The sequence below is a fragment of the Micromonospora sp. NPDC000121 genome (assembly GCF_042899165.1).
In the GTDB taxonomy this organism is placed as follows: domain Bacteria; phylum Actinomycetota; class Actinomycetes; order Mycobacteriales; family Micromonosporaceae; genus Micromonospora.
In genome coordinates this window covers 337,057-528,948 of sequence record NZ_JBIAZP010000004.1, presented here as the reverse complement: position 1 = coordinate 528,948, position 191,892 = coordinate 337,057, and the positions used below count along the sequence as shown (strand labels likewise).

The window sequence follows — 191,892 nt, the reverse complement described above, 5'->3', positions numbered from 1 at the left end:
CCGATGTTAGTGGATGATGTTCAGGTGGAGCACGTTGCCCCTTTTTTTTTTTTTTTTTTGTTTGGGGGGGGGGGGGGGGGGGGGGCGGGCGCGCCGCCCCCCGACCGCTCACCTCAGACCTCTTCGACCGAGCTCGGCTCGCGCCGGGACAGGTCGATGCCCAGCTCCTCCGCGGCCCGGAACACCTCGTCGTCGGTCTCGCGCATCTCGAGGGCCACACCGTCGCTGGAGAGCACCTCGACGTTGAGGCACAGCGACTGCAGCTCCTTGAGCAGCACCTTGAACGACTCGGGGATGCCCGGCTCGGGGATGTTCTCGCCCTTGACGATCGCCTCGTAGACCTTGACCCGGCCGAGGACGTCGTCGGACTTGATCGTCAGCAGCTCCTGCAGGGCGTACGCGGCGCCGTACGCCTGCATCGCCCAGCACTCCATCTCACCGAAGCGCTGGCCACCGAACTGCGCCTTACCACCCAGCGGCTGCTGCGTGATCATCGAGTACGGGCCGGTCGACCGGGCGTGGATCTTGTCGTCGACCAGGTGGTTGAGCTTCAGGATGTAGATGTAGCCGACCGCGATCGGGTCCGGCAGCGGCTCACCGGAGCGGCCGTCGAACAGCTGCGCCTTGCCGGAGGAGCCGATGAGCTGCTTGCCGTCCCGGTTGGGCAGGGTCGACGCGAGCAGACCGGAGATCTCCTCCTCGCGGGCACCGTCGAACACCGGCGTGGCCACGTTGGTGTCCGGCTCGGACTCGTGCGCCTCGATGGAGCGGAGCTGGCGCTTCCACTCGGCGTCGTCGCCGTCGACGCTCCACCCCGTCTTGGCCACCCAGCCGAGGTGCGTCTCCAACACCTGGCCGATGTTCATCCGGCTCGGCACACCCAGCGGGTTGAGCACGATGTCGACCGGCGTGCCGTCCTCCAGGAACGGCATGTCCTCGACCGGCAGGATCTTGGAGATGACGCCCTTGTTGCCGTGCCGGCCGGCGAGCTTGTCACCGTCCTGGATCTTCCGCTTCTGGGCGACGTAGACCCGGACCAGCTCGTTGACGCCCGGCGGCAGCTCGTCGCCGTCCTCGCGGGAGAAGGTACGCACGCCGATGACCGTGCCGGTCTCGCCGTGCGGCACCTTCAGCGAGGTGTCGCGGACCTCGCGCGCCTTCTCGCCGAAGATCGCGCGGAGCAGCCGCTCCTCCGGGGTCAGCTCGGTCTCGCCCTTGGGCGTGACCTTGCCGACCAGGATGTCGCCGGGGACGACCTCGGCGCCGATCCGGATGATGCCGCGCTCGTCGAGGTCGGCGAGCATCTCCTCGCTGACGTTCGGGATGTCGCGGGTGATCTCCTCCGGACCCAGCTTGGTGTCCCGGGCGTCGACCTCGTGCTCCTCGATGTGGATCGAGGTGAGCACGTCCTGCTGCACGAGGCGCTGCGACAGGATGATCGCGTCCTCGTAGTTGTGGCCCTCCCAGCACATGAACGCCACGAGCAGGTTGCGCCCGAGCGCCATCTCGCCCTCGTCGGTGCACGGCCCGTCGGCGATGACCTGGCCGGCCTCGACGCGGTCGCCCTCGAAGACCACCGGCTTCTGGTTCACGCAGGAGCCGGCGTTGGAACGGCGGAACTTGTGCAGCAGGTACGTGCGGCGGTGGCCGTCGTCCTGGTGGATGGTGATGTAGTCGGCGCAGAGGTCCTCGATGACGCCACCGACCTCGGCGACCACCACGTCACCGGCGTCGACCGCGGCACGGTATTCCATGCCGGTGCCGACCAGCGGCGACTCGGCCTTGACCAGCGGCACCGCCTGGCGCTGCATGTTCGCGCCCATCAGGGCCCGGTTGGCGTCGTCGTGCTCGAGGAACGGGATCATCGCGGTCGCGACCGAGGTCATCTGCCGCGGCGACACGTCCATGTAGTCCACGGCCGCCGGCGGGACGTCCTCGGTCTCGCCGCCCTTACGGCGGACCAGGACGCGGTCCTCGGCGAAGGTGCCGTCGGCCTTCAGCGGCGCGTTGGCCTGCGCCTTGACGAACCGGTCCTCCTCGTCCGCGGTCAGGTAGTCGATCTGGTCGGTGACCCGACCGTCGACGACCTTCCGGTACGGCGTCTCGATGAAGCCGAACGGGTTGACCCGGGCGAAGGTGGACAGCGCGCCGATCAGGCCGATGTTCGGGCCTTCCGGCGTCTCGATCGGGCACATCCGGCCGTAGTGGGACGGGTGCACGTCGCGGACCTCGAAGCCGGCCCGCTCCCGGGACAGACCACCCGGGCCGAGCGCGCTCAGCCGGCGCCGGTGGGTCAGACCCGCCAGCGGGTTCGTCTGGTCCATGAACTGGGACAGCTGCGAGGTGCCGAAGAACTCCTTGATCGCCGCCACGACCGGGCGGATGTTGATCAGGGTCTGCGGCGTGATCGCCTCGACGTCCTGGGTGGTCATCCGCTCGCGGACGACCCGCTCCATCCGGGACAGGCCGACCCGGACCTGGTTCTGGATCAGCTCGCCCACCGTACGCAGGCGCCGGTTGCCGAAGTGGTCGATGTCGTCGGCCTCGTAGCCCTCCTCACCGGCGTGCAGCCGGCAGAGGTACTCCACGGTGGCGACGATGTCGTCCTCGGTCAGCGTGCCGGTGGTGATCGGCACTTCCAGCTCGAGCTTCTTGTTGAACTTGTAACGACCGACCTTGGCGACGTCGTACCGCTTCGGGTTGAAGAAGAGGTTGTCGAGCAGGGTCTGGGCGTTCTCGCGGGTCGGCGGCTCGCCAGGGCGGAGCTTCCGGTAGATGTCGAGGAGCGCCTCGTCCTGGCCGGCGATGTGGTCCTTCTCGAGCGTGGTCATCATCAGCTCGGACCAGCCGAACCGCTCGCGGATCCGCTCGGCCGACCAACCGATGGCCTTGAGCAGCACCGTGACGGCCTGCCGACGCTTGCGGTCGATGCGAACGCCGACCGTCTCGCGCTTGTCGATGTCGAACTCCAGCCAGGCACCCCGGCTGGGGATGACCTTGACGCTGGAGAGGTCGCGGTCGGAGGTCTTGTCCGGCTGCTTGTCAAAGTAGACGCCCGGGGACCGGACGAGCTGGCTGACCACGACGCGCTCGGTGCCGTTGATGATGAAGGTGCCCTTGGGCGTCATCATCGGGAAGTCACCCATGAACACCGTCTGGCTCTTGATCTCGCCGGTGGTGTTGTTGGTGAACTCCGCGGTCACGAACAGCGGGGCGCAGTAGGTCAGGTCCTTCTCCTTGCACTCCTCGATCGAGGCCTTGACCTCGTCGAAGCGCGGAGCCGAGAAGGAGAGCGACATGGTGCCGGAGAAGTCCTCAATGGGACTGATCTCGTCGAGGATCTCCGCGAGACCCGAGCGTGCGTGCGGGTCGTCCGCCGACCGGCCCTGCCAAGCCTCGTTGCCGACGAGCCAGTCGAAGGACTCGTTCTGAATGGCGAGGAGGTTGGGGACCTCGAGGTGTTCGGTGATCCTGCCGAATGAAACTCGGCGGGGAGCGAATGCGCTCGACGTACGACTGGTCTTCGCAGGGCGGGAAGCTGCCAAGATGCGTCCTTCCGAGGACCGGTGCTGCAGAACGGCTGATACGCGTGCACTCCAATGACCCCACCAGAATTATCCGTAAACGGACATTTCCGAGCAGGGGTCAAGTCGGAAGGCAGCGCAAACTAGCAGTGTAGCCGAGAGGCTAACCGCTGTCCAGCCCACCCCGCAGGTCGTCGCGGAACGTGCCTCGGGACCCCTGGAAAACCGGGTCTCACCGGGCCGCTCGGAACGCGACGTTCCTGCCGGGCCGCTCGGGTGTCGCGGCCGATGGTGCTGCCGCTGCCATTACCCAAGTGGTGGCCGTTGCAAGCGCGGAAGGTCTTGCTGGTGTCAGCGTGCCTGTCAGCCCGGGGCCGCGTCAAGGGCCGGCATCCGGGTCACCCCGTCTTTCCCACCCACGGGCTATCGCCACGCACCACGTACGCGCCGACGCCAGGCGTGGACGCCCTGCTCACCGCGCTGCGACCGGGGCCACCAAGACGGCGGGCGGCGATCCACTGTCGGATCGCCGCCCGCCGTGACGCGGTGTGCCCCGGCTCACGTGAGCCGGACGCGCGCCTGGTCGACCTCAGGTCACTTGAGGGTGACCTTGGCGCCCTCGCCCTCGAGCTTGGCCTTGGCCTTCTCGGCGGTCTCCTTGTTGGCCTTCTCCAGGACGGCCTTCGGAGCCGACTCGACCAGGTCCTTGGCCTCCTTGAGGCCCAGGCCGGTCAGCTCACGCACGACCTTGATGACCTGGATCTTCTTGCCGCCGTCAGCCTCGAGGATGACGTCGAACTCGTCCTTCTCCTCCTCGACCGGGGCGGCCGGGGCGCCGGGGCCAGCCGGGCCGGCGACGGCGACCGGGGCGGCGGCGGTGACCTCGAAGGTCTCCTCGAACTGCTTCACGAACTCGGAGAGCTCGATCAGCGTCATCTCCTTGAACGCGTCGAGCAGCTCTTCGGTGCTGAGCTTCGCCATGTCTGGCGTCCTTTCCTGAATCTGTTAGGTAAGAACTGGGTGCGCCGCGGGGCCTCAGGCCGCCTCGGCGCCCTCCTTCTCGCGCTTGTCCGCCAGGGCGGCCGCCGCACGGGCGGCCTTGGAGAGCGGGGCCTGGAACAGGGCCGCGGCCTTGCTCAGGTTGCCCTTCATCGCGCCGGCCAGCTTGGCCAGCAGCACCTCACGGGACTCCAGGTCGGCGAGCTTCGTGACCTCGGCCGCGGAAATGGCCTTGCCCTCGAAGACACCGCCCTTGATGACGAGCTTCGGGTTGGCCTTCGCGAAGTCGCGAAGGCCCTTCGCCGCCTCGACGACGTCGCCCGAAACGAAAGTCAGCGCGGTAGGACCGGTGAACAGCTCGTCGAGGCCGGAGATGCCAGCGTCGGACGCGGCACGCTTCGCGAGCGTGTTCTTCGCAACCGTGTAGCTGGTCTCCTTGCCGAGCGAGCGCCGCAGCTGGGTGAGCTGGGAAACCGTCAGACCGCGGTACTCGGTCAGCACCGTGGCACCCGCGTTACGGAAGCTCTCGGTCAGCTCAGCGACGGCCGTGGCCTTGTCGGCCCGGATCGGCTTGTCCGCCATGTCCCTCCTCTCTCGTTGCTCGAGGCTGGTCACCGTCGTCGGCCGGAGCGTTCGACGGGAGCGGAGGCATCACGAGAACGAGAAAGCCCCGGCGCAGGGCGCACGGGGCGAGGCCCGGGACACGGGCACAGTCGGCGGACCGTGCTCAGCACCGATTTTCGCTTACCGCCCTGCGCGGGTCGCCCGTCGTCGCGGGACCTTCGACCGTGCCGGGGCACGGTGACCAGCGGTCTCTGGGTGGAACTTCGCGCCAAGGTTACGCGAAGAGTGCCCGGACCACCAAATCGCCCCCGGGTGCACCGCGTCACCCCCGCCGGCACCGGGAGCTGGCCTCCGGTCAGGGCCGGGTGCGACGCCGCCACAGGTAGGCCGCCCCGGCGGCCGCGCTCCACGCCACGGCCCAGCCGGTCAGCAGCGCCACGGTCGACGCGGCCAGGTCGCCGGCGGCGGCCCGCGCGGTCGCCATCACCGGCGGCACCAGCCACGGCGCCACCGAGCCGCTCAGGCCGAGGGCGACCGCGCCGACCCCGCCGAGCGCGAGCACGGCGACCCCGTAGCCGGCGCTGCCCGCGCAGGCACGGCTGGCAAGCGCCCCGAGCGCCACCGCCGCCGGTACGGCCAGCAGGTGCGCCCACAGCCCGACGGCGATGCCGAGGGGCACCGAGCGGTCATCCGGCTCCACCGGGCCGGTGACCCCGCCGACCAGCCAGGGGAAGACCAGCGCGACGGCCACCGTGCCGAGCCCGGCCACGCCGGCGGCGAGCAGGCCGGCCAGCCGCTCCCGGCGCACCCCGACCAGCGCCTGGGCCAACCGGCGTTGCACGTCCGGCTCCACGTCCAGCAGCACCTTGGTCTGCCAGGCCAGCACCGGGAAGAGCACCACCGCCGAGACGCCGTACGCCTCCCCCGGCTGGGCCCGGCCGCCACCGTAGAGGACGCCGAGGGCCACCAGGCCCGCGAGCAGCGGCGCCAGCGCCCGTCCCGTCCGCAGGAAGCCGGCCAGCCGCAGCCGGAGCAGGGCGGTCACCGCGCAGCCCCGGTGGCCGGGCCCGCCGGCTCCGCCGCGCCGGCCTCCGCCGTCCCCTCGGCGGTCGCGCGCCCGTCCGGCGTGTCGGCGGGCGTCGGCGCCTCGGGGCGTACGCGCAGGACGTGATGGCCCTCGGCGCGCAACCGGGCGACGGTGCCGGCGACCCGCGCGGCCGGCACCGCGAGCTCGACCACCGCCATCGCCGCCTCAGCCGGCGGCGCGTCCTCGGCGACCGTGCCGTCGACCACCGTCCAGCGCCGGGCGCCGGGCAGCCGGGCGACCTCGCCACGGTGGTCGCTGACCAGCACCGACCCGCCCGCTGCCAGCACCTCGGCGATCACCTCGGGCACCAGCTCCCGGGTGGCGGCGTCGAGGCCCTCCCACGGCTCGTCGAGCACCAGCAGGCCGGGCGGGCGCAGCATCGCCTGGGCCAGGCCGACCTTCTGGGCGGTGCCCTTGGACAGCTCCGGCAGCCGAACCCGGCGGAACCGGGCCAGGCCGAGCCGGTCGGTCCAGTGGTCGACCGCCCGGTCCGTCGCGGCCGGATCGAGGCCGGCGACCCGACCCATGGCGGCCAGGTAGCGCTCGACGGTGAAGGGCTGGTCGGCGGGGAACCGCTCCGGCACCCACCCGACGTGCTGGGGCCGGTCGGTCACCCGCCCCCGGCTCGGCCGCAGCACCCCGGCCGCCACCTGGAGCAGGGTCGACTTGCCCACGCCGTTGCGGCCGAGCACGACCACGACCTCACCGGGACCGATCCGCACATCCGTCTCCCGCAGCACCCACGGCCCACGCCGCCCGTACCGCAGCCAGACGTTCTCCAGTCGCACCCGGCCGAGCATGCCACAGCGGAAACGGAACGGGGCGCCGCCACGATGTGGCGACGCCCCGTTCGGGGTGCGTGTGCTCAGCCCTCGGCCGAGCCCTCCTGCAGGTTCTTCACCAGGTTCGGGTCGACCGGGACGCCCGGGCCCATGGTGGTGGTGAGGGTGACCTTCTTGAGGTACTTGCCCTTCGCGGCGGACGGCTTGGCCCGCAGGACCTCGTCGAGGACCGCCGCGTAGTTGTCGATCAGCTGGTTCTCGGAGAACGAGGCCTTGCCGATGATCAGGTGCAGGTTGGAGTGCTTGTCCACCCGGAAGGTGATCTTACCGCCCTTGATGTCCGAAACGGCCTTGGCGACGTCCATGGTCACCGTGCCGGTCTTCGGGTTCGGCATGAGACCGCGCGGGCCCAGGATCCGCGCGATCCGGCCGATCTTGGCCATCTGGTCCGGCGTGGCGATCGCCGCGTCGAAGTCGAGCCAACCACCCTGGATCCGGGCGACCAGCTCGTCGGTGCCCACCTCGTCCGCACCGGCGGCGGCGGCCTCCTCGGCCTTCGCGCCGGCGGCGAAGACGATCACGCGGGCGGTCTTACCGGTGCCGTGCGGCAGGTTGACCGTGCCGCGGACCATCTGGTCCGCCTTGCGGGGGTCGACGCCGAGGCGCATCGCGACCTCGACCGTGGCGTCGAACTTGACGTTGGTGGTCTCCTTGGCCAGCTTCACGGCCTCGGCGGGGGTGTAGAGCTTGGTCCGGTCGATGACCTCGGCGGCCTTGCGGTAGCTCTTGCTGCGCTGCATGTTCTGGTAACTCCTGTGGTCTATGGCGGGCCGCGGCGTCCGCGCGCCCTCCCACGAACTGGATCTGGCGGTGACCGGGGTCAGTCGGTGACGTTGAGGCCCATCGACCGGGCGGTGCCGGCGATGATCTTCTCAGCCTGGTCGATGTCGTTGGCGTTGAGGTCGGCCATCTTCTTCTCGGCGATCTCGCGCACCTGGGCGCGGGTGACCGAGCCGACCTTCTCCTTGTGCGGGACGCCCGAGCCCTTCTGCACGCCGGCGGCCTTGATCAGCAGCCGGGCGGCGGGCGGGGTCTTCAGCACGAAGGTGAAGCTGCGGTCCTCGTAGACGCTGATCTCGGCGGGGACGATGTCGCCCCGCTGGGACTCGGTCTGCGCGTTGTAGGACTTGCAGAACTCCATGATGTTCACGCCGTGCTGGCCGAGCGCGGGGCCGACCGGCGGCGCCGGGGTGGCCTGGCCCGCCGGCAGCTGAAGCGTGAAAGTCTTGACGAGCTTCTTCTTCGGAGGCATGTCTCTTCCTGGGGCTTGGAACTGGGAAAGGTGCCGGCCGCGGGCGCGCACGGTCAGCGCGATGCGACAGCGGCGACGTTCTAGGGTAGCGCAGCGTCCCGCCGCCCCTCCCGCCGAGGTCGCGCGGGCGGGTGGGACGAGTACGCCGGCGGCGGGCCGTGACCCACCGCCGGCGACCGGGACGTCAGATCTTGGCGACCTGGTTGAAGTTGAGCTCCACCGGCGTCTCGCGGCCGAAGATCGACACGAGCACCTTGAGCTTCTGCTGGTCGGCGTTGATCTCGCTGATCGTCGCCGGCAGCGAGGCGAAGGCGCCGTCGGTGACGGTGACCGAGTCGCCGACCTCGAAGTCGAGGACCTTGACCTCGGGCTTGGCCTTCTTCTGCTCGGTCTCGACGGCCGGCGCCAGCCACTTCAGCACCTCGTCGAGGGAGAGCGGGGCCGGGCGGTCGGCCCGGTCCGTCGCGCCCACGAAGCCGGTCACGCCCGGCGTGTTGCGCACGCAGGAGTAGGACTCCGCGGTCAGCTCCATCCGGACCAGGATGTAGCCCGGGAAGACCTTGGCCTGCACCTGCGACCGCTTCCCGTTCTTGACCTCGACCTCTTCCCGGGTCGGCACCTCGACCTGGTAGATGTAGTCCTCCATGTCGAGGCTCGTGATCCGGGTCTCGAGGTTGGTCTTGACCTTGTTCTCGTAGCCGGCGTACGAGTGCACCACGTACCAGTCGCCCGGCGCGTAGCGCAGCTTCTGCCGCAGCTCGGCGACCGGGTCGTAGTCCTCGTCCGGGGCGGGCTCGGTGGTGGGGAACTCCGGCTCGCTGGCGGCCTCGACCGACTCGTCACCAGCCGCCGTCGCCACCGTGGACTGCTCGTCCGTGGTCTCGGCGGTCTCGTCGTACTCAGGCACGCTCGCTCACTTCCGTCACTATCGGCTCAGTCGGCCGGTCAGCTGGGGTTGCCGAAGACCCACAGCACGCCCTTCGCGAAGGCGAAGTCCAGGCCGGCCACGATCGTCAGCATCACCGTGACGAAGGCGACCACCACGGCCGTGTAGGTCAGCAGCTCCTTGCGGGTCGGCCAGATGACCTTACGCAGCTCGGCCACGACCTCGCGGATGAATCGGGCGATGCGGCCGAACAGACCCACACGATCGGTGTCCGTCTTGGTCTTGGGCCGGCTGTCGGCCGACTCGGCCTTCGCCCGCGACCGCGTCGCGGTGCCGCCCCGGGAAACGGGCTCCTCGGCGTCGGTGGCGTCGTCGTCGGCCACGTCGTCGACGACCTCGTCGTGCAGACGGTCGTCGCCGGCGTCCTCGCCGCGCCGCTTCTTGTCGGCCACTTCGCCCTCCGTCGCGGGATGTCGGGTCGCACGCGGTGGGCGTGCGCAGCGCTTGGTCACGCCGGCCGGACCAACCGTCCCGCGACGGGCCGCGGCCGGTGGACCGGCCGGACGGACCCGAATGCCTCGGAACCACCCCGCCGATGCCACCACCACGGGCCGGACGCCGCCGTACGGCGGCGCGACCCACGGGAACGGTCAGGCCTGAGGCGCAGGGGTGACAGGACTTGAACCTGCAGCCTGCGGTTTTGGAGACCGCTGCTCTGCCAATTGAGCTACACCCCTGTGCGGCAACGCTCACCCGCCCGGTCACAGGACCGTGCAGGGGTCACTTGCCCCACGGCGGACCAGTGTACGGGTAGTCGCGCGACTTTCCCAACCGGTCTGCCCATCGCGCGTCGCGGGCCTGGTCAGCGGGCCGTCCGCACGGTCGCCCGGGCCTGCGAGAGCACCTTCTCCCCCCGGCAGGTCGCGGTCACGTCGAGCCTGGTCAGGCCCTCCTCGGTGACCTCCCGGACGACCGCCGTGACCTCGATCTCGGTGCCCTCGTCGTCGTCCGGGACGACCACCGGCCGGGTGAAGCGGACGTTGTAGTCGACGACCGCGTCCGGCCTGCCCGCCCACTCCGTCAGCGCGCGGCCGACCAGCGCCATGGTGAACATGCCGTGGGCGATCACGCCGGGCAGACCCACCTTGGTGGCGAACCGGTCGCTCCAGTGGATCGGGTTGAAGTCCCCCGAGGCGCCGGCGTAGCGGACCAGGTCCGCGCGCGTCACCCGGAACGTCTTGGCTGGCAGCTCCATCTCAGCCCTCCCCGCGTACGACGAGCTTCGACCAGACGGTCACCACCGGCTCCCCGGTCGGCGTGCCGACCTCGGTGCGGGTGGTCAGGAAGTCGTGCCCGCCGCGGCTGCTGACGTCCTCGACGACGCAGACGCAGACCAGCTCGTCCCCCGCCACCACCGGGCGGGTGTAGGCGAAGCGCTGGTCGCCGTGGACGACCCGGCTGTAGTCCACGCCGAGGGCCGGGTCGTCGATGATCTGCTGGCTGGCCGCCATGCTGACCACCACGGGGAAGGTCGGCGGGGCGACCACGTCCGGGTGACCGAGCGCGCGGGCGGCCTCCGGGTCGTGGTGGGCCGGGTCGGTGGCGCCGATCGCCGTCGCGAACTCACGGATCTTTTCTCGGCCCACCTGGTAGGGGGCGGTCGGCGGGTACGTCCGGCCGACGAAGGACGGGTCCAGGGACATGCCGCGAACCTACACGCAAAAAAGATCGCCGATCCGTACGGGGCGGCGGCGGCCGGAGCCGCGCCGTCCTGACGGATCGGCGATCGACGTGTGGAGACCGGGCCGGCCGAGCCGGCCGCGGGTCAGCGGGTCTCGCGGTGGACCGTGTGCTTGCCGTCCCGCGGGCAGAACTTCTTCAGCTCGATGCGGTCCGGGTCGTTACGACGGTTCTTGCGCGTGATGTAGTTGCGCTCCTTGCACTCCACACACGCCAAAGTGATCTTCGGCCGGACATCGGTCGCCTTCGCCACGGCGGAGTGCCTTCCTCGCTACGGGTAACAACTACGGCGCATCAGCCTACGCGCTGATCACGCGGACATGCAAAGTGGGCGCCTGTGGCGCCCATCCCACCGGCCGCCGGGAACGAGCCCGGTGGACGAGAGTAGCGGTGGCCGGACTTGAACCGGCGACACAGCGATTATGAGCCGCTTGCTCTGCCATCTGAGCTACACCGCCGTGGCGGGTCCAGCCGGACCCTCTGAGCCCCCTTACGGAATCGAACCGTAGACCTTCTCCTTACCATGGAGACGCTCTGCCGACTGAGCTAAGGGGGCCTGCGCGATCTCCCCGGGGGGTGACGCGCAGGGGATACATTACACGGCCGGGCGGCGGAGATGAAATCGGATCCCCCACCGCCGCGTTTTGGCAGCTCAGGGCACGACGCGCAGCCGGGGCAGCTCCCCGGCGGAGACCGCCTCCGGATCGACCTGGGCGCCGAACCACGCCTCCAGCCGCTCGTACGGCAGCGGCCGGCTGAACAGGAAGCCCTGACCGATCTCGCAGCCGATGTCCTGGAGCAGCTCCAGGGTCAGCTCGCTCTCCACGCCCTCGGCGACCACGGCCAGGCCGAACTGCTGGGAGAGGGTGACCACGGCGTTCACGATGGCGAGGTCGCCCGGGTCCGTCGCCATGCCCTGCACGAAGGAACGGTCGACCTTCACCTCGTGCACGGGCAGCCGGCGCAGGTGCGCCAGGGACGAATCCCCCGTGCCGAAGTCGTCCACCGACAGCCGCACGCCGAGGTCCCGCAGCCGCCGCAGCGTCGGGATGGGCCGGTCGGTGCCGTCCAGCACCCCGGCCTCCTTGATCTCCAACGTGAGCCGCTGCGGCGGTACGCCGTACTCGTCGAGCAGCTCCTGGACGCGGGCCGGGAAGTGCTGGTCGGTGAGCGTACGGGCGGAGAGGTTGACCGCGACGGAGAGCGGCTGGCCGGCGTGCGACCAGTCCCGGCTGCGCCGCAGCCCCTCGCGGAGCACGAACTCGGTGAACCGCCCGAGCTGGCCGGTGTGCTCGGCCACCGCGACGAAGTCCTCCGGGGCGACCGACCCGTGGGCCGGGTGCTCCTACCGGGCCAGACACTCCACGCCGACCAGCCGGCGGTCCCGGAGCGTCACCTTCGGCTGGAAGTAGACCTCCAGCTCGCCGTCGTCCAGCGCCCGCCGCAGGTCGCCGGCGAGCCCGAGCCGCCGCAGCGACCGGGACTCCAGCACCGGGTTGAACAGCTGCACGCTGCCCGGCACGGACTTGGCCGCCGTCGCCGCCAGGTCCACCCGTTGCAGCAGGGAGGCGGCGTCGCTGCCGTGATCCGGGTGTACGGCGACGCCGACCGCCGTGTCGACGTCCAGGGTGAGCGCGTCGAAGACCATCTCGTCGCGGATCTGCTCGCGCAACTGCGCGGCCAGCTCCACCGCCGCCTCGGCGCTCTCCAGCCGCAGCGTGACCAGGAACTCGTCCCCGCCGGCCCGGCCGACCAGGGCCGACGACGGGGCGCAGGAGCGCAGTCGGTCGGCGACCTCGGCCAGGACCTTGTCACCGGCGGCGTGCCCGAGCGACTCGTTGACCTGACGCAGCCGGTCGACGTCGAAGAGGAGCAGCGCCACCACCTCGCCGGGCGCGCGGATCTTGACCGCCTCGTCCAGCGCGCCGCTGATCCGCCGCCGGTTGGGCAGCTTGGTCAGGGCGTCGTGGTACGCGTCGTGCCGCAGCCGGTCGACCAGCCGGGAATTCTCCAGCGCCACCGCCGCGTGCGCCGCCACCGTCTCGAACAGGGGCACGTCGGTGCGGACGAAGTGGTTGCTGTCCCCGAGGCGGTTGGCGACCTCCAGCGTCCCGATGACCGCCTGGCCGGACCGCAACGGGATGACGATGACGTCCTTGACGCGCTGCGCCGACAGCGCCGTGCGCAGGTCGCCGTCGGTCATCAGGCCCCGCCCGACGGCCACCGTACGGCCCTCGTCGCGGGCGCGTTCCCGCAGCGCGGGCGGAGTCTTGGCGAAGTCGAGCAGGCCCGGGTCGTCGTTGCGCGCGGTGAGCAGCACCTCCGGGTGCCGCCCCTGGGCGGGCAACCAGAGGGTGGCGTACTCGGCCTGCATCAGGGCGCGTACCCGGCCAAGGAGGGCGTCGGGCAGGGTGCCGTACTGACCGCTCTCGCTCACGGCGCGGCTCAGTTCGTACATGTCGGCGAGCGTGCGGTGCTGCCGGAAGAACTGCGCGTACGCCCGGTAGACGAGGGCCAGCGCGGCGACCAGGACCGCCAGCAGCAGCAACGACCACCAGGTGGCCGCGATGAGGAGCAGGACGACCGTCCCGCAGGCGATGTTGATCGCCGCGGCCAGCAGTCCCGGCGGGGACTTCCGGAACACCTCGCGCCCGGCCTGCCAGCCCTGGAGCAGCGTGTGCACCCCGGCGATCGCGGTGAGGCTCACCAGGTTCACCATGCTCGCCGCGACGAACAGGGTCAGCCAGGTGGCCGGGCCCACGCCCCGCACCGGCGGAAACGCCTGGAGCACCAGGACGGCCAGCGACGAGCCTGCGGCGGCCCGGGCCACGTTGAACCAGAACTTCGTGGCGGTGGAGGGGTGCCGCAGGTGGGTGATGATCGCCGAGAGTGTGTAGATGGCGACGACCGTGAGCGGCCGCACGAGGAAGAACGCCAGGACGAGCGGGATCTCGTTGAGCGTCATCCCGATGGACTGCCGCCGGACCGTGAAGTTCAGTACCGGCATGCCGGCAGCCACCATGGCCACCAGCAGCAGCGCTGCCAGTGGCCATTCGCCGAACGGCTCCGGGGCGACCAGGCCGACGACCGTGGCGCAGACGACGGCGAGCATCGCCAACGGCCCGGTGATCAGCCAGGCATACTCCGTCGAGCGGGGACCGGTGCGGCCTCGACCCGCCATGCCGCTCCCCTCACCGGCCGCGCCGGCTCACATCATCGACGTCATGGTTCGTCAGAGCTTGGGCATGTTCCAGACGAAATCCAACAACTGAGCGTCGCCGACGTTCGAGGCGTCACCGACGAAGACGCCACCAGCCACAGCGGCGAGTGCGAGAAACGAGCCAAGCAGCCGGCCCAGCCTTCGACCAGACATGTTTGCTCCTGTCAGGGAAGTGTCACGGGGATGGTGGAGGTTCCACGATCGTGCCACAAGGCAGGTACCCAGAAAAGCCGTGCGTCTACCGCCAGCCCGAGCGTCGGTTACTCTCCGCCGTTCGGACCATCACCCACGTCGCAGCGGGCCAGATCACGAGCCTGCGCGGCCACCACCCACTTCGTACAGTGCCGAATACGACCTTCGGCGCATTCCGCTCGGCGACCGGATCCGGCAGGGGCTGGCCGACCCGCGCGGCCACCGCCCATCAGTCACCCGGGGAGCCGCACCACTCATCCGGACATCCGCCCGGGCATCGACCACCATACCCGGTCTGCGCCATCGCGCCAGTGCCTCGACACCATGCGCCCGATCGGTGGAGGCCACCCCCGGCCGGAGCGGCGGATCCGGACAAGCCGGTCAGGAGCCGGGCCGCGAGAGGCGCGCCCGCCGCGCCGTCCTGCGACGCGTCTACGACGCGCCGATCGACGAGGTCTGGGAGGCCATCACCACCCCGGAGCGGCTGAACCGCTTCTTCCTCCCGATCAGCGGCGACCTCCGCGAGGGCGGCAGGTTCAGCATCCAGTACAACGCCAGCGGCGAGATCCTGCGGTGCGACCCGCCCCACCTGGTGACCCTGTCCTGGTCCGCCCACGAGGGCGAGCCGGCCGACCAGGTCGAGATCCGCCTGAGCGCCACCGAGGACGGCAGGACGGCACTCGAGTTGGAACACGCCTCGGTGAACGAGGTCTTCCTGTCCAGCGACCCGAAGACCGGCATGTGGGGCGTGGGCCCCGGCTGGGAAGGCCCCCTGCGCTACCTCGCCAGGCACCTGAACGGTGAGCTGCGCGACGCCCCCACCCCCGGAGCGCGTCGCGCAGCTCACGGGGCCGTTCGCGCGGCGATGGGTAGAGGATTCCCGCCCTCCAGCTTCCGCGACGGATTTCCGTTCTGCCGCGTGCCCGATCCCAGCACGATGATCAACCCCTTGCACGGGTCGCACCGTGCCGCGACGATGAGCGCCCCCGCGCAAAGGAGCGCTCATGGCGGACCCGCCCAAGCATCCGGTCGAACAACCGGCCCTCCGATCGCTGATGCTGACGTCCCTCGTCCTCGCCGCCGCACTTCTCGTGTGCGGCGCGCAGCCCGGTGCGAGCAGCAGGTTCCTGAACGCCATCACGGCGCTGTTCTTCGCCGTCTTCGTGGTCACGTTCGGCCTCTACTGGCTGGCATGGGTGCTTCGGGAACATGAACTCTGGCGTGAGGGGCGCCGGGGCCAGGAGGAATAGGCAAGGGTCGTCTTCTCTAGCTCCTGGAAGCGGCGCGTTCGTAGGCCAGGGTGAGTTCGGCGAGGACGCCGTCGGCAGGTTGCGGATGGCCTTCGAGGTGCGTGGCCCGGAGCTCGTCCATGAACCTCTCCCACATCTCAGGACCACCCTCAGCGAGAAGTTGGGCGCGGATCGACAGCTCGGGTGTCGTGGGGAGCCATCGGGAACCCCAGGCACCGAGATGCGCCATGAGCGGCACGAGTTCGATCGCTGCCTCGGTGAGGCGGTAGTCGATCTTCTGTCGGTGGCTCGGGTCGTCATGCCGACTGAGCAGGCCCGCGTCCACGAGCCTCGACAAGCGGCTGGCGAGGATGTTCGACGCGATGCCTTCGATCGAGTTCGTGAGCAGCTCGCGGAAGTGCCGGTGACCGCCGAAGATGACGTCCCGCAGCACGACCAGGCTCCATCGATCTCCCAGCAGCTCGACGGTCAGATTGATCGGGCACCCCGATTTTCCCTCGGGCACAGGCAGGCGACCGACCCCTACTGGTTGCGACATGCAATCAGAGTAGTACGGTGCTACCGGTTGCGAGTTGCAATCGGTTGTTGCTCATTAGCTCCTGAGGAGGAGACATGGCGCAGCTGTTGAGGGTGCAGTGCTTCAACGTGTCACGTGACGGGTTCGGTTCGGGTGAGGGGCAAAGCCTGGAGCGGCCCTTCGGCCACGCAGACCCCGACCCCCTGTTCTCCTGGCGCGCCGCTACCGCCAGCTTCGTGTACCGCACCGAACCCGGCGGCACTCGCGGGCTGGACGACTACATGACCCGCGACTACGACTGCAACATCGGAGCGGAGATCATGGGTCGGAACAAGTTCGGCCCCCAGCGCGGCCCCTGGGAGAACCACGAGTGGCAGGGGTGGTGGGGGGACAACCCACCGTTCCACACGCCGGTCTTCGTGCTCACCCATCACGTACGCCCGTCGTTCAGCCTGTCTGACACCACCTTCCACTTCATCAATGCGAGCCCGGCCGAGGCGCTGGAACGCGCGAAGCAGGCCGCCGCCGGTCGGGACGTACGCCTCGGTGGTGGAGTTGCCACTATCCGAGAGTTCATCGAGGCCGACCTGGTCGACACGATGCACATCGCCGTCGCGCCCGTCGACCTCGGTCGAGGCGAGCGGCTGTGGGAGAGCCACACTGATCTTCTCGACCGCTTCCACCTTGAGTCAGCGCCGAGCCCCAGCGGAGTCACCCACCTCCTGTTCTGGAGGCGATGACCACACCCGCGCGAGCGCACACACATGCCGCTTCCGCGAGCCGACTGTGTCGCAGATCGAGCGGGCCGGAGCGGGATCGGGTGAGACTCACGAAGAGGCCCTTGACCGGCGTTGGCGCTGATCAAGGGCCTCTTTCTGCACCTGGTGGCGAGCAGCGGATCCGTACCTCTGTAGTTCTCGCGGCCGATTACCGAGCGCCATCCGCAGCGCTGTGACCAGGGGATCTGCCCCGTCGCACGCCGTCGGCGGCACGCATCCGACACAAACTCAGCTCTCCGGCGACGGCGGCGACCGCCAAGGCTTCGCGCAGCACCGGGCGCACGTGAGTCTGCGCCGCTGGCGTCCCCCGGTCGGCATCGCGCCGCACCAACGCAAGCTTTAGCTGAGGGCGGACGAGGACCTGGCAGGCGGGGTCACGCGCGGCGTCCGGGGGGCGTCAGGAACAGCTCCCGATCGCGCCAGACCACGACCACGGACAGCACCAGCAGCAGGGCGGTCTGGATCACCTTGGTGTCCGGGTGCGTGCGGAAGATCTCGTTGCCGAAGTTGGCGGCGAGGTGGAAGACGATCGCGACGAGGACGCTGCGGCCAGCACGGTAGTAGAGCCAGTTCATCAGGATGACGAACGGTATCAGCGAGAATGCGTAGTTGAGGCTGTGGATCAGGCCCTCCTCGACGACCTCCGCCTGGTAGTAGCCCTTGATGAAGCCGAGCGGCACGTGCCACAGCACCCAGACGACGCCGAACACCAGCGACGCCCACAGAACCTTCATCCGGGACGCGAGCGCGTCTGTGCCGTAGGTCTTCCAGGCGACCTCCTCCAGGACGGGGGCCAGGACGAGCGTGATCCACGCCGGCAGCAGGCCCGTCGCGAACGTGAAGCCGTTGCGGAGCTCGAACTGCGAGACGTCGTAGCCGAACGGGATGGAGATCGCGGTGGCGACGAGCAGGGCGCCGGGGAGCAGGGCGACGGCCGCCAGCCAGACCCAGGCGCGAGTGCCGCGCGGCGCGACCAGGCGAGTGAGGACGTCGCGAGTGAGCCCGTCTCTGCGGATGAACCAGATCGCCACGACGACCGGGGCGGCGAGACCGGCCAGGCCGAGGCCGGTCATGACGGCGAGGGTGGCCTGGCCAGGATCGGGCTGGTTCGACAGCCAGGCGGCGGTGAACCACAGCGCCCACGGGATGGCGGTGGCGAGGACGTAGAAGGCGAGGGGGTGGCGGTAACGGCTGACGTTCTCTAGCTCCAACGCGCGGGGCGTCTTGTCAGACCGGGGAGGTTGTGCCGTGTAGGTCATGACCTGCATGTTTGCCCTGCTGCAGCGCAATCGCCATGGCAGGCAGGGTTAGTTCCGGGACGACTCAGGGCGGGCTCAGGGTCGGGGACACGTTGATTTCAGCTTGATTTCATCCACTGGCCAAGTCGAGCAGCACGCAGCTGTGGCCCCCATGCTGCTGACCACCAGGTCCGCCCCCGCTGTTCGGAACGCTTCAACTTTCCGCGGCCGATTCGCGTAGCCGACCGCCCGCACCTCGGCGGCCACGTCATTCGGAAAGATCGGACCAGGTCGCCCGCCGGGAAGGGCAGCGCCGGCGGCAGACCTCCCGCCTTCGACAAGGTGACCTATCGCAAGCGCAACGTGGTCGAACGCTGCTTCAACCGGCTCAAACAGTGGCGAGACCTGACCACCCGATATGCCAAACGCGCATCCCTCTACCGAGCCAGCCTCGTCCTGATCGCCGCCATCATCTGGCTTCCATGATCGACAGGGCCGGCCCTTTCAGTTGCAGCCCGTCAGTGCGATCCTGCTGAGGATCGGCCGACCGAGCTGGAGCCCGATCACGGCTTCCCCGGCCTCGGCAAGATCCGCCGCGTCGAACTCACCGCTGCGTGCCGCCGTCCAGAAGTCGTCGGCCTCCACGGTCGTGCCGCTAGGGAAGATCAGCTCTATTTCGATCTGGACGCTATCCGCGAGGTCGAGATCGAGGTCGTCCTCGCCCGACGGATCGCCCGGCACACCGTCGTGCCATTCAACAGCAGGAATGGCGAAGCGCCGGGCTAGCAGCAGCCCTGGCGGACCGTCCGGCCACTCCAACACGCCGGCCTCGATGACCAGCGTGTCCGCCTCCACCTCACCTTCCCACCGGTCGAAGAGACCGTCCAAGGGAACCGCGAGGGACGCCCGGAAGACCCGCCAGGCAAGGTCCACGTCCTGGATGCGATCAGGGTCGCCGCCCTCCGCCTCAACCAGTCGGCGCAGTTCCTCAACTCCGTCACGCCATGAGAGGCTCGTCATGGCGACATTTGATCACTCAGCCACTCGGGTACGCCATTCGCCGGCCGCCGCAGCCGATCTTGTCGCTGGGTCCGTCGGCGTCCAAGACGGTCACTGCGGCCGGAGCGGCTGCAGTTCGCCGTTATACAGCGGGAGCGGAAACCGGCCACCCTGTTCGCCCACTATCGCTGAGGCGCCCCGAGATCACGGGGCACCAGCGAGAACAGGATGACATCGACCCGGCCAGCGTGGATGAGACCAGCATTCCGCATGATGCCTTCTCGATGCAGCCCCGCTCGCTCAGCCACTTTCTGAGAGGCGACATTGTCAACCGCTGCCTTCAGTTCCATACGCTCGAAACCCTGGTCGGCCAACAGCCAGCGCCCCACCGCCCGAGTCGCTTCGGTTGCAACTCCGCGTCCTCTGGCCCAAGGGGCGACCCAGTAGCCGACCTCACTGATTCGCGCGCCCCAGTCGGTCTTCTTCAGACCGACCGTGCCCAGGAGATCATCGGTCCTCGCGTCGGTGATCGCGAAGTGGATACCGTCACCGGACTCCCGCAAGGCATGCGAGACCTTCGTACACCAATTAGTGGCGTGGTCAAGCGTGTACGGCTGAGGCAGTGGCAGCCACTGTTGCGTCAACTCGTCCGAACACCCCGCATGAGTAGCCTCGACGTCCTTGCTGGTGAACGGTCGGAGAGTCAGCGCCCCTTCATGTATTGACACCTCAGGAAAGGCATGTGCCATGTGGCGTCTCTTTCTCTGCGTGAAACCGGCGATCATAGCAGCGAACGTTGGCGCGGTCTTTGACGGGCATCCTGACTGGACTGGACTCGGGTACGGCCAGAGGGCTGCACGCGGACCCTCACCTCGCCGGCTGATTCTCGGTCCCTTGACTCAGCGATCAAGTACCTAGCAGTACCCGCCCGGATCGAACGGCAATCTGTTCGCCACCCGACGCGGCCCCGGCGGCCGGTACATGCCCACCGTCGGACAGCCGATCCCGAACAACAACTACGGGATTGCATGGCGGGACGCGCGGGCAGAGGTGCTTACGCCGGCTCAGCAGCGCTCACCGCTGGCCCGCCGGCCGTATGACCTACGACACGCGGCCGTGTCGCTCTGGCTCAACGCCGGGGTGCTAGCGACCTAGGTTGCCGAGTGGGCCGGGCACAGCGTGCACATCCTGATACGGGTGTACGCGAAGTGCGTCTACGGCCAAGAGGAAGCCGCGCGTCGCCGGATCGAGGCGGCGCTAGGTCCTGTCCCCAAGGTTGGAGGCGTCGCAACGCGCTCATGCGCTGTAGCGTGTGGTCCACGTCCGCCGCTGGAGGTGCCACCCGCGCGACGCCTCGTGCTTGATAAGGACGCAGGCGATGGGGAAGTCCAGGCCCCCTGCCTCGGCGAAGCGGTCCGTGAACCACTCGTACAGGTGCCGGGCGGCGAACCGGCCGGCCTGCTGCAGCCGTCCGATCTCGTCGACCTCGATGCCGCAGTCGGCGAAGGCGAACCAGCCGAACCCGAAGCGGTTGAACCTGGTTGCGTAGAGCGATTCACCGAGGCTGTTGACAGCGATATAGTCGCCGTCGCGGTCGACGGCGACGAGATTGATGCCGAAGGCTCCACGATCGACCTCCAGCCTGAAGATCAGCGCGCCGGTATCGGCGTGATACGGGTAGCTGAAAATTTCGCGCAGCTTCTCGATGGTGCCCTCACGCTTGGCATCGATGTTCGTGACGATCTGCGCCCGGATGATGTCGCTAATCATGTCGATGGTCCTGACGAGAGCCGGTGGTACGGATCATGCTGCCGCTTGCAAGATCGGCGAGACGAAGCCTAGGCCAGACCGAACCGGAGCAGACACCCGGTCACGAGGGTCAGAGCGTTGATCACGGCGACACGTATGCGACACAGCCAGCGAGATCGAGCGGGCTAGTGCAGGATTGAGCGAGACTGACGAAAGAGGCCCTTGACCAGCGTTCGCGCTGGTCAAGGGCCTCTTTCTGCACCTGGTGGCGGGTAGAGGATCCGAACCTCTGTAGCTTTCGCGACGGATTTACAGGGCGTCCGCGATCTTGGTTGGGTCACCTGCGCTGAGCTGCGACTTCTGCCCTGCGGACGGCGACTTGCCGAACAACTGCCCACCATCTGCCCACGCCCACGGCCCTGCCACTATGCCCTCGCCGGAGGGTTCAACACGGTGCCAGGCGGACACGGTGCCAGGTTTGCACTGTTGCCATTTGGCACTGTGCCAGCGCCGCAGAATTTTTTTTAAAGGTCGTCCTCGAACCACGCGCTGAACTCGCCGGCTGTACCAGTGCGCCCAACGCCGCGAGGAGAGCCGACACCCCAACCATGGCCAGCTGAAACTTCGTCGGAGCCTCCGAGAAGCCGGTTACCGCAGCCGAGCCCGCAGCACACGCAGCCACAAAAGATGACAACCGCCGGCCTCGCCTCTTGGGGTTCGAGCGCATGCACGCACTGTTACACACCGGCGCTAGCATCCGAGGGCGTCGCCGATCTTGTCGTTCATGGTGTCGTCTCCCCCGTCGATGCAGTTGGCGTAGACGCGGAGCAGGACGGCGACGCCGTGGCCCAGGCGCCGGGCGACCTCGGTCGGCGGGACGCCGGCATTCAGCCAGAGCGAGGCCGCCGCGTGACGCAGGTCGTAGGGACGGCGTACGAGAGGCGAAGCGACCTGCGATTCGGTTAGCGCCTTCTCGCGAGCGAGCTTCCACCACCGGTCATAGACCGACTCGGAGAGCGGCCCGCCGTGCAGGCCCCGGAAGAAGCGCCCATCCGGGCCGACATCGTGGTTCTCGACATGCGCGCACAGCAGCTCGACCAGCCGGGGCGGGATCGGGACCGTCCGGGTTTCCTGCCGCGCCCGGTGCTTGAGGCCGCGCCGCTCGTGTGAGCCCCCATCATCGGTCCAGTGCGACCCGGCGCGCGGAGCCGTCCCGGCGAGCACCAGGCGGCCCCAGCGGTATTCGACCTTCTCGTGGTCGCACGACTCGGAAGGCTTGACCGCCGCCAGGTCGTCGAAGTCGGTCCCGCAGTCCAGGCAGCGCCCAGGAAGGTCGCAGTCCTCCCGCCGCAGGTCCGCCGCTTCCGAGGGCCGCATGCCCGCGTAGTAGAGGCAGCCGAAGAAGGCTGTGACCTTGTCGGCGCGTTTGCCGAGAGATTTCACCGCCTCCAACAGCGTGGCGACCTGAGCGGGGTTTGCCACCACCCGCCGGTCGATGGACTGCGCGACCTCGGGGGCGGTCCACTGGACCCGGTCGACGGGGTTGGACGCGATCAGTTCCAGCTCGACGGCGTACCCGAGCGCGTTGTAGAAGGTGGCCCGCTTGCGCTGGACGGTGGAGGCAGCCGCGGGCTTGCCGTCGAGGCGTACGCACAGGCTGTCGAGGACTCGGCGGACCATCGCGGGCGAGTCAAGCTCGACGACCGGTAGCGACGCGGTTTCCAGCCAGGCGAGTGCCGCCGCGTGGTCGGCCGGGATCTCGTCGGACCAGCGACGCGGGTTCAGCCCGTAGAGGTACAGCGCCTCACGGAGCACGGCGTCATCCGGCCGGCCCCGCTTCGTCGGCCGGGTCAGGGTCACCGTGATCGAGGTCAGCGCCTCGACGATCGACCGCCGGGTCTTGGCCGCCGCCCGGGGCCACTTCATCTCGACGTACGCGCGGCTGTGCGCGTACCAGGTGGTGGGGTTCTTGGTTCTGGCCTCGGAGACCGGGCGCCCGGTGGCCGGGTCGAAGGGCTCCCCCGCATTGGCCGCCTGGACCAGCTCGGCGCGGAACGAATGCGCCAGCGCCTTGGTACGAAACATCTCCTCGAAGCGCTGGCCGCTCACTGCCCAGCGGACCCGCCAGGGCCGAGCCTTCCGGTCAGCGCGCTTGCCGATCTCCCAGATCTGGACCTCGTAGCTCTTCACGCGGCGTCCTGCTCCAGCTCACCGAGCCACCGACCGAGCGCCGACCGGCGGACCCGCAGTTGCCCGTTTGGGAGCTTGATCACCCGCGGTCCCTTGCCGGTCTGCCGCCAGTAGAACCAGGTCGAGCGCGGTACGCGCAGCTCGGCGAGCACTTCCGGCACGGTCAACAACTCTTCGTTCACTGTCTTTCCTCCCCGTGGTGCTGTGCGCTGTGCTGAGTTGCCGAAAGATCTGAGGACCCCTGCGCGGCCCGGTCCTTGGCAGCGAGCAGTTCGGACCGCCAGCGGGCGCGTTCGCTGATCGACCGCATGAGCCGATGCGACAGCGGTCCCACGTCGGGGTCGTCGGGCCGGGCGAGTTCCCAGGCATGCCGGACCCGTTCGACGGTGGCGCCCTGGTCGTCGACGAGCTGCCCGGCCTCGCCAGTCGCGCCGCTGTCGGTGGTGGCGCCGAGCAGGGCACGCACCCACGCCCGCGCGTCGTGCTTGTGATCGGCGAGAGTCTTGCCGGACCAGTCGCGGGAGATGAGGATGCGCCGGCCGCCGATGCCGAGGGTGTCCCGCTGGTGCACCTTGCCCTTGCAGCGGCCGGGCTTGAGCTTCGCGTGCGCCTTCTTCGGCTGGACGCCGTAGAGCAGCCAGTTCGCGCAGCGGTCGGTGCACGGGGTGAGCTGGAGTTGCTGCCAGAGCCGGTCGAGGTGTTTGCGCTGCCGGTCGGTGGTCGCCTTGTGGCAGTCGCCGGTGTGCTTGGTGATGTACTTCGTGACGTACCGGATGGTCCGCTCGGCGTCCTCGGTGCCGGGCATGACGCCGCGGGCGTCGACCTGGGCGCCGAAGCGGACAACGTGCACGGGCTCGGCGTCCGGGTCGTCGTCGATGGCGTCGAGGGCTTCCGTCCAGGTACTCAGCGACTCGCGGGTGTCCGGGTCGACCCACGCCGCCGCCTGCTCATCCCAGACCGGGAGCCGGTCGAGGGTGTACCGCTGGACGTCGACCGAAGGCCACCACACCTGGTGATAGGTCGCCGCCGCCACGGTGCGCAGCACGTCGCGGGGGATGGTGCCCCGGATGGCGAAGTGCGCATGTGGGGCGAGTCGACGTTGGGGCTCGACGCAACCGGCGTACTGGACGTTCCAGCCCTCACAGCGGCGCAGGTTCTGCCAGAACCGGTCGAGCAGCCGGGGGAAGTGGACGGCGTCCCAGGCGGCGCGGCGGTAGTCGTACCGGTCGGGGTTGACCGGGGTGCCGTCGGGGCGGACCGGCCCGTACGAGTCGAGGGTGAGCGTGAGCCACATCGACGGCCGGAAGGTCGACCCGTCCGGGGCGGTGTACGTCTTGCCGACGGTGCGCCGCTCAACCTTGCGCCGGGGCAGGTCGGGGGCGTCCTGGCGCCGCTTGGTGGAGCGCTTGCGCCGGCGGCCGGGCTCATCGTCGGAGTCCTCGTCGACGTTGCCGTGGGGTGGCCCGACGCGACCGCGTAGGCCCTCAGCGGCGATGGCCTCTTCCACCTCGCGGATTGCCTCGTCGAGGTCGGCGACCTGGTCGTACTGGCTGGCCCGGCATGCTTCGTCCCGGGCGAACTCGAAGTGTGCCCGAAGCAGGATCAGCGATTTCTGTTCCTCGGTCGCGGGTTCCGGGCCGGGTAGCGGCTCGTCGTCGCGGTGCCAGCCCTCCCGGATCTGGGCCTGCCGCAGCCGGCGGTTCTTCTTCGCGCACGGCGCGCACTTGTCTTCGCGGGTCGCCCCGCAGGGCAGGTCGATGACCTCAGTCAGGCCGGTGTCGAGGTCAGTGCGGCGCATCGCCAGCGGGCGGACGCAGACGCCGTACTCGGCCGCGATTTCTTTGAGTACGTCGACCGAGCGGGGTAGCGCCATGCGGGCCGCCCGCGACCCCGGCCGAGGAGCAACCGGGGTCGGGGCGGCGGGGGCGAGACCGGGCAGGGTCGGAGCCGTCATCGGATGATCCCGACGACCTGGGGCCGGTTGGGCTGGACGACGCCGAGCGGAGGCAGCACCGCCGACGGGGCCGGGCGGACCGCTGGGGCGGGCACGGTCGGCTCAACCGGTCGCTCCGGTTCAGGCTCGGTGACGACCTGCTCTGGGACCTCATAGGTCCAGTCGAGGGGCGGTTGGTCCGGCTCAGGAGCCGGGACGGTCGCAGGTGCGCTGGACAGGACGACCTTCACCAGGGCGAGAAACGCCAGCGACGGAACGGCCGCCACGATCCAGCCCCACACCGAAGGTTCGGCTTCCGCGACCTGGGCGGCGAGGGAGAGCAGCGCGAACGCGACCAGGAGCACGCCGACCAGGCCGACGGGACGACCGGCGCGACGGCGGGCGCGGATCTCCAAGCCAAGGTAGATCGCCATCAGCTCGACGGCTACAGCGTTGGCCCAGCCGATCCAGTCGGGCTGGCCGTGGGCAACGGTCAGGTCGTGGACGTGGGTGAAGGCCGCAGCACCGGCCATGGTGCCGATGGCGAGGAGGATCAGCACGCGTACGCCGGACTCGGCCCGGTGGCGAATCATCGGCCACCCCGGGGGCTGCGGACGGTGAGGGTGATGTGGATGTGCTGCCCGTCGAGGTCGCGGCGGCGGTTGACCATGTGCGCCAGTCCGTGCAGGGCGGCGGCGAGCCGGTCCGGGGAGTCGTTCAGCTCGATGTGCAGCGGCTTGAGTCGGTGGGTGCCGAGGAAGAAGCGCTTGAGGGACATCGGGTTACCTCCGGGCCGGGATGACGCGGGTGCGGATGTGGTCGGGCGGGTCGCCGAGGGAGGCCACCGCTTCGGAGAGGCAGCGCCACAGCGCCCACGCCTCGTCGGGAGTGAGGTACATGCGGCGCCGGCCGCCACCGACGGCGAGATAGAGCGGGTACGGGTCGGGCCGGTCCGGGTCGACGCGGACGGATACCGCCGTCGGGCCGGTCGGGTTCGGTGCGCGCAGCCGGTAAAAGCGCCGGCTGTCGGTCGGGGCGGTCACCGCGGCTCACCTCCGTCGGTGTCGAGGATGTTGCGCAGCGCGTCGGGCAGCAGTGGCCCGCGACGCGGCCGGGGCAAAGAAGGCCGGACCGGTTCGGGGGCCGACTCCCGGCCGACCTGGGCGAGGATGTCCGCCGCGTCGGCCGGGGCCGGGTACTCCCGGGCGAGGTCGCGGATGTGGTCATCGGTGATGTACGAGAACCGCACGCGCAGGGGCTCGGGGGTGCCGTCGAGGATCACGTAGCCGACACCCTTGGCCCACCTGGGCATCTGGTCGGCCAGGGCGCCCCGGTTGCGTGCGCCGTCGCCCAGCACGAGGTCGACCTGTGCCGCTTCGGTCAGGCCGAGCGCGATCCGGGTCGGGAACAGGTCCCGGAACGGCAGCACCTCCTTGCGGGGGTCCTGCAACGCGGCCACGACCAGCACGCCGACCCCGGCACCCTGGGACAGCAACAGACCCAGCGATCCTGCGATGCGCTTTCGCAGGTCGACGTCTTGCAGGTACGCGGTGAGCGCGGCCATCTCGTCGATGACGACCACGACCAGGGGGTCAGCTTCGGTCGGGGTGTGCACCCGGACGGTTCCGGCGAGCCGGGTCTGTCGTTCCCGCATCACCGTCACGGCCTCGTCGAGGAGGTCGGCCATTGCCTCGAAGGACTTGCAGGCGAACCGGGCGAACAGCGGCCGGCCCATGGCGAACTCCATCCCGCCCTTGGGGTCGATCACCCAGAGGCGGACCAGGCCGGAGGTGATGCCGCCGGCCAGCGACCGAACCAGCGACCAGAGCACCGAGCCCTTGCCGGACCGGGTGGCCCCGCCGATGAGGACGTGCGTGGCGAGCAGGTGCAGGGACCATGTGCCCAGGTCTTCCCGCCGCGCGAGGGGAAGAGCGGTGAAGTCCGGGACGGCCGGAGCGTCGAACGGCGCCACGACCGGCCGCAGGGCGTCGGTGCGGACGAGCACCAGGTAGACCACGGTCGGCCGGTCACGGAACCGCACCCGGTCCACCAACCCCAGCACCAGCGCCCAGTAGCCGGTACGGGTCGGCGGGTCCTCGGGCCGCTCGGAGTACACCCGGGCGTGCCGCCGGCCGAAGGCGTATGCAAGGTTCGCCGTGACCTTCTGGAAGTCGGCCGGGGTCTGCCCGCGGACCATGCGGATGGTCAGCACGTCGAGGGCCTGATCCGAGCGCACGCGCAGCAGCTCGGGCAGGACCGCCCGATGGTCGTACGTCTCGGCGAGGCCGCACAGGGTCATGGCCTCACGCCACGCCCGCCGGTACACGAAGACCTGACGGAACCGGCCGAGCAGCGGCCCGGCGCACCATCGCCACCAGGACGCTTCGTCCCGCCACCGCCACACGGCCGACACCGCCGACGCCAGGACCAGCGGCACGACCAGGCCCGCCCAGCCGTGATCGGCGTATAGGACGACGGCGAGCACGGCCAGGCCCACGGTGACCGGGTGGCGCAGACACCACCAGCAGCCCCGGGCGAGCCAGCGCAGCACCAGGCCGAGCACGACCACCCACATCGGCAGCTCGAACCGCTTTGGCCGGATCACCATCAGATCCCCGGCGGTCGTCATCACCACCTCGCCACGCGGCCGGCGCATCATCGCGCACCCCGCAGCGACACGAACCGACCCGACGAGTCCCGGACCGGAGGAAGGGGAAGAACGAGTTGCCCGACGCAGAGCGGGCAGCGGTCAGCCGCGCCGCCGGCCGGGTCGAACCGGGACTGACAGACGCCGCACCGAGGCTGAGCCGGGGCAGCCGAACGCCTACGCTTGGACACGTCACTACCTCTCTCGACAGAGCAGGGAAAGAGACAGAGGGCGGGGCTGCCGTCCGCCAAGACCTGACAGCCCCGCCCCCACCTGATGCGGCTACGCCGCCGCCTTCTTGGCCACGCCCGCCGGCGCACGCATCCCGGTCGCCCGCAGCGAGTACGCCATCCGACCGTTGTTCGACACGTACGGCGTGACCGTCATGCCCTCGAACTCGACCGCCTCGAACGGGGCGCCCGTCGGCGGAACCGGCTGGTAGTCCGCCGAGATCTTCACCGTCGTCTCCCGGGAGCGCTTGCCAAGCTCCGGGTCGAGGTCCATCACCCGCACCTGCCACACCCGCTGGCCGGTCAGCTTGTCCTTCGCCGGCGACCGCCGACCCGTCTTCTCGTCGTAGTCCTCCACCTCACCCAGCGACTCGGGCACCAACGCGCACCCCGCCGGGAACACGTCCTCACAACGCACGGCGAACCTCGTACCGCCACGCAGAGCCATCGCTCAACCTCCAGGTTGTTGGCATGTCTGCCAAGTTGAGGCTCCAAGGTAGACGGCACTTGGCAGACAAGTCAACAACCTTCGTGGGCCCCGGGAATGCCGTTAGCGATCGCCTACCTGGCCCCTCACTGGTGGGCCGCCCTCAGCTGCGCCCGAGCGACGGCGAAGCTTGCAAGGAGGCGGGCTTGCTAGCAAACTTGCTTGCAAGCAGAGTTGCTAGTGGTATCGGATTGCACGCGCGGAAGCTGGATGCGAATCCAGCGCTCCGGTCGCGCGATTCAAACCGGTGATCGGAAAGCTGCAACAGAAGCCAACAAGTAAGTAGATCAGTAGATACTGCAAGTGTGGCGTGCATAGAACGCCATGTGTGACGTGTGTAGAGTGCACTTCTATAAGCTGAGGTTTGGAAGTTGAGGTGCGTTGCACGTTCAACGCATCGAGCTTCCACCGAAGATGTGGTGACCTGTCGTGAAGAGCGGGAGGTTCCCATGCAGGAACGGGCCCCCGCCGTGCCCTAGGAAGCGAAGGCGGGAGCCCATCGGGCGGTCGGCCTACCTAACCAACTAGGTGGGCCGGCCCCCATCCCCATCCCTGAACATTTCCATGATCAGCGATGCCATGATGGGCGTACTGAGCTTAAAGAACCAGCTGAGCGCGTCCACCAGGCGGCGACGCCGGCAGGAATCGTTCCTACGGACCCGACCCCGCGCCTTGCGGGGCCTGGGCCTCTTGGGGGACCTGGTCATACTCCACCTCCTCGCGGCGACATGAACGAATCGCCTCCGACGTTGAGGAGGCGACCGGACTGCTTGCGCGTCGCAGGTCGGTCGAGTCTGACTCGGAAAGAATCATAGCCATACGGGCGGGAATAATTGCAAGCGACACTCCTCGAATTGACGCCAAACTCTGATCTTGGGAGGGCGATTCTTTGAGGTACCGCGTGGCTCCTTGACCAGGACCGGCATCTCCTGTAGCTGCGCCATTCGCGCTGACGCACTCCGCAGCCCCACGCTTTAAGCTCTCGCCACTGGGTATAGGCACCGCCATGGCGGATAAGCAGGGGAGCCAGGCTGTCGACGAAGGACACTCGCGGCCGGCGGGCGTGGACGACACGACCGTCGAGGCGCTAGGCGAGTTGAGTAAGGCGCTGGAGACGATCCACCGAGTGCGGGGTCACCTGTACTCCGCGCACCAGCTCGTCGGCGGCGCGGATCTCACCCTCGACCGGGTGGTGAAGCTGCTCCGCGAGGCCAGACACGACGCGATGGCCGACCGGGTCGAGCACGAACTGTTGGGGCGCAACGTGCTACCGGGCCGGTGGACCTTCCAGATCGTGGAGGAGTTCGACGACGGCTACTACGCCGCGTTCCAGGAGATCGAGCGGGACGCGCGGGAGAAGTTGGCCGGCGGGCGCCGGCACATCTACGAGGCGGAGATGAAGCAGCGACGCCGCACCCATGGCGTGCCGGGGCATGAGGCTACGCCGGAGGCGTGAGCGGCAGACCGTTGGGCAGCATCGAGGCCAGGGCGTCAGCTCTGGCCTCGATGATCTTCATGCGCCCCTGATACTCGGTCGGCTCCCGGTGCGCAGCCTGGCTGGTGACTTGGCCGGGCCACTTTCGGTAAAGCAGGCCGTACTCCCGGGTGAAGTAGCCCTCACTGACTGCGTTCGCGGCGAGCAGGAGGCCCGTGTCCTCGGAGGCGGGCAGGGCCATCCAGCCGCCCAGGGCGAAGACGAGATCCCGCCGCAGGCAGAGCGTCGCCGGATGCACCGATGCCCGGTAGTCGTTGGCGCGCCAGAAGGACAGGACGGAGCCGCGGGCGACGACTCCGCCGGCCGGGTCCTTCTCCCATCCGGCGGTTGACCCGTCAGGCAGCAAGTCGAGTACCCGCGAGGTGGTCCAGCCGATCTGCGGATGCGCGGTGAACGCGGCGATGTCCCGGGCCAGCGCACCGGGGGTCAGCTGGTCATCAGCGTCCAAGACCTTGATGAGATCCCCCGACACCCGGGCCAGCGCAAGGGTACGGGCCACCCCAGGTCCACCGGAACGGCCGGTGCCGAGGCTGATCCGAGGATCATCGGGCAGCGCGTCGACCAGGGCGCCGGTCTGCCCGTCTTCCTGGACAAGCCATTGCCAGTCCCACCCGGCGGGCATCTCCTGCTTGGCCAACGACTCGTAGGCGCCAGCAAGGTGCTCGATGCTGGGCGCGTGGACCGGGGTGATGACCGAGACAAGTTGGGTCAAGTTCTCCACCGCTTGAGTTTGCTGGAGTAGACGAGTTCTGTCCGGTCACCCGGCATCACGACGTCCGCGACCTCGACGACCCGGCCCGTGGTGTCAACCGAGGTCTTCCGCACCGTAAGCACGGAGACGCCCGGATCGATGTCCAGTAGCTCGGCTTCATCCGGTGACGGCGGACGTGCCCGGACCTCATCGTCGATCCGGTCCAGCTCAATGCCGAGGGTGTAGAGCTGGTGCTGCGTGCCGCCCGGCCACGGTTCCTTAGCCTCGTCGAGCAGGTCCGGGTTCGCGGCCACCAGCTCGTACGGCAGGTACGAGTAGGACACCGTCAGCGGCGCGTTCTCGTGCTTGGAGGACGTCCAGTAGACCCGGCGCAGCAGCGGCGTTCCCGGCTCGACCTGCAAGGCCGCCGCCATCTCGTCGTCGGCGTTTACGCGGGAGTACTCGGCGTGGAACTTGAGGTCGTCGACGGTCAGGCCGGTGTCGTGCTCGGTGGCGCCGGTCTTCAGCCGCTCGGTCTCGTCGAGCAGGACCCGATCCTTCTCCCACTGGTACCGCTCAGTGTTGCGACGGCGTACCCGCTGGCGGGGTGCCCGCACGTAGGTGCCGCGCCCCTGCTCGGCCCGGACAAGGCCCCATTCCCGGAGCTGCCGGATCGCGTTGCGCACGCTGGTACGGGACAGGCCAGATGACTCGGCCAGCTCGGTCTCGCTCGGCATCAGCGTGCCCGGTGCCAGCTCACCGTTCATGATTTTCGCCCGCAACTCCTCCGCGAGTTGCAGGTAGCGAGGGCGCCAGTCCCGGCCATGCACACCGGTCACCGTACCCCCTAGACGTTCCAACGTCTGCCAGGTGGTCCCCCCAGCAGGCCGCTCGGGAACCGGAGGGACCATTACCGCAGCTCGCGGCGACTGCGGACGGCGAGGGCCGGAAGCACGAGAGGCAGCTACGCCCCGACGGCTGCTGGTGTTCACCGTGTCTCCCCCGCCCGTTCGTGTCGACCAACCGGTGCCAGCATCACCAGGCGGGCATGCGTCAGCTCGTCAATGAGCCGGTCCACCTGCGCCGGCGACAGGAGCACCGTCTGCGTTGCGCCGTAGCGGGTCGCGTCGAGCTTCACGGCCAGGTCCCGGCGCGCGAACCGATCGACGAGCAGTTGAACGCTGACCCAGCCGGTCCGCTCCCGCCCGATGGTGGACGGGAAGCCCCGGTGCATCGGGTCGTTCGGTCCACAGCCCCGGCACCACATCGGGCACACGACCGACACGATCGACGACGACGGCCGCTCCATCATGGGTTCGCCCTCACTCATCGTCGGCCCCCTGGTGGCCGCCAGCTTGCTTCATAAGCCCGCGGAGCTGCTCGACCAGTTGGGCAACCTGCGGCAGCGGCAACTCCGCCCAGGCGTTCCCGGCCCGGCACGTCGCATGAACCGCGATCAAGGGCGTCCGGGCATCGGCACCGATGAGGTACGTAACGATGAGCCCGCCCGCCCGGGTGTCACCGACCCGGTGCATCGGCCCGCGATGGCGGCGGGCCATGTGTGTCATCAGCGGCGGCACCAGGTGGCCGCAGCGATCCGGGGCGCACCAGTCCGGGTGGCTCGTGACGTTCGCCGGCTTGCCTATGCGGCTCATCGGGGCCACCTCCCGCTGTTGCCGCGGTAGGCCTGCGCCCGCGTCATCAGTGGCGCGTACCGCAGCGCGGGCAACTCCCGCGTCGGCCCCGCGGACCACCGTTGCGAGGTCGGGACAGAAGCCGGGCGTGGACTCGACAAAGCGTTGGTACTGCCGGCGGCCAGGGTCGGCGGGCGCCTCCAGAATCGCCAGGACGAGAACCAGCGGCGCCGACGATGAGAGCCGGACATCGCACCTCCACAGATAGGCGGGGACCGGTGGCCAGCCACGGGGGAATGCGGCCGGCCACCGGCCCGGATGAAGGCACGGCGCACCGTCCGACGCAGACGGGTCGGGTATCGCCGAGCCAACTTGTACGCGCGGCTACCGCAACCGGCCCGACAGGACGCCGCGCGTCAGATGCGACCAGGGCCGGCATGGCACCACCCCTGATACAGGCCGTCACTCTGGCCGCACACCGGGAAACGTACCTACAAGTGGACGTGTTGTCCATACGCCGAAACGGGTCACGCGGTTGGCACTTGGTAAGACAAGTGCCAGGTACGGTGAGCGTGTGCCCACCCCGCACTACGGACAGCCCCGCTATCGCACAATCGCCAATGAGCTGAGGAGACGCATCGAAAGCGGCGCCATCCCGCCCGGCGTCCTCCTGCCAGCCGAAAGCGCGCTCACCGCCGAGTTCAAAGCAAGTCGGGGGACGGTGCGACAGGCCATGGCGATCCTGCGAGATGAGGGTCTGCTAGTAACAGCCCACGGACGAGGAACGTACGTCTCCCCGCAGGCTTCGCAGAGCGTGGATAGCACCGTTACGAATACTTGGCACGAACGAGAGGTAGACGAGGAGTTGGCTGCAGTACTGGATGTTCCAGAAGGGACGCGCTTGCGGACCCGACGGGAGATCCGTCGGTCTGGCTCCCGAGTCGAGTCGGTAGTGGATTACTACGACGTTAGCTAGTCCCCACCATCGACTCCAGATTACGTCCGCAGTATCGAGCATCCCGGCCTTCGCTGCTTCCTCTCAGGGAGGAACGACGTGCGGGAGCAGCCTCAGCGCTGGTGAGGAGCTGCGCCTGTCGCGGGTGCTAGGCGGACCCCGCCACGGCGAGCTGCACCAGCAGGGGCGCGACGACCACGCCGAAATGACCAGCTCAGAGCGCACACCGTCAAAGCTGGAGAGCGTGGGGCCGAGTGTTATCGAGCACTAGGGCGACAATCGAGCGACGGTGGCAAAGCAGGTACGCGCGGCATGGTGGGACGGCCCGCACCTGCTCGCGGGTGACGACCATGTGCGGCGGTGGGAGCTGCACAAGGACGACGGCGGATGGCGTGTGTGGTCCGTCGAGCTGCCTCCGTGGTACGGGGTACATGTGCGGACCGACGTCTATCGGCGATGAGAACCAGGACGTGAGCCGCAGTGCCTCTGGCGGGCGAATTTGCCACGCCGTCGCCGTTCATCTCCCGCCCCTGGTCGCCGTCGGCCTACACGAGGCGGTTCACCATCTGTCTCGCTTCGTCCTCGATGTCGATCACCTGCCTAACCATGTAGAGCAGCTAGGGCTATCGAGGTGCAGGGGTCGGCCACCGTCTCAATTGCCCCCTGTCCATCGGCAAAACGAGTCCCCCAGTAATCCCCTTATCGCTAAGTTGCTCCCACATACTTCTTAACTCAACCCGCGTGATCGCCTCCTCCTGAAGTGCCGCAATCAAGACATCTACGGTGCTATGTGCACGAATTCCTAGATCATCAGCCACTGTTCGTGCAGGGTTCTCATCAATCAGGGCAACCGACGCCGTCTCCTGGGCAAACACCAGAGTCTCCGACTCGCCGAGGTCCGTATCTCCTACTGACGATTCCCGCTGCGCCGCTCGGACAAGATCCCGCATCTTGTCAACCTCTGCGCGGTCCTCACATACATGCGGCTCTCCGAGCGCACTCCTCTCGCGTCCGATCCATGGCTTAGCAGCGTCGGCAAGTTCAACGTTGCGGCGACTTGAGGGGGCTCTCTGCGCGTGATGTGCGATCTCGTTCGCCACCGCCTCCGTCCAACGCATGCGTTGGTGGTATCTCTTCCGAATAAATCGGATCCCCCCGGGCATGCCGCCGAAACACAGAAGCGGGCCAGTGTCGAACGCGATCAGCTTCGTCGGGAAAGACGCTGTCTCAGTCACTGTGGATTCCTGCCCCTGCTCGCCGCCTATCGCCTCGCGCTACCATTCGATACAGACCTGGGTCATCCTGGAGCTCGTCGAACCGAGCCCAGGGCTCCTGAGCGAAAACCGGCCAAAAGTCCGGCGCTAGGCGCACACAGCTAGAGGCGTCTGCAACATCCATTGCGGCGTAGTCACTGTCAATCGTCATAACAGGGACGTCCATACTAAGGGTCTGCAGGGGCCGCCCGTGCATCTCTGTCATTTGCTCCGCGAGAGCTGCCGCCTCGTCGAGCTCCGGCGATGCCCGCATCAGTAGATCATCAACCAGTGCGTCCAAACCTGCTCGCCACCAACGTGCATCGCTTAATGCTGCCAGATGGCCCGTATACAAACACTCATAGAGCGCGGCCGAGAGCGGGGACGATTCTTGGAGGATTGCGTCGAATTCGACGACGTCGAGCCGGAGAAGGGTTGCGGCCCAGTGTTTGGGGAGGAGAAACGTCGGAAAAGGCAGAATCCGATGTGCGAACCATCTGAGCCATGCAGTGCCGGCGGTGTAAGCAGCTACCGTATTTTCTGGGGGGTTGCATACCTGAACGTCCGCCAACGCGCCTTCAGTCCACTTCGCGTCGGGCAAATTCAGCCATCCCTTGCCCTCATTCCACCGCAAAGGATCCGCAATTAGAGGTCGAAGTCCATCAACCGCCTCTGCAATACTGTGAAGTTGGTCCGCAATCCTAAGATCCTCCTTCTTGAGGACCCAGTCCAGACCGTATTGGGACGCGATCGCGGGCTTCCGAATTTCCACGGGGAGTCCGTCCGCAAGTGTAGGAAGTTCGCCCGTACGGAGGACTACCGCGGCGTGATGGTCTAGTTTACGCAAGTGGCCCGTGACCACGGCTGCTATCGCTAGACCATCACGTGGCCAATACAGACACTCCGACGGATGTGAAAGAGTCGACCATTCGAAGCGATGGTCGATCGCGATCACATCAGCGGAGCCGATGTCGAGCTGCGTTACCGCATCGGGAGCGCGTACATCAACTTCAAGATTGGACGCACGCAGGCCGGCGGCAACTGACTCCTCCTTCTTAACTTCGTCATCAATCACAAGAACCCGAGGGGTGATCGCGCTCAATTGCCTATCCTCCGACCCGGAACTCGTATCTCAATCGCCGTATCATATCCGGGGGACGGCGCAACGAACCGTACACTCCCGTTATACTCAGCGAGAAGTCGCCGCACAATCGGTAGACCCATGCCCATGCCCTGGCCCAGCACGGTGTCGACGTCGGTCGTTGTTGACTCGAACGGCCTAAACCAGCGCTCCGCTGTGGCAAGGTCAACCCGTACGCCCGTATTTTCGACTCGCAGAATAAGCCCCCCGTCGTTAGAGGGCTCTGCTCGTATGAGAATCCGGCCTTTGTCTCCCGCCGCCTTGACTGCGTTGGTGAGGACGTTGGTCATTGTGATTGTAATTTCCGCCGGAAACATCGGCGGTGTCCTTGCCGAACGATCGAGCTGCTGGGACACCTCGATATCGCGGTCCCTGATCGAGGCGGTAAGCAGACGCAGGCTCGGTTCAATCGCCTGGGCATACGGCAGGCGACGCCTTCGCCTTCGCGCGTCTGGGCCCACGACCTCAACCAAATAGCTACTCTGGCGAGCAAGGGATTGCACGAGCTCGTCGGATGCTGTCTCGAGATCCTTGAGAAGTGATTTGCGCTGTGTTGCATTCTCTTCCCGTCGAGCCGCCTCAGCTAGCGCACGGATGGACTGGGCAAGCCCTAAAATTCCATTGATGTCGTGAACGAAGGCAGCAAGCTGCAATCCCACACCGGCAAGGATTTGAAGGGTAGCCCGACCCTCATCACCCTTTTGGGCTTCTTCGATATAGTCAATTGCTCGTTCTATGATCTCTAGCCGTGCACTCGCCTCAGACCTATCGCCCAGTTCACTATGCAAGCTTTTCAGTTGCCGACGGGTCACTGAGATCGACATTCTGATGTCGTCGTTGACGCTAAGTTCGGCCGAAGGGCCGGCCGCAAGGCTCTCCTGTACGTCAGGGCGTGCAGCTTCCGTCTCGGCACCGCGTGAAGATACAGCCCGCTCCAGGTTCTGCTTTAGCGCAAATTGTCGCTGTTCCTTGGCGGCGCTTCTGTGGGCGGCGCGAACGCGCGTGAGCAGGTCAATACCGTTACGAACCAGCTCGCGAAGCGTCTCGAACGCCGCATCTTGGACGAAGCCTTCGCGGTTAACCACTGGGCGCAACGAAGCCGCATCTTCTCCGGTCATAAAGACGGCGCCGGCGTATTGGTCGTTGCCCTGAATCGAAAAAGTTTCGGTACTAATCGGCTCCAGGAGACGATTCGATGCGTCGTCTAGTTTTGGGTCCGCAAAGCTTCTCTCGCGTCGTGAGTAGTCCCGGTCAAGGTAAAGCCAGTCATCACCACCATCGCCGTAAGGAAGCACGCGGAAGCCCTCAACATAGACGCGCACCCCACGCGATGCCCTTGCGAACTTTTGAAGCGATGCGGCTCTCTCGCCGATTCCACCGATTGATCCAACTCGAGCGTAAATCCTTGCCGAGAAAAACGGCCCGCTCTTTGGGTCTGGATGTTCGCGCCGAAGCTTATACGAGCGCAACTCCTGGTCGCTGGCCCGCTGCGCCAGCGACGGCTGGATATTGAAACGAACACCGTCTGATCGTGCGGAAATCTCAAGTAGCCAGTCTGCCTGTTCGAGGAGTTGCGGCCAGAGGTCCTCGCCTGCATTGAGGTCGCCCTCGAACTTGATGCGGAATCCCGGATCCTTTTCAGTCTTAGACGAGACGGCTAGATCGCTCAAAAACGCTTCAGGGCTAAAGAGCTTCTGAGGGGGTTCTTTCACAAGGTCATAGGGCGGTCTGCACGAAGCAACCTGCGCGACGAAGGTCACCAGTGCCTGGGAGGTCCAGCGCCTTCTTAACTTCTCTAACCGAAGTTCGGTACCCTGCGCTTGCTCATTACGGGCATCGAAGGTAACAACGTCTATGCCGTTCTTGGCGTCGTCGATAGTTTCATAGTCGTTCTCGACGCGCTCCCAGTCGATCACGGCACGAACGCCACGGCGATCAGTGGCTGTTGCAGCCCGCGGCTTGGGCGTGGACTTGATAACAAGGCGTCTGGCAAGCTTGTGTGCGCTGAGCCGACCGACCCCCTTCGCGCCCGTATACTGGCGGCCGTATTCGGGACTCTTCCGGCTCCCCCGTTCCTTATAGCGTCCTGCGATACGCAGGAATGCACCTCGGAATATGTCAGGCGTCATACCGACACCGTTGTCCCTGACCACAATGTATCCGTCGTCGTGCCGCAGCCGCTCACCACGGACCACGACCACGGATGCGTCCGCGTCGTACGCGTTCTTGATCAGCTCGATCAAGGCAGTGCTATCGCGGCCCACGAGAAGTTCACCCAGCTCTCTGAAGAGATGGGTGTCTACCGAGAAGCCAAACTGCTCCTGGGTCTCCCGCTGCCTCAACACCCGCTCCTTCCGACGACCTGTTGAGCGTAGCGTCGTCGCTACGCTGGGTCCAGACGGCCTGCGATCTCAGCGGGCACCTTAAGCCGAGCTAGGTCCCGCGGCTCGATCTTGAGCGTGCCGCCACCATGCTGCCGAGCAAGCTCCGAAAGGGCCTCCTGGCCGAGAGGTCCCCTAATCCAGTTCGCAAGGATCTCGACCGAATGCAAATCAGCCGGGCGACGCCGCAGCCTAATACCATAAAAAGTGTTGGTCGGAATGGCTGCGACTCGATTGAGGATTAGCCGGAATCTCCCCTTCGCCATCGGTCCGAACAACAGGTCTGGTACCGGAATACGCTCGACGGCATACCAAGGGTCGCGACTCGAGCACAGGTACGCCTCGTGGATGCGATTGAGCTCCCCCAGCTCAATCAGTTGCGCTACCGTAGGCACTTTCGCATCTTCCCTTGTAAGCCACAGGAGCCAACGGCGATCGCCCCTCATCCCGAGCGCGTCATGGGTCTTATGGTCGAGTGTCTCGCCGACAAGGTCTCGCAAACGGGTAGCTGCGGGAACAAATGTGCCCGGAGGCAGGTGCCGCGTTTGAGCATCAGTCAACAGGAAGAAGCGGTTAGCGCCAGTGGCAACACCTCGTCGTATCTGCGCAAAGCTGGCTAGTTCCACCGCTTTTTCCTGCACCTTAGCAGGGTCAGTTTTCCTCTTGCCGAACATGAAGCACTTTGGAGGGGTCCCCACTCGTTCGTGTGATTCGACCCGCACGGTGCGAAAACCAGAGCTTAATAGGCCGTCGATCCGGTGAACAAGAAGCGGAGATTCCCGCCTTGTTTCCGGCCCAACCCAAATGACCATGGCAGCAACCGAAGCAACCGGGAACAGATTAAGCCCGTGAGGAAAGATGTGGAGCTCGGTTGGACGCCGGGTCGCATTCCACAGATACTCTCGGACAGCTTGGGCATATTCAGCCTCAAGCCAGTTTGACGGCAGCAGAAGGCATAGGCTGTCCTGCGGCGCCAAGTTTGCAAGAGAGGCAGCAAGAAAGTAGGTGGATAGTCCTGCGCGTCCGCCCGGCGCAAGGTGCCGGGAGGCATTGCGGGCGCGGAGTTTCACCTCCCGGTTTAAGCCTTGGTGTCTAGTGTACGGTGGGTTTCCCCAGATAAGTCGCGGCCCCGGGGTTCGGTGCCACCCCGTAGATAGCCACTTCAGGAAATCGGTATCGTGCAAGCTCAGCCGCATGGGCAGGTGCGAACTGATTGCTGGCGTCGCGGCCAAGAGGCCGAGCGTCACCACGTTGACATCGACCGCGTGTACGTGGGCACTCGGCCATGCGTCGAGCGCCGACCGAGTGAACGCACCCACTCCTGCCCCTGGATCGGCGATCGTAGCGAAGTCCAAGGCACGAGACTTAATGAGGTCCGTCATGTAGGTCGCGATTGACGGAGGCGTGAAGAATGTACCAAGAGGGCGGCGGCGAGGGGCCGCAACAAGCCGTTCGTATACCTCCGCGAGGGGTTCCGAACCACGACCCAGGCTGCGCCGTAGATCATCTAGGAGATCTTTGCTCAATCGAGGAGCGGAATCGACCCAAGCGAGGACCGCAGGCGGTAGATGATGTGCCTGACGGTCGGGGACCGTTTCGAGGAGCGCACCGGCAACGCCGCCCAGCGCGGCAAGCGACCCTCGTTCGTTCTCGGTAGGACCGGGAACCGTAGACTCAGGCATTGGTTCCAGCCTATTGGCTCGGCACCATGACGCGAGCCGCCGTATCAGCCGCTCATCTTCGGAGGGGTTGACCTGATGACGAGGTGCGAACTGGCGGGTCGCAGGTGGAGGCGAAGTCGTAGCCGACTGATCTGCGCTGCCGCCGCTGGCGAACCGGCTCGCCCGGCTATCTCGCGGCGCGGGTAGTCCAACGTTGACGGTCAGCATGGAGAGAGTCTGCCAGACCGCACGCAGCTCCCATGTTCGCATGGGCGGTGGGTGCTGGCAAAGGTTGACGTGCCGCTATCAGCCTCACGCGCCGCCATGGCCCACCTCCGGAAGTTGACGTGCGCGATCGTCGACGGCACGCTGATCCTGATCGATCGAGTGGTCAAACCAAAAGCCCTACTACCCAAGCATGTCTGCAGCCTGCTGGTGGTGAGCGTCGGTGACGGCCAGGGTTGGTGGTGGTCTGTTCTCCGCCTAGGCTGGGTCGACTCGGACGCTACCCGCGATTGCTACATGTGGTCTGTTGACGAATTGGCCTGTACTAGATCAAGGCGCCGCGCTCCGCGCGGCGCGGGGGCGGTGAGCCGGCCGGCGGCAAACCGCCCCGGCTGCCTTCGGCGCCGGGGCGGAGAGCCACCGACTGCCGCCGGACCGCCGCCCCCGAACTCAGCTGATGCACGAGAGCGGCATGAGCACGGCCAGGCGGTACGGAAGCCGAACGGGTCGACCTCGTCGAGGGCCGGGGCTTCCGACTGCCGCGCCAGTCCAACCCCGGGACTGGCTTGCCCCCGGCCTGCCTCCCGTAGCCAGCGATACGCCAGCGCGGAGCCCTCAGCCGGTCCCTACGTGCACGGCCCGCGACAGCCCGGCAAGCACCGCCAACACCAACAGGCGCAGCCCCAGAGGAGCGCTCAAGGCAAGATCGACCCGCCCACGATCTGCCCACAACCAGTCGTCAACGGCTGGACGCAGCCGGACTCGGCCAGACAAACGACAACGGCCCCCGATCAGCATTCCTGCTGGTCAGGGGCCGTTGGTGCTCCTGGTGGCGGGTAGAGGATTCGAACCTCTGTAGCTTTCGCGACGGATTTACAGTCCGCTCCCATTGGCCGCTCGGGCAACCCGCCAGGGCACCCCACCGCGTCGTAACGCGGCAGCGAGAGCAAGGATAGCGGTTCCCCCCGGCACGAGTGCAACCGGGTACCGTCAGGGGGTCGTACCGCTGGTCAGCGGGGGACACAGGACCACAAACCGCCGGACAGCAGGAGCATGAGCATGGCAGCGAACCCGTCGTTCGACATCGTGAGCAAGGTCGACCGCCAGGAGGTCGACAACGCCCTCCGTCAGGCGGAGAAGGAGCTCGCGACGCGGTTCGACTTCCGGGGCACCGGCGCCGAGATCTCCTGGTCGGGCGAGGAGGCGATCAGCCTCCAGGCGGAGACCGAGGAGCGGGTGCGGGCCGCGCTGGAGGTCTTCAAGGAGAAGCTGGTCAAGCGGAACATCTCGCTCAAGTCGCTGGACGCCGGTGACCCGCGCTCGTCGGGCAAGACCTTCAAGATCGACTGCAAGGTCATCCAGGGCATCGACTCGGACAAGGCCAAGGCGATCAGCAAGAAGATCCGCGACGAGGGCCCGAAGGGCGTCCAGGCGCAGATCCAGGGCGACCAGCTCCGGGTCACCGGCAAGAAGAAGGACGACCTCCAGGCCGTCATCGCGCTGCTCAAGGGCGAGGACTTCGGCGTCGCACTCCAGTTCACCAACTACCGCTGAGCGGGCCGGCCGCCACCTGATCGGGGCCGGCGCGGCGGAGCGTGAGCGCGGGCGGACGCGACCGTCGCCGGCCGTCATCGGTCATCGCCGGATGGCGCTGACGGCCGGGCGGCGGTCCTAACAAGCCAGCGAGACTGAGGCGACAGCCCGAGCCGGAGCAGCGGAACCGAGGCGGCGGCCCGAGTCGGGCCGGCGGAACCTGGGCGGCGGCCCGGGTCAGCGCTGCGGGACCCGGGCCGCCCGGCCCGCCCGGATCAGTCGGGAATGGCCAGCAGCACCCGCTCGCGGGCGCCGGCGTCGACGCGGTCGTGGGCCTCCGCCGCATGTTCGAGGGGCAACGGGTCACCGATCGCGACGGACAGCGCACCCTGCTGCGCGGCCGTCGTCAGGTCGGCCGCAGCTTGCTGCTTGGCCGCTACGGGGAAGTCGTCGCTGCCGAGCAGCCGGATGGTGACGTTGTCGAACAGCATCGGCCAGAACGGGAAGTCGGGGCGTTCGCGCCCGGTGGCGTAGGCGGCGATGACCGCCTGGTTCCTGGCCACGGCGGCGTCGAGGTCTGCGTTGTCGGAGAACGCGACCTCGACGATGCGGTCCACGCCCTCCGGCGCGTGTTCGCGGATGGCGCCGGCCGGATCGGGCTGGTCCAGCGCGACGGCATGCGCGACGGCCGGGCTGTTCACCCGCGCCAGGTCGCCGTGTCGGCGCACCGTTCCGATGACGGTCGCGCCGCCCCAGCTCGCCAGCTGCGCCGCGAGCGCCCCCACGCCGCCGAGCACCCCCTGCACGAGCACGGTCCGGCCGTCGACCGGCCCGTCGGCGAACACCGCCCGGTGCGCGGTGATCCCCGGGATGCCCAGACACGCGCCGACCTCGTCGCTGACCCCGTCGGGCAGGTCGACCGCCTGCCAGGAGGGTACGACGGTCAGTTGGGCCGCGGTGCCGAAGGGCCGGTAGGACTGCGCCCCGAACACCCACACCCGCCGGCCGATGCGGGCCGGGTCGGCCCCCTCGCCGACCGAGTCGATGACGCCGGCTCCGTCGCTGTGCGGAATGACACGCGGGTACGGCATCCCGTACCCCGCCCAGTCGCCGCGTTTCTTGGCGTCTCCCGGATTGACCCCCGACCGGGTCAGTCGCACCCGGACCTCGCCCGGGCCGGGCTCAGGGTCGGGCAGCTCCCCCACCTGGAGCACCTCCCCGGCGGGGCCGGGCCGCTCGTACCAGACAGCGCGCATCGGCGCATCCCTCCATCACAGGCTCCGCCGGCGCGCACAGCTTCCCCGTGAGCTTCCGGCCGACCTCGGGAGCAACACCCGGCCCCCATACCCGCTTCCCGGACAACGGCAGGAGGACCGAGAATCTGTTTCGCAGTCCTGTCGCCGAGGCGGAAGTGGTGGGTTCATGGGCAGTGTGCTGTCGTTCACCCGGGTGACCCCGGAGGAGCTGGACCGGGCGTTCGCGGACCCGGAATGGGCGGCGGAGCACGTGGTCGACGACGAGGAGCGGGCGGGTTGCTGCCTCGACAGGGCCTGGGCCGGCCTCCAGTTCCTGCTGGACGCGGCAGAGGTGGGAGTCGACCTCTACGAGGACGGCGCCGCCATCGACGACGAGTGCACCCTCCTCGGCTGGGACGACGACATGGTCGCCGGGGCCGCTCACGCCCTGAGCGCGACGCCGTTCGAGGTACTTGCCCGGCACTTCGACCCGGGGAGGATGTCCGAGACGAGGGTCTACCCCGGCCTGTGGGACGACGACGACCTCGGCCGCCTGGAGCGGCACCACGCCGAGCTGGTCGAGTTCTTCGTGACGACGGCCGCCTCGGGCGATGCCGTGATCCGGGACTTCAACTTCTGACGCCGCCACCCACCGCCGACGGGAACCGACTCCGAGCGGCGTGCGGTCAGCCCTCGGCCGAGCTCGTCGCCATCGTGAACCGGCGCGGGCGGGCCAGGGTGAGGACGACGGCGAGGGAGGCGGCCGCCGCGCCGGCGATCACCACGGCCATCGGGACGGCGCTGCCCTCCCCGCCCAACCCGACCAGCGGCGCCGCGGCCGCCCCCACCACCGACTGGATCGCGCCCAGCAGGGCGGCGGCGGTGCCGGCGTGGGCGGCGTGCCGGTCCAGGGCGAGCGCGGTGCCGTTCGGCGTCACCATGCCGAGGGATCCGACGAAGACGAACAGGGCCACCGCCACCAGCGGCAGGGCGTCGAGCAGCGCGCCCGCGACCACCCCGGCGGCGGCCAGCACCCCCACCCCGAGCGGCCCGATCAGCAGCCTGCGGGGCTCGAAGCGGTCCAGCAGGCGGGCGTTGGCCTGACCGACGGCGACCAGGGCGAGCGCGTTGACGCCGAAGATCAGGCTGAACGTGCCGGCCGAGACGCCGAAGACGTCCTGGAAGACGAAGGACGATCCGGAGATGTAGGCGAACAGCCCGGCGAAGGCGAGGCCCTGCGCCAGCGCGTACCCCAGGAAGATCCGGTCGGTGAAGAGCGAGCGGCCGGCGGCGGCCGTGGCGGCGAGGCCGCCGGTGCTGCGCCGCGACGCGGGCAGCGTCTCCGGCAGCCGCCACGCGACGGCGGCGGCGAGCAGCGCGCCGATCACCGCGAGGGCGACGAAGACGGTACGCCAGGAGCCGAAGCGCAGCACCAGGCTGCCGAAGGCCGGCGCGGCCATCGGGGCGACGCCGAAGACCAGGGTGAGCCGGGAGAAGTACTTCGCGGCGTCCCGGCCGGCGTAGAGATCGCGGACGACGGCGCGCGCGACGACCACGCCCATGCCGCCGGCGAAGCCCTGCGCGAACCGCGCCGCGGCCAGGGCCTCGGGCGACGGGGCGGCCGCACAGAGCAGCGACAGCAGGGTGTACGCGCCGACGCCCACGAGCACCGGCCGGCGCCGGCCCCAGCGGTCGCTGAGCGGGCCGGTGACGAGTTGGCCGAGCGCCATGCCGATCAGGCAGGTGGTGAGGGAGAGCTGGATCTGCGCCTGGCTGGCGGACAGGTCGCGGGCCATCGCCGGGAACGCCGGCAGGTAGGTGTCCAGGGAGAGCGGCCCGAACGCGGTGATCGTGCCGAGCAGCACCAGCAGCACCGCGGCGGCCCGTACCGTCGGCGCGGCGACGCGCTCGTCCGGGCGTACGGGCGGCGCGGTGGCGTGCGGCATGGCGATCCCCTCGTGGCGGCTGGCCCGCATACGATAGCTCTGCCTACAGAGTTGTTGAAGCGGGGAGAGTGCCCTTGTGACGGAAGAGACGGTCGACCAGCTCGGCGGAGCCCTCGGCGACCTGCACCGGGTGCTGCGCCGGGCGGCCATCCAGCGGGCCGGTCGCGTCACGCTGCCGGACGCGCAGGTGGAGGTGCTGCGGTTGGTGCAGCGGCAGCCGGGGGTCGGCGTCCGCGAGGCCGCCGAGCGGCTGGGCACGGCAGCCAACACGGTCAGCACGCTGGTCGGCGAGCTGACCTCCGCCGGGCTGCTGCGCCGGGACCGGGACCCGGTCGACCGGCGGACCGTCCGCCTGGAGTTGACCGACGCGGCCCGGGAGCGGATGGCCGCGTACGGGCGGCACCGGCGGGACCTGCTCGGCGCCGCGCTGGCGGACCTGGACGACGCCGACCGCAAGGCGCTGCTCGCCGCCGCGCCGGCGCTGCGTCGCCTCGCCGACCGGATGACGCGACAGCGCTGACCCCTGCCGGCAACCGGGCACCGCCAGCAACCGGAGCGGCCGGCGGCCGGGGCAGCCGGAGACCGGGGCGAGCGGCGACCGGGAGCAGCGGGCGACCGGGGCACCCCAGTGGCCGGGGCACCCCAGCAACCCGTGGCGGCCGGCGGCCGGCGGTGCGGGTCAGGCGGGCACGAGTTCCTCGGCGCGTACCGCGGTGGCCTCCGCGCGGGCGATGGGCCCGGTGGGCAGGGCCGCGATCCCGGCCCCGACGGCGACCGCCGCCCCGGCGAAGAGGAACGCCCACGGCACCCCGCCGGCGTGGTCGACGATCAGGCCGGCCACCGCGCCGCCGGCGGCGCTGGCGCCCACCGACATGGTCACCACCCAGGTGTACGCCTCGTTCAGCATGCTGGTCGGCGAGATCCGGCCGACCAGGGTGTTCTCCAGGGTGAGCGCGGGCGCGATCGTGGCGCCGCCGATCACCAGGGCGACGCCCAGCGCCGCCGGGGTGGGCATCACCGCGAAGACGGCGAAGCTGCCGGCCACCGCGGCGAGCAGCAGCGCGAACTGCCGGGTCATGTTCCGGGCCGGCTTGCGGACGCCGAACCAGAACCCGCCCACCGCGCTGCCGACGCCCCAGACGGCCAGCAGCACGCCGGCGAGGCTGTCCGGATCGTCGGAGGTGTAGGCGGTCGCGAACGCGGGCACGGTCACGCCGGCCGCGCCGAAGGCGATGCCGAGGCTGGCCACGCAGAGCAGCAGCGCCGGGAACCCGGGGACGCGCAGCGGCCCGAGCCCCCTGGTGTGGTGCTCGTGCGGGTGCGGCCGCCAGCCCCGCATCACCCGGCCAAGCGCCACCGCGGTGGTGCCGACGAGGGTCACCACGGCCGAACCGACCAGGGCGGCCCCGGCGTCGGCGACCAGGATGAAGCCGGCGACCAGCAGCGGGCCGAGCACGAAGACGATCTCGAAGAGGGTGGTCTCGGCGGCGAGCGCGGTGTTGCGCAGGTGCCGCCGGCCCGACGCGGGCGAGGTGAGGTCGTTCCAGGCGCCCCGGATCGCGGCGGTCAGCGGCGGGTACGTCGCCCCGGCCACGCCAGCGGCCACGAAGACCAGCGCCAGGTTGCCGACGTCGGCGCGGGCGGACCAGAGCAGGCCGATCAGGGCGAGCGGATGGGCGACCGCCGTGCCGAGCAGCACGGGGCTGGGGCCGATCCGGTCGGCGATCCGGCCGGCCACGGGGCTGAGGGCGGCGCCCGCCAGGGCGTAGATGCCCCCGGCGACGGCGGCCAGCGAGTAGCGCCCGGTGACCTGCTCGACGACCAGCAGCAGCGCCAGCGGCGTCATCCCGATCCCGAGCCGGCCGATGATGCCGGTGACCAGCAGCATCGGTGCCCCGGGGATCCGCCAGACGCCCAGGTACTGGCGCAGTGCGGCCACGGTCGACCTCCAAGGGAGTGTAATGAGCGGAAACCCCCTCCGACCCTAACGCCGGCCGGCCTGGGAACGGAACGGTTAACGCGCTCACACAGCGCTCCGCCCGTGCCCGGCAGCGCCGGACACGGGCGGAGAGGTGATCAACGCCTCAGCGCTGGAACTGCACCGGACCGCCGCTCGCGGCCATCTGCTCCAGGCGTGCGACCCGCTCCTCCATCCGCGGGTGGGTGGAGAAGAGCGCGGCCACGCCGCCGCCCCGGAACGGGTTGTCGATCATCAGGTGGGCGGTGCTGGTGAGCTGCCCCTGAGCCGGCAGCGGCCGACGCTGGGTGCCCATGTGGATCTTCCGCAGGGCGCTGGCCAGGGCCAGCGGGTCCCGGGTCAGCCTGGCGCCGGAGGCGTCCGCCTGGAACTCCCGGCTGCGGCTGATCGCGAGCTGGATGACGGTGGCCGCGATCGGGCCCAGGACGATGGTGAGCAGCAGCACGATCGGGTTCGGGGAGTCCTCGTCGTCGCCACCGCCCAGCGGGATGAACCAGGCGATGTTCGCCAGCATGGTGATGATGCCGGCCAGGCCGGCCGCCACGCTGGAGATGAGGATGTCCCGGTTGTAGACGTGCGACAGCTCGTGCCCGATCACCCCGCGCAGCTCGCGGTAGTCGAGGATCTCGGTGATCCCCTGGGTCACGCAGACGGCCGCGTGCTGCGGGTTCCGCCCGGTGGCGAACGCGTTGGGCTGGGACGTCGGGCTCACGTAGAGGCGCGGCATCGGCTGCCCGGCCTCGGTGGCCAGCTCGCGGACCATCCGGTACAGCTCGGGGAACTGCGCCTCGCTGACCGGTTGCGCCCGCATCGAGCGCAGCGCGAGCTTGTCGGAGTAGAAATAGGTGACGCCGTTCATCGCCAGCGAGACGACGACGGCGATGACCAGTCCGCCACTGCCGCCGAACCAGTAGCCCACCGCCAGGATCAGCGAGGTGAGCAGCCCGAGCAACGCGGCGGTCTTCAGACGGTTGTGGTGCACGATCACTCCTTCGGTGCGCGGATCACGCGGGATCCGCTGACCGGTTCAACAACCCGGTACCCGTCAACCATCCGTCTCATGGCTGTGAGTTGCCTGGGATGTCCGGAGTGCCCGACACGCATGCCTCCGGCCGCGGCGGGAACCCCCCGCCCGAGGGCCGCGTGCCGCCCGCGTGGCGCCTGAGCGTCGCGTGCCGCCCGGGCCGCGTGGCGCCCGACCTCGCCGCTCAGCGGGCGGCGAGGTCGAGCACGAGTTGCGGGGCGAAGCCGATCACCACGGCCACCACGGTCGCCAGGACCAGCGCCCCGCCGACCGTCCCGGCCCGCACGACGGCGGGAGCCGGGGCACCGCCCGGCGTGGCGTCTCCGCCGGCCGGGGCGCTCGGACCGGCGGCCGGGGCGGGCGAGGCGGTCGGGGCAGCGGTCGGGGCGGCCCAGAGAGCGGCGGCGAGGCGCAGGTAGTAGGCGAGGCCGAGCACCGCGTTCACGGCCACCACCAGGGCCAGCCAGCCCGCGCCGCCGTCCAGCAGCGAACGGACCACGGTCACCTTGGCGAAGAGACCGGCGAGGCCCGGCGGCAGACCGGCGAGCCCGATCAGCGCCAACCCGAGCGCCGCCGCCCGCCACGGGTGCCGCCGGCCCGCGCCGCGCAGGTCGTCGACGGTGCCACCGTCCGCACCCGCCGGGCGCAGCGCCACCACGGCCGCGAAGGCCGCCAGTTCCAGCACCACGAAGAAGACGGCGTACGCGACGGCGGCCGCGTAAGCGGCGGCGCGGGCATCGGCGGTACGCCCGGCAGCCAGCGCCAACGCGCCCAGCGGGGCGAGGATGTAGCCGGCCTGGGCCACCGACGACCAGGCGAGCAGCCGGACCGTACGCCGCTGGCGCAACGCCACCAGGTTGCCCACGGTCATCGTCAGCACCGCGAGCAGGGCGAGCACCGGGCCGGTCACGTCGGCCGGCAGCGCGTACTGCACGACGGCGAGCAGGGCCACCACGCCGCCCAGCTTCGAGGCGGTGGAGAGGTACGCCGCCACCGGAAGCGGCGCGCCGTCGTAGGTGGCCGGCGCCCAGGCGTGGAAGGGCACCGCCGCCACCTTGAACGCCAACCCCAGCACGATCAGCGCCACGGCGGCGGTGGTCAACGGCAGGTCGAGCACGTCCGGCCGCTCGGTCAGGATGGCGCCGAGCCGGCCCAGGTGCAGCCCGCCCGTGGCCGCGTAGAGCAGCGCCGCCCCCAGCAGGGTCAGCGTGGTGGCGACCACGCTGACCACGAAGAAGGTGACCGCCGCCTCGGCGCTGGCCAGGCTGCCCCGGCGCAACCCGACGAGGACGTAGAGCGGCAGGGTGAGCGTCTCCAGCGCCACGATCAGGGTGATCAGGTCGCCGGCCGCGCCGAGCACCACGCCGCCCGTCATCGAGCAGGCGAGCAGGAAGCAGTACTCCCCCGTCGGCGACTGCCCCGCCCGCAGCAGCGGCCCGGACAGCGCGAGCACTCCCAGGGTGAGCAGGGCGACGACCCCGGCGACGAGGGCGGCCCGGCCGCCGAAGACGTACGAGCAGTCGGGGCCGACGCAGAACGTCCGCCGCTCGTCCCCGGCACCGACCACGGCCGCGCCGACCGCCGTGGCGACCGCGCCGACGGCAGCCGTCGCCAGCGTGACCCGGGAGCGGGCGAACAGCAGGTCGGCGAGCAGCACCAGCACGGCCGTCCCGGCGGCCAGGTACGCCGGGAGCAGCGCGACGTTGTCGACGCTCTGCACCACGCTCATGCCGGCACTCCGCTTCGCTGCGTGCCGTCATGAGGCACCAGAACGCTGAGCCCGATGATTCGCTCGCTCCGCTCGCTCATGCCGGCACTCCGCTTCGCTGCGTGCCGTCATGAGGCACCAGAACGCTGAGCCCGATGATTCGCTCGCTCCGCTCGCTCATGCCGCCACCTCGCCGCGTCCGTTCCGCCGGCCGGGCTCGCTCATCGCAGCACCTCCACCAGGGCGTCCACCGGGGCCTCGGCGAGGCCGAGCACCAGGGTCGGGGCCAGACCGACCGCGAGCGCCAGCAGCACCAGCGGCGCCCACGCGGCCAGTTCCGCGCCGGCCAGGCCCGGGGTCAGCCGCCCGACCGCCGCGCTGGGCCGCCCGTGCGTGACCTGCCGCAGCAGCCGCAGGAAGTACGCCGCGGTGAGCGCCCCGCCGATCGCGGCCAGCACGCCCAGCGTGGTCCAGAGCGCCCCGCCGACCTCGACGGCGGCCACCACCGCGAACGCCTCGCCCCAGAAGCCGGCGAGCCCGGGCAGGCCGAGCGAGGCGACGGCGGCGAAGCCGAGCAGCCCGGCGAGCCGGGGCGAGGTCTCGCGCAGCCCGGACAGCTCGGCGAGCGCCCCGGTGTGCGTACGGTCCTTGACCGCGCCGGCAAGGAAGAACAGCAGGCCGGTGATCACCCCGTGCGCGATGTTGCCGATCAGGGCCGCCTGGATGCCGGTGGTGGTGAGCGTGGCGACCCCGAGCAGCACGAAGCCCATGTGCCCCACGCTGGAGTACGCGATCAGCCGCTTCAGCTCGCGCTGCGCGAGGCAGACCAGCGATCCGACCAGGATCGCCGCGACCGCGAGCACGCCGAGCACCGGAGCGGCCCAGCGGGCGCCCTCCGGCGCCACCGGCACCGCGATCCGGATCAGCCCGTACGTGCCGATCTTGAGCAGCACCCCGGCGAGGACGACGCTGCCGACGGTGGGCGCCTGGGTGTGCGCGTCGGGCAGCCAGGAGTGCAGCGGCCAGAGCGGGCTCTTCACCGCGAACGCCAGCGCCAGCAGGGTGAACGCGGCGAGCTGGGTGCCCCGGGACAGCCCGGACCCGCCGGTGAGCGCCACGATGTCGGCGGTGCCGGCGGCGGCCACCACCGTGTAGACGCCGACCAGCAGCAGCACCGAGCCGAGGAGCGTGTAGAGGGCGAACTTGCGGGCCGCCCGCCGCCGGTCCACGCCGCCCCAGCCGGCGATGATCGCGTACATCGGCAGGAGGACGACCTCGAAGAACACGAAGAACAGCACGAGGTCGAGGGCGAGGAAGGTGCCGAGGATGCCGACCTCGACGACCAGCAGCAGCGCCACCAGCGCCCGCCCGCTGCCGCCCTCGGGCACCCGCCACAGGGTGTAGGCGCAGCAGAGCAGGGTGAGCAGGGCCGTCAGCACGACCAGTGGCCAGGAGATGCCGTCCACCCCGAGGTGGAAGCGCAGGTCCAGCCCGGGCACCCAGGGCAGGTCGACCTGATGCCAGGGGCGTACCGCGGGGGTGCCGGACGTGTAGGTGGACCACGTCCGGTCGCCGAGGAAGAGCAGCGCGGTGGCCACCAGGGTCAGCCCGGCGACGACCGTGCCGAGCGCCCGGGCCGCCCGGTCCCGGGGCGTCGCGGCCACCGCGAGCGCGCCCAGCGCCGGCAGCGCCAGCACCGCGACCAGCAGAAACTCCCCGAAGCTCATGCGGTCACTCCGATCAGGGCGGCGGCCAGGCCGATCAGCAGCGCGCCGGCGAGGACGCCGGCGGCCGCGCGCGGCAGCGCCGCCCGGTGCAGCGCCGCCAGCCCGCCGCCGAGGCCGAGCGCGGCCCGGCCGCTGCCCTCGACCACGCCGTCCACCACCACCTCGTCGGCCGTACGCGTCGCCCGGGCCAACGCGGTCGTCGGGCGTACGACCAGGGCACGCTGGACGTCGTCGAGCCGGAACGCGGCGGCGAACACCGGCCGGAGCGGACCCAGCGCGGCCGCCGGGTCGGCGGCCGGGTCCCGCCGCCAGCGCAGCCAGGCCAGCCCCGCCCCGACGGCCAGCAGCGCCAGCGGCAGCAGCAGTTCCGGGCCGACGTGGATCAGGGCGTGCTCCCCGGCCGGCGCGCCGGCGGTGGGCGTGAGCAGCAGCCGGCGGGCGAAGGCCCAGCCGAAACCGGCGAGGCCGAGCAGCGCGGCCGGCACGGCGAGCAGCAGCACCGGCCAGCGCATCACGGCGGGCGGGTCGTGCGGGTGGGCCAGCGGGATCCGCGTCTCGCCGAAGAAGGTGCGCAGCAGCAGGCGGGTGGCGTACCAGGCGGTGACCGCGACGCCGACCAGCCCGGCGAGCCAGACCAGCCAGCCCACCCAGGACGGGGCCGGGCCCGCGCCGTGCAGGGCGGCCTCCTGGGCGGCGGCGAGCACGCCGTCCTTGCTCCAGAAGCCCGACAGCGGCGGCAGCCCGGCCAGGGCGCCCAGGCCGACCACGGTGCACCAGAAGGTGACCGGCATGGCGCGCCGCAGCCCACCCATCCGGGACATCAGCGTGGTGCCGACCGCGTGGATCACCGCGCCGGCGGCGAGGAAGAGCAGCGCCTTGAACGCGGCGTGCGTGAGCAGGTGGAACAGCGCGGCGGGAGTCGAGCCGACCGCCAGCGCGCCGGTCATGTAGCCGATCTGGGAGACCGTCGACCAGGCCAGCACCCGCTTGAGGTCGTCCTGCGCGGTGGCGGCGAGCGCGCCGAGCAGCAGGGTGACCGAGGCCATGACGCCCAGCACGGCCAGCGCGACCGGGGCCGCCTCGAACAGCGGGTAGAGGCGGGTCACCGCGTACACGCCGGCGGCGACCATGGTGGCGGCGTGGATCAGCGCCGAGATCGGCGTCGGGCCGGCCATCGCGTCCGGCAGCCAGGTGTGCAGCGGGAACTGGGCGCTCTTGCCGGCCACCCCGGCGAGCAGCAGCAGGCAGGCGGCGGTCAGCGTGCCGGTGCCGTGGTCGTGGGCGAGCACGTCGGCGATCCGGAAGCTGCCGGCCGACACGCCCAGCAGCGCGATGCCGAGCAGGAAGCCGACGTCGCCGACGCGGGTCACCAGGAACGCCTTCATCGCGGCGGCCGGCGCCTCGGGCAGCCGGCGGTCGTGGGCGATGAGCAGGTAGGAGCAGATGCCCATCACCTCCCAGCCGACCAGCAGCAGGATCAGGTCACCGGCGACCACCACCAGCAGCATGGCGGCGGTGAAGAGGCTGATCTGCGCCGCGTACGGCGGGTAGCGGTGGTCGGCGTCGACGTCGTCGTGCGGGCCCCGGCGCAGGTAGCCGATCGAGTAGACCTGCACGGCCAGGGCCACCGCGGCGACCGCGACGGCCACCAGCGCGGCGGCCGGGTCGAGCCGGACCCCGAGGGTCACGGTCAGCCCGCCCAGGTCGACCCAGGTGGTGGACGCCTCCTCCGGCCGGTCGAGGGTGACCAGCAGGGCGACGGCGAGCGCCAGCGCACCGGCCGCACCCGCCACGCCGAGCGCGATCGCCGCCCGGCGGGCCCTGTCGCCACCGGTCCCGGCGTCGCGCGGCGAGGGCGGCAGCAGCAGGCCGAGCAGACCCGCGACCAGCGGTACGGCCGGCAGCAGCGCGCCGAGCGTCGTGGTCGTGCTCACCGTTCCCCCTCCGGACGGTCGGCGGACCCGGGCCGGGCGTCGGTCCCGGCGGCCACCCCGGCCACGGCCGGCCCGGTTGGGCGTTCGGCCGGCGGACGCTCGGTCAGCGGGACCTCGTCGACGGCGACGCTGGCCCGGAGCCGGTAGAGCTGGAGCACGATCGCCAGGCCGACCCCGATCTCGGCGGCGGCCAGCACGATCACGAAGAGCGCGAAGACCTGCCCGCCGTGCGGCAACTGCGCCCGCACGGTGGTGTCGGCGGTGACCAGGATCAGGTTGACCGCGTTGAGCATCAGCTCGACGGCCATCAGCACCAGCACCGCGTTGCGCCGGCGCAGCACGCCGTAGACGCCGAGGCCGAACAGCAGCGCGGCGGTGACGTACGGGATGACCGGCCTCACCGCGACCGCCCGCCGTCGCCGCCCGGACCGCTCCCGGTGGTCGCCGTCCCCGGCTGCCCGCCACCGGCGGCTCGGGTCGTCGCCGTGCCCGGCCGCCCGCCAGGCCGGACGGTGCCCGGCCCGTCGGCCTTCGGCCGGCCGATGTCGGGGCGGGACAGCACGATCGCGCCGACCAGGGCCGCCAGCAGCAGCACCGAGAGCACCTCGAACGGGAGCACCCAGCTCCGGAAGATCTGGTCGCCCAGGCGTTCGGCGGTGCCCGCGTCGGGCAGGTCCACGGCCGTCCAGCGGTAGGCGTCGACCAGCAGGGCCGACAGGCCCAGCCCGGTGCCGCCGCCGATCAGCGCCGCGGGCCAACCGGGCCGGTCCAGGTCGTCGGAGGCGCCGATCGGGGCGCGGGTGAGCATCACCGCGAACAACAGCAGCACCACCACCGCGCCGACGTAGATCAACACCTGCACCCAGGCCACCAGCTCGGCGGTGAGCACCAGGTACATCCCGGCCAGCGCGCCGAGGCAGACCACCAGGTAGAGGCCGGCCCGCACCAGGTGCCGGGTGGCCACCACCAGCACCCCCGAACCGACCGCCACCGCACCGAGGGCGAGCAGCAGCACGTCCGCACCGGTCATGCGTCGGCCCCGGGCTCGGGGCGTACGGGCGGGGCGGCGGGACGGGCGGCGGGGGCCGCCGGGACCGCGGCCTTGCGCGCGGCGGTGGTCTCCTCCTTGGCCGGCTCGCCGTTCGGGTCGTGCGCGGGCGGCGGCGGCACGGTGCCCATCCACTGCCCGAGGTGGTCCTTGTCGTGCAGCAGGTCCTTGATGTCGTACTCGGCGTACTCGAACTCGGGCGACCAGTAGAGCGCGTCGAAGGGGCAGACCTCCACGCAGATGCCGCAGTACATGCAGAGCGAGAAGTCGATGTCGAACCGGTCGAGCACGTTGCGCTGGCGGGGGCGGGCGGCGCCGGGCACCGCCACCTCCTCCTTGTGAGAGTCGATGTAGATGCACCAGTCCGGGCACTCCCGCGCGCAGAGCATGCAGACCGTGCAGTTCTCCTCCAGCAGCGCGATCACCCCGCGCGAGCGGGGCGGCAGCTCGGGGGCGACGTCCGGGTACTGCTGGGTGGTCGAGCGGCGGGTCATCGTCTTCAGCGTGACCGCGAGCCCCTTGACCAGGCCCGCGCCCGGCAGGCCACGATCTGGGCCGGCGCCGCCCGGCTCGCTGCGCTCGCTGCGGTCGGTCATGCCGACCATCCTGCCCTGTGGCCCCCGCGCGCGCGACCACCACCCGGGGTTGACCGGCGTACCGCCACCCGTCGCGCTACGACTCGCCGCCCAGCCGGATCACGCCCCGATTCCGCCGACGCCGCCGGGCGCGGGCGGGAGCATCTCGACGCCGAGCTGCTGGAGGAGCTGGAACAGCTCGTTGCAGCTCCACACGTCGACGATCCGGCCGGCGTCGTCGAAGCGCAGGAAAGTCGCCCCCGAGTAGCTGACCACCTGTCCGGTCGGCGGCACCGGCCCGAACCGGCCGACCTGGGTGCCGGCCGCCCGCCAGCGCACCGCCACCCGGTTCCCGGCGGCCACCACGTCCACGATCTTGTAGCGCAGGTCGGGGAAGGCGGCACGGCGTTCCCGGTGCCACGCCAGCGTCGCCTCCGGGCCGGCACCGCCCAGCCCCGGGCACCCCGGCGCGACCAGCTCGTACGCGGACTCCTCCCGTGCGGCGTTCCACACGTCGGCGACGAAGCGCCGGGCCGTCGCCTCCACATCGGTCATCGCGGCAGCGTAACCGCCGGCCGCGCGGCCCGACCCGGACGCCGGCCGGCCAGAGCCCGGCGGACGGCGGAGGGTTGCCGCTTGACAGGCCGGCGGGCGGCCGAGGGTTTGCGCTCGGTACGCCGACGGGCGGCGGAACCGCCATGATGGGACGAGCGACAGGCGACGGCGGAAGGGGCGGGCGTGGGCGACACCACCGCAGGCGGCAGCGTTGGTGGCGGGGCGACCGGCGGCGACGAGGTGTTGATGCGGACCGGCGGCAGGTACGTCGAGCCGGGCGGCGAGTTCACCCGGGACCAGCGGTACATCGCCACCCGGATCACCGCCGACGGCCGGGACGGCTGGCCGGCGCAGCCCGGCCGGTACCGGCTGGCCGTCAGCCGCGCCTGCCCGTGGGCGAACCGGCTGATCATCGTCCGGCGGCTGCTCGGCCTGGAGGACGCGATCTCGATGGCGGTGGCCGGCCCGACCCACGACAAGCGGAGCTGGACGTTCGACCTGGACCCGGGCGGACGCGACCCGGTGCTCGGCATCGAGCGGCTGGCCGAGGCGTACTTCGCGCGGTTCCCCGGCTACGAGCGGGGCATCACCGTGCCGGCGATCGTGGACGTGCCGACCGGGCAGGTGGTCACCAACGACTTCGGCCAGATGAGCCTCGACCTGTCCACCGAGTGGACGGCGTACCACCGAACGGGCGCGCCCGACCTCTACCCGGAGCGGCTGCGGGACGAGATCGACGAGATGAGCGCGATCCTGTTCCGGGACGTCAACAACGGCGTCTACCGGTGCGGCTTCGCCGGTGACCAGGGGGCGTACGAGAAGGCGTACCACCGGCTCTTCGACCGGCTGGACTGGCTGAGCGACCGGCTGGCCGGGCAGCGCTACCTGGTCGGCGACACCATCACCGAGGCCGACATCCGGCTGTTCACCACGCTGACCCGCTTCGACCCGGTCTACCACGGCCACTTCAAGTGCAACCGCAGCAAGCTGACGGAGATGCCGGTGCTCTGGGCGTACGCCCGGGACCTGTTCCAGACCCCCGGCTTCGGCGACACGGTCGACTTCGACCACATCAAGCGGCACTACTACGAGGTGCACCGCGACATCAACCCGACCGGCGTGGTGCCGCTCGGCCCTGACCTGGCGAACTGGCTCACCCCGCACGGCCGGGAGGCCCTCGGCGGACACCCCTTCGGCGACGGCACCCCGCCCCCGCCGCCCCCGCCGGCGGAGCGGGTCGACCCCAACCACACCCCCCTGCGCTGAGCCGGCACCCGGCCCGCCCAAGGTGTAAGAAAGGGGCCCTTCCTATACCGGATACGTTAGGAAGGTGCCCTTCCTTACAGCGCGACGCGGACGGCGGCGGTGAGGACGAGCTGGCCCAGGGAGACGGGGACCAGGACCAGCCAGCAGAGGCGCTGGAGCTGGTCCTCGCGCAGACGGGGGTAGGACACCCGGAGCCAGATGATCACGAAGGAGACGGCGAAGACCTTCAGCAGGGTCCACAGCCAACCGAGTTGCGCGTCGGCGAAGGGCCCCTGCCAGCCGCCGAGGAAGAGCACGGTGGTGAGCGCCGCGATCACCACGATGCCGACGTACTCGGCGAGCAGGAAGAAGGCGAACCGCAGGCCCGTGTACTCCGTCATGTAGCCGAAGACCAGCTCCGAGTCGGCGACCGGCATGTCGAACGGCGGGCGGCGGATCTCGGCGAGCCCGGCGAGGAAGAAGACGACCATGGCGGGGGCCTGCCAGAGCAGCCACCAGGGCTGCCACGCCTCGACGATGCCGGAGAGGCTCAGCGTGCCGGCGGCCATCGCCACCGACGCGGCGGCCAGCACCAGCGGCAGTTCGTAGCCGAGCAGCTGGGCCGCCCCCCGCAGCCCGCCGAGCAGGCTGTACTTGTTGGCCGACGCCCACGCCGACATCAGCACCGCCAGCACGCCCACCCCGACGACGGCCAGCACGAAGAACAGGCCGATGTCCAGCGGCTGCCCGACCAGGTCGTCCGGGCCGAGGGGGATCACCAGCAGGACCAGCAGGTAGGGCACGAGCGCGACCGCCGGGGCGAGCCGGAAGACCGCCCGGTCCGCCTCCCGGGGCGTGACGTCCTCCTTCTGCACGAACTTCACGCCGTCGGCGACGAGCTGGGCCCAGCCGTGGAAGCCGCCCGCGTACATCGGGCCGAGCCGGCCCTGCATGTGCGCCATCACCTTGTGCTCGGCCTGGCCGACCAGCAGCGGCAGGGTCAGGAAGGCGACGAGCACGCCGCCCACCCGGATCACCAGCTCCAACCACAGCGGCATCAGGGCGTACCTCCGTCGTCGGCCCGCTCGGTCGCGGCCGGCCCCTGCTCGGACGGCCGGTCGGCCGGCGGTCCGGAGCGGGCGGCCCCCGCGCCGCGACCGCCGGGCGCGCCGGGCAGCGGACCGGCGTCGGTCGGGGCGGCAGCCCCCGGACCGTCGGCGGCGGTCGGGTCGGTCGGCGCGGGGCCGTCGGCGGCGCCGGCGGGCCGGGCGGTACGGGCCGGACGGGCCGCCGGGGCCGGCCGGGCGGGCCGCTCCCGGGCCGGGCGGGCCGGGACGCCGCCGCGCGGGCCCTCGCCGGCACCGCCCGCGCCGGCCGGGGTCGGTGTCGTCCCCCACTCCCCCGGCGCGGGCACGCCCGGCGGGCGGATCGGTCGGCGCCCGCCCCCGGCCTCGGACTCGCCCGGTTCCTTGGCGCCGGGCCACGGCTTGGCCACCCGCGAGGCGAGCACGAACTCCTTGCGCAGCGGGTGTCCCTCGAACTCGGGCGGCAGCAGCAGCGGCGCCAGCCCGGCGTGGCCGGGGAAGTCGATGCCGAACATCTCGTGCGTCTCCCGCTCGTGCCAGGCGGCGCCCGGGTAGACGTCGACCACCGAGGCGACGGCCGGCGCCTCTCGGGGCACGCGGGTGCGCAGGAGGAGCCCGTGCCGGCGGGTGGTGGACCAGAGGTGCGCCACCACGTCGAAGCCGCCGGCCAGCTCGTCGACGGCGGAGAGCCAGTCGAAGAAGTCGCAGGCCAGCTCCGCGTCGTCGCGGGCCGCGCGGAGCGCGTCCGGCCAGTTCGCCGGGGGTACGTCGACGGTGGCGCGGGCGTGCGCCTGACCGCCGGAGACCGACGGGGTGGCCTCGGCGGGCGCGAGCAGCGCGACCATCCGCTGGCCGACCTCTTCCGGAGTCATGCCGCTGATCCTAGGGCCTCTCCCGCAGGGCCCGCCCGAGCGAGCCGAGGCCCCCACGTGCCCCACCAGAGCGAGCCGAGGCGCCGACGCGCCCCACCGGACCGAGCCACGGCCCCGCCGGCCCGGCTGTTGGCCGTCTCCGGACGGCGGGCGGTCCACCGGTTCGCGGTGATCTGGCCGCTTTGCCCGGCGGCGGGCCGGCCGGCGGGGAAAGATGAGGCCGTGCGTGCTGTGACTGTCACCCCTGGTGTCGCCAACTCCCTGCGGCTGGTGGAGGACCATCCCGAGCCGTCGCCCGAGGAGGGCTCGATCCTGGTCGAGGCGCTGTCGGTCGGGATCTGCGGCACCGACCACGAGATCATCGCGGGCGAGTACGGCGAGGCGCCGCCCGGCGCGGACCGGCTGGTGCTGGGGCACGAGTCGCTGGGCCGGGTGCTGGAGGACCCGTCCGGCACCCTGCAACCCGGCGACCTGGTGGCCGGCATCGTCCGGCACCCCGACCCGGTGCCCTGCCCGAACTGCGCGGTCGGCGAGTGGGACATGTGCCGCAACGGGCAGTTCACCGAGCACGGCATCAAGGCGCTGCCCGGCTTCGCCCGGGACCGGTGGCGGCTGCAACCCCGGTTCGCCGTCGGGCTGGACCGGGCCCTCGCCCCGGTCGGCATGCTGCTGGAGCCGACCAGCGTGGTGGCGAAGGCATGGGACCACATCGAGCGGATCGGCGCCCGCGCCGAGTGGCAGCCGCAGACCGTGCTGGTCACCGGGGCCGGGCCGATCGGCCTGCTGGCCGCGTTGCTGGCCACGCAGCGTGGGCTCGCCGTGCACGTGCTGGACCGCAACACCACCGGGCCGAAGCCGGAGCTGGTCCGGGCGCTCGGGGCGACCTACCACACCGTGACGGTCAGCGAACTGGGCTTCGCACCGGACGTGGTGCTGGAGTGCACCGGGGCGCCGGTCGTCGTCCTGGACGTGATGTGCCAGGCCGGGCCGACCGGCATCGTCTGCCTGACCGGGGTGTCCAGCGGCGGGCGGACCATCGACTTCGACGCGGGGGCGCTCAACCGCGCCCTGGTGCTGGAGAACAACGTGGTGTTCGGGTCGGTGAACGCCAACCGGCGTCACTGGGACCTGGCCGCCGAGGCGCTGACCCGCGCCGACCAGTCGTGGCTCGGCTCGCTGATCACCCGCCGGGTGCCGGTGGAGGCGTACGCCGAGGCGTACACCTCCGAACCGGACGACATCAAGGTGGTGCTGGAGTTCGCCTCCTGACGCCGCTCAGAGGCCGGGCAGCCGGCCGTTGCGGAACAGGTCGACGAAGAGCTGGTGGTCCTGCCGGGCCCGCACCCCGTACGCGTGGGCGAAGTCGACGAGGTGTGCGACGAAACCCGCCTCGTCGGCGTCCACCGCCGCCACGATGGCCTCCTCGGTGGAGTAGTCCACCAGGTCGTGGCTCGACTCGTCGTCGGCGACCGAGTGCATGCGGGCGACCGCCCGGCCCAGGTCGGCCAGCACCCCGGCCAGTTCCTCCGGCTCGTTCACGTCGGCCCAGTCGAGGTCGGCCGCGTACGGGGAGACCTCGGCGACGAGCTGGCCGGCCCCGTCCAGCTCGGTGAAGCCCAGCCACGGGTCGGCGTGCGCCTGGAGCGCCCGCTGCGACTCGGCGGTGCGGTGCCCCTGGTGCTGGAAGTAGCTTGCGATCGACTCGTCGGCGATGTGCCGGGCGACCGCCGGCACCTGGGCCTGCTTCATGTAGATGACGACGTCGTTCTCCAGCGCCTCGGTGTGCCCCTCCAGCAGCAGGTTGTACGACGGCAGCCCGGCCGAGCCGATGCCCACCCCCTTGCGCAGCACCACGTCCTTGATGTGCGTCGCCACCGGGCGCAGCCGGGCCGAGGAGGCCGGCAGCGTGCCGAGGTACTCCTCGAACGCGGCGCACACCTTCGCCCGGGTCTCGCCGTCGACCTCGAAGACGCCGTCGCCGAGGGAGAACCGCCGCTCGTAGTTGTCGATGGTGGTCTGCGTGGCGAGCAGGTCGACCCGGGTGTTGAGCCGGGCCTGCTGGAGCACGCGGCGCAGCACCCCGTCGGCGTTGTCCAGGGTGATCGAGCCGATCGCGTCGTCGCCGCCGGCGGCGATGGCCCGCAGCTCCGTCAGGTACGACCCGGCGAAGCCGGCGACCAGGTCGCTGATCGCCCGGTCGGAGAGCGCCTTGGCGTAGCCGAGCAGGGCCACGCTGGCCGCCAGGCGCTTCAGGTCCCAGCTGAACGGCCCGACGTACGCCTCGTCGAAGTCGTTGACGTTGAACACGAGCCGCCCGGAGGCGTTCATGTAGGTGCCGAAGTTCTCTGCGTGCAGGTCGCCGTGGATCCACACCCGGCTGGTCCGCTCGTCGAGGAACCGGTCGTCGGCGAAGTCGCCGAGCTGGTCGGCGTAGAACAGCGAGGCGCTGCCCCGGTAGAAGGCGAACGGCGACGCGGCCATCTTGCGGAACTTGCGCCGGAAGGCGGCCGGGTCGAGCGCCATCGACTCGCCGAACTCCTCGGTGAGCACGTGGACGATGTGGGCGGAACGCTGGTCCGCGGACTGACTCATGGTGCGCAGGCTAGCCCCCGCCGACCACTCCGGGTTTCCTCCGACCGACCGCCCCTCCCCGGGCCCGACGGTCGGGTCGGGACGGGGGCGGGGACGCGGGTGGGCGGAGCGGGGACGCGCCTCAGCGGGTGCGGCGGGGACGCGCCTCAGCGGGTGGGCGGGCGGACCGGCGGGGCGGTCAGCGACTCCGCCGAGCGCGGGACCGCGTTGGTGGACCCGGCGTCGGCGGGCGGGGCGTCGACCGGCGCGGCGAGCGCGTCCGGCCGGGGCACCCCGCCGATCCCGGACTGCTCGGCGGCGATCTTCTCCTGAAGGCGCAGGATGCCGTGCAGCAGCGCCTCGGGCCGGGGCGGGCAGCCGGGCACGTAGACGTCGACCGGGATGAGCTGGTCGACGCCCTTGGTCACCGAGTAGGAGTCCCAGTAGGGGCCGCCGCAGTTGGAGCAGGCGCCGAACGAGATCACGTACTTCGGCTCGGGCATCTGGTCGTAGAGCCGCTTGATCGCAGGGGCCATCTTGTCGGTGACCGTCCCGGAGACCACCATGAGGTCGGCCTGCCGGGGGCCGTGCGCGAAGGGGATCACGCCGAGCCGCATGAAGTCGTGCCGGCCCATGCTGGTGGCGATGAACTCGATGGCACAGCAGGCCAGGCCGAAGTTGAAGACCCAGAGCGAGTAGCGACGGCCCCAGTTCAGCACGAACCGGATCGGCTCGCCGAGCACTCCCGGCACCTGCACGACCGCCCCCTTCCCTTGGCCCGCCACCAGTCAACCACAGCCCCCGGCGACGCCGACCGCTCGCTCGGGCTGGGCGGCGGCGTCCGACACCGGCGCCGCCGTCGCTCACCAGGCCGGGCGTTGCAGCAGGCCGACGAACTCCACGAGCAGCCGTTCCCGCAGCGCGGGCGGCGCGGCGTTGAGCAGGGTGTTCACCGCCGCCATCGGCCCCGGGCTCGCCGGGGCGTCCGCGCCGGTCGGGGCCGGGCCGCCCAGGCCCAGCCCCGCGGCCAGGCCGGCGACCAGGTCCGGGGTGAGCGCGTCGGGGGTCAGCGTGGTGGCGAGGGCGAGCAGCTCGCCGGGGAGCGCGACCGGGCCGGACGCCCGGGCGGCGGCCACCGCGTCGGCCAGGGCCGGGCCGAACTCGGCCACCCGGGGCGCCACCGCGGCGGTCACGGTCAGGTGCACGCTCGGCGGCAGGTCGGCGTACGCGAGCTGGGGCTGGGTGTGCCAGCCCCGCGCGGTCAGCTCGTCGACCAGGACGAAGAGGTCCAGCCCCGGGTCGGTGGCGGTGAAGCAGACGACGGTCGACTCCGGCTCGGCCGTCAGCCGCAGCCCGTCGACCGCGCGGACGGCGTCGGCCAGCCCGGCCACGGCGTCCCGCGTCTCCGCCGCGAGCCGCAGGTAGCCGTCGTCGCCGAGGTGCCGCAGGGTGGCGTACGCGGCGGCGATCGGGCCGCCGGAGCGGGTCGAGGCGATGACCGGGTTGACCATCGTGTAGCCGGGCCAGTCCGCGTACGCGAAGTACTGCGGGGCGCGCAGCGCCGGGTCGCGGTGCAGCAGCACCGACACGCCCTTCGGGGCGTACGCGTACTTGTGCAGGTCGACCGAGATCGAGGTGACCCCGGCGACGGCGAAGTCGAACGGCGGCACGTCCACCCCGAGCCGCCGCAGGTACGGCAGGGTCCAGCCGCCGAAGCAGGCGTCGACGTGGCAGCGCACCCCGGCCTCGGCGGCGGCCCCGGCGATCTCGGTGACCGGGTCGACCACGCCGTGCGCGTACGAGGGGGCGGAGCAGGCCACGAGCACCGTGTCCGGGCCGATGGCGGCCGCCACGTCGGCGACGGCCGGCCGGAGCGTGGCCGCCGACACGGGCACCCGGTCCAGCGCGACCCGCAGGTAGTGGGCCGCCTTGGCGAACGCGGCGTGCGCGCTGGCCGGCACCACGATCCGGGGCGCGGCGATCTCCGGGTGGGCGTCCCGGGCGGCCTTCACGGCCAGGATCAGCGACTCCGTCCCGCCGCTGGTGACGCTGCCGACGGCGTCCGGCGCGGCGCCGCCCGGGCCGCCGCCGAGCAGCCGGGCCGCCGCGCCCACCAGCGCGTTCTCCATCGCCAGCAGCGACGGGAAGGCGGTCGGGTCGAGCCCGTTGACGTGCGCGCTCCCGGCGTGCGCGGCGGCGGCCAGCTCGTCCAGCCCCGGCACCGCCGGGTCGTAGACGTACGCGAAGAGCCGTCCCCCGTGCGTGGGCCGGTCGGCGCTTCGCAGCGCCCGCAGCTCGGCCAGCACCCGCGCGACGGGCAGCCCGTTCCCGGGCAGCGCGCTCCCGCCCGGCCTCTCGTCGATCATGGGTTCGTGGTGCCCTTTCCGTGGGTGCGGCTCGCCCCGGTCGTCGGCGAGCCCGGCGGGGTCGACGGCCTGCGGCTCTCGTCGCCCGCCACCACCGCGGGACCGGTGGGGTGGGCGGCGTCGGCCTCGGCCAGGCGGGCGGGGGTCAGGTCGTAGGGGCGGAGCAGGAGGACGGCCAGGGCCACCAGGAGTGCGGGGAGGACGGTGAAGCCGATCAGGATGCCGAGCCGGGCGCCGTCGGACTGGGCGGCGGCGGTGCCGGTGTCGGAGGAGACGTAGCCGCCGAGCTGGAGCACCAGGCCGAAGATGCCCGGCCCCAGGGCCAGCCCGAGGGTCTCCCCCGCCGTCCAGAGGCCGGTGAACACGCCGGCCTGCCGCCGGCCGGTGCGCGCCGTGTCGTACGCGATGCAGTCCGGGAGCATGGCGAGGGCGAAGACCTGCTGGCCCGCGTACCCGACGCCGACCAGCGCGACCAGGAGGTAGACCGCCGCTGCCGGCAGCACCGGCGAGGCGGCCAGGGCCAGCGCGCCCGCCGCGAAGATCAGCGACGCGGCGACCAGGGCGGCGAGCTTGCCGACCCGCGCGCCGACCCGGGCCCAGGCCGGCATCACCAGCAGCGCCGGCCCGACGAAGCAGGCGAACAACACGGTCGGCCCGCCCTCGGGATCGCGCAGGATCTGGTCGGCGAAGTAGTTGACCCCGGCGAGGATGGTGGCCACCCCGGCGGACTGCACCACGAAGCAGAGCAGCAGCGCCCGGAACGGCCGGTTGCGCCCGGCGACGGCGAGTTGGGCGCGCAGCGTCGGCTCGCTCTCCCCCACCGTGCCCTCGGGGGCGGACCGGGTGCCGAGGAACGCCCCGAGCGCGCCGGCCACGATCAGCCCGGCGACGAAGAGCCCCATCCAGCGGTGCCCCGGGACGCCCCCGCCGCCCGCGTCGCGCACCAGCGGGGCCACCGCGCCGGAGACGAGGATGGCCAGCGCCAGCACCGCGATCCGCCAGCTCATCAGCCGCGTACGTTCCGCGTAGTCGCCGGTCAGCTCGGCCGGCATCGCCACGTACGGCACCTGGAAGAAGGCGAACGCGGTGGCGGTGGCGAGGAACGCGACGGCGACGTACGCCCCGGCGGCCGGCCCGGTCCCGAACGGCGCGGCGAAGATGGCGGCGAAGAGCACACCGAGCGCCACCCCGGCGCCCAGCAGGTAAGGCCGGCGGGCGCCCCAGCGCGACCGGGTGCGGTCGGAGATCCGGCCGGCGACCGGGTTGACCAACACGTCCCACGCCTTCGGCAGGAGCACCAGCAGGGCGGCCACGCCCGCCGCGACCCCGAGGGTGTCGGTCAGGTAGGGCAGCAGGAGCAGCCCGGGCACGGTGCCGAACGCGCCGGTGGCCAGCGACCCGAGCGCGTACCCCACGTGCACCCGGCGCGGCAGCCCATCCGGCGCGGGCGGGCCGGCGGCCGTCGGCACCGGAACGGCCGACGCGGCGGCGCCCGGCGAGCCGGCTCCACCGGGCGGCGCGTCCATGGGGCCGAATGTTACTCACGTTATGGCGTCGGTCACATCCCCTCTTCCGGGGACCAGGCCGCCGCCCGCATATCCACCCCGTCGCCGCGCAGCGGCGTGCCCTCGGCGCGCAGCCGGGCCCGCGCCTCCCGCTCGTGCCCGGGCGGCAGGCGGCCGGCCGCGTTCACCACCCGGTGCCAGGGCACCCCGCCGCCGTGCCGCGCCATGATCGAGCCGACCAGCCGGGCCGACGCCCGCCCCGAGCGCTCGGCCAGCGCGTCGGCGACCGCCCCGTACGACATCACCCGGCCGGGCGGGATCCGCTCGACCAGTTCCAGCACCGCCTCGACGTACTCGTCAGGTCTCACGACCCGCCACGATATGAGAACGCCACGGGGCGCGCCCGCACCGACCACGCAGAATAGGCGGGTGCGCGACGCAGTCACGGCGGCCCGACGGGTCGTCGTCAAGATCGGATCCTCCTCGTTGACCACCGCCGGAGGCGGGCTGGACGACGGGCGGGTCGACGCGCTCGTCGGCACCCTCGGCGCGCTCGCCGCCGACGGCCGCGAGGTCGTGCTGGTCAGCTCCGGCGCGATCGCCGCCGGCCTCGCCCCGCTCGGGCTGACCCGACGCCCGCGCGACCTGGCCACCCAGCAGGCCGCCGCCAGCGTCGGGCAGGGCCTGCTGATCGGCCGGTACGCGGCCGCCTTCGCCCGGCACGGGCTGACCGTCGGGCAGGTGCTGCTCACCGTCGACGACGTGACCCGGCGGGCGCACTACCGCAACGCGTACCGGACCCTGCGCAAGCTGCTCGACCTGCGGGCGGTGCCGATCGTCAACGAGAACGACACGGTGGCCACCGAGGAGATCCGGTTCGGCGACAACGACCGGCTGGCCGCCCTCGTCGCCGCCCTGGTCCACGCCGACCTGCTGGTGCTCCTCTCGGACGTGGACGCCCTCTGGACCGGCGACCCCGCCCGCCCGGGCTCCAGCCGGATCACCGAGGTGCGCGACGAGCGGGACCTGACCGGGGTCGACATCGGCGGCGCGGGGCGGGCCGGGGTGGGCACCGGCGGCATGGTGACGAAGGTGGAGGCGGCCCGGATCGCCACCGGCTTCGGCATCCCGGTGGTGCTGACGGCCGCGCCGCTGGCCGCCCCGGCGCTGGCCGGCGAGCCGGTCGGCACCCTGTTCCACCCGAGCCGCCGACGCCCGGCGGCCCGGCTCTTCTGGCTTGCCCACGCCACCTCGCCCCGGGGGCGGCTGCACCTCGACCCGGGCGCGGTCGCCGCGGTGGTGGGCCGGCGCAAGTCGCTGCTGCCCGCCGGGATCACGGCCGTGGACGGGGCGTTCACCGCAGGCGACCCCGTCGACCTGGTGGACGTCGAGGGCGCGCCGGTCGCCCGGGGGCTGGTCAACTACGACGCGGTCGAGCTGCCCGGGCTGCTCGGCCGGTCGACCTCGGAACTCGCCGCGGCGCTCGGCCCGGCGTACGAACGGGAGGTCGTCCACCGCGACGACCTCGTGCTGTTGTGAGGAGTGCGGCGATGAGCGTGAGCGAGCAGGCCCGACGGGCACGTACGGCGGCGGAGGCGCTGGCCGTCGCCACGCGTACGGCCAAGGACGCCGCGCTGGTCGCGATGGCCGACGCGCTGGTGGCCCGTACGCCGGAGATCCTGGCGGCGAACGAGGCGGACCTGGCGGCCGGGCGCGCGGCCGGGCTGAGCGCGGCCGTGCTGGACCGGCTCGCCCTCGACGCGGGGCGGGTGGCGGGCATCGCCGACGCGCTGCGGCAGATGGCCGCGCTGCCGGACCCGGTGGGCGAGGTGGTCCGCGGTTCGACCCTGCCCAACGGGCTGGAGCTGCGCCAGATCCGGGTGCCGTTCGGCGTGGTGGGCATCATCTACGAGGCCCGGCCGAACGTGACGGTCGACGCCGCCGGCATCTGCCTGAAGTCCGGCAACGCGGCGCTGCTGCGCGGCTCGTCGTCGGCGGCGAACTCCAACGCGGCCCTGGTCGCGGTGCTGCGCGACGCGGTCGCCGGCGCGGGCCTGCCGGCGGACGCGGTGCAACTGCTCGACGCCAGCACCCGCGACTCGGTCAAGGAGCTGATGCGCGCCCGGGGCCTGGTCGACGTGCTGATCCCGCGCGGCGGCGCGTCCCTGATCCGCACCGTGGTCGAGGAGTCGACCGTGCCGGTCATCGAGACCGGCGTCGGCAACTGCCACGTCTACGTCGACGCCGCCGCCGACCTGTCGAAGGCGGTCGCGATCACGCTGAACGCGAAGACGCAGCGGCTGTCCACCTGCAACACCGCCGAGTCGCTGCTGGTGCACGCGGCGGTCGCCGACGCCTTCCTGCCGCCGGTGCTGGCCGCGTTCGCCGACGCGGGCGTCACCGTGCACGGCGACGATCGCGTAGCGGCCCACTCGGCGGCGGTGGTGCCGGCCACCGACGAGGACTTCGCCACCGAATATCTCTCCGCGGACATCTCGGTCGCCGTCGTCGACTCGCTCGACGCGGCGGTCGCGCACATCCGGCGGTACGGCACGGGGCACACCGAGGCGATCGTCACGGACTCGGCCACCGCCGCCCGGGACTTCGTGGCCCGGGTGGACGCGGCGGCCGTGATGGTCAACGCCTCGACCCGGTTCACCGACGGCGGCGAGTTCGGCTTCGGCGCCGAGATCGGCATCTCCACCCAGAAGCTGCACGCGCGCGGCCCGATGGGCCTGCCCGAGCTGACCTCCACCAAGTACGTGGTGACCGGGGACGGCCACCTGCGCGGATGAGCCTCCGTCCTGCCATGACCCGGCCGAACCCCGCCGTCCTCGCCCGGATCGCCGAGAAGTTGGCGCTGCTCACCCGGGTGGAGGCCGAGCACGACTTCGGCGTGCTCATCGAGGGGCCGGCTCCGCTGGAGCCGATCGCCGGCCTGCCCGGCGTCGCCGAGGTCTACAGCCTGTTCCGGCGTATCGAGGGCGACAACTTCCGGTTCCACGCGCCGAAGCAGATCCTCACCCCGCAGGCGTGGGAGGAGGACGAGGTCAACCCGAACGACCCGATGGGCAGCCCGCTGATCGTCGGCTACGAGATGGACAGCGTCCCCTCCGGCCTACGCGCCGAGATCCGCGGCGGTGACCCGATCTACCTCGACCGGGAAGACCTGGACGTGTATTACATGGAGTCCAGCGCCTACGTCTACCAGTACGAGCACCCCGACGAGGACGTCGAGTTCGCCGTCATCGCCCCCGATGTCGCCACGTTCTTCGACGAGCACGTGCTCGGCCCCCGCTACCCGGAGCTGACGGCCGTCGTCGTCGGCCCCGCCGCCCCCGAGCACCGGCTGCGCAAGGGCCGGCACGCCGGCGAGTACGCCGACAACTGGCGGCGGCTGCTGATCGCCGCCGGCCTCTCCACCTGACCCGGTGGCCGTTGGTGATCAACCAGCTCAGGTGAGGTGCCGGGGCGGCGCATGTCACCCCGGGCGGGTCTCAGCGGCAGGCCCGGATCGCGCTCAGCGTGGTGTGCACGTCGAACTGGTGCCCGTCCTCGCTGTCCCACCCGCCGTCGCGGCGCTGGGTCTCCGCCAGCCGCCGGCGCGCCCGCACCAGCAGCCAGTCCTGCCCGTCGATGCCGACGCGGCGCAGCGTCGCGGCCAGCCAGGCCACGTCGCCCGGGGACAGCTCCGGCACCCGGTCGGCGAGCATCACCTGGATCCGCGCCGCCTCGTGGAACATCTCCTGCCGGTGCAGGACGGCCGCGCCGAGCCAGCCGGCGGGGAGGAAGGACGGCCAGCCGCCGTCCGGGCGCAGCCGCGCCACGAGCGACTGGGCGGCGGCGTGCACGACGCCCGCGTACGCCCCGCCGACCCGGTGGTCCAGCGGGCCGGCGGCCCGGGCGTCGAGGCCGGCGACGGTCAGCCAGAACCCGGCGTTGGCGGTCAGGTAGAACCCTGCCTCGGGATCGCCCGGCCGGGCCCACTCGGGGGCGAGGCCGGCCAGCGCCGGATCCTCCTCCCAGCCGCCGTCGGGCAACTGCCCGGCGGCCAGCCAGTCCAGTGCCCGGCGGGCGGCCGGACGGCCGAGCGCGCCCAGGTCGTCCAGCTCCGAGAGGCGGAAGCAGGTGGCGTCGACCGAGGCGACCTCGCCGCCCAGCGTCGCCGGCCAGCCGCCGCCGGGCGTCTGGCCGACCTCCGCCGCGTCGAGCAGCTCGGGCGGCGGCGGCGCGCCGGTGCGCAGCCGGGACAGACGGGCGCGGTCCACCGCGTCCCCGTGCGCCACGACGAACCCGATCGCGGCATCGATGTCGACCACGGCGGCAACGCTACCGGCGCTCAGGTGATCGCGCCTCGGCGAATCGGCCGAGGTCGCGGGGGTCGGGACGGCCCACCGCGACCTCGGCGACCGCATCAGTACGCGGGCAGCGACGGGTCGATCTGCTTGATCCAGGAGAGCACGCCGCCCTGCACGTGCACCGCGTCGCGGAACCCGGCCGCCTTCAGCGCGGCGAGCGCCTCGGCGGAGCGGACCCCGGACTTGCAGTGGAGCACGATCTGCCGGTCCTGCGGCAACCGGGCCAGCGCCTCGCCGGAGATGATCTCGCCCTTGGGGATCAGCGTCGCGCCGGGAATCCGGACGATCTCGTACTCGGCGGGCTCCCGGACGTCGACGAGGAAGATGTCCTTGCCGGCGTCCTGCCACTCCTTGAGCTCCAGCGCGGTGATGGTCGCGTCGACCACCGCCTCCTGGGCCTCCACCGACACCGCGCCGCAGAAGTCCTCGTAGTCCTCCAGCAGGTCGGTGACCGTGGGGTTCTCGCCGCAGAGCACGCAGTTCGGGTCCTTGCGGACCTTGATCTTGCGGTAGCTCATCTCCAGGGCGTCGTAGACCATCAGCCGGCCGACCAGCGGCTCGCCGATGCCGGCGAGCAGCTTGATCGCCTCGTTGACCTGGATCGAGCCGATCGAGGCGCAGAGCACGCCGAGCACGCCGCCCTCGGCGCAGGAGGGGACCATGCCGGGCGGCGGGGGCTCCGGGTAAAGGCAGCGGTAGCAGGGGCCGTGCTCGGCCCAGAACACCGACGCCTGGCCGTCGAAGCGGTAGATCGACCCCCAGACGTACGGCTTGCCGAGCAGCACCGCCGCGTCGTTGACCATGTAGCGGGTGGCGAAGTTGTCCGTGCCGTCGACGATCAGGTCGTACCGGGAGAAGATGTCGCGGACGTTGTCCCGGTCCAGCGCGGTGTTGTGGATCTCCACGTTGACCAGCGGGTTGATCTCGCGGATCGACGCCGCGGCCGACTCGGCCTTGGACCGGCCGACGTCGGAGACGCCGTGGATGATCTGGCGCTGGAGGTTGGACTCGTCGACGGTGTCGAAGTCGATGATGCCGAGGGTGCCGACGCCCGCGGCGGCCAGGTACATCAGGGCCGGCGAGCCGAGACCGCCGGCGCCGACGCAGAGCACCCGGGCGTTCTTCAGCCGCTTCTGCCCCTCGACCCCGACGTCGGGGATGATCAGGTGGCGCGAGTAGCGGCGGATCTCGTCAACGGTCAGCTCGGCGGCGGGCTCGACGAGCGGGGGCAACGACACGGTGGACTCCCCGGGATCGGCTGGTGGCGAACCGAGCCATTGTCGCCCGTCGCGGGGGCGGTCGGCCATGAGGAGGGACACGTCGCCCGCACTGCGGGAACGGGAATATTCAGATCCCGGGGGCCAGCTCCCCCTCGTAGCGTGAGCCGTCGACGTAGGGCCAGGCGTTGGCGACGCAGCCGTCCAGCCCGTACGTCTGCTGCTGCATCACCGGCGCCGGCTCGCCCGGGGCCGGGCAGGTCTGGTGTTCCTCGCCGAACTCGTGGCCCACCTCGTGGTTGACCACGTAGGTGCGGTAGATCTCCAGCGGCGCCCCGTAGTCCGGAACGGCCTCCAGCCAGCGGGCGAGATTGATGATCACCTGTCCGGGGAGCCGGCAGGAGGTGTAGCCCTCGGTGCTCAGCCCGCCCTCCGCGCACATCCGCTCCGAGGTGTCCGGGGTGGCGAGGTAGACGGTGAAGTCGGCGTCGTCCGCCTCGGCCACCCGCTGCACCCGGAACTCCCCCGAGGCGGTCCAGCCGCGCGGGTCGCCCAGCACCTCGTCGACGGTGGCGGCGAAGGCGGCGACGTCCTGGCCGGCGCCCGACTCCACGGCCACCCGGTAGCGCCGCACCGGCCCGTCGACGCCCCGCACCGGCGACTCCCCGCTGGCGGCGACGAAGCTGCCGGTGCCCTCCCGCGGGTGACCGGTGTCCTCCTGCGGGTGGCCCGTGTCCTCCTGCGGGCGAACGGTGGGCCGCTCGTGCTCGCCCGCCGCGGCCCCGTACGCCGCCCGACCCGGGTCGCCCGTGGGCGGCTCGCCGGCCTGCCCGTCGGGCCGGGGGGCCAGGGTCACCACGACGGCCGCCGCGAGCAGCAGCGCCAGGCCGAGCCCGATGAGGCGCCGGTCCCGGAACAGGCCCGACCAGCGCCGGCCGCGGGGCCGCGGCGACGGCGACGGCGACGGGGGCGGCGACGGGGGCGGCGACGGCGACGGGTGGAGGTTCGGCGACGGCGACGAGCGGCGGTTCGGCGGACCAGGCGGGTCGCAAGGGGACGACGACGTCATGAAACGAGCGTCCCACGCCAATCGGGCGTTACCCCGCGATTGACGCAAATCCGGTGCCGGCGTCGAGGTGCCCGGGTCGACCCCGGCTTCGCCAAGGAACGGCGGCTCACGGCGGTGCCGCCACAGGTCGGCGTACCTGCGGCCCGCTGCCCGATCGGCGGCTGCTAGAGCGGCGGCCCGGCGTAGCGCCGACCGTCGCGGTACGGCCAGGGATTGGCGACGCAGCCGTTGAGAAAGAGCGTCTGCTGCATCATCACCGGCGCCGGTCGGCCCCTGCCCGGGCAGCGCTCGTGCCGGTGCCCCAACTGGTGCCCGACCTCGTGGTTCACCACGTACGTCCGGTAGACCGCGAGCGGCACCCGGGCGCTGACGTAGTGGGGCACCGACAGCCGCCAGCGGTCCAGGTTGATGATCACCTTGCCGGGCGCCCGGCACGACGTGTACGGCCGCCCGCCCACCCGGATGTCGACCCCGCCGGCCGCGCACATCCGGCCCGCCGTGGCGGCGGTGGCCAGGTAGACCGTGAAGTCGTGCCGGTCCTCGGCGCGTACCTGCTGCAACCGCAGCCCGCCGTCGACCCAGCTCCCCGGACCGGCGAGCGCCTCCTCGACGGCGGCCGCGAACTCGCCCGCGTCCTCGTCGGAGCCCGTTTCCACGGCGACCCGATAGCGGTGCAGCCTGCCGGCCTCTCCCAGCACCGGGCGCACCCGGTCGTCGTAGCCGAAGCTGCCCCGGCCCGCCGACGGCACCGGCCCGGGCAGCCGCAGCACCGGCGGCGGGGGCGTCGTGGCCGTGGCGGAGGGCGACGTCGGGACCGGCGAGGCGGACACCGGCGCGACCGCCGGCGCGGGGGCCCACTCCTCGGCGGAGAGCACCTCGGCGTCGACGTCGGCGCCCCGCCGGTCGGCGATCACCGCGACCGCCGCGCCGACCGCGAGGACGAGCGCGACCAGCTCGACGAGGCGACGCCGGCGGGCCGGCCGGCGGTGCCGGGGACGGGACAGGTCCGGGCCCTGGGCGACGGCCGAAGCCCGGTCCGTGGGGTGCCGACGTCCGCCGGCGGAGGCTGAGGCCCGATGCCCCCGAATCGGGGGCGGGGCGGAGTGGCGGCGGGCGGAGGACATCCCGGTCAGCCTGCCACGTCGGACCGCTTCGCGGTGTCCCCCGTTTCGGCGAGCAGGCCCAGCACGGCACGGGCGACCAGGCGCGGCACCTCCAGTTGCGCCACGTGACCGACGCCGTCGAGCATCAGCAGGCGGCTGTCCGGGACGACCCGCGCGGCCTGCGGCGCCACCCGGACGTCCACCAGCCGGTCATGTCGCCCCCCGACGACCAGCGTGGGCGCCCGGACGGCGCCGGCCAGCCGCCACAGCGACCCCGACCCCGGCAGGTACGACCGCAGGAAACTGGAGACCAGGCCACGGAACGTCCGGACGTACGCGGCGGCGTAGTGCTCGGCCTCGTAGCGCACCCGGATCTCCTCCAGCGCCTCCTGCCGGCGCTGCTCGCTGATCCGGGTCAGGTCGCCGATGCACGCCTCCATGACCTGCTGGGCCATCACCTCGGGGGCGAGCTTCGCCAGCCGCCAGGCGGCCAGGCGCTCGCCCCGGGGGATCGCCAGCAGCGGCAGCATCCGGCCCTGCAACGAGCGCCGGAAGTCGAGGAACGGCAGGGCCGGCGAGATCAGGGTCAGGGTCCGGACCAGGTCCGGCCGCAGCCCCGCCACCTGCACCGAGATCGCCCCGCCCAGCGAGTTGCCGAACAGGTGCACCGGCCCCCGGCCGGAGTGCTCGATCCAGCGGATCACCCGCTCCGCGAAGGCCGGAATGGTGTATCGGCGCCCCGGCTCGCTGCGGCCGAACCCGGGCAGGTCGATGGCCTGCCCGTCGAGGCGGTCGGCGAGCAGGCCGGCCAGGTCGGTCCAGTTCTGTGACGAGCCGCCCAGGCCGTGCACGTAGAGCGCCGGCTCCGCGCCGGGGGCGGTGGCCGGGGTGTCCCGGACGTACGTCACGGTGCCGTCGAGGCGCACCTCGCGCCCCGGCCAGGGCGGCGGGACGGAGTGCTCGGGGAGGAGATGGTCCGGCCAGAGGGTGGCGGGCTTCATCCCTCCAGTCTGCCCGTGCCCGCGCCGCCCGGCAGCGCGTCGAACCGCACCTGCGGCGCTCAGGCCAGCAGCGCCTCGAGCCGGCGGTTGACCGCGGACAGGGTGGCCCGGACGACCGCCTGCCGGGGATCGCCCGCGACCAGCGCGGAGCCGACGAGCTGCTCGACCCAGCCGTCGCAGACGAGCAGCACCACGACGGTGGCCACCTCGCAGTTGCCGAACGGCACCACGGCGGCGTGCTCCACGAAGCAACGGCCCCGCTCCGGCCCGGGATCCCGGCCGCGGAGCAGCTCGTCGACGGCCGCCGCGGCGGCCACCGCGCAGAGCCGCAGCACGTACCCGTCGACCGCCGGTCCCGTCGAGTAGCCGGCGGCGCTCTCCCCGCCGGCGACGAGGCGCACCTCCACGGTGGCGTCGAGCCCGAAGGTGCTCACCTGGACGTGGTCGATCACCACCCGGGGACCGGCCGCGCCGCCGGTGTCCAGCGGCCGGGACGGCGCCGACTCCGTCGTGGTCACCTGCCCGCCGGAGTACGACGTGCCGACGGTCGCCGGGTTGCCGGTGGGGGTCCCGGCCGGGGCGGCCGACACCGAGCCGGGCTCCTCCACGGTGGCCCGGCCCCGGTGCGGGGCGGCGGACTGCCGGCGCCGGCGCGGGGGCTCCGGCACCACGTCGGCGCGCGGCTCGGCCGACCGGCGGCGCACCGGCGGGGCCGGAGCGGCGGGCATGCCGGGCACGTTCTGCGGGGCGGCGGCGAGACCCATCCGCTCCTGGAGCAGACGGGCGACCTGCCGGCTCACCTCGGCCGGGTCGGCCCCGTCGGCCAGGTCGAGCCGCAGGCTGTGCGCGCCGGCCGGGGTGCGGCGCAGCGACGCGTCGCGGACGCCGGCCACTCCGCGTACGGCGTCGAGGATCGCGTCGACGTCGAAGCCCTCCGGGCGCTCCCGCAGCGGCGCGGGCTCGTCGTCGCGGCGCAGATGGGTGGCGATCCGGGCGAGTTCCGGGGTTTCGGCGGGTGGCTCCACGGCTGGCGGCTCCGGCACGACGGGCACGTCCGGTTCGGCGGGGACGCGCTGCGGCAACACCGCCGAAAGGCGGTCCGGGAGCCGGTCGTCGTCGGCCGGCTCGGCCGTCGACGCCGGTTCGGGGGCGGATCGGCGGGCCGCGTAGGGAGGTGCGCTCGTCGGGGCGGGCGCGGACGGGGTGCGGTCGCGGCGCCCGGGGCCGCTCGCGGCGGGGCCGGTGGCGGCCTGCGGGCCGTCCGGTGCCTCCGGTGGCGCCGGGGGCCTCTCCTCGCCGACCGGCCGGAGCCGGAACGGCCGGGCGGTCCGGCCCGCGGTCTCGTCCGCGCCCGGCGTAGCAGTGGCGCCCTCCGGGCCGGCCAGGTCGTACGCAGCCGGGGGCGCGCTCGCGGGGGGCGCCACGGACGGCCCCCCGCCCGCCCAGGCGGGCCGCTCGACCGGAACCGGGATGGACCGGTCGGCCGCGGACGACGCCGCCCGGTCGGCGGGATCGGCCGGCGGCTCGTACGCCGGGCGCGGCGCGGACTCGGCCCGGCCGACCTCGTAGGGGCGGCCCGGCTCGGCGCGGGGCGGCTCGTAGGAGCGGCCGGGCAGCTCGGCGCGCGGCGGTTCGTAGGGTCGGTGCGGCTCGGCGGCCCAGGCCGCCGCCCGGTCCTCCCGGGACCGACGGCCCACGGGCTCGTCCTCCTCGCGCGCCCGCCGGCCGACGGGCTCGTCCTCGGCCCGGGACCGGCGGCCGGTGGACGCGGACTCGTCCCGGGCCCGGCGGCCGACCGGCTCGCTCTCCTCGCGGGACCAGGGCGGCGCCCAGCCGCCGCCCCAGCTCGGCCGGTTCCAGTTCGGGCCGGACCAGTCCGGCTCGGTCGCCGGTGGCCATTCGGCGGCCGGCGACCGGGTGTCGCCCGGCTCCCGGCCGACGCCGGGCCCACGGTCGGGGCCCGGCCCGTGCTCCGCGGCCGCCCGGCCGACGCCGGGCCCACGGTCGACGCCCGGCGCGTGCTCCGCGGCTGCCTGGTCGACGCCCGGCGCGCGGTCGGGGCCGACGGCACCCGAGCCGCCGGCCTGCTCGGCGAGGGCCGGCGGGTGGTCCTGCCCGGTGACCGGGCCACGGTCGGGGGCGGCGCCGTGGTCCTGCCGGAAGGCCCGCTCCGCGCCGAGCGCACGGTCGACGCCGGAGAGCCGGTCGCCGGTCGCCGGTCGGTCGGCCGCCGACGCCTCGGGCGCGGGCGGGCGCTCGGCGGCCGACGGGAACGGGCCGGGGGCGAGAGGCGGCGGCTCCGGCGGGAACGGGTGGTCGGCCCAGCCGGGCGCGCCGGCGGCCGGGGAGGGCTCCTCGGCGGCGGCGCGGTCGACGGTCGGCGCGTGGAAACCGGGCGGCACCTCGAACCCGCTGGCCGCCGTGCCGACGGGCGGGACCTGCATGGCCGGCGGGGCCGAGGTCGGCGGGCCGGGATCGGCCCAGCGCGGCTGACGGCCGGCCGACGGGTCCGCGGAGGAGTGCCGGGTGGGGCCGGTCTCGGGCTCGGCGAGCCCGTGCTGCGGGCCCGACGGCTGTTCGGCCACGGGCGCCGGCCGCTGCGCGGGCACCACCAGCCGGTCGCCTCCCGGGTCGCGGCGCTGTTCGCCGAGGATGCTGGGCGGGGCGCTCACCGGGGCCTGGCGGTCGACCGCCGCGTCGTCGGCGTGGCTCACGCCGTTGAGGTGGTGACCGTTGACCCGGGCCGGCGGCTCGGGTGCGGCCGGCGGGCCGGGCAGCGGCGACGGCAGGTCGCCGTGCCGGGGTGAGGAGGCGGCCCAGCCGCGACCCGGGTCGGGCGGACCCCACGCCGGGCCGTGCTCGCGGGCCCCGGAGGTCTCGTGGCCCTGGGACCATCCGGCCGCCGAGGGCGCCCACCCGCCGCCGGCCCGGCCCAGGTCGTCCTGCTGACCCGGCCCGTCGCCGTGCTCTCCCGGGGTGGCGGCACCGGGTTGCCCTGTTTCACTCACCGCGCGCTCCTTGGTCGCCCCCGCTGAGGCTACCGTGTGGTGACAGTGGCGATAAGTTACAGCGGCGGGCCAATTCCGCGACGGGCCGTGAGCCCAGACCGGTTCGGGTGAAATGCCGGCTCGTACGAAGAAACTCGGAGGTTCCCATGACCGCTGTGGGGAACGGTGCACAGACAGCCGGCCGGCCCACCCGCCTGCCCCGTTCGGCGCGCCGTAAGCAACTGCTCGCCGCGGCTCAGGAGGTGTTCGTCGCCCAGGGCTACCACGCGGCGGCGATGGACGACATCGCCGAACGGGCGGGAGTCTCCAAGCCCGTGCTCTACCAGCACTTCCCCGGCAAGATGGAGCTCTACCTCGCGCTGCTGGACACGCACTGCGACGCGATCCTCGCGAAGGTCGACGAGGCCATGCGCGGCACCAACGACAACAAGGAGCGGGTCGGCGCGTCGGTGCGCGCGTACTTCGACTTCGTCGACCACGAGAGCGAGGCGTTCCGCCTCGTCTTCGAGTCGGACCTGCGCAACGACCCGGCGGTGCGGCAGCGCGTCGAGCGGGTCGAGCAGGGCTGCATCGCGGCCATCACCGACACCATCATCTCCGACACCGGGGTCAGCCGGGCGCACGCCGAGCTGCTCGCCTCCGGCCTGGTCGGGGCGGCCGAGACCGCCGCGCAGTTCTGGCTGGCCCGCGGCCGGCAGCTGCCCAAGGCGGAGGCGGAGGCGTTGGTCGCCGCCCTCTCCTGGCGGGGCATCGCCAGCTTCCCGCTGCAAGGTGAGTCAGCCTGAGCATCGGGGCGCGAGATCGGATAGCCTTCCCTTCGGCGGCTCTTTCGCCCGAACGAGGAGGCACTGTGGAGGTCAAGATCGGCGTGCAGTACGCGCCCCGCGAGCTGGTGCTGGAGAGCGCGCAGTCGCCGGCCGAGATCGAGCAGATCGTGACCGACGCCATGACCAAGGACGAGGGCACCCTCTCCCTGACCGACGAGAAGGGCCGGCGGGTGATCGTGCCGGTCAACAAGGTCGCCTACGTCGAGATCGCCGAGGCGTCGCCGCGGGCGGTCGGTTTCACCGTCCGCTGACCCGCTCGGCGGCCCGCGACGGGTGACCACGTCCCCCGTCGCGGCTCGGTCGGCCCCTGCGGAGGTGGTCGCCGAGCTGGCAGCCGGCGGACTCGCCACCGGTGTCACACCCGACGCCGACCCGCCCGGCGCGCCGGCTCGTCCGACACCCTGGTGCCGGTGCGTCAGCCGTCGGGCCGGCGCGTCAGTTGTTCAGCCCGGCGGCAGCCATCCGCGTGGTGTGCGCCGCGGTCAGCCGCCCGAACAGCCCCTGCACGTCCACCCGGTCGCTGCCCGCGATGAGGGCCGTCAGCGCGCCCCGGTCGGCGGCGACCCGACCGGCCTGCGACAGCGCCTCCCCGACCAGCCGCCGCGCCCACATCGAGAGCCGGCCGGCCACCTTCGGGTCGGCCGCGATGGCGGCCCGGATCTCGGCGACGGCGAAGTCGGCGTACGTGGAGTCGTGCACCACGTCGAGGACGAGCTGGCGGTCCGGCTCGGCCAGGGCCGCGGCGATCTCCCGGATGAAGTCGTCGGTGATGGCGTCGCCCACGTACGCCTTGGTCACCGCCTCCGCCCAGTCCCGCGGCTCGGTCGAGTCGTGGTACGCCTGCAGCGGCGCGACGTACGGCGCCATCGCGTCGTCGGGAAGCACACCGAGCGCGGCGAGCCGGTCGGCCAGCCGGCGGTAGTTGCCGATCTCGGCGGCGGCCATCTCACCCAGGGCCGCCCGGCGGCGCAGGTCGGGGGCGAGCCGGGCGTCGACGGCCATCCGCTCGAAGGCGAGCAGTTCGCCGAACGCGACCAGGCCGAGCAGATCCGTGACGGCAGGGCCGGGCGAATCCACGCCGGCGGGGCCGGGCGAGACCGGGACGACGCGGGCCGACAGACCCGGAACGGCAGGGCCGGGCGCATCCGGGACGGCGTGGCCGGAAAGGTCGGGGTCGGGCACGAGCGCAGGCTACCGCCCGCCCGCACCTCCCGGGGGGAGTGACGCGGGTCACACCAAGCGCCCGCAGGCGCGCCACCTGCGCCAGGAATCAGGACGACCGGTGCGCTGTTCAGGTAACATGGAGCAGTTGCCGTGGGCGCCGAGCTGGCCAGGCCGGTCCAACAGACCGGTCGGTCCGATCGAAGTCCGACTCCACGGCGCGCGTGCGGCCCGGTCCGGCCAGGCAGTCTGCCGCCGACCGTGTGGCCCGCGCCACACCGATCGCGCCCTGAGGACATGACGGGGCGCACCCACGAGAGGGCACCCCCAAATCCATATGAGCGAGCTGACCCAAGAACTCATGGACGGCCAGGAGCTGGCCGCCACCGCTCCGGTGCGTCCGGAGGCACCCACCTTCGCCGAGCTGGGCGCGCGTCAGGAGACCGTCGACGCGCTGGCCGCGGCCGGCATCACCCGCGCGTTCGCGATCCAGGAGTACGCGCTCCCGATCGCGCTGCGCGGCACCGACCTGATCGGCCAGGCGCCGACCGGCACCGGCAAGACCCTCGGCTTCGGCGTACCGCTGCTGGAGCGCGTCTTCGCGCCCGAGGAGGGCGGCGACGGCGTGCCGCAGGCGCTGGTCGTCGTGCCCACCCGCGAGCTGGGCATCCAGGTCGCCAAGGACCTCGCCGCGGCGGGCAAAACCCGGGGCGTCCGGGTGCTGCCGATCTACGGCGGCGTGGCGTACGAGCCGCAGGTCGACGCGCTGCGCAAGGGCGTGGAGATCCTGGTCGGCACCCCCGGCCGCCTGCTGGACCTGGCGAAGCAGAAGCACCTGCGCCTGGACCGGGTGCACGCGCTGGTCCTCGACGAGGCCGACCGGATGCTCGACCTGGGCTTCCTCGACGACGTCGAGCGGATCCTCGCGATGTTGCCGGAGGACCGGCAGACGATGCTCTTCTCGGCGACCATGCCGGACCCGATCGTCACGCTCTCCCGGCGCTTCCTGCGCCACCCGGTGACGATCCACGCCGGCCACACCGCCGAGACGGGGCCGTCGCCGCAGACCGAGCAGCTGGCCTACCGCACCCACTCGATGAACAAGATCGAGATCGTGGCCCGCATCCTGCAGGCCGAGGGTCGCGGGCTGACCATGATCTTCACCCGCACGAAGCGGGCCGCTGACCGGGTCGCCGAGGACCTCGACTTCCGGGGCTTCGCCGTCGCCGCCGTGCACGGCGACCTCGGGCAGGGCGCGCGCGAGCGGGCGCTGCGGGCGTTCCGGGCGGGCAAGATCGACATCCTGGTCGCCACCGACGTCGCCGCCCGGGGCATCGACGTCAGCGGCGTCACGCACGTCATCAACTACGACTGCCCCGAGGACCAGGACACCTACACCCACCGGATCGGTCGCACCGGCCGGGCCGGGGCGAGCGGCGTCGCGGTGACCTTCGTCGACTGGGACGACGTGCCCCGCTGGCGGATCATCGACAAGACGCTGGGCCTGGAGATGCCGGAGCCGCCGGAGACGTACCACACGTCCCCGCACCTCTACACCGACCTGCACATCTCCACCGAGGTCACCGGCACCCTGCCGACGGCCGAGCGCACCCGCGCCGGCCTGGCGGCCGAGGTGGAGGAGGACCTGGGCGGTGGCCGGTCCCGGCGGGGCGAGGGCCGGGGCTCCCGGCGCGGCGACGGTCGCGGTCGCGGCGAGCGCCGCCAGGGCCGGGCCACCAGGGAGGCCGGCGAGCCGGGCGCCGACGCGCCGGCCGAGGCCGCCGAGGAGGGCACCCGCACCCCGCGTCGCCGCCGGCGTCGCCGGGCCGGCGAGACCGTCTCGGGAGAGCCGACCGCGGTGATCACCACCGAGGCCGCCGAGGCCGCCCCGGCCGCCGCCGAGGGCGACGTCCCGAAGCCGCGACGCCGCCGGCGCCGTCGTGGTGGCGGTGGCTCCGCCGCCGGTACGCCGGCCGAGGCGACCGCCGACTGACCCTGAGCACGTACCCGACATCCCCGTACCGGTCCCCCGGTGCGGGGATGTCGCCGTCGTGACCGGATGAGGGCCCGTGTCACCGGGCGACCGGGCGCGACCGGCCCCGGCGGGTCAGGCGGGTCGCCCCGGCGGCTTAGCGGAGAGCGCGACCGCGGCGCAGGCGCCGCGCCCGAGGCCGCAGAGCGGGAGCGCGGCGGGCCCGAGGGGGCCGGGCCGCCCGGCGGTGTGCCGCCGACGACGACGAGGAAGATGGAGCAATGCCCGAACCGCTGGATGCCGCCCTGACCGAGGTCCGGGCACTGCTGCTCGACCCCGCGCTGACCCGGGCGGTGGCCGCCGGGCGTCGACGCGGGCACCGTCCCTCGGTGGTCCGCGCCGAACTCCGGCCGGTCGCGCTGAAGGCCGGTCCCCGGCTGCAGATCTCCACCTCCGACGGCTCCCGGCCGTTCACCCGCAACGTCGCCCCCGGCCCGGAGGCGGACGCGGCGGTGGACGCGCTGCTGGCCGAGCCGTTCGGCAACTGGCACGTGGAGACCGCCGACGCGACGCTGCAACTGCGGGTGACCAAGTCGGGCGAGGCGCAGGTGCACCGGGCCGCCGCGACCCGGCCCGCCGCCGAGCCGGGCGGGCACGACCGGTCGAAGGAGTACCTGCTCGACCCGGGCGACCCGATCTTCGCGGAGATCGGGGGGTCGGCGGCCAAACGCCGGCAGGTCGACGCGTTCCTGCGGGCACTGGCGGCGACCCTTCCCGACGACCTGACCGGGCCGCTGCGCGTCGTCGACCTCGGGTGCGGCAACGCGTACCTGACCTTCGCCGCGTACCGGTGGCTGGCGCGGCGGGGGCTCGACGTCGAGCTGGTCGGCGTGGACGTCCGGGAGGACCAGCGCCTCCGCAACACCGAGCTGGCCGAGCGGCTCGGCTGGGCCGAGCGGGTCCGCTTCGTGGCCGGCACGATCGCCGACGCCGTCGTGGAGCCCGCCCCCGACCTGGTGCTGGCGCTGCACGCCTGCGACACCGCCACCGACGAGGCGCTGGCCCGGGCGGTGCGCTGGCGGGCCCGCTGGGTGCTCGCCGCGCCGTGCTGCCACCACGACGTCGCCGCCCAACTGCGCGCCAGGCCGGCCCCCGCGCCGTACGACCTGCTGACCCGGCAGGGCATCCTGCGCGAGCGCTTCGCGGACGTCCTCACCGACGCGCTGCGGGCCGGGCTGCTGCGGCTGCACGGCTACCGGGCCGAGGTGGTGGAGTTCGTCGACTCCCGGCACACCCCGCGCAACCTGCTGATCCGGGCCCGGCGCACCGGCGCCGCCGCGACGGACGGCCAGCGGGCGGAGTACGGGGACCTGGTCGGCCAGTGGGGCGTCACCCCGCGACTGGCGACGCTGCTCCCCGCGACCGCCCCGGACGCCGCCCCGTAGCCCGCTACCGCGTCGCTCGCCGCCCCGGTCCCGCCGAAAGTCCCGCCCACGGGACGGTCTGGTCGGTCAGTCAATTGCTTCCATACCTTTCCGTACTACCCTCGGAGGCGCACCGCCGGGTGCCGGTCGGGAGGGAAGACCCGCAGGGATGGGTTCGGTAGAGGTTTCGCCCCAGATGGCCTTCGCGCGCTTCGTGCGGCGCGCCATCGACGACGCCCGCGAGGAACGCGGGTGGACCGTCACGGACCTGGCGTCCCACACCGGCGTGGGTCGCTCCACCGTGTTCCGCTGGCTCGCCGGCGACTGGCAGGACTACCCCGAACTCGCCAAGGTGCGGGGTTTCTGCGCCGCGCTGGACCTGCCGGTCGCGGCCGCGTTCCGCGCGCTCGGCCTGCCCGACGCCGGCCCCGCGCCCCGTCGCCGCGTCGACGACGGCCCGGTGGAGGCGGACGTCCGGGTGATCCTGCAACGGCTGGCCGACCCGACGGTGCCGGCCGAGGAGAAGCACCACATCCGCGACCTGCTGCGCTACCTGGCGCGCCGCCCGATCCGCCGCGCCGGCTGACCCGCCACCAGCTACCTCGGTTTGATCGGGCCGGTCGCCGAGGGTCAGGGCACGGTCAGGGTGAACTCGGCGGTCCGCACCACGCCGCCGACCTGGAAATCGAGGTAGAGCCGGTACCGGCCCGGGCCGGGCGTGGTCACCCAGAACGTCACCGCCCCGTCGACCACCTGCGGCTCCGGGTGGACGTGCAGGTAACCCAGGTCGCCCTCGCGCAGCGCGACCAGGTGGCCGTACGCGCCGAGGTAGCGCTCCAGCGTCGGGGTGCCGCCGGCGGCCGAGCCGAAGCGGAAGGTCAGCGGGACGGTCAGGCCGGCCTGCGGCGTGCCCTGGTAGTCGACGGTGAACCCGTCGACCGTGGCCGAGGCGGCCGGCGCCGGCAACGGCCGCGGCTGGTAGCCGCCGGGCGCGACCAGGTCGACCCCGAGGGTCACCGCCGTCTGCCGGCCGTCGTCGGCGAGCGCGGTGAAGTCGGCGTACGCGCGCCAGACGCCCGGCTGCGGGAGGGTCAGCGGCACCGACCACGTGCCGTCGGCGGCCATGGTCGGGTGCAGGTGCTGGTAGCCGGTCAGGTCGCGGCGCACCACGATCAGGTGCATCGGCTTGTCGTGCACGACGGCGAACCGCGTCACCGGGCGGCGCTGCGCGTCGCGCACCTGGAAGCGCAGCTCGCCCGGCCGGCCGGCGGTGAACGACGACGTTACGGGGGCGAGCGTGTAGCCGGCCGAGGTGACCGAGAGGCCGGCCGCCTCCGCCGCCACGTCCTGGTCCGCGCCGTGCTCGTGCGCGCCCGTCCCGGGCGCGTGGGTGTGGTCGGTCAGGGCGCTGTCCAGCCCCACCGACCCTGCCGGACCACCGCCGTTGAGCCGGCCGAGACCGAAGCCGAGCAGCACCGCGAGCACCAGGCCGCCGACGACCAGCGCCAACCGGAGCGTGCTCCGGTCCGGCACGGCCGACACCTGCTCCGGCCCGACCGGGAACTCGTCCGGCGTGGCCGAAGACTGGTCCGGCGTGGCCGGGAACTGGTCCGGCGTCGCCGGGGACTCCCCCGGCGCGGCCGACGCCCGGTCAGGCACCGCCGCCATCCCGCGCGGGCCCGGGCTGCTGATCGGTCATGCCGCTCACGCTACCCTCCGTCACGGTCGCGCCGCCCCGGCGGCGACGCGGCGTGGCGACGGTCGCAATCCCGCCCGCCCGGAACTTCCCGGCCCGGCCCCAGACCGGTCCGGCCCGGTCCGGGTTGAGACGGGGAGGGCGCAGCTCAGCCGGCCACCGCCAGGGCCAGGGGCAGCACGTCGGGCGCGCCGGCCCGGCGCAACTCCCGGGCGACCATCGTCATCGTCCAGCCCGAGTCGACCAGGTCGTCCACGAGGAGCACCGGCCCGTCGAGACCGGCGAGGCTGTCAGCCAGGTCCGCCGGCACGGTGAAGGCCCCGTGCAGCGCGCGTACCCGCTGGGCGCTGTTGCCGCGCGGGCCCCCGCCGCCGGCCGGGCCGGCCGCCGTCACCCGGCCGAGCATCGGCAGCCGGCCGACGGCGGCGATCCGCTCGGCGAGCGAGCCCACCAGCCGGGGCCGGCGCCGCGAGCCGACCGCGACCACGCCGACCGGGCGGCGCGGCCACGGGTCGTCCCCGTGCGCCCACGCCTTCAGCACCTCGACCACGGCGGCGGCCACGTCGTCGGGGACGGCGACGTCGGGCGCGTCCGGCGCGACCAGGTCGCGCAGCCGCCCGCCCCACCCCAGGTCGGACAGCCGCCCCACCGCCCGCCCCGGCAGCGCCTGCTCCGCCGGGGCGATCCGCCCCTTGAGCGGTACGCCCACCGCCTCCAGCCCGGTCGGCCAGAGCTTCTTCGGCGCGATCTCCACGCCGGGGCGGCCGAGGAAGGTCTGCGCGGCGGTCAGCGCGGCGTCGGACACCTCGGGCGTGAACAGCGGGCCGGCGCAGCGGTCGCACCGACCGCAGTCGGTGGCCCCGGCGTCGTCCAGGCACTCGCGCAGGTAGCGCAGCCGGCAGCCGGGCGTGGTCGCGTAGTCCCGCATGGCCTGCTGCTCGGCGGTGCGCGCCTGGGCGACGCGGCGCAACCGGGCCTCGTCGTAGACCCAGGGCTCGCCGGTGGCGAGCCAGCCGCCGCGCACCCGGCGGACCGCGCCGTCGACGTCGAGCACCTTGAGCATCAACTCCAGCCGGGCCCGGCGCAGGTCGACGATCGGTTCGAGGGCCTGCGTGGAGAGCGGGCGGTCGGTGTCCAGGGCCGCCAGCACCGCGCGGACCTGCTCCTCCGGCGGGAAGGCCAGCGAGGCGAAGTAGCGCCAGATCGCGGCGTCCTCGACGCCGGGCAGCAGCAGCACCTCGGCGTGCGCGACGGCCCGGCCGGCGCGGCCGACCTGCTGGTAGTACGCGATGGGCGAGGGTGGCGCGCCGAGGTGCACCACGAAGCCCAGGTCGGGCTTGTCGAAGCCCATGCCCAGGGCGCTCGTGGCGACCAGCGCCTTGATCTTGTTGTCCAGCAGGTCCTGCTCGGCGGCGCGCCGGTCGGCGTCCTCGGCCTGGCCGGTGTAGGAGGCGACCGCGTAGCCCCGGGAGCGGAGGAACTCGGCGGTCTCCCCCGCCGCGGCGACGGTGAGCGTGTAGACGATGCCCGAGCCGGGCAGCCGGTCCAGGTGGTCGGCGAGCCAGCCCAGTCGGTGCGCCGGGGTCGGCAGGTCGAGCACGCCGAGGCGCAGCGACTCGCGGTCCAGGCTGCCGCGCAGCACGAGGGCGTCGCCCAGTTGCTCGGCGACGTCGGCGGTGACCCGGGCGTTGGCGGTGGCCGTGGTGGCGAGCACCGGGGTCCGCTCGGGCAGGTTGCCGAGGAAGGTACGCAGCCGACGGTAGTCCGGGCGGAAGTCGTGCCCCCAGTCGGAGACGCAGTGCGCCTCGTCGACCACCAGCAGGCCGGTGGTGGCGGCCAGCTTCGGCAGCACCGTGTCCCGGAAGTCCGGGTTGTTGAGCCGCTCGGGGCTGATCAGCAGCACGTCCACCGCCCCGGCGTGGATCTCGGCGGTGATCTCGTCCCACTCGTCCAGGTTGGCCGAGTTGATCGTGCGGGCCCGGATGCCGGCGCGGGCCGCCGACTCGACCTGGTTGCGCATCAGCGCCAGCAGCGGCGAGACGATCACGGTCGGCCCGGTGCCGCCCCCGTCGCCCCGCGCGGCGACGGCATCCTGGTCGCGCCCCCGCAGCAGGGCGGTGGCCACGAAGTAGACGGCCGACTTGCCCCACCCGGTGCGCTGCACGCAGAGCACCCGGCGCCGGTCGACCACCAGCGCCTCGATCGCCCGCCACTGGTCCTCGCGGAGCCGGGCGTGCTCGCCGGCCAACCGCCGCAGCACCGCCTCGGCCCGCTCCCGTACCGCCGTCCGATCCTGGCTCATCCGGCATTTCTACCAGCGCCCGGTGACCGTGCCCCGGTTCGCGCGGGAGGTTCCGGTCACGATCCGGCCGGTGGGGGCCGCTCCGGCGTGGGGGCCGGTGTCGGGGGCAGGAAGAACAGCAGCTCACGGAGCCGGTCGGTGGCGGTCGGCGGCAGCAGGCAGCGGCCGGCGAGTTCCTCCATCGAGGCGTACGGGCCGCGTAGCCAGCGGTCCACCGCGATCTGGCGGCACTGGTCGACGGTGAGCCCCGGCAGCCCGGCGAGCACCTGCTCGGGGACGGTGTTGACGTCGACCAGGCCGCCGTCGTCGAACGTACGGGGCAGGTCGGGCCGCCCGATGCGCAGCTCGTTCCGGGCCGCCGGGTAGTGGTAGAGCAGGAAACGGGCGTGCTCACGCCGGATTCGCCGCTCCTCCTCGGCGCGGAACCTCGCGCTGCCCTGGCCACCGGTGAGCGCCGCCCAGACCCCGTGGCTGAGCAGGATCACGTGTGCCGCCCCGAGCACCCAGGTGATCGCGGCCAGGCCGAGGAAGATCACCCCCTCCGGCCCGGGCACCTCGGCGTCCGGATTCTCCAGGTCGAGCATGGCCACCTCGACCGCGACGACGACCAGGTAGCCGACGCCGACGAGAGCCAGGCGCCAACTGCGCCGCCAGGCGGCGTAGGCCAGGATCACCAGCCAGGTGAGGCACCCGAACGAGAGCAGGACGAGCGCGGTACCGGCGATCGTGGCGGTCACGCTCGCCCAGCGGGGCGACGGCGTCCTCGGGCGCCTGCCGTCGACCACGGGCGGCGGTACGGCGGCCGGGAGTGGGCCGTACGCCGGCAGGGGCACCGGGCCGGCGGGCGGTGAGCTGATGGGCGGCGGTACGGCCGGCGGCCCGGGTGGGGCGAGCGCCGAAGCGGATGGTGCCGGTGGCGGCGACGCCGGGGCCGACGGCGCCGACGGAGGTGAGGACGTGGTGGGTGGCTCAACCGGCGGAGCCGCCACGGCCAGCGGAGCCGCCACGGCCAGCGGAGCCACCTCGACGGCGGCCGGCGGCAGTAACCCGGTCGGCATGAGCGCCGGGTCGGAACGAAGGATGCGCCGGTGCAGGTCCTGGAGCGCGTCGCCCGGCTCGATGCCGTACTCGTCGCGCAGCATCTCGGCGAACTCCCGATAGGCGGCGAGTGCCTCGGCCTGCCGCCCGCCGCGATACAGCGCCAGCATCAACTGGTGCCTGAGCCGCTCCCGCACCGGGAACTCCGCGGTCAGGTCCACCAGCTCGCCGATCAACTCCCGGTGCCGGCCCAGACGCAGCTCCAGGCCGGCCCAGCTCTCCAGGGCGGTGGCCCGCAGCTCGACCCAGCGTTGCCGGGCGGACTCGAAGTACGGCCCGGCGAAGCCGGTGAACGGCTCGCCGTGCCACAGCTCCAACGTGGATTTCAGCTCGCTCACCGCCTCGGCGGCCCGGCCCTCCGCGCGGAGCCGCTCGGCCCGTCGGATGCCCCGCTCGAAGCACACGGCGTCGACCGCCTCTGGCGCGACGCGAAGCTGGTAACCGGCGTCGGTCAGGGTGAGCACCTGGCCGGGGCTGCGCGGTGACCGCTCCGGCTCGATCACCCGGCGCAGCCCGGCGACGTACTTCTGCACCACGTTGGTGCCGTTCGCCGGCGGCTCGTCCGGCCAGACCGCGTCCACGATCTGCGCGGTGGTGACCGGGCGGCCGGCGGCGAGCAGCAGCACGGCCAGCACGGCGCGCTGCTTGCCCGGCCCGAGGTCGATCTCCCGCTCGCCGCACCAGGCCCGCTGGGGCCCGAGACCCTCGAAGCGCAGCGTCCCTGACATGCGAGTTTCCCGCTCCTGACACCCCCGCTGCGTGCGCCACGGCAGTGCACGGCAGTCGGACCGCAGCATAGCGGCAGTGGTTTCGCCGTACGGGCCGGCAGCATCTGTCCCGGCAGACGCCAGACTCGTGAAGGAAGAAACATGATGACGAACGGAACCGGCCGCGCCGGCATCGTCCGACGAGGCGCCGGCACCCTGGCCGCCGTCCTCACCGCGGCCTCTTTGCTCGCCGGGTGCGGCGCGACCGGGACGGGTTCCGAGGCCGACGGAACCGCCTCGGGCACGGCAAGTCCGACCGCCACGCCCAAGCAGGCGCTCCTCGCGGCGGTGCCGGACGGCACCGAGGGCGCGTTCCGGTTCACCGGCACGGACGCCACCGCGGACCTGTCCGGCGTGGTGGACCCGAACGCGAAGGGCCTCGACCTCACCGCCGCGGTCAAGGACCCGGAGCACGGCTTCACCACCCGGATGTCGTTCCTGGTGGTCCAGGAGCGGATCTGGATGAAGGTGAAGTTCACCGGCACCGAGGGGCTCACCGGGCTGCCGAAGCTGCCGAACCGCTGGATGGAGCTGGACCGCGCCAAGCTGACCGATCCGGAGAGCGCCCCGACGTACGAGGGGGCGGACGTCGGCAACGCCGGGCCGATCATCGAGGCCGCCACCACGGTCGAGGAGAAGAGCGACCGGACGTACGCCGGGGTCGTCGACCTGACCGGCGGCGAGGCCGCCGAGGCGGTCGGCGCGGAGGAGGTCGCGGCCCTCGGCGACGCCGCCCGGCAGGTGCCCTTCACCGCCGTCGTCGGCGCCGACGGCAACCTCGCCTCGCTCACCCTGAACGTGCCGGCCGCCGGCAAGGCGAAGGCGTGGACGTACGTCGTGAAGTACGCCGACTACGGCTCGGCGCCGAAGCTGGCCGCGCCCGGCGGCGACGCCGCGCAGCAGGCGCCGAAGCTGGCGTACGAGATGCTCAACGGCTGATCGGTCGACGACGCAGGCGACCGGGTGTCGCGGCCGCACGGGGGGCCGCGGCACCCGGTCGCTCTGTGCTGTCAGCGCCCGAGGACGGAGCCGCCGTTGACGCCGAGCACCTGGCCGGTGACGTAGCCGGCGGCCGGGCCGGCCAGGTAGCGGACCGCCTCGGCGATGTCGTCCGGTACGCCGGCTCGCCCGACCAGCGTCGCCGCCACCCGCTTCGCGTGCCCCTCCGGGGTCATCCGGTCGCCGAAGAACCCCGTCTCCGCCACGTAGCCGGGGCTGACCACGTTGACCGTGATCTGTTCCGGTCCGAGCTGCGCGGCCAGGTCGTACGCCCAGCCGTGCAGCGCCGCCTTCGCCGCCGAGTACGCGCCGCCGCCACCCCGCTGGGCGGCGATCGAGCTGACCAGGACGACCCGGCCGCCGGGGCGGCGCAGGGCCGGCCGCAGCGCCTCGGTGAGCAACACGGCGGTGAGCACGTTGGCGTCCAGATTGGCCCGCCAGTGGGCGGCGGTGCCGGCGAGCGTGCTGGTGTCTCCGCCCAGGTAGCCGCCGGCGTTGTTGACCACCACGTCGACCGGCCGTCCGGCGACCGCCTCGACCACCCGGCCGAGTTGCTCCGGATCGGTCAGGTCGGCGCTGACCGCCTGGGCAGCCCCGGGCCGACCGCACTCGGCGTCCACCCGCTCGGCCGTTGCGAGCAGCACGTCCGCCCGCCGCCCCACGATCAGGATGTCGTACCCGTCTCCCGCGAGCGCCCGCGCGACGGCCGCCCCGATCCCGGTCCCCCCGCCACTCACCACCGCCAGCCGCTCACCCATCCCGCACCGCTCCACCCCAGACAGAGACCCCGTCGATCATGAGGTTATTGCCACCGTCAACGGCGTTTCGCGGCAACAACTTCATGATCAACGGGGTCTGGCCGGCCAGGCGACGGGCCGCGCGGGGGTCAGGACGGGCGGGACGGCTTGCGGAGGGCGTGGCGCAGGAGTGCCACGCGGGGGGCGAGGCTGGCCAGGCCGCCGGGGAAGAAGTAGACGGCCAGGATGAAGACCGTGCCGAGCACGAACAGCGGCTGCGACAGCGGGCTGCTCAGGAAGCCGGGCAGCGCCTCCACCGCGTCGGAGGTGCCGAACGCGACCAGGCGGTGGTCCAGGTACATGTAGAGGATGCCGCCGATCACCGGGCCCCACCGGGTGCCCGGCCCGCCGAGCACCACCATGACCAGCAGCGCCAGGGTCCACTCGGAGGAGGTGATGTGCGGCGACGCGCCACCGACGATCAGGACGTAGACCACGCCGCCGGCCGCCGCCAGCCCACCCGCCAGGGTGAACGCCACCAGCTTGAACCGGTACGGGTCGAGCCCGAGCACCCCGATCCGCCGCTCGTCGTCGCGCAGGCCGGCCAGCACCCGCCCCGTCGGCGAGCCGGAGACCCGGTGCACCACGAAGACCACCACGACCAGGTACGCCAGCGCCAGCCAGTAGAGGTTGACCGTGTTGGTGACCCCGACCAGCCCCTGCGGCAGCCCGGAGACGTCCAGCGGCAGGCCCTCCTCGCCACCGGTGAGCCCGCCGAAGTCGCGGGCCACCAGGATCGCCCCGACCTGGGCGAAGGCCAGCGTCACCATGGCGAACGCGATGCCGACGGTGCGCAGCGCCACCGCGCCGAGCAGCGCGGCGAGGATCGTCCCGCCGGTGATCGCCAGCAGCGCCGCCTGCCACAGCGGCAGCCCCGCCTTGGTGATCAGGATGTCGGTGCCGTAGACGCCGGCGGCGAAGTAGAGGGCGTGCCCGAAGGAGAGCATCCCGGTGCGGCCGAACAACAGGTCGTACCCGGCGGCGAGCCCGCCGAAGACCAGGCAGACGGCGAGCAGTTGCAGGGTGCCCGGGGAGTTGAGCGCCCCCTCGAAGACGCCCGGCAGGTGCAGCGTGGAGTACGGCAGGATCAGCGCGACCACCAGCGCGACCAGCGGCAGGAACGGGCGCAGCCCGTGCCAGCGTCCCCGCCGTGGGTCCAGCTCGCCGGGCACCGCCGCGGGCGGAGCCGGGACCTCGGGGCTCTTGACCTCGGTCATGCCGTTGCCACCTTTCCGGCGATGCCCTGCGGGCGCAGCAGCAGCACCACGGCCAGCAGCGCGACCACGCAGATGTCGCCCAGCCCGGAGGTGCCGTAGTAGTTGACGAACTGTTGCGTCAGGCCGACGGCGACGGCCGCGTACGCGGAGCCGACCACCGAGCCCATCCCGCCGATGACCACCACGATGAACGCGAAGATCAGCAGCGAGCCGCCCTGGCCGGGCGAGACGGTGCCGAAGTAGACGCCGCCGAGCGCGCCGGCCAGCGCCGCGGCCGCCCCGCCGATCGCGAAGACCAGGGTGAACGCCTTGCGCACGTCGATGCCGAGCGCGGTGACCATCTCCCGGTTCTCCACGCCGGCCCGGATGATCAGGCCGTAGCGGGTCCAGCGGAGGAAGGCGAGGATCGCGCCGAGCACCAGCACCGCGGCGATGATCAGCAGCAGGCCGCCGTTGGGCACGTTCGCGCCGAGGATCGAGGTGACCTGCCGGGTCCACTCGGGGCGCGGGAACGGCCGGGCGTCGGCGCCCCAGGTGGCCTGGAGCAGGGCCACGCCGGCCAGCGAGAGGCCGACGGTGACCAGCACCTGCTCGATGGTGCGGGAGTAGAGCGGCCGGATCAGCACCAGCTCGACCAGCATCGCCACCAGCGTGCCGGCGGCCACCCCGAAGGCGACGGCGACCACGAAGCCGAAGCCGTCCGAGCCGGCGCCGGGCAGGTTGTGCGCCGCCCACCAGGTCCCGTACGCGCCGACGCCGAGGAAGACGCCGTGCGCGAAGTTGAGCACGTCGGCGAGGCCGAAGACCAGGGAGAGCCCACTGGCGACCAGGAAGTAGAGGGCCGCCAGGCCGAGCCCGGTCAGCGTCAACAGGATGACGGTGTCCATCAGTGGTGCACCTCCGCCGAGCCCACGCCCAGCAACGACTTGGTCAGGGCGGTCTCCAGCAGCAGTTCCTGGGCGTCGCCGGTCCAGGCCACCTGGCCGGCGGCCAGCACCACCGCGTCCCGGGCGAGCCGCCGGACCACCGCCAGGTTCTGCTCGACCAGCAGCACCGGCACGGATTCGGCGACCCGTTCCAGCACCTCGGCCACCTCGGTCACCACCTTCGGCGCCAGTCCCTTGGTCGGCTCGTCGATCAGCAGCAGCCGGTTGTCGTTGAGCAGCACCCGGCCGATCGCGAGCATCTGCTGCTGTCCGCCGGAGAGCGAGCCGGCTCGTTGCCGTCCGCGCCGGTCCAGCTCGGGGAAGAGGGCGTAGACCTTGTCGTACGCCGGGGTGGTGCCCCGGCGCTCGGCGAGCCGCAGGTTCTCCGTGACGGTGAGCCCGGCGAACACGCAGCGGTCCTCCGGCACGTAGCCGAGCCCGCCGCGGATCAGCCGGTGGGTCGGCCGGGCCAGCAGGCTCTGCGCGCCCATCCGGATCGCGCCCCGGACCTCGCCGCCGCGCGGCGTGAGGCCGACGATCGCGCGCAGCGTAGTCGTCTTGCCGACGCCGTTGCGCCCGAGCAGGACGGTGACGCCGGTCGGGGCGACCGTGAAGGACACGCCCTGGAGGATGTGCAGCCCGGCGATCCGGACCGACAGGTTCTCCACGCTGAGAATCGGTTCGCTGCTCATAGCGACTCCCCCAGGTAGGCCTCTTGCACGGTGGGGTTGGCCATCACCGTCTCCGGGGTGTCGCAGGCGAGCAGCGCGCCGTGGTGCATCACGGCGATCCGGTCGGCCAGCTCCAGGATGACGTCCATGTGGTGCTCGACCATGAGCACCGACCGGCCGCTGTCGCCGGTCAGCGAGCGGATCACCGAGACGAGTTCGGGCACGTCCTCGGCGCTGACGCCGGCCATCGGCTCGTCGAGCAGCATGACGCGGGGCTCCCCGGCGAGCAGCAGGGCGATCTCCAGCTTCCGCTTCTCGCCGTGGGCGAGGGTGCCGGCGAGGGCCTCGCCCCGGTGGGCGAGGCCGACCCGGTCGAGCGCCGCGTCGGCGGCGGCGGCGACCTCACGGTCGGCCGCCGCCCGCCGCCACAGCTTCATCGAGCCCCCGCGGTGCGCCTGCACGGCGAGCCGCACGTTCTCCCGCACGCTGAGCGAACCGAAGACCGAGGATGCCTGGAAGGTACGGCCGAGCCCGAGGCGGGCCCGCCGGTGCGGCGGGAGGGAGCCGATGTCCTGCCCGTCGAGGGTGATCCGACCTTCCGTGGCCCGGCGTACGCCGGTGATCAGGTTGAACAGTGAGGTCTTGCCGGCGCCGTTCGGCCCGATGACGCCGAGGAACTCCCCGGGCGCCAGGTCGAGGTAGACGCTGTCGACGATGGCGACCTCACCGATCCGCCAGGTCAGACCGCGGGTGGCGAGCATCTGTTGTCAGCCCTTCATCGCCACGGCCGGCGGCGCGGTCTCGTCCCCGGTCAGCGCCTTCTGGGCGGTGGCCGTGAACGTGGTGCCGCTGCCGGTCAGCTTGGCCTGGAACATCGGCTGGAGCATCGCGTGGTCCTCGGCGCGGATGCTCATCTTGCCCTTGACCCCGTCGAAGCTCCAGCCCTCCAGGGCCTTCACCATCTTCTCGACGTCGTCGCCACCCTCCTCGACGGCGCGTACGACCATCTGCGCGGCGGCGAAGCCGTCCGGGTGGAACAGGTCGACGGTGCCGACCTTGGCCTTCAGCGCCTTGGCGGCCTCGTTGTCGGAGGCCCCGTCGAAGTAGTGCGACAGGAAGGAGATCTTGGCGCCGGCCGCGCCGAAGGTCGGCCACGAGGCGCGGATGTCCAGGCCGGTGACGACGGTGGTGGAGGAGAGCACGCCCTGCTGGTCGAGGGTCTGCCACATGGCCGGGGCGGTGGTGCCGGCCCAGGCGACGAAGAGCAGGTCCGGCTTGGCGGACTTGATCTGGCTGGCGAACGGGGTGAACTCGGTGGCGCTCGCCGGGGCCCGGACGCTGCTGACGGTCGCGCCCGCGCCGCCGATGACGGTCTTGACGGCGGCCTCGTTGGCGTCGCCGAAGGCGCCGTCCTGGGCGAAGACCACGACCTTCTTGCCGGCCGGGTCGCCGATGAACGACTTGGCGGTCACCACGTCCTGGTACGACTGCCGCCCGGAGCGGAACGTGTACTTGTTGGCGCCGGTCACCGCGTCGGTGGCGGCCGGCCCGGAGATGAACAGGACCTTGTTCTGCGCGGCGATCGGGGCGACCTGGAGCGCCACGCCGGACGCGGTCGAGCCCGCAATGATCTTGTTGCCCTTACCGATCAGGTCCTTGGCCGCGGAGACCGCCTTCGCCGGGTCACCGGCGTCGTCGACCTCGGTGATCTCGATCGCCCGGTCGCCGACCTTGTTGGTGCCCTTGGTGGCGTAGTCGAGACCGGCCTTGAACCCCTCGATGTACTGCTTGCCGTAGCTGGCGAGGGCTCCCGACTGGGAGTACACCAGGCCAACCTTCACCGGGGCGGCGCTGTCACCGCCGCCGGAGGCGGTTTCCTGCGGGCTGCCACAGGCCGTGGCGGCGAGCGCCGCAGCCATCATGGTGGCGGCGGAGAGGAACACCCGCCGCGTCGTCCGGACCGTCATTGCGACTCCACGTGAGGACTCGGAGGTAGGGAACTACATGTGACGGCTCACGCTAGAAGTGACGTCACCCACGGGCTATGTGGCCGAAACACACAAGTAACAGGGGTGGGGTGGCCGAGAGTTACAACGGTCATGACTCGGCAGTGACGGCGCACGTCCGCGATGGGTCTCCGGGCCATCGATGGAAACGCTCCTGTGTCGCCCCGCGCCACCGATACCCACCGAATGCCGTATTCCTCCCGCCGCCCGGCCGAGCGACGCCGCCCGTCACGGCCGCTCGGGCGGGACGCAGGGGCCGTCGTGGTCCGCCACCCGCCCGCAGCGGCGACCGCCGTCGAGCAGGGTGTCGCAGAAGACCCGATGGCGTACGAACTGGGCGTCCTCCGCGGAGACGGTGGTCTCGCCACGATCCACGTCCGGGAGGAAGCCCAGCGCCCGGGTGATCGCCCGGGCGAACCGCTTCGCGGCGGACAGGTCGGTCGCGAGCACCGGCAGGTGCACCACGAACCGCTCCCGACTCACCGCCGCCAGCCCGGCGCGAACCGGGACTGCCAACTGCGCAGCGCCCGCTTGATCCGCGCGTTCTCCTCGGCGGTGAGGGCGAGGTCCCGGCGGGTGGCGGCCAGTTCGGCGGCCACCCGGTGCAGGAACGCGTGCACCTCGACCGGGTCGAGCCCCCGCCGTACGGAGCGGAACCGCCGGTCGCGGATCTGCCCGGCGGTGAGCGGGCGGCAGGAGTCCGACCGGTACCAGCCGCCGTTCGGCGGTCGGGTCACCCGCCTTTGCCGGGCCGGTCGGAACAGGTTCAGCACCTTGCGCATGACCACCGTCCTCGCGTCGCGTCCTCTGGAAGGCGGCCCGGTCCGCAGGTAGGGGATGCGGACCGGGCCGCCGGCCCCGCGACCGCAGCCCTCGTCGGCGGTACGACCCCGGAGCCCTCTTGAGGTCCGAACCCCGAGGCTTGCCGAACCAACCGGAGCCGGACACCGAGAAGCTACCCCAAATGTTTGTGTAGGTCGACCCTCCCGGTGTCGCGACACGACAACTTGTTGCAGTTACTGGTGTAGGCCGGCATGATCGGAGACGCCGAACCAACCGGAGTTTCCCCATGCCCACAGCAGAAGCCCCATACCGTCAGATCGCCAACGACATCACCGCGAAGATCAAGAGCGGCGAACTCAAGCCGGGCGACAAGTTGCCGTCGACCCGGGAGTTGGCGGAGGCCTACCAGGTCCACATGAACACCGCCTCGCGAGCGCTCTCGCTGCTGCACGACCGCGAGCTGATCACCGGCCAGCCCGGCCGGGGCACCTACGTGGCCGAGCGCCCCACTGCGTAGCCACATACGAGGCAGCTCGAGAGCGTCCATGCCACCCCGGCACGCCTGAATCGTCTGCGACATCAGCTCGACAGGCACGGGGCACGAACGGCCCGCCCGGCCCGCACGTGCACCGTGCACCCACCGTCCGCCAGGCACCACGGCCGCGCCCCGCACCAGCGGCACCCGTCGGGCACCAGCGGCACCGCCGGGCACCAGCGGCACCGCCGGGTCACCTCCGGCAATGCCACCGGCCCGTCACCCGGGGACAGGGGTGACGGGCCGGTGGCGGGGCGGCGGCGGAGTCGGTCAGCGCCGGGCGAGACCCTCCCGGGCGGCGACGGCGGTGTCCGGGTGGTCGCTGAAGACGCCGTCCAGGCCCAGGCCGAGGAACAGCTCGTACTCGGCCTGGATGTCGCCGCGGGCGTTCGGGTCGGCACCGATGCGGAAGTCGGCCGGCAGGAACTGGTTCTCCGCCCGGAACGTCCAGGCGTGCACGATCAGCCGCTCCCGGTGCGCGTCCCGGACCAGGGTGGTCGGGGCGAGCAGCTTGCCGGCGGCGTCGCGCGGGACGATCAGGTTCTTGTGCGCGCCGACGCCGTCGGCGTAGGAGGCGATCCACTTCAGACCGGCCGGCTTGGCCAGGTCCTGGTAGGTGCGGGCGTCGCCGGCGACGGTGAAGTCGTACGGGCGGCCGGTGGCGTCCATGAGCTGGGCGAGCTTGACGTCGATCATCCCGTTCAGCTTGCGCAGGTTGGCCGTCTCGAACGACTGGATGATCACCGGCGAGTTCCGGTGGGTCAGCTTGTTGCGCCGCAGCACCTCGACCAGCGGCTCCTCCAGCGGCAGCCCGATCGACGTGAAGTAGGTCGGGTGCTTGGTCTCCGGGTAGACGCCGATCGTGCGCCCCCGCGCCTTCCCCTCGGCGCGGGCCAGGTCGATGACCTCCTGGAGGGTGGGCACCTGGAACTGTCCGTCGTACGCGGTGTTGGCGACGCGCACCTGCGGCAGCCGCTCCTTGGCGCGCAGCGTCTTCAGCTCGGCGAGGGTGAAGTCCTCGGTGAACCAGCCGGTGACCTGGACGCCGTCGATGGTCTTCGTGGCCTTGCGGGCGGCGAACTCGGGGCGGGCGGCCACGTCGGTCGTACCGCTGATCTCGTTCTCGTGCCGGGCGACCAGCGCGCCGTCGCGGGTCGCGACCAGGTCCGGCTCGATGTAGTCCGCGCCCTGCCGGATCGCCAGCCGGTAGGCCTCCAGGGTGTGCTCCGGCCGGTAGCCGCTGGCGCCACGGTGGGCGATGACGAGGGGGCGGTCGGTCGCCCGGGCCTGCTCGGCGGCGGGCGTCGGGGCGGCCGAGGCGGCCACGGTCGGCACGGCCACGGCGGCCGCGAGCAGGGCCCCGGCCACTCCGAGGGCGGAAAGGGTACGTCGCAACGCCGTCTCCTGTCGTCGTCGATGGGTACGCCTCAGCAGACCTGTCCGGATTGACGGCGAGTTGGTCGGTGGCTGACGGGCGGATGAACCCTCGGGATGCCGGTTTCGACACCCGGATGGCGGCGGAAAAGGAAGATTGTCTGGTGCGCCGGCTTCTTCGTCACCCCGTACGGCTCGTGCCGTTCGGCTTCCTGGTGACGATCCTGCTCGGCACCGGCCTGCTGATGCTGCCCGCGGCCACCAGCGAGCACCAGTACACCCCGTTCCTGACCGCCCTGTTCACCGCGACCTCGGCGGTCTCGGTGACCGGCATGGTGGTGGTGGACACCCCGAACTACTGGAACGAGTTCGGGCTCGTGATGATCACCGTGCTCACCCAGGTCGGCGGCATCGGCATCGTCACCGGGGCCACCCTGGTGATCCTGGTGGTGGCCCGGCGACTGGGGCTGCGCAGCCGGCTGCTGGTGCAGGCCGAGACCGCCGAGTTCGGCCTCGGCGACGTACGCCGGCTGCTGCTGCGCATCGCCGGCCTCGCGCTGGTCTGCGAGTCGGTGATCACCGCGATCCTCACGGCCCGGCTGTGGATCACCTACGACTACCCGTTCGCCCGGGCCCTCTGGCACAGCGTCTTCCACGCGGTCCAGGCGTTCAACAACGGCGGCTTCGCCCTCTACACCGACAACCTGATCGGCTTCTCCACCGACGCCTGGGTCACCCTGCCGCTGGCGATCGGCACCATCATCGGCGGGCTCGGCTTCCCGGCGCTGTTCGAGGCGGCCCGGGAGTGGCGGCAGCCCGGCCGCTGGGCGGTCTCCACCAAGCTCACCGTCTGGGGCAGCCTGGCGCTGCTGGTGGCGGGCTTCCTGGGCCTGCTGGTCATCGAGTGGGCCAACCCGCAGGGCCTGGGCATCTACGCCTGGCCCGACAAGCTCCTCGTGGCGTTCACCCAGAACGCGTTCATCCGCACCGGCGGCTTCAACGTCGTCGACGTCGAGGGCCTGGCGGAGGAGACCTATCCGATGATCATCGCGCTGATGTTCATCGGCGGCGGCAGCGCCAGCACCGCCGGCGGGATCAAGGTCACGACCTTCTTCCTGCTCGCCTTCGTCATCTGGGCCGAGCTGCGCGGCGAGCCGGACGTGACGGTCGGGGACCGCCGGGTCGCGACCGCCAGCCAGCGCCAGGCCATCACGGTCGCGCTGATCAGCGTGGCGCTGGTGGTCGGCGGCACGGTCGCGCTGATCCTGCTCACCGAGGGCATCCCCCTCTACGCGGCGCTGTTCGAGGTGACCTCCGCGCTCACCACCACCGGCCTCAGCGTGGGGGTCGCCGCGTCACTCCCGGAGACCGGCCAGTTCGCCCTGATCGTCCTCATGTTCGTCGGCCGGGTCGGGCCGCTCACCCTCGGGTCGGCGATCGCCCTGAACACCCGCCGCCGTTTGTACCGCTACCCGGAGGAGCAACCCATTGTCGGCTAGGAACACCGAGGAAGGCAGCGTGGTGGTGATCGGGCTGGGCCGGTTCGGCTGCCGCCTGGCCGGCGCGCTGACCGCGCTCGACCACGACGTGCTGGCCATCGACCGCAACCCGGACCAGGTGCAGCGATGGTCGACCGAGCTCGACCGCGTCGTGCAGGCCGACGCCACCGAGGAGGGGGCGCTGCACCAGCTCGGCGTGGCGGACTTCGGCCGGGTGGTGGTCGCGATCGGCGCCTCGGTGGAGGCGAGCGTGCTCAGCGTGCTGGCGCTGACGGAGCTGGGCGTGCCGCAGATCTGGGCCCGGGCCACCTCGGAGAAGCACGCGAAGATCCTCGGCTCGGTCGGCGCGCACCACGTGATCTTTCCCGAGGCGGAGACCGGCGAACGGGTGGCCCACCTGATCGTCAGCAAGATGCTCGACTTCATCGCGTTCGGCGACGACTTCGCCATCGCCAAGGTGTGCGTTCCGGAGGCGATGGTCGGCCGGCCGCTCGCCGACTTGGTGCCCACCGAGCGCTACGGGGTGCGGGTGGTCGGCGTGAAGCTGCCCGGCGAACGCTTCCGGTACGCCACCGACGCCACGGTCATCTCCCCGGGCAGCATGCTGATCATCGAGGGGGACATCGCGCAGGTGCAGAGCTTCGCGGCGCTGAGCTGACCCCGGCGGCCCAGCCGCCGGGCGGGCTCAGTCGGCCCCGGCGGGCTCAGTCGTCGTCGCCGCCGTCGTCGTCATCGTCCCCGTCCCTTTCCTGGCTTGCTTTTTTTCCACCACCCGACCCCTTGCCCTTGCCGGAGCTGTCGGGCTTGGCCTTCGAGCCGCCCGTGGAGGTGCCGGCCTTCTTCGTCGGGGCCTTGGTGGTCGGTGCCTTGGTGGTCGGTGCCTTGGTGGCGGGCGCGGTGCTCGGCGCCGAGCCGGCCACCCCGGAGACCTGCACCCCGCAGGTCTCGTCGCCGAGGCGGAACTCCACCGGCAGCGGGTTCGTCCCGGTGTGCCGGCCGGTCAGCGTGAGCTTCTCCGACGCGCCGGGGGCCAGCGCCCGCTCCGGGGCCGGCTCCACGAGCACCGTCCGGCCCTGCTGGCGTACGGGCACGGGCACCGACTTCGTCACGGTCTGCTGGCCGGGGAAGGTGAAGCTGATCCGCCAGCCGCGCAGCTCCTGCTGGCCGGTGTTCGTCAGGGTCAGCTCGGCGGCGAAGTCCTTGCCGGAGTCCTTGCGCAGCGTGTACGCCACGCGGCAGGGCGCCGGCTGCTCCGCGCCCATCCGCGCCTGCGTCGGCTCGTCGATGCCGCCGCTGGCCGGGCTGCGGGAGGTCACCCCCCACAGCGCCGCGGTCACCGCCACCAGGCCGGCGGCGGCCACCCCCGCCTCGACCCGCCGGCGCCGGACGACCGCCCGCCGGCTGCGCGTACGGGAGAACGGCAGCGCGTCGGTGGCGGCGGACCAGGGCAGGATCGTGGTGCCGGCGCTGGCCAGCTCGGCCGGGTCCACGGGCCCGGCGGCCGGGGAGACGGGCACCGCCGCGATCGTGCCGGCCGCCTCGGCGAGCGTGCGGGCGACCTCGGCGGTGCCGGGCCGGTCCTCGGGCCGCTTCGCCAGGCACCGGTGCACCAGTTCGCGCAGCTCGTCGGGGAGCCCCGGCACCGGCGGCATCGGCTCCGGGTCGTTGTACATGTGCGCGCGCAGCATCTCGGTGGTGGTGCTCGCCTGCCAGGGCAGCCGGCCGGTGAGCATCCGGTAGAGCAGCAGGCCCACCGCGTACACGTCCGTGGCCGGGGAGACCTGGCCGTTGTCGAGTCGCTCCGGGGCCAGGTACGCGGGCGTGCCGAGCAGGGCCCCGTCCGGCCCCTTCTCCTTCTCGCCGACCAGCGCCGAGATGCCGAAGTCGACGACCTTGACGCCGGTGGCGGTCAGCATGATGTTGCCCGGCGTGACGTCCCGGTGCACCACGCCCCGGGCGTGCGCGGTGGCCAGCGCCGAGGTCACCTCCGCACCGATCGTCACCGCCTCCCGCCAGGGCAGGCTCCCCCGGCGCAGCCGGCCCGTCAGCGACTCGCCGTCGACCAGTTCCATGACGACGTACGGCACGGTCAGGCCGACCTGCTCGGACTCCCCGTAGTCGTAGACGTTGGTGATGTTGGGGTGGCACAGCCGCGCGGCGGCCTGCGCCTCGATCCGGATGCGGTGCCGGAACGCGCGGTCGCTGGCCAGGCGGGACGCGAGCACCTTGACCGCCACCTGGCGGCCGAGCACCTCGTCGTAGCCCCGCCACACGACGGACATGCCGCCCGCGCCGAGTTGTTCGATCAGCCGGTACCGCTCACCGAGCAGTTGCGCGCCGTCACGGATCGGTCCACCCATGGGAGTCGTTGTTGCCCCGGTCCGCCCCGGCTACACCTCGGCGGTCGGAATCGGTCAACGATGTCACCCGATCAGGCGGTGGCGAGGAGTTGGTCCACCGGGGCGTAGTCGTCGGTCAGCACCAGCGCATCGCCGACGAAGGCGGTCAGCTCGTCGCCCGCGAGCAGGGTGGCGCCCTCCCGCAGGTCCACCAGTCGGTTCCGGATCGCGTCCAGCGGCAGCGGGGCGTCCGAGGCGACGATGAGGAAGTTGGCGCCCTCCTGCCCGGCGAGCGCCGCCGCCGGGGCGATCACCGCGACGTGCCGGAATTCGGCGGCGACGGTGGCCAGTTCGCTGCGGATGAAGCGCAGCGGCGGGTAGTCGATGACGTTCTGCACGTAGACGCCGCCGGGCCGGGTCACCCTGCGGATCTCGGCGGCCATCTCCCGGGTGGCCAGGTGCCAGGGCACCACCAGGTGCCCGAACGCGTCGCCGACCACGAGGTCCCGGCTGTCGGTCGCCTCCCCGGCGACCAGCATCCGGGCGTCACCCACCACCGCCCGCAGGTCCGGCCCCTGGCGTACGCCCAGCTCACGCTCGCCCAGCTCGACCAGCCCGCCGTCGATCTCGAACACCACGTTGTCCGTGCCCGGGCGGGTGGCGGTCAGGTAGCGCGGCACGGTGAAGCCGCCGCCGCCGAGGTGCAGCGCGTCCAGCCGCTGCCCCTTCGGGGCCACCACGTCGGCCACCGCCCCGATCCACCGCGTGTACGCGTACTCCAGGTGGGTGGGGTCGGTCAGGTCGACGTACGAGTGCTGGGCCGAGTTGAGCAGCAGGGTGCGACCGGAGTCCCGGCCGGGGTCGACCTCGACGCTGGCGCAGTGGTAGGCCGTCTCGATGTCGCACGGGTTCGGGGCGACCGTGGTGAGCCCGGCGCCGACGAGACCGAGCACGGCCAGGGCCGCCCTGGTCCGCGCCGGGCCGGGCAGCTCCGCCCGGTCCTGCCGGCGCAGCCACACCCCGAGGCCGAGCCCGGTGAGCCCGAGCGAGGCCGCCAGGGCGAACAGGATCACTGTGCTGGGCAGCGCGGCGACCAGCACGAACCCGGTGCCCAGGGTGGCGGTGATGCCGCCCAGCGTGCCGATGCCGGAGAGCCGGCCGACCACCTGGCCCGTGCGCCGCAGGTCGGCGAGCTGGAGCTTGACGACCAGCGGGGTGACCGCGGCGAGCAGGGCCGCCGGCACGAAGACGGCGAGCGCGACGAGCAGCAGGATGGCCGTGGCCGCCCCGCCGCGCAGCACCTCGCCGGCGTACCGGACCACGGGCAGGGTGACCGCGGTGGCGATGCCGGCCAGCACCAGCGCCGGGGCCAGCAGGGTGCGCGGGTTGCGCCGGTCGGCCAGCCAGCCGCCCGACCACGCCCCGTACGCGATGGCCGCCAGCGCGATGCCGATGACCGAGCTGGTCACCTGGAGGGTCACGCCGACGTACGGCCCGACCAGGCGCAGCGCGACGGTCTCCAGCACCAGGACGGCGCCGCTGGAGAAGAAGACCAGGAACGCGGCGAGACCGTTGGGCAGGGCCCGGGCGGGCGGCCGCTCCGGCCGGGCCGGCGGGACCGTGACGTCGGACGACGGGGAGCTCACCCGCGCGATGGTACGCAGCGAACCTGGGACCGCGGGTCAGTACATCGAGAGATGAACATGGTTCGTGTGGTCGGCGGCGGGGCTGCCGCTGCCGCCGTACGCCCGCCACCCGGTGCCCGGGTGCCAGATCTGCCGGTACCAGATCACGTAGAGCACGCCGAGCCGGCTGGCGTTGCGCACGTGCCAGGCGGCGAGGCTGTCCCCGTACGCCTTGTCCCCGCCGGTGGCGGTCTCGTCCTCGAACCCGCCGGCGGCGGCGGAGAAGTCGCAGGCCCGGCCCTTGGGATGCTCGCCGGAGCCGCCGCTGCGGTAGCAGGAGACGTGCCGCTTGTAGCCGGCGGCCTGGGTCTGCTGGAGGGCGTTGAGCGTGCGCGGGGTGATGCAGCCGGAGGTGGTCGGGTCGTTCACCGAGCAGGACTCCGACGGCCAGGAGCCGTCCGGGTTGCGCGGCGCCGGCCTCGCCGACGAGGAGTTCGCGCCGCTGAAGCCGCCGCTGCTGCCCGAGCTGACCGCCGCGAGGGCCGCCTCGGCCTCCTTCTTCTTCTTCGCGATCACCGCGAGCTGCTTCTGCTGTTCCCGGACCTCGGTGTCGAGGGCGATCTTGGCCTGCCGGGCCTGCTCGCGCGCCTCGGTCAGTTCGCGCAGACGCCTGCCGTCGCGCTGCGCCATCATGTCCAGGCTGGCGGCCCGCTCCAGGAACGCCTCCGGCGAGGCGCTGTCGAGCAGCATCGCCGTCGGGGTGAGCCGGCCAACCCGGTAGGACTGGGCGGCCACCTCGCCGACCTGCGCGGTCAGCTCGACCAGCCGGCCCTCCAGCGTCGTCAGCTGCCCCGTCAGCGTCTTCTGCCGGCGCTTGGAGTTGTCCAGCTTCGCCTTGGCCTCGATGTGCGCCTTGGCGGTGGCCTCCAGGGTGTCCCGCAGCTTCTTGGTGCCGCCCTCGTTGGGCTCCGCGTACGCGGGCACGGCGCCGCCGCCGAGAAGCAGCGCCACCGCGACGAGCAGGGCGACCAGCGGCCGGCGCGCGGCCGACGGGGTGGGCAGTGGGCGGCGGGCGCGCCGCGCCGACGGGGCGATCAGCGGACGACCGCCGCGACGCCCGACGGGCATGGTCCTGCGCACGAAAGCATCCTTTCGTCGGCCGCCGGCCCGGGCCGTGTGACAGCGCTGCGCGGCGGCGGCCCCCGCCGGGCGCCGGTCGGCGGCCTGCTGGCGGAGACCGGCGGTCAGGATACCGGACCGGCCGCCCCTGACCAGGCCCGTGATCACCCCGGCCATCGAACGTCGACGCAGTGTCGTATCGACGTCACCCAGCGCCGAGCAGCGCCTCGTGGACCTCCGCCCAGACCCGCTCGCTCGCCGCGACCAGCAGGCCGCTGCCCCCGTCGGCGGGGTGGTAGTCGGCGCCGTCGAAGCGTCGGGCGACGCCGCCGGCCGCCCGGACCAGCAGGGTGCCGGGGGCGTGGTCCCACGGCAGGGTGCGCCAGAACAGCACGAACTGCTGGTCGCCGGTGAGCACGTCCAGGTATTCCCGGCCGGCGCAGTGCTGGCCGGGGAGCAGCTCGCCGATCCGCCCGCCGCCCGCCTCGACCCGTGCCTTCGACGCCGGCGGCAGGAACCGCGACATCGCGGCGCCGCGCAGCGCGTCCACGGGCGGCGTCTCCCCGGCGGTCCGCACCGGCCGGCCGTCCAGCCACGTCCCCTCGCCCGCCCGCGCGGCGGCCAGCGTGCCGGCGAGCGGGTCGAGCACCCAGGCGGCCGCCGGCTCGCCGTCCGTCAGCAGCGCCACCATCAGCGCGAACGGCCGCCGGCCGGCCGCGAAGTTCGAGGTGCCGTCGACCGGGTCGACCAGCCAGACGTCGCCGGACCCGCGCAGGTGGCGCAGCAGGCCCGGGTCGTCGGCGACCCCTTCCTCGCCGACCACCACCGAGCCGGGGCGCAGCCGGCGCAGGGCCGCCGAGATCATCTCCTCGGCGCGCCGGTCGGCGACGGTGACCAGCTCGCCCGGCGCCTTCTCGGCGACGTCGTCGTCGTCCAGCTTGCGGAACAGCGGCAGCACGACCTGGTCGGCGGTCTCGCGCAGCAGCCCACCGACGTCGTCGAGGAGGGTGTCAGCCACGCGGCGGCAGCTTCACCACGCTGACGAAGAACTCGTCGATCTGCCGGACCACGGAGATGAACCGCTCGAAGTCGACCGGCTTGGTCACGTACGCGTTCGCGTGCAGCTGGTAGCTGCGCAGGATGTCCTCGTCGGCCTGGGAGGTGGTCAGCACCACGACCGGGATCCGGCAGAGCTGCTCGTCCTTCTTGATCTCCTCCAGCACCTCCCGCCCGTCCCGGCGGGGCAGGTTCAGGTCGAGCAGGACCAGGTCCGGGGTCACGGCGTCCGCGTACTGGCCCTCGCGCCGCAGGTAGGCCAGCGCCTCGGCGCCGTCGGAGACGACGGTCAGCCGGTTGCGGAGCTTGTGCTCCTCGAACGCCTCCTGGGTCATCAACACGTCGCCCGGGTCGTCCTCGACCAGCAGGACCTCGATCGGGCTCTTGCCGTCCGCCGGCGCGGTCATCCCACCGTCTCCCTCATGTCACCCGTTCTACCGCCTCCCGGCGCCCGGTCGGGGCCGTCCGTGGCGTCCGTCTCGTCGTCGTCGGGACCGGCGGCCTGCTCCGGCGCGCCCGTCCCGGCCCCGCCGGTCGTCCCGCCGTCCTCATCGCCCCCGGCGGTCGCGCCGTCGTCGGCCCCGGCGGTCGTGCCCTCGCCGGCCTCGGTGTCGTCGGTCGCCGGCCCGTCGGCGTCGGCGGCCGCCGCCTCGACGTCCTCGGGCAGCGCGGGGAGGGTGAACCGGATCGCCGTGCCCACCTCGGTGCCGGTGTCCACCCAGACCCGGCCGCCGTGGTACTCCACGATCTTCTTGACGATCGCCAGGCCGATCCCGGTGCCCGGGTACGCGTCCTTGGCGTGCAGCCGCTGGAAGATGACGAAGATCTTGTCGGCGAACTCCGGCTCGATCCCGATGCCGTTGTCCTCGCAGCTGATCTCCCACTCGTCGCCGACCAGCCGGGCCGAGACGTGCACCTTCGGCGGTACGTCGGGACGGCGGAACTTGATCGAGTTGCTGACGAGGTTGGCCAGCAGGTTGGTCAGCAGCGGCTCCTCGCCGCGGATGACCGGCAGCTCGCCCCAGGTCAGCTCGGCGTCGGCGTACTGCCGGGCCGCCTCGGTCTGGCCGGACACGTCGCCCATGACCTTGTTCATGTCGACCTCGGTGAAGCCGGTGGTGAGCCGGCCGATCCGGGAGAACGCCAGCAGGTCGTTGATCAGGCGCTGCATCCGCTGCGCGCCGTCGACGGCGAACGCGATGTACTGGTCGGCCCGCTCGTCCAACTGCCCCGCGTAGCGGCGCTGGAGGAGCTGGCAGAAGCTGGCCACCTTGCGCAGCGGCTCCTGGAGGTCGTGCGAGGCGACGTACGCGAACTGCTCCAGGTCACGGTTGGAGCGGGTCAGTTCCTCGGCCTGCTTCTGGAGCTGGCTGTTGACCCACTCGATCCGCTCCCGGGCCTCCCGTACCTCGTCCAGCTCCTTGGCGATCTTGCGCCGCATGGCGTCGACGTCGCCGGCGAGCCGGACGAACTCGGGCGGGCCGGCACCGGTGATGCCGTGCCGGTAGTCGCCCTCGGCGACCTCCCGGACCTGGTCGGCCAGCCCGGTCAGGGGGCGGACCACCATCTTGTCCAGCGAGATCAGCAGCATGCTGCCGGCGATGATCACCACCGCCAGGGCGGCGATCAGCAGGACGACCAGCAGGTCGCTCGTCCGCCGGACGTCCTCGGCGCTCTGCTGCCGGGCCTCGAAGATCTCGAACTGGAGGCTGTCCAGGGCGGCGCGGACCTGCTCGAACTGCGCCCGTGCCTGGTCGGTGACGAGCGCCTGCCCGGCGGCGGTGCCGCTCTGCTCCGTCGTGGTGATGACCGGCACGGCCACCGCCTGACGCCACGCCTCGGCCCGCTCCTCGACGACCCGGAGCTGCTCCCGGATGCCCGGGTAGTCGCCGAGCAGCCGCTGCATCTCGGCGACCAGGTCCCGCTCCCGCGTCCGGCCGGCGTCGTACGGGGCCAGGTCGGCCGGGTCGCCGCTGACCGCGAAGCCGCGCACTGCGGTCTCCTGGTCCAGCAGCGCGTTCAGCACCTCCTGCGCCTGTACCCGCAGCGGGCCGGTCTTGTTCAGGATCGCGTCGATGTGCGTCCGGTTCTTCGCCGCCACGACGACCGCGCCACCGGCCAGGCCGACCAGGAGCAGGGCGACGACGGCGAGCAGGGTGACGACCCGTTGACGCAGGGTCCACTCGCGGACTCCGGTCACCGGCCACCGCCCCGGCTGACCAGCAGCATGGCGACGTCGTCGGCGAGCGGCCCGCCGTTGAGCTGCTCGGCGCTCCCGACCAGCCAGGCCGGCAGCTCGGCCAGCGGCACGGCGAGGCTCGCCGGGTCGGCGAGCAGGCCGCCCAGGCCGGGCACGTCGAGGCGCTCGTCGCCCTCGCCGACCCGCCCCTCGATCAGCCCGTCGGTGTACATCAACAGGGACCAGTCATCGGTGTCGAACTCCAGGTCGTAGGCAACGGGCCGGCGGGGTCGTACGCCGAGCAGCAGGCTGCCGGGCGCCGGAACCGGCACCACCTTGCCGCCGGCGAGCAGCAGCGGCGGCGGGTGCCCGGCCAGCCGGACGGTGGCCCGGTTGGCGTCGAGGTCCAGCCGCGCGGTGGCGACGGTCGCGAAGATCTCCTGGAGCCGGCGCTCACTCATCAGCACCTGCTCCAGCGCCGGCAGCACCTCGTCGTCGGGCACGCCGGCGAGGATCAGCGCCCGCCAGGCGACCCGGAGTTCCACGCCGAGCGCCGCCTCGTCCACGCCGTGCCCGCAGACGTCGCCGACGATCAGCTCCAGCCGGTCGGGGCTCGTCTGCACCACGTCGAAGAAGTCACCGCCGATCAGGGCGGCGTGCCGGCCGGGCCGGTAGAAGGTGTGCACCGCGACCTCGTCGGTCGTCATCAGCGGCTGCGGCAGCAGGCCCCGTTCGAGGCGGGCGGACTCGGCCTGGCGCAGCTCGACCTCGCGCAGCCGCCGCGCGTTCTCGTCGGCCCGCTTGCGCTCCACCGCGTAGCGCAGCGCCCGGGTCAGCAACACCCCGTCGACCTGGCCCTTGACCAGGTAGTCCTGCGCCCCCTCGGCGACCGCGACGATGCCGAGGTGCTCGTCGGAGCGGCCGGTCAGCACGCAGACCGCGGCGCCACTGGCCATCTCCAGCACCTGGCGCAGGCCGTCGAGGCCCTGCGCGTCGGGCAGACCGAGGTCGAGCAGGACGCAGTCGACGTCCACCACCCGCCGCCGGGCCTCGCTGAGGCTCGTCGCCACCACCAGGTCGATCATGGAGTTGGTCTCGGCGAGCAGCTCCCCGACCAGGAAGGCGTCGCCCTCGTCGTCCTCGACCAGCAGCACCCGCAGCCGCTCCCCCGGAGGCAGGTTGGGATGCCTTCCCATGCCGCCGTGCGGGTACGGCACGACAGGGGAACCGGCCGGGCCGGCCCCCCGGTGCGGCCAAGTCACCGCCGCGAGACGCGGGAGATCGCTGGTGATGTCGGGCTCCTTCCGAGTGCCCTGCTGATCCTGTATTAGACAACGTTCGCACACAACACGACGGGCGCCGCAGGCGCGTGCATGGGCCGGATCACTCGCCACCGGGCGGTCCGGGGGCCGCCCCGCCCGTCCGGGGGAGTCCCGCCGGCACCGCCCCGGTGCAGGATTGGTGCCACCCCTGGCCCCACCCCCGAGGAGTCCCCGTGGGCGCACCCACCACCCGCGCCGCCGACCGCGCGTTCGCCCGGCCACGCCGCCGGTTGGCCGCCGCCGCGGCGGCGCTCGTCGCGCTCGTCGCCGTCGGCGCCGGCACGCTGCTCGACCTGCGCACCCCGGCGCCGCGACCGGCCGACGCGCCGCCGGGCGAGTTCAGCGCGGGCCGGGCGTACGAGCACGTCAAGGTCGTCGCGGCGCGGACGCACGTGGCCGGCAGCCCGGCCAACGACCAGGTCCGCGCCCACGTCGAGGGGGTGCTGCGCGGCCTCGGCCTGGAGACGGAGGTGCAGGACACCGTCGCGTCCGAGGCGGGCCAGCTCAGCGGCGCGGCCGGCGGCGCCACCCTGGCGCGGGTCCGCAACGTGGTGGCCCGGCTCCCCGGCACCGATCCGACCGGCAGGGTCTTCCTCGTCGCGCACTACGACTCGGTCCAGTCCGGCCCGGGCGGCAACGACGACGCCGCCGGCACCTCGGCGATCCTGGAGGTGGCCCGCGCGCTGGCCGCCGGCCCCCGGCCGCGCAACGACATCGTCTTCGTGCTCACCGACGCCGAGGAGGCGTGCCTGTGCGGGGCGTCGGCGTTCGCGTCCGGCCACCCGCTGGCGGCCGACAGCGGGGTCGTGCTCAACCTGGAGGCGCGCGGCTCCACCGGCCCGGTGATCATGTTCGAGACCTCGCGGAACAACGCCGCGCTGGTGGACGCCTTCGGCCGGGGCGCGCCGCACCCGGTCGGCACCTCGTTCGCGGTGGAGATCTACCGGGCACTGCCCAACGACACCGACTTCACCGCGTTCCTCGACGCCGACTTCGTCGGGCTGAACTCGGCGTACATCGACGGCGGGGCGATCTACCACACCCCGCTGGACACCCCGGCGGCGATGGACCGGGCCAGCCTCCAGCACCACGGCGCCAACGCCCTCGGCCTCGCCCGCGAGTTCGGCCGGGTCGACCTGACGGCACTGGGGTCCGGGCACGACGCCACCTACTTCCCGGTGCCCGGCGGGCTGGTCCGCTACCCCGGCTGGCTGACCCTGCCGCTGGCGCTGCTCGCGCTCGCCGCCGTGGTGGCCCTTGGCTGGCTGGCCCGCCGTCGCGGCCGCGTCACCGGCGGCCGGCTCGCCGCCGGGTTCGGGCTGGCGCTGGCGCCGATCGTGGTCGCCCCGCTCGCCGCCCAACTGCTCTGGGCGGCGGTCACGGCGGTCCGCCCCGGCTACGCCGAGCTGCTCGACCCGTACCGGCCGGCCTGGTACCGGCTGGCCGTGGTGGCGCTCGCCGCCGCCGTCCTGTTCGCCTGGTACGCGCTGACCCGCCGCCGGGTCGGCCCGGCCGCGCTCGCGATCGGCGCGCTGGGCTGGCTGGCCGGGCTCGGGGTGCTGCTCGCCGTGCTGGTGCCCGGCGGGGCGTACCTGGTCACCCTGCCGGCCCTGGCCGGCGCGCTGGCCGGGCTGGTCGCGGTGGGCGCGAGGATCGACGGCCCGTGGCCGGTGGTCGCGGTGACCCTGGCCGGCGCGGTGGCCGTGGTGGTCCTGCTCCCCACGGTCGTGCTGCTGTTCCCGGCGCTCGGCATGGCGATGGGCGGGGTCGCGGCGCTCGTCGCGGTGCTGCTCGGCCTGGCCGCGCTGCCGGTGGTCGACCTGCTGCACCCGCAGGCCGGCGGCCAACGGGGCATGGTCGCCCTGCGCGCCCGCCGGCTCGGCGCGCTACCGGCCGCGGCCGCCACGCTGGCGGCGGCCGTGTTCGCCGGGGTCGGGCTCGCCGTCGACCGTTTCGACGCCGCCCACCCCGCGCCCACCCACCTGATGTACGCCCTCGACGCGGGCACCGGGCAGGCCCGCTGGCTCTCCCACGAGGAGGACCCGCAGCCCTGGACCGACGGCTACGTCGACGGGGTCGTCGAGGTCGCCGACTTCCCCGGCCTGGGCGACGCCGAGCTGCGCGCCGGGCCGGCGCAGGCGGCGGACCTGCCGGCGCCGAAGCTGGAGGTGCTCTCGGACACCACCGCCGGCAGCGAGCGCACCCTGCGCCTGCGGCTCGTCCCGCAGCGCCCGGTCCGCCTGGCCACCCTGCACGTCGACTCGGCGACCGCGACGGTGCTGCGCGCGGAGGTGGCCGGCCGGTCGGTGCCGGCGGAGGCCCGGGAGGGCCGTTGGGGCTTCGGCGTGGTCTTCCACGCCCCGCCGCCGGAGGGAATCGAGGTGACGCTGACCGTCACGCCGAAGGCGGGGCAGGTGGCGCTGCGCGCGATGGACGCCAGCGACGGCCTGGCCACGCTGCCCGGCTTCCGGCCCCGCCCGCCCGACGTGGGGGTGGTGGGCTCGCACAGCTCGGAGATGCTGGCCGTCGCCCGCACCTATCCGCTCTGACCGCCCGACCGTCCCGGCCGACCGGCCGGGACGGTCGCCGTCGCGTGTCGGACCGGGGTGGGAGCATCACGTCATGGCGACATCGAAGCAGCCGGCGACCGTCCCGACCGACGCCAGTGTCGACGAGTTCCTGGCCGCCGTCCCCGACGACCGGCGGCGGGCCGACGCCGGGCGCCTCTGCGCGATCCTGCGCGAGGTCACCGGCGAGCCACCGGTGATGTGGGGGCCGAGCATCGTCGGTTTCGGCAGCTACCACTACGTCTACGGGAGCGGGCACAGCGGCGACTGGCCGCTGGTGGGCTTCTCGCCGCGCAAGCAGCAGCTCGTCGTCTATCTGGTGGGCGGGTTCGAGGAGCGTTACCCGTCGGTGCTCGCCCGGCTCGGCCCGCACAAGACCGGCAAGGGGTGCCTCTACCTCAATCGGCTGGACGACATCGACGAGAGCGCGCTGCGCGAGCTCGTCGACCGCACGGCGCGGGTGCACCGCGGCGTCGACCGGGCCAGCCGGCAGCGACCGTGACGGTGCCGGCCGCGCGGGCTATCCCGGCCGGGCCGCGCGCCGCTCGTCGCGGTCGTGCGTGACGACGTCGGCCGCGCCCCACCGCCCGGGGATGCCGAGCAGGTCGATCCGGCCGATCCCCTCGGGCAACACCGGGTCGGAGGCCAGCCCCTCGCCGTCCGGTTCGAGGCCGAGCATCGTCCGCAGGAACAGCAGTGGCGCTCCGGTGGACCATGCCTGCGGGCTGCAGGCGGTCGGATACTGGACGGGGTACCGGGTGAGTTCCCGGTCGTAGCCCGCGAAGGCCTCCGGGAGGCGCCCGTCGAAGTACCTCGACGCTTCGATGATCGCCTTCGCCACGAGGGCCGCCTCCCGTGGGAAGCCGTAGCGCCGCAGGCCCCAGGCGATGACCGAGTTGTCGAACGGCCACACCGTGCCGACGTGGTAGCCGATGGGGTTGTACCGCTCGGCGCTCTTGGCGAGGGTACGTATCCCCCAGCCGGAGAACAGGTCGGGACCGAGGAGGTGCTGGACGACCCGCCCCGCCCGGTCGGGCTCGACGATGCCGCTCCACAGCAGGTGGCCGATGTTGGAGGAGAGCGCGTCGACCGGTCGGCCGTCGGCATCGAGGGCGAGCGCGAAATATTCGCCGTCCTCGACCCAGAAGTCACGGTTGAAGCGCCGCCGGAGGTCGGCCGCCTGCGTCTCGAGTTCGTCGGCGTACGCCGGGTCGTTCCAGAACTCCCGGGCGAGGCGGGCGACGCGCCGTTTGGCGTCGTAGGCGTAGCCCTGGAGTTCGCAGGTGGCCCGGGGCGGGGCCGGTATGGTGCCGTCGCGGTAGGAGATGGAGTCCCAGGAGTCCTTCCAGCACTGGTTCTCCAGGCCGTTGACGGTGTTCCGCCGCTCGTACCAGACGTAGCCGTTGCCCACGAGGTCGGCGTAGGTGTCGATCCAGTTCAGGGCCAGCCGCGCCTCGAACTCGAAATCGCGCACGAGGCCGGCGTCCCCGGACCAGCGTTCGTATTCGTCCAGCAGGATGAGGAACAGCGGAGTCGAGTCCGCCGACCCGTAGTAGAGCGAGTGCGGCTGCTCCTCGAACGCGGTCGACTCGCCGAACCGCACCTCGTGAATCGTCTTCCCCGGATCCTCCTCACGGAACTCGTCGAACGCGGCGCCCTGGGTGACCGCCAGCACGCGCAGGGTTGCGCGAGCGAGTTCCGGCGCGAACGGCAACGCCTGGAGCGAGGTGAAGATGCTGTCCCGGCCGAAGACGGACATGAACCAGGGCAGCCCGGCGGCCGGCACGCTGCCCGGCAGCCCCCACGGCGGGTAACGCAACGCGGCGAGGTCCACCAAACTCCGCTGGTACGCCTCCTCCAGGTCCTTCCATTCGCAGGCGAGGCGCGGCGACTTGGCGATCCATTCGTCGAGTTCCTCGCGCATCCTCTTTCTGACCTGCCCCGCGTGCACCTGCAGTGAGGTTCGGACGCCCGCGTAGGCTTCCGACGGCTGGATGAGCGTCTGCACGTGCAGCCGGGTGCTCCACTCGTTCCGGGGCGGCACCTGGATCTCGAAGGTGATCCCGTGGCCGTCCATCCTGGCCGGCTCGCTGGCCGAGATGATCGTCTCGCGCCGGAAACCCTCCCGCTCGTAGCGGAAGTGCAGCAGGTCGTCCTGGACGTAGGTGGTCACCCGGCCGACCTTCGGTTTGACGTCCTTGATCTCGAAGAGATCGGCGAAGTCACAGCCGACCTCCATGCGCACGGTCAGGTCTGCCGGCTCCCTGCCGTGGTTGAGGATCAACAACTCCTCGCTGAAACTGCCGCCGAGCATCCGGTGCCGGACGACGGAGATCTTGGAGTCGACGTAGTGGGTCGGCGCGCCCGGCACGAGAAAGAAGCGCGACTCGAAGTACTGCAGGTCGTCCTTCGACAGGGCGTTCAGCGGCTGGCCGTCCAGGGTGAGCCGCCAGGTCGACAGAAAGCGGGTGTCGAACGAGAAGAGGCCGGTCGGGAAGGTCCGTGACGGGCTGATGTCACCGTTGCCGTCGCTGACGATGAAGTTGATGCCGTCGAGGTTGTTGACGTACCCGTTCATGCCTGCCCCCGGCCGTCGGCGTTCACCCAGGCCGGGTCCTGCATGCGCGCCATCCCGGTGAGCATCTTCCGGAGATGCGCCACCACGGTCACGTCGCCCTCGTTGATGACCGCGTTGCGCACCAGCGCGGCGAACAGGTTCGCCTCACCGCGGACGAGACGATCGAAGAACTCCTTGCTGGTCCGGACCACGGCGTCCGCGGCACGCCACTCCTCCGTCACCCGGACGGTTCCCAGGTGGATGGACATGAGCCAGTGGGTGGTCCGCCCCTCGTGCTCCAGATCGATCCGCAGCGTCGCCGTGACGTCGTCGGGCAGCATGGCGGGGCGGCCGTGGCTGATCCGCTCGAAGAATTCGGCGGTGGGATCCGGCGAACGTTCCTTCGCGTCCGATTCCGCTCGGCCCTGTACGTTCATACCGCCGCCCGTGTCACTCGACGCCAAGTCCTCACGCCAGCCGGACTTTACCGTCGGTCGTCGCCGCTCCGGGGCGAAACAGTCACAGACCGTGCCGGCACCACTTCCAGCGGTATTGATCTAGGGCGGGGGCACAGTTGACCAAACCGGACGACTGCTGCTCTGAGCTACTGCTACACCTGGCATGGATGGTCAACGATGGTCACTGCTGGCTCCTGTTCGACGGCCTGAATACGGCATGATCTTGCCGCTGGGAACCGGCAACGGGTCAGCGGTCACGGCCGGGCGCGACGTAGCGCAAGGCAAGGAACGAACCGTACTGGTTGGTCTCTGCCAAGGCCCACGGCGTGTATGCCTTGACGTGCAACAGTCGGGTGCCGGAGCCAACCAGGACTGGTGCGACGCCGATGTGAAGCTCGTCGACGAGGTCTGCCCGTACGAACTGGCTGGCAAGCTCCGCACCGCCGAGGATCCATACGTTCTTCCCCTTGGCCGCCTCGACCAGCTGCGGGTGCACCTCGGTTACGTCCGCATCGGTGAAGCGAAGGTCAGCGCCGTCGTCGTGGGGCAGGCTGCGATGCGTGAAGACCCAGGTAGGCCGGTCGCCATAGAACCAGGGAGCGTTGTGGCGACAGATGAATTCGTACGACCGCGCCCCCATCGCGATCGCACCGACCTCGTCGAAGAACCGCTCGTAGCGCCGCCTCTTACCCTCCAAGTTGCTGAACTGGGAGAGCCAGTCGAGCTGTTCGGCGGGTTCAGCGATATACCCATCGATGCTCATGGCCACGAAATACTGCGTCAGGGTCATGCACGGCACACTAGCCATCCCGTCGGCCTTCGTCCGCACACCGTGGAGTGGGTGGGGCCTGCCCGGTCAAGGTGGAGCACCCCACTGTCTGAACGACCTTGACCGGGCAGGCCCCATCCGCTCGGCTTTGCCCGGACGGAGGTTGTCGGGATGGCGCCACCATCCCAGAGTGCCCGAGGACCCCGCCGGAGGCACTGCCTGTGTCTCGACCAAACTGAAGCCCCGGAACTGCCATCGATCATGGCGGCCCGGGGCTTCTTCGTATGTCGCGCCGCCGGCGGGCTATCACCGTCGCGCTGGCGGCCGAAGGCCAGAGGCGCGGCGGCGGGCCATCGGCCCGGCCCAGGTTCGGCGGCGCGAGCGGCCTGCGAAGCGGGCCGCCTTGATCTCGTACAGAAAGTTCTCACATCGCTATCCGTCGAAGCTATCCGTCGAATCCTCCCGGAGGGCTGCCCGCCCGGCCGCTAAGGCTGAATGAATAGCCGCTGGCGATATCGGGATCGAGTGCTCTCCCCGGCGTCTCACAATTGATATGAAAGTCCCTGGTTCGGTGGCTCGCCGCTTGCGCGCTCACGCTGATGCGTACTCGCCAGTGGCGGTGGCTCTCCCATGGGGGACATCAACCGGCGAACCTCGAACCGTCACGCTCTACCTGACGACTCCTGCCGGTACGGCGCTATCCCGTTCCATGTTCAACTCCGGCGTCTGGAAGCCCGCGATCCGCGCGGCCGGCGTTCCTGACGATCGGCATAACGGTATGCACGTCCTCCGGCACACCTACGCCTCGGTGCTCCTGGACGCGGGCGAGAGCATCAAGGCCCTGGCGGCCTACCTCGGTCACGCCGACCCCGGCTTCACACTGCGGACCTACACCCACCTGTTGCCCAACAGCGAGGACCGCACCCGACGTGCCATCGACAAGGCACTCGGCGAGCAGGCAGTAGCGGACAACGGCCCGAGCGCGGTTGACGGCCTGGAGACGGCATGATCATGGTTCAGCGGCCCCGAACGGCCCTTGCGGCGCAGGTCGGAGGCTATGCCGGCATCATTTCCAGCGGAAGTGCACGAAGAGGCGGCCGAAGTTCTTCGAGTCCTTCTCGACGCGGTGGTAGAGCTGCTTGACGTCCTTCTGGTCGAGAAAGCGCAGCACCCGCTTCTTGAGCTGGCCGGATCCCTTGCCGGGGATGATCTCGACCAGGGTGGCCTTCTTCGCCACCGCCTCGTCCATGATCCCGCGCAGGGCGCGGTCGATGTCGTGGCCCTTGTTGAAGATGTCGTGCAGGTCCAGCTTCAGCTTCACGCCGCACCCACCGGCAGGTCAGGTCCCATGACACCGATGGTAGGGGTGGCCGCGCCCGCCCGCGACGGCGCGCGGGGGCGGAGACGGGACGGGGCAGCCCTGTCGAGCTGCCCCGTCCATGCGCCCACTCCCCCGGGCGTCGGGTCGGCCGCCGTCAGCGACCGCCCGTGACCCGGGTCTGCACCCGGTCCAGGGCGACGCGGTAGTCGTCGTTGCCGCTGTGCATCGCCGCCGCGATGCGCAGGTGCCGCAGCGCGTCGGCGTGCCGGTTCAGCCGCTCCAGCGTCCGGCCCAGCACGTGGTGGGCGTAGTGGTCGCTGGGGTCGCGGTCGACCAGCTCGCGGAGCTGCTCCTCGGCCCGGCTGAGCTGGGCCGACTGGAAGTACGCCCGGGCCAGCAGCTGCCGCACCGAGGAGTTGTCGGGCTCGGCCGCCACGATCGGTTCGAGCAGCCGGGCCGCTCCGGTCGGGTCACCGGCCTCGAAGAACATGGTCGCCCGCCGGTACTCGGCCAGAAGATCCATTCGACCCACCCCCTCGTGTCACGCCGCCACTTCTTCCGACGCTGGCACAACACCGGGCGTACCGCGACTGTTCCCGGGACGAACGCGGGCGGAGTCAGGTGGGGGCGCCGTGCCGGCCGGCGACCAGATCCCAGGCGCGTACGCCGCCGACGATGCCCGCCGTGTTGGGCACCACCACCACGTCGTCGCCCATCCGGGCGAGCTGCTCGGGCCGGATCAGCCGCGAGTTGCCGCCGCCCAGGTAGAGCCGGTCCCAGCGGAACACCGGGCGCAGCCCGTCCACGACCTGTCGGATCCGGCGGGACCAGAACGCGTCCCCGAGTCGGCGCCGCTCCGGCTCCCCCACGTACGTGTCGTAGGTGGTGCCCCAGCGCACCGGGGCGTGGGACAGCTCCAGGTGCGGGGCGAGCATCCCGCCGTCGAAGAGCGCGCTGCCCAGCCCGGTGCCGAGGGTCAGCACCAGCTCGCAGCCGGTCCCGGCGACCACCCCGGCGCCGTGCACCTCGGCGTCGTTGAGCACCAGCGCCGGCACCCCGAACGCCTCGGCGAGCGCGGTCCGCGCGTCGTACCCGGACCACTCCGCGACCAGGCCCGGGTCGACCTTCGACCGAGGACCGGAGCGGGTCACGTAGTGCGGGGTGGCGACCACCACGCCGTGCCGGATCATCCCCGGCATGCCGACGGTCAGCCGGTCCGCCGCGGGCAGCCGGCCGCCCAGGTCGAGCAGCGTCTTGACGAACAGGGCCGGCGGCAGCGGGTACGGCGTGGGCACCCGCAGCGGCCGGGCGCGCATCGTGCCCGCCTCGTCCAGCACGGACCCCTTGATCCCGCCGCCGCCGCAGTCGATCGCCAGAGTGGTCACCACCTGAGCAGTGTGCCGCCCACCTCCCGCCCCCTGTCCGCGGCACCTCCCAAACACCCTTCGCGATCTTGCACTTTCGGCCCCGCGTTCACCCCTTTCATCCCGATTGCCCGGGCACCAGGTGCAAGATCGCCAGCTAGGGCGAGGGGACGAGGGGCGAGGGAGGGGTGGGTGGGAGGGAGCGGGATAGGGTCGGGGGTTGATGAGCGCGACGATGATCGTCAAGGGGCTGGCCGCGGGGCACGGGGACCGGGCGCTGTTCGCCGGGCTGGACCTGGTGGTCGCGCCCGGGGACGTGGTGGGGCTGGTCGGGCCGAACGGGGCGGGCAAGTCGACGCTGCTGCGTACCCTCGCCGGGTTGCTGCCGGTGGAGGCCGGGAGCATCGCGCTCAGCCCGCCCACGGCGAGCGTCGGGCACCTGCCGCAGGAGCCGGAGCGGCGCGGCGGCGAGACCGTCCGCGACTTCCTCGCCCGGCGCACCGGGGTCAGCGCCGCGCAGGCCGCGCTGGACGCGGCGACCACGGCGCTCACCGACGGCGCGCCCGGCGCGGACGACGACTACGCCGAGGCGCTGGAGCGCTGGCTCGGCCTGGGCGGGGCGGACCTTGAGGAGCGCGCCGAGCAGGTCGCCGCCGAGCTGGGCCTCACGGTCGACCTGGACCACCCGATGACCGGGCTCTCCGGCGGCCAGGCCGCCCGCGCCGGGCTGGCCTCGCTGCTGCTCAGCCGCTACGACGTCTTCCTGCTCGACGAGCCGACCAACGACCTGGACCTGGCCGGCCTGGAGCGGCTGGAGGAGTTCGTCACCGGGCTGCGCGCCGGCACGCTGCTGGTCAGTCACGACCGCGAGTTCCTCACCCGCACGGTGACCCGGGTGCTGGAGCTGGACCTGCACCAGCAGCAGGTCCGGCACTACGGCGGCGGCTACGCGGCCTACCTGGAGGAGCGCGAGGTGGCCCGCCGGCACGCCCGCGAGGAGTACGAGGAGTACGCCGACACCCGGGCCGCGCTGGAGGCGCGCGCCCGCACGCAGCGGGCCTGGATGGAGAAGGGCGTGAAGAACGCCCGCCGCAAGGCCACCGACAACGACAAGATCGGCCGCAAGTTCCGCTCGGAGGCGACCGAGAAGCAGGCGGCCAAGGCCAAGCAGACCGAGCGGCTGATCGAGCGGCTGGAGGTGGTCGAGGAGCCCCGCAAGGAGTGGGAGCTGCGGATGGAGATCGCCGCCGCGCCCCGCGCCGGCGCCGTCGTGGCCTCGCTGCGCGACGCCGTCGTACGCCGGGGCGGCTTCGCCCTCGGCCCGGTGACCCTCCAGGTCGACTGGGCGGACCGGGTGGCGGTGACCGGGGCGAACGGCTCCGGCAAGTCCACGCTGCTCGCCGCCCTGCTGGGCCGGCTTCCCCTCGACCAGGGGCACGCCGCGCTCGGCCCGGGCGTGGTGGTCGGCGAGGTGGACCAGGCCCGGGGGCTCTTCCTCGGCGACGCGCCCCTGATCGACGCGTTCCGCGCCGCCGTACCGGACATGTCGCCGGCGGACGCGCGGACGCTGCTGGCCAAGTTCGGTCTGCGCGCGGCGCACGTGCTGCGCCCGGCGGCGACCCTCTCCCCGGGTGAGCGGACCCGGGCGGCGCTGGCGCTGCTCCAGGGGCGCGGGGTGAACCTGCTGGTGCTGGACGAGCCGACGAACCACCTGGACCTGCCGGCCATCGAGCAGTTGGAGTCGGCCCTGGCCAGCTACCCGGGCACGCTGCTGCTGGTCACCCACGACCGGCGGATGCTCGACGCGGTGCAGACCAACCGGCGGCTGCGGGTGGCCGCCGGACGGATCGCCGAGGATTGATCCGTGCCGACCCGCTCGCGGTGGGTGACAATGACCCCATGCTCAAGTGGGAGTACGCGCTGCTGGTCCGCCGTCGCCAGGCGGCCACCAACGACATCGGCTGGGAGGTCGTCTTCGTCTGGTACGGCCCGGACGGCTCCATGGTCGACGTGACGCCCTACGGCGACACCGCGCTGGCCCACCTGAACCGGGCCGGCGACCAGGGCTGGGAACTGGTGGCCATGAGCGAGGACCCGTCCCTGCCCGGCAACAACGAACTGCACCGCTACCACCTCAAGCGACCCAAGCCGGCCGCCCCGCCGCCCCGGCAGCGGATGCGCGGCGGCGGTCGCCCCCGGCGGACGATCACCGGCTGATCCGACCGGCTCGCGGCAGGGCGTGTCGCGGGGCATATCGGGCGGAGATCCGGGTATCGGCCCGCGGGAGGTGGACCCGGATGGTCGCGCTGGGACAGACCCCGCCCTCGGCCGAGCGGCTGCGGGCGATCGACGTATTCCTCGCCGAGGCGTGGGCCGACCAGGCCCGGCACGACGACCGGCTGCGCGACCTCGCCGTGGAGGTGCGCTTCGACCGGGGGGTGGCCCACCTCAGCGGCGAGGTCGCGGAGCAGTCCGACCTGCGCCTGGTCCGGGACCGGGTGGGCCGGCTCGCCGGGGTGTTCGGCGTCTGGTGCCGGGTACGCGTCGGCGGGCGCGACCCGGTCGTGGTCGACCTGGGCTGCGGCGCCACCAAGCAGTGGCCCGGCAACCTGGGGCTGGACATCTACCCGGCCCCGGGGGTGAACGCGGTGGCCGACCTCTCCGCCTCGCTGCCGCTGGCCGACGACTCGGTGGACGTGCTGTTCGCGGTGCACATCCTGGAGCACCTGGTCGACTTCCTGCCGCTGGTCGACGAGTGCCACCGGGTGCTCCGGCCGGGCGGCGTCCTGCACGTGATGAGCCCGTGGTGGCGACACGTGAACGCCGTCGCCGACCCGACCCACGTCCGGCTGCTCGACGTGCAGACGGTCAAGGGGATCTGCCTCCAGCGCCCGCCGGGCACCCCGCGCTGGTATCCGCTGCACACCGGCTGCGACGGCGCCTCGATCTTCGCCGACCTCACGCCGCTGACCCCGGACGCGGCGGGTCCCACCCCCGCCCACCTGGCCCGCTTCTTCGACTGACCCGGCCGGACGGGTAGCCCGGGTCAGCGGCCGAGGGTGCTCTCGCGGGGGGTGAGGCGCCAGGGGGCGGAGAGTTCCCGGGGCGGCGCGCTGCGGTCGCCGTCGATGCGGCCGGCGAGCAGCTCCACGGCCAGCCGGGCGATGCGCTCCTTGTCGGGGGCGATGGTGCTCAGGGTGGGCACGGAGAACCGACCGTCCTCGATGTCGTCGAAGCCGGCCACCGCGACGTCCTCGGGGACGCGCAGGCCCGCCTCGTGCAGGGCGCGCAGGGCGCCCAGGGCGAGGGTGTCGTTGAAGCAGAAGACGGCGTCGGGGCGTACGCCGGAGGCCAGCAGCGCGCGCATCGCGGCGGCGCCGTCCGCGCGGTGCCAGGCCGGCGCGGGCGCCACCAGTGCCTCGTCGTAGTCGATGCCGGCGTCGGCGAGCGCGGCGGCGTAGCCGGCGAGCCGGAGCCGGGCGCTCGCCCCCTCCGGGGTGCGCTGCGAGCCGATGGCGGCGATCCGGCGGCGGCCGAGCCCGACCAGGTGGGCGGTGAGCTCCCGGGCGGCGCCCACGTTGTCGATCCCGACGTGGTCGGCGGGGCCGTGGTCGACCCGCTCGCCGAGCAGCACCATCGGGGTGCCGTCCAGCCCGGTCAGGTCCTCCGCGGTGAGCGCCAGCGGGCTGAAGATCAACCCGTCGATCAGGTGCTCGGTGATGCCGGAGGCGACCACCCGCTCCTGTTCACGACCGCCGCCGGTCTGGTCGATCAGCACCGTCCAGCCCAACTCGGCGGCGGCCGTGACGACGTGCCGGGCCAGCTCGGCGAAGTAGGGGATGTCCAGCTCGGGCACGGCCAGCGCGATCACCCCGGTGCGCCCCTTGCGGAGGTTGCGCGCGGAGAGGTTGGGCCGGTAGTTCAGCTCGGCGATGGCCTCCTCGACCCGGGCCCGGGTGTCGGGCCGGACGTGCACGTAGCCGTTGACCACGTTGGAGACGGTCTTGACCGACACGCCGGCCCGCTCGGCCACGTCCTTGAGCCTGTGCCGCACCCCGCCACCTCCCGTCCCGACTGCGCACTTTACCTCGTACGCGGGTCTTTACAACGTTGCTTACAACGTTGTAGAAACCAGGGACACCGGGTGACCGCGGTCACGTGGTGGACCGGCGACGAGGAAAGGTGGCACCCCCTTGCGGACCGCGCAGCTCACGATCGACCCGGCCTTCGCGATCGGGCCGGCCGACCGGCGACTCTTCGGCTCGTTCGTCGAGCACATGGGCCGCTGCGTCTACGGCGGGATCTACGAGCCGGGGCACCCGGCGGCGGACGCGCGGGGGCTGCGCGGCGATGTGCTGGAGCTGACCCGGGAGCTGGGCGTGTCGGTGGTCCGCTACCCCGGCGGCAACTTCGTCTCCGGCTACCGCTGGGAGGACGGCGTCGGCCCGGTGGGCGACCGTCCCCGCCGGCTCGACCTGGCCTGGAAGACGATCGAGACGAACGCCTTCGGGCTCGACGAGTTCATGGCCTGGGCCGCCGAGGCGGGGGTCGAGCCGATGATGGCGGTCAACCTCGGCACCCGGGGCGTGCAGGAGGCGTGCGACCTGCTGGAGTACGCCAACCACCCGGGCGGGACGCAACTGTCGGACCTGCGCCGCAAGCACGGCGCCGAGGAGCCGTACGGGGTGCGGCTCTGGTGCCTGGGCAACGAGCTGGACGGCCCGTGGCAGGTCGGCCACAAGACCGCCGACGAGTACGGCCGGCTGGCCGCCGAGACCGCCCGGGCCATGAAGATGATCGACCCGTCGATCAGCCTGGTCGCCTGCGGCAGCTCCAACCGGACGATGTCCACCTTCGCCTCCTGGGAGGCGACCGTGCTGGAGCACACCTACGAGCACGTCGACTACATCTCCGCGCACACCTACTACGACCCGTCCGACGGCGACCGGGCCAGCATCCTCGCCTCCGCCGTCGACATGGACAACTTCATCCGCGACGTGGTCGCCACGGCCGACCACGTGGCGGCGAAGCGGCGGGACCGGCGCAAGCTCAAGATCTCCTTCGACGAGTGGAACGTCTGGTACCAGTCCCGCCTCCAGGCCGACCTGGACCGGCGCGGCTGGGTGGAGGCCCCGGCGCTGATCGAGGACGACTTCACCGCCGTCGACGCGGTGGTGGTCGGCGACCTGCTGATCACCCTGCTCCGGCACGCCGACCGGGTCGGGGTGGCCTGCCAGGCCCAGCTCGCCAACGTCATCGCCCCGATCCGCACCCGCACCGGCGGCCCGGCCTGGCGGCAGAGCATCTTCCACCCGTTCGCGCTGACCGCCCGGCACGCCCGGGGCACGGTGCTGCGCACCGAGCCGGTCGGCCCGACCTACGCGACGAAGCGCTACGGCGACGTCCCGGTGCTCGACACGGTCGCCGTGCACGACGAGGAGAGCGGCGAGCTGACGGTCTTCGCCGTCAACCGGGGCTCGGACGACCTGGCGCTGGAGCTCGACCTGCGCGGCCTGTCAGGACTATCCGGTCAATCCCACCTGAGCCTCGCCGCCGGGGACGACCCGACGGCGACGAACACCGAGGCGGAGCCCGACCGGGTGACGCCCCGGCAGTTGCCCACCCCCACCACCGACGGCGGCCGGTGCGCCGTACGACTGCCGGCCGTCTCCTGGAACCTGCTGCGCTTCTCCCCCGCCGCCGGCTGACACCGGACCGGCCCTGGGCAAGCACAATTCATCCCCGTCCCCCAAGGAGTGAACCCGCATGATGCAGAACGAGATGAGCCGGCGACGCCTGCTCGGCCTCGGCCTCGGGCTCGGCGCCGCCGCCTCGCTGACCCTGGCCGGTTGCGGCGGCGACGACAGCTCGGGGCCGGCGGCCGGCAACGGCGGCAAGGACTACACCGGACCGAAGGTGGACCTGAAGCTGTGGAACGGGTTCACCGGCGGTGACGGCGACATCTTCAAGGCGCTGGTGAACCAGTTCAACACCGAGCACCAGAACATCGCGGTCTCGATCGCCACGTACCAGTGGGCGGACTACTACGCCAAGCTCCCCGGCGCCGCGTCCAGCGGCAGCGGCCCGGACATCGCGGTCATGCACATGGACCAGCTCGCGACGTTCGCCGCCCGGGGCGTGATCACCGAGCTGGACGACGTGGCGAAGGCCCTGGAGCTGAGCGAGGGCGACTTCGCCCCGACGGTCTGGAAGGGCGGGCTCTACCACGACAAGCGGTACGGCATCCCGCTCGACATGCACCCGCTCGGCTTCTACTACAACAAGGGCGTCATGCAGAAGGCGGGCCTGGACCCGGAGAAGCCGCCGACGACCAAGGACGAGTACACCGCCGCGCTGACCGAGTTGAAGAAGTCCGGCGTGCAGGGCTTCTGGGTCAGCCCGTTCCAGTTCACCGGCGGCATGACCTTCTACTCCCTGCTGCACCAGTGGGGCGGCAGCGTGTTCGACGCCGAGGCCACCAAAGCCACCTTCAACTCCGACCAGGCCGTCGAGGCGTGCACCTGGCTGGTCGACCTGATCAAGCAGGGCCACTCCCCGACCAACGTCGGCCAGGACGCCGACTACCTGGCGTTCAAGAGCGGCAAGAACGCCTTCAACTGGAACGGCATCTGGCAGGTCAACGACCTGAAGAAGAGCCCGGACGTCCAGTGGGGGGTCGCGCCGCTGCCGCAGATCGGCAGCCAGCCCGCCGCCTGGGCCAACTCGCACAACTTCACGATCGTCAAGCAGCGGGCCAACGACGCCAACAAGGTCTCGGCGGCGAAGGTCTTCATCAACTGGCTCAGCCAGCACTCCCTCGACTGGGCCAAGGGCGGCCAGGTCCCGGCCCGCAAGACCGTCCGGGACAGCGCCGAGTTCAAGGCGCTGACCGAGGTCAACGCGCTCGCCCCCGAGTTGGAGTACGCGGCCTTCCCGCCGGCGGCACCCGGCCTCGGTGAGGTCATGACGACCTTCTACAACTCGTTCAACGAGGCGGCGCTCGGCAAGAAGGCGCCCAAGCAGGCGCTGGACGACGGGGTGGCCAAGGCCGACAAGCAGCTCGAGGACAACCGCAAGAAGTACGGGAGCTGAGGTCCCGTGGCGGACGTGATCGAGGTCGGGGCGGCGCGCGACGGCGCGCCGCCCCCGGCGGGCGACGCCGCCCGCCGGGGCGCCACGGCCCGCCGGACGGGGCGGCTGACGCCGTACCTCTTCCTCGCTCCGTACCTGGTCCTGTTCGGGGTCTTCGGCCTGCTGCCGATCGTGCTCGGCCTCTGGCTCAGCGTGCACCAGTGGGACTTCCAGTTGCCCCACCGGCCCTTCGTCGGGCTGGACAACTACCAGGAGCTGTTCTCCGGTGACTCGGCCGTCTACGGCGACTGGTGGCAGAGCGTCCGGGCGACGGCGATCTTCACCGTCCTGTCGGTGCCGCTGCTGGTGGTCGTCCCGCTCGGGCTGGCGCTGCTGCTGAACCGCTCGTTCCCCGGCCGGACGTTCTTCCGGGCGGTCTACTTCGCGCCGTACGTGCTGGGCGTGGCGGTGATCGGCCTGCTCTGGCGGTTCCTGCTCGACGCCAACCTGGGCCTGGTCAACCGGCTCGCCGGGATGGTCGGGCTGCCGGTTGACACCCCGTGGGTGACGGACGTGCCGTGGGCCTGGGTGTCGCTGGTCGGGGTGACCGTCTGGTGGACCTCCGGCTTCAACGCCGTGATCTACCTCGCCGGGCTCCAGGACATCCCGCAGGAGCTGTACGAGGCGGCGAAGGTCGACGGCGCGAGCACCTGGGAACGGTTCCGACACGTCACGCTCCCCGGGCTGCGCCCGGTGCTGCTGTTCGTGATCACCACGACCGTGCTCGCCTCGGCGAACGTGTTCGGGCAGTCGTTCCTGATCACCCAGGGCGCGCCGGGCAAGGAGACCCGCACGGTGGTCTGGTTCATCGTCGAGGAGGGGCTGCGGGACAACGACGCGGGCCGCGCCGCGGCCATGAGCATCGTGTTCGCCCTGATGCTGGCCGTGGTGAGCATCGCCAACTTCCGTCTCTTCCGCTACCGGGAAGACTGAGGGGACCGCCATGACGACGCCCACGCGCGCCCCCGCGCCGACCCGCGGCGGCGCCCCGGCCGCCGGCTCCCGACCGGCGACCGGGCTGCGCCGGACCGCCCGCTACGCCACCCTGGTCGCGCTCGCCCTGGTCTTCCTGACGCCGCTGGTGTGGATGGTCATCACCTCGCTGAAGACCTACACCGGGGCCCAGCAGATCCCGCCGACCTGGCTGCCGGACCCGGTCTCCGGGTACGGCTACGAGCAGATCCTGAACAACTCGGCGAACCCGGTGCTGCGCTGGTTCGCCAACAGCATGCTGGCCGCCACGGCGCACGCGCTGCTGGTGCTGGCGACCGCCTCGATGGCCGCGTACGCCCTGGCCAGGATGCGGTTCCGCGGCCGCAAGGTGCTCTTCGCGCTGATCGTCGGGACGCTGTTCATCCCACCGACCTCGCTGATCATCCCGAACTTCCTGATCGTCGACGAGCTGAACTGGGTCGACACCCTGGCCGTGGTGGTCGTCCCCGGGGCGGCGAGCGCGTTCGGCGTGTTCTTCCTGCGGCAGTTCTTCCTCTCCCTGCCCCGGGAACTGGAGGAGGCCGCGGTGCTGGACGGCGCCAACCAGTGGCAGATCTTCTGGAAGGTCGTGCTGCCGCTGTCGAAGCCGGCGCTCGCCACCCTGGCCGTGCTGTCGTTCCTGACCAACTGGAACGACTTCCTCTGGCCGATCTTCGTGCTGTTCAGCCCGGAGATGCTCACCCTGCCGCCGGGCCTGGGCCTGCTCCAGGGGGCCTACAACACCGACTATCCGGTGATCATGGCCGGAGCGGTGCTGGCCAGCGTGCCGGTGCTGATCCTCTTCGTGCTCGCCCAGCGGCACATCATCCAGGGCGTCTCCCGCAGCGGCCTGAAGGGATGACGGCCGGGACGACCCGGCGGCGCGGCGCGGCGGCGGTGCTCGCCGCGGCGCTGCTCGCCGCCGGTTGCGGCGGTGGCGAAGACCCTTCGAGTACGGGAGACGACGCGCGCATGTTCACCAACCCGGTCGTACGCACCGACGCCCCGGATCCGCAGGCGATCCGGGTGGGCGACACCTGGTACCTCTTCCACACCAACGCCGGCGGCCACAACGTCCCGGTGCTCACCTCCCCCGACCTCGTCGACTGGACCCCGGCCGGGGACGCGCTGCCGGAGCTGCCGGCGTGGGCGGAGCCCGGGAAGAACTGGGCGCCCGAGGTGATCGAGCTGGCCCCGGACCGGTTCCTGCTCTACTACACCGTCGCCGGGCGCGAGTCCGGGCGGCAGTGCGTCGGCCGGGCGGTGGCGAGCGCCCCGCAGGGGCCGTACCGGGACGACTCGACCGCCCCGCTGGTCTGCCAGGCGGAGTTGGGCGGCGCGATCGACGCCAGCCCGTTCCGGGACGCCGACGGCAGCCTGTGGCTGCTGTGGAAGAACGACGGCAACGCCATCGGGGTGGACACCTGGATCTGGTCGCAGCGCCTCTCGGACGACGGGCTGCGCCTGCTCGGCGAGCCGGCGAAGCTGCTGAAGCAGACCGAGCCGTGGGAGGGCAGCCTGGTCGAGGGGCCTTTCCTGCACCGGCACGACGGAAAGCTGTTCCTGTTCTTCGCCGCCAACGCCTACGACCGCGCCGGGTACGCCGAGGGCTACGCGGTCTGCGAGTCGCCGACCGGCCCCTGCGTGAAGGCCCCGGAGAACCCGATCCTGGCGACCAACGAGGTGGCCTCCGGGCCGGGGCACGCCTCGATGGTGGTCGAGGACGGCCGGACGTGGCTGCTCTACCACGCCTGGCCGCCCGGCCAGGAGGGCACGGTCGACCCGGGCCGCCAGGTCTGGCTCGACGAGGTCGTCTGGGAGGACGGCAAGCCCGTCGTCAAGGGCCCGACGGCGGGACCCCAACCGAAGCCCTGACCGCGAGGGCGACCACCAGGGGTTTCCGGGGAGCCCGGCCCGCTCCGGGCGGTCAGGCTTGATCCCTGCGCGGGCCGGGCTCCCCGGAGACCCACCCTGCGACTCGGCGTATGCAGGTCATCACGGTGAGCGCGGTGAGCCCGGCCACACGGCGGAGCCGGACCGGACGGACGGATCGATCCGGCGCAGACCCTTGCGCCGGACCCACAAGGTGTGAAAATTTCCTACCAAGCGGCAGATTGTCACCGGCGAATCTTGCCGACAGCGCCGCGATCGACCCCCTGACACGGGAGCCCCAACGAAGGGACACACCGCATGAAGGCAACTCGGCTCGGAGCCGCCGGGCTGGCCGCCGCACTGCTCGGCGCGCTCGTCGCCGCCACCCCCGCGAGCGCGACGCCCGACGCGTCGACCACCGCGTCCACCACCACCTGCGTCACCGACCCGGCCACGCCGAAGCGGCAGTTCCGGGCCATGTGGATCTCCTCGGTCGTCAACATCGACTGGCCGACCAAGGCGTCCCAGACCTCGCCCGACCGCATCGCCACCCAGCAGGCCGAATACCGGGCGCTGCTGGACCTCGCCGAGCGGCTCAACCACAACGCGGTGGTCGTCCAGATCCGGCCGACCGCCGACGCGTTCTGGCCGTCGCCCTACGAGCCCTGGTCGGAGTACCTGACCGGGGTCCGCGGCGAGAACCCGGGCTGGGACCCGCTGAAGTTCGTGGTCGAGGAGGCGCACAAGCGCAACCTGGAGTTCCACGCCTGGTTCAACCCGTACCGCATCTCCATGCCGGCCCCGGGCGGCGCCGGCGCGGACATCAGCAAGCTCGCGCCGAACCACCCGGCGCGGGAGCACCCGGAGTGGACCTTCGCCTACCCGCCGGCCGGGGTGGCCGGCAGCCGGCTCTACTACAACCCCGGCATCCCCGAGGTCCGCGAGTTCGTCCAGACCGCGATGATGGACGCCGTCAAGCGGTACGACGTCGACGGCGTGCACTTCGACGACTACTTCTACCCCTACCCGAGCGGCACCCACCAGGTGCCCGACGACGCCACCTTCGCGGCGCACAACCGGGGCTTCACCAACAAGGCCGACTGGCGGCGGGACAACATCAACCTGCTGATCCAGGAGATGAACGCCAAGATCAAGGCCGAGAAGCCGTGGGTGAAGTTCGGCGTTAGCCCGTTCGGCATCTGGCGCAACCAGTCGGCCGACCCGCTGGGCTCGGACACCACCGGCAGCCAGTCGTACGACATCATCTCCGCCGACACCCGCAAGTGGGTCAAGGAGGAGTGGATCGACTACATCGTGCCGCAGCTCTACTGGTACATCGGCCAGTACCCGGCCGCCGACTACGCCCGGCTGGTGCCGTGGTGGGCGGACGTGGTCAAGGGCACCCGGGTGCAGCTCTACATCGGGCAGGCCGACTACAAGAGCGGTGACCCGGCCTACGGCTCCTTCTGGATGGACCCGCGGGAGCTGTCCGACCACCTGACGCTCAACCGGCAGTACCCGGAGGTCCTGGGCAACGTCCACTTCTCGGCGGTCCAGGTCCGGGCCAACCGGCTCGGCGCGACCGACATCTACGCCGCCGAGCACTACTCCCGGCCGGCGCTGGTCCCGACCATGTCGCACCTGCCGTCGAAGCCGCTGCTCATGCCGGTGGTCACCAAGGCCGCCCGGCAGGACGACGGCGTCCGGCTGAACTGGCTCCAGCCGGCCGACGGCGAGGGCCCGCTCGGCACCGCCACGTCGTACGCGATCTATCGCTTCGACGGGACCGACCTGGCGAACCGGTGCGACTTCGCCGACGCGGCACACCTCGTCGACACGGTCCGCGCCGACGGTGACTCCCAGACGCAGTCCTGGGTGGACACCACCGCCGAGGCGGGCAAGCGGTACACGTACTACGTGACCGCGCTCGACCGGCTGGCGAACGAGAGCCCGGCCAGCCCGCCGGCGTTCGTCCGCTGACGTCCCACCGAATGCCCCGGGTGCCCTGGCACCCGGGGCATTCGTCTGTTTCGGCATCTGTCACCAATAGTCGGCGGGCACGACACCTCCGGGAACACCGATTGATCGAAACTTATCGAAATCCGGTGACCCGCCGGTAACCCCGTCCCACCCCCGACCCCTCGCGGAGGTAACCGTGCCCAGACGCCTCGCCACCCTGCTCGCCTCGGGCGCGCTCGCGCTGCTCGTCCTGCTCGGCGTCGCCTCCCCCGCCGCCGCCGTCACGCCCGAGCAGAAGCTGTCCGTCCTGTCGAGCTGGACCCAGACCAGCGCCACCAGCTACAACGCCTGGAACGCCGCACGACTGAACAAGGCCGCCTGGGCCGAGTACGCCTTCGACTGGTCGACCGACTACTGCTCGTCGAGCCCCGACAACCCGCTCGGCTTCAACTTCACCCTCTCCTGCTACCGGCACGACTTCGGCTACCGCAACTACAAGGCGATGGGCCAGTTCTCGGCCAACAAGTCCCGGCTGGACAGCGCCTTCTACGAAGACCTGAAGCGGGTCTGCGCCACGTACAGCACCATCGTCCGGCCGGCCTGCTACAGCCTCGCCTGGACGTACTACCAGGCCGTCAGCGCCTTCGGCTCGGTCGCGGCCGTGAAGCAGGCCGACATCGACCGCGCCGCCCGGATGAAGGCCGACGCCGAACGCCGCGCCGCCCTGCGCTGAGGCGGGTCGACCGGGGTTCCCGGCGCGCCTCCCCCGGGCGGGGACGGGAACCCCGGCCGGCGCCGATTTCCGAACGAACGCCGGTCAGGCGTGCTCGGTGTGGCGGTCCGGCGTGACGGGGCGACGGGGAGCCGGGCGGGCCCGGTCCGCGCCGAACCTCGTCGAATCCGCCGCCAGGTCCGGGTGCTCCACACCGAGCGCCAGCGCCGCCGCCTCCTCCAGCCCCAGCTCGGTCCCCTCCCCGTACGCGGCGTCGAAGGCCGCGTCGCCCAGCGCCCGGCGCAGCTCCCCCTGCCGCTGCGCCCAGTACGCCCCGTAGATGCCCGGGGTGCAGCGCATGCTCGCCCGGGTCGCCCCCGCCGCGCCGAAGAGGCGGGCAGCCGTCGACCCGTCGCCGCCGGCGGCGCAGCGCACCGCGACCGCGTTCAACGTGTCGCAGGCCCGGCCGTGGAAGCCGTGACTCATCCGGGACCGGAGCGCCACCTGGAGGTGCTCGTGCGCGGCGATCAGGTCGCCGCGGGCCAGGGCCACCATCCCGAGCAGCATGTCGACCGAACGCCGCCCCCGCTCGACCGGGCGGGCCGCCTCGACCGGGCGGGCCGCGCCCAACAGTTCGGCGGCCTCGTCCAGGGCGCCCCGCCGCCAGAGCAGCTCGGCCAGGCTGAACACGGCGAACAGCGCGTCGCCGACCACCTCCTGGTCGTGCGCCCAGTCGATGACCTCCCGGCAGACCCGCTCGGCCTCCGCGAACTGCCCCATGTCGACCAGCGGGGCCGCCCGCCCGGCGAGCACCCGGGCGAGCAGTCCGGCGTCGCCGGCCTGCCGGGCCGCCGCCTCCGCCCGCTGGGAGAACCGCAGCTCCTCGGCGAACTCGCCGTCCGCGCCGGCGTGCAGCGAGTGCATGTGGTACGCCGCCGCCAGCTCGGCCTCCGGGATCCGCTCCCCGGTCTCGGCGATCCGCCCGTACAGCCGGAACAGCCAGAGCCGCCCCTCCCGGGCCAGGCCCCGCTCCCGCCACCACTGGTCCAGGCCCCCGGCCAGCCGCAGCCCCGCCCGGGCGCTGCCGCCGGTCGCGCACCAGCGCAGCGCGGCGCGCAGCTCGCCGGCGAGCGGGTCGAGGGCGTAGAGCGAGAGCGTGACCGGCCGCCCGTCCGGGCCGAGGTGCGCCCGCTCCAGCGCGTGCGCCGACCAGGCGACGTGCCGGTCCCGGGCGGCCCGCTCCTCCCCCGCCTCCGCCAGCCGTCGGGCCGCGTACGCCCGGATCGGGTCGAGCATGCGGTAGGTGCTGCCCGAGGCGTGCGGCTCGGCCAGCACCATCGACTTGTCGACCAGCACGGAGAGCGGGTCGAGCGGGTCGGTGCCGAGCAGCCACTCCACCGTCGACAGGTCCACCGGGCCGGCGAAGACCGCCAGCCAGCGCAGCAGCCGGGCGGCGCGCGGCCCCAGCGTCCGGTACGACCAGGTGACCGTGGCCTGCATGGTGAGGTGCCGTTCGGTGGCGGACCGCTGCACCGCCCGGGTCGCCGGGGTGGGCGGCGGCACCCCGACGGCCGCCGCGACCAGGTCCACCGTGTCGTGCTGGTTGCCCGTCCACGCCCGCTCCACCGGGGGCGGCTCCGGGTCCTCCCGGCCCGCGTCCAGCGTGCCGAGCACGTCGTCGAGGCGCTCGGCGAGCTGGCCCACCGAGAGCACCCGCAGCCGGGCGGCGGCCAGCTCGATGGCGAGCGGCAGCCCGTCCAGCCGCTGCACGACCCGGCGCAGGTCGGCCGACTCGGCCGGGTCCGGCTGCCGACCGCCCCGGGCCGCCGCCGTCCGGTCCAGCAGCAGCGCGACCGCGTCGCTCTCCGCCCCGTCCGCCGGCGGGTCGACCGACAGCGGCGGAATCCGCCAGACCACCTCGCCGGGCAGGCCGAACGACTCCCGGCTGGTGGCGAGCACCCGCACGCCCACGCTGCCGGCGAGCAGCCGGGAGATCACCTCGGCCGAGGCGGCCGGCTGGGCGTCGCAGGTGTCCAGGACGACCAGCATCCGGCGCGCGGCAGCGTACTCCACCAGGGTCTCGACCATCGGGCGGCCGGGCTCGGGACGCAGGCCGAGCACGGCGGCGACCGCGAACGCCACCAGGCCCGGATCGGTGACCGCGGCGATGTCGACGAACCAGACGCCGTCCGGGTAGGACTCCACCAGATCGGCGGCCAGCTCCACGGCGAGCCGGGTCTTACCCGCCCCACCCGCCCCGAGCACGGTGACCAGCCGGTGCGCCTCCATCAGCCGGCGCAGCTCGGCGCGCTCGGCCTGCCGGCCCACGAACGAGGTCACCTGGGTGGGCAGGTTGTGCGCGACCGCGTCGGCCGTACGCGGCCGCGGGAACTGCCGCTCCAGACCCGGGGCGATCAGTTGGAAGAGCCGTTCCCGGTCGTCGAAACCGCGCAGCCGGTGCAGGCCCAGGTCGAGCAGGGACGCGCCGGCCGGCAGCGGGTCGGCGTGCCGCGCCGTCGACGCCGAGCAGAGCACCTGCCCGCCGTGCGCGGCGGCGGCCACCCGGGCCGCCCGGTGCACCTCGGGGCTGGCGTACTCGCCGTCGCGCGGCTCGGCCCAGCCGGTGTGCAGCCCCATCCGGACCCGGGGCACGGCCTCGGCGGTCGGCCAGTCGTGGCTGGCCAGCGCCCGCTGCGCGGTGAGGCAGGCGGTCAGCCCGGCGGCCGCGTCGCCGAACGCGAGGAAGAAGGAGTCCCCCTCGGTCAGCAGCTCCGCACCCTCGGTGGCGGCGATCGTCCGGCGCAGCAGGCGGCGGTGCTCCCGCAGCACCGGCCGGTAGTCCGGGCCGAGGAGCTGCGCCAGCCGGGTCGAGCCCTCGATGTCGGTGAAGACGAAGGTCACCCACCCGCTGGGGAGGTGGATCCGGGGCGACATGCGTGGGGCCTCCCCCGTGGCGTCGACTCATGCTGCCTGATACTGGATCGTCACGCATCGTGAGAACGGCCGGCCGGGCTCGGACTCAAGGGGCCCGGCGGCCTCGGCGTGGCCGAACGGGGCCGACCGGCGGGCGGAGGCCGACGAGCCAGCAGCCGCCGCCCACTCAGCAGCCGCAGCCACCACCGCAGCAGCCACCACCGGCCGGAGCGGCCGCGCCGCCGACCGCCCCGCCACCCCGACCGGCGACCGAGACGGTGGAGAGGAGCTTGACGGTGTCCGTGTGTCCCCACGGGCAGGGCGCCGGCTCGCCGGCCTGCGACATCGGACGGTTGACCTCGAAGGTGTCGCCGCAGGCGCGGCAACGGAACTCGTACCGGGGCATGACTCCAGGGTACGGCCGGTCCTGACGCCCGAGGAGACATGGGTGATACTCAACTTGTGGTGGACGGCGAGGACAGATCGACCCTTCGGCCCCTGCGACCGGCCGTGCCGCCCGACGGATCAGGCGTCGCGGCGGAGTCGTCGACGCGGCTGCCCCGTCCCCGCCTGAGGTCGGAGACCCCGGTCGACGCCGGCACCCAGCCCGCCGACGCGAAGCCCGTCGGGACGCCCGCCGCCGAGGCCAAGCCCGGCGGCCCGTCCAACGGGGACACGAAGTCCGCCGCCGACACCGACCCGGGCGGCCCGCCCACCGGGGACGCGAAGCCCGTCGGGACGCCCACCGCCGGCACCGAGCCCGGCGCTCCACCCACCGGGGACACGAAGCCCGGCGACGCGCCCGCCGCAGGCGGGAAGCCCGGCGACGCGCCCGCCGCGGGCGGGAAGCCCGAGGACCCGGGGAGCGGCGCCGGCGTGCCGGCGCCGGCGGACAAGAGCGACCTCGCGGCGACGAAGGTGGACGTGCTCACCAACGGGCCGGCCGCGCGAGCCCGGCGGCGCCGGGTGCCGTTCGCGCACGCCGTACGCCTGCCGACACCGCGCCAGGCGGCGACGGCCGCGGTCCGGGCGACCCGGGACTGGTCGCGGCGCCCCAGCGGGCGGCTCACCCTGCCCGGGGTGTTCCTGCTCGCCCTGGTCGCGGCGACCGCCGCGGCGGGCGCGCTGCTGGTGCCCGCGACGGTCCGCGCGCCCCGCCCGGTCGCCGCCTCCGCCGCGCCGACGACGACCCCGCAGGAGCCGCTGCCCGGCGGGCTGCCGCTGCCGACCCAGACGGTGCCGCCGCCCGGCACGGCACCGACCGACCCGGCCCTCGGCGGGGTGACCAATGGCCGGCCGTCGGACGCGCTCGCCGGCTGGGCCGCGCAGGTCGGGCCGAAGGTCGGCATCGCGCCGGTGGCCATGCAGGCGTACGGCTACGCCGAGTTGGTGCTCGCCCAGACCAACCGCAGCTGCGGCCTGAGCTGGACCACGCTGGCGGCCATCGGCTTCGTCGAGTCCGGGCACGGCCAGGCCAACAACGCCCGGCTCGGCCAGGACGGCAAGGCGCTGCCCGAGATCATCGGCCTGCCGCTCGACGGGCAGGGCGACCGGATGCGCATCCCCGACACCGACGGCGGCCGGATGGACAAGGACACCACCTTCGACCGGGCGGTCGGGCCGATGCAGTTCATCCCGACCACCTGGCAGGAGATCGGGGCGGACGGCGACAACGACGGCGTCAAGGACCCGCACGACCTGGACGACGCCGCCCTCGCCGCCGGCAACTACCTCTGCAAGGGCGGCCGCAACCTCACCATCCCGGCCGACTGGTGGAACGCGATCCTCTCGTACAACGACGTCCGCAAGTACGCGCAGGACGTCTTCGACACCGCCAACCGGTACGGACAGGCCAGCCGCACGTGAAGTGATCGTTCGCATACATTGGCGAACTGGACACTTCCCCCGGGCAGCCGTTAGCGGCAAGCTATACAGGTGATGGTGCGCGAGTGGGACCCCAGGACCGCGTCGTCCGCCGAGATCGCGTCGCTGCTGGACACGCTCAACGCGGTCCTGGCGGCCGACCTGCCGCAGGATCCGCCGTGGCGGGAGAGTTCCCTGCGGGAATACCTCTCCGAGGTGATGCCCGGCGAGCGGCGGATCTCCTGGGTCGCCCAGGCGGAGCCGGCCGCCGGCGGGGCGCCGGGGCCGATCCTCGGCCAGGTGAACGTGCTCCTGCTCGGCGACATCGGCGTGCTGGAGGTGCTGGTGCACCCCTCCCGGCGGCGCAGCGGGCTCGGCCGTGACCTGGTCCTGGTGGCCGCCCGCCGGGTCTACCAGGAGGGCTTCCAGTCGATCGGGGTCGAGGTGGTCGGCGACACGCCGGCCGTCGCCTTCTACGAGTCGCTCGGCTTCTCGAAGGAATACGTCGAGACCCGCAGCGTGCTCGACCTGTCCGGGGTGGACTGGGCCGAGCTGTCCGAGATGGCCGGCGGGGTCGGCGCGGGCTACCACCTGGAGTTCTGCCCCGGCGGGCCGCCGGACGACCTGATCGACGCGTACGCCCGGGCCAAGGCGGAGGTGCGCGACGTCGACGACGGCGAGCTGCGCCCCAGCTCGTACGACCCGCAGCGGCTGCGGGACAGCCTGGACTGCCTGCACCGGCGCGGCATGAAGCCCTACATCGTGCTGGCCCTCCACGAGCAGACCGGGGAGGTGGCCGGCCTGACCGAGGTGGTGGTGCCCGCCCAGCACCCCACCCGCGCCGACCAGTACGACACCATCGTCGTGCAGGACCACCGGGGCTACGGCATCGACCGGGCGATCAAGGCGCGGATGCTGCTGGAGCTGCGCTCGGCGGAGCCGAGGCTGACCGAGGTGCAGACCTGGAACGCCCAGGCCAACGAGGCCATGCTCAAGGTCAACGCCGAGTTGGGCTACCGCCCGGACCGCGAGTGGTGTGAATACAGCGTCGACGTGGCCGAGCTGGTGCACCGCCTCGACACCGGACGCTGACCGGAGAGTTCACGAAACCGACCGGTGGGGGATGGACGGCGGTCAGCGGAGCCCCTTAACGTGCGTTAGTTCCCCGTCCACCCATCGTGGAGGCCCCATGCGCCCGCGCCGCACTCTTGCCGCGCTCGCGACCGCCACCGCCGCCGTGACCGTCGCGGCCGTCGGCGTCGCACCCACCGCGGCCAGCGCCGCGCCCACCGACCTGTTCATCTCGGAGTACGTCGAAGGCTCGTCGAACAACAAGGCGATCGAGCTGTTCAACGGCACCGGCGCCGCCGTCGACCTGGCCGCCGGCGGCTACCAGCTCCAGTTGCACTTCAACGGCTCCACCACCCCGACGAACGTGTCGCTGACCGGGACCGTCGCGGCCGGCGACGTCTTCGTCTTCGCCTCCGCCTCGGCCGCACCGGCGATCCTGGACCGGGCCGACCAGACCACGACCGCCGGCCTGTTCAACGGCGACGACGCGATCGTGCTGCGCCGGGGCGACACCGTGCTCGACTCGATCGGCCAGGTCGGCGTCGACCCGGGCACCGAGTGGGGTGCCGGCGTCACCAGCACCGAGAACAACACCCTGCGCCGCCTGCCCGCCGTGACGTCCGGCGACACCGACCCCGCGGACGCGTTCGACCCGGCCGCGCAGTGGGCCGGCTTCGCGGTCGACACGTTCGACGGGCTGGGCGCGCACAGCGTCGACGGGGGCGGCCCGGTCGACGCTCCCGCCACGCTGACCTGCGGCGGCGCCCTGGTCACGCCGGCCGGCACGGCGGCGACCCGGGAGGTCACCGCCACCGACCCCGACGACCGGATCGTCGACCTGGCGGTCACCTCGGTCAGCCCGACCCCGGCCACCGGCTCCGTCAGCCGCACCGCCGTCACCCCCGCCGACGCGGTCGGCGGCGCCGCCCGCGCCACCGTCGCCACCAGCGCCGACCTGGCCGCCGGGGCGTACACCGTGGTGCTGACCGCGACCGACGCGGACGGCGGCACCGCCACCTGCACCCTCGCCGTGCAGGTCACCCGCGAGCTGACCGTCGGTGAGGTGCAGGGCCCGACCACCGACGGCGAGTCCGGCCCGGCCGACCGGTCCCCGCTCGCGCCGGCGTCGGGCAACGGCACCAGCAGCACGCTGTACGACGTGCGCGGCGTGATCACCCAGCTGACCCTGGCGCGCGACTCGTCGGGCCGGGACCAGCGCGGCTTCTTCCTGCAGAGCCGCTCCGGCGCCACCGACGGCGACCCGACCAGCTCGGACGGCATCTTCGTCTTCATGGGCTCGTTCACCTCGCTGATCGGCGGCTACGTGCCGACGGTCGGTGACGAGGTGGTGCTCCGGGCCCGGGTCTCCGAGTACTTCAACATGACCCAGCTCTCCAGCGCGTCGCTGGTGCGCAAGCTCGCCTCCGGCGTCGACGTGAACGCCGAGGTCGAGGTGGCCGACGCGGTGCCGCCGGTCGAGCTGACCGACGCGCAGCGGTTCTGGGAGCGGCACGAGGGCGCCCGGCTGCGGGTGCGGGCCGGCAGCGGCGCCGTGAGCGGGCGGAACGTCTTCGCCTCCACCGCCGACGGCGAGATCTTCGTGATCGACCGGGACGACCCGCTGCTGGACCGCGCCGACCCGTACGCCCGCCGGGTGTTCCGGGACGCGCACCCGCTGGACAACGACCCGAGCCGCCGCTTCGACGACGGCAACGGGCAGCGCATCATGCTCGGCAGCATGGGCGTCAAGGGCACGACGGGCGACAGCGGCGCGCTGCTCCCGCCCGCCCGCACCTTCGACACGCTGACCGCCGACGCGGTCGGCGGCCTCTACTACTCGTTCGAGAAGTACGGCGTGCAGGTCGAGCGGGCCGAGTTCACCGGCGGGACCGACCCGTCGACGAACAACCCGCCGCAGCCGGCCAAGCGGTCGGAGGAGGTCGCGATCGCGACCTACAACGTCGAGAACCTGTACGACTACCGCGACGACCCGTTCGACGGCTGCGACTTCGCCGGCAACGCCGGCTGCACCGGGGTGCGTCCGCCGTTCGACTACGTCCCGGGCAGCGAGCAGGAGTACCGCGACCAGCTCGCCGCGCTGGCCGACCAGATCACCACCGACCTGCACTCGCCCGACCTGATCCTCGTGCAGGAGGCGGAGGACCAGGACATCTGCACGGTCTCCGGTGGTGAGCTGGTGTGCGGCACCACCAACGACGCCGACGGCGCGCCGGATTCCCTCCAGGACCTGGCGCTCACCATCGCGGCGGGCGGCGGCCCGGCCTACGCGGCCGCGTACGACCGCAGCGGCGCGGACGCGCGGGGCATCACCGCCGCGTTCCTGTACCGCACCGACCGGGTGTCGCTGGCCGAGGCGACCGCCGGCGACCCGCTGCTGGGCTCGGCGCCGACGGTGCAGTACCGCGGCGCGGGGCTGCCGGGCAACGCGGACGTACAGAACCCGAAGGCGCTCAACGCGGTGCTCCCCGCCGACGTGGACACGTCCACGGGCAAGGACGGCGACAACGTCTTCACCCGCGCTCCGCAGCTCGGCAAGTTCACCGTGGCCGCCGCGCCCGGGTCGACCGAGCGGTACACCCTGTGGGCCGCGAGCAACCACTACTCGTCCGGGCCGGACAGCCGGGTCGGGCAGCGTCGCGAGCAGGCCGCGTACGGGGCCGCGATCGTCACGGCGATCGAGGCGTCGGACCCGAACGCGCGGGTGGTGTACGGCGGGGACCTGAACGTCTTCCCCCGCCCCGACGACCCGATCGCCACGGCGGCGGAGCCGACCCCGTCGGACCAGCTCGCCCCGCTGTACGAGGCCGGGATGCTCAACCTGTGGGAGGACCTGCTCGCCGACGCGCCGTCGTCCGCCTACTCGTACAGCTTCGAGGGGCAGGCGCAGACGCTGGACCACCTGTTCGTCAATGGCGCGCTGCACCGGGACCTGATCGAGATGCGGGCGGCGCACATCAACGCCGACTGGCCGGCCGAGCACGCCGGCGACGGCACGCGCGGCTCCAGCGACCACGACCCGCAGGTCGCGCGGTTCCGTTCGCGGGCCTCGCTCAGCGTCGGGGACGTGTCGGTGGCCGAGGGCGACCGGGGCACCCGACCGCTGACCTTCACGGTCACCGTCTCGCGGCCGCTGTCCCAGCCGGTGCTGCTCTGCGCCGCCACGTACGGCACGACGGCCCAGACCGGCGCCGACTACGACCCGTACGTCGGTTGCAAGGTCCTGGCCGCCGGGGAGACCTCGCTGGCCTTCCCGGTGACCGTGCGCGGTGACCGCAAGCCGGAGGCCGACGAGCAGCTGAGGCTGCTGGTGACGGGGGTGCCGGGGCTGCGCCTCGCCGACCCGGTCGCGGTGGGCACCATCGCCGACGACGACTGACGTCGCCCAGACAGCCCGTACCGACGGCCCGCCCGCCAGGATTCACCTGGCCGGCGGGCCGTCGGCCATTCACGGGAGCGGTGGGTTCGCCGGGTACCGACGGTCGTGCCCGCACATGCACGGCGGTGGGGGCACGTTGCGGTACTTGGCCACCCGAACCTCCCACTGGCTGCGCCGCCGCATGGCGTCCCGGACGGCGCGATTGCGGTGGAACGTCTCCGGCGGGCGGGCGAGCCCGTAGAGGTCCGCCCACCATTCCCCCGGCTCCGGGTCGAGGATGGTGTCCAGGTGCGACGGATAGCGGCGCTCCGCGCCGTCACGGGTGTCGTCGCGGTCCCGCATCGGTTTCAGCACCCGCCCGAACTCGTCGACCACCGCCAGCCGGAACCCGGCGACCCCGATGATGCGGCGCAGGAGAAGGATGCTCGGCACCAGCCGACCCGCCTCGATCCGGCCCACGGTGGCGTGGTGCACCCCCGCCCACCGAGCCAACTCCCGTTGGCTCAGGTCCGCCCGACGCCGGACCGCACGGACGATACCGGCGGCGGGCCACGGAATGTCGAACGGCTCGGTCAGCAGCACGGGCGGCTCGTCGGCGTCCGGCCGACCGTCGGTCTCTGGTTCGGGAAGGTCGGTCATCCCGTCACGGTCCCGGCCAGCCGCGCATGCCCGCAATCCCGCCTGCTCGACCTGTGGACAACGCACCTTCCTGTGGACAACCGCCGGCCACTCCAGCCACGGTCGCCCCCGCGATGACCTGCCTGCGACCGCCACAGCCAGTGACGGAGCCGGGCAGGACGGTCGAGATAACCGTCAGTGATGACGTCGCCGTCGCCGGGCGGACCTCCGAAACAACCAATCAGGGCGATAACCGATGTGACCAGCGCATATCCGAGCGAACATAGGGCCGGGCCCCTCTCCCTCCGCGCGCCCTTTGCTCTGCACCCACATGCGCACCAGGCACGATCGGTCACCGGTGCGCATGCGGGTGCAGAGCAAAGCGTCCGCAGGGGTGGTCCGCCGCTTCCGAGCGTCGAACACAATGCGTGACGGAGCGCAGGGCGCTGACTGGCACCTGCACCCGTCACGGGCGCCGGAAAACAGCGCCGGGAAGACGGCGTTCACGGAGCGACGGCGGGGACACGGTGCCCGGAGAGCCAACGCCGGGGACGGTGCCCGGAGAGCCGACGCCGGTAGGACGGTGCCCGGAGAGCCGACGCCGGTAGGACGGTCGCCCCGGAGAGGCTCCCGGGGTACGGCGACGGGATCGGTCAGTAGCGCTGGCGGAGGAGCTGGGCGGCCTCGACCGCCCAGTAGGTGAGGATGATCTGCGCGCCCGCCCGACGGATCGAGGTGAGCGTCTCCAGCATCACCCGCTCCCGGTCGATCCAGCCGTTCGCGGCGGCCGCCTCGACCATCGCGTACTCGCCGGAGACCTGGTAGGCCGCGACCGGGACGTCGACCGCCGCGCGGACCGCCGACACCACGTCGAGGTACGGCAGCGCCGGCTTCACCATCACCATGTCGGCACCCTCGGCGACGTCCAGCTCGACCTCGCGCAGCGACTCCCGCAGGTTCGCCGGGTCCTGCTGGTAGGTGCGCCGGTCGCCCTCCAGGGCCGACTCCACCGCGTCACGGAACGGGCCGTAGAAGGCCGAGGCGTACTTGACGGCGTACGCCAGCACGGCCACGTCCTGGTGGCCGGCGGCGTCGAGCGCCCGGCGCACCACGCCGACCTGGCCGTCCATCATCCCGGACGGCCCGACCACCCCGACCCCGGCGGCGGCCTGGGCCACCGCCATCTCGGCGTACGCCGCCAGCGTGGCGTCGTTGTCCACGCCGCCGTCGGGGGTGAGCAGGCCGCAGTGCCCGTGGGAGGTGAACTCGTCCAGGCAGAGGTCGCTCATCACCACCGTGGCGTCGCCCACCTCGGCGACGACGTCGCGGATCGCGACGTTGAGGATGCCGCCCGGGTCGATCCCGCCGGACCCGGTGGCGTCCCGCTGCGCCGGCACCCCGAAGAGCATGATGCCGCCCACGCCCGCCTGGACGGCCTCCACCGCGGCCTTGCGGAGCGAGTCCCGGGAGTGCTGGAGCACCCCCGGGAGCGACGCGATCGCCCGCGGCTCCGTCAGCCCCTCCTTGACGAACATCGGCACGACCAGCTCGGCCGGGTCGACGCGGGTCTCGGACACCAGCCGCCGGAGCGCCGCGGTGCGGCGCAGCCGGCGGGGTCGGATCTCGGGGTACGGCATCACGGGCCTCCTGCTACGACGACTACCGGAACCTCAGGGCGGTCGGCCCCTGGACCTTCGAGCCGCGGCGCTGCTTCGCCGGCATGGCGGCGAGCTTCTCGCGCAGCTCGACGGCGTAGGCGGCGAGCGCCTCCACCAGGTCGGGGACCGAGGCGTGCGGCGGCTGGACGTCGACCCGCAGGCCGAACTCCGTCGCCGTCTCCGCCGTCTTGGGCCCGATCACCGCAACAACGGTACGGGCGTGCGGCTTCCCCGCGATGCCGACCAGGTTCCGCACCGTGGAGGACGAGGTGAAGAGCACCGCGTCGAAGCCACCGGACTTGATCGCGTCCCGGATCTCGGCGGGCGGCGGGGCGGCCCGGACCGTCCGGTACGCGGTCACGTCGTCGACCTCCCAGCCGCGCTCGGTGAGCCCGGCGGCGAGGGTCTCGGTGGCGATGTCGGCGCGCGGCAGCAGCACCCGGCCGACGGGGTCGAGGATCTCGTCGTGCGGCGAGAACTCGGCCAGCAGCCCCTCGGAGGACTGCTCCCCCGACGGGATCAACTCGGGCTGGATGCCGAACGCGCGGACGGCGTCGGCGGTCGCCTCGCCGATGCAGGCGATCTTGACGCCGCCGAAGTGCCGGGCGTCCAGGCCGTGCTCGGCGAACTTCTCCCAGACCGCGCGGACCGCGTTGACCGAGGTGAAGATCACCCAGGCGTACCGGCCGTCGACGAGGCCCTTGACCGCCCGCTCCATCTGGGCCGGGGTCCGCGGCGGCTCGACCGCGATCGTCGGCACCTCGCAGGGGATGGCCCCGTACGCGCGCAGCCGCGCGCTCATCACGCCGGCCTGCTCCTTGGTGCGGGGCACGAGGACCTTCCAGCCGTACAGCGGCCGGTTCTCCCACCAGCTCAGCTTGTCCCGCTGGCCGACGCCCTCGCCGACGGTGAGCACGACCCGGCCGGTGAAGCCGAGCGCCGCCGCCACGAAGGAGTCCACGGTCGACGTGGTGGTGTACTGCGTCTCGCCGGTGCCGTCCCCGGTCACCCCGACGCCGGTGCCGCCGTCCACCCCGGCGGCGAGCAGCCCGTCCCGGATCGCGGCGAGGTCGCCGGCGTCCACGGCCAGGGCCAGCGAGCCCCGGCCGACGGCCGCGGCGAGCGCGTCGAAGTCCAGCGTGCTGACGTCCTCGACGTCGGCCGCCGTGCGCACGCCGGGCAGCGGCACACCGGCGTAGGTCGCCACGCCCTCCGCCTGGCCGACGCCCGGGACCACCTCGAAGTGCGCGGCGGTACGCGCCACCGCCTGCACCTCCCGGACCACCGACTCGTGGCCGAACGGGTCGCCGGCGACCAGGTGCACCGCGTTCAGCCCGGACCGGGCCGCCGAGATCAGCACCTTCGCCACGTCGCCCGGCGCGCCCTCGGCCGGGGTGAACTGGGCGTCGGACTTGGCCTGGGCACGGACGGCGTCGAGCAGCGACTCGGGGACTCCCCGGTCGTACACCACCTGGTCGGCGTCGACCAGGGCGTCGTGCGCCCGGCGGGTCAGCAGGCCCGGGTCGCCGGGACCGGCCCCGACGAACGCGATGCGGCCTACGGGCTTACGGGTGCGGGTCATTCTGTGCTCCCAAATTGCTGGGTCCCCGGGCCGGCGTGTCCTTCTTGGCCGAGGATCGAGTCGGCGCCGAGGTCGAGGAGTTCGGCGGCGAGTGCCTTGCCGATCTCCGCCGCGTCGGCGGGCGTTCCGGTGCGGGACAGCCGGAGGTCTCGTGAGCCGTCCGGGCTGATCACCGCCCCGCGCAGGTAGATCTCCTCGCCGGCGTCGCCCTCGGCGAGTTCAGCGTAGGCGGCGACCGGAGCGGAGCATCCGGCCTCCAGGGTGGCCAACAGCGCCCGCTCCGCGGCGACCGCGGCGCGGGACGGTGCGTGGTCGAGCACGGCGAGCAGCTCGACCATGTCCGGGTCGTCGATCCGGCACTCCACCGCCAGCGCGCCCTGGGCGGGCGCGGGCAGCATCAGCATCGGGTCGAGCGTCTCGGTGATCACCTCGGTCCGCCCCAGCCGGGCCAGCCCGGCCCGGGCCAGGACGACGGCGTCCAGGTCGGCCTCCGGGCCGAGCACCCGGGCGAGGCGGGTGTCGACGTTGCCCCGGACCGGGGCGACCTCCAGCTGCATCCCGAGGGCGTGCAGCTGGGCGATGCGGCGCAGCGCGCCGGTGCCGACCGTCGCGCCGGGCGGCAGCTCGGTGAGCGTCCGGCCGTCGCGGGCGACCAGCGCGTCCCGCGGGTCCTGCCGGACCGGCACCGCCGCGATGTGCAGCCCGGCCGCCGCCGCGCTGGGCAGGTCCTTGTAGGAGTGCACCGCGAAGTCGATGGTGCCGGCGGTCAGCGCGTCGCGCAGGGCGGAGACGAAGACGCCGACGCCGAGCCGGTGCACCGGGGCGGAGGAACGATCTCCGGCGGTGACCACCTCGACCAGCTCGACCGGGCGACCGGTGGCGGCGGTCAGGGCCTCGGCGACGTGGCCGGACTGGGCCATCGCCAGTTTGCTGCCCCGGGTACCGAGGCGCAGGGGCGTGCTCATCGCTCACCTCCGGTGGGCGGGACGTCGGCCGGGCCGGCCGACGGCGGGACGTCGGCGAGGCCGAACAGCGGGACGACGTCGCTCTCCACGACGTCGGGGACGGTGTCGACCGGCGAGGTCTGCGGCACCTGGAGGTCGAACAGCTCGCGCAGCAGGGCCGCGTACTGGTCGCCGCCGGGCTCCGCGGCGAGCTGGCGGACCCGCACGGTGGGCTGGTGCAGCAACCGCTGGACCACCCGGTGCACCGTCCGGGCCACCTCGGCGCGCTGGTCCTCGGTGAGGTCCGGGCGACGCTGGGCGAGCCGGCGCAGCTCGGCGGTGACCACGTCGTCGGCGCGGCCACGCAGGGCGGCCACGGTCGGCGCCACGTCGGCCCCGCGCAGCCAGGTGAGGAAGGCGTCGACCTCCCCGGCCACGATCCGCTCGACGGCGGCGGCGTCGGCGGCGGCGGGACCGTCGGCGAGCAGCGCCGCCATCCGGTCGATGTCGATCACCTCGACGCCGGGCAGCTCGGCGACGCCGGGCGCCACGTCGCGCGGTACGGCCAGGTCGAGCAGGACCAGCGGCCCCCGCCCGGGGTCACGCCCGGCGAGCGCCCGGGTGACCACCTCGCGGGTGAGGACCGCTTCCGTGGCCGCGGTGGCGGCCACTACGATGTCCACTGTGGAGAGCGCGGTGGTGAGTTCCGTCATCGGCGTCGCGCTGGCCCCGTACGCCTCGGCCAGCCGGACGGCCCGGTCGGTGCCCCGGTTGGTCACGGTGAGCGGCCCGGCACCCAGCCGGGACAGCGTGGCCACGCCCAGCGAGCCCATGGCGCCCGCCCCGACCACCAGCGCCGGGCGGCCGGCCAGGTCGCTGCCGAGGTGCTCGGCGGCCAGTTCCAGCGCGGCGGTCACCACGCTCTGACCGGCCCGGTCGATGCCGGTCTCCGCGTGGGCCCGCTTGCCGACCCGCAGCGCCTGCTGCATCAGCTCGTGCAGCAGCCGCCCGGCGGTGTCGGCCCCGGTCGCCGAGTGGTACGCGTCGCGCAGCTGGCCGAGGATCTGCGCCTCGCCCACGACCATCGAGTCCAGCCCGGCGGCGACCCGGAAGACGTGGTCCACCGCGGCGGCGTCGAAGTGCACGTAGAGGTGGTTGGCGAGCCCGGCCGGCTGGCACCCGGCCTGCTCGGCCAGCACGGCGCAGATGTCGCCGAGACCGCCGTGGAACCCGGACACGGCGGCGTAGACCTCCACCCGGTTGCAGGTGGAGACGAGCACGGCCTCGGTCACGTACGGCTGGGCGACCAGGCGGTCCAGGGTGCGGGTGAGATCGGCGGGGGCGACCGCGAGCTGCTCCAGCGTGGCGACGGGAGCGGTGCGGTAGGACGCACCGACGACGAGCAGTTTCACGTGCCGATCGCCTCCTGCGAGTCGGTGACCGCGAGCCCGCCGGGCAGGGCGGTGAGGGCGGACCCGCCGGTGGCGGGGAGCGCGGTCAGCGATGCCTTGCGGTGCTCGTGGAAGGACAGGATCTGCAGCTCGATGGCCAGGTCGACCTTGCGCACGTCGACCCCCTCCGGAACCGAGAGTACGCACGGTGCGAAGTTCAGGATGCTCGTCACACCGACGGCCACGAGCTGGTCGGCGACCGCCTGGGCGGCCGGGGCCGGGGTGGCGATCACGCCGATGGCGATGGACTCCTCGACGGCGACCCGGGGCAACTCGTCGATGTGCTGGACGACCAGCCCGCTGATCTCCTCGCCGACGCGTTCCGGGTCGGCGTCGAAGAGCGCGGCGATCCGGAAGCCGCGGCTGGCGAAGCCGTCGTAGCCGGCCAGGGCGTGACCGAGATTACCCACGCCGACCAGGGCGACCGCCCGGCGCTGGGTGAGCCCGAGCACGAACTCGATCTGGTCGACCAGCAGCGCCACGTCGTAGCCGACGCCCCGGGTGCCGTACGAGCCGAGGTGCGAGAGGTCCTTGCGGAGCTTCGCGGAGTTCACGCCCGCGGCGCTGGCCAACCCCTCGCTGGACACGGTCTCGTGACCACTTTCGGCCAGGTTGTGCAGGGCACGGAGGTATTCGGGGAGCCGCGCGACGGTCGCCTCGGGCAGGTCCGGGAGCGCCGGTACGGCACCGGCGCGACCGGGCGCGCCAGGGTGACGGTGCTGACTCATGAGACTCCGTGCGGTGCGATCCTCGGCCAGCTCCAGCGGCCGGCCGTTTCGGGACTCCCGCTGGCGACCGAGATTGCCGGCTGTGCTAGCAGGGCGCGTCGGAATTACAGAGTAGGCGCTTGTGAAGGCGTGCACAAATCGCGATCTTGACAGCTCGCGACGCGGCTTCACCTGGCCCTCCATTCCGCAAGATCGATCCGGCGGCCTCCGCCGGCGCCGCTCGGCGATTATTGCTCAATTACGACTTCTCTGACCAATCGCGCGAGCGCGGCTCGCCGCCGATTGCGTCACGCCCGGGACCGGCGCGGCCCGCCGCCGCCCCGGCGGCCGCCGACGATCGGGCCCGGCCGGCCCTCGCGGTCGGGCGGGCGCGGCCCGTCGCCGGGTCTCCGGGCGCGTCGCGGTAGGGACAGCCCTACGCCGGAGAGGCCGGCCGGCGGGATGGGTGGAGCACCCCCGCGCTGCCTAGCCTCGTGGCATGACCGCCGTACCCGTCGCCGCCGACCCGCCCGCGCCGGCGCCGACCATCTCCCGTCAGCTCCTCCTGGACTCCGGCTACGTGCTGCTCGGCCTCCCCCTGGCCCTGGCCAGCTTCGCGGTGCTGCTGGCCGGCCTCGCGGCCGGTCTCGGGCTGGTGGTGACGGTGATCGGCCTGCCCGTCCTCAGCGGCACCCTGTACGCCGCCCGGGGACTGGCCGACATCGAGCGGCTCCGCCTCCCCGCGGTGCTGCACCAGCCCCGGGTCCGCCCGCGGTACCTGCTCCCCGAGCCCGGGGCCAGCGCCTGGCGGCGGATCTTCGTGCCCATCAGGGACGCGCAGTCCTGGCTCGACCTGGCGCACGGCATCCTCAAGCTGATCGTGGCCGTCGTCACCTTCGTGGTCACGCTGGTCTGGTGGGCCGGCGCCCTGATCGGCAGCTTCTACTGGGCGTACGACTGGGCGCTGCCGCAGGACCCGGAGAACGTCACCCTCCCCGAGCTCCTCGGCCTGGGCGAGACGACCGCGGCCCGGATCGGGCTGCACACCGCGATCGGGCTGTTCTTCCTGATCACCCTGCCGATCGTGGCCCGCGGCTGCGCGCTGCTCCAGGCCAGCTTCGGCCGGGCCATGCTCACCGGCGTGGCGGAGATGCGCGACCGCATCACCGTGCTGGAGGAGCAGAAGCGGGCCGCCGTGTCCGCCGAGGCGAGCGCGCTGCGCCGGCTGGAGCGGGACATCCACGACGGCCCGCAGCAGCGCCTCGTCCGGCTCGCCATGGACCTCAGCCGGGCCCGCCAGCAGCTCGCCTCCGACCCCGACGCCGCGGCGCGGACCCTGGACGAGGCGGTCACCCAGACCCGGGAGACGCTCGCCGAGCTGCGCGCCCTGTCCCGGGGCATCGCGCCGCCGATCCTGGTCGACCGGGGCCTGCCCAGCGCCCTCGCGGCGCTGGCCGGGCGCGGCCTGATCCCGATCGAGCTGCGGGTGGACCCGGAGCTGGGCAGCCCCGCCGGCCGGCTCGACCCGGCGGTGGAGAGCACGGCGTACTTCGTCGTGGCCGAGGCGCTGACCAACGTCGCCAAGCACAGCCGGGCGACCGAGTGCCACGTCAGCGTGGCCCGGCGCGCCGGACGGCTGGAGGTGGGCGTCGGCGACGACGGCCAGGGCGGCGCCCACCTGGCCAAGGGGCACGGGCTGGTCGGCATCGCCGACCGGGTGCGCGCCGCGGGCGGGCGGCTGGAGGTGGTCAGCCCCGTGGGCGGGCCCACCGAGATCCGCGCGGAACTCCCGCTGTGAGCCGGACGTGGTAGACAACTCAACCATGCGGATCGTGATCGCGGATGACGCCGTGCTGCTCCGGGAAGGGCTGGTCCGGCTCGTCACCGAGCGGGGGCACGAGGTGGTGGCCGCCGTCGCCGACGGCGAGGCGCTGGTGGCGGCGGTCGTCGCGCACCGGCCGGACGTGTCGATCGTCGACGTCCGGATGCCGCCCTCGCACACCGACGAGGGGCTGCGCGCGGCCGTGGAGGCCCGGCGCCTGGTGCCCCGCACCCCGATCCTGGTCCTCTCCCAGTACGTCGAGGTGTCGTACGCCGACGACCTGCTCGCCACGACCGGCGGCGGCGGGGGCGGGATCGGCTACCTGCTCAAGGACCGGGTGGCCGCGATCGACGAGTTCCTCGACGCCCTGGACCGGGTGGCCGACGGCGGCACGGTGCTCGACCCCGAGGTGGTCGGCCAGCTCTTCGCCCGGCGCCGCCGCGACGACCCGCTGCGCGAGCTCACCCCGCGCGAACGCGAGGTGCTCGCCCTGATGGCCGAGGGCCGCTCGAACACCGCGATCGCGCGCACCCTGGTGGTCACCGACGGCGCCGTCGAGAAGCACGTCCGGAACATCTTCACCAAGCTCCAGCTCCCGCCCGACACCGAGCAGCACCGCCGGGTCCTGGCCGTCCTCGCCTACCTGCGCAACTGATCCGGCCCGCGTCGGATCCCGGGCCGGTCGGTCAGGACAGGGCGGCCGCCAGGGTCACGGCCTCGGTGAGGGTGTCGGCGACCGGGTGGCCGGAGGCGCGCAGCCGGGCCGGGTCGGTGAACCCGCCGGTGTAGAGCACGGCGCGGCCGCCCACCGACAGGGCGGCGTCGGCGTCGTCGACCGAGTCCCCGATCAGCACCACGTCCCGGCCGTCCACGCCCAGCTCGGCCAGGTGGTTGCGGAGGGACTCGGCCTTGCGGTCGCCGCCGACGGTGGCCCGCAGCCCGTCGACCCGGACGAAGTGCCCGCTGAGGCCGTACGTCCGCACGGTCGGCACCAGCTCCTCGTGGAACCACATCGACAGCAGGGACTGGCTGCCCTGCCACGCCGCCATCGCGACCGTGGCGTCGTGCGCCAGCTCACAGGTGGTAAGCCCGGTCCGGTACGCGTCGTGGAAGATCCGGTCCAGCCGGCCGAACTCGTCGTCGCCGATCGCCTGGCCGAGCACGTCGGCGTAGTACTCGGCGATCGGCCGGCGGAACCTGACCCGGTGCTCGTGGGCGGTCACCGCGGGCCCGCCGACGCTGGCGAAGGCGACGTTGGTGGAGGCGACCACCAGGTCGAGGTCGTTGAGCAGGGTGCCGTTCCAGTCCCAGACCAGGTGGCGGTGCGCAGGGGTCATCGCAGCACCATAACCGGCGACGCTACAGCTGCGGCGTGGTGAGGTCCCGCAGCAGCCGCTCCTCCTCCACCCGCCAGTAGCCGTGCTCCTTGCCGTCGAGCAGCACCACCGGCAGGCGGTCGCCGTACTCGCGTTCCAGCTCGATGTCGTCGGTGACGTCCTTCTCGGTCCACCGGTCCCCGGTGACCGCCACCACCCGGTCCAGCGCCGTCTTCGCGTCCTCGCAGAGGTGGCAGCCGGGCCGGGTGATCAGGGTGAGTCGCGGCTCACGCATCGGTCTCCTCCGTGGTGCTGGTGCCGGCCGGGGCCGGCGGGCGGGTCTCCGGCGACGCCGCCGGGGACGGCACCGGGGCCGCCGGGGACGACGCCGGCCGGAGCAGGGTCTTGCGTACCTTGCCGATCACCGAGTGCGGCAGCTCGTCGACGAACTCGACGGCCGTCGGGCACTTGAACCTGGCCAGGTTGCGGGCGCAGTGGGCGAGCAGCTCCTCGCCGCTGACCGGGCGCCCCGGCGCCGGCACCACGTACGCCCGGACAGTCTCGCCGGTCCGCGGGTGCGGCACACCCAGTACCGCCGACTCGGCCACGCCGGGGTGGGCGGAGAGCACCAGTTCGACCTCGCGCGGGTACACGTTGAACCCGTTGACCAGGATCAGCTCGCCGATCCGGTCGACCAGGAAGAGGTCGCCGTCGGAGTCGGCGTACCCGACGTCACCGGTGGCCCACCAGCCGTCGGCGTCCGGCCCGCCCCGGCCGTCCGGCCAGTACCCGGAGAAGAGGTTCGCCCCGCGCACCACGATCTGGCCCGGGTCGGTGCCCGGCGCGGCGTCGGAGAGGTCCAGCTCGTCGGCGTCGTCGTCCGGCTCGGCCACGCCGTCGCGCCACAGGTCGGCCCCGTCCGTCCCGACGAGGCGCAGCTCGACGCCGGGCAGCGGGCGGCCGACCGAGCCGGCCTTCGGCTCGCCCCCGACGAGGGTGGAGGTGAGCACCGGGGCGGTCTCGGTCAGGCCGTACCCGACGTGCACCGGTCGGCCGGCGACCTCGGCGAAGCGCGCCGCGACGGCCGGCTCCAGCGGCGCCGCGCCGCAGACCACGAGCCGCGCCGACGCCATCGCCGCGGCGACCGCGCCCGCGTCCGCCGTGGACCAGGCGGCCACCATCGACGGTACGCCGACCAGCACGCTGACCCGGCGGCGGGCGATCTCCGCCAGCCCGGCGTCGGGGCCGAGGTCGTCGACCAGCACCCCGGTCGCGCCATGGTGGACGACCGCGCCCAGCCCCGAGTTCAGCCCGTACGCGTGGAACAGCGGCAGCGCGAGCAGCACGGTGTCGCCCGGGCCGACGACCGGCGGGTCGATGCGGTCCACCTGCTCGTGGTTGGCCGCCAGCGCCCGGTGCGTGAGCATCGCGCCCTTCGGCCGCCCCTCGGTGCCCGAGGTGTAGAGCAGCACCGCCAGGTCGTCGCCGCCCCGGTCGGGGAACAGGCCCCCGCCGTCCGCCACCGGCGGGGCGGCGTGCACGGCGGCGAGCGCGGGCAGCTCCCCGGCGACGTCGGCGACGAGGTCGCGTACCCGGTCGGTGCCGATCAGGACCGAGGCGCCGGAATCGGCCAGCACGTGCCGCAGCTCGGGGGCGGTGAGGCCCGGGTTGACCGGCACCGCCACCAGCCCGGCGCGCAGCGCGCCGAGGTAGCCGACCACGAAGTCCGGCGAGTTGCCCAGCGCGATGGCGACCCGGGGCGGGTGCCGGTCGACGGCGGCGGACGGCACCGCCCCGGCGGGCGGACTCCCGGTCAGGTCCGCCAGCGCCCGGGCGGCAGCGGTCACCGAGGCGTCCAGTTCGGACCAGGTCAGGGTCCGCTCGCGCCAGTGCAGCGCGGGTCGGTCGCCGTGGGCGGCGGCCGCCCGGCGGACCCGGTCGGCGAGGTTCGACGCGATGCGGTCGGATGCGTCCTGCACGGTGGCTGAGTCTGGCACAGCACCGGGTCTCGGGCCATGCCCGCGACGGCACGGGCCGCACCCGAGGGCAAGTCGGGCGCGCCGAGCCGCGGCGAGTCCCGTCGACAGGACACTCCGGGGCGCGCGAACGGGACGGATCAAGTCCCGTGTACGGGACACGCCGACACGCTCCCCACGCGGGACGGTCCTGAGTCGACCCCCGCGCCGCCGGGCCGTCGCGGGCCCGCCCGCGTGCCCACTGAGCTGGAAGTCCCTTCGGGATCACGCGGCAATCCGAAAGTCAACCGCACACGACGGACAACCGGTCCGCCAGCTGTGCGACGCGGCGGGAAATACTTCCGCCCTGTGTAACGGACTTGCCACGCGCGGGTGACGTTGGCCCTATCATCACTCGGGTCGGCTCACCCCATTTGCCGTGAGTCGACACCCCTCAGCCCGAGGAGGCCCCCGTGCCTGTGAGCGCATTGGACCAGCACCTCAAGGGGATCTGCCGCCCGTCGGCACGCCCCGAGCCAGCCCTGCCCGACCGCCCGGGTGGCGGCGCGGCGGCGACGCGCCGACCGGCGCGGCCCGTGACCGGCGGGACGGAGGCGGCGCGGTGACCACCTTCGGTTACGCGGAACGGCCGCTCGGCCTGACCAACCCGGCGACCCGCGCCCCGCTCAACGAGCGGCCCGCCGTCCGGGGTCCGCTGGACGACACGGGCAGCCTCGCGATCCGCGGCGAGGGCACGTCGAGCCGGATCCGCCACCGGCCGCACCACAACGAGCCGCCGCCGCGTCCCGCGACACCGGGGGGCAACGCCAAGCCGGCCGGCGGCCGCGTGGTCGTGCCGGCCCGGCCCACCATGCCGGCGCAGGGCCGCCGCACGGCGGAACCGTCGACGGCGTCCGAGGAGTCGGCCGCGGAGACGGCCGTGATCCCGGCGGTGCCGGCGACCGCCGCCGCCCCCGCCGCCTCGACGGGCTTCCCCAGTCGACCGGACCCGTCCGACCCGGCGACCGAGGTCTGGGCCCTGGTCGAGCGCGCCCAGGCCGGCGAGTCCGAGGCGTTCGGGCTGATCTACGACCGGTACGTCGACACGGTTTTCCGGTTCGTCTACTTCCGGGTCGGCAACCGCCAGCTCGCCGAGGACCTCACCTCCGACACCTTCCTGCGCGCCCTCAAACGGATCGGCAGCTTCACCTGGCAGGGCCGGGACCTCGGCGCGTGGCTGGTCACCATCGCCCGCAACCTGGTGGCCGACCACTTCAAGTCCGGCCGCTACCGGCTGGAGGTGACCACCGGCGACGTGCTGGACGCCGACCGCGAGGACCGGGGCCCGGAGGGCAGCCCGGAGGCGGCGGTCGTCGAGCACATCACCAACGTGGCCCTGCTCGGCGCCGTCAAGCAGCTCAACCCGGAGCAGCAGGAGTGCATCGTGCTCCGCTTCCTGCAGGGGTTCTCCGTGGCCGAGACGGCCCGCGCGATGGGCAAGAACGAGGGCGCGATCAAGGCGTTGCAGTACCGCGCGGTACGGGCGCTGGCTCGGCTGCTGCCGGACGGCTTCCAACCGTAGTCCCGTCGACGTCACCCGTACGCGAAGGCGGCCGTCCAGCCCGGAAAGTCCAACCGGCGCCGGTCCCCGTTCGTCCCACCTCGCTGCCCGTTCCGCGCCGTGACCACAATCACTTTCCGTGATTTCGCCCCCGGCGGCCCCGTAACCCATGCCCGGTGCGGACCGTTTCTCCGGGTGCGACCGGTGGTAGCCCCGGCATCCCCCGGGTCCCGAGGTCCGGCAGCGTGGCCGCCCACGACGTTCGTCCGTGGTGTCACGCCGTCACCGGTCGCTGGCGACGACAGCGGCCGACCGGCCGTGACCAGCGAGAGGAGGTGCCTGCGGTGGACAGCGACCTCTTCTCCCGTCGGCGCGCGGAGCGCTTCGCGCAGCTTCTCGACGAGGCCAACGGCGGCCGGCGACACCACGTCCGTTCCCGCGCCGACGACCAGCTCGCCGCGCTCGTCGCCGTCGGGCAGCGGCTCAGCGCCGCCCCGCCGGACGTCGAGGTGGACCCGGAGTTCCGCACCGGGCTGCGCGCCATGCTGCTGGCCACGGCCGAACGCGAGGGCATCGGCGCCCCGGCGACCGCCGCCGCGCCGGAGCCAGCCGCCGCCGACACCGGCCGCAGCCGCCTGCTGCCCTCCGTCACCGCCCGCCGGGCCCGCGCCCGCGGCGCCATCCTGGTCGGCATCGCGGCCGGCGCGGTCGCCCTCTCCGGCATCTCCGCCGCCAGCGAGAACGCGGTCCCCGGTGACGCGCTGTACGGCATGAAGCGTTCGACGGAACGGGCCCAGCTCGCGCTGACCAGCTCCGACATCAGCCGCGGCCAACTCTTCCTGGACTTCGCCCGCACCCGGCTGGCCGAGGCGGCCGCGCTGCGCGGGGACCGGAACGGCTACAGCGCCGTGCTGGACGACATGGACGCGGACACCCGCCAGGGCGTACGCCTGCTGACCACCGCCGCGGTGCAGCGCTCCGACCCGGCGGCGCTGGACGCGGTCAACTCCTTCCTCACCGGGCAGCGGCGGGCGGTCGGGGGCCTCCTCGACGCCGGCACCCGGGCCGATCGGGACCGGACCCGCCGCTCGCTGGCCCTGCTGGACGCGGTCCGCAAGCGCTCCGACGCGCTCCGCGCGGCGATCTCCTGCGGCCTGCCCGCCCCCGTCGGCAGCGACTCCCTGGGCCCGGCCCCCGCCACCTGCCCCGGCGGCCGCTGACCCGACCGGCGCGCCGTCCGCCACAGTTCACCCGCCGGGCAACCGTCGGCAGCCGTCGCCCGGCTACCCTCGACCAGTGGCAGGCGCACGCCGCGCCCGGTCAGCAGAGGGAGGTCGCGTGGCCCGCAGCCGCAAGGTGACGGTCAGCACCGACATCCACGGTCACACCGCCGGCTGGGCGGAGACCGACCTGGCACCCCTGGCTCCGCCGGAGCCGGATCCGACCGCGGCGGCCTTCTTCGACGTCGACAACACGATGATGCGGGGCGCGTCGATCTACTGGTTCGCCCGGGGCCTCGCCGCGCGCAAGTACTTCACCACGACCGACCTGGCCCGGTTCGCCTGGCAGCAGCTACGTTTCCGGCTGCTCGCCACCGAGCACCCCGGGGACATGTCACAGGCCAAGGAGGCCGCCCTCGCGTTCGTCGAGGGCTGGCGGGTGGACGACGTGGAGCGCCTCGCCGAGGAGATCTTCGACGAGCTGATGGCCCCCCGGATCTGGGGCGGCACCCGTCAGCTGGCCCAGCGGCACCTGGACGCCGGCGAACGGGTCTGGCTGGTCAGCGCCGCCCCCGTGGAGATCGGCCGGGTGATCGCCGCCCGGCTGGGCCTGACCGGCGCGATCGGCACGGTCGCCGAGGTGGTCGACGGGGCGTACACGGGCCGGCTGGTCGGCGACCTGATGCACGGCCCGGCCAAGGCCGAGGCGGTCACCCAGCTCGCGGCGGTGGAGGGGCTGGACCTGGCCCGCTGCACCGCCTACAGCGACTCCTGCAACGACCTGCCGATGCTCTCCACCGTGGGTCGGGGGGTGGCGGTGAACCCCGACGCCGCCCTGCTCAGGGAGGCCCGGCAGCGCGGCTGGCAGGTACGCGACTTCCGCACCGGGCGGCGCGCCGCGAAGATCGTGGTGCCGTCCACCGCCGCCGCCGGGCTGCTGGCCGGGGCGGTCACCGCCGGCGTGGCGCTGCACCGACGCCGCCGCGACGGCTGACGGCGCCGGCCGCCCGCGTCACGGGCCGAACGGGTCCGGCCGGCGTTCGAGCAGCTTGTGCAGGGTCTGCTGGATGGTCTCCCGCACCTGGTCGGCCAGGTTGAACACCACGAGCGGGTCGTCGGCGGAGTCCGTCAGGTGGGCGGTGGGGATCGGCGGGCAGAACTCGATCAGCCACTTGCTCGGCAGCGGCACCATGCCCAGCGGCCCCAGCCACGGGAAGGTCGGGGTGACCGGGAAGTAGGGCAGCTTGAGCAGCCGCGCCAGGGGCTTGATGTCGGCGAGCATCGGATAGATCTCCTCGCCGCCGACGATGGCGACCGGCACGATCGGGGTGCCGGTGCGCAGCGCCGCCGAGACGAACCCGCCCCGGCCGAAGCGTTGCAGCTTGTAGCGCTCGGAGTAGAGCTTGCCGATGCCCTTGAAGCCTTCGGGGAAGACGCCGACCAGCTCGCCGCTGCCGAGCAGCCGCTCCGCGTCCGGGTTGCAGGCGACCGTCCCGCCCGTCTTGCGGGCGATCTCGGAGACGACCGGCATCCGGAAGACCAGGTCCGCGCCGAGCAGTCGCAGGTAGCGGTGGGCGGGGTGCTGGTCGTGCAGGGCGGCCGAGAGGATCAGCGCGTCCAGCGCCACGGTGCCGGAGTGGTTGCCGACGACCAGGCCGGCCCCGTCGACGGGCACGTGCTCCAGGCCGGTGACCTCGGTGCGGAACCAGTCCCGGTAGAGCACCCGCAGCAGTGGGTGGAAGACCGCCTCGGTGATCTCCGGGTCGAAGCCGAACTCGTCGACCTCGTAGTCGCCGGAGAGCCGGCGACGCAGGAACGCCAGGCCCCTGGCGACCCGGCGGTCCCAGTGGTCGCCCGGCCGGTCCGGCACCGCCGGCCCGGCCGTGGCCGGCACGTCCCCGGCTCCGCCGGGCCGGTCGGCCTCCGTGGCGCCCGGCGCGGCAGGCCCGCCGGACTCGTCACCGCTGCCGGCCGCGACCGCGACCGGCTCGTCGGTGGCGGCGGTGTCCGGTTCGTCGGTGGCGGCTGCCCGGCGCCGCCCGTTCGCCCGCGCCGGCTCCGCGCCGGGATCGACGACGGTCAACGGTACGTCGTAGCGGCTCTCGCGCCGCTCCTCCGGCTCGCTCACCGGCGCTCCCGCACGGCGGCCCGGACCTGCCGGATCCCCTCCAGCACGAGGTGCTCCGCGGCCGCCAACTGGTCCCGGGTCACCACGACGCCGCCGTGGTGGGCGCGGATGAAATCGTCGAACGCGGCGGCGGTGGAGCGGGGCGTGAAGCCGTACTCCCGCTCGAGGCGGGTGGTGTCGACGACCCGGCCGTGCACGAAGAGGTCGACCTGGTCCAGGCCGTAGCGGCCGAAGCCGAGGTTGCGGGCGAACGCGACGGCCCCGGAGAGGCCGGGCTCCAGCACCGGCACGGCGACCCGGCCGGCCCGGCGGATCGCCTGCGAGAGGGAGAGCACCCCGGGACCGGCCACGTTGTAGGTCCCCGGATGGTCCTCGACGATCGACCGGTGCAGCACCTCCAGCGCGTCGTCGAAGTGCAGGAACTGCAGGCGGGGGTCGCGGCCGAACACGGTGGGCACGACCGGCTGGGAGAAGTAGCGGGTGAGGGTGGTGTCGGCGGTCGAGCCGATGAACGGCGCGAAGCGCAGCACCGTCGCGGTGACGTCGGGCCGCCGACGGCGGAAGCCACGGACGTACCCCTCGATGTCGAGGATGTCGCGGCCGAAGCCGCCGCGCGGCACCTCGCGCGGCTCGGTCTCCTCGGTGAAGACGGCCGGGTCGCGGAACGACGCCCCGTACGCGGCCGTCGACGAGCGGACCACGAGCTTGCGCAGCCGGGGCGCCCGCTGGCAGGCGGCGAGGAGCTGCATCGTGCCGATGACGTTCTGCTCCTTCATCGCCGCGCGGCCGCCGTGCTGCTGGTCCGGGGCGGTGACGAGGGCGAGGTGGACCACGGCGTCGACGTCGAGGTCGGCGAGGAGGCCGCCGAGCGAGCCGGCGTCGACGCGGACGCGCTCGACGCGGTCGAGCAGGTCGGTGAACTCGGCGGCCGGCTCCGGCGGGTCCACGCCGATGACCCGCTCGATGCGCGGGTCGGCGGCGAGCCGGGCGGCGACGTGGGCGCCGAGGTAGCGGCTGACCCCGGTCACGACGACGACCCCCGGGGCACCTGGGGTGCCACCGGGGGTCATGTCGCGCACCTTCCCCGGCAGGCGGGATCGAGCCGGGACATCCACGGCCTGATCACCTGAGCCTCCGAGGGTCGACAGTGGGCAAGTGACGACGGGTGCCGGGCAGCGGCCCGGCGCCGGTCACTTGCCGAGACGGCGACGCTGGACGCGGGTCTTGCGCAGCAGCTTGCGGTGCTTCTTCTTAGCCATGCGCTTGCGGCGCTTCTTGACCACCGAGCCCATACGACAGCCTTTCGATGCAACATGCGGGGCGACCGGATGACACCACAACCGGGTGCCGTCAACGACCGCGTGCGGACAGCGGACCGGGCCAGCGGGGAATGCGGCAGGGCGCACCTGCGGTCACGGTCGGGTCCAGGGTAGCCGGAGAGCGTCAGCAGGACCAACGCGCCCCCGTCGATGCCCGTTACGTCGCACTCGACGGGTGGTCCGCGGGCGGCTCAGGCGGTCTCCTGAAAGGCGCCCCGCAGGTATTCGTGCACCGCGTGCTCGGGAACCCGGAACGACCGGCCGACCCGGACCGCGGTGAGCTCACCGCTGTGCACCAGGCGGTAGACCGTCATCTTCGACACCCGCATGACCGTCGCCACCTCGGCGACGGTCAGGAACTTGACCTCCGACAGCCGACCGTCGGACTGCGACCCGGCCATGGCTCACCGACCCATCCCATGCCCGGCGCGTGCCACCGGACGGGATCCTCCCCGCCCGGACCGGCGACGCGCGTGTTACCAGTACGGTAGCGGGGCGGCTGTGACCGGCGCGATCCCTTCGTACAACTGATCATGGTTCGCGGGGCCGGTCCACCCGACCGGCTACGTATTGTCGAACCTGTTGCGCCCGGCGTCCGGTAGGTCCTCGTCGCGCCGCGTGGCGCGACCGCCGGGAGCGGAGCATGGTCAGCGCGCGCGGCCGGTGGCCCGCAGCGGGCCCGGCGCTCCGACACGCCTCGCCACCCTCCCGAGCCGCCCCGTCGCGCGGAAGGCGCCCGGTGGTTCCGGCGGCGCCACCGGAACCACCGGGCGGGTGCCCCGGGCCGCTTCCGGACGCGGACCGGGGCTCCGCGCTGGGAGCGGGCACCAGTGTGTCAGGTCGGCCGGCGCCGCCCGACAGCGGTCGATCATGAACGGCCCGCACCGCCCCTGGGCTGCGCCGTCGTCGGCCACCACGCGTCGTCCGGACGGGGTTCCGCGAGCGCCGCTCAGGCGGCCACGGCCTGGACGTACGCGACGCACTCGTCGTGCAGGGTGCTCCACGGCTCGCCGAAGGTCGCCTCGGCCGCGTCTGCCACCGGGCGGCGCTCGTGCACCACGGCCGCGAAGAAGGCCAGCAGGCGCTCCGGGCCGAACCGGTCGACCAGGTGCCGGACGGCCAGGTAGGAGATGCCGTAGCTGCCGCTGACCCGCTCGGCCGGGGCGTCGTCCGCCGGCCGGAGGCCGTCGAGCCGGCCGTCCCAGCCGCCGTCGGTGAGCCGCCGCACCTCGGTCAGTCCCTCGTACCGGTCGACCGGCTGGCCGTCGGCGCCGGCCTGCTCGGCCAGCCCCTCGACCAGCCACCAGGTGCCCTCGCCCGGGTAGCCCCGCTCGGGCAGCGAGGCGGCGTGGGTCAGCTCGTGCCGGAGCAGGTCGTCGATCCCGCTGGACACCAGCCCGTCGGCGTTGAGCACCACCTCGTGGTGGCCTCCGCCGACGGTTACCGCGTACCCGCCGGTCCACTTCGGCCGGCCCCCGCCGTACCAGCGCTGCCACTCCGCGCGGCCCGCGTAGAACACCCGGTACCGGTCGGGCCGCCGGCCGCCGACGGCGTACGTGTCGGCGACCGTGGCGGCCGCCTCGGCCTGGGCGAGCAGGCCGGGCAGCTTCCGGCGCAGGGCGGGGGTGGTGGCCACCAGGGTGCGCGCGCCGACGGCGACGACCAGCTCGCTGACCTCCCACGGCCGGGCGCCGGTCTCCGCCGACCGGGACGCCTCCACCACGAGCAGCCGGGGCCGGTCCCCCGCCCGCCAGCGGGTGGCGGTCAGCACCCGGCTGGTGCGGCAGTCCGGCACGACGAAGCAGTACCGGAACTCGACCGGCAACCGCCACTCGCCGGGCCGGCCCTCGACCGGGGTGGGCGGGCCGGTCGCCTCGGCCTGCCAGGCGGTCACCCGCAGCGCCCGCAGCGCGGCGTACCGGCGGCGCAGGTCGGCGTGCGCGGCGGGTTCCGCGACGGCCAGGAACCCGGCCCGGTCCCCGGCGAGCAGGGCCGCCGACTGCCGCGCCAGCTCCGCCGTCATCCGCTCGCCGAGCTGGCGGGCGGCCCGCGTGGCGGGGTCGTCGGCCCGGGCGCCGACGGCCCCCGGCAGCGGCCGGGCGTCGTCGCGCGTGAGGCCGGCCAGGAACGCCGTGGGCAGGCCGCAGGTGACCATCACCACGACCGCCGCGAGCGCCGCCCAGAGCGGCCACAGCCGCCGCGCCGCCCGTCCGGGCGGCACCGCGGCGGGGCCGGGCTCGGCCGACGCCGTGGGCACGGTCGACAGGCCCGCGTCGTCCGCCGTCGGCCGGCCGTCCGCCACGGGCTGCCCGTCAGTCACCCGGCGAAGGGTACGACCATTCGGCCGCCCCGGCGACCACCGCCACGGCGCGACGCCGCACCCGGGCGCGTCGCGCCGGGCACCCGTGCCGGCGCGGGCCGGCGGGCCCACCTGGGCGGCTCAGGCGGGGCGACCCGACCGCCGGAGCAGGGCGACGGTGAACGCCCAGACGACGACCAGCACGACGCCGGCCAGCGGCCAGCCGCGCAGGGCGAGCATCGCGCCGCCGGCCACGAACCAGGCGGCCTGGAACGCGTGCTTGCCCGCCGCCGGCAGCGGCACCCGGGCCTTCGGCGAGCCGAAGACGCCCCAGAGCGCGGCCAGCAGCAGCGGCACGGCGACGGCGGCGGCCAGCCGGGCGGGCGTCCCGACGTCCCACGACCAGCCCCACCAGCCGCCGACCGCCAGTACGGCCAGTTCGAGCAGGAAGAGCAGCAGCAGGAGCAGGGCGTACATCGGCGCTCCTCGCAGGGGGCCGGGTTCGGAACGGCCCGTACGGGGACCGCTGGGGGACGGTGGCCGCTCCGGACGGCTACCGCCTCGTCCGGCGCGGCCGGGGCTGGTCGAACGGCTGAGTCACTTCCTGCTGAGCACGGCCCGACCGAAGAAGGCCAGGTTCGACGGGCGCTCGGCGAGGCGGCGCATCAGGTAGCCGTACCACTCGTCGCCGTACGGCACGTAGGTGCGCATGGTGTAGCCCTCGCCGACCAGCCGGGCCTGCTCCTCCGGCCGGATGCCGTACAGCATCTGGAACTCGAACCGCTCGGGGCCGCGGTCGAACCAGCGGGCCCGGTCCTCGCCGATGGCGATCAGGCGCGGGTCGTGGGTGGCCAGCATCGGGTAGCCGTCGCCGGACATCAGGATGTTCAGGCAGCGGACGTACGACTTGTCCACCTCGCGGGAGGACTGGTAGGCGACCGACTCCGGCTCCTTGTACGCGCCCTTGCACAGCCGCACCCGGGACCCGGCGGTGGCCAGCTCGCGGCAGTCCGACTCGGTCCGCCGCAGGTACGCCTGGAGCACCGCCCCGGTCGACGGGAAGTCCTTGCGCAGCTTGGCCAGGATGTCCAGGGTCGAGTCGGTGGTGGTGTGGTCCTCCATGTCCAGGGTGACCGTGGTGCCCACCTCGTCGGCCGCCAGGCAGATCGCCCGCGCGTTGTCGTACGCCAACTGCTCGTCGAACGCCTGCCCCAGCGCGGAGAGCTTGACGCTCACCTCGGCGGCCGGGGTCAGCCCCGCGCCCGAGAGCCGCGCCAGCAGCCGCAGGTACTCGTCCCGGGTGGCGTTGGCCTGTTCGGGGGTGACGGTGTCCTCGCCGAGGTGGTCGAGGGTGACCGCGAGACCGTCGTCGACGAGTTCGCGGGTCGCGCGCAACGCGTCGTCGGTCTTGGCGCCGGCGACGAACCGGCGGACGACGTCCCGGGTGAACGGGGCCGTCGCGACGAACCGCTCGACCTGGGATGACCGGGAGGCGGCGAGGATGACGGAACGGAGCATGGACCGAGCGTAACGCCCGACGACCTGCCCGCGCCGGGCGGCGGCAGAGCCCGCCTCCAGGTCCCAACCGCATCACAGGCTCCACCCGCGGACGGACGGCACTGGTGTCCATCAGTTACAACCATGACGTGGAACATCGCCCCCGCCGCCGACTCCGGTCGGCCTCCGTGCAGCTCGGCGCGCTCACCGCCCTGGCGCTCGCCCTCTCCGCCTGCAACACGACCTCCGACGACGACGATGACGACGACTGCGCCCTCGGGCCTGTCGGCGGCGGCACGGTGGCCGTCGCGCTGCGGGTGCCCGAGGTGACCGCCGGCCGCACCGCGCCGGAACCGGTCACCGCGGCCGTCCCCGACCGGGGCGGCTTCGGCACCCACCTCGCCGCCTGCGGCGGCTGACGTGCGCCGGGAGTCCGTCACCCCCCGTCCCGGCTGGGACGCGACGATCCGCTCGCAGGGCCTGGTGTACGTCGACACGGAGCTGCCCGACGGCGGGATCATGTCGTACTGGGACGAGACCGCCGCGTACGCCTTCGAGCTGGACGAGGTGCTGCGGCTGGAGGAGGCGACGGAGGAGCTGCACCGGATGTCGGTGGCCGCCGCCGAGCACGTCGTCGCGCGCCGCCGCCACGCCGAGTTCGGCATCCCGGACTGGGCGGCCGAGGCCGTGGCCCGGTCGCTGCGGGAGTCGCCGCCCACCCTCTACGGGCGTTTCGACCTCTGGTACGACGGCAGCTGGCCCCCCAAGCTGCTGGAGTACAACGCCGACACCCCCACCGCCCTGGTCGAGGCGAGCATCGTCCAGTGGTACTGGCTGGAGCACACCCGGCCGGAGCTGGACCAGTGGAACAGCCTGCACGAGCGCCTCGTCGGCGCGTGGGCGAAGATCGGTGCCGGCCTGCACGACCGGCGGGTGCACGTGGTCTGGTCGAACGAGGAGGAGACCGGCGAGGACCAGATGACCGCCGGCTACCTCGCCGAGACCGCCCGGCAGGCCGGGCTGGACGTCGTGTTCCAGCCCGTCCAGGAGATCGGCTGGGACGGGCGGCGCTTCGTCGACGCGGCGGACCGTCCGGTCACCACCTGCTTCAAGCTCTACCCCTGGGAGTGGATGCTCGCCGAGCCGTACGGGCCGCTCGCGCTGGAACCGGGCACCCCGACCACCTGGATCGAGCCGGCGTGGAAGCTGCTGCTGTCGAACAAGGCGCTACTCGCCGTGCTCTGGGAGCTGTACCCCGGCCACGAGCTGCTGCTGCCGGCATACCTCGACTCGCCGCGCGGCATGGCCGAGTACGTCGCCAAGCCGCTGCTCGGCCGGGAGGGCGGCTCGGTGCGGATCGTCACCGGCGCCGGGGAGATCACCAATCCGGGGATCTACGGCGACGAGGGCTTCTGCTACCAGGAGTTCCGCGCGCTGCCGGAGTTCGAGGGCAACCGGATGGTGCTGGGCAGCTGGGTCGTCGACGGCGAGTCGGCCGGGGCGGGGGTGCGGGAGAGCGCGAGCCTCATCACCGACGGCTACGCGCGGTTCCTGCCGCACTACATCGACGCGCCACGGGGCTCCTGAGTCGTCTACGGTTGAGGGCGTGAACTTCGACGCGTACGCCCGGACCGGCGTTGACCTCGTCAACGCCCGCCTGGACGACCTCGACGACCTGCGGGCCCTCTTCCCCGACGACAACGCGTGGATGCGTGACGAGGTGGCGGAGCGGGACCTCGCGACCTTCCGGCGGGCGCAGAAGCGCCTGCGCGACGTCTTCGAGTACGGCACCTCCGGGCGGGACGCCCAGGCGGTGGCCGAGCTCAACGCCCTGCTGGAGGCGTTCCCGGTGCAACCCCGCATCTCCGGGCACGACTCCAGCGACTGGCACATGCACGTGACCAGCCGGGGCGCCTCGGTGAGCGCCGAATACCTGGCCGGGGCGGTCTGGGGCCTCTCGGTCTGGCTCTGCGAGTACGGCAGCGCCCGGTTCGGGGTCTGCGCCGACGAGCGCTGCGGCAACGTCTACCTGGACACCTCGTCCAACTGCTGCCGGCGGTTCTGCTCGGAGCGCTGCGCCACCCGGTCGCACGTGGCCGCGCACCGGGCCCGCAAGCGCGCCGCGGTGGGCGAGCAGGCCAACGCCGCCAGCAAGGAATCCCTCACCACGGTCGCCTGACGACCGGCCCGGGCCGTCGACCGGCCCGGGCCGGTCGTGCCGCTCCAGGTGGGGTCTGTCAGGCGGTCGGCGTGTCAGGCGTCGACCGGCGACGGGGTGCCCAGGTGCTGGCGGGCGAACTCCAGCGCCTCGCGCAGGTCGGCCTCCCGCACGGCGCGGCTCTTCGCGCCCCGGGTGGTGACCTCCACGGCGACCGAGCCGGTGAACCCCCGCCCGGCGAGCGAGGAGAGCAGCTCGGCGCAGGGCTGGTTGCCGCGCCCGGGCACCAGGTGCTCGTCGCGCCCCTCGCCGGTGCCGTCGCCGAGGTGCACGTGCGCCAGGTTGGCGCCCATCCGGTCGGCCATCTCCATCGAGTCGGTGTGCGACGCGGCGCAGTGCGACAGGTCGAGCGTGTAGGAGGCGTAGCCCGTCTCGGTGGGGTCCCAGCCCGGGACGTACGGGACGAACTGCCGGCCGGCCATCCGGACCGGGTACATGTTCTCGACCGGGAAGCGCAGGCCCGGGAACTCGCCGGCGATCGCGGCCAGCCCCTCGGCGAAGTTGCGCGCGTAGTCGCGCTGCCAGGTGAACGGCGGGTGGACCACCACGGTCGGCGCGCCCAGGGTCGCGGCCATCTCCGCGGACCGGCGCAGCCGCTCCCACGGGTCGGGGCTCCACACCCGCTGGGTGACCAGCAGGCAGGGCGCGTGGACGGAGAGCACCGGGACGCCGTAGTGCTCGGCGAGCCCGTGCAGCGCGCCGGTGTCCTGGCTGACGGCGTCCGTCCAGACCATCACCTCGACGCCGTCGTAGCCGAGCGCCGCGGCCAGCTGGAACGCCGCCGCGGTCCGCTCAGGGAAGACCGAGGAACTGGACAGGAGGACGGGGACGCGGGAAGTCACACCATCGAGGGTAGCCGGGGTCGATTGACACCTCATGACGAGAACCCGCAAAGCGCCCGTATCACCCGGAACCGAGCTGGTCGAGCCGGCGCAGGATCACGCCCTCCCGCAGCGCCCACGGGCAGATGTCCAGCGCGTCCACGTCCAACCGGCGCATCGCCGCCTCGGCGACCACCGCCCCGGCGAGCAACTGGTGGGCCCGGCCCGCGCTGACCCCCTCCAGCTCGACGAGCTGGGCCGGCGGGATGTGCCGGATGAACCCGAGCACCTGCCGCAACCCGCGGCGGGTGAGCCGGCGCGGGGCCCACAGGCCCGCGCCGGAGGGGGCCGCCCCGGCCAGCCGGGCCAGCGTCCGGAACGTCTTCGAGGTGGCCACCGGCCGCTCCCAGCCCACCGCGGTCATCCGCGCGACGACGGGCTCCAGCAGGCCGTCGGCGTACGCCCGCAGCTCGTCGACCGCCTCGGCCGGCGGCGGCGTCGCGCTGTCCGGCGCCACCCGGAGCCGGTCCCGGGTCAGCCGGCCGGCGCCGAGCGGCAGCGACACCGCCACGTCCGGGTCCTCGTCGATGCCGGCCGCGATCTCCAGCGAGCCGCCGCCGATGTCCAGCACCAGCAGCCGCCCCGCCGACCAGCCGAACCAGCGCCGCACCGCGAGGAAGGTCAGCCGCGCCTCGTCCGCGCCCGGGAGCACCTCCAGGCGTACGCCGGTCTCCTCGCGGACCCGGGTGAGCACCTCGGGGGCGTTGGTGGCGTCCCGCACGGCGGAGGTGGCGAACGCGATCAGGTCGTCGGCGTCCAGCCCGGCGGCGGACGCCTTCGCCATGCTGACCGCCTTGACCAAGCCGTCCGCGCCCGCCTCGGTGAGCGCGCCGTCCGGGCCGATCTGCTCGGCCAGCCGCAGCACCACCTTCTCGGAGTGCGCCGGCCAGGGGTGCGCCCCGTGGTGGGCGTCGACCACCAGCAGGTGCACCGTGTTGGAACCGACGTCGAGGACACCCAGTCGCATGCTGACGACACTAGGGGCATCCGGTTTGCACGGCTCGGCGGCCCGGGCGGGACTCCGCGCGTACGCTGGGCCGGGTGACAGGGCAGATCGAACTCCGTGTGCTGGTGGACGACCCGGACGACCCCCGCAGCCGCGAGGTGCCGCTGGACTTCCCGCGGGAGTGGATCGAGTTCGCCGACCCGGCGGACGAGAACCACCTGGTCCGGGCCGACCTGACCTGGCTGCTCTCCCGCTGGACGTGCATCTTCGGCCGGGGCTGCCACGGCATCGTCGCCGGCCGGGCCGCCGACGGCTGCTGCTCGCACGGCGCGTTCTTCACCGACTCCGACGACGAGCAGCGGGTCCGGGCCGCGGTGAAGCGGCTGAGCCCGGCGACGTGGCAGCACTTCCGTCGAGGGTTCAAGAACTGGACCGAGAACGACACGATCGACGGCAAGAACCCGGCCCGCCGCACCGCCACCCAGGCGGAGGACGGGCCGTGCGTCTTCCTCAACGACGCCGAGTTCCCGGGCGGCGCCGGCTGCGCGCTGCACGCCCAGGCGCTGCGCGACGGGGTGCACCCGCTGGAATACAAGCCGGACGTCTGCTGGCAGTTGCCGATCCGCCGCGACCAGGAGTGGGTCAAGCGGCCGGACAACACCAAGGTGCTCGTCTCCACGCTCGCCGAGTTCGACCGGCGGGGGTGGGGCGCCGGCGGGCACGACCTGGACTGGTGGTGCACCTCGTCGACCGACGCGCACGTCGGCGCCGAACCGATGTACGTCTCCTACGGCCCGGAGCTGACCGCGCTGATCGGCGCGCCCGCGTACGCGAAGCTGGCCGAGCTGTGCGGGGCGCGCCACCGGCAGGGCATGGTCGCCCCGCACCCGGCCGACGGCGCCTGACGGCGCCCGCGACACGCCAAAGGGGCCCGCGCGCCGGCGCGGGCCCCTCTACGCGTACGCCGATCAGGGCTCGAACTTGTAGCCCAGACCCCGCACGGTGACGATGAAGCGCGGCGCGGACGGCTCCGGCTCGATCTTGGAACGCAGCCGCTTGACGTGCACGTCGAGGGTCTTGGTGTCGCCGACGTAGTCGGCCCCCCAGACCCGGTCGATGAGCTGCCCCCGGGTCAGCACCCGGCCGGCGTTGCGCAGCAGCAGCTCCAGCAGCTCGAACTCCTTCAGCGGAAGCTGCACCGGAGCGCCGTCGACGGTCACCACGTGCCGCTCGATGTCCATCCGGACGGGGCCGGCGGCCAGCGTCGGCGCGCCCGACTCGGCGACCTCGGTGCTCTGCCGGCGCAGCACCGCCCGGATCCGGGCGACCAGCTCCCGCGGCGAGTACGGCTTCGTCACGTAGTCGTCGGCCCCGATCTCCAGGCCGACCACCTTGTCGATCTCGCTGTCCCGCGCGGTGACCATGATGATCGGCACGTGCGAGCGCTGGCGGAGCTGCCGGCACACCTCGGTGCCGGACATCTCGGGCAGCATCAGGTCGAGCAGCACGATGTCGGCGCCGGTCCGGTCGAACTCGGTGAGGGCGGAGGGACCCGTCGCGGCGACGGACACCTCGAAGCCCTCCTTGCGGAGCATGTACGACAGGGCGTCGGAGAACGACTCCTCGTCCTCGACCACCAGAACGCGGCTCAACGGGGATTTCCTTTCCATTGCTGTCAGACCTGCCGGAGCTCGGCCGGACCGGCCTCGATCCCAGCGGACGGCAGTGTCGCCAGGATCTCGTCGGGGGGACGGGCGGGCAGCCGCAGGGTGAACGTCGACCCACCACCAAGAGTGCTCGACACCTCGACCCGCCCGCCATGGTTGCCGGCGATGTGCTTGACGATGGCCAGCCCCAGCCCGGTGCCGCCGGTCGACCGGGACCGGGCCTGGTCGGCCCGGTAGAACCGCTCGAAGATCCGGTCGACGTCGGTCGGGGCGATGCCGATGCCCTGGTCGGCGACGGCGATCTCCACGTGTTCGTCGTCGGCGCGGGCGGTGATCCGGACGGTCGTGTCCTCGCCCGAGTAGTTGATGGCGTTCTCGACCAGGTTCGACACCGCCGTGGCGAGCTGGGTGTCGCTGCCGTGGACCGTGAGCCCCCGTTCCCCCTCGACGACCACGTCGATGCGGCGGGCGGCGGCGGAGGTGCGGGTCCGGTCGATCACCTCGGCGACCACCCAGTCGACGGCGACCGGCTCCGGTGGCGGCTGCGCCTCGGCGCCCTGGAGCCGGGTCAGCTCCAGCAACTCCTGCACCAGGCGGCCCAGCCGGGTCGACTCGTGCTGGATCCGCTCGGCGAAGCGCCGGGCGGCGACCAGGTCCTCGGAGAGGTCGGGCGCGCCGGCGCCGGCCGGCTCGGTGGCGTCCAGCAGCGCCTCGGCGAGGAGTTGCAGGGCGCCGATCGGGGTCTTCAGCTCGTGGCTGACGTTGGCCACGAAGTCCCGGCGCACCCGGGCCAGCCGGTGCGACTCGGTGACGTCCGCCGCCTCCACCGCGATGTAGCCCGCGCCGAGCCCCATCGCCCGCAGGTGCACCCCGAGCGGGTTCACCCCGGTGTTGTCGCGGCCCCGCGGCAGGTCCAGCTCGATCTCGCGCCGCACGCCGGTGCGCCGGACCTGCCCGGCGAGCGTACGGATCAGGGGGTGGGCGGCGATCGAGCCGGGGGTCGGGCCGGTGCGGAGCAGCCCCATCGCGCGGGCGGCGGGGTTGACCAGGACGGGCAGGTCGTCGGGGTCGAGCACCACCACGCCGGCGCGGAGCGAGTCGATGGTCCGGCGGCCGAGCCCGGACTGCGGATCCTCGGCTATCGGGAGCCTCCCACGCGTGAAGGGGAAGCCCGGCCGGCTCCCCGTCGAGGTGGAGCGCCCGCCCAGCCCCGGCACGAACCGGGGCAGCAGCACCCCGGCGACCAGTCCGGCCACCAGCCCCACGGCCAACGCGACCGTCACCGCCCACTCCACCCGGCGATCGTAGGGCGATTGTTAACCTGGCAACCACTACAAATGGGGCGAATCACGCTCACTTCCGGGAAAGTTCACTCCCGCGCCCGGCGTCGTTCACCGTGGTTCATCTGCGGTCCGCCCGTCCGACCTACCGTGGGCGGCGCACCTGCTCCCTCGCCGCCCTCCGGCGGCGACCACCGACCACAGGACGTGACAATGCGCGACGAGTTCCGGGCTGACCTGCAGATCGTCAGCCAACTGCTGGTGGACATGGCGGAGGGGGTCCGGGCCGCGATGCGGCAGGCCACCAGCGCCCTGCTCACCGCGGACCGCCGGGCGGCCGAGACGGTGATCGAGCGGGACGCCGAGATCGACGACCTCTACCGGCACGTCGAGGAGCGGGTCTGCGACCTGCTCGCCCGGCAGGCGCCGGTCGCCTCCGACCTGCGCGCGATGATCACCGCGCTGCACGTCGCGGCCGACCTGGAGCGGATGGGCGACCTGGCCGACCACGTCGCCAAGACGGCCCTGCGCCGCCACCCGTCGCCGGCCGTACCGGCCGAGCTGCGGCCGATCTTCACCGACATGGCCGCCACCGCCGACCGGATGGCCGTCAAGATCGGTTCGGTGCTCGCCAAGCCCGACGCCGACCTCGCCGCCGAACTGGACCGCGACGACGACGCCATGGACGACCTGCACCGGAGCCTGTTCGGGGTGCTGCTCGGCGAGGACTGGCCGTACGGCGTGGAGACCGCCATCGACGCCACCCTGCTCGGCCGCTTCTACGAGCGCTTCGCCGACCACGCCGTCAACGCCGGCGAACACGTGGTCTACCTGATCACCGGCCAGACCCCACCCCCCTCGGCCTGAGCCGGACACGACGAAGGCCCCGGGACTCCCGGGGCCTTCGTCGTGTCGGTCAGCGGCCCTGGTTGGCGACGGCGGCGGCGGCCGCCTTGGCGGCGGTCGGGTCGAGGTAGGTGCCGCCCAGCGTCAGCGGGCGCAGGTGCGGGTCGAGGTCGTAACGCAGCGGGATCCCGGTCGGGATGTTGAGCTTGGCGATCGCCTCGTCGGAGATCTGGTCCAGGTGCTTGACCAGGGCGCGCAGCGAGTTGCCGTGCGCGGCCACCAGCACCGTCCGACCGGCCAGGATGTCCGGCACGATCGAGTCGTACCAGTAGGGCAGCATCCGCTCGACGACGTCCTTGAGGCATTCGGTGCGCGGCATCAGCTCGCTGGGCAGCAGCGCGTACCGCGGGTCGCCCGCCTGCGAGAACTCGTCGTCGTCCGCGACCGGCGGCGGCGGGGTGTCGTACGAGCGGCGCCAGAGCATGAACTGCTCCTCGCCGTACTCCTCCAGGGTCTGCTTCTTGTTCTTGCCCTGCAGCGCGCCGTAGTGCCGCTCGTTGAGCCGCCACGACCGGCGCACGGCGATCCAGTGCCGGTCGGCCGCGCTGAGCGCCAGCTCGGCGGTGCGGATCGCGCGGCGCAGCACGCTGGTGTGCACCACGTCCGGCAGCAGGCTGTGCTCGCGCAGCAGCTCGCCGCCGCGGCGCGCCTCGTTCTCGCCCTTCTCGGTCAGGTCGACGTCGACCCAGCCGGTGAAGAGGTTCTTGGCGTTCCAGTCGCTCTCGCCGTGCCGCAGCAGGACCAGCGTCCCGACGGTGGGCCCCTCGCTCGCAGTCATGCGGATCATCCTGCCCCACCCGGCGCGGGGACACGCGGGCAGTGGTGGTGACGACCACCACGTGGAAAAGGCGATGACCGGAAAACTGGCCCGGCACTAGGTTGTAAGGCGCAACAATCAGGACGGTCATTACGCGAGCGGGGGCGCCGACGTGCGGACGATGCGGGGTTGGTTCCGGGACACGACCGGTGGCCTGCCGGTCACCTTCTGGTATCTCTGGGCCGGCACGCTGATCAACCGGCTCGGCTCGTTCGTCCTGGTCTTCCTCGCCATCTACCTGACCCAGGAACGCGGCTTCTCCGCGTCGCAGGCGGGCCTCGTGATCGGCCTCTGGGGCGTCGGCGGCGCGGTCGGCACCACCGTCGGCGGCACGCTGACCGACCGCTGGGGCCGCCGGCCGACCCTGCTCACGGCGCACCTCGGCGCGGCCACCATGATGCTCGGCCTCGGTTTCGCCCGGGAACTCTGGGCGGTGGCGCTCGGCGCGCTGCTGCTCGGCATGTTCGCCGAGGCGGCCCGCCCCGCGTTCGGGGCGATGATGATCGACGTGGTGCCGGAGAAGGACCGGCTGCGCGCCTTCTCGCTGAACTACTGGGCGATCAACCTCGGCTTCGCCTGCGCGGCGGTCCTCGCCGGCCTCGCCGCCGAGGCCGGCTACCTGCTGCTCTTCGTGGTCGACGCGACCACCACCGTGATCACCGCGCTGATCATCTTCGCCAGGGTCGGGGAAACCCGGCGGGCCCCCACCGTCGCCGCCCGCCACAAGGGCCCCGGGGCGCCGGCCGGGGCGCTGCGCACCATCCTGACCGACCGCGTCTACCTGGGCTTCGTGGCGCTCAACCTGTTCGGCGCGCTGGTCTTCCTCCAGCACATCTCGATGCTGCCGATCGCGATGGGCGAGGACGGCCTGAGCCCCGCCACGTACGGCTCGGTGATCGCGCTCAACGGAGTGCTGATCGTGGTCGGCCAACTCTTCGTACCCCGGCTGATCAAGGGCCGGAGCCGGTCGCACGTGCTCGCCCTCGCCGCGGTGGTGATGGGCGTCGGGTTCGGCCTCACCGCGTTCGCCGAGGCGGCCTGGTTCTACGGCCTGACCGTGCTCATCTGGACCGTCGGCGAGATGCTCAACTCGCCGTCCAACGCCACCCTGATCGCCGAGCTCTCCCCCGCCGAGCTGCGTGGTCGCTACCAGGGCGTCTTCTCGCTCTCCTGGCAGGTGGCCGGCGCCGTCGCGCCGGTCCTCGGCGGCCTGGTCCGCGAGCAGGCCGGCAACAGCGAACTCTGGCTCGGCTGCGCCGTGATCGGCGGGCTGATGGCGATCGCCCACCTGGTCTCCGGCCCGGCCCGGGAGCGGCGGGCCGTCGCCCTGCGCGGGGCCACCGAGACCGTCGTGCCGGTGGTGGCGGTCCGACCGCCCGCGCCGGAGGCGGCCGAGGCGGCGGCCACCGCGCCCGCCGAGCCGCTGACGCCCGGCGCGGACGCCGGCCCGCCGGCCGACCCGCGGCGGACGGTCGAGTCGACCGGCGTGCGGTGAGCCGAGCGGGCGCCCGGTCGGCCGCGCCGGCCCGACGAACCGGCGCTCGGTGATCAGCGACACGCTGGCGCGCCCGCCCCGTGCTTCCTACGGTCGAACCTGAATCGTTAACAAACACAACTGTTCGAGGGGCGGGTGCGGGCCGTGCGCCGCTGGCTGGACGACACGGCGGGCGGCCTCCCCGCCACCTTCTGGTACCTCTGGACCGGCCTGCTGATCAACCGGGCCGGCGCCTTCGCGATGCTCTTCCTCTCGCTCTACCTGACCGACGCGCGCGGCGCGAGCGAGGCGCTGACAGGCACGGTGGTCGGGGCGTACGGGCTGGGCGGGGCGGGCGGCGTGCTGCTCGGCGGGGTGCTGGCCGACCGGTGGGGACGCCGGGCCACGCTCCTCGCCGCCCACCTGGCCACCGCCGGGCTCATGGTCGCGCTGGCCTTCAGCCGGCACCTGGCGCTGATCGCCGTACTCGCCGCCCTGGTCGGGGTGGCGCACTCGATGCCCAGCCCCGCCTTCGTCGCGGCGATCGTCGACGTGGTGCCCGAGCCGCGTCGCTCCCGCGCGTTCAACCTCCAGTTCTGGGCGTTCAACCTGGGCATGGCGGTGGCCTCGCTGCTGGCCGGCCTGCTCGCCGAGGCCAGCTTCCTCGCGCTCTTCCTGGTCGACGCCGCCGCAACCCTGGCCGCCGCCGTGGTGATCGCCTGGAAGGTCCCAGAGACGCTCTCCCGCGTGCGCGCCGGCCGGACGCCGGGCGCTGCTCCGACGGCGGGGCGCGGGGAGCCAACGGCGGAACACGGGGCATCGGCGGCGGGGCACGGGAGACCGGCGGCGGGGCGACGGGGACGACCCCGCCCGCCCGGGCTGCACACGGCCCTCACCGACCGCACCTTCCTCACCTTCGTGGGCCTGACCTTCGTGCTGGCCGTACTGACCCTGCAGACCTCGACGATCATGCCGCTGGCGATGCGGGCGGACGGGCTGCGGCCGTCGGCGTACGGCGCGGTGGTCGCGCTCGGCGGGGTGCTGATCGTGGTGGGGCAGCTCTTCGTGCCGAGGCTGATCGAGCGGCACCGCAAGCACCACGTCCTGGCGGTGTCGACGGCGCTGCTGGCGGCCGGCTTCGCCGCCCTCGCCGTGGCCGACGACCTGGCGGTCTATCTGGCCGCGGCGGTGGTCTGGACCGTGGGTCAGATGCTCGCCGCCCCGCCGAACGCCCAGATCAACGCCGACCTCGCCCCGCCCGGCCTGCGCGCCCGCTACCAGTCGGTGTTCTACCTGGCGTTTCCGGCGGCGTCGTTCGTGGCGCCCACGCTGGGCGGGGTGAGCCTGCAGTACCTCGGGGACGGGCACTGGCTCGTCGTCGGCGGGCTGGGGCTGCTGGCGGCCGGCTGCCACCTGCTGACCGGCCCGGCCCGCGACCGCCGGGTGGCCGCCCTCCGCACCGCCCGGGTGGAGAAGCAGAACGCCCGTCACGACGCGGTCGTGACGGGCGCTCGCACGGTATGACCGGCGGCGGCGGGCGATACCCACCCCCGTAGGCGTCGCCCGCTCGCGCCGCCGGTCCGAACGGGTGGCCACCGTCCCCCAACGGTGTTGTTCCACCCGTCTCCTGCGCCTCGCTCGGTGCACGGATCTGATCGATCCGCCGCTCCCCCGAACGTTTCCAAGCGTGGCGCGGTGCAATAAAGTTAGTTCGCCCGGATTACCGATTACAAGCTGGATCGGCTGTCTCGCCGGTCACAGCACCGGTGTCCAACCCGGCTGTCGCTGCGTCGGTCCTCCGTCGTGGCCAACAGCGGGTACCCGTCGACCATTCCCCCAAACACGTCAGGCGTCCTCACGATCGGGGGATTCCGTACGGAAGAAGTTGCTGGGCCGGCCGTCGCGGAGCTGCTCCTGATAGATCAGGTTCAGCCTGCGCTCGTCGAAGGTGTGGAACCACTCGTCCCAGGTGATCTCGCGCACGCGGCTGCTCTCCCGGAAGCCCGGGATGTTGAAGGTGAGCACGCCGGCCCGGCCCTCCCGTTCGGTGCCCCCGATCGTCGCCGGCTTCGCGCCGCGCTCCTGCGCCCAGCGCCGGATCACGTCGTGGTTCGCGGTGACCAGGCTACGGCCGGGGCGCTCGGGCCGGTCGGCGATCGAGGTGATCACCTGCGAGGTACGCACCGACCGGGCGGTGGCGCGGCCGGTCCGGACGGGGGTGGCCTTCGTCGCCGTACCGCCGCCCGCCGCGCCGGCACGCGACGGCGCCGGCGCGGTCCTCTTCGCCGCCGTGGTCTTCTTCGCCGCCGTGGTCTTCCGGGCCGGCGCGGCCTTCTTCGCGGGAGCGGCCTTCTTCGCCGCCGCCGCCTTCCTCGCGGGGGCCGCCTTCCTCGCGGGGGCCGCCTTCTTCGCGGGGGCCGCCTTCGCGGCGGCCTTCCGGGCCGGGGCCTTCTTCGCCGGCGCGGTCTTGTTCGCGGCCTTCGCCCGGCTCGGGGCGGCCTTGCCGGGGGCCCGTCCGGCGGCCGCCTTCTTCGTGGCGGCGGCCCGGCCGGCCGCTGCCTTCGTCCCCGTCGCGCGGCCGGCGGGCCCGGTGCTGCGGCGGGCGGCGCCCCCGGCGGGGCGCTCCGCACGCAGGGTCCGCACCAGCGTCTTCACCAGTTCCGGCTTGCGCAACGCGGAGATCCCGGAGACCCCGCGCCGGCGCAACTGCCCCCGGATCTCGTCCACCTTCATCCGCGAGATCTCGGACTCCGAGATCCCCGGCGTGTTCGGGGTCTGGTTGCCCGCCTGCCGTTTCGTCCTGGTCGCAGTCCCGCCGCGACCTGAGCTGTTCCGCTGAGCCATGGGACGCTCACGCTCCTCGACAGTTGGTCCTCGGCGCGCGGCGGGTCCCAGTGCCGCACCGCGCGGTGCGGCATACCCGTCAGGACCGGTCCGAACCTCCCGCCGGGGCACCGGTGCCGGGAGCGCCGCCCCCGGCGCTGGCGAACCCTGCGGGGCCCGGGCCGGCGGCGTCGGGGCCGGCGGCCGGGGACGGCTCGAAGAGGTGCGCGAACGCCGCGAGGTTCGCGGTGGATTCGCCCCGCTTGACCCGCCACTCCCACTCCCGGCGGATCGAGCTGCCGAAGCCGATCTCCAGCATCGTGTCGAAGGACTCGTCGGAGTACGTCAGCACCGCGCCGAGCAGCCGGTCCAGCTCGTCGGCGTCGATCCCCGCCGGGTTGACCCGACCGGTCAGGTAGACGTCGCCGACCGCGTCGACGGAGAACGACACGCCGTACATCCGGGCGTTGCGTTGCAACAGCCAGGCCCACAGCTCCTCGCGCCGCTCGTCCGGCTGGCGCATCACGAACGCCTCGATCCGCAGCGCGTGCTCACCGACGATCAGGTTGCAGACCGTCTTCAGCTTGTGGGTGCCCGGCAGCGTGACCGCGTACGAGCCCGGGCCGGTCGACTCCCAGGCCAGCTCCCGCTCGTCGCAGACCGCCTCGATCAGGGCCGCGAGATCGTCCTTCGCGTTCATCGGACCCACTCTACGGCCGCCGCCGCCCGGTCACCGGATGGCGGCGGGCGGCGCCGCCGGTGGTCGTCCGGTCCGTCACCAGGAGCAGGACATCGCCGGACCGCCGGCCATCTCGGAGGCGAGCCGGGCCCGGTGCTCGGCGATGGCCTCGCCGTAGACGGCGAGCAGCCCCGAGGCCGTCCGGTGCCAGGAGAACGCGCGGGCGTGCCGGGCCGCGCCCCGGGACAGCTCGGCCCGGCGGTGCCGGTCCGGCAGCAGCCGGGCGAGCGTACGGGCCCAGTCGACCGGGTCGTGGCCGTCCACGAGCAGGCCGCTGACCTCGTCCCGGACCGCGGTCACCAGCCCGCCGACGGCGGCGGCCACCACCGGCGTGCCGCAGGCCTGGGCCTCCAGCGCCACCAGCCCGAAGGACTCGTTGTGCGACGGCACCGCCACCAGGTCGGCCGCCCGGTACAGGGCGGGCAGGTCGTCGCCGGTCTGCGGCGGCAGGAACCGCACCCGGTCGGCGACGCCGAGCGAGGCGGCCAGCTCGATCAGGGCGGTCGGCCGGTCGAGGCCGCTGCCGCTGGGGCCGCCGCAGATCACCACGGTCACCTCGTCGGCGAGCGCCGGGTCGCGCTCGCGCAGGGCGGCCACGGCGCGGACGAGCACGTCCGGGGCCTTCAGCGGCTGGATACGGCCGACGAAGGCCACCACGTAGCCGGTGGCGGGCAGCCCGAGCCGGCGGCGGGCGGCGAGCTTGCGCCCCTCCGGGGCGGGGCGGAACCGGTCCAGGTCCACGCCGGGCTCGACGATCGCCACCTGGGTCGGGTCCGCGTCGTACCGGTCGATCAGGTCCCGGGCCTCGACCGCGGTGTTCGCGACGAGCCGGTCGGCCTCGGCGACCACCTGCTCCTCGCCGATGACGCGGGCCTTGGGTTCCGGCCGGTCCCCGGCGGCGAGCTGGGCGTTCTTGACCTTCGCCAGGGTGTGCGCCGTGTGCACCAACGGCACGCCCCAGCGCTCCTTGGCCAGCCAGCCGACCTGGCCGGAGAGCCAGTAGTGGGAGTGGATCAGGTCGTAGTGGCCCGGTGGGCGGGACGCCTCGGCGCGCAGCACCCCGGCGGTGAAGGCGCAGAGCTGACCCGGCAGCTCCTCCTTCGTGAGCCCTTCGAGCGGGCCGGCGGTGACGTGCCGGACGTGCACGCCGGGGGCCGTCTCGACGACCGGGGGCAGGTCGCCGGAGGTCGCCCGGGTGAAGATCTCCACCTCGACGTTCGCCTCGGCGAGCCGCCGCGCGACCTCCAGGATGTAGACGTTCATGCCGCCCGCGTCGCCGGTGCCCGGCTGGTGCAGGGGCGAGGTGTGCACCGAGAGCGTGGCGATCCGCCGGGGGCGGGGCCACGGACGCGCACCGCGCTGACGACCCACACCGGTGTGCACTTCCGCCACGTCCGCTCCCTCTGTCACGGTTTATGCCGTCCCGCACGCCCGGCGCTTTTCGGACAACGTCCTCGCCGGATGTCATCTTCCCGATCCCGCCCCGGTGATGCGCGGGGGCGACCCCCGGGCGTGACGGACCTCATCACCGCGCCGAGGGCGCCCGGCGCGGCCGGCCGGGTGAGAATGGCCGGATGACCTCTGTCGCCGTCGTCACCGGAGCGTCCAGCGGGATCGGCGCGGCCACCGCCCGCCGGCTCGCCGCCGAGGGTTTCCACGTGCTCGCCGCCGCGCGGCGTACCGACCGGTTGGCCGCCCTGATCGGGGAGATCGAGGCGGCGGGGGGCGCGGCCACGGCGGTCGCCTGCGACGTCACCTCCGACGAGTCGGTGGCCGGGCTCGCCGAGGCCGCGGCCGCCGCGCCGGGGCCGGTCACCCTGCTGGTCAACAACGCCGGCGGCGCGCGCGGCCTGGACCCGGTCGAGTCCGGGTCGGTCGGCGACTGGCAGTGGATGTACGACGTCAACGTGCTCGGCACGCTGCGCGTCACCCAGGCCCTGCTGCCCGCGCTGGAGTCGTCCGGTGCCGGCACCATCGTGATCGTCTCCTCGACCGCCGGCTTCACCGTGTACGAGGGCGGTGGCGGCTACACCGCCGCCAAGCACGCGCAGACGGCCGTCGCCGGCACGCTGCGCCTGGAGCTGTGCGGCCGCCCCGTCCGGGTGGTGGAGATCGACCCCGGCATGGTGAAGACCGACGAGTTCGGGCTGGTGCGCTTCGGCGGGGACGCCGAGAAGGCGGCGGCGGTCTACGCCGGGGTCGCCGAGCCGTTGGTGGCCGAGGACGTCGCCGACTGCGTCGCCTGGTGCGCGACCCGTCCGCAGCACGTCAACGTCGACCGTCTCGTGGTGCGTCCGCTGGCGCAGGCCGCCCAGCACAAGGTGCACCGGGTCGGCTGAGCCGGCCCGGCGGTCGACGATGGCGGGAACGGCGCGGCACCGGCCGCTCGGCGTGGTGACCCGGGGGACGACCAACCCCAACCGGCTCCGCCGGGTGGACAACTGGATCGTCGAGACGTGCGGGGAGGCACTGCGCGACGCCGCCGATCCGCTGGTGGTGGACCTCGGCTACGGCGCCACCCCGGTGACCGCCGTCGAGCTGCGCGCCCGGCTCGCCGCCGGGGTCCGCGCCGACGTGCGGGTGGTCGGGCTGGAGATCGATCCCGTACGCGTGGCCGCCGCCCAGCCCGCCGCCGACCCGCCCCGACTGACGTTCGCCCGGGGCGGGTTCGAGCTGGCCGGGCTGCGCCCCGCCCTGGTCCGCGCGTTCAACGTCCTGCGCCAGTACGACGAGCGCGAGGTCGCCGACGCCTGGCGGACGACGACCGCCGCCCTGGCCCCGGGCGGGCTGCTGGTGGAGGGCACCTGCGACGAGCTGGGCCGGCTCGGCGGCTGGGTGCTGCTCGACGCGGACGGCCCCCGGACGCTCACCCTGGCGGCGAAGCTCACCACCCTGGACACCCCGGCGGAGCTGGCCGAACGGCTGCCCAAGGCGCTGATCCACCGCAACGTCCCCGGCGAGCGGATCCACGACCTTATCGGGGCGCTCGACGACGCCTGGCACGCCGCCGCCGGCTACGCCCCGTTCGGCCCCCGCCAGCGTTGGCTCCGCGCGGTGTCCGCCGTACGCGCGTCGGGCTGGCCCGTCCTCGACGGGCCCCGCCGCTGGCGCCACGGCGAACTCACCCTCCCCTGGCCCGCCGTCTCCCCCACCTGACCTCCCGCCCCGCGCCGGGCCGGGCCGGGCCGGGCGGGGCGGGAGTAGAGCCGTGGTGGGAGCGCGGGTCAGATGGCGCAGTTGACGAGGACGGGTTCGGGGTGGAGGGTGACGCCGAAGCGGCGGTGGACGCCGTCGCGGATCTCCCGGGCCAGCTCGACCAGGGCGGCCGTGCTGGCGGTGCCGCCGCGGTTGGTCAGGGCGAGGGTGTGCTTGCTGGAGATGGCGGTGCCCTCCGGGCCCGGGTGGCCCTTGCCGAACCCGGCCTTGTCGATCAGCCAGGCCGCGCTGATCTTGACCATGTCCCCCGGGCAGGGCCAGGACGGCGGATCGCCCAGGTCGGCGGCGCGCTCGCGCAGCAGCTCGTACGCCGCGCGGTCCAGCACCGGGTTGGTGAAGAACGAGCCGACCGACCGGGTGTCCGGGTCGGCCGCGTCGAGCACCATGCCCTTGCCGGCGCGCAGCCGCAGCACCGTGGCGCGGGCGTCGGCCAGCGGCACCCGGTCCCCCACCTCGACGCCGAGAGCCCGGGCCAGCTCGGCGTAGCGCACCGGGCCGGACAGCGGCGAGCGGGTCAGCCGGAAGTCGACCGAGAGCACCACCCAGCGGTCGCTGTACTTGAAGATGCTGGAACGGTAGGCGAAGCCGCAGTCGGCGGCGGCGATCCGCCCGACCGTCCCGGCGACCCGGTCGTGGACCTGCACGCCGGTGATGGTCTCGGCGACCTCCTGCCCGTACGCGCCGACGTTCTGGATGGGGGTGGCGCCGGTCGAGCCGGGGATGCCGGAGAGGCACTCCAGGCCGGACCAGCCGTTGGCCACGGTGGTGGCGACGAGGTCGTCCCAGGGCTCGCCGGCCTCGACGCGTACGGTGACCGTGTCGGCGTCCTCGGCGACCACCCGCAGGCCCCGCGAGCGGACCAGGACCACGGTGCCGGGGAAGCCGGCGTCGCCGATCACGACGTTGCTGCCGCCGGCGAGGACCAGGACCTGCTCGTCCCGTTCACCCGCCTCCCGCACCGCCCGGACGATCTCGTCCGCGTCCGTGCCGGCCACGACCCGTCCGGCCGGCCCGCCCAGGCGTAATGTGGTGTATTGCGCCAGTTCGCACGTGGCGGCGCGTTCGGCTCCGGTTGTCGGCTGGGCGTAGACGTCTGACACGCCTTTCACCCTAGGCTGAGGGGTAGCCGCGGCGCCCACTGGTGGCCCGGTCACCCCCGGGAGGATGGCGATGAACAGACTGCACGGCACGAAGGACTTCTGGATCGGCGCGCTCCGGGCGGAGGGCCCGGCGTTCGCCGCGGCCGTGGCCGAGGCGCCACCGGAGACCCCGGTGCTGTCCTGTCCCGGCTGGACCGTCGCCGACCTGACCCTGCACCTCGCCGCCGCCTACCGCTGGGTGCACTCGTTCGCGGCCTCCGGCGCGGCCACCCCGCCGCCCAGCCGGCCCGAGCGCGTCGAGCCGGAGCCCGGCGTCGCCCCGCTGCGGCTCTGGCAGCAGGCGTACGACCAGTTGATGACCCTTTTCGACGCCCTCGACCCGGAGGCCCCGGCCTGGAACTGGGCCCCGCAGCCGAAGAAGGCGGGCTTCTGGCCGCGCCGGATCGCGCACGAGACCGCGGTGCACCGCTGGGACGCCCAGCTCGCGATCGCCGCCGGCGAGCCGGTCGAGGCCAAGCTCGCCGCCGACGGGGTGAGCGAGGTGCTGGACACCTGGCTGCCCGCCGGCCGGCGGCGCACCGCCGGCCAGTGGCACGGGGTGGTGCAGCTCTCCGCGGTCGACGCCGCCCAGCAGTGGTTCCTGCGGCTGCGCGGGGAGGGGGTCGCCCTGCTGGACACCGCCACCATCCTCGACCACGACGACCACCACGCCCGGGCGCAGGTCAGCGGCACGGCGAGCGACCTGCTGCTCGCGCTCTGGGGCCGGGTCAGCTTCGACACGCTCGACGTGGCCGGCGACCACACCCTGCTCGACGGTATGCGCGTCGGCTGATCCCGCGCGCGGAGCCGGGCCCCGAGGGCTCCGCGCGGTCCCCGCCGCACCTCCGACAGTGGCCGCCCCCGTTTCGGGGGCGGCCACTGTCGTGGCGGCCCGCGCCGGCTCCGGCCGGCGGCGCGCCGCCGGAGAAGAACTCCTCGGCCCCCGCTCCGCCCGGGCCGCCCGGTCCGCGGCCGGCCCGGCGACGGCGGTCTCCGCGCGGCATCGAGAGCGCTCTCTTGACACCGCCTCCGGCAGGCACCACCCTGTCGTGAGAGCGCTCTCTCGGCTCTGGTCCGCCACCTGCCTCACCACCTCAGACGACCTGAGAGGGGTCCGACAGACATGGGTGTCCTTCCGCGCCGCCGCCTGGCGGCGGTGGCCCTCGCCGCCGCCGCGCTGTTCGCCACCGCCGGCTGCGCCGGCGACGAGCCCGCCGACAACGGCCAGATCACGCTGACGGTCGACGTGTTCAGCCAGTTCGGCTACGAGGAGCTCTACCAGGAGTACATGGCCAGCCACCCCGGCGTGAAGATCGTCGAGCGGGGCACCGGCACCAACCTCGACGACTACTCGCCGAAGCTGACCCAGTGGCTCGCCGCCGGCAAGGGCGCGGGCGACGTCGTCGCCATCGAAGAGGGGCTGATGGTCGAGTACAAGGCCAACCCCGACAACTTCGTCAACCTGCTCGACCACGGCGGGGCCGAACTCCAGGGCAACTTCCTGGAGTGGAAGTGGAAGGGCGGGATGACCCAGGACGGCAAGCTGATCGGCCTGGGCACCGACGTCGGCGGCATGGCGATGTGCTACCGCAAGGACCTGTTCGCCAAGGCCGGCCTGCCCACCGAGCGCGACGAGGTGTCGAAGCTCTGGCCGACCTGGCAGGACTACATCAGGGTCGGCGAGCAGTTCACGGCGAAGAACACCGGCGCCGCGTTCCTGGACGCCGCGACCAACATCTTCAACACCATCGTGCTCCAGACGGCGGGCAACGCGCAGGGCTACCACTACTACGACACCGCCGACAACCTGGTGGTGGACAGCAACCCGGCAGTCCGGCAGGCCTGGGACACCACGATGGACATCATCGACTCCGGGCTGTCCGGCAAGTACGGTTCCTGGTCCGAGGAGTGGGTCTCGGCCTTCAAGCAGGCCACGTTCGCCACCATCGCCTGCCCGGCCTGGATGACCGGCGTCATCGAGGGCAACGCGGGCGTCGAGGCCAAGGGCAAGTGGGACATCGCCCGGGTGCCCGGCAACGGCGGCAACTGGGGCGGGTCGTGGCTCGCCGTGCCCGCCCAGAGCAAGCACCGGGCCGAGGCGATCGAGCTGGCGAAGTTCCTGACCAGCGCCAAGGGCCAGATCGGGGCGTTCAAGGCCAAGGGCCCGCTGCCCTCCTCGCCGCAGGCGCTGGCCGACCCGGCGATCGTCGACGCCAAGAACCCGTACTTCTCGGACGCCCCGGTGGGACAGATCTTCGGCGAGGGCGCCAAGACCCTGCGGCCGGTCTACATGGGGCCGAAGAACCAGGCCGTCCGCACCGAGGTCGAGAACGCCGTCCGCACGGTCGAACTCGGTCAGCGCAGCCCCGAACAGGGCTGGACGGACGCGGTGAACAACGCGAAGAAGGCCGCCGCCAAGTAGCCCGAACCGGGAGTGCGGGCGGGTGGGCGCCGGGGCGCCGGTCCCGCCCGCACCGTGAAAGGAGTGGTCGGGCATGACCGTCCAGCTCGACGCGCGCCCGCCGGTCGCACCGGCGACCCGCACCGGCCGGCGTACGCCGGGGACGCGGCTCAGCCGGCTCGACACGAAGTTCTCGCCCTACCTGTTCGTCGCCCCGTTCTTCGTGCTCTTCGCGGTGTTCGGGGCGTACCCGCTGGCCTACACGTTCTGGGTCTCGCTGCACGACTGGGACCTGCTCGGCAGCGACCACCCGTTCGTCGGCCTCGACAACTACGGCCGCCTGCTGGCGGACACCGACTTCTGGCACGCGGTCGTCAACACCCTCGGCATCTTCGTCATCTCCACCGTCCCGCAGCTGCTGGCCGCGCTCTGGCTGGCCAACCTGCTCAACCGGCGGTTGCGGGCCAGGACGACGTTCCGGATGGCGGTGCTGATCCCGAACATCACCTCGACCGCCGCCGTCGCGATCGTCTTCGGGGTGCTCTTCGGCCGCGAGTTCGGCATGGTCAACTGGCTGCTCGACCTGGTCGGGATCGACGCGGTCGAGTGGAAGTCCAACCGGTTCGCGTCCTGGGTGGCCATCTCGGCGATGGTCGACTGGCGGTGGACGGGCTACAACGCCCTGATCTTCCTGGCCGCGATGCAGGCCATCCCGCGCGACCTGTACGAGTCGGCCGCCATCGACGGCGCCAACCGGGCCCGGCAGTTCTGGTCGATCACCGTGCCGCTGCTCAAGCCGACGATCATCTTCACCGTCATCATCTCCACCATCGGCGGGCTCCAGCTCTTCACCGAGCCCCGGCTGTTCCACTCCGGGACCAACCCGATCCGCGGCGGACCGCTGCGGGAGTCGCAGACCGTGACCATGTACATGTTCGAGAACGCCTTCGCGCCCCACTACAACTTCGGGTACGGCTCGGCGGTGGCGTGGCTGCTCTTCGTGCTGATCGCGGTCGTCGCGGCGGTCAACGTGCTGCTCCTGCGCCGGCTCGGCGGCGAGCGGCCCCCGAAGGCGGACGCGAGGCCGAAGGAGGGACCCCGATGACCCGCCTCTGGGCCGCCAGCCGGCTCACCTACGCCGCGCTGATCGCCGCCGGGCTCCTGTCGATCTTCCCGATCTACTGGATGTTCGTGGTGGCGAGCCGCTCCAACGACGCGATGGGCCAGCTGCCGCCCCCGGTCACCCCCGGCGGCAACTTCGGCGCGAACGTCTCCCGCCTGCTCGGCAACACCGACGCGTACTTCGTCACCGGCCTGGTCAACTCGGCGATCGTGGCGAGCACGGTCACCGTCTCGGTGGTCCTCTTCTCCACCCTGGCCGGGTTCGCCTTCGCCAAGCTGCGGTTCCGGGGCCGCAACGCGCTGCTCATGGTGATCATCGCGACGATGATGGTGCCCACCCAGCTCGGCGTCATCCCGCTCTACCTGCTGATGACCAAGCTCAACTGGAACGACCGGCTGCCGGCGGTGATCGTGCCGGCCCTGGTCACCGGCTTCGGGGTGTTCATGATGCGGCAGTACGCCGGCCAGGCCGTCAGCGACGAGCTGATCGAGGCGGCCCGGGTGGACGGCTGCAACACGGCCCGGATCTACTGGAACGTCGTGCTGCCGGCACTGCGCCCGGCCGCCGCCGTGCTGGGTCTGCTCACCTTCATGACGACCTGGAACGACTTCCTCTGGCCGTACGCTGTCCTCAACGATCCGGAGAACCCGACCGTGCAGCTGGCGTTGCGCACCCTCTCCGACGGGTACTACACCGACATGTCCCAGGTGTTCACGGGGACGGCCATCGCCACCCTTCCGCTGCTCCTGGTCTTCGTCCTGTTCGGCCGCCAGATCATCGGCGGCATCATGGAAGGTGCGGTCAAGGCTTGAGCACTCTGCGATTCCCCGAGAACTTCGTCTGGGGCGCGGCGACCGCCGCGTACCAGATCGAGGGCGCTGCCACCGACGACGGTCGCGGCCCGTCGATCTGGGACACCTTCAGCCGTACGCCGGGCAAGGTCCACCACGGGCACACCGGCGACGTCGCCTGCGACCACTACCACCGGTACGCCGACGACGTGGCGCTGATGGCGGAGCTGGGGCTTGGGGCGTACCGCTTCTCGGTGGCCTGGCCGCGGATCCAGCCCGACGGCACCGGCCCGGTCAACCCGCGCGGCCTGGACTTCTACGACCGGCTGGTCGACGCGCTGCTGGACCGGGGCATCGACCCGATCGTCACGCTCTACCACTGGGACCTGCCGCAGACCCTCCAGGACCGGGGCGGCTGGACCAACCGGGAGACCGCCGAGCACTTCGCCACGTACGCCACGGCGGTGCACGCCCGGCTCGGTGACCGGGTCGGCACCTGGACGACGCTCAACGAGCCGTGGTGCTCGGCGTACCTGGGCTACGGCAACGGGGTGCACGCCCCCGGCGAGCGGGACCCGGGCGCGGCCTTCACCGCCGTACACCATCTGCTGCTCGGGCACGGCCTGGCGGCCCGCGCGCTGCGCGCGGCCGGCGCGGAGACCATCGGGATCACCGTCAACCCGGCCGACGTGCGCCCCGCCGACCCGGACAGCGCCGCGGACGCGGCGGCGGTCCGCCTGGTGGACGGCCTGCACAACCGGATCTTCCTCGACCCGCTGCTGCGGGCGGCCTACCCGGAGGACGTGCTGGAGCACGTGGCCCGGATCGTCGAGCCGACGTTCGTCCGGGACGGCGACGAGAAGCTGATCGCCGCCCCGATCGACCTGCTGGGGGTCAACTACTACGCGCCCACCTACGTCGCCGGCCGGCCGGACGGCGCGGGCGGCAGCGCGTACCCGGGCACCGACGGCGCCGTCGAGTTCCTGCCGCCGGTCGGGCCGCTGACCGACATGGGCTGGATGATCGAGCCGGCCGGGCTGACCCGGCTGCTGGAGCGGCTCGCCACGGACTACCCCGGCGTGCCGCTGCTGATCACCGAGAACGGCGCCGCGTTTCCCGACAAGGCCGGCACCAACGCTCCCGACGGCGGCGGGCAGGTGGTCGACGCCGACCGGATCGCCTACCTCGACGGGCACCTGCGCGCCGCGCACGAGGCGATCTCCCGAGGGGTGGACCTGCGGGGCTATCTCGTATGGTCGTTGTTGGACAACTTCGAGTGGGCCGAGGGTTACCGCCGACGGTTCGGGATCATCCACGTCGACTACCTGACCCAGCGACGCACACCGAAGTCCAGCGCCCGGTGGTACCAGGAGGTGATCTCCCGGAACGGGCTGTGACGAGGCGGTGGTAACGGGGATGACGACGGCGCAGCGGCCGACACTGGAGGCGGTGGCCCGGCGGGCGGGGGTCTCGCGGGCGACCGTCTCCCGGGTGGTGAACGGCTCCACGACCGTCGCCGAGCCGATCCAGGAGGCGGTCCGCCGGGCGGTGGCCGAGCTGGGGTACGTGCCGAACCTGGCCGCCCGCAGCCTGGTCACCCAGCGGACCGACTCGGTCGCCCTGGTGCTGCCGGAGGCCGCCACCCGGGTCTTCTCCGACGACCAGGTGTTCCCGGGCATCATCCGGGGCGCGGCGCAGGAGCTGGAGGCGGCCGACAAGCAGCTCGTGCTGATGCTGGCCGGCTCGCCGGCCGGGCACGACCGGGTGGAGCGCTACACCACCGGCCGGCACGTGGACGGGGTGCTCTTCGCCTCGCTGCACGGCGAGGACCCGCTGCCGGGCCGGCTCGCCCGGCTGGGCATCCCGGTGGTGTGCAGCGGTCGCCCGCTCGACGGCGCCGACGTGCCGTACGTCGACGTCGACCACGTCGGCGGGGTGACCACGGCGGTCCGGCACCTGATCGCGGGCGGTCGCCGGCGGATCGCCACCATCGCCGGCCCGCAGGACATGGTGGCCGGGATCGAGCGGCTCACCGGCTACCGGAACACGGTCGCCGAGGCCGGGCTGCCCGAGCTGGTGGCGACCGGCGACTTCACCCGCGAGTCCGGGACGACGGCGATGCGGCAGCTCCTCGCCGAGCACCCCGACCTGGACGCGGTCTTCGCCGCCTCCGACCTGATGGCGCACGCCGCCCTGCGGGCGCTGCGCGAGGCGGGGCGACGGGTGCCGGACGACGTGGCGGTGATCGGCTTCGACGACATCGAGACGGCCGCGTACACCGAGCCGCCACTCACCACCGTCCGCCAGCCGATCGTGGAACTCGGCCGGCAGATGACCCGGCTGCTGCTGCGGCTGGCCGCTGGCGAGGCGATCGAGCCGGCCGTGGTGCTCCCCACCGAGCTGGTGGTCCGCGAGTCGGCCTGACGCGTCGGCGGGTCCGCTGTGGGAGATCGTCCGTCCGGACCGGGCGGATATCCGGTCGAGCCGCCGCGCGCCCGGCGGTAGCCTCGCCGGCGTGACCCCACCGACCCGCCTGATCCGCGTGCCCGCCCTGTCCGACGTCGCCGAGTACGCGTACGCGGCCACGGTCGAGCCGCCGGCCCGGCTCGTCTTCACCGCCGGCTCCTGCCCGCTCGACGCGAAGGGGCGGACCGTCGCGCCCGGCGACCCGGTCGGCCAGGCCCGGCAGGTGATGGCCAACCTGGAGACCGCCCTCGCGGCGGCGGGCGCCCGGCTCACCGACGTCGTCAAGACCACCGTCTACGTGGCGTCGTCCCGCCAGGCCGACCTGGTGGCCGTCTGGGAGGTGGTCCGGGACGCGTTCGGCGACCACGAGCCGCCCAGCACCCTGCTCGGGGTGGCCGTGCTCGGCTACGACGACCAGCTCGTCGAGGTCGAGGCCGTCGCCGCCGTACGCGAGGAGGGCTGACGTGCGGATCCGGACCGCCCGCCCCGACGACGCGCCCGCCGTGGTGGCGCTACGCGCGCTCGTGCACCCCTATCTGGTGCGCGGCGTCGAGTCGACCCGGCGCATGATCGCCCAGCCCCCGCCCGGCGAGGACTGGACCGCGTACGTCGTCGAGGTGGACGACACCGTGGTCGGCTGGGCGTCCGCGTACCGCAACGACCGGACGTCGGAACCGGACGTCGGGGAGGTCTCCACGCTGCACGTCCACCCCGGGTACCGGGGGCGGGGCGCCGGCACCGCGCTGCTGACCACCGCGCTGGGGCACCTCCGGGACATCGGGGCGCGCCGGGTGCGTACCTGGGTGCTGCCGGAGTCGCTGCCGTTCGCCCGCCGGCACGGCTTCACGCCGAGCCGGGAGCTGCGCTACTCGGCGCTCGACCTGCGGCCGGCCCCGCCGATGCCGGAGCCGCCGCCGGGCGTACGGCTGCTCCCGCTGACCGACGTCGACCCGCGCCGGATGCACCTGGCCAACCTGGCGGCGGCGACCGACGAGCCGGAGGACGTGCCCGTCGACTCGATCAGCTACGAGAACTGGCGCTACGAGGTCTGGGACAACCTGGGCCTGGACCGCGCGGCCAGCACGGCGGCCGAGGTCGGCGGCGAGGTGGCGGCGTTCAGCCTCGTCAAGCGGGACGGCGACCGGATGTGGTCGGACTACACCGGCACGTTACCGGCGTACCGGGGGCGCGGGCTCGCCCGCCTGGCCAAGACGGCGGCGCTGCACCGTGCCGCCGCCGGCGGGGTACGCGTCGCCTACACCTCGAACGACGAGGCGAACGCGCCGATGCTGGCGGTCAACGTCCGGCTCGGCTACCGCCCGGTCGGATCGAGCTGGTCCTGCCTGCGCGAGCTTTCCTGACCGTCCCGGTCAGCCGGCGTCGTACACCCGCTGCGCGGCCGCCCGGGTGTCCGCGCCGAAGAGCACCAGCCGGGCCTCGGTCACATTGGTCGGGGTGGCCGGACGGAGCACCGACAGGGCCTGCCGCACGGCGTCCTCGACCGGCCAGCCGTAGACGCCGGCCGAGATCAGCGGGAACGCCACGCTCTCCGCGCCCAACTCGTCGGTGACCCGCAGGCTGCTCGCGTAGCAGTCGCGCAGCAGCGCCGAGCGGTCCTCGGCCGCCGACCAGACCGGCCCGACCGTGTGCACCACCCAGCGGGCCGGCAGGTTCCCGGCGGTGGTCGCCACCGCCTGGCCGGTCGGCAGCCCGCGGCCGTACCGGGAGGCGCGCAGGGCCCGGCACTCGTCGAGGATGGCCGGGCCGCCCCGCCGGTGGATCGCGCCGTCCACTCCCCCGCCGCCCAGCAGCGACGAGTTGGCGGCGTTGACGACCACGTCCACGCGCTGGGTGGTGATGTCCCCCTCGACCAGCGTGACCTCCACGTCAGCCCTCCGTGACGGACTGGCCGAGCGAGCGGCGGGCCAGCAGGGTCGCCCCGGCGACGGCGGCCGGCATGACCAGCACCGCGCCGAGCGGGATCAGGAAGCAGACGAAGACCGCCACCCCGAAGCCGAGCGTGGTGGGCCGGTCCGCCTTCAGGATCGACCGGCGCTCCGGCAGCCGCATGCCGCGCCGGTAGAACGGGGCACCGACCAGTTCCACGGCGAGCAGCCACCCGCCCACCGCGGCGCCGATCACCGGCACCACGGTCTGGCCGACCACCGGGATGAACCCGGCGGCGAAGAGCGGGATGCCGAACAGCACCGACAGGCCCACCAGCCGTACCGAGTCGGCGAGGCTGCGCCGCAGCGACGGCCAGAACGGCACGTCGACCGCGCCGGGCGTGCCGCCGAGGCGCTCCTCGACCCGTTCGGAGATCTTCTCGTAGAACGGGTCGCCGATGACCAGGGTGACGGCGGTGAAGCTGACCACCGCGAGCAGGCCGCCGATGCCGAGGAAAACCAGCCCGGCGGCCACCCGGACCAGGTTGCGCCAGGTGGCCGACCAGTCGTCGGCGAACGGGGTGACCAGTGCGGCCAGGTCGTCGACGAAGTAGGCCAGGGTGGCGAACGCGGCCACGAAGATCGCACCGGAGATCAGCGCCGGCACGATGCCGAGCAGCATCAGCGCGGGGCTGCGGACGTAGAGGCCGAGGCCGCGCAGGAGCAGGCCCACGCCGGTGAAGAACCGGCCGACGGCGCCGGTCACGGGCGCGGCGAGACGGGGTGCGTTCACGACCGCAGAGCCTAGTGGTCGCCGCCGTCCGACGCCCCGACGGCGGCCGTACGGCATCGGGGCAGGATGGACGGGTGCGGGCGGCCCGGTTGATCTCGTTGGTGTTGCTGCTCCAGGCGCGAAAGACGATGACCGCGGCCGAGCTGGCGCGGGAGTTGGAGGTGTCCGAGCGGACCGTCTACCGGGACGTCATGGCGCTCTCCGCCGCCGGGGTGCCGGTCTACTCCGACCGGGGCCGGGCCGGCGGCTACCGGTTGCTCGGCGGCTACCGGACCCGGCTGACCGGGCTGACCCGGGACGAGGCGGAGGCGCTCTTCCTGGCCGGGCTGCGCGGGCCGGCCGGCGACATGGGGCTCGCCGACGCGGTGGCCTCGGCCGAGCTGAAGGTGCTGGCCGCGCTGCCACCCGCGCTGCGCGACGCGCCGGCCCGCACGGGGCAGCGGTTCCACCTGGACGTGCCCGGCTGGTTCCGGGAGGTGGGGCCGCCGCCGTGGCTGACCGAGCTGGCGGGGGCGGTCTGGCGGGACCGGGTGGTCGAGCTGCGCTACCGGCGCGGGGACCGCGAGGTCACCCGGGAGCTGTCCCCGTACGGCCTGGTGCTCAAGAGCGGCGTCTGGTATCTCGTCGGCCGGGTCGGCGACGACGTGCGCACGTACCGGGTGGACCGGGTGACCGGCGTCGCGGTGAGCGGGGAGACGTTCGACCGGGACGAGGGCTTCGACCTGGCCGCCTACTGGCGGGAGCAGGCCGAGGCGTTCCTCCGGAGCATGCTGCGGGACCGGGTCACCGTCCGGCTGAGCCCCGCCGGCCTGCGCCAGCTCCGGCACCTGGCCGACGCTCCCTTCGTGTACGAGGAGGCGGTCGCCGCCGCCGACGGGCCCGACGGGCAGGGCTGGGTGGTGACCCGGCTGCCGGTCGAGTCCGTCGACGTGGCGTACAGCCAGTTGCTGGGGTTGGGGCCGGAGGTCGAGGTGCTCGATCCGCCGGGGCTGCGGGCGCGACTGGCGGAGGCCGCGTCGCGCGCCGCCGCGCTCTACGCGACGCGGCCTCCGCATCCGCCCGGGACGCTCCGGACCGACGCCGACGGTCAGCGGTAGCCGGTGACGTCGGCCGGTTTGCCGGGATCCTGCACCTCGACCAGGTACCGCCAGGCGTCCGGGCGGCTGCCGTCGAGGTCGGTGAAGCCGTACACCTTGGCCAGCTCGCCGCTGGACACGGACCGTCCGTTCCAGCGGGCCCGGTCCTCGTCGGCGGCCAGCGCAGCCACCGCGCGCCCGACGAACGCCGGCGACTCCGAGATGGCGAAGTGCGGCTGCTTGTCCAGGGCGTCCCGCCAGTTCTCCTCGGTGACCCCGAAGTGCTCCAGCATCGCCTCGGACCGGAGCCAGCCCGGGGTCAGCGCGACGGCGGTGCACCCGTGCGGCGCCACCTCGTGCGCCCAACTCGCCGCGAGCCGGTTCACCGAGACCTTGGCGAGGTCGTAGAAGACCGAGAGCCGGTAGTTGTCGTCGTTGTACTCCTTGGTGCCGTCGCCGACCTCCACCACCAGGCCGCCGGGGCGGCGGATCAGCAGCGGCAGCGCGAAGTGGCTGGTGATGATGTGCGTGTCGACCGCCAGCCGCAGGGTGCGGAAGCCCGCGTCGAGCGGCTGCTCCCACACCGGCTTCTCCCAGGTGATCAGCGGGTCGCCGCCCCAGATGTCGTTCACCAGCACGTCGAGCCGGCCCTGCTCGGCGTCGATCCGGGCGACCAGGTCGCGGACCTGCTCGGGGACGAGGTGGTCGACCCGGACGGCGATGCCGGTGCCGCCGGCCGCCGTGACCAGCTCGGCGGTCTCCTCGATGGTCTCCGGCCGGTCCATCTCGGAGCGGCCGGCCCGGCTGCTGCGGCCGGTGGCGTAGACGGTGGCGCCGGCCGCGCCCAACTGGACGGCGATCTGCCGGCCGGCGCCCCGTGTCGCCCCGGCGACGAGCGCGATCTTCCCTGTCAGCGGTTTCGTCATGCGGCGAGCCTGTCAGCGATACCTGACAGCGGAAGTCCGGTTTCGCGCATCGGGTGCATGCGGCATGCTCGCCGGCATGCACCTGCTGCTCTCCGGCATCGTCGGCTCGGTCGCGTACGGGCTGGCCGGCCCGGGCTCCGACGTCGACCGGATCGGCGTCTTCGCCGCGCCCACCGTCGCGTTCCACGGCCTGCACCCGCCCCGCGAGTCGGTGGTGACCACCGACCCCGACACGACCCTGCACGAGGCCGCGAAGTGGTGCCGGCTCGCGTTGAGCGGCAACCCGACCGCCACCGAGCTGGCCTGGCTGCCGGACGACTGCTACGAGACCCGGACGGAGTTCGGCGACCGGTTGATCGCCATCCGGTCGGCGTTCCTCAGCGCGCCCCGCGTCCGCGACGCCTACCTCGGCTACGCCGGTCAGCAGTTCCGCAAGCTGGAGTCCCGGGGCGACGGAGCGTTTTCGGCCGACACACGGCGACGGACCGCCAAGCACGCCCGGCACCTGGCCCGCCTGGTGCACCAGGGCCGGCTGCTCTACACGACCGGCGTGCTGGAGATCCGGCTCGCCGACCCCGGTTGGTTCCGGGCGTTCGGCGAGCGGGTGGCCGGCGGCGAGCTGGACGAGGCGCGCACGCTGCTCGCCGAGGCGGAACGCGACTTCGACCGTGCCCGCTCCCCGCTGCCGGACCGTCCGGACGAGGCCACCGTGGAACGCTGGCTGCTCGACGTCCGCGCCGCCCACCTGCCGCCCGAGCTGACCGCACCCTGACCCGCGCGCCCCGGGCGCGGCGGACGGCGGGCGGTGCCGGGAGCCGGGCTCGACATGCGGTTGGACCGGCCTGGGCGCGACTGCTAGCCTGCTCGGGCGTCCTCGATCTTGGAAGGGAGGTGGGCACCGTGTCCGTCACGACATCGCTGTGCTCCCACCCGGCCGCGAGGACGCCACGGTCCTGACCCGGGAGCACGTCACACCCGGAAGGATCCCCATGACCGACCTGGTCATCCGCCCGCTCACCGCGGGCGAGGAAGAACTGTTCAACTCGCTGCCCGACCCCGGGCTGGTGGGCCGCGCCGCGTTCGGCGAGAACTACTCCGCCATGGCCGCCGACGGCCAGTACCGTCCCGAGTGGAGCTGGGTGGCCCTGCGCGGCGACGTGGTGGTGGCCCGCGCCGCCTGGTGGGGCGGCCCGGACGACGACG

The 191,892-nt window shown here is 72.8% G+C and carries 174 protein-coding genes, 4 tRNA genes and 8 pseudogenes (1 of these 186 only partly in view); 65 read left to right on the top strand and 121 right to left on the bottom strand.

Annotation, left to right across the window (positions count from 1 at the left end; all coding sequences use genetic code 11):
• Positions 1-113: 113 nt before the first annotated feature.
• The 17 genes and pseudogenes from ACFY23_RS16010 to ACFY23_RS15930 form a co-directional block, all read right to left on the bottom strand.
• The gene (locus ACFY23_RS16010; protein WP_350682009.1) at positions 114-3,545 is read right to left on the bottom strand and encodes a DNA-directed RNA polymerase subunit beta; all 3,432 of its coding nucleotides are present in this window, start codon (positions 3,543-3,545) and stop codon (positions 114-116) included.
• A 573-nt stretch (positions 3,546-4,118) separates the two neighbouring features.
• Positions 4,119-4,505 carry a 50S ribosomal protein L7/L12 gene (rplL, locus tag ACFY23_RS16005; RefSeq protein WP_350682011.1) on the bottom strand — a complete coding sequence of 129 codons (387 nt, stop codon included), beginning with the start codon at positions 4,503-4,505 and terminating at the stop codon, positions 4,119-4,121.
• A 54-nt stretch (positions 4,506-4,559) separates the two neighbouring features.
• On the bottom strand, positions 4,560-5,105 hold the full coding sequence (gene rplJ, locus ACFY23_RS16000; protein ID WP_350682013.1) for a 50S ribosomal protein L10: 546 nt from the start codon (positions 5,103-5,105) through the stop codon (positions 4,560-4,562).
• 337 nt (positions 5,106-5,442) lie between these two features.
• The gene (locus ACFY23_RS15995; protein WP_350818987.1) at positions 5,443-6,132 is read right to left on the bottom strand and encodes a hypothetical protein; all 690 of its coding nucleotides are present in this window, start codon (positions 6,130-6,132) and stop codon (positions 5,443-5,445) included.
• The gene (locus ACFY23_RS15990; protein ID WP_350681610.1) at positions 6,129-6,962 is read right to left on the bottom strand and encodes an ABC transporter ATP-binding protein; all 834 of its coding nucleotides are present in this window, start codon (positions 6,960-6,962) and stop codon (positions 6,129-6,131) included. The genes ACFY23_RS15995 and ACFY23_RS15990 overlap by 4 nt, the downstream gene beginning before the upstream one ends.
• A gap of 77 nt (positions 6,963-7,039) precedes the next feature.
• Entirely contained in the window at positions 7,040-7,756 is a 717-nt protein-coding gene (rplA, locus tag ACFY23_RS15985; RefSeq protein WP_350681612.1) for a 50S ribosomal protein L1, read from the bottom strand.
• An 80-nt stretch (positions 7,757-7,836) separates the two neighbouring features.
• Positions 7,837-8,268 (bottom strand): 50S ribosomal protein L11, encoded by a 432-nt coding sequence (gene rplK / locus ACFY23_RS15980; RefSeq protein ID WP_350681614.1) that lies wholly within the window; start codon positions 8,266-8,268, stop codon positions 7,837-7,839.
• A 184-nt stretch (positions 8,269-8,452) separates the two neighbouring features.
• Entirely contained in the window at positions 8,453-9,175 is a 723-nt protein-coding gene (gene nusG / locus ACFY23_RS15975; protein WP_350681615.1) for a transcription termination/antitermination protein NusG, read from the bottom strand.
• 38 nt (positions 9,176-9,213) lie between these two features.
• Entirely contained in the window at positions 9,214-9,606 is a 393-nt protein-coding gene (secE, locus tag ACFY23_RS15970; RefSeq protein ID WP_350681616.1) for a preprotein translocase subunit SecE, read from the bottom strand.
• A 212-nt stretch (positions 9,607-9,818) separates the two neighbouring features.
• Positions 9,819-9,891 (bottom strand) — tRNA-Trp (locus ACFY23_RS15965).
• Positions 9,892-10,016: 125 nt separating this feature from the next.
• On the bottom strand, positions 10,017-10,409 hold the full coding sequence (locus tag ACFY23_RS15960; RefSeq protein ID WP_350681617.1) for a MaoC family dehydratase: 393 nt from the start codon (positions 10,407-10,409) through the stop codon (positions 10,017-10,019).
• 1 nt (position 10,410) lies between these two features.
• Complete coding sequence (locus ACFY23_RS15955; RefSeq protein WP_350681618.1) at positions 10,411-10,857, bottom strand: MaoC family dehydratase N-terminal domain-containing protein; 447 nt, start codon at positions 10,855-10,857, stop codon at positions 10,411-10,413.
• 122 nt (positions 10,858-10,979) lie between these two features.
• On the bottom strand, positions 10,980-11,147 hold the full coding sequence (gene rpmG, locus ACFY23_RS15950; protein ID WP_013288652.1) for a 50S ribosomal protein L33: 168 nt from the start codon (positions 11,145-11,147) through the stop codon (positions 10,980-10,982).
• 132 nt (positions 11,148-11,279) lie between these two features.
• Positions 11,280-11,352 (bottom strand) — tRNA-Met (locus ACFY23_RS15945).
• Positions 11,353-11,377: 25 nt separating this feature from the next.
• A tRNA-Thr gene (locus ACFY23_RS15940) sits at positions 11,378-11,450 on the bottom strand.
• Positions 11,451-11,546: 96 nt separating this feature from the next.
• A pseudogene (locus tag ACFY23_RS15935) lies at positions 11,547-14,075 on the bottom strand (putative bifunctional diguanylate cyclase/phosphodiesterase).
• Positions 14,076-14,126: 51 nt separating this feature from the next.
• Positions 14,127-14,267 (bottom strand): hypothetical protein, encoded by a 141-nt coding sequence (locus tag ACFY23_RS15930; RefSeq protein ID WP_350681620.1) that lies wholly within the window; start codon positions 14,265-14,267, stop codon positions 14,127-14,129.
• On the opposite strand from ACFY23_RS15930, the pseudogene ACFY23_RS15925 reads away from it, so the two are divergent.
• Positions 14,266-15,042, top strand: a pseudogene (locus tag ACFY23_RS15925) (SRPBCC domain-containing protein); the annotation flags it as partial. The gene ACFY23_RS15930 and the pseudogene ACFY23_RS15925 sit on opposite strands and share 2 nt — an antisense overlap.
• 268 nt (positions 15,043-15,310) lie before the next feature.
• Complete coding sequence (locus tag ACFY23_RS15920; RefSeq protein ID WP_350681666.1) at positions 15,311-15,556, top strand: hypothetical protein; 246 nt, start codon at positions 15,311-15,313, stop codon at positions 15,554-15,556.
• 16 nt (positions 15,557-15,572) lie between these two features.
• Here the strand turns inward: ACFY23_RS15920 and ACFY23_RS15915 are convergent, their stop codons facing one another.
• Entirely contained in the window at positions 15,573-16,094 is a 522-nt protein-coding gene (locus ACFY23_RS15915; RefSeq protein ID WP_350681622.1) for a helix-turn-helix domain-containing protein, read from the bottom strand.
• A 74-nt stretch (positions 16,095-16,168) separates the two neighbouring features.
• Between ACFY23_RS15915 and ACFY23_RS15910 the strand changes: the two genes are divergently transcribed.
• Positions 16,169-16,813 (top strand): dihydrofolate reductase family protein, encoded by a 645-nt coding sequence (locus ACFY23_RS15910; RefSeq protein ID WP_350681624.1) that lies wholly within the window; start codon positions 16,169-16,171, stop codon positions 16,811-16,813.
• A 413-nt stretch (positions 16,814-17,226) separates the two neighbouring features.
• Here the strand turns inward: ACFY23_RS15910 and ACFY23_RS15905 are convergent, their stop codons facing one another.
• A complete protein-coding gene (locus tag ACFY23_RS15905; RefSeq protein WP_350681626.1) occupies positions 17,227-18,111 on the bottom strand; it encodes a type II CAAX endopeptidase family protein in 885 nt (294 codons plus the stop codon).
• Positions 18,112-18,356: 245 nt separating this feature from the next.
• On the opposite strand from ACFY23_RS15905, the pseudogene ACFY23_RS15900 reads away from it, so the two are divergent.
• A pseudogene (locus ACFY23_RS15900) lies at positions 18,357-18,576 on the top strand (IS5/IS1182 family transposase); the annotation flags it as partial.
• An 18-nt stretch (positions 18,577-18,594) separates the two neighbouring features.
• On the opposite strand, the gene ACFY23_RS15895 reads toward ACFY23_RS15900, so the two are convergent.
• Positions 18,595-19,110 (bottom strand): hypothetical protein, encoded by a 516-nt coding sequence (locus ACFY23_RS15895; protein ID WP_350681628.1) that lies wholly within the window; start codon positions 19,108-19,110, stop codon positions 18,595-18,597.
• Positions 19,111-19,271: 161 nt separating this feature from the next.
• Positions 19,272-19,874 carry a GNAT family N-acetyltransferase gene (locus ACFY23_RS15890; protein WP_350681630.1) on the bottom strand — a complete coding sequence of 201 codons (603 nt, stop codon included), beginning with the start codon at positions 19,872-19,874 and terminating at the stop codon, positions 19,272-19,274.
• Between the two features lie 133 nt (positions 19,875-20,007).
• Here ACFY23_RS15890 and ACFY23_RS15885 point away from each other — a divergent pair.
• A pseudogene (locus ACFY23_RS15885) lies at positions 20,008-20,361 on the top strand (integrase); the annotation flags it as partial.
• A gap of 24 nt (positions 20,362-20,385) precedes the next feature.
• Here ACFY23_RS15885 and ACFY23_RS15880 read toward each other — a convergent pair.
• The 9 genes from ACFY23_RS15880 to ACFY23_RS15840 form a co-directional block, all read right to left on the bottom strand.
• Entirely contained in the window at positions 20,386-20,859 is a 474-nt protein-coding gene (locus ACFY23_RS15880; protein WP_350681632.1) for a hypothetical protein, read from the bottom strand.
• 729 nt (positions 20,860-21,588) lie between these two features.
• Positions 21,589-23,028 carry a tyrosine-type recombinase/integrase gene (locus ACFY23_RS15875; RefSeq protein ID WP_350681634.1) on the bottom strand — a complete coding sequence of 480 codons (1,440 nt, stop codon included), beginning with the start codon at positions 23,026-23,028 and terminating at the stop codon, positions 21,589-21,591.
• Complete coding sequence (locus ACFY23_RS15870) at positions 23,025-23,210, bottom strand: AlpA family transcriptional regulator (RefSeq protein WP_018784531.1); 186 nt, start codon at positions 23,208-23,210, stop codon at positions 23,025-23,027. Before ACFY23_RS15870 ends, ACFY23_RS15875 begins: the two co-directional genes overlap by 4 nt.
• Entirely contained in the window at positions 23,207-24,982 is a 1,776-nt protein-coding gene (locus tag ACFY23_RS15865; RefSeq protein ID WP_350681636.1) for a replication initiator, read from the bottom strand. The genes ACFY23_RS15870 and ACFY23_RS15865 overlap by 4 nt, the downstream gene beginning before the upstream one ends.
• Positions 24,979-25,554 (bottom strand): DUF2637 domain-containing protein, encoded by a 576-nt coding sequence (locus ACFY23_RS15860; RefSeq protein ID WP_350681638.1) that lies wholly within the window; start codon positions 25,552-25,554, stop codon positions 24,979-24,981. Before ACFY23_RS15860 ends, ACFY23_RS15865 begins: the two co-directional genes overlap by 4 nt.
• Complete coding sequence (locus ACFY23_RS15855; protein ID WP_350681640.1) at positions 25,551-25,739, bottom strand: hypothetical protein; 189 nt, start codon at positions 25,737-25,739, stop codon at positions 25,551-25,553. Before ACFY23_RS15855 ends, ACFY23_RS15860 begins: the two co-directional genes overlap by 4 nt.
• 4 nt (positions 25,740-25,743) lie before the next feature.
• Positions 25,744-26,004, bottom strand: a complete 261-nt coding sequence (locus ACFY23_RS15850; RefSeq protein WP_350681642.1) for a hypothetical protein — start codon at positions 26,002-26,004, stop codon at positions 25,744-25,746.
• On the bottom strand, positions 26,001-27,617 hold the full coding sequence (locus ACFY23_RS15845; protein WP_387036221.1) for an FtsK/SpoIIIE domain-containing protein: 1,617 nt from the start codon (positions 27,615-27,617) through the stop codon (positions 26,001-26,003). Before ACFY23_RS15845 ends, ACFY23_RS15850 begins: the two co-directional genes overlap by 4 nt.
• A gap of 273 nt (positions 27,618-27,890) precedes the next feature.
• Positions 27,891-28,286: a transcriptional regulator gene (locus ACFY23_RS15840; RefSeq protein ID WP_166456973.1), complete on the bottom strand. Its 396-nt coding sequence runs from the start codon at positions 28,284-28,286 to the stop codon at positions 27,891-27,893.
• A 1,033-nt stretch (positions 28,287-29,319) separates the two neighbouring features.
• Here ACFY23_RS15840 and ACFY23_RS15835 point away from each other — a divergent pair.
• Positions 29,320-29,781: a hypothetical protein gene (locus ACFY23_RS15835; RefSeq protein WP_350681664.1), complete on the top strand. Its 462-nt coding sequence runs from the start codon at positions 29,320-29,322 to the stop codon at positions 29,779-29,781.
• On the opposite strand, the gene ACFY23_RS15830 is transcribed toward ACFY23_RS15835, so the two are convergent.
• From ACFY23_RS15830 to ACFY23_RS15815, 4 genes are all read right to left on the bottom strand, one after another.
• Positions 29,765-30,541, bottom strand: coding sequence for a glycosyltransferase (locus ACFY23_RS15830; RefSeq protein ID WP_350681644.1), 777 nt, complete (start codon positions 30,539-30,541; stop codon positions 29,765-29,767). The two genes, ACFY23_RS15835 and ACFY23_RS15830, sit on opposite strands and share 17 nt — an antisense overlap.
• Positions 30,529-31,350 carry a GntR family transcriptional regulator gene (locus ACFY23_RS15825; RefSeq protein WP_350681646.1) on the bottom strand — a complete coding sequence of 274 codons (822 nt, stop codon included), beginning with the start codon at positions 31,348-31,350 and terminating at the stop codon, positions 30,529-30,531. Before ACFY23_RS15825 ends, ACFY23_RS15830 begins: the two co-directional genes overlap by 13 nt.
• 149 nt (positions 31,351-31,499) lie before the next feature.
• Positions 31,500-31,841, bottom strand: coding sequence for a precorrin-4 C11-methyltransferase (locus ACFY23_RS15820; protein ID WP_350681648.1), 342 nt, complete (start codon positions 31,839-31,841; stop codon positions 31,500-31,502).
• On the bottom strand, positions 31,834-32,166 hold the full coding sequence (locus tag ACFY23_RS15815) for a hypothetical protein (RefSeq protein WP_350681650.1): 333 nt from the start codon (positions 32,164-32,166) through the stop codon (positions 31,834-31,836). Before ACFY23_RS15815 ends, ACFY23_RS15820 begins: the two co-directional genes overlap by 8 nt.
• 553 nt (positions 32,167-32,719) lie before the next feature.
• On the opposite strand from ACFY23_RS15815, the gene ACFY23_RS15810 reads away from it, so the two are divergent.
• The gene (locus ACFY23_RS15810; protein ID WP_350681652.1) at positions 32,720-33,121 is read left to right on the top strand and encodes a GntR family transcriptional regulator; all 402 of its coding nucleotides are present in this window, start codon (positions 32,720-32,722) and stop codon (positions 33,119-33,121) included.
• 1,206 nt (positions 33,122-34,327) lie between these two features.
• Here the strand turns inward: ACFY23_RS15810 and ACFY23_RS15805 are convergent.
• The 5 genes and pseudogenes from ACFY23_RS15805 to ACFY23_RS15785 form a co-directional block, all read right to left on the bottom strand.
• A complete protein-coding gene (locus ACFY23_RS15805; RefSeq protein ID WP_350681654.1) occupies positions 34,328-35,455 on the bottom strand; it encodes a hypothetical protein in 1,128 nt (375 codons plus the stop codon).
• Positions 35,452-37,836 carry an ATP-binding protein gene (locus ACFY23_RS15800; RefSeq protein ID WP_350681656.1) on the bottom strand — a complete coding sequence of 795 codons (2,385 nt, stop codon included), beginning with the start codon at positions 37,834-37,836 and terminating at the stop codon, positions 35,452-35,454. The genes ACFY23_RS15805 and ACFY23_RS15800 overlap by 4 nt, the downstream gene beginning before the upstream one ends.
• Positions 37,837-37,877: 41 nt before the next feature.
• The gene (locus tag ACFY23_RS15795; RefSeq protein ID WP_350681658.1) at positions 37,878-38,549 is read right to left on the bottom strand and encodes a hypothetical protein; all 672 of its coding nucleotides are present in this window, start codon (positions 38,547-38,549) and stop codon (positions 37,878-37,880) included.
• A 216-nt stretch (positions 38,550-38,765) separates the two neighbouring features.
• Positions 38,766-39,071, bottom strand: a pseudogene (locus ACFY23_RS15790) (Eco57I restriction-modification methylase domain-containing protein); the annotation flags it as partial.
• A 1,517-nt stretch (positions 39,072-40,588) separates the two neighbouring features.
• Positions 40,589-40,672, bottom strand: a tRNA-Tyr gene (locus tag ACFY23_RS15785).
• 148 nt (positions 40,673-40,820) lie between these two features.
• Between ACFY23_RS15785 and ACFY23_RS15780 the strand changes: the two genes are divergently transcribed.
• Positions 40,821-41,315 (top strand): YajQ family cyclic di-GMP-binding protein, encoded by a 495-nt coding sequence (locus tag ACFY23_RS15780; protein ID WP_350681660.1) that lies wholly within the window; start codon positions 40,821-40,823, stop codon positions 41,313-41,315.
• 254 nt (positions 41,316-41,569) lie between these two features.
• Here the strand turns inward: ACFY23_RS15780 and ACFY23_RS15775 are convergent, their stop codons facing one another.
• Positions 41,570-42,550, bottom strand: a complete 981-nt coding sequence (locus ACFY23_RS15775) for an NADPH:quinone reductase (RefSeq protein WP_350685030.1) — start codon at positions 42,548-42,550, stop codon at positions 41,570-41,572.
• A 166-nt stretch (positions 42,551-42,716) separates the two neighbouring features.
• Between ACFY23_RS15775 and ACFY23_RS15770 the strand changes: the two genes are divergently transcribed.
• Complete coding sequence (locus tag ACFY23_RS15770; RefSeq protein WP_350685029.1) at positions 42,717-43,169, top strand: YfbM family protein; 453 nt, start codon at positions 42,717-42,719, stop codon at positions 43,167-43,169.
• Between the two features lie 46 nt (positions 43,170-43,215).
• Here the strand turns inward: ACFY23_RS15770 and ACFY23_RS15765 are convergent, their stop codons facing one another.
• A complete protein-coding gene (locus tag ACFY23_RS15765) occupies positions 43,216-44,475 on the bottom strand; it encodes a multidrug effflux MFS transporter (RefSeq protein WP_387036481.1) in 1,260 nt (419 codons plus the stop codon).
• A 76-nt stretch (positions 44,476-44,551) separates the two neighbouring features.
• On the opposite strand from ACFY23_RS15765, the gene ACFY23_RS15760 reads away from it, so the two are divergent.
• Entirely contained in the window at positions 44,552-44,995 is a 444-nt protein-coding gene (locus ACFY23_RS15760) for a MarR family transcriptional regulator (RefSeq protein WP_350685027.1), read from the top strand.
• Between the two features lie 159 nt (positions 44,996-45,154).
• On the opposite strand, the gene ACFY23_RS15755 is transcribed toward ACFY23_RS15760, so the two are convergent.
• From ACFY23_RS15755 to ACFY23_RS15715, 9 genes are all read right to left on the bottom strand, one after another.
• A complete protein-coding gene (locus ACFY23_RS15755) occupies positions 45,155-46,414 on the bottom strand; it encodes an MFS transporter (RefSeq protein WP_350685026.1) in 1,260 nt (419 codons plus the stop codon).
• Positions 46,415-46,559: 145 nt separating this feature from the next.
• Entirely contained in the window at positions 46,560-47,435 is an 876-nt protein-coding gene (gene htpX / locus ACFY23_RS15750) for a zinc metalloprotease HtpX (protein WP_350685025.1), read from the bottom strand.
• Between the two features lie 226 nt (positions 47,436-47,661).
• Positions 47,662-49,206 (bottom strand): NADH-quinone oxidoreductase subunit N, encoded by a 1,545-nt coding sequence (locus ACFY23_RS15745; protein ID WP_350685024.1) that lies wholly within the window; start codon positions 49,204-49,206, stop codon positions 47,662-47,664.
• Between the two features lie 200 nt (positions 49,207-49,406).
• Positions 49,407-50,912 carry an NADH-quinone oxidoreductase subunit M gene (locus ACFY23_RS15740; protein WP_350685023.1) on the bottom strand — a complete coding sequence of 502 codons (1,506 nt, stop codon included), beginning with the start codon at positions 50,910-50,912 and terminating at the stop codon, positions 49,407-49,409.
• Positions 50,909-52,846, bottom strand: a complete 1,938-nt coding sequence (locus ACFY23_RS15735; protein ID WP_350685022.1) for an NADH-quinone oxidoreductase subunit L — start codon at positions 52,844-52,846, stop codon at positions 50,909-50,911. Before ACFY23_RS15735 ends, ACFY23_RS15740 begins: the two co-directional genes overlap by 4 nt.
• Complete coding sequence (gene nuoK, locus ACFY23_RS15730) at positions 52,843-53,247, bottom strand: NADH-quinone oxidoreductase subunit NuoK (protein WP_350685021.1); 405 nt, start codon at positions 53,245-53,247, stop codon at positions 52,843-52,845. The genes ACFY23_RS15735 and nuoK overlap by 4 nt, the downstream gene beginning before the upstream one ends.
• Positions 53,244-53,876 carry an NADH-quinone oxidoreductase subunit J gene (locus ACFY23_RS15725; RefSeq protein WP_350685020.1) on the bottom strand — a complete coding sequence of 211 codons (633 nt, stop codon included), beginning with the start codon at positions 53,874-53,876 and terminating at the stop codon, positions 53,244-53,246. Before ACFY23_RS15725 ends, nuoK begins: the two co-directional genes overlap by 4 nt.
• Complete coding sequence (locus ACFY23_RS15720; protein ID WP_350685019.1) at positions 53,873-54,499, bottom strand: NADH-quinone oxidoreductase subunit I; 627 nt, start codon at positions 54,497-54,499, stop codon at positions 53,873-53,875. Before ACFY23_RS15720 ends, ACFY23_RS15725 begins: the two co-directional genes overlap by 4 nt.
• 90 nt (positions 54,500-54,589) lie before the next feature.
• Positions 54,590-55,024 carry an ester cyclase gene (locus ACFY23_RS15715; RefSeq protein WP_350685018.1) on the bottom strand — a complete coding sequence of 145 codons (435 nt, stop codon included), beginning with the start codon at positions 55,022-55,024 and terminating at the stop codon, positions 54,590-54,592.
• A gap of 246 nt (positions 55,025-55,270) precedes the next feature.
• Here ACFY23_RS15715 and ACFY23_RS15710 point away from each other — a divergent pair, with 246 nt between their 5' ends.
• Positions 55,271-56,290 carry a glutathione S-transferase C-terminal domain-containing protein gene (locus ACFY23_RS15710; protein WP_350685031.1) on the top strand — a complete coding sequence of 340 codons (1,020 nt, stop codon included), beginning with the start codon at positions 55,271-55,273 and terminating at the stop codon, positions 56,288-56,290.
• Between the two features lie 74 nt (positions 56,291-56,364).
• Here ACFY23_RS15710 and ACFY23_RS15705 read toward each other — a convergent pair whose 3' ends face one another.
• Together ACFY23_RS15705 and ACFY23_RS15700 are read right to left on the bottom strand one after the other, a co-directional pair.
• Positions 56,365-57,327: a complex I subunit 1 family protein gene (locus tag ACFY23_RS15705; protein ID WP_350818982.1), complete on the bottom strand. Its 963-nt coding sequence runs from the start codon at positions 57,325-57,327 to the stop codon at positions 56,365-56,367.
• Between the two features lie 299 nt (positions 57,328-57,626).
• Positions 57,627-58,226 (bottom strand): annotated as a pseudogene (locus ACFY23_RS15700) (NADH-quinone oxidoreductase subunit C); the annotation flags it as partial.
• A 222-nt stretch (positions 58,227-58,448) separates the two neighbouring features.
• Between ACFY23_RS15700 and ACFY23_RS15695 the strand changes: the two are divergent.
• Positions 58,449-59,495: a glucose 1-dehydrogenase gene (locus tag ACFY23_RS15695; RefSeq protein ID WP_350684838.1), complete on the top strand. Its 1,047-nt coding sequence runs from the start codon at positions 58,449-58,451 to the stop codon at positions 59,493-59,495.
• Between the two features lie 6 nt (positions 59,496-59,501).
• Here the strand turns inward: ACFY23_RS15695 and ACFY23_RS15690 are convergent, their stop codons facing one another.
• The 5 genes from ACFY23_RS15690 to ACFY23_RS15670 all read right to left on the bottom strand — a co-directional run bounded on the left by ACFY23_RS15690 (position 59,502) and on the right by ACFY23_RS15670 (position 65,036).
• Positions 59,502-60,818, bottom strand: a complete 1,317-nt coding sequence (locus ACFY23_RS15690; protein ID WP_350684837.1) for a DUF2252 domain-containing protein — start codon at positions 60,816-60,818, stop codon at positions 59,502-59,504.
• A gap of 146 nt (positions 60,819-60,964) precedes the next feature.
• Positions 60,965-61,555 carry an NADH-quinone oxidoreductase subunit B family protein gene (locus ACFY23_RS15685; RefSeq protein WP_350684836.1) on the bottom strand — a complete coding sequence of 197 codons (591 nt, stop codon included), beginning with the start codon at positions 61,553-61,555 and terminating at the stop codon, positions 60,965-60,967.
• Positions 61,556-61,660: 105 nt separating this feature from the next.
• Positions 61,661-63,163, bottom strand: a complete 1,503-nt coding sequence (locus ACFY23_RS15680) for an aminotransferase class V-fold PLP-dependent enzyme (RefSeq protein WP_350684835.1) — start codon at positions 63,161-63,163, stop codon at positions 61,661-61,663.
• Entirely contained in the window at positions 63,160-64,689 is a 1,530-nt protein-coding gene (locus ACFY23_RS15675) for an MFS transporter (RefSeq protein WP_350684834.1), read from the bottom strand. Before ACFY23_RS15675 ends, ACFY23_RS15680 begins: the two co-directional genes overlap by 4 nt.
• A 32-nt stretch (positions 64,690-64,721) precedes the next feature.
• Entirely contained in the window at positions 64,722-65,036 is a 315-nt protein-coding gene (locus tag ACFY23_RS15670; protein ID WP_350684833.1) for an MGMT family protein, read from the bottom strand.
• Positions 65,037-65,097: 61 nt separating this feature from the next.
• Here ACFY23_RS15670 and proB point away from each other — a divergent pair, with 61 nt between their 5' ends.
• From proB to ACFY23_RS15655, 3 genes are read left to right on the top strand one after another with little or no spacing between them, the layout of a single operon-like run.
• On the top strand, positions 65,098-66,207 hold the full coding sequence (gene proB, locus ACFY23_RS15665; protein WP_350684832.1) for a glutamate 5-kinase: 1,110 nt from the start codon (positions 65,098-65,100) through the stop codon (positions 66,205-66,207).
• A gap of 11 nt (positions 66,208-66,218) precedes the next feature.
• Complete coding sequence (locus tag ACFY23_RS15660; protein ID WP_350684831.1) at positions 66,219-67,463, top strand: glutamate-5-semialdehyde dehydrogenase; 1,245 nt, start codon at positions 66,219-66,221, stop codon at positions 67,461-67,463.
• Positions 67,464-67,477: 14 nt separating this feature from the next.
• Positions 67,478-68,095 carry a hypothetical protein gene (locus ACFY23_RS15655; protein WP_350684830.1) on the top strand — a complete coding sequence of 206 codons (618 nt, stop codon included), beginning with the start codon at positions 67,478-67,480 and terminating at the stop codon, positions 68,093-68,095.
• 70 nt (positions 68,096-68,165) lie between these two features.
• Here ACFY23_RS15655 and ACFY23_RS15650 read toward each other — a convergent pair whose 3' ends face one another.
• From ACFY23_RS15650 to ACFY23_RS15625, 6 genes are all read right to left on the bottom strand, one after another.
• Positions 68,166-69,083 (bottom strand): prenyltransferase/squalene oxidase repeat-containing protein, encoded by a 918-nt coding sequence (locus ACFY23_RS15650; RefSeq protein WP_350684829.1) that lies wholly within the window; start codon positions 69,081-69,083, stop codon positions 68,166-68,168.
• Positions 69,083-70,264 carry an adenylyltransferase/sulfurtransferase MoeZ gene (gene moeZ / locus ACFY23_RS15645; RefSeq protein ID WP_350684828.1) on the bottom strand — a complete coding sequence of 394 codons (1,182 nt, stop codon included), beginning with the start codon at positions 70,262-70,264 and terminating at the stop codon, positions 69,083-69,085. Before moeZ ends, ACFY23_RS15650 begins: the two co-directional genes overlap by 1 nt.
• A 109-nt stretch (positions 70,265-70,373) precedes the next feature.
• Positions 70,374-71,312 carry a DUF3152 domain-containing protein gene (locus ACFY23_RS15640; protein ID WP_350684827.1) on the bottom strand — a complete coding sequence of 313 codons (939 nt, stop codon included), beginning with the start codon at positions 71,310-71,312 and terminating at the stop codon, positions 70,374-70,376.
• Between the two features lie 164 nt (positions 71,313-71,476).
• Positions 71,477-72,445: a DUF3152 domain-containing protein gene (locus ACFY23_RS15635; RefSeq protein ID WP_387036478.1), complete on the bottom strand. Its 969-nt coding sequence runs from the start codon at positions 72,443-72,445 to the stop codon at positions 71,477-71,479.
• Positions 72,442-73,416 carry an alpha/beta hydrolase gene (locus tag ACFY23_RS15630; RefSeq protein ID WP_350684825.1) on the bottom strand — a complete coding sequence of 325 codons (975 nt, stop codon included), beginning with the start codon at positions 73,414-73,416 and terminating at the stop codon, positions 72,442-72,444. Before ACFY23_RS15630 ends, ACFY23_RS15635 begins: the two co-directional genes overlap by 4 nt.
• A gap of 59 nt (positions 73,417-73,475) precedes the next feature.
• Positions 73,476-76,424 (bottom strand): hypothetical protein, encoded by a 2,949-nt coding sequence (locus ACFY23_RS15625; protein WP_350818980.1) that lies wholly within the window; start codon positions 76,422-76,424, stop codon positions 73,476-73,478.
• A 146-nt stretch (positions 76,425-76,570) separates the two neighbouring features.
• Between ACFY23_RS15625 and ACFY23_RS15620 the strand changes: the two genes are divergently transcribed.
• Together ACFY23_RS15620 and ACFY23_RS15615 are read left to right on the top strand one after the other, a co-directional pair.
• Positions 76,571-77,209 (top strand): TetR/AcrR family transcriptional regulator, encoded by a 639-nt coding sequence (locus ACFY23_RS15620; RefSeq protein ID WP_350684772.1) that lies wholly within the window; start codon positions 76,571-76,573, stop codon positions 77,207-77,209.
• A 65-nt stretch (positions 77,210-77,274) separates the two neighbouring features.
• On the top strand, positions 77,275-77,502 hold the full coding sequence (locus ACFY23_RS15615; RefSeq protein WP_350684773.1) for a DUF3107 domain-containing protein: 228 nt from the start codon (positions 77,275-77,277) through the stop codon (positions 77,500-77,502).
• Positions 77,503-77,686: 184 nt separating this feature from the next.
• Here ACFY23_RS15615 and ACFY23_RS15610 read toward each other — a convergent pair whose 3' ends face one another.
• Positions 77,687-78,433, bottom strand: a complete 747-nt coding sequence (locus ACFY23_RS15610) for a ferritin-like fold-containing protein (RefSeq protein ID WP_350684774.1) — start codon at positions 78,431-78,433, stop codon at positions 77,687-77,689.
• 316 nt (positions 78,434-78,749) lie between these two features.
• On the opposite strand from ACFY23_RS15610, the gene ACFY23_RS15605 reads away from it, so the two are divergent.
• The 3 genes from ACFY23_RS15605 to ACFY23_RS15595 all read left to right on the top strand — a co-directional run bounded on the left by ACFY23_RS15605 (position 78,750) and on the right by ACFY23_RS15595 (position 82,394).
• Complete coding sequence (locus tag ACFY23_RS15605) at positions 78,750-80,405, top strand: DEAD/DEAH box helicase (RefSeq protein ID WP_350684775.1); 1,656 nt, start codon at positions 78,750-78,752, stop codon at positions 80,403-80,405.
• A gap of 260 nt (positions 80,406-80,665) precedes the next feature.
• Positions 80,666-81,829, top strand: coding sequence for an SAM-dependent methyltransferase (locus ACFY23_RS15600; RefSeq protein WP_350684776.1), 1,164 nt, complete (start codon positions 80,666-80,668; stop codon positions 81,827-81,829).
• A 148-nt stretch (positions 81,830-81,977) separates the two neighbouring features.
• Positions 81,978-82,394, top strand: a complete 417-nt coding sequence (locus tag ACFY23_RS15595; protein WP_091627481.1) for a helix-turn-helix domain-containing protein — start codon at positions 81,978-81,980, stop codon at positions 82,392-82,394.
• A gap of 44 nt (positions 82,395-82,438) precedes the next feature.
• On the opposite strand, the gene ACFY23_RS15590 is transcribed toward ACFY23_RS15595, so the two are convergent.
• The 3 genes from ACFY23_RS15590 to ACFY23_RS15580 form a co-directional block, all read right to left on the bottom strand.
• Entirely contained in the window at positions 82,439-83,476 is a 1,038-nt protein-coding gene (locus ACFY23_RS15590; RefSeq protein ID WP_387036192.1) for a hypothetical protein, read from the bottom strand.
• A 176-nt stretch (positions 83,477-83,652) separates the two neighbouring features.
• Positions 83,653-85,806, bottom strand: a complete 2,154-nt coding sequence (locus tag ACFY23_RS15585) for a DEAD/DEAH box helicase (protein WP_350684777.1) — start codon at positions 85,804-85,806, stop codon at positions 83,653-83,655.
• Between the two features lie 56 nt (positions 85,807-85,862).
• Entirely contained in the window at positions 85,863-87,632 is a 1,770-nt protein-coding gene (locus tag ACFY23_RS15580) for a BTAD domain-containing putative transcriptional regulator (RefSeq protein WP_350818978.1), read from the bottom strand.
• Between the two features lie 141 nt (positions 87,633-87,773).
• On the opposite strand from ACFY23_RS15580, the gene ACFY23_RS15575 reads away from it, so the two are divergent.
• Positions 87,774-88,610: a hypothetical protein gene (locus tag ACFY23_RS15575; RefSeq protein WP_350684779.1), complete on the top strand. Its 837-nt coding sequence runs from the start codon at positions 87,774-87,776 to the stop codon at positions 88,608-88,610.
• A gap of 71 nt (positions 88,611-88,681) precedes the next feature.
• Here ACFY23_RS15575 and ACFY23_RS15570 read toward each other — a convergent pair whose 3' ends face one another.
• The 8 genes from ACFY23_RS15570 to ACFY23_RS15535 form a co-directional block, all read right to left on the bottom strand.
• The gene (locus ACFY23_RS15570; protein ID WP_350684780.1) at positions 88,682-89,428 is read right to left on the bottom strand and encodes an SDR family oxidoreductase; all 747 of its coding nucleotides are present in this window, start codon (positions 89,426-89,428) and stop codon (positions 88,682-88,684) included.
• 128 nt (positions 89,429-89,556) lie between these two features.
• Entirely contained in the window at positions 89,557-90,684 is a 1,128-nt protein-coding gene (locus ACFY23_RS15565) for a branched-chain amino acid ABC transporter permease (protein WP_350684781.1), read from the bottom strand.
• Positions 90,681-91,571, bottom strand: a complete 891-nt coding sequence (locus tag ACFY23_RS15560; RefSeq protein WP_350684782.1) for a branched-chain amino acid ABC transporter permease — start codon at positions 91,569-91,571, stop codon at positions 90,681-90,683. Before ACFY23_RS15560 ends, ACFY23_RS15565 begins: the two co-directional genes overlap by 4 nt.
• The gene (locus ACFY23_RS15555) at positions 91,571-92,302 is read right to left on the bottom strand and encodes an ABC transporter ATP-binding protein (RefSeq protein ID WP_350684783.1); all 732 of its coding nucleotides are present in this window, start codon (positions 92,300-92,302) and stop codon (positions 91,571-91,573) included. The genes ACFY23_RS15560 and ACFY23_RS15555 overlap by 1 nt, the downstream gene beginning before the upstream one ends.
• Positions 92,299-93,042, bottom strand: a complete 744-nt coding sequence (locus ACFY23_RS15550) for an ABC transporter ATP-binding protein (RefSeq protein WP_350818977.1) — start codon at positions 93,040-93,042, stop codon at positions 92,299-92,301. Before ACFY23_RS15550 ends, ACFY23_RS15555 begins: the two co-directional genes overlap by 4 nt.
• A 6-nt stretch (positions 93,043-93,048) precedes the next feature.
• Positions 93,049-94,248, bottom strand: a complete 1,200-nt coding sequence (locus ACFY23_RS15545; RefSeq protein WP_350685046.1) for a substrate-binding domain-containing protein — start codon at positions 94,246-94,248, stop codon at positions 93,049-93,051.
• A gap of 267 nt (positions 94,249-94,515) precedes the next feature.
• Positions 94,516-94,770: a hypothetical protein gene (locus ACFY23_RS15540; protein ID WP_350685047.1), complete on the bottom strand. Its 255-nt coding sequence runs from the start codon at positions 94,768-94,770 to the stop codon at positions 94,516-94,518.
• The gene (locus tag ACFY23_RS15535; protein ID WP_350685048.1) at positions 94,767-95,069 is read right to left on the bottom strand and encodes a DivIVA domain-containing protein; all 303 of its coding nucleotides are present in this window, start codon (positions 95,067-95,069) and stop codon (positions 94,767-94,769) included. Before ACFY23_RS15535 ends, ACFY23_RS15540 begins: the two co-directional genes overlap by 4 nt.
• 287 nt (positions 95,070-95,356) lie before the next feature.
• Here ACFY23_RS15535 and ACFY23_RS15530 point away from each other — a divergent pair, with 287 nt between their 5' ends.
• Positions 95,357-95,587 (top strand): winged helix-turn-helix domain-containing protein, encoded by a 231-nt coding sequence (locus ACFY23_RS15530; protein WP_350685049.1) that lies wholly within the window; start codon positions 95,357-95,359, stop codon positions 95,585-95,587.
• Positions 95,588-95,875: 288 nt separating this feature from the next.
• Here the strand turns inward: ACFY23_RS15530 and ACFY23_RS15525 are convergent, their stop codons facing one another.
• Entirely contained in the window at positions 95,876-97,000 is a 1,125-nt protein-coding gene (locus tag ACFY23_RS15525; RefSeq protein ID WP_350685050.1) for a glycerophosphodiester phosphodiesterase, read from the bottom strand.
• Between the two features lie 143 nt (positions 97,001-97,143).
• Here ACFY23_RS15525 and ACFY23_RS15520 point away from each other — a divergent pair, with 143 nt between their 5' ends.
• Together ACFY23_RS15520 and ACFY23_RS15515 are read left to right on the top strand one after the other, a co-directional pair.
• Entirely contained in the window at positions 97,144-98,478 is a 1,335-nt protein-coding gene (locus ACFY23_RS15520; RefSeq protein ID WP_350685051.1) for a potassium transporter TrkG, read from the top strand.
• Positions 98,468-99,136, top strand: coding sequence for a potassium channel family protein (locus ACFY23_RS15515; protein WP_387036180.1), 669 nt, complete (start codon positions 98,468-98,470; stop codon positions 99,134-99,136). Before ACFY23_RS15520 ends, ACFY23_RS15515 begins: the two co-directional genes overlap by 11 nt.
• A 46-nt stretch (positions 99,137-99,182) precedes the next feature.
• On the opposite strand, the gene ACFY23_RS15510 is transcribed toward ACFY23_RS15515, so the two are convergent.
• The 7 genes from ACFY23_RS15510 to ACFY23_RS15480 all read right to left on the bottom strand — a co-directional run bounded on the left by ACFY23_RS15510 (position 99,183) and on the right by ACFY23_RS15480 (position 107,992).
• The gene (locus tag ACFY23_RS15510) at positions 99,183-100,838 is read right to left on the bottom strand and encodes a serine/threonine-protein kinase (RefSeq protein WP_350685052.1); all 1,656 of its coding nucleotides are present in this window, start codon (positions 100,836-100,838) and stop codon (positions 99,183-99,185) included.
• 71 nt (positions 100,839-100,909) lie between these two features.
• Positions 100,910-102,463, bottom strand: coding sequence for a fused MFS/spermidine synthase (locus ACFY23_RS15505; RefSeq protein ID WP_350685053.1), 1,554 nt, complete (start codon positions 102,461-102,463; stop codon positions 100,910-100,912).
• A 36-nt stretch (positions 102,464-102,499) separates the two neighbouring features.
• Positions 102,500-103,570, bottom strand: coding sequence for a coiled-coil domain-containing protein (locus ACFY23_RS15500; protein WP_387036475.1), 1,071 nt, complete (start codon positions 103,568-103,570; stop codon positions 102,500-102,502).
• A 196-nt stretch (positions 103,571-103,766) separates the two neighbouring features.
• On the bottom strand, positions 103,767-104,579 hold the full coding sequence (locus tag ACFY23_RS15495; RefSeq protein WP_350685055.1) for an inositol monophosphatase: 813 nt from the start codon (positions 104,577-104,579) through the stop codon (positions 103,767-103,769).
• Complete coding sequence (locus tag ACFY23_RS15490) at positions 104,572-105,024, bottom strand: response regulator (RefSeq protein WP_091102297.1); 453 nt, start codon at positions 105,022-105,024, stop codon at positions 104,572-104,574. The genes ACFY23_RS15495 and ACFY23_RS15490 overlap by 8 nt, the downstream gene beginning before the upstream one ends.
• A complete protein-coding gene (locus ACFY23_RS15485; protein WP_350685056.1) occupies positions 105,021-106,817 on the bottom strand; it encodes an ATP-binding protein in 1,797 nt (598 codons plus the stop codon). The genes ACFY23_RS15490 and ACFY23_RS15485 overlap by 4 nt, the downstream gene beginning before the upstream one ends.
• Complete coding sequence (locus ACFY23_RS15480) at positions 106,814-107,992, bottom strand: fused response regulator/phosphatase (RefSeq protein ID WP_350685057.1); 1,179 nt, start codon at positions 107,990-107,992, stop codon at positions 106,814-106,816. The genes ACFY23_RS15485 and ACFY23_RS15480 overlap by 4 nt, the downstream gene beginning before the upstream one ends.
• A gap of 299 nt (positions 107,993-108,291) precedes the next feature.
• Between ACFY23_RS15480 and ACFY23_RS15475 the strand changes: the two genes are divergently transcribed.
• A complete protein-coding gene (locus ACFY23_RS15475; RefSeq protein WP_350818975.1) occupies positions 108,292-110,667 on the top strand; it encodes a M28 family peptidase in 2,376 nt (791 codons plus the stop codon).
• Positions 110,668-110,740: 73 nt separating this feature from the next.
• A complete protein-coding gene (locus tag ACFY23_RS15470) occupies positions 110,741-111,187 on the top strand; it encodes a DUF1801 domain-containing protein (protein WP_350686798.1) in 447 nt (148 codons plus the stop codon).
• A gap of 18 nt (positions 111,188-111,205) precedes the next feature.
• Here the strand turns inward: ACFY23_RS15470 and ACFY23_RS15465 are convergent, their stop codons facing one another.
• The 3 genes from ACFY23_RS15465 to ACFY23_RS15455 form a co-directional block, all read right to left on the bottom strand.
• Positions 111,206-113,263: a glycogen debranching N-terminal domain-containing protein gene (locus ACFY23_RS15465; protein WP_350686797.1), complete on the bottom strand. Its 2,058-nt coding sequence runs from the start codon at positions 113,261-113,263 to the stop codon at positions 111,206-111,208.
• Positions 113,260-113,679 (bottom strand): SCP2 sterol-binding domain-containing protein, encoded by a 420-nt coding sequence (locus ACFY23_RS15460; protein WP_350686796.1) that lies wholly within the window; start codon positions 113,677-113,679, stop codon positions 113,260-113,262. The genes ACFY23_RS15465 and ACFY23_RS15460 overlap by 4 nt, the downstream gene beginning before the upstream one ends.
• A 268-nt stretch (positions 113,680-113,947) precedes the next feature.
• Positions 113,948-114,490, bottom strand: a complete 543-nt coding sequence (locus ACFY23_RS15455) for a dihydrofolate reductase family protein (RefSeq protein WP_350686794.1) — start codon at positions 114,488-114,490, stop codon at positions 113,948-113,950.
• Positions 114,491-115,022: 532 nt separating this feature from the next.
• On the opposite strand from ACFY23_RS15455, the gene ACFY23_RS15450 reads away from it, so the two are divergent.
• A complete protein-coding gene (locus ACFY23_RS15450; RefSeq protein ID WP_350682712.1) occupies positions 115,023-115,478 on the top strand; it encodes a tyrosine-type recombinase/integrase in 456 nt (151 codons plus the stop codon).
• 57 nt (positions 115,479-115,535) lie between these two features.
• On the opposite strand, the gene ACFY23_RS15445 is transcribed toward ACFY23_RS15450, so the two are convergent.
• The 3 genes from ACFY23_RS15445 to ACFY23_RS15435 all read right to left on the bottom strand — a co-directional run bounded on the left by ACFY23_RS15445 (position 115,536) and on the right by ACFY23_RS15435 (position 117,178).
• The gene (locus tag ACFY23_RS15445) at positions 115,536-115,790 is read right to left on the bottom strand and encodes a Smr/MutS family protein (protein WP_013736060.1); all 255 of its coding nucleotides are present in this window, start codon (positions 115,788-115,790) and stop codon (positions 115,536-115,538) included.
• 154 nt (positions 115,791-115,944) lie between these two features.
• Positions 115,945-116,313, bottom strand: a complete 369-nt coding sequence (locus ACFY23_RS15440; protein WP_350682713.1) for a tetratricopeptide repeat protein — start codon at positions 116,311-116,313, stop codon at positions 115,945-115,947.
• A gap of 94 nt (positions 116,314-116,407) precedes the next feature.
• Positions 116,408-117,178 carry an ROK family protein gene (locus tag ACFY23_RS15435; protein ID WP_350682715.1) on the bottom strand — a complete coding sequence of 257 codons (771 nt, stop codon included), beginning with the start codon at positions 117,176-117,178 and terminating at the stop codon, positions 116,408-116,410.
• A 199-nt stretch (positions 117,179-117,377) separates the two neighbouring features.
• Here ACFY23_RS15435 and ACFY23_RS15430 point away from each other — a divergent pair, with 199 nt between their 5' ends.
• The 3 genes and pseudogenes from ACFY23_RS15430 to ACFY23_RS15420 all read left to right on the top strand — a co-directional run bounded on the left by ACFY23_RS15430 (position 117,378) and on the right by ACFY23_RS15420 (position 120,177).
• Complete coding sequence (locus ACFY23_RS15430; protein WP_350682717.1) at positions 117,378-119,015, top strand: ABC-F family ATP-binding cassette domain-containing protein; 1,638 nt, start codon at positions 117,378-117,380, stop codon at positions 119,013-119,015.
• Between the two features lie 38 nt (positions 119,016-119,053).
• A pseudogene (locus ACFY23_RS15425) lies at positions 119,054-119,299 on the top strand (hypothetical protein); the annotation flags it as partial.
• A gap of 152 nt (positions 119,300-119,451) precedes the next feature.
• Positions 119,452-120,177: a methyltransferase domain-containing protein gene (locus ACFY23_RS15420; protein WP_350682719.1), complete on the top strand. Its 726-nt coding sequence runs from the start codon at positions 119,452-119,454 to the stop codon at positions 120,175-120,177.
• Between the two features lie 23 nt (positions 120,178-120,200).
• Here the strand turns inward: ACFY23_RS15420 and ACFY23_RS15415 are convergent, their stop codons facing one another.
• The gene (locus ACFY23_RS15415; protein ID WP_350682721.1) at positions 120,201-121,208 is read right to left on the bottom strand and encodes a LacI family DNA-binding transcriptional regulator; all 1,008 of its coding nucleotides are present in this window, start codon (positions 121,206-121,208) and stop codon (positions 120,201-120,203) included.
• 139 nt (positions 121,209-121,347) lie between these two features.
• Here ACFY23_RS15415 and ACFY23_RS15410 point away from each other — a divergent pair, with 139 nt between their 5' ends.
• The 7 genes from ACFY23_RS15410 to ACFY23_RS15380 all read left to right on the top strand — a co-directional run bounded on the left by ACFY23_RS15410 (position 121,348) and on the right by ACFY23_RS15380 (position 129,821).
• Positions 121,348-122,862, top strand: a complete 1,515-nt coding sequence (locus ACFY23_RS15410; protein WP_350682722.1) for an alpha-N-arabinofuranosidase — start codon at positions 121,348-121,350, stop codon at positions 122,860-122,862.
• 58 nt (positions 122,863-122,920) lie between these two features.
• Positions 122,921-124,246, top strand: coding sequence for an ABC transporter substrate-binding protein (locus tag ACFY23_RS15405; protein WP_350682724.1), 1,326 nt, complete (start codon positions 122,921-122,923; stop codon positions 124,244-124,246).
• 6 nt (positions 124,247-124,252) lie between these two features.
• On the top strand, positions 124,253-125,218 hold the full coding sequence (locus ACFY23_RS15400; RefSeq protein ID WP_350682726.1) for a sugar ABC transporter permease: 966 nt from the start codon (positions 124,253-124,255) through the stop codon (positions 125,216-125,218).
• Between the two features lie 10 nt (positions 125,219-125,228).
• Positions 125,229-126,119, top strand: a complete 891-nt coding sequence (locus ACFY23_RS15395) for a carbohydrate ABC transporter permease (RefSeq protein ID WP_350682728.1) — start codon at positions 125,229-125,231, stop codon at positions 126,117-126,119.
• Positions 126,116-127,132: a glycoside hydrolase family 43 protein gene (locus tag ACFY23_RS15390; RefSeq protein WP_350682730.1), complete on the top strand. Its 1,017-nt coding sequence runs from the start codon at positions 126,116-126,118 to the stop codon at positions 127,130-127,132. The genes ACFY23_RS15395 and ACFY23_RS15390 overlap by 4 nt, the downstream gene beginning before the upstream one ends.
• Before the next feature lie 315 nt (positions 127,133-127,447).
• Positions 127,448-129,109: a family 10 glycosylhydrolase gene (locus tag ACFY23_RS15385; protein ID WP_350682732.1), complete on the top strand. Its 1,662-nt coding sequence runs from the start codon at positions 127,448-127,450 to the stop codon at positions 129,107-129,109.
• 175 nt (positions 129,110-129,284) lie between these two features.
• On the top strand, positions 129,285-129,821 hold the full coding sequence (locus ACFY23_RS15380) for a phospholipase (protein WP_350682734.1): 537 nt from the start codon (positions 129,285-129,287) through the stop codon (positions 129,819-129,821).
• An 84-nt stretch (positions 129,822-129,905) separates the two neighbouring features.
• Here the strand turns inward: ACFY23_RS15380 and ACFY23_RS15375 are convergent, their stop codons facing one another.
• Complete coding sequence (locus ACFY23_RS15375; RefSeq protein ID WP_387036162.1) at positions 129,906-132,734, bottom strand: ATP-binding protein; 2,829 nt, start codon at positions 132,732-132,734, stop codon at positions 129,906-129,908.
• Positions 132,735-132,900: 166 nt separating this feature from the next.
• Positions 132,901-133,119 (bottom strand): zinc ribbon domain-containing protein, encoded by a 219-nt coding sequence (locus tag ACFY23_RS15370; protein ID WP_350682736.1) that lies wholly within the window; start codon positions 133,117-133,119, stop codon positions 132,901-132,903.
• A 56-nt stretch (positions 133,120-133,175) separates the two neighbouring features.
• On the opposite strand from ACFY23_RS15370, the gene ACFY23_RS15365 reads away from it, so the two are divergent.
• The 3 genes from ACFY23_RS15365 to ACFY23_RS15355 all read left to right on the top strand — a co-directional run bounded on the left by ACFY23_RS15365 (position 133,176) and on the right by ACFY23_RS15355 (position 139,044).
• A complete protein-coding gene (locus ACFY23_RS15365) occupies positions 133,176-134,579 on the top strand; it encodes a lytic murein transglycosylase (protein WP_387036472.1) in 1,404 nt (467 codons plus the stop codon).
• Between the two features lie 72 nt (positions 134,580-134,651).
• Complete coding sequence (locus tag ACFY23_RS15360) at positions 134,652-135,668, top strand: GNAT family N-acetyltransferase (RefSeq protein ID WP_350682750.1); 1,017 nt, start codon at positions 134,652-134,654, stop codon at positions 135,666-135,668.
• Positions 135,669-135,765: 97 nt separating this feature from the next.
• Positions 135,766-139,044 carry a lamin tail domain-containing protein gene (locus ACFY23_RS15355; RefSeq protein WP_350682740.1) on the top strand — a complete coding sequence of 1,093 codons (3,279 nt, stop codon included), beginning with the start codon at positions 135,766-135,768 and terminating at the stop codon, positions 139,042-139,044.
• A 69-nt stretch (positions 139,045-139,113) separates the two neighbouring features.
• On the opposite strand, the gene ACFY23_RS15350 is transcribed toward ACFY23_RS15355, so the two are convergent.
• The 6 genes from ACFY23_RS15350 to ACFY23_RS15325 form a co-directional block, all read right to left on the bottom strand.
• Entirely contained in the window at positions 139,114-139,683 is a 570-nt protein-coding gene (locus tag ACFY23_RS15350; protein ID WP_350682742.1) for a helix-turn-helix domain-containing protein, read from the bottom strand.
• Positions 139,684-140,315: 632 nt separating this feature from the next.
• Positions 140,316-141,299, bottom strand: a complete 984-nt coding sequence (hemB, locus tag ACFY23_RS15345) for a porphobilinogen synthase (protein WP_350682744.1) — start codon at positions 141,297-141,299, stop codon at positions 140,316-140,318.
• Between the two features lie 22 nt (positions 141,300-141,321).
• Entirely contained in the window at positions 141,322-142,902 is a 1,581-nt protein-coding gene (locus ACFY23_RS15340; protein WP_350682746.1) for a uroporphyrinogen-III synthase, read from the bottom strand.
• Positions 142,899-143,867 carry a hydroxymethylbilane synthase gene (hemC, locus tag ACFY23_RS15335; RefSeq protein WP_350682748.1) on the bottom strand — a complete coding sequence of 323 codons (969 nt, stop codon included), beginning with the start codon at positions 143,865-143,867 and terminating at the stop codon, positions 142,899-142,901. The genes ACFY23_RS15340 and hemC overlap by 4 nt, the downstream gene beginning before the upstream one ends.
• Positions 143,864-145,258 carry a glutamyl-tRNA reductase gene (locus ACFY23_RS15330; protein WP_350818972.1) on the bottom strand — a complete coding sequence of 465 codons (1,395 nt, stop codon included), beginning with the start codon at positions 145,256-145,258 and terminating at the stop codon, positions 143,864-143,866. Before ACFY23_RS15330 ends, hemC begins: the two co-directional genes overlap by 4 nt.
• On the bottom strand, positions 145,255-146,025 hold the full coding sequence (locus ACFY23_RS15325; protein ID WP_350685134.1) for a redox-sensing transcriptional repressor Rex: 771 nt from the start codon (positions 146,023-146,025) through the stop codon (positions 145,255-145,257). The genes ACFY23_RS15330 and ACFY23_RS15325 overlap by 4 nt, the downstream gene beginning before the upstream one ends.
• Before the next feature lie 478 nt (positions 146,026-146,503).
• Between ACFY23_RS15325 and ACFY23_RS15320 the strand changes: the two genes are divergently transcribed.
• Complete coding sequence (locus ACFY23_RS15320; protein WP_350685135.1) at positions 146,504-147,802, top strand: sensor domain-containing protein; 1,299 nt, start codon at positions 146,504-146,506, stop codon at positions 147,800-147,802.
• A 25-nt stretch (positions 147,803-147,827) separates the two neighbouring features.
• The gene (locus ACFY23_RS15315; protein ID WP_350685136.1) at positions 147,828-148,481 is read left to right on the top strand and encodes a response regulator transcription factor; all 654 of its coding nucleotides are present in this window, start codon (positions 147,828-147,830) and stop codon (positions 148,479-148,481) included.
• 31 nt (positions 148,482-148,512) lie between these two features.
• Here the strand turns inward: ACFY23_RS15315 and ACFY23_RS15310 are convergent, their stop codons facing one another.
• Genes ACFY23_RS15310 through ACFY23_RS15300 form a run of 3 tightly spaced genes read right to left on the bottom strand, consistent with a single transcriptional unit; the run spans position 148,513 to position 151,121 of the window.
• Entirely contained in the window at positions 148,513-149,163 is a 651-nt protein-coding gene (locus tag ACFY23_RS15310; protein WP_350685137.1) for an HAD hydrolase-like protein, read from the bottom strand.
• 22 nt (positions 149,164-149,185) lie between these two features.
• Positions 149,186-149,437 carry a glutaredoxin family protein gene (locus tag ACFY23_RS15305; RefSeq protein ID WP_350685138.1) on the bottom strand — a complete coding sequence of 84 codons (252 nt, stop codon included), beginning with the start codon at positions 149,435-149,437 and terminating at the stop codon, positions 149,186-149,188.
• Positions 149,430-151,121: an AMP-binding protein gene (locus tag ACFY23_RS15300; protein WP_350685139.1), complete on the bottom strand. Its 1,692-nt coding sequence runs from the start codon at positions 151,119-151,121 to the stop codon at positions 149,430-149,432. Before ACFY23_RS15300 ends, ACFY23_RS15305 begins: the two co-directional genes overlap by 8 nt.
• A 598-nt stretch (positions 151,122-151,719) precedes the next feature.
• Here ACFY23_RS15300 and ACFY23_RS15295 point away from each other — a divergent pair.
• The 3 genes from ACFY23_RS15295 (at position 151,720) to ACFY23_RS15285 (ending at position 154,872) form a co-directional block, all read left to right on the top strand.
• On the top strand, positions 151,720-152,679 hold the full coding sequence (locus ACFY23_RS15295) for an ECF subfamily RNA polymerase sigma factor, BldN family (protein ID WP_350685140.1): 960 nt from the start codon (positions 151,720-151,722) through the stop codon (positions 152,677-152,679).
• A gap of 323 nt (positions 152,680-153,002) precedes the next feature.
• A complete protein-coding gene (locus tag ACFY23_RS15290; RefSeq protein WP_350685141.1) occupies positions 153,003-153,878 on the top strand; it encodes a DUF5667 domain-containing protein in 876 nt (291 codons plus the stop codon).
• 118 nt (positions 153,879-153,996) lie between these two features.
• Positions 153,997-154,872 carry an HAD-IB family hydrolase gene (locus ACFY23_RS15285; protein WP_350685142.1) on the top strand — a complete coding sequence of 292 codons (876 nt, stop codon included), beginning with the start codon at positions 153,997-153,999 and terminating at the stop codon, positions 154,870-154,872.
• Between the two features lie 18 nt (positions 154,873-154,890).
• On the opposite strand, the gene ACFY23_RS15280 is transcribed toward ACFY23_RS15285, so the two are convergent.
• From ACFY23_RS15280 to ACFY23_RS15245, 8 genes and pseudogenes are all read right to left on the bottom strand, one after another.
• Positions 154,891-155,961, bottom strand: coding sequence for a lysophospholipid acyltransferase family protein (locus tag ACFY23_RS15280; protein ID WP_387036469.1), 1,071 nt, complete (start codon positions 155,959-155,961; stop codon positions 154,891-154,893).
• A 41-nt stretch (positions 155,962-156,002) separates the two neighbouring features.
• The gene (locus ACFY23_RS15275; RefSeq protein ID WP_350685143.1) at positions 156,003-157,076 is read right to left on the bottom strand and encodes an NAD-dependent epimerase/dehydratase family protein; all 1,074 of its coding nucleotides are present in this window, start codon (positions 157,074-157,076) and stop codon (positions 156,003-156,005) included.
• A gap of 120 nt (positions 157,077-157,196) precedes the next feature.
• Entirely contained in the window at positions 157,197-157,298 is a 102-nt protein-coding gene (locus ACFY23_RS15270) for a 30S ribosomal protein bS22 (protein WP_007465623.1), read from the bottom strand.
• A gap of 218 nt (positions 157,299-157,516) precedes the next feature.
• Positions 157,517-157,726: a helix-turn-helix domain-containing protein gene (locus ACFY23_RS15265; protein ID WP_007465625.1), complete on the bottom strand. Its 210-nt coding sequence runs from the start codon at positions 157,724-157,726 to the stop codon at positions 157,517-157,519.
• 331 nt (positions 157,727-158,057) lie between these two features.
• Positions 158,058-158,246: pseudogene (locus tag ACFY23_RS15260) on the bottom strand (ABC transporter ATP-binding protein); the annotation flags it as partial.
• A gap of 28 nt (positions 158,247-158,274) precedes the next feature.
• Positions 158,275-159,645 carry a hypothetical protein gene (locus ACFY23_RS15255; protein ID WP_350818970.1) on the bottom strand — a complete coding sequence of 457 codons (1,371 nt, stop codon included), beginning with the start codon at positions 159,643-159,645 and terminating at the stop codon, positions 158,275-158,277.
• 120 nt (positions 159,646-159,765) lie between these two features.
• Complete coding sequence (locus ACFY23_RS15250; RefSeq protein WP_350684396.1) at positions 159,766-160,101, bottom strand: YrdB family protein; 336 nt, start codon at positions 160,099-160,101, stop codon at positions 159,766-159,768.
• Between the two features lie 120 nt (positions 160,102-160,221).
• Positions 160,222-161,142 (bottom strand): proline dehydrogenase family protein, encoded by a 921-nt coding sequence (locus ACFY23_RS15245; RefSeq protein ID WP_350684395.1) that lies wholly within the window; start codon positions 161,140-161,142, stop codon positions 160,222-160,224.
• A gap of 128 nt (positions 161,143-161,270) precedes the next feature.
• Here ACFY23_RS15245 and ACFY23_RS15240 point away from each other — a divergent pair, with 128 nt between their 5' ends.
• From ACFY23_RS15240 to ACFY23_RS15230, 3 genes are read left to right on the top strand one after another with little or no spacing between them, the layout of a single operon-like run.
• Complete coding sequence (locus ACFY23_RS15240; RefSeq protein WP_350684394.1) at positions 161,271-161,540, top strand: hypothetical protein; 270 nt, start codon at positions 161,271-161,273, stop codon at positions 161,538-161,540.
• Position 161,541: 1 nt separating this feature from the next.
• On the top strand, positions 161,542-162,708 hold the full coding sequence (locus ACFY23_RS15235) for a glutathionylspermidine synthase family protein (protein ID WP_350684393.1): 1,167 nt from the start codon (positions 161,542-161,544) through the stop codon (positions 162,706-162,708).
• Between the two features lie 19 nt (positions 162,709-162,727).
• A complete protein-coding gene (locus tag ACFY23_RS15230; RefSeq protein ID WP_350684392.1) occupies positions 162,728-163,300 on the top strand; it encodes a CGNR zinc finger domain-containing protein in 573 nt (190 codons plus the stop codon).
• A gap of 74 nt (positions 163,301-163,374) precedes the next feature.
• Here the strand turns inward: ACFY23_RS15230 and ACFY23_RS15225 are convergent, their stop codons facing one another.
• Together ACFY23_RS15225 and ACFY23_RS15220 are read right to left on the bottom strand one after the other, a co-directional pair.
• Positions 163,375-164,181: a sugar phosphate isomerase/epimerase gene (locus ACFY23_RS15225; RefSeq protein WP_350684391.1), complete on the bottom strand. Its 807-nt coding sequence runs from the start codon at positions 164,179-164,181 to the stop codon at positions 163,375-163,377.
• Positions 164,182-164,242: 61 nt separating this feature from the next.
• Positions 164,243-165,187, bottom strand: coding sequence for a Ppx/GppA phosphatase family protein (locus tag ACFY23_RS15220; RefSeq protein ID WP_350684390.1), 945 nt, complete (start codon positions 165,185-165,187; stop codon positions 164,243-164,245).
• 74 nt (positions 165,188-165,261) lie between these two features.
• On the opposite strand from ACFY23_RS15220, the gene ACFY23_RS15215 reads away from it, so the two are divergent.
• Positions 165,262-166,071: a hypothetical protein gene (locus ACFY23_RS15215; RefSeq protein ID WP_350684389.1), complete on the top strand. Its 810-nt coding sequence runs from the start codon at positions 165,262-165,264 to the stop codon at positions 166,069-166,071.
• 63 nt (positions 166,072-166,134) lie between these two features.
• Here ACFY23_RS15215 and ACFY23_RS15210 read toward each other — a convergent pair whose 3' ends face one another.
• Together ACFY23_RS15210 and ACFY23_RS15205 are read right to left on the bottom strand one after the other, a co-directional pair.
• Positions 166,135-166,818 carry a response regulator transcription factor gene (locus ACFY23_RS15210; protein WP_350684388.1) on the bottom strand — a complete coding sequence of 228 codons (684 nt, stop codon included), beginning with the start codon at positions 166,816-166,818 and terminating at the stop codon, positions 166,135-166,137.
• Positions 166,819-166,841: 23 nt separating this feature from the next.
• Positions 166,842-168,128 carry an ATP-binding protein gene (locus tag ACFY23_RS15205; RefSeq protein ID WP_350684387.1) on the bottom strand — a complete coding sequence of 429 codons (1,287 nt, stop codon included), beginning with the start codon at positions 168,126-168,128 and terminating at the stop codon, positions 166,842-166,844.
• 198 nt (positions 168,129-168,326) lie between these two features.
• Here ACFY23_RS15205 and phoU point away from each other — a divergent pair, with 198 nt between their 5' ends.
• On the top strand, positions 168,327-168,980 hold the full coding sequence (gene phoU, locus ACFY23_RS15200) for a phosphate signaling complex protein PhoU (RefSeq protein ID WP_350684386.1): 654 nt from the start codon (positions 168,327-168,329) through the stop codon (positions 168,978-168,980).
• 49 nt (positions 168,981-169,029) lie between these two features.
• On the opposite strand, the gene ACFY23_RS15195 is transcribed toward phoU, so the two are convergent.
• Positions 169,030-169,797, bottom strand: coding sequence for a phosphoglyceromutase (locus tag ACFY23_RS15195; RefSeq protein WP_350684385.1), 768 nt, complete (start codon positions 169,795-169,797; stop codon positions 169,030-169,032).
• A gap of 151 nt (positions 169,798-169,948) precedes the next feature.
• On the opposite strand from ACFY23_RS15195, the gene ACFY23_RS15190 reads away from it, so the two are divergent.
• The gene (locus tag ACFY23_RS15190; protein WP_350684384.1) at positions 169,949-171,331 is read left to right on the top strand and encodes an MFS transporter; all 1,383 of its coding nucleotides are present in this window, start codon (positions 169,949-169,951) and stop codon (positions 171,329-171,331) included.
• A 135-nt stretch (positions 171,332-171,466) separates the two neighbouring features.
• Complete coding sequence (locus ACFY23_RS15185; RefSeq protein WP_350684383.1) at positions 171,467-172,834, top strand: MFS transporter; 1,368 nt, start codon at positions 171,467-171,469, stop codon at positions 172,832-172,834.
• Between the two features lie 321 nt (positions 172,835-173,155).
• Here the strand turns inward: ACFY23_RS15185 and ACFY23_RS15180 are convergent, their stop codons facing one another.
• The 3 genes from ACFY23_RS15180 to mshA all read right to left on the bottom strand — a co-directional run bounded on the left by ACFY23_RS15180 (position 173,156) and on the right by mshA (position 176,264).
• Positions 173,156-174,043 carry a hypothetical protein gene (locus tag ACFY23_RS15180; RefSeq protein ID WP_350684397.1) on the bottom strand — a complete coding sequence of 296 codons (888 nt, stop codon included), beginning with the start codon at positions 174,041-174,043 and terminating at the stop codon, positions 173,156-173,158.
• Positions 174,044-174,233: 190 nt separating this feature from the next.
• Complete coding sequence (locus ACFY23_RS15175) at positions 174,234-174,833, bottom strand: YbjN domain-containing protein (protein WP_350684382.1); 600 nt, start codon at positions 174,831-174,833, stop codon at positions 174,234-174,236.
• A 75-nt stretch (positions 174,834-174,908) separates the two neighbouring features.
• Complete coding sequence (gene mshA, locus ACFY23_RS15170) at positions 174,909-176,264, bottom strand: D-inositol-3-phosphate glycosyltransferase (protein WP_350684381.1); 1,356 nt, start codon at positions 176,262-176,264, stop codon at positions 174,909-174,911.
• Between the two features lie 182 nt (positions 176,265-176,446).
• Here mshA and ACFY23_RS15165 point away from each other — a divergent pair, with 182 nt between their 5' ends.
• Together ACFY23_RS15165 and ACFY23_RS15160 are read left to right on the top strand one after the other, a co-directional pair.
• The gene (locus tag ACFY23_RS15165; RefSeq protein ID WP_350684380.1) at positions 176,447-177,211 is read left to right on the top strand and encodes an SDR family NAD(P)-dependent oxidoreductase; all 765 of its coding nucleotides are present in this window, start codon (positions 176,447-176,449) and stop codon (positions 177,209-177,211) included.
• A 19-nt stretch (positions 177,212-177,230) separates the two neighbouring features.
• Positions 177,231-178,028: a class I SAM-dependent methyltransferase gene (locus ACFY23_RS15160; protein ID WP_350684379.1), complete on the top strand. Its 798-nt coding sequence runs from the start codon at positions 177,231-177,233 to the stop codon at positions 178,026-178,028.
• A gap of 68 nt (positions 178,029-178,096) precedes the next feature.
• On the opposite strand, the gene ACFY23_RS15155 is transcribed toward ACFY23_RS15160, so the two are convergent.
• Positions 178,097-179,188, bottom strand: a complete 1,092-nt coding sequence (locus ACFY23_RS15155; protein WP_350684378.1) for a UDP-N-acetylmuramate dehydrogenase — start codon at positions 179,186-179,188, stop codon at positions 178,097-178,099.
• Between the two features lie 70 nt (positions 179,189-179,258).
• Here ACFY23_RS15155 and ACFY23_RS15150 point away from each other — a divergent pair, with 70 nt between their 5' ends.
• The 8 genes from ACFY23_RS15150 (at position 179,259) to ACFY23_RS15115 (ending at position 187,369) form a co-directional block, all read left to right on the top strand.
• A complete protein-coding gene (locus ACFY23_RS15150; RefSeq protein WP_350684377.1) occupies positions 179,259-180,020 on the top strand; it encodes a maleylpyruvate isomerase family mycothiol-dependent enzyme in 762 nt (253 codons plus the stop codon).
• Between the two features lie 330 nt (positions 180,021-180,350).
• Positions 180,351-181,649, top strand: coding sequence for an extracellular solute-binding protein (locus tag ACFY23_RS15145; RefSeq protein ID WP_350683878.1), 1,299 nt, complete (start codon positions 180,351-180,353; stop codon positions 181,647-181,649).
• Positions 181,650-181,722: 73 nt separating this feature from the next.
• Complete coding sequence (locus ACFY23_RS15140) at positions 181,723-182,733, top strand: sugar ABC transporter permease (protein WP_350683880.1); 1,011 nt, start codon at positions 181,723-181,725, stop codon at positions 182,731-182,733.
• Positions 182,730-183,563, top strand: a complete 834-nt coding sequence (locus ACFY23_RS15135; RefSeq protein WP_350683882.1) for a carbohydrate ABC transporter permease — start codon at positions 182,730-182,732, stop codon at positions 183,561-183,563. Before ACFY23_RS15140 ends, ACFY23_RS15135 begins: the two co-directional genes overlap by 4 nt.
• Positions 183,560-184,939 (top strand): GH1 family beta-glucosidase, encoded by a 1,380-nt coding sequence (locus ACFY23_RS15130; protein WP_350683884.1) that lies wholly within the window; start codon positions 183,560-183,562, stop codon positions 184,937-184,939. Before ACFY23_RS15135 ends, ACFY23_RS15130 begins: the two co-directional genes overlap by 4 nt.
• Positions 184,940-184,958: 19 nt before the next feature.
• Positions 184,959-185,966, top strand: coding sequence for a LacI family DNA-binding transcriptional regulator (locus ACFY23_RS15125; RefSeq protein ID WP_350683886.1), 1,008 nt, complete (start codon positions 184,959-184,961; stop codon positions 185,964-185,966).
• A gap of 91 nt (positions 185,967-186,057) precedes the next feature.
• Entirely contained in the window at positions 186,058-186,471 is a 414-nt protein-coding gene (locus ACFY23_RS15120; RefSeq protein WP_350683888.1) for a RidA family protein, read from the top strand.
• Position 186,472: 1 nt separating this feature from the next.
• On the top strand, positions 186,473-187,369 hold the full coding sequence (locus tag ACFY23_RS15115; protein ID WP_350683890.1) for a GNAT family N-acetyltransferase: 897 nt from the start codon (positions 186,473-186,475) through the stop codon (positions 187,367-187,369).
• A 9-nt stretch (positions 187,370-187,378) separates the two neighbouring features.
• On the opposite strand, the gene ACFY23_RS15110 is transcribed toward ACFY23_RS15115, so the two are convergent.
• Both ACFY23_RS15110 and ACFY23_RS15105 read right to left on the bottom strand, forming a co-directional pair.
• On the bottom strand, positions 187,379-187,894 hold the full coding sequence (locus ACFY23_RS15110) for an O-acetyl-ADP-ribose deacetylase (protein ID WP_350683892.1): 516 nt from the start codon (positions 187,892-187,894) through the stop codon (positions 187,379-187,381).
• Position 187,895: 1 nt separating this feature from the next.
• The gene (locus ACFY23_RS15105; RefSeq protein WP_350683894.1) at positions 187,896-188,687 is read right to left on the bottom strand and encodes an EI24 domain-containing protein; all 792 of its coding nucleotides are present in this window, start codon (positions 188,685-188,687) and stop codon (positions 187,896-187,898) included.
• A 74-nt stretch (positions 188,688-188,761) separates the two neighbouring features.
• Between ACFY23_RS15105 and ACFY23_RS15100 the strand changes: the two genes are divergently transcribed.
• Positions 188,762-189,784 carry a YafY family protein gene (locus ACFY23_RS15100; RefSeq protein ID WP_350683896.1) on the top strand — a complete coding sequence of 341 codons (1,023 nt, stop codon included), beginning with the start codon at positions 188,762-188,764 and terminating at the stop codon, positions 189,782-189,784.
• Here ACFY23_RS15100 and ACFY23_RS15095 read toward each other — a convergent pair.
• Complete coding sequence (locus ACFY23_RS15095; protein WP_350683898.1) at positions 189,775-190,689, bottom strand: SDR family oxidoreductase; 915 nt, start codon at positions 190,687-190,689, stop codon at positions 189,775-189,777. The genes ACFY23_RS15100 and ACFY23_RS15095 overlap by 10 nt on opposite strands.
• Positions 190,690-190,765: 76 nt before the next feature.
• On the opposite strand from ACFY23_RS15095, the gene ACFY23_RS15090 reads away from it, so the two are divergent.
• Both ACFY23_RS15090 and ACFY23_RS15085 read left to right on the top strand, forming a co-directional pair.
• The gene (locus ACFY23_RS15090) at positions 190,766-191,461 is read left to right on the top strand and encodes a DNA polymerase beta superfamily protein (RefSeq protein WP_350683930.1); all 696 of its coding nucleotides are present in this window, start codon (positions 190,766-190,768) and stop codon (positions 191,459-191,461) included.
• Between the two features lie 217 nt (positions 191,462-191,678).
• A protein-coding gene (locus ACFY23_RS15085; RefSeq protein WP_350683900.1) for a GNAT family N-acetyltransferase crosses the window boundary here: on the top strand, positions 191,679-191,892 show its 5' end (the start). Its footprint extends 689 nt past the window's final position; 214 of the gene's 903 nt are visible here — the first part of the coding sequence; it begins with the start codon at positions 191,679-191,681; the stop codon falls past the right edge of the window.

What these genes read in the sequence shown, in the direction of transcription:
- rplL (WP_350682011.1), bottom strand. Translation starts at nt 4,505, where the DNA reads ATGGCGAAGCTCAGCACCGAAGAGCTGCTCGACGCGTTCAAGGAGATG.
- rplJ (WP_350682013.1), bottom strand. Translation starts at nt 5,105, where the DNA reads ATGGCGGACAAGCCGATCCGGGCCGACAAGGCCACGGCCGTCGCTGAG.
- rplA (WP_350681612.1), bottom strand. Translation starts at nt 7,756, where the DNA reads ATGCAGCGCAGCAAGAGCTACCGCAAGGCCGCCGAGGTCATCGACCGG.
- rplK (WP_350681614.1), bottom strand. Translation starts at nt 8,268, where the DNA reads ATGCCTCCGAAGAAGAAGCTCGTCAAGACTTTCACGCTTCAGCTGCCG.
- ACFY23_RS15960 (WP_350681617.1), bottom strand. Translation starts at nt 10,409, where the DNA reads ATGGAGCTGCCAGCCAAGACGTTCCGGGTGACGCGCGCGGACCTGGTC.
- ACFY23_RS15955 (WP_350681618.1), bottom strand. Translation starts at nt 10,857, where the DNA reads ATGTCCCTGGACCCGTCCTTCGTCGGCCGGACGTACCCGCCGACCGCC.
- ACFY23_RS15930 (WP_350681620.1), bottom strand. Translation starts at nt 14,267, where the DNA reads ATGTCTGGTCGAAGGCTGGGCCGGCTGCTTGGCTCGTTTCTCGCACTC.
- ACFY23_RS15920 (WP_350681666.1), top strand. Translation starts at nt 15,311, where the DNA reads ATGGCGGACCCGCCCAAGCATCCGGTCGAACAACCGGCCCTCCGATCG.
- ACFY23_RS15915 (WP_350681622.1), bottom strand. Translation starts at nt 16,094, where the DNA reads ATGTCGCAACCAGTAGGGGTCGGTCGCCTGCCTGTGCCCGAGGGAAAA.
- ACFY23_RS15910 (WP_350681624.1), top strand. Translation starts at nt 16,169, where the DNA reads ATGGCGCAGCTGTTGAGGGTGCAGTGCTTCAACGTGTCACGTGACGGG.
- ACFY23_RS15905 (WP_350681626.1), bottom strand. Translation starts at nt 18,111, where the DNA reads ATGACCTACACGGCACAACCTCCCCGGTCTGACAAGACGCCCCGCGCG.
- ACFY23_RS15895 (WP_350681628.1), bottom strand. Translation starts at nt 19,110, where the DNA reads ATGACGAGCCTCTCATGGCGTGACGGAGTTGAGGAACTGCGCCGACTG.
- ACFY23_RS15890 (WP_350681630.1), bottom strand. Translation starts at nt 19,874, where the DNA reads ATGATCGCCGGTTTCACGCAGAGAAAGAGACGCCACATGGCACATGCC.
- ACFY23_RS15880 (WP_350681632.1), bottom strand. Translation starts at nt 20,859, where the DNA reads ATGATTAGCGACATCATCCGGGCGCAGATCGTCACGAACATCGATGCC.
- ACFY23_RS15865 (WP_350681636.1), bottom strand. Translation starts at nt 24,982, where the DNA reads ATGACGGCTCCGACCCTGCCCGGTCTCGCCCCCGCCGCCCCGACCCCG.
- ACFY23_RS15860 (WP_350681638.1), bottom strand. Translation starts at nt 25,554, where the DNA reads ATGATTCGCCACCGGGCCGAGTCCGGCGTACGCGTGCTGATCCTCCTC.
- ACFY23_RS15855 (WP_350681640.1), bottom strand. Translation starts at nt 25,739, where the DNA reads ATGTCCCTCAAGCGCTTCTTCCTCGGCACCCACCGACTCAAGCCGCTG.
- ACFY23_RS15845 (WP_387036221.1), bottom strand. Translation starts at nt 27,617, where the DNA reads ATGCGCCGGCCGCGTGGCGAGGTGGTGATGACGACCGCCGGGGATCTG.
- ACFY23_RS15840 (WP_166456973.1), bottom strand. Translation starts at nt 28,286, where the DNA reads ATGGCTCTGCGTGGCGGTACGAGGTTCGCCGTGCGTTGTGAGGACGTG.
- ACFY23_RS15820 (WP_350681648.1), bottom strand. Translation starts at nt 31,841, where the DNA reads ATGAGTGAGGGCGAACCCATGATGGAGCGGCCGTCGTCGTCGATCGTG.
- ACFY23_RS15815 (WP_350681650.1), bottom strand. Translation starts at nt 32,166, where the DNA reads ATGAGCCGCATAGGCAAGCCGGCGAACGTCACGAGCCACCCGGACTGG.
- ACFY23_RS15795 (WP_350681658.1), bottom strand. Translation starts at nt 38,549, where the DNA reads ATGTTCGGCAAGAGGAAAACTGACCCTGCTAAGGTGCAGGAAAAAGCG.
- ACFY23_RS15780 (WP_350681660.1), top strand. Translation starts at nt 40,821, where the DNA reads ATGGCAGCGAACCCGTCGTTCGACATCGTGAGCAAGGTCGACCGCCAG.
- ACFY23_RS15775 (WP_350685030.1), bottom strand. Translation starts at nt 42,550, where the DNA reads ATGCGCGCTGTCTGGTACGAGCGGCCCGGCCCCGCCGGGGAGGTGCTC.
- ACFY23_RS15770 (WP_350685029.1), top strand. Translation starts at nt 42,717, where the DNA reads ATGGGCAGTGTGCTGTCGTTCACCCGGGTGACCCCGGAGGAGCTGGAC.
- ACFY23_RS15765 (WP_387036481.1), bottom strand. Translation starts at nt 44,475, where the DNA reads ATGCCGCACGCCACCGCGCCGCCCGTACGCCCGGACGAGCGCGTCGCC.
- ACFY23_RS15745 (WP_350685024.1), bottom strand. Translation starts at nt 49,206, where the DNA reads ATGAGCGTGGTGCAGAGCGTCGACAACGTCGCGCTGCTCCCGGCGTAC.
- ACFY23_RS15740 (WP_350685023.1), bottom strand. Translation starts at nt 50,912, where the DNA reads ATGAGCTTCGGGGAGTTTCTGCTGGTCGCGGTGCTGGCGCTGCCGGCG.
- ACFY23_RS15725 (WP_350685020.1), bottom strand. Translation starts at nt 53,876, where the DNA reads ATGACCGGTGCGGACGTGCTGCTGCTCGCCCTCGGTGCGGTGGCGGTC.
- ACFY23_RS15720 (WP_350685019.1), bottom strand. Translation starts at nt 54,499, where the DNA reads ATGGTCGGCATGACCGACCGCAGCGAGCGCAGCGAGCCGGGCGGCGCC.
- ACFY23_RS15715 (WP_350685018.1), bottom strand. Translation starts at nt 55,024, where the DNA reads ATGACCGATGTGGAGGCGACGGCCCGGCGCTTCGTCGCCGACGTGTGG.
- ACFY23_RS15710 (WP_350685031.1), top strand. Translation starts at nt 55,271, where the DNA reads ATGCGGACCGGCGGCAGGTACGTCGAGCCGGGCGGCGAGTTCACCCGG.
- ACFY23_RS15705 (WP_350818982.1), bottom strand. Translation starts at nt 57,327, where the DNA reads ATGCCGCTGTGGTTGGAGCTGGTGATCCGGGTGGGCGGCGTGCTCGTC.
- ACFY23_RS15690 (WP_350684837.1), bottom strand. Translation starts at nt 60,818, where the DNA reads ATGAGTCAGTCCGCGGACCAGCGTTCCGCCCACATCGTCCACGTGCTC.
- ACFY23_RS15680 (WP_350684835.1), bottom strand. Translation starts at nt 63,163, where the DNA reads ATGATCGACGAGAGGCCGGGCGGGAGCGCGCTGCCCGGGAACGGGCTG.
- ACFY23_RS15675 (WP_350684834.1), bottom strand. Translation starts at nt 64,689, where the DNA reads ATGGACGCGCCGCCCGGTGGAGCCGGCTCGCCGGGCGCCGCCGCGTCG.
- ACFY23_RS15660 (WP_350684831.1), top strand. Translation starts at nt 66,219, where the DNA reads ATGAGCGTGAGCGAGCAGGCCCGACGGGCACGTACGGCGGCGGAGGCG.
- ACFY23_RS15655 (WP_350684830.1), top strand. Translation starts at nt 67,478, where the DNA reads ATGACCCGGCCGAACCCCGCCGTCCTCGCCCGGATCGCCGAGAAGTTG.
- ACFY23_RS15650 (WP_350684829.1), bottom strand. Translation starts at nt 69,083, where the DNA reads ATGCGGTCGCCGAGGTCGCGGTGGGCCGTCCCGACCCCCGCGACCTCG.
- ACFY23_RS15640 (WP_350684827.1), bottom strand. Translation starts at nt 71,312, where the DNA reads ATGACGTCGTCGTCCCCTTGCGACCCGCCTGGTCCGCCGAACCGCCGC.
- ACFY23_RS15630 (WP_350684825.1), bottom strand. Translation starts at nt 73,416, where the DNA reads ATGAAGCCCGCCACCCTCTGGCCGGACCATCTCCTCCCCGAGCACTCC.
- ACFY23_RS15620 (WP_350684772.1), top strand. Translation starts at nt 76,571, where the DNA reads ATGACCGCTGTGGGGAACGGTGCACAGACAGCCGGCCGGCCCACCCGC.
- ACFY23_RS15605 (WP_350684775.1), top strand. Translation starts at nt 78,750, where the DNA reads ATGAGCGAGCTGACCCAAGAACTCATGGACGGCCAGGAGCTGGCCGCC.
- ACFY23_RS15600 (WP_350684776.1), top strand. Translation starts at nt 80,666, where the DNA reads ATGCCCGAACCGCTGGATGCCGCCCTGACCGAGGTCCGGGCACTGCTG.
- ACFY23_RS15595 (WP_091627481.1), top strand. Translation starts at nt 81,978, where the DNA reads ATGGGTTCGGTAGAGGTTTCGCCCCAGATGGCCTTCGCGCGCTTCGTG.
- ACFY23_RS15590 (WP_387036192.1), bottom strand. Translation starts at nt 83,476, where the DNA reads ATGGCGGCGGTGCCTGACCGGGCGTCGGCCGCGCCGGGGGAGTCCCCG.
- ACFY23_RS15585 (WP_350684777.1), bottom strand. Translation starts at nt 85,806, where the DNA reads ATGAGCCAGGATCGGACGGCGGTACGGGAGCGGGCCGAGGCGGTGCTG.
- ACFY23_RS15580 (WP_350818978.1), bottom strand. Translation starts at nt 87,632, where the DNA reads ATGTCAGGGACGCTGCGCTTCGAGGGTCTCGGGCCCCAGCGGGCCTGG.
- ACFY23_RS15575 (WP_350684779.1), top strand. Translation starts at nt 87,774, where the DNA reads ATGATGACGAACGGAACCGGCCGCGCCGGCATCGTCCGACGAGGCGCC.
- ACFY23_RS15570 (WP_350684780.1), bottom strand. Translation starts at nt 89,428, where the DNA reads ATGGGTGAGCGGCTGGCGGTGGTGAGTGGCGGGGGGACCGGGATCGGG.
- ACFY23_RS15565 (WP_350684781.1), bottom strand. Translation starts at nt 90,684, where the DNA reads ATGACCGAGGTCAAGAGCCCCGAGGTCCCGGCTCCGCCCGCGGCGGTG.
- ACFY23_RS15560 (WP_350684782.1), bottom strand. Translation starts at nt 91,571, where the DNA reads ATGGACACCGTCATCCTGTTGACGCTGACCGGGCTCGGCCTGGCGGCC.
- ACFY23_RS15555 (WP_350684783.1), bottom strand. Translation starts at nt 92,302, where the DNA reads ATGAGCAGCGAACCGATTCTCAGCGTGGAGAACCTGTCGGTCCGGATC.
- ACFY23_RS15550 (WP_350818977.1), bottom strand. Translation starts at nt 93,042, where the DNA reads ATGCTCGCCACCCGCGGTCTGACCTGGCGGATCGGTGAGGTCGCCATC.
- ACFY23_RS15545 (WP_350685046.1), bottom strand. Translation starts at nt 94,248, where the DNA reads ATGACGGTCCGGACGACGCGGCGGGTGTTCCTCTCCGCCGCCACCATG.
- ACFY23_RS15535 (WP_350685048.1), bottom strand. Translation starts at nt 95,069, where the DNA reads ATGCGCAAGGTGCTGAACCTGTTCCGACCGGCCCGGCAAAGGCGGGTG.
- ACFY23_RS15530 (WP_350685049.1), top strand. Translation starts at nt 95,357, where the DNA reads ATGCCCACAGCAGAAGCCCCATACCGTCAGATCGCCAACGACATCACC.
- ACFY23_RS15510 (WP_350685052.1), bottom strand. Translation starts at nt 100,838, where the DNA reads ATGGGTGGACCGATCCGTGACGGCGCGCAACTGCTCGGTGAGCGGTAC.
- ACFY23_RS15500 (WP_387036475.1), bottom strand. Translation starts at nt 103,570, where the DNA reads ATGCCCGTCGGGCGTCGCGGCGGTCGTCCGCTGATCGCCCCGTCGGCG.
- ACFY23_RS15490 (WP_091102297.1), bottom strand. Translation starts at nt 105,024, where the DNA reads ATGACCGCGCCGGCGGACGGCAAGAGCCCGATCGAGGTCCTGCTGGTC.
- ACFY23_RS15480 (WP_350685057.1), bottom strand. Translation starts at nt 107,992, where the DNA reads ATGGGAAGGCATCCCAACCTGCCTCCGGGGGAGCGGCTGCGGGTGCTG.
- ACFY23_RS15470 (WP_350686798.1), top strand. Translation starts at nt 110,741, where the DNA reads ATGGCGACATCGAAGCAGCCGGCGACCGTCCCGACCGACGCCAGTGTC.
- ACFY23_RS15465 (WP_350686797.1), bottom strand. Translation starts at nt 113,263, where the DNA reads ATGAACGGGTACGTCAACAACCTCGACGGCATCAACTTCATCGTCAGC.
- ACFY23_RS15460 (WP_350686796.1), bottom strand. Translation starts at nt 113,679, where the DNA reads ATGAACGTACAGGGCCGAGCGGAATCGGACGCGAAGGAACGTTCGCCG.
- ACFY23_RS15455 (WP_350686794.1), bottom strand. Translation starts at nt 114,490, where the DNA reads ATGACCCTGACGCAGTATTTCGTGGCCATGAGCATCGATGGGTATATC.
- ACFY23_RS15450 (WP_350682712.1), top strand. Translation starts at nt 115,023, where the DNA reads ATGAAAGTCCCTGGTTCGGTGGCTCGCCGCTTGCGCGCTCACGCTGAT.
- ACFY23_RS15440 (WP_350682713.1), bottom strand. Translation starts at nt 116,313, where the DNA reads ATGGATCTTCTGGCCGAGTACCGGCGGGCGACCATGTTCTTCGAGGCC.
- ACFY23_RS15430 (WP_350682717.1), top strand. Translation starts at nt 117,378, where the DNA reads ATGAGCGCGACGATGATCGTCAAGGGGCTGGCCGCGGGGCACGGGGAC.
- ACFY23_RS15420 (WP_350682719.1), top strand. Translation starts at nt 119,452, where the DNA reads ATGGTCGCGCTGGGACAGACCCCGCCCTCGGCCGAGCGGCTGCGGGCG.
- ACFY23_RS15405 (WP_350682724.1), top strand. Translation starts at nt 122,921, where the DNA reads ATGATGCAGAACGAGATGAGCCGGCGACGCCTGCTCGGCCTCGGCCTC.
- ACFY23_RS15395 (WP_350682728.1), top strand. Translation starts at nt 125,229, where the DNA reads ATGACGACGCCCACGCGCGCCCCCGCGCCGACCCGCGGCGGCGCCCCG.
- ACFY23_RS15390 (WP_350682730.1), top strand. Translation starts at nt 126,116, where the DNA reads ATGACGGCCGGGACGACCCGGCGGCGCGGCGCGGCGGCGGTGCTCGCC.
- ACFY23_RS15385 (WP_350682732.1), top strand. Translation starts at nt 127,448, where the DNA reads ATGAAGGCAACTCGGCTCGGAGCCGCCGGGCTGGCCGCCGCACTGCTC.
- ACFY23_RS15375 (WP_387036162.1), bottom strand. Translation starts at nt 132,734, where the DNA reads ATGTCGCCCCGGATCCACCTCCCCAGCGGGTGGGTGACCTTCGTCTTC.
- ACFY23_RS15370 (WP_350682736.1), bottom strand. Translation starts at nt 133,119, where the DNA reads ATGCCCCGGTACGAGTTCCGTTGCCGCGCCTGCGGCGACACCTTCGAG.
- ACFY23_RS15360 (WP_350682750.1), top strand. Translation starts at nt 134,652, where the DNA reads ATGGTGCGCGAGTGGGACCCCAGGACCGCGTCGTCCGCCGAGATCGCG.
- ACFY23_RS15355 (WP_350682740.1), top strand. Translation starts at nt 135,766, where the DNA reads ATGCGCCCGCGCCGCACTCTTGCCGCGCTCGCGACCGCCACCGCCGCC.
- ACFY23_RS15350 (WP_350682742.1), bottom strand. Translation starts at nt 139,683, where the DNA reads ATGACCGACCTTCCCGAACCAGAGACCGACGGTCGGCCGGACGCCGAC.
- hemB (WP_350682744.1), bottom strand. Translation starts at nt 141,299, where the DNA reads ATGCCGTACCCCGAGATCCGACCCCGCCGGCTGCGCCGCACCGCGGCG.
- ACFY23_RS15340 (WP_350682746.1), bottom strand. Translation starts at nt 142,902, where the DNA reads ATGACCCGCACCCGTAAGCCCGTAGGCCGCATCGCGTTCGTCGGGGCC.
- hemC (WP_350682748.1), bottom strand. Translation starts at nt 143,867, where the DNA reads ATGAGCACGCCCCTGCGCCTCGGTACCCGGGGCAGCAAACTGGCGATG.
- ACFY23_RS15325 (WP_350685134.1), bottom strand. Translation starts at nt 146,025, where the DNA reads ATGAGTCAGCACCGTCACCCTGGCGCGCCCGGTCGCGCCGGTGCCGTA.
- ACFY23_RS15320 (WP_350685135.1), top strand. Translation starts at nt 146,504, where the DNA reads ATGACCGCCGTACCCGTCGCCGCCGACCCGCCCGCGCCGGCGCCGACC.
- ACFY23_RS15315 (WP_350685136.1), top strand. Translation starts at nt 147,828, where the DNA reads ATGCGGATCGTGATCGCGGATGACGCCGTGCTGCTCCGGGAAGGGCTG.
- ACFY23_RS15310 (WP_350685137.1), bottom strand. Translation starts at nt 149,163, where the DNA reads ATGACCCCTGCGCACCGCCACCTGGTCTGGGACTGGAACGGCACCCTG.
- ACFY23_RS15305 (WP_350685138.1), bottom strand. Translation starts at nt 149,437, where the DNA reads ATGCGTGAGCCGCGACTCACCCTGATCACCCGGCCCGGCTGCCACCTC.
- ACFY23_RS15275 (WP_350685143.1), bottom strand. Translation starts at nt 157,076, where the DNA reads ATGACCCCCGGTGGCACCCCAGGTGCCCCGGGGGTCGTCGTCGTGACC.
- ACFY23_RS15270 (WP_007465623.1), bottom strand. Translation starts at nt 157,298, where the DNA reads ATGGGCTCGGTGGTCAAGAAGCGCCGCAAGCGCATGGCTAAGAAGAAG.
- ACFY23_RS15265 (WP_007465625.1), bottom strand. Translation starts at nt 157,726, where the DNA reads ATGGCCGGGTCGCAGTCCGACGGTCGGCTGTCGGAGGTCAAGTTCCTG.
- ACFY23_RS15250 (WP_350684396.1), bottom strand. Translation starts at nt 160,101, where the DNA reads ATGTACGCCCTGCTCCTGCTGCTGCTCTTCCTGCTCGAACTGGCCGTA.
- ACFY23_RS15245 (WP_350684395.1), bottom strand. Translation starts at nt 161,142, where the DNA reads ATGCTCCGTTCCGTCATCCTCGCCGCCTCCCGGTCATCCCAGGTCGAG.
- ACFY23_RS15220 (WP_350684390.1), bottom strand. Translation starts at nt 165,187, where the DNA reads ATGCGACTGGGTGTCCTCGACGTCGGTTCCAACACGGTGCACCTGCTG.
- phoU (WP_350684386.1), top strand. Translation starts at nt 168,327, where the DNA reads ATGCGCGACGAGTTCCGGGCTGACCTGCAGATCGTCAGCCAACTGCTG.
- ACFY23_RS15195 (WP_350684385.1), bottom strand. Translation starts at nt 169,797, where the DNA reads ATGACTGCGAGCGAGGGGCCCACCGTCGGGACGCTGGTCCTGCTGCGG.
- ACFY23_RS15180 (WP_350684397.1), bottom strand. Translation starts at nt 174,043, where the DNA reads ATGAAGGTGGACGAGATCCGGGGGCAGTTGCGCCGGCGCGGGGTCTCC.
- ACFY23_RS15175 (WP_350684382.1), bottom strand. Translation starts at nt 174,833, where the DNA reads ATGAACGCGAAGGACGATCTCGCGGCCCTGATCGAGGCGGTCTGCGAC.
- ACFY23_RS15165 (WP_350684380.1), top strand. Translation starts at nt 176,447, where the DNA reads ATGACCTCTGTCGCCGTCGTCACCGGAGCGTCCAGCGGGATCGGCGCG.
- ACFY23_RS15160 (WP_350684379.1), top strand. Translation starts at nt 177,231, where the DNA reads ATGGCGGGAACGGCGCGGCACCGGCCGCTCGGCGTGGTGACCCGGGGG.
- ACFY23_RS15150 (WP_350684377.1), top strand. Translation starts at nt 179,259, where the DNA reads ATGAACAGACTGCACGGCACGAAGGACTTCTGGATCGGCGCGCTCCGG.
- ACFY23_RS15145 (WP_350683878.1), top strand. Translation starts at nt 180,351, where the DNA reads ATGGGTGTCCTTCCGCGCCGCCGCCTGGCGGCGGTGGCCCTCGCCGCC.
- ACFY23_RS15140 (WP_350683880.1), top strand. Translation starts at nt 181,723, where the DNA reads ATGACCGTCCAGCTCGACGCGCGCCCGCCGGTCGCACCGGCGACCCGC.
- ACFY23_RS15135 (WP_350683882.1), top strand. Translation starts at nt 182,730, where the DNA reads ATGACCCGCCTCTGGGCCGCCAGCCGGCTCACCTACGCCGCGCTGATC.
- ACFY23_RS15125 (WP_350683886.1), top strand. Translation starts at nt 184,959, where the DNA reads ATGACGACGGCGCAGCGGCCGACACTGGAGGCGGTGGCCCGGCGGGCG.
- ACFY23_RS15095 (WP_350683898.1), bottom strand. Translation starts at nt 190,689, where the DNA reads ATGACGAAACCGCTGACAGGGAAGATCGCGCTCGTCGCCGGGGCGACA.
- ACFY23_RS15090 (WP_350683930.1), top strand. Translation starts at nt 190,766, where the DNA reads ATGCACCTGCTGCTCTCCGGCATCGTCGGCTCGGTCGCGTACGGGCTG.